The following is a 225,420-nucleotide window of genomic DNA, read 5'->3' on the forward strand; positions in this document are numbered from 1 at the left end:
CGGCCCGCGGGGGCAGCAAACGTATCCCGCGCAAGAATCTCAAACCGTTCGACGGTGTGCCGATGATTGCCCGTTCGATTCGCACGGCGCTGGATTCGGGGGTGTTCGACCAGGTGGTGGTCAGCACCGATGACGAGGAGATTGCCGAGCTGGCACAGGCTCATGGTGCGCAGGTGCCGTTCTTGCGCCCGGCGGAGCTGGCCGATGACTTCGCCGGCACCGCAGCGGTGATCGTGCATGCCTTACAGCAACTGCCGCACTTTGATTACGCCTGCTGCGTGTACGCCACGGCGCCGTTGTTGCAGGCTCGCTTTCTGCGCCAAGGGCTTGAGTTGCTGGAGCAGCATCCCGACAAGTCCTTTGCTTTTTCGGTCACCGATTTCGGCTTTCCGGTACAGCGTGCCTTGACCCTCGACGGGCAGGGTGCGCTGACGGCGATGTACCCCGAGTTTCGCAATACCCGTTCGCAGGATCTGCCCGCTGCCTATCAGGATGCCGGCCAGTTCTACTGGGGCCGCAGCGAGGCCTGGTTGCGTGGCGAGATTCTGTATTCGCCGGCCAGCCTGCCGGTGATCCTGCCCCGGCATCTGGTGCAGGACATCGACACCGCTGAAGACTGGAAACGCGCCGAGTATCTCTACGCCGCACTCAAGGCCGGCGGGGAACTGCAATGAGAGTGCTGATCCGCGCCGACGCCTCGCCGACCATCGGCAGCGGCCACATCGCCCGTTGCCTGACGCTGGCGCGAGTACTGCGCACGCAAGGCAGTCATGTCGCGTTCGCCTGTCGTCGTTTGCCGGGCCATCGGCTCGATGCGTTGCAGAGTGAAGGTTTCGAGACTTTTGCGTTGCCGGATCGCTACGCCGGTGAAGACCCGGAGCAGGCCATCGAATCGATGCTGCCGTGGCAGGCGGATATCGATGCATTGGCGACGCAGCTGGAAGGGCAGGCCGAATTCGACTGGGTCATCGCCGACCATTACGGCCTCGACCATCACTGGCAGACCGCTGCCCGGCGTTTCGCACCACGGATCGCCGCCGTGGACGATCTGGCGACCCGTCGCTATAGCGTTGAACTGCTGCTCAATCAGAATCTCTCCGGCCTCAGTGAAAACTATCAGCCGCTGCTGCCGGCAGGCTGCCGGACGTTGCTTGGCCCACGCTTTGCCATGCTGCGCGAAGAGTTCAGCGGCCCGCCCATCGAGATCAAACCCGTGGCGCGGCGGGTACTGGTGAATTTCGGCGGCTTCGACGCTGCCCGGCAGACCCATCACGCGATGCTGGCGCTGGCGAATTTTTCCGGGCTTGAAGTGGACTTTGTCGCGGGTGCCGACAACCCGGCATGGGCAGAGATGCAGGCACTGGCCGAGACGCGGCCGAACTGGCGTCTGCACAGTTTCGTCAGCGATTTCCATCGCCGTATGACCGAAGCCGACCTGTTCATCGGCGCCGGTGGTGGCACCAGCTGGGAGCGCGCGGCCATGGGTCTGCCGACGATCTGCATTGCCGTGTCGAACAACCAGCAGAACAATGGCGAGGTGATGGCGGCGGCCGGCGCCCATGTGTTCATGGGCGCACGGGAGCGGGTGAGCGTCGAGCAACTGCGTGATGCCATCGGTTTTGTCGTCGACAATTTTTATCTGCGCCAGAGCCTGGCCGAGCGTTCGCGGCAACTGGTCGACGGGCGTGGGGCATTGCGGGTCGCCGCGGCATTGGCGGGGGCAGTGCTCAAGATGCGTGAGGCAACACTGGACGATGCGCAGTTGCTGTTTGATGGGCGCAATGCCGAAGCGGTGCGTCGCTGGTCGCTGGAAAGCGGCGCGATCGAGTGGTCGCAGCATCTGAACTGGTTGAACGCCAGTCTGCGCAATCCTCAACGACTGTTGTTGGTCGCCGAGGCCGATGACGGCCCGGTCGGTGTGTTGCGCTACGATCTGCGCGGTTTCGAGGCCGAGGTTTCGCTGTATCTGCTGGAGGGGCGATTCGGTCTCGGCTGGGGCAGGGCGCTGCTGACGAGGGGCGAGGCGTTCGCCACGACGCACTGGCCGCAGATGAACGCGATCAGCGCACAGGTCTTGCCGGCCAATCAGGCCTCATTGAATGTATTTCGTGACGCCGGGTTCACCCAAAGTGCCTGCGCGTTCACCAAGGATTTGAAGGAACACCGTTCATGAACAGTTTCAAGATTGGCGATCGCCTGATCGGTGCCGACGCACCGCCGTTCATCATTGCCGAAATGAGCGGCAACCATAACCAGTCGCTGGACGTCGCCTTGCAGATTGTCGAGGCGGCGGCCAAGGCCGGTGCCCATGCCTTGAAGCTGCAAACCTACACCGCTGAAACCATGACCCTGGATCTGGCGGAAGGCGAATTCTTCATCAAGGATCCGAACAGCCTGTGGGCCGGCACGTCCCTTTACGACCTGTACGAAAAGGCCCACACCCCTTGGGAATGGCACGCGCCGATCTTTGCCCGGGCCAAAGAGCTGGGCCTGCTCGCGTTTTCGACGCCGTTCGATGACAGCGCCGTGGACTTTCTCGAAAGCCTCGACGTGCCGGCTTACAAGATCGCCAGTTTCGAAAACACGGATCTGCCGCTGATTCGCCGTGTGGCGGCCACCGGCAAACCGCTGATCATTTCCACCGGCATGGCCAGCATCGCCGAGCTCGACGAAACCGTGCGCGCGGCCCGTGAAGCCGGGTGCAAGGATCTGGTGCTGCTCAAGTGCACCAGCACCTACCCGGCGACACCGCTCAACAGCAATGTGCGCACCATCCCGCATCTGCGTGAGCTGTTCGGCTGTCAGGTGGGGCTATCCGATCATTCGATGGGCGTTGGTGTGTCGGTGGCCGCTGTGGCGCTCGGGGCTACCGTGGTTGAAAAGCACTTCACCCTTGATCGCGCGGCGGGCGGGGTGGACGCAAGTTTCTCGCTGGAGCCCGCGGAAATGGCCAGCCTGGTGGTCGAAACCGAACGCGCCTGGCAGGCCATGGGCCAGGTGCATTACGGCGTGACCGAGGCTGAGAAAAAGTCTTTGGTTTACCGTCGGTCGCTGTACGTCACGGCCGATATGGCGGCCGGTGAGCCCTTCACGGTGGCCAATCTGCGCGCCATTCGTCCCGGTCTCGGTCTGCCGCCCAAGCACACCGACGCCGTCCTCGGCCGCCGCGCGCGCGCGCCGATCAAACGCGGTACGCCGCTGGACTGGTCGCTGGTCGAATAACCCGATCTGCACCGATTCGGCAAAATAGCGTGACCTGCGAGTCATAACGCGCATCTTCACTGTATTGTATTGACCGGGGAGATGGCGCCTGGCCCGTTATCGGTTCCAGTGATAGCCCTTTGCGCTCCCCGTGGCTGCCCGTTGTGGCGGCCGTTTTCTGTTTGTCGGCGCCCCTCGAATCCTTGCGAGCGGTGGTATTGGGCTGTTTATTATTGGGAAGCCGTAATGATTGGCATAAAAAGCATTGCGAGCTACGTTCCTGTAGCCGGCGTGGACAATTACGCACAAGGTGCAAAATTCGAGAAGGATGAAGAATTCATCCTCGGCAAGATCGGTTCGGCCTTCCTGCCACGTAAAGACGCAGAACAGGAAACTTCCGATCTGTGCGTTGAAGCGGCCAATGCGCTGTTTGCCAGCAACCCTGAACTGAAACGTGAATCCATCGATGCGCTGATCGTCGTGACCCAGAACGGTGACGAAGAAGGCCTGCCGCATACTGCTGCAATCGTGCAGGACAAGCTCGGCCTGCCGACCAACGTCGCAGCGTTCGATATTTCCCTGGGCTGCTCCGGTTACGTCTACGGCATCTACGCGATCAAGGGCTTCATGGAAGCTGCCGGCCTGAAGAACGGCCTGCTGATCACTGCTGACCCGTATTCGAAGATCGTTGACCCGGAAGACCGCAATACCACCATGCTGTTCGGCGACGCCGCCACCGCGACCTGGATGGGTGAAGACCCGGTTTGGGCACTGGGCAAGGCCAAGTTCGGCACCGACGGTTCGGGCGCGCCGCACCTGAAAGTCACCGATGGTGTGTTCTTCATGAACGGTCGTCAGGTGTTCAACTTTGCATTGCTGAAAGTCCCGGCACACTTGCATGAGTTGCTCGACGACTCCGGTCTCAACGCCGATGACATCGATGCGTTCTGCATTCACCAGGGCAGCGCGGCGATTGTCGATGCCGTGGCGCGGCGCTTCGAAGGCGAGCCGGAGAAGTTCATCAAGGACATGGTCGAGACCGGCAACACCGTGTCATCGAGCATTCCGCTGCTGCTGGAGAAGCACGCGCTGGATTCCAGCTGGAACCGAGTGGCGCTCAGCGGTTTCGGTGTCGGTCTTTCGTGGGGTTCGGCGATTATCTATCGTCCTTGAATCCGCTGAAAACGACGGATACAAAAATAGCGTTCAAGGGGTAACCTTGAACGCTATTTTTTTGCCTGAAAGGAGCGCGAGGCGCCATGAGCGAGTTTTTCCAAGCCAACGCCAACGTCATTGAGCGACGCTGGCCGGCGCTGTCCGCGCGATTGCTGAACGAAGACAGTTCGGTGATCGAGGCCGGATTGACGCAGGGGCTGGGTTCGACGCTGAACATCAACGGCATTCAGCTCACCAGTCGCCACGACCGCGTCCATGAGGCCCGGATTCAGGCCGCCAGCCTGCCGGCGGACAAGTCGCGATTGCACGTCTATGGCACCGGCCTCGGAGATTTGCCGACCGTGCTGCTGGAGCGTGCCGGGCTTGAGCGCTTGTATGTGCATATCCTCAATGGCGCGCTGTTCGCACTGGTGTTGCAACTGATTGATCAGCAGCAATGGCTGGAAGATCCCCGGGTAGAGCTTCTATACGCCGGTGACCTGCCGGACATCTGCACGCCGTTCTTTGCCTTGCCGGCGGAGATGCTGCTGGCCGACGACTTCAACGCGAAGATTCGTGATCGACTGGTCAGTGAAGTGCACCTGAGCTTCAACAACCGTGAGTTCGATCCGCAGTCGCCCTTCATTCAACAACGCCTGCAGGACTGCCTGCCGGTGTTGCTCGCTGACGATGACGTGGCGCAATTGTTCGGCACCTGCGTCGGTCGGGAGATCTACGTGATCGGCACCGGGCCGACCCTTGAGCAGCATTTCGAGCGACTGGCCGCCATTCGCGAGCGAGACGAGCGCCCGCTATTCATTTGCGTCGATACCGCTTACCGGCCGCTGCGCGAGCACGGGATCGTGCCCGACTATGTTGTGAGCATCGACCAGCGCATCAGCTTTCGGCATTTGCCCTTTGAAGAGTCCGACGGCATCCCGCTGGTGTATCTGCCGATGAGCGACCCCGAGGTGCTGCGGGCCTGGAGAGGCAAACGCTACGGCGGCTATTCGCTGAGCCCGGTCTATGCGGCATTGCGTGAGCAACACCCGAGGGCGCTGCTGCATGTGGGCGGCAGTGTGATTCATCCGGCGGTGGATCTGGCGGTGAAGATGGGCGCGGCGCGGATCACGCTTTTTGGCGCCGATTTTGCGTTTCCGATGAACAAGACCCACGCCGGCTGGGGTGATGGTGATCTGGGGCCATCGGTGAATCAGGCGCGGCACTGGGTGCGTGACGGCTTCGGTGAGCGGGTCAGTACTCAGCTCAATTTTCGCGGTTATCTGTGTGTGCTTGAGCGTTACATCGCCAGTCAGCCGCAAGTGGAGTTTTTCAACAGTAGCCGCGCAGGTGCGTTGATTGCCGGGACGCGTTTCAATCAGGAGTTCGTGCAATGAGTGCGCTGCAAGGCTGTGTCGACGAATGTCGACGCTGTGCAGGCCTGTTTCGCCTGGGGCGTGATGTTGAAGCGGCGCTGGACATGGTGGATGTGTTCGAAGATGCACAGCTTCTGCTGGTGTCCGCTCCGCCGGATATCCAGCAGTCGTGGGCGCAAGTACTCACGCAAATGCTCGAATGTCAGGAGCGCCAGGACTGGCTCGGGCTCGCCGATTTCATGGAGTACGAATTGATCGGGTTGCTGGAAAAATCTGCGGTTTGAAGAAAGCCGACAGCACTGGCCCGCAGGTTTGCGCCGCGGACGGTTTTATGGCGTCATTTTTTCGGGGGTGAAGTGCTGCTAAGTCTTTGTTTTCGCGGGGGTGGCAGGGTGATGGCAAAAATTTTCAAAAAAGCCCTCAAGCAACCTGCAAACCCGACGATAACTATTACGAAGGTTCTCTAGGCCATACCCGGCGGTTGCCAGGGCCGGAAGCCGCAGTACCCAACCAACGAGGAATTCGTCATGGCTTTAACAGTAAACACCAACACCACGTCGTTGAACGTTCAGAAAAACCTGAACCGCGCCTCCGACGCTCTGTCGACTTCGATGCAGCGCCTGTCTTCCGGCCTGAAAATCAACAGCGCTAAAGACGACGCCGCTGGCCTGCAGATCGCTACCCGCATGTCCTCGCAGATCCGTGGTAACACCCAGGCTATCCAGAACGCCAACGACGGTATCTCCGTTGCCCAGACCGCTGAAGGCGCTCTGCAAGCTTCGACCGACATCCTGCAGCGTATGCGTGAACTGGCTGTTAAAGCTCGTAACGGTACCAACGGCACTGCTGACCAGACCGCAACCAACGCTGAATTCGCTCAGATGTCTGACGAAATCACCCGTATCTCGGCTGCTACCAACCTGAACGGCAAAAACCTGCTGGACGGTTCGGCTGGTACTGTAACTCTGCAAGTTGGCGCCAACACTGGCTCCGCCAACCACATCGACCTGGTACTGAGCGGCAAGTTCGACGCCGTCAGCCTGTCGGTAGGTAGCGGTACTGTTGTTCTGACCGGTGCTACTTCGGCTGCCGCCGCTTCGAACATCGACAACGCGATCACCGCGATCGACGCTGCAATTGCGAACATCAACGCCACTCGCGCCGCTCTGGGTGCTTCGCAAAACCGTCTGACCAGCACCATCCAGAACTTGCAGAACATCACCGAGAACACCACTGCTGCACAAGGTCGCGTACAAGATACCGACTTCGCCGCAGAGACTGCTAACCTGACCAAGCAGCAAACCCTGCAACAGGCTTCGACCTCTGTTCTGGCTCAAGCCAACCAACTGCCTTCCGCTGTACTGAAGCTGCTTCAGTAATTTCGGAATGAGTTTGGCGGGGGAGTGCGCTTGCGTGCTCTCTCGCTTTTTCACGTTAAGAGGTGATGAGCATGGACATGAGCGTAAAGCTTAACGTGACTTATCCGGCTCCCAAACCAGCCAATACTGTCACTGACAAGCCGTCGGAAACGAAGCCGCAGGCTGCTGATGCCGTTACTGCCGTGAAAGACAGTCAGGAAACGGATGAAAGCAAATTGAAGTTGGCGGTGCAGGAGATCGAGAAGTTCGTGCAGTCGATCAAGCGCAATCTGGAGTTCTCTATTGATGAGCATTCCGGGAAAGTCATCGTCAAAGTGATTGCAAGCGAGACGGGCGAAGTCGTACGGCAGATCCCCTCCGCAGAAGCGCTGAAGCTGGCAGACAGCCTCGCCAACGCGAGCCACGTGTTGTTCGACGCCAAAGTCTGATAGCTGGCATGAATCGTGTTTGAAGTGCTTTAGACCCCACAAGGGTCAAAAGACTGGCAACAACCCCAAGGGAGATGCACATGGCAAGTCCAATTTTACCGGGTACGGGCCTGGGTTCCGGCCTGGACATCGGTGCGATCGTTACTGCGCTGGTCAACGCGGACAAGTCGCCGAAGCAGACGCAGATCGATAACGCCACCAAAACCAACACGCTGAAGATTTCCGGTATCGGTACGCTGAAGAGCGCGCTGACCGCATTCCAGACAGCGATGACCAACCTGGGCAGCAAGACCAACCCTGCCTTTGCCGGTTACACGGCGACTTCGGGTACGCCGTCCGTGCTGGGTGTCACTGCGGATAACACGGCAGTCTCGGGTACTTACAGTGTTGTTGTGAATCAACTGGCCACCGGCTCGAAAGTTGCCAGTGCATCCTTTGCCGGCGGTGCTGCCAGTGCCATTCCGAGTGGTACCCTGAAAATCAGTCAGAATGGCACTGATTACAATGTCACGATCCCGGCCAACGCCACATTGCAGAGCACCCGGGACGCGATCAACTCGGCGCAGGCCGTCAACGGTATTTCCGCCAACATCGTGACCGACAGCACGGGTGCTTCGCGTCTGGTGATCAGTTCGAGCAAGACAGGCGCCGGCTCTGACATGAAAGTCAGCGGCATTGCCGGTCTGGAAATCGACGGCACCCAGACAATGGGCGCCAACCCGGCCGCCGGGGCTTCCGGCGCGGTCAACGGCCTCGCTCAGGATGCGTCGTTGACGATTGACGGCCTGGCGGTGACCAGCAAGAGCAACACGGTCACCGGCGCCATCAGTGGTCTGACGATGAACCTGACAACGGTCAGCGCCGGCACCCCGCCATCGACACCTGTCACGGTGACTGTCGACGGGAACACCAAGGGTTTGCAGACATCGGTTCAGGCGTTCGTCGATGCCTACAACACCTTGAAAAGCACCATCGACACCTTGTCCAAAGCGACACCGGATGAAGATGGCAAGCTGACCGTTCAGGCGGCGTTCACCGGTGACTCCCTGGCGCGTTCGCTGGTTGCCGATATCCGCGGACAGATTACGGCCCCGAGTGCTACCGCTGGCAGCCCTATAGCCTATCTGTCGCAGTTGGGTGTCATGACCGACCGCAATACCGGTAACCTGACGTTCGACACGACTGCATTCAACAAGGCTATGTCCACGCCGGGCATGAGCGGCAAGGTCCAGGAGATGTTCACCGGCACCAACGACACCAATGGTCTGTTGGCGCGCATGAGCAAGGCGGTGGATCCATACCTCAAGGCTTCGGCCGATGGCAAGACCACCACCGGTCTGCTGGATCAGCGCCTGACCATCCTGAACAACAACACCAAAAACATCACCAGTCAGCAACTGGCGCTGGATCTGCGGGTCGCCAACCTGACCAAGACGTTGACTGCCAAGTACAACGCCATGGACTTGCTGGTAGGGCAGATGAAGGCCACGGCGAGCAACATTACTTCGTTCTTCAGCTCGCTGAACGCTCAGCAATCTGCGAAGTAACATGCAAGCGCGACAAAAACCCGGCTACGCTTTCGAGCGTGTGCCGGGTTTTTGTCTTATGGTCTAAAGTTTTTCGACTCGCAGGCGATACACTGTTCATACGAGTCATTGTGGCAAATGAGGTAGAACATGAATCCGATGTTAGCCCTTCGGCAATACCAGAAAGTTGGCGCCCACGCTCAGACGTCCGAAGCGAGCCCTCACCGTCTGGTACAAATGCTGATGGAAGGTGGCCTGGCACGTATTGCCCAGGCCAAAGGTGCGATCGAGCGCAAGGACATTCCTGCCAAATGCACGGCAATCAGCAAGGCCATCGGTATCGTCAGCGGCTTGCGTGAAGGTCTGGACCTTGAGAATTCCGCCGATACGCTGGCTGATCTGGACGGGCTGTATATCTACATGATGAAGCGCCTGGCCGAGGCCAACATCAACAGCGATCCGCGTATTCTGGATGAAGTAGCCGGCTTGCTGAGCACGGTAAAAGAAGGCTGGGACGCCATCGCGCCTGTGCCCGCTCCTCAGTTCTAAGGAGATCACCATGAGTCTTGTATTGCAGCGAATCGAAGAAACCCGAGAGGCGTTGGTCGGTGCACTGGCCGAGCGCAACTGGGAGGCCATCGGTCAACTGGATCTCGATTGTCGTTCCTGCATGGAAGATGTCTTGAGTGAGGCTTCGCTGGATGAAGTGGCGCTGCGTGACAATCTTGAGGAGTTGCTGCATGTCTACAAGCAGCTTCTTGAGGTCGCCATGGGTGAGCGTCAGGCGATAGTCGACGAGATGTCGCAGATCACCCAAGCGCAGAACGCGGCAAAGGTTTACCATCTGTTTGGTTAATTAACCCTCAGTTAATCCAGACATGTGCGCCATAAATTTGACTGTGCACGGTTTTTTGACTTAACTAGTGGCTGTTTTCAGATTTCAGGCGTCTACAGGCACGAAGTGTCCTGCAAGCGTCTCGCTTGCCCCTCGTTTCGGGCATTGAGTTGACTAGGGAAGTTGCTATTGCATGTGGCGTGAAACCAAAATTCTGCTGATCGATGACGATAGCGTCCGCCGCCGCGACCTGGCGGTGATTTTAAATTTTCTTGGCGAAGAAAATTTACCCTGCGGAAGCCATGACTGGCAGCAGGCAGTCGGCTCTTTGTCGTCTAGTCGTGAGGTCATTTGCGTACTGATCGGGACGGTCAATGCTCCTGGTGCGCTTTTGGGCCTGTTAAAGACACTCTCAACCTGGGATGAGTTCCTTCCGGTTTTGCTGATGGGCGATAATTCTTCGGTGGACCTGCCCGAAGACCAACGCCGCCGGGTGCTTTCGACTCTCGAAATGCCGCCGAGCTACAGCAAATTGCTGGACTCCCTGCACCGTGCCCAGGTCTATCGCGAAATGTACGACCAGGCACGCGAGCGCGGCCGTCATCGCGAACCCAACCTGTTCCGCAGTCTCGTCGGCACCAGTCGGGCGATCCAGCATGTGCGCCAGATGATGCAGCAGGTGGCCGACACCGACGCCAGCGTACTGATCCTCGGCGAGTCTGGCACCGGCAAGGAAGTGGTCGCGCGCAACCTGCATTACCATTCCAAGCGTCGTGACGCGCCGTTCGTCCCGGTCAACTGCGGGGCGATCCCGGCAGAACTGCTGGAAAGCGAGCTGTTCGGCCACGAGAAGGGCGCTTTCACCGGCGCCATCACCAGCCGTGCCGGCCGCTTCGAGCTGGCCAACGGCGGTACGCTGTTCCTCGATGAAATCGGCGACATGCCGCTGCCGATGCAGGTCAAGCTGCTGCGCGTGCTGCAGGAGCGCACCTTCGAGCGCGTGGGCAGCAACAAGACCCAGAGCGTCGATGTGCGCATCATCGCCGCGACCCACAAGAACCTCGAAAGCATGATCGAGACCGGCACCTTTCGCGAAGATCTCTACTATCGCCTGAACGTGTTCCCGATCGAGATGGCGCCGCTGCGTGAGCGCGTCGAAGACATTCCGCTGCTGATGAACGAACTTATTTCGCGGATGGAGCACGAGAAGCGCGGTTCGATCCGTTTCAACTCCGCTGCCATCATGTCGCTGTGCCGCCACGGCTGGCCGGGCAACGTCCGCGAGCTGGCCAACCTGGTGGAGCGCATGGCGATCATGCACCCGTACGGGGTGATCGGTGTGGTCGAGTTGCCGAAGAAATTCCGCTACGTCGACGATGAAGACGAGCAAATGGTCGACAGCCTGCGCAGCGATCTGGAAGAGCGCGTGGCAATCAACGGCCACACGCCGGACTTCACCGCCAACGCCATGCTGCCACCGGAAGGTCTTGATCTGAAGGACTACCTCGGTGGTCTGGAGCAAAGTCTGATCCAGCAGGCGCTGGATGATGCCAACGGTATCGTGGCCCGTGCTGCTGAGCGCCTGCGTATTCGACGTACCACTCTGGTGGAGAAAATGCGCAAGTACGGCATGAGCCGGCGTGAAGGTGATGAACAGGCGGATGATTGACGCCTGTTTTTCAACTGTTTCATTTATAAGCAGTTTTTTTTAGGCACGGGTATTGCTACGTCCTTCGCAACGTTCCGTTTAACTGACGGTCAGCCAAGCGAGAGAGCACAATGCCCCAAGCCTCCCAGATGTCTTCTGTTCCCGATTCCTCGGGGCAACTGCCGTCCGTAGAGGAGGCCAGTCGGCAGGGTCTTGAGCAGGCGTTTGCGCTGTTCAGCCAGATGTCGAGTCAACTCACCGATTCCTACAGCATGCTTGAAGCGCGGGTCACCGAGCTCAAGGGCGAGTTGGCCGTGGTCAGTGCCCAGCGCATGCAGGAGCTGGCCGAAAAAGAGCGTCTGGCCAACCGTCTGCAAAATCTCCTTGATCTGTTGCCCGGTGGCGTCATCGTCATCGACGGTCATGGCATCGTGTGCGAGGCCAATCCGGCCGCCATCGATCTGCTCGGTTTACCGCTCCAGGGCGAGCTGTGGCGCCATGTCATCGCGCGCTGCTTCGCGCCCCGTGAAGACGATGGTCATGAAATCTCCCTGAGAAACGGTCGACGCCTGTCGATTGCCACCCGCTCGCTGGACGCCGAGCCGGGGCAGTTGGTGCTGCTCAACGACCTGACTGAAACCCGTCACTTGCAGGATCAGCTCGCACGCCACGAGCGGCTGTCGTCGTTGGGGCGCATGGTCGCCTCGCTGGCTCATCAGATTCGTACTCCGCTTTCCGCTGCGCTGCTGTATGCCAGTCATTTGACCGAGCAGGCACTGCCGGTCGCCACCCAGCAGCGGTTTGCCGGACGCCTCAAGGAGCGCCTGCATGAGTTGGAGCATCAGGTGCGCGACATGCTGGTGTTCGCTCGCGGTGAATTGCCGCTGACCGACCGCATCACACCCAATGCCCTGATGCAGTCGTTGCAGGCGGCGGCGCTGACCCATGTGCAGGATCTGCCAATTCGCTGGCAGTGCGACAGCCATGCAGGCGAGTTGCTGTGCAATCGCGACACGCTGGTCGGCGCAATCCTCAATCTGATTGAAAATGCGATTCAGGCCGGTGGCGGTGACGTGCGCCTGAAAGTGCATTGCTACACCCGCGACAACTCCCTGCGCCTATGTGTGAGTGATAACGGCGGCGGTATCGAGCCGGTGGTGCTGGCGCGGCTGGGCGAGCCGTTTTTCACCACCAAGGTCACCGGCACCGGTCTGGGCCTGACCGTGGTCAAGGCCGTGGCCCGTGCTCATCAGGGAGAATTGCAGTTGCGCTCGCGAGTCGGGCGCGGCACGTGCGCGCAGGTGATCCTGCCGATGTTTTCCGCTGTACAGGGAGCTGAGTGAAGGTCATGGGCATCAAGGTTCTGCTGGTCGAGGATGACCGTTCATTGCGCGAGGCGCTGGCCGATACGCTGCTGCTGGCCGGTCACGACTATCACGCCGTGGGTTCTGCCGAGGAGGCGCTGAAGGCCGTGGAGTGCGAGGCGTTCAGCCTGGTGGTCAGCGACGTCAACATGCCGGGTATGGACGGTCACCAGTTGCTCGGCCTGCTGCGCGCGCGCCAGCCGCAATTGCCGGTGCTGCTGATGACGGCTCACGGCGCCGTCGAGCGCGCGGTCGATGCCATGCGTCAGGGCGCGGCGGACTATCTGGTCAAGCCATTCGAGCCCAAGGCGCTGCTGGATCTGGTTGCGCGCCATGCCCTGGGCAACCTCGGCACAGTCGACGCAGAAGGGCCGGTTGCCGTCGAGCCGGCCAGTGCGCAGTTGCTGGATCTGGCGGCGCGGGTCGCCCGCAGCGATTCCACTGTGCTGATTTCCGGCGAGTCCGGTACCGGCAAGGAAGTGCTGGCGCGCTACATTCACCAGCAATCCCATCGCGCGAGTCAGCCGTTCATCGCGATCAACTGCGCGGCAATCCCCGACAACATGCTTGAAGCGACATTGTTCGGTCACGAGAAAGGTTCGTTCACCGGCGCCATCGCGGCGCAGGCCGGCAAGTTCGAGCAGGCCGACGGCGGCACCATTCTGCTCGACGAGATTTCCGAAATGCCCCTGGGCTTGCAGGCCAAGTTGCTGCGAGTCTTGCAGGAGCGCGAAGTCGAGCGGGTCGGCGCACGCAAGCCGATCACCCTCGACATTCGTGTCGTCGCCACCACCAACCGTGATCTGGCGGGCGAAGTGGCGGCGGGGCGGTTCCGTGAAGACCTCTACTATCGCCTGTCGGTGTTTCCGCTGGCCTGGCGTCCGCTGCGTGAGCGCACCGCCGACATCCTGCCGCTGGCCGAGCGTCTTTTGGCCAAACACGTCAATAAAATGAAGCATGCGATGGCGAAGTTCTCGCCCGAGGCGCAGGCGTACCTGATCGGTTATCCATGGCCGGGCAATGTGCGCGAGCTGGATAATGCGGTCCAGCGGGCGTTGATTCTGCAGCAGGGCGGCTTGATCCAGCCCCAGGATTTCTGTCTCTCCGGGCCTGCGCTGTTCGCCCCGTTACCGGTGGCAGTGCCGACTGCACCAGTCATTCGTGAAGTCGACATCGAGGCGGACTCGGCCGGTGCACTGGGCGATGACCTGCGTCGTCGCGAGTTCCAGATGATCATCGACACCCTGCGCACCGAACGCGGTCGACGCAAGGAAGCCGCCGAAAAACTGGGTATCAGCCCGCGTACGTTGCGCTACAAACTGGCGCAAATGCGCGATGCGGGGATGGACGTCGAAGGGTATCTGTTCGCCACGTAAGCGGTGGCGCAAACGTTTGAAAACGCATTTCTCGAAGCGGTGCCCGTGAGCTGGCACCGTTGTTGCTAACACCTGAGTACCCGCCGAGTGAGTGTCAAAAAATTGCGGGCCGCCCAAGAGAGTAGACCATGAGCCAAGGTATTGAATTTAATCGGTTGATGATGGACATGAAGGCCATGCAAATGGACGCCATGTCGAAGCCGAAATCGACTGCAGCCGTCCCTGAAGTGGCGGGCAGCAGCTTTTCCGACATGCTCGGTCAGGCCATCAACAAAGTGAACGATACCCAGCAGGCTTCGAGCCAATTGGCCAACGCGTTCGAAATCGGCAAGAGCGGCGTCGATTTGACGGACGTGATGATTTCCTCGCAGAAGGCCAGCGTGTCGTTCCAGGCTCTGACCCAGGTGCGCAACAAACTGGTTCAGGCTTATCAAGACATCATGCAGATGCCGGTTTAAGGACGAGATTGAGTCATGGCAGAAGCAGTCGCCGATAACGTTCCGGCCAAGGCCACCCCGATAGACGGCAAACCGCCGCTGTTCGGTCTGTCCTTCCTGGAAAACCTCTCCGAGATGACCGTGCTGCGTCAGGTGGGCCTGTTGGTCGGCCTGGCCGCGAGCGTGGCGATTGGCTTTGCCGTGGTGCTGTGGTCGCAGCAACCGGACTACCGGCCTCTGTACGGCAGCCTTGCCGGTATGGACGCCAAGCAGGTCATGGACACCCTGGCCTCCGCCGACATTCCCTACACCGTCGAGCCGAACTCCGGCGCCTTGCTGGTCAAGGCCGATGACCTGTCCCGTGCGCGACTCAAACTCGCGGCCGCTGGTGTCACTCCCAGCGACGGCAATATCGGTTTCGAGATTCTCGACAAGGAACAGGGTCTGGGCACCAGCCAGTTCATGGAAGCGACTCGTTATCGTCGTGGCCTCGAAGGCGAACTGGCTCGCACCATTTCCAGCCTGAACAACGTCAAGGGCGCGCGCGTTCACCTGGCGATCCCGAAAAGCTCGGTATTCGTACGTGACGAACGCAAGCCAAGCGCTTCGGTACTGGTCGAGTTGTACTCCGGTCGTTCGCTGGAGCCGGGCCAGGTTGTCGCTATCATCAATTTGGTGGCCACTTCCGTCCCTGAGCTGAGCAAGTCGCAGATCACCGTCGTCGACCAGAAAGGCAACCTGCTGTCGGATCAGGCGGAAAATTCCGAAATGACCATGGCCGGCAAGCAGTTCGATTACAGCCGCCGCATGGAAAGCATGCTGACCCAGCGTGTGCACAATATTCTGCAACCGGTACTGGGCAACGATCGCTACAAGGCTGAAGTGTCGGCCGATATCGATTTCAGTGCCGTCGAATCTACCGCCGAGCAATTCAACCCGGATCAACCGGCACTGCGCAGCGAGCAGTCGGTCAACGAACAGCGCACTGCCAGCAATGGTCCGCAAGGCGTGCCGGGTGCCCTGAGCAACCAGCCACCTTCGCCTGCCTCGGCACCGCAGACCACCGGTGGTGCCCAGGCTTCTACCGGTATGATTCAGCCCGGCCAGCCACTGGTTGATGCCAACGGTCAGCAGATCATGGACCCGGCCACCGGCCAGCCGATGCTCGCGCCGTACCCGGCGGACAAGCGTCAACAATCCACCAAGAACTTCGAGCTCGACCGTTCCATCAGCCACACCAAACAGCAGCAGGGACGCCTGAATCGCCTGTCGGTGTCGGTGGTCGTGGACGATCAGGTCAAGATCAACCCGGCCAACGGCGAAACCACCCGTGCGCCGTGGAGCGCCGACGAATTGGCGCGCTTCACGCGTCTGGTGCAGGACGCCGTCGGTTTCGACGCCAGCCGTGGCGACAGCGTCAGCGTGATCAACATGCCGTTCTCCGCCGAGCGCGGCGAAGTGATTGCCGACATTCCGTTCTACTCCCAGCCATGGTTCTGGGACATCGTCAAACAAGTGCTGGGTGTGTTGTTCATCCTGGTGCTGGTGTTCGGCGTGCTGCGTCCGGTGCTCAACAACATCACCGGCGGCGGCAAAGGCAAGGAGTTGGCCGGTCTGGGCGGTGACGTGGAACTGGGTGGCATGGGCGGTCTGGACGGTGAACTGTCCAACGATCGCGTCAGCCTCGGCGGCCCGACCAGCATCCTGCTGCCGAGCCCGAGCGAAGGCTATGACGCTCAGTTGAACGCAATCAAGAGTCTGGTGGCAGAAGACCCGGGTCGTGTGGCCCAGGTCGTGAAAGAGTGGATTAACGCAGATGAGTGATAACCGAGCCGCCGTCGCCAAACTGTCCCGGGTCGATAAAGCCGCGATTCTGCTGCTGTCCCTGGGGTCGACCGATGCTGCACAAGTGCTGCGCCACATGGGCCCCAAAGAGGTTCAGCGAGTCGGTGTGGCCATGGCCCAGATGGGCAACGTCCACCGTGAGCAGGTCGAGCAGGTCATGAGCGAGTTCGTCGACATCGTCGGCGACCAGACCAGCCTGGGCGTCGGCTCCGACGATTACGTGCGCAAAATGCTCACCCAGGCCTTGGGTGAAGACAAGGCCAACGGCCTGATCGACCGCATTCTGCTGGGCGGCAACACCAGCGGCCTCGACAGCCTGAAATGGATGGAGCCGCGCGCCGTAGCCGACGTGATCCGTTACGAGCACCCGCAGATCCAGGCGATCGTGGTCGCGTACCTCGATCCGGATCAGGCCGGTGAAGTGCTGGGCAACTTCGACCACAAGGTGCGTCTGGACATCATCCTGCGCGTCTCGTCGCTGAACACCGTGCAGCCGGCGGCACTGAAAGAATTGAACCAGATCCTCGAGAAGCAGTTCTCCGGCAACTCGAACGCCTCGCGCACCACCCTGGGTGGCATCAAGCGGGCGGCGGACATCATGAACTTCCTCGACAGCTCGATCGAAGGCCAGCTCATGGACTCGATCCGCGAAGTCGACGAAGACCTGTCCGGTCAGATCGAAGACCTCATGTTCGTGTTCAACAACCTGGCCGACGTCGACGACCGCGGTATCCAGGCGCTGTTGCGCGAAGTGTCCTCCGATGTGCTGGTACTGGCCCTCAAGGGTTCGGACGAGGGCGTCAAGGAAAAGATCTTCAAGAACATGTCCAAACGTGCTGCCGAACTGCTGCGCGACGACCTCGAGGCCAAAGGCCCGGTGCGCGTCAGCGACGTGGAAACCGCGCAGAAGGAAATCCTCACCATCGCCCGCCGTATGGCCGAAGCCGGAGAAATCGTGCTCGGTGGCAAGGGCGGCGAGGAAATGATCTAACACCATGGGCCAGAATGACGACGATGTGACGGACCTGATCCGTGCCCGGGACGTCCGCGGTTTCGAAACCTGGGCAATCCCAAGCTTCGATCCGCCGGCGCCGGAACCCGAGCCGGAACCAGAGCCCGAACCGCCGGAAATGGAAGAAGTGCCGCTGGACGAAGTCCAGCCACTGACCCTGGAAGAACTCGAAAGCATCCGTCAGGAGGCTTACAACGAGGGCTTCGCCATCGGCGAAAAAGAAGGTTTTCATAGCGCCACCCTCAAAGTGCGCCAGGAAGCCGAAGTTGCCCTGACAGCCAAGATCAACAGCCTTGAGCAGTTGATGGCGAACCTGTTCGAACCCATAGCCGAACAAGATACCCAGATCGAAAAGTCCCTGGTCGACCTCGTGCAGCACATCGCCAAACAGGTGATTCAGCGCGAGCTGGCCATCGACTCGACGCAGATCGAACACGTCATGCGCGACGCCCTCAAGCTGTTGCCGCTGGGCGTGGGCAATGTGCGGCTGTACGTCAATCCGCAGGATTTCGAACAGGTCAAAGCCCTGCGCGAACGTCATGAGGAAACCTGGCGTATCGTCGAGGACGAGTCGCTGCTGCCGGGCGGTTGCCGGGTCGAAACCGAACACAGCCGGATCGATGCGAGCATCGAAACCCGTGTCGGCCAGGTCATGGCCAAGCTGTTCGATCAGTTGCACGAACAGGCCTTGCACCCGGCCGAGTCGGACCTGAGCCTGGATCTGCCGGAAACGCCGAAACCGGCCCCTGTCACCGACGAGCCGCTCGCGGACGCCTCCGATGCGCCTTGAACGCACCAGTTTCGCCAAGCGCCTGAGCACCTACGCCGAGGCCACCGAGATCCCCGGTGCGCCGATCCTCGAAGGGCGGCTGCTGCGTATGGTCGGCCTGACCCTCGAAGCCGAAGGCCTGCGCGCCGCCATGGGCACCCGCTGCATGGTAATCAACGACGACAGCTATCACCCGTCGCAGGTTGAAGCGGAAGTGATGGGTTTCTCCGGCAACAAAGTTTTCCTGATGCCGGTTGGCAGTGTTGCCGGTATTGCGCCGGGCGCCCGTGTGGTGCCGTTGGCCGATACCGGTCGCCTGCCGATGGGCATGAGCATGCTCGGTCGCGTGCTGGATGGCGCCGGACGTGCGCTGGACGGCAAGGGCGGCATGAAAGCCGAAGACTGGGTGCCGATGGACGGCCCGACCATCAACCCGCTCAACCGTGACCCGATCAGCGAACCGCTGGACGTCGGCATTCGTTGCATCAACGGTTTGTTGACGGTCGGTCGCGGTCAGCGTCTGGGCCTGTTCGCCGGTACCGGTGTCGGTAAATCGGTATTGCTCGGCATGATGACCCGCTTCACCGAGGCCGACATCATCGTCGTTGGCCTGATCGGTGAGCGGGGTCGCGAAGTTAAAGAATTCATCGAGCACATCCTCGGTGAAGAAGGCCTCAAGCGTTCGGTGGTGGTTGCATCCCCAGCGGACGATGCGCCACTGATGCGTCTGCGCGCAGCGATGTACTGCACGCGGATCGCCGAGTATTTCCGCGACAAGGGCAAAAACGTCCTGTTGCTGATGGATTCCCTGACCCGTTTTGCCCAGGCCCAGCGGGAAATCGCTTTGGCTATCGGCGAGCCGCCGGCGACCAAGGGTTATCCACCTTCAGTGTTCGCCAAACTGCCGAAACTGGTAGAGCGCGCCGGTAATGCGGAGAAGGGCGGTGGTTCGATCACGGCCTTCTACACCGTGTTGTCCGAGGGCGATGACCAGCAGGACCCGATTGCCGACTCGGCGCGAGGCGTGCTCGACGGGCACATCGTGCTGTCCCGGCGTCTGGCCGAAGAAGGTCATTACCCGGCCATCGATATCGAAGCGTCGATCAGCCGGGTGATGCCGGCTGTGGTCGCGCCGGAGCACATGACCCGTGCGCAGTACTTCAAGCAACTGTGGTCGCGCTATCAACAGAGTCGCGATCTGATCAGCGTCGGCGCGTACGTCGCCGGCGGTGACCGCGAAACGGACCTTGCCATCAATCTGCAGCCGCAACTGGTCAGATATTTGCGTCAGGGCCTGAACGACAGCATCAGCCTGGGTGAAAGCGAGGCGTACCTCGAAACGATTTTCGCCCCTGCGGCCGGCGGGTAACCGGCCATGGCCCTGAGCCGAGCCGCGCGTCTGGCGCCGGTGGTGGAAATGGCCGAAAAAGCCGAGAAAACCGCCGTGCAGCGCCTGGGTTATTTCCAGGGGCAGGTGAAGGTGGCCGAAAGCAAACTCGCCGACCTGCATGCCTTTCGTCTGGATTACTCCGAGCAATGGATCGTACGCGGCAGTACGGGCGTGTCTGGGCAATGGCTGCTGGGTTTTCAGGGCTTTCTGGCGCAACTCGATACTGCGGTCGATCAACAGCTGCAAAGTCTGCAATGGCACCAGAACAATCTGGACAAGGCCCGCGATGCGTGGCAGCAGGCGTTTGCTCGGGTCGAGGGGCTGCGAAAACTTGTACAACGCTACCGCGACGAAGCCCAGCGTGCCGAAGACAAGCGCGAGCAGAAGCTGCTGGACGAGTTGTCCCAGCGCCTGCCGCGCCGTGATGCCTACTGACGGGTAGATCTATGACAGTTTCCGGCGACTTCCTGCCTTGCCCCTTATCCTTGCAAGTGCTAAACCTTGTACAGGTTCGTCAATGACAAGGAAGCCAGTACATGTCAGTCGTTACAGAAGTCTCTCCGGATGGGCAAAAGCTGACGATTTCGATCAAGGGCCGGTTCGATTTCGGACGCCATCAGGAGTTTCGCGAGTCCTACGAGCGACTCAATAAAAAGCCCGACTCCATCGTGGTGGATCTCAAGGATGCCACCTATCTCGACAGTTCTGCCCTGGGCATGCTGCTTCTGCTGCGCGATCATGCCGGCGGCGACGACTCGGACGTGCGGGTGGTCAACAGCAATTCGGATGTGCGCAAGATCCTCGCCATCTCCAACTTCGACAAACTGTTCGACATCAGTTGACGGCCATGCAGCCGCAAGAACCGCTGACGATTCTGATCGCCGAGGACAGCGCCGCCGATCGGTTGCTGTTGTCGACCATCGTGCGTCGTCAGGGGCATGCCGTGCTGACGGCTACCAATGGGGCTGAAGCGGTCGAGGTATTCTCCAGTCAGCAGCCGCATCTGGTGTTGATGGATGCGATGATGCCAATCATGGACGGCTTCGAAGCTGCGCGGCAGATCAAGGTGCTGGCGGGTGAAAACCTGGTGCCGATCATTTTCCTCACCTCGCTGACCGAGAGCGAAGCCTTGGCGCGATGCCTTGAGGCTGGCGGTGACGACTTTCTGGCGAAGCCGTACAACCAGGTGATTCTGTCCGCCAAAATCAAGGCGATGGATCGCTTGCGTCGCCTGCAAGCCACGGTGCTTGAGCAGCGTGACCTGATTGCCCGGCACCACGACTACCTGCTCAACGAGCAACGGGTCGCCAAGGCTGTTTTCGACAAGGTCGCGCATTCCGGTTGCCTGAGTGCGCCGAACATCCGCTACCTGCAATCACCCTATGCGTTGTTCAACGGCGATCTGCTGCTCGCGGCCTACACGCCCGCCGGTGACATGCATGTGTTGCTCGGTGATTTCACCGGGCACGGTCTGCCGGCGGCGGTCGGTGCCATGCCCCTGGCGGAAGTGTTCTACGGCATGACCGCCAAGGGCTATGGCCTGGCCGAAACCCTGCGGGAGATGAACGCCAAGCTCAAGCGTATCCTGCCGGTAGACATGTTCTGCTGCGCCACGCTGCTCTGCCTGAGTTTTCAGCGGCGCAGCGTGGAAATCTGGAACGGCGGCATGCCCGACGGCTATCTGCATCGCATCGCCACGGGCGAGCGGGTGCCGCTTGCCGCGCGGCATCTGCCTTTGGGTGTGCTCAGCCCGCAGGCCTTCGACGATCAAACCGAAGTGCTGCCGATGGCGGTGGGTGATCGGGTGTTCCTGTTGTCGGACGGCGTGATTGACACCTGCGACGCCAATGATCAGTTGTTCGGTGTCGAACGCTTGCAGCGGGTGTTTGCCGGCAATCGCGAGCCGGATCGGCTGTTCGCCGAAATCGAGCAGGCGTTGCAGGATTTTCGCGGCGAAGCCCGGGACGATGTGAGCATGGTCGAGGTCATCCTGCTGGAAATGGCGCAGGTCAATCCGTCGGCACCGGTGTATTCCGACAGCGGTCAGTCGTGTCCACTGGACTGGTCGGTGAGCTTCGAATTTCGCGGTTCCACCCTGAAACGCTTCAATCCGTTACCCTACCTGCTGCAATTGCTGCTCGAAGTGCATGGCTTGCGCACGCAGAGCGGGGCGTTGTACAGCGTGCTCGCCGAGCTTTACTCCAATGCGCTGGAGCATGGGGTGCTGGGGCTGGATTCCAGTCTCAAGCGCGACGCTTCGGGTTTCGCCCGTTACTATGAGCAACGCAATGCGCGCCTCGATGCCCTGCAGGAGGGTTATGTGCGCGTGCATCTGGAAGTTCGTCCAGAGGGCGAGGGTGGTTGTCTGGTCGTGCGTGTCGAAGACAGTGGCAAAGGCTTTGACGTGGCTCGGGTGATGGAGCGGCCGCTCGACGGTGTCCGCCTGTCGGGGCGCGGCGTCAGTCTGATCCGGCAATTGAGCAGGAATCCAAGCTGGTCGGACGATGGTCGTAGTGCTCGCGTGGAGTTTTTCTGGGAGGCTCTGGCATAATCCGCGCATTCTTGATCAAGGAGTGAACAAGTGACTGATGCCTGTGTAGATCGCGACGTGCTGAGTGCGTTGCAAGAAGTCATGGAGGATGGCTATCCGGAGTTGCTGGATACGTTCCTGGCAGATTCCGAAGCGCGCCTGCGTGAATTGCAAAAAACCGCCGATGCCGAAGCCCTGTCGTCTGTCGCCCACAGTTTCAAAGGCAGTAGCAGCAACATGGGCGCAACCCGCCTGGCCGAGCTCTGCCAGGAGCTGGAGCAGCACGCCAAAGACAAGAGCCCGTCCGAAATTATCAAGCTGGTGGCCGAAATCCACGATGAATTCGCGGATGTGCGCCCCGTCTATGAAGCCGAGCGCCAGCGCTCTCCCGCCCATTGAGTCAACCGTCCGGCGTTTTTATCCGGCGCCGGACGAAACTGGCCCGGCACTTGCAGTCATCTCGTTCAACTGTACCTACGATCCCAGTGCAGCGGAGACCGTGCCATGCCTGCAACCCCTAACATTCTTCTTCAGACTGCCGCCCAGGCCAAGGCGCAAGCCGCCTCTGCCAAACCGTCAGTGGTGGCCGCAGGCCCCGGGGACAAGGCTTCGAGCTTCGCTCAGGTATTTTCCGATCAGGGGCAGAACAAGCCTTCCGCAACGGTCGATAACTCGGTAAAACCCGCACGCGACAAGGTCGCCGACAACAGCGGTAAGAAAGACGCCGGCAAGGATCAGTCTGCCGCTCCGGACGCGACGGTTGCCGATAGCGGCAAAGCCTTGCCCGCCGACAAAACCTCGTCGACTGCAACGGATGATCCGGTGGCCAGCGACGATACCTCCGATACGCCGACCACGCCGGTCGCCGACACCACACCGGTTGTGGATCCGACGCTGGACCCGGCGCTGATGCAGGTCCTGCAGCCGGTTGTCACGCCACCGGTGGTCGCTGCGCCGGTCATTGAGGCACCGGTGAAGCCTGAGACCCAGGCGCCCGCGGTGGCGGCATTGCCGGCTGCTGCCACGGCAGAGCCTGCCGCCGACAGTGATTTCGATCCCGAGGCTGATCCACTCGATTCGTTGCCGGCCGTGCGCATGGCGATGGAGCAGAGCGGTCATATTTCCGCGTCCAGCCAGTCGCAACCCAAGGCGACGCCGGCCCAGACCCAGGCTGACGGTGAGTTGACCTCGGCGCAGACCTTCGCCGCCGGCATGGCCAGCATGCTGGATGTGCAGGCCGACAAGGACAGCACCAGTCAGGGGGGCGAAAAAGCCTTCAGTGGTCTGATCGACGATGGTCTGAAAGACCTGAAATCCGCCACCAGCGATACCCGCGTCGATGATTTCGCCAACCGTCTGGCGGCACTGACTCAGGCGGCCACACCGAAAACCGCCAACGCGGTGCCGGTGAATCAGCCGATTGCCATGCATCAGAACGGCTGGACCGAGGAAGTGGTCAACCGCGTCATGTACCTGTCGAGCAACAACCTGAAGGCTGCCGATATCCAGTTGCAACCGGCTGAACTGGGTCGCCTGGATATTCGGGTGAACATGGTGCCGGACCAGCAGACCCAGGTGACCTTCATGAGCGCTCACCCGAGCGTTCGCGAAGCCCTCGACGGTCAGATGCATCGCCTGCGTGACATGTTCACCCAGCAAGGCATGGGGCAGGTCGATGTCAACGTGTCCGACCAGAACCGCGGCTGGCAGGGGCAGGGTCAGGAACAGGCCCAGCAGGGCCAGACGGGGCGCACCAGTGCCGCTGGCGGTCGTCTGGACTCATCGGAAGAAGAGTTGACGTCTGCGGCCGTGGCTGAAGCGGCTGCCGCCACCACTCATGTGATCGGTTCCAGCGCTGTCGACTACTACGCCTGATTCATCCTCCCCCGAGGGAGCGGCCCTGTCGGCTCCCTCGTCTGTTTTGCCACTGCTCTCCATTTCACTCCGACACTTCTGGCATAACACTTGCTCTTGCCTTGCCGTGCGACTGTGAAAACCCGATTAGTGACGGATTATTGGCATGGCGAAGAGCGAAGCAGCAGCAGTAAAAGACCCCGCAACCAAAGGCAAACTCAAGATGATCATCGCGATCGTGCTCGGGTTGCTGCTGGCCATCGGCGCGTCTGTGGGGGCGACGTGGTTCTTCATGCACAGCGCCCAGAGTAAACCTGCGGCTGCCGTGGAAACCGCTCCGGTCGGCAAGCAGCCGGCGATTTTCGAGCCGATGGCGCCGGCCTTCGTGGCCAACTACAACCAGAACGGCCGTCAGCGCTACATGCAGGTGAGCATCACCATGCTGGCGCGCAACCAGGCCGACCTTGAAGCGCTCAAAGTGCACATGCCGGTGATCCGCAACAACCTGGTGATGCTTTTCTCCGGTCAGGACTTCGCCACGCTGGCGACGCCGGTCGGTCAGGAGATGTTGCGCCAGAAGGCCACGGCCAGCGTCCAGGAAGTGGCGCAGAAAGAGCTGGGCAAAGTGGTGATCGAACAGTTGCTTTTCACTAATTTCGTACTGCAGTAGGAACACGACATGGCCGTGCAGGATCTGCTGTCCCAGGATGAAATCGACGCGTTGTTGCATGGCGTCGACGATGGTCTGGTACAGACCGATAACGCTGCCGAACCCGGCAGTGTCAAAAGCTACGACCTGACCAGCCAGGATCGCATCGTCCGTGGACGCATGCCGACTCTGGAAATGATCAACGAGCGTTTTGCCCGCTACACCCGCATCAGTATGTTCAACATGCTGCGCCGCTCGGCGGACGTTGCCGTCGGTGGCGTGCAGGTGATGAAGTTCGGCGAATACGTGCACTCGCTGTACGTACCGACCAGTCTCAACCTGGTCAAGATCAAACCCCTGCGCGGCACCGCGCTGTTCATCCTCGACGCCAAACTGGTGTTCAAGCTGGTGGACAACTTCTTCGGCGGCGACGGCCGTCACGCGAAGATCGAAGGGCGTGAATTCACCCCGACCGAACTGCGCGTGGTGCGCATGGTGCTGGAACAGGCGTTCGTCGATCTGAAGGAAGCCTGGCAGGCGATCATGGAAGTCAATTTCGAGTACATCAACTCGGAAGTGAACCCGGCCATGGCCAACATCGTCGGCCCGAGCGAAGCGATCGTGGTCTCCACGTTCCACATCGAACTCGATGGCGGTGGCGGCGACCTGCACGTGACCATGCCGTACTCGATGATCGAGCCGGTGCGCGAAATGCTCGACGCCGGTTTCCAGTCGGACCTCGACGACCAGGACGAGCGCTGGGTCAACGCCCTGCGCCAGGACGTGCTCGATGTCGATGTGCCGATCGGTGCCACCGTGGCTCGCCGCCAGTTGAAACTGCGCGACATCCTGCACATGCAGCCGGGTGACGTGATCCCGGTCGAGATGCCGGAAGACATGATCATGCGCGCCAACGGCGTGCCGGCCTTCAAGGTCAAGATGGGCTCGCACAAAGGCAACCTCGCGTTGCAGGTGATCGAGCCGATCGAGCGCCGCTGAAGCGGCGCAACACCCCTTACGCCTTTAACTGAATTGTTGCCCGCCGAGGACAAATGATGAACGACGAAATGAACGCCCAGGACGATCAGGCACTGGCCGACGAGTGGGCTGCCGCCCTGGAAGAAACCGGTGAAGCCGGGCAGGCCGACATCGACGCGCTGTTGGCCGCCGACGCTGGCGTTTCGAGCTCCAACCGTCTGCCGATGGAAGAGTTCGGCAGCGTGCCGAAGAACAATGATCCGGTGACCCTCGACGGTCCGAACCTGGACGTGATCCTCGACATCCCGGTGTCGATCTCGATGGAAGTGGGCAGCACTGACATCAACATCCGCAACCTGCTGCAACTCAACCAGGGTTCGGTGATCGAGCTCGATCGACTGGCCGGTGAGCCGCTGGACGTGCTGGTCAACGGCACCCTCATCGCTCACGGCGAAGTGGTTGTGGTCAACGAAAAGTTCGGCATCCGCCTGACCGACGTGATCAGCCCAAGCGAACGCATCAAGAAGCTGCGCTGAGTGAAAAAGGTTCTGGGTTCCTTGCTGGCCGCGGTGCTGGCGCTGCCATTGACTGTCATGGCCGCCGAGCCTGCGGCCGCGACTGCCGCTGCGGCGTCTCCTGCGGCGCCCGCGATTGCTCCGGCGGTCAGCAGCGGCGTCGCCGGGCAATTGACGCAGCTGGTGTTCGGCCTGCTGCTGGTGCTGGGGTTGATCTTCTTCCTCGCCTGGCTGCTGCGCCGGGTGCAGAACGCAGGGCCGGCGGGCAAGGGGCAGGTGATCGAGCTGATCGGTTCCCGCGCGCTCGGTCCGCGTGACCGACTGATGCTGGTTCAGGTCGGCAACGAGCAGATCCTGCTGGGCCTTAGTCCCGGCACCATCACCGCGCTGCACGTACTCAAGGAACCGGTGGACGTCCCGGCCACCTCCGAAAAAGCGACTCCGGAATTTGCCCAGCATCTGTTGAAGATCCTCGGCAAGGATCAGAAGGATACGAAGTAATGGGTGCGTTGCGCATCGTCTTGACCCTGGCCTTGATGTTGGCCACGCCACTGGCGTTCGCCGCTGATCCGTTGTCTATCCCGGCGATCACTCTGGGCACCAATGCCAACGGGGCGCAGGAGTATTCGGTCAGCCTGCAGATCCTGCTGATCATGACGGCGCTAAGCTTCATTCCGGCCGCCGTCATCCTGATGACCAGCTTCACCCGGATCATCATCGTCTTCTCGATCCTGCGTCAGGCCCTCGGCCTGCAACAGACGCCGTCGAACCAGATCCTCACCGGCATGGCGCTGTTCCTGACCCTGTTCATCATGGCGCCGGTGTTCGACCGGGTGAACAACGATGCGCTGCAACCGTATCTGGCGGAGAAACTCACCGCCCAGCAAGCGGTGGAAAAGGCCCAGGTTCCGATCAAGGACTTCATGCTCGCGCAGACCCGCTCCAGCGATCTCGAGCTGTTCATGCGCCTGTCCAAGCGTACCGACATCGCGACGCCGGATCAGGCGCCACTGACCATTCTGGTGCCGGCGTTCGTCACGTCCGAGTTGAAAACCGCGTTCCAGATCGGCTTCATGATCTTCATCCCGTTCCTGATCATCGATCTGGTCGTGGCCAGTGTGCTGATGGCGATGGGTATGATGATGCTCTCGCCGCTGATCATTTCCCTGCCGTTCAAGATCATGCTGTTCGTGCTGGTTGACGGATGGGCGCTGATCATCGGCACCCTGGCCAGCAGTTTCGGAGGTGTTTCGCCATGACCCCAGAAGTAGCGGTCGACATCTTTCGCGAAGCCTTGTGGCTGACCACGATGATGGTCGCGATCCTGGTGGTCCCGAGTCTGCTGGTGGGCCTGCTGGTGTCGATGTTTCAGGCGGCGACGCAGATCAACGAACAGACCCTGAGCTTTCTGCCGCGTCTGCTGGTGATGCTGGTGACCCTGATCGTCGGCGGTCCGTGGATCATCCAGACTTTCATGGAATACATCATCCAGCTGTACAAAAACATTCCGCTGGTCATCGGCTAGGCCATGCAATCGCTGCTTCAGTTGACCGACACCCAGATCAGTACCTGGGTGGCGACGTTCATGCTGCCGTTGTTTCGCATCGGCTCGATGCTGATGGTGATGCCGGTCTTCGGCACCACGCTGGTTCCCAAACGCATTCGGCTGTACCTCGCACTGGCGATCACCGTGGTGATCTCGCCCAACCTGCCGCCCATGCCGGCGGTCAGTCCTCTCGATCTCAGCGGACTACTGATGATTGCCGAGCAGATTCTGGTCGGGGCGGTGCTCGGGTTCTCTCTACAGCTGTTCTTCCAGGCCTTCGTCATTGCGGGGCAGATCGTTGCGATTCAGATGGGCATGGGCTTTGCCTCGATGATCGACCCCACCAACGGTGTGTCGGTGGCGGTGATCGGGCAGTTCTTCACCATGCTGGTGACGTTGCTGTTCCTCGGCATGAACGGTCACCTCGTCGTCTTCGAGGTGCTGACTGAAAGCTTCACCACGCTGCCGGTCGGCGCCGGTCTGATGACCGCGCATTACTGGGAGCTGGCCGGCAAGCTCGGCTGGGTGCTGGGCGCGGCGTTGATGCTGGTGCTGCCGGCGGTCACTGCGCTGCTGGTGGTCAACATTGCGTTCGGCGTGATGACCCGGGCGGCGCCGCAATTGAACATCTTTTCGATCGGTTTTCCGCTGACCCTCGTACTCGGCCTGTTCATTGTCTGGGTCGGGCTGGCGGACATTCTCAATCAGTATCAGCCGCTGGCCGTCGAAGCCTTGCAGCTGCTACGCGAACTGGCACAGGCGCGCTGAGTCATGGCAGAGAGCGAGAGCGGTCAGGATAAAACAGAAGACCCCACGGAGAAGCGCAAGAAGGACTCCCGGGAAAAAGGCGAGGTTGCGCGCTCCAAGGAACTCAACACCCTGGCGATCATGCTCGCCGGTTCCGGCGCGCTGCTGGTGTTCGGCGGCATGCTTGCGCAGGACTTGATGGAGCTGATGCGCATGAACTTCACGCTGTCGCGCGAAGTGATCATGGATCAGGGCTCCATGGGCAAGTTCCTGATGAGTTCCGGGCTGTCAGCGCTGCTGGCGATTCAACCGATCATGATCACCTTGCTGCTGGCTGCGTTTCTCGGGCCGATCGCCCTCGGCGGCTGGTTGTTCGCGGTGGGCTCTCTGGCACCCAAGTTCAGTCGGATGAACCCGTTGTCCGGTATCAAGCGCATGTTCTCCATGAAGTCGGTGGTCGAACTGCTCAAGGCGCTGGCCAAATTCCTGATCATTCTGGCGGTGGCGCTGGTGGTGTTGTCCGGCGATGTCGACGACCTGCTGCGCATCGCTCATGAGCCGCTGGACCGGGCGATCATTCACAGTCTGCAACTGGTCGGTTGGAGTACTTTGTGGATGGCGTGCGGTTTGATCATTATTGCGGCCGTCGACGTCCCGGTGCAGCTCTGGGAGAGCATTAAAAAGCTCAAGATGACCAAGCAGGAAGTGCGCGACGAGCACAAGGACCAGGAAGGTCGGCCGGAGGTCAAGCAGCGCATTCGCCAGGTTCAGCGCGAGATGTCGCAGCGGCGGATGATGGCGGCGATCCCGGATGCCGACGTGGTCATCACCAACCCGACCCACTACGCCGTGGCACTCAAGTACGACTCGGAGAAGGGCGGGGCGCCGGTGCTGCTGGCCAAGGGCAGCGACTTCTTGGCGCTGAAGATTCGCGAAATCGCCGTGGCCAACAACGTCATGCTCCTCGAATCGCCGGCCCTGGCGCGTTCGATCTATTACTCCACCGAGCTTGAGGAAGAAATCCCCGGTGGCCTGTATCTGGCGGTCGCCCAGGTACTGGCTTACGTCTACCAGATTCGCCAGCACCAGGCCGGCAAGGGCAAGCGCCCGGATCCGCTCAGTGATGACTTGCCGATCCCGCCGGATCTGCGGCGCGATTCCTGATTTGCTTCCATTCTCGTTGGGATGCGTGACGCTTCCTGATAGCCCCTCCTTTTTCAATTATCCGTAAGGTTTGAGGCGCTTCTTAAATTTGCAGTCGATTGTTTCCCAGCGCGCAAATGCGGTGTCTTTGTTCGACGGGATATTGCTCGTTCGTCATTGGGTTTGTGATAGGCGAACGTGACGACTCCAAATGCAGAACAATTATTTCGCAGCCTTCGTAAAACTGGATTTTTGTTGATGATGGTGTATTCAATGTGTTTCCGTGCATTTTTGTACAAAAGACCACGTTCCCCTTTTCGTTGTAAGCCAAAATGGCGCTGTAGATTGAGTTGAAATAAGTATGAGGATGGGTAGGAAGTATCTGGATCTCAGCTGTTTCAAGTTCAAGATCAATATCAATTTTAGTGAAGGGACCGCTCAGGCCATATTGATCCCAGTTGATTTTTTTTTCGGTCAAGATTAATGGGTTGTGATTGAGGTGTGTGCTGTAAAGGTATTTGTATGTTTCCTCCAATTGATTTTTTTCTGGCGTTGAATAGGAGTCGATAGCCTGAAATATTGAATCTTTCCAAGGATCATTTCTGTGCAGTAAAATTTCTGGCTGTAATTTTATTTTTTCGGATTGCCTTTCAATTTCGGTGGCAAGTATTTCTCCTGTAGGGGTGGAGAGTGCTCTGTTATAAAGACCTTGGCGGGTGATCTCAAGGGTTGTGAGTTTGTTTGATGTTTCCAGAACTTTGTCTGCGTGTGGTTGTAAAATATTTCTGGATGGCTCCTCGTGGAATATTTCCAGTGTGTAGGCATAGCCAAACGGGATCTTATTAAGGGAAGGTTTGGAGTCGTCTCCCAGTAAAACCTTGTGGAAGACCATATTTTGATATGTGTCTCTTATCGTGATTGTTGCATATATTTTTCCGTGAAAGTATGAGTGTGGGGCGCTGCTGGAAACGCTGATCGTTATATTTTTTTGCTCAGTATCTACATTGATGGAGGCGAATTCTCCATTGAGGCCATTTAATTTAATTATTTGGGAAGCAAGTCGCGATCCCTGTGATATCTGATATTCGAGTTCGATGGGGTTGTTGTTGGTGATGGCAATCAGGTGTGAGGTGCTGATTTGCAAGCCGTCACTGGTGGTTGTTGGAGCGATTAGGGTGTATGGCCCAGCGGGGATGTCTGAGAATGTTATTTGGGGTGAGGTTATTTTTTCAATATAAGTGACGCTGCTGCCGTTTTGTATAAGTAAATCTCGATTTTCTATTCTTGAAAATAGAGTTTGGTCGAGTCTCAATTCAATTTTGCCTACGAGATTTAGAGGTCTTAGAGTATTGCAGTCGACGATTGAGAAGCGGTTTTTCAGCTTAAGTGTTGCTATAGCGTTCGTCAGATGTTCCGCGGGTATCAGTTTGTAAAGGGGGTAGCGAGGGCTCGGGTTCTGATAGTGGCTTGAGCTGTAGCGGAAGTCTTCCATGGGGATTTGCACGAGGCTGAGTAATGGCTGTATATCGATATTGGAAATTCTGGTGCAAAGGTCTCGAATCAGTTCTGTGAAGGGATGGTCTGAAAAATTGAAGTCTGGAGCATTGCTGAGTACTCTGTATTCCTTGTTGAATTTACTTAGGAGGTCAGCATTTGTATCAAATATTAATGTCAATAAAAACAGAATTTCATGTAGTTGCCAAGTGTTGACGGGGTGATTCGATTCGAAGAGCTGTTCGACCTCGTTGTAGAGGTGCTCTGGGTTTCCATTATAGAGCCATCCTGTCTTGAATATGTCCTCACCGAGATATTTTTCTTGATAGTAGTGCGCGTAGATATTGTTCCAGACTTCTCCCAAGTGAATTTTACTGTTCTGCATGAAAAGTCCTTGGTATCCATGCCCGACTTCATGTAACGACCCCCAATTGGTTGCGCGGGTATCCAACCAGAAGGCGAAAACTGAGCCATTTGACTGGGCGGTGTGGTGATGTCCATAGTAAGCGGAGCCACCTCCTGTTTTGTTGGCTTTCATGAAATATCTGTTAATTGAGTTTTTATTTGTCGGGGTGTCCGGAGTGAACGACAGTCCTGCCAATAGGTTGAAAAACTCAAAGAGTTGTTGGTAGTAAGTGCTAATGCTCTTTATGTTGTTTGAGTGATGAAGTTCTTTCAGCAGCGCTTTGTCTGTTGCCGGTATCAGTATGTCTGCATAAACGGTGTTGATAAGAGCAAAGGGTGCTTGTCCTTCATCCCATTGCCTGAAAAAATCCGCTGCGTCCGAATTATCCTTGTAGGTGGGTAGTGGCTGAGGAACAGAGCTGTACTCGATATCGACATCAATGTTTGTTTCGGTTTGGCTGTGAGGTGTACTGATAAAAGGCACTGAGTAGTGTTTAATTGTATGCAGAACTGTCTGGCCCGTAAAAGGTAGATACTCTTCAGTTTGCTCGTCGTCATTCAGTAGCTCAAGTTGGAGCCTTTCATCAGTCTTGCTGGAAAGATGCCTGATCTGAATGGTTGTTCCCGGAGCAAGAATGACCCCCAGCGCCTGTTTGTCGTGGTAGATACCTTTGCTCATCCCAGCATTGAGCAGCCATGTGGGTAGGTGAGGGTATATGCCTTAAATGTTTGCTTTTGTCCGACAGTTGTCATGTTGCTCTCCTTGGGCGAGTTAGACGCTAAGAGGAGAGTAGGTTCATTGCGTATGTTTTTAACCTGTAAAGTTTGACAGTTTTTTATATCATTTTGTGCTTATACCACTGCTATTGACGGCGATCCCGGATGCCGACGTGGTCATCACCAACCCGACCCACTACGCCGTGGCACTCAAGTACGACGCCGAGAAGGGGGGGCGCCGATGCTGCTGGCCAAGGGCAGCGACTTCCTGGCGTTGAAGATCCGCGAAATCGCCGTGGCCAACAACGTCATGCTCCTCGAATCGCCGGCCTTGGCGCGTTCGATCTATTACTCCACCGAGCTTGAGGAAGAAATCCCCGGTGGCCTGTGTCTGGCGGTCGCCCAGGTACTGGCTTACGTCTACCAGATTCGCCAGCACCGCGCGGGCAAGGGCAAGTTCCCGGAACCGCTCAAGGACGATTTGCCGATTCCGCCGGATCTGCGGCGCGATTCCTGATGAAGCAAAAAAACCGCCTCCGGTTGAATCCGGTGGCGGTTTTTTTATTCCTGATGAACTGTGTTGGCTGTGGGACCGCTTTCGCGAGCCGGTCGAATCATCGTACCGTCGCTCCCACAGGGAAATACATTCCAAATGTGGGAGCGGGCTTGCCCGCGAAGGCGTCAGTCGCCACGACGCATTTCTCAAGCCTTTACACAGAGGTCTGCGACGGCGTTAGTTCCAGATTATTCAGCACCCGATTCGCAGCCAGCTCCCCGAGCATGATCAGTTGCCCGATGCCCGTCAGTGTCCTGCGCTGCGAAGCGGGCATGAAGTGAGCGAAGTCATTGGCGATGGTTCTGGCGGAAGCGAGGGTTTCGCAGAGTTCGACCAGCAGCTCTTCGTTTTTGAAGTCCGCGGTGACGGCAAACATCCGGCGGGTTCTGCGGGGCGGTGGCGTGGAGCCGGGCGGGCAGAGATAGTGATCGAGGGCGCGGTCGGCGGCTTCGTGAAGCTTTCTGGAGTCGAGGGATTCGTAGGGCGAGGCGGGGTCGGTTTCGGGTGGGTTGGGTGTTGGTTTGATCATGGTGAAACTCCTATAAAGTGGAGCCGCCCGGAACTATCGCTAAACAGTAAGGTGGCGGCTGTACGCAGGTTAGCGAACCGGTTATAGGCACCCGGCAGACCCGAGGGTCTCCCGCATACAGCCACCATAGCGGAGTTGCAGACATAGAGTCTGCGACAAGGCATGGAGCGCTGGTGCACCTATTTATGATTCGAGTCGCTAAACCCGATCGCTGATTCGTCAGCGACCGACCCACAATAGAACCCGACCCCAAGGCGCACAAGCCGGCGGATTCTGGCGTAGCTGTAGGCAATGGCGCAAGAATTCGTAGCCTTCAAGGCGTATCTGAAGGTGTCTTTTAAACACCCGAGTTTTAAAGACTCTGGGTGCCGTCGGTCTGAAAGGTCCCGCGACCTGTTAGTTCTGACAGTAGACGCGTGTTGTTCCCTGGCGCCTCATAAACCCGGAACTCACGCCGCTGCCTCTTCGCACTCTGCGAACGCGGCGGGTGATAACTCATTCAGTGGAGATCCGGGGTAGATCATGACGAGGCGCATTTATCGAAAACTGCCGGGCATGGAGATGGAGTTCGATTCAGGGAAGCTGGAAAGGGACGCAGGAGAGCGGGCCATTTTCTATGAGGTGACGTTCAACCTGAAGCTGGACTTTCTCAACTTTCTGGTCACGGCCAATCAGTTCATTCCGAATTATCTGGATAATCCCATCAATGCGATCCGACCTGAACTGGCCGGGTTTGCGTATCACTACTCCTACAACTACTTCTTTGGCGCCGCCGGTAATATCAGCGATAACCCTTCGTTGTTCGCTCTATTCACCGACCCCGGTCATTACATGAACCAGTGGGCGAGTGATGGCGGGCCCGTAGAGCGACGGTATGGAAAACCCTCATTCACGGTGGCCGGCAACCAATTGCGCATTACGACGCGGCAGTATTTTCGACTGGATGCGGGGGCTCCTCCAATCGAAATAACAGATCTGCCGTTCATTCGTTTCGAATGGGCCTTGAACCTGATGGAGGGTCATGTGCAGCCTGTTGGTGTCGCGCCTGTCACCGTTGTAGTGCTGATGTATACGGAGGAAGACGTTGTCGATGTCGATGGTCACAGTGTGTTCAGGGGCACACGCTATCTGGATAATGCAGCCCTTTCCTTCGGTCCGATCACTTCAGCGCACATTTTGGTAGCCAGTTGACTGTCGAGGTTCCACCTCAGTGAAGATTGCTGCATAGGGGGCGGGCGCACGGCGTGCGAGCCGCCCATTTGTGCATTCGCTACCCCCTCTGTTTCACGCCTTGGCAAAAGTTGGAAGGCTTCTTGCAGTAGCCGCCGTGCGCCCGCTCTGGGCGTCAAAAGTTTGCTTTAAAGGAACGGGGAAAACCGGTGGATCGCTCTCAGTTAATCAACAGTGCTCGCTCGAACATTGCCGACCTCAGTCGGGGCAATCTGGGTGTGCCGCTGTTGCTGCTGGTCATGCTGGCGATGATGATGTTGCCGGTGCCGCCGTTCCTGCTCGACGTGTTCTTCACCTTCAACATTGCCCTGTCCATCGTCGTGCTGCTGGTCTGCGTGTACGCCTTGCGGCCGCTGGATTTTGCGGTGTTCCCGACGATCCTGCTGGTGGCGACGCTGTTGCGACTGGCGCTGAACGTGGCGTCGACGCGGGTGGTAATGCTCCACGGTCAGGACGGCCACGCCGCCGCCGGTAAGGTGATCCAGGCCTTCGGTGAGGTGGTGATCGGTGGTAACTACGTGGTCGGTATCGTGGTCTTCGCGATCTTGATGATCATCAACTTCGTCGTGGTGACCAAAGGTGCGGGGCGGATTTCCGAGGTGAGCGCGCGCTTCACCCTCGACGCGATGCCCGGCAAACAAATGGCCATCGACGCCGACCTCAACGCCGGTCTGATCGACCAGGCGCAGGCCAAGGCCCGTCGTCAGGAAGTGGCCCAGGAGGCAGAGTTCTACGGTTCGATGGACGGTGCCAGCAAGTTCGTCCGCGGTGACGCCATCGCCGGCCTGCTGATTCTGTTCATCAACCTGATCGGCGGTATGGCGGTCGGTATCTTCCAGCACAACATGTCCTTCGCTGACGCGGGCAAGGTTTACGCCTTGCTGACCATCGGTGACGGTTTAGTGGCGCAATTGCCATCACTGTTGTTATCTACAGCTGCAGCAATCATGGTGACCCGTGCTTCCGGTTCGGAAGACATGGGCAAACAGATCAATCGCCAGATGTTCGCCTCGCCAAAAGCGCTGGCGGTGGCGGCCGGTCTGATGGCGGTCATGGGGCTGGTGCCGGGCATGCCGCACTTCTCGTTCCTGAGCATGGCCGCCCTGGCTGCCGGTGGCGCTTACCTGTTCTGGAAGAAGCAGAGCGTGGCCAAGGTGCAGGCGCTGGAAGAGGTCAAGCGGCAGCAGGAACTGCTGCCGTCGCCGGCCCGCGCCATGGAAACCAAGGAGCTGGGCTGGGACGACGTGACCCCGATCGACATGATCGGCCTGGAAGTCGGCTACCGCCTGATTCCGCTGGTGGACCGCAACCAGGGCGGGCAATTGCTGGCGCGGATCAAGGGCGTGCGCAAGAAGCTCTCGCAGGATCTGGGCTTCCTGATGCCGACCGTGCACATCCGCGACAACCTCGACCTGGCGCCGAGCGCCTATCGCCTGACCCTGATGGGCGTGATCCTGGCCGAGGCCGAGATCTACCCGGATCGCGAACTGGCGATCAACCCGGGGCAGGTCTACGGCACGCTCAACGGCATTACCGCCAAAGATCCGGCTTTCGGCCTGGAGGCGGTGTGGATCGAAGTCAGCCAGCGCTCCCAGGCGCAATCGCTCGGGTACACCGTGGTGGACGCCAGTACCGTGGTCGCCACGCACTTGAACCAGATTCTGTACAAGCACTCCAGTGAGTTGATCGGTCACGAGGAAGTGCAGCAACTCATGCAATTGCTGGCCAAGAGCTCGCCGAAACTGGCTGAAGAGCTGGTGCCGGGTGTGGTCACGTTGTCGCAGCTGCTGAAAGTGTTGCAGGCGCTGCTGGCCGAACACGTGCCGGTGCGCGACATCCGCAGCATTGCCGAAGCCATCGCCAACAACGCCGCGAAGAGTCAAGATACCGCCGCGCTGGTGGCTGCCGTGCGCGTCGGCGTTTCGCGCGCCATCGTCCAAAGCATTGTAGGGACTGAGTCCGAGCTGCCAGTTATCACGCTGGAGCCAAGGTTGGAACAAATATTGCTCAATAGTCTGCAGAAGGCAGGACAAGGCTCGGAAGAGGGCGTTCTGCTGGAGCCAAGCATGGCCGAGAAGCTGCAGCGTTCGCTCATCGAAGCGGCGCAGCGTCAGGAAATGCAAGGTCAGCCGGTGATCCTGTTGGTAGCAGGCCCGGTTCGCGCGATGCTCTCGCGCTTTGGCCGCCTGGCAGTCCCAGGACTGCACGTGCTGGCCTACCAGGAAATTCCGGACAACAAGCAAGTGACCATCGTTGCGACAGTAGGGCCCAACGGCTGAGGTAGTGGTTTATGCAAGTTAAGCGTTTTTTCGCCGCCGATATGCGTCAGGCCATGAAGCTGGTTCGTGATGAGCTGGGCGCTGATGCCGCCATCATTGGCAACCGCCGCATTGCCGGCGGCGTCGAGCTGACGGCGGCGCTGGATTACAAACTGTCGGCTCTGGCGCCACGGGTTCCGAACATGGAACTCGAAGACGAGCTGCGCAAGACCCAGTCGCGCATCGTTACCGCCCAGGCCGAGCTGAGCATGCGTGGTGAGGCCGACGGCAACACCAATCGCCAGTTGTTCTCCGGTCTGCCATTGACCGCCGGCCTGCCGCTGACGGCGGCCGAGCCTCTGACAGAACCGACGTACGCCGCACCGGCCCGTCCAGCCCCGGCACCTGCGCCGGCTGCCGCTGGCGTCGATCCGCGTGCGCTGGATTCGATGCGTTTCGAACTCAACAGCCTGCGCGAACTGATGGAAGTGCAGCTCGGCACCCTGGCCTGGAATCAGCTGCAAGGCAGCCGTCCGGCCCAGGCCAATCTGTATCGTCGTCTGCAGCGCATCGGTCTGTCCGGTCCGTTGTCCCGCGACCTGCTGGCGCTGACCAGCGATATCGAAGAGCCTCGTCAGGCCTGGCGCATGTTGCTCGCGCACCTGGCGCGGATGATTGCCACGCCGGAAGTCGAGCCGCTGGAAGAGGGCGGAGTGATTGCCATGGTCGGCCCGGCCGGCATGGGCAAGACCACCACCCTGGCCAAGCTGGCTGCCCGTTATGTGCTCAAGTACGGCGCGCAGAACATTGCGCTGGTGAGCATGGACAGTTTCCGCATCGGCGCTCAGGAACAGCTGAAAACCCTGGGCCGGATCCTCAATGTGTCGGTGACCCACGTCGACCCGGGCCAGTCCCTGGTGCAGGCGCTGGATCCACTGCTGCGCAAACGCGTGGTGCTGATCGATACCGCCGGCCTGCAGGCCAGCGATCCGGCACTGCGCATGCAGCTGGAAAGTCTGGCCGGTCGTGGCATTCGGTCGAAAAATTATCTGGTGCTGGCAACCACCAGCCAGAAACAGGTTCTAACCGCCGCTTATCACAGTTACAAGCGTTGCGGGCTCGCCGGGTGCATCCTGACTAAACTGGATGAGACGGCCAGCCTTGGCGAAGTGCTGAGTCTGGCGATCAGTCATGAACTGCCGGTCGCCTACCTGACCGATGGCCCCCGGATTCCGGATGATCTGCATCTGCCGCGCCGTCATCAATTGGTCAGCCGCGCCGTCAGCGTGCAAATGCAGGAAGAACCCAGCGAAGAAGCCATGGCTGACATGTTCGCTGATATCTACCACAGCCCGACCAAGCAGGTTGGCTGAGGTAATGAACAGTTTTTGTACCTACATCGATGGTCTGCCACGCATTGTTCCGGTTGTGAACGCGCAGCCAGTAATGTGGCCTCCGTCTATGCAAGACAAGGTAAAGAAATAACATGGGCAGCATGCATCCCGTACAGGTGATCGCGGTGACCGGCGGCAAAGGTGGCGTCGGCAAGACTAACGTGTCAGTGAACTTGTCCCTGGCGCTGGCAGAGCTTGGCCGTCGGGTCATGCTGCTGGACGCCGACCTGGGTCTGGCGAACGTCGACGTTCTGCTGGGCCTCACGCCCAAACGTACCCTGGCCGATGTGATCGAGGGCCGCTGCGAGCTGCGCGACGTGCTGTTGCAAGGTCCCGGCGGGATCCGCATCGTGCCGGCCGCTTCTGGCACCCAGAGCATGGTTCATCTGAGTCCGGCCCAGCATGCCGGCCTGATCCAGGCGTTCAGCGATATCGGCGACAATCTCGATGTGTTGGTGATCGACACCGCTGCGGGTATCGGTGACTCGGTAGTCAGTTTTGTTCGCGCTGCGCAAGAAGTGTTGCTGGTGGTCTGCGACGAGCCGACCTCGATTACCGACGCCTACGCGCTGATCAAACTGCTGAACCGCGATTACGGCATGAACCGCTTCCGCGTCCTGGCCAACATGGCCCAGAGCCCGCAGGAAGGTCGCAATCTGTTCGCCAAGTTGACCAAGGTCACGGATCGCTTCCTTGACGTCGCCCTACAATACGTCGGCGCGGTGCCTTACGACGAAAGCGTGCGCAAGGCGGTGCAGAAGCAGCGTGCGGTCTATGAAGCTTTCCCGCGTTCCAAGTGCGCACTGGCGTTCAAGGCGATCGCACAGAAGGTCGACACCTGGCCGCTGCCCGCCAACCCGCGCGGCCACCTCGAATTTTTCGTCGAGCGCCTCGTGCAGCAAACGGCAGGACCTGTGCTATGACCGCCAGCGGTATGAATTTCTACAAGAAGTCGGCACGTGACGCGCAGTACGAACTGATCGAGCGTTACGCGCCACTGGTCAAACGCATTGCTTACCACTTGCTGGCGCGATTGCCTGCCAGTGTGCAGGTCGAAGACCTGATCCAGGCCGGGATGATCGGCCTGCTCGAAGTCTCGACCAAATACGACGCCAGCAAAGGCGCCAGTTTCGAAACGTACGCGGGCATCCGGATCCGCGGCGCCATGCTCGATGAAGTACGCAAGGGGGACTGGGCACCACGCTCGGTTCACCGTAACACCCGTATGGTCAGCGACGCGATTCGCTCGATTGAAGCTAAAACCGGCCGTGACGCTAAAGATCACGAGGTTGCGGCCGAACTCCAATTGAGTCTCGACGATTACTACGGGATTTTGAATGACACCCTGGGCAGCCGACTGTTCAGTTTCGACGACCTGTTGCAGGACGGCGAACACGAAGGGCTGCACGAGGATGGCGCCAGTGCTCATCTTGAGCCGTCGCGCGATCTGGAAGATGAGCGCTTCCAGGCTGCGTTGGCGGACGCGATTGCCAATTTGCCGGAGCGTGAGCGACTGGTGTTGGCGCTGTACTACGACGAAGAGCTGAACCTCAAGGAAATCGGTGAAGTCCTTGGCGTCAGTGAATCGCGGGTCAGCCAGTTACATAGCCAGTGCGCGGCCCGCTTGCGGGGGCGTTTGGGGGAGTGGCGAGCGCGCTGAAGGCAGTGTGGGGACGCTGCGAACGAGGCTGGTGCGGTGGTGAACGGCACCGGTCTTGCTCTGTTGTGCTCCAGACAGTCATCGAGTGTTTTGCCGGATTGATTGAAATGGCGCGTCCAGGTGCTGGGCGCGTTTAAGACTGCTTGGAGGTCGAATTGAACAAAGACATGAAAATCCTCATCGTTGATGACTTCTCAACGATGCGGCGGATCATCAAGAACCTGTTGCGTGACCTCGGGTTCACCAACACCGTTGAAGCCGACGATGGCACCACTGCCATTCCGGTACTCAACAGCGGCAGCATCGACTTTCTGGTGACCGACTGGAACATGCCTGGCATGACCGGTATCGACTTGCTGCGTCACGTGCGCGCCGATGAAAAACTCAAGCACCTGCCAGTGCTGATGGTGACTGCTGAAGCCAAGCGCGAGCAGATCATCGAAGCGGCCCAGGCCGGTGTTAACGGCTACGTGGTCAAACCTTTCACGGCTCAGGCGCTGAAAGAAAAAATCGAGAAGATTTTCGAACGCATCGGCTGATGACGCGCGGGGGAGCTATGGAGCATAAAGAATCTTCACAGGGCGACTTCGAGTCGACGCTGAAAAAACACGCGGTCGAACTGGTCGAAAGCCTTGAAAAAGGCAGGTTCGGCGACGCTGTGCAACTGATCCATGAGCTCAATCAGACCCGTGACCGTGGCCTGTACCAGGAAGTCGGCAAGCTCACGCGCGAACTGCACAGTGCAATCGTCAACTTCCAGATCGACCCGCACATGCCGCAGGCCGAGGAAGTGTCGCAGATCACTGATGCGACCGAGCGCCTGAGCTATGTGGTCAAGCTGACCGAAGCGGCGGCCAACCGCACCATGGACCTGGTGGAAAGCGCCACGCCGGTGGTCAATGGTCTGGCTGACGAAGCCCAGGCATTGAGTGCCGACTGGGGACGCTTCATGCGTCGTGAAGTCGGGGCTGAGGAGTTCCGCGAGCTGGCGCGTCGGGTCGACGGTTTTCTGACACGCAGCAGCACCGACAACCGCGCAGTGTCGAGCAACCTCAACGACATTCTGCTGGCCCAGGATTACCAGGACCTCACAGGTCAAGTGATCAAGCGCGTGACCCAGTTGGTCACCGAAGTCGAAAGCAATCTGCTCAAACTCGTGCTCATGGCCAGCCAGGTGGACCGCTTTGCGGGCATCGAACATGACCGTGCTGCAATGCTCGCTGAAAAAGATCCACAAAAACATCTCTCGCAGGGTGAAGGTCCGCAGATTCATGCCGATAAACGAGAAGACGTTGTGTCCGGTCAGGACGATGTGGACGATTTGTTATCCAGCCTTGGATTTTAGTTTTCTGGGTTTTTAGACCTGTAGGAGCACCCCATTAATGAGCTTCGGCGCCGATGAAGAGATCCTTCAGGATTTCCTGGTTGAGGCCGGCGAGATTCTTGAGCAACTGTCCGAACAACTGGTCGAGCTGGAAAGCCGCCCGGATGACGCAGATCTGCTCAACGCAATTTTTCGCGGTTTCCACACTGTAAAAGGGGGCGCCGGCTTCCTTCAGCTCAATGAGCTGGTGGAGTGCTGTCACATCGCCGAAAACGTGTTCGACATCCTGCGCAAGGGTGAGCGTCGTGTAGATGCAGAACTGATGGACGTGGTGCTCGAAGCGCTGGACGCGGTGAACAGCATGTTCAGCGAAGTCCGCGATCGCAGCCCGATCACCGCTGCAACCCCGGAACTGCTGGCCGCCCTGGCGCGTCTGGCCGAACCGCAATCGGCGGATGAAGCCCCGGCTTCGCCCGTGGCCGAGATGATCGAAGAGCTGGTCGTTGAAAACGAAACCGGCGACTCCGGCGACATCACCGATAACGAATTTGAACAGTTGCTGGACTCGCTGAACGCCGTCAAGGCCGAAGCCGAAGCCCCCGCGCCTGCCTCCAGCGAAGCGGCCAGCGATGAAATCACCGATGCCGAATTCGAGTCGCTGCTCGACCAGTTGCACGGCAAGGGCCAGTTCGCGGCCGACGCCGTGGCACCGGCGGCCGCTGCGCCTGCGACTCCGGCGGCGGGCGACAGCTCGGACATTACCGACGACGAATTCGAAGCCTTGCTCGATCAGTTGCACGGCAAGGGCAACTTTGCCGTCGATGCGCTGGAGTCGGCCATTGCTTCCGTCCCTGCGAATGCAAGTGCTGCCCCGGCAGCGGCGGCGGCCGGTAGTGATCTGATCACCGACCACGAGTTTGAATCGCTGCTCGACGATCTGCATGGCAAAGGCAAGTTCACTGACGTCAACACCGGAGCCGTCGTGACTGCCGGCAATGCCTCGGCTGTTGCGACGCCGGCTGCGAAGACGCCAGCCACTGCGGCAAAACCTGTTGCAAAAGCGCCTGAGCCTAAAACCGAACCGGCCAAACCGGCTGCCGCTGCTGCACCGGCTCCGGCCCGTGCACCGGCGACGCCACCACCGGAAAAACCGGCGAGTGAAGCCGAGACCACCGTGCGTGTGGACACCGCGCGTCTCGACGAAATCATGAACATGGTCGGCGAGCTGGTACTGGTGCGTAACCGTCTGGTGCGTCTGGGCCTGAACAGCGGCGACGAGTCGATGCAGAAGGCCGTGTCGAACCTCGATGTGGTCACCGCCGACTTGCAGACCGCTGTCATGAAGACCCGGATGCAGCCGATCAAGAAAGTCTTCGGCCGCTTCCCGCGACTGGTTCGCGACCTCGCGCGTCAGCTCAAGAAAGAAATCAACCTGGAACTGGTGGGTGAAGAGACCGACCTCGACAAGAACCTCGTCGAGGCACTGGCCGACCCGCTGGTCCACTTGGTGCGCAACGCGGTCGACCACGGCATCGAGTCGCCGGAAGAACGCGAAGCCTCGGGCAAGGCCCGTGGCGGCAAGGTGATCCTGGCTGCTGAACAGGAAGGCGACCACATCCTGCTGTCGATCTCCGACGACGGCAAAGGCATGGACCCGAACGTCCTGCGCGCCATCGCCGTGAAACGCGGTGTGATGGACAAGGATGCCGCCGACCGCCTGAGCGACACCGAATGCTACAACCTGATCTTCGCCCCGGGCTTCTCGACCAAGACCGAGATCTCCGACGTGTCCGGCCGCGGTGTCGGCATGGACGTGGTGAAGACCAAGATTTCCCAGCTCAACGGTTCGATCAACATCTATTCGACCAAGGGCGCCGGCTCGAAAATCGTCATCAAGGTGCCGCTGACGCTGGCGATCATGCCGACCCTGATGGTGATGCTCGGCAACCAGGCGTTCGCGTTCCCGCTGGTGAACGTCAACGAAATCTTCCACCTCGACCTGTCGACCACCAACGTGGTGGATGGCCAGGAAGTGGTGATCGTGCGGGACAAGGCGCTGCCATTGTTCTACCTCAAGCGCTGGCTGGTCAGCTCCGCCGCTCACGAAGAGCAGCGCGAAGGCCATGTGGTGATCCTTTCGGTGGGCACCCAGCGGATCGGCTTCGTCGTCGATCAACTGGTCGGCCAGGAAGAAGTGGTCATCAAGCCATTGGGCAAAATGCTGCAGGGAACCCCGGGCATGTCCGGCGCCACCATTACCGGTGACGGCCGCATTGCACTGATTCTCGATGTTCCAAGCATGCTCAAGCGTTACGCCGCGCGGCGTATTTGAATCCGGGGCAGCGGAGCGACAACGTCCCGCTGCACCTAATGGAGTGTTTATGGCAGTCAAAGTCCTGGTGGTGGACGATTCGGGTTTTTTCCGCCGCCGCGTCTCGGAAATTCTTTCAGCGGATCCGAGCATCCAGGTTGTCGGTACGGCAACCAACGGTAAAGAGGCGATCGATCAGGCCCTGGCCCTCAAGCCGGACGTGATCACCATGGACTACGAGATGCCGATGATGGACGGCATCACGGCCGTGCGGCACATCATGCAGCGCTGCCCGACCCCTGTGTTGATGTTCTCCTCGCTGACTCATGAAGGTGCCCGGGTAACTCTGGATGCGCTGGATGCTGGCGCGGTGGATTTCCTGCCGAAGAATTTCGAAGACATCTCCCGTAATCCGGAGAAGGTCAAGCAACTGCTGTGCGAGAAGGTTCACAGCATCTCGCGCAGTAACCGTCGTTTCAGTGCCTACAGTGCCCCGGCGCCTGCCGCTGCACCTGCACCTGCACCTGCGCCGACTCCGGCAGCAGCGCCGTCGAGTTTTGGCAGCCACGGTGCTCCGGCTCGTCCGGCACCTGCGCCTGCACCGGCTCGCGTTCCGGCTGCCAGTGCTTCGTCGCCTGCTCCGAAACGCAAGGCCTACAAGCTGGTGGCGATCGGCACCTCGACCGGTGGCCCGGTTGCGCTGCAGCGGGTTCTGACCCAGTTGCCGGCCAACTTCCCGGCGCCGATCGTGCTGATCCAGCACATGCCGGCAGCCTTCACCAAGGCCTTCGCCGAGCGTCTGGACAAGCTGTGCCGCATCAGTGTCAAGGAGGCCGAGGATGGCGACATCCTGCGTCCGGGTCTGGCGCTGCTGGCACCGGGTGGCAAGCAGATGATGATCGACGGCCGTGGCGCAGTGAAAATCCTGCCGGGCGATGAGCGTCTGAACTACAAGCCTTGCGTGGACATCACCTTCGGTTCTGCGGCGAAATCCTACAGCGACAAAGTTCTGGCGGTCGTACTGACCGGCATGGGCGCCGACGGTCGCGAAGGCGCGCGTCTGCTCAAACAGGGCGGCAGCACCGTCTGGGCCCAGGATGAAGCCAGTTGCGTGATCTACGGCATGCCGATGGCGATCGTCAAGGCTGACCTCGCGGATGCGGTGTACGGTCTGGACGATATCGGCAAGCACATCGTCGAGGCGTGTATCTGATGGATGTTCTAAGCCTTATCGGGATCATCATGGCGTTTGTCGCCATCATCGGCGGCAATTTCCTTGAAGGCGGTCACCTCGGCGCACTGGCCAACGGCCCGGCGGCGCTGATCGTGCTCGGCGGGACCATCGGTGCCGCCTTGCTGCAATCGCCGATGAGCGCGTTCAAGCGTGCCATGCAGATTCTGGCCTGGATCTTTTTCCCGCCGCGTGTGGATCTGGCCGGCGGCATCGACCGCGTCGTTAACTGGAGCCTCACCGCACGCAAGGAAGGCCTGCTGGGCCTGGAAGGCGTGGCGGATGCCGAACCCGACGCCTACTCGCGCAAGGGCCTGCAACTGCTGGTCGACGGCGCCGAGCCGGAAGCGATCCGCAGCATTCTCGAAGTGGATTTCTACACCCAGGAAGCCCGCGACATCGAAGCCGCGAAGGTTTTTGAAAGCATGGGCGGCTACGCGCCGACCATCGGTATCATCGGTGCGGTGATGGGCCTGATCCACGTGATGGGCAACCTGGCCGATCCGTCGCAACTGGGCAACGGCATCGCCGTGGCATTCGTCGCCACCATCTACGGTGTGGCCAGCGCCAACCTGGTGTTGCTGCCGGTCGCCGCCAAGCTCAAGTCAATTGCGTTGCGGCAGTCGCGTTATCGCGAAATGTTGTTGGAAGGTATTTTGTCGATCGCTGAAGGTGAAAACCCACGCTCCATCGAGTTGAAGCTTCAGGGCTTCATGGATTAAGGGACTAACCTCATGGCACGTCGTCGCCAGCATGAAGAGCACGTAAACCATGAACGTTGGCTGGTTTCCTACGCCGACTTCATCACCTTGCTCTTTGCCTTTTTCGTGGTGATGTACTCCATCTCGTCGATCAACGAAGGCAAGTACAAGGTCATCTCCGAAGCGTTGATCGGAGTCTTCACCGACTCCGACCGCTCGCTCAAGCCGATCCCGATCGGTGAAGAACGCCCGAAGACCGTGACCCCGGCCAAGCCGCTGGTCAAGGACAGTGAGCAGGTCGATGCCGGCATCGCCGGGGCCAGCGATCCGCTGAAAAGCATCGCCGACGATATCAGCGCCGCGTTCGGCGACCTGATCGCGAGCAACCAGATGACCGTGCGCGGCAACGAGCTGTGGGTCGAGATCGAACTCAACTCCAGCCTGTTGTTCGGTAGCGGCGACGCCATGCCGAGCGACATCGCGTTCAACATCATCGACAAGGTTGCGGCGATCCTCAAACCGTTCGACAACCCGATTCACGTCGAAGGCTTCACCGACGACCAGCCGATCCGCACCGCGCAGTACCCGACCAACTGGGAGCTGTCTTCGGCGCGTTCGGCGAGCATCGTGCGCATGCTGGCGATGCAGGGCGTCAACCCTGGCCGCATGGCTTCGGTGGGTTATGGCGAATTTCAGCCGGTGGCCAACAACGCCACCGCCGAAGGCCGGGCGAAGAACCGTCGCGTCGTGCTGGTGGTGTCGCGCAATCTCGATGTTCGTCGCAGCCTGACCGGCACCGGGACCGCCAATGCAACACCGGACGCTGCGTTGAAGCGTGCTGGCACACAAACTGCACCGACCCCGGTCAAGACGCCGGGACGCGAGAGTGCCGTCAATTCTCCGTCGCCCGCATTAATACGCTGAGCCATGTCTCGGCCGAGCATCTCGGCCGGGAGGAACAATCCGAATGAGAGTCTGGGCAGTCGCCAATCAAAAGGGTGGTGTTGGTAAAACCACTTCTTCCATCGCTTTAGCCGGTTTGCTGGCAGAGGCGGGCAAACGCGTGGTCGTGGTCGATCTCGACCCGCACGGCTCGATGACCAGCTATTTCGGTTACGACCCCGACAGCCTGGAACACAGCAACTACGACCTGTTCCTGCACAAGGGCAGTGTGCCGCAGGGCCTGCCGGGCCAGTTGCTGCTGTCCACCAGCGACGAGCGCATTTCCCTGTTGCCGTCCAGCACCGCGCTGGCCACCCTCGAGCGTCAGTCGCCGGGGCAGAGTGGCCTGGGCCTGGTGATCGCCAAGAGTCTGGCGCAGCTGTGGCAGGACTTCGATTACGCGATCATCGACAGCCCGCCGTTGCTCGGTGTGCTGATGGTCAACGCCCTCGCCGCGAGCCAGCAACTGGTGATTCCGGTGCAGACCGAACACCTGGCCGTCAAAGGCCTGGAGCGCATGGTCAACACCCTGGCGATGATCAACCGTTCGCGCAAACAGGCGCTGCCGTTCAGCATTGTGCCGACCCTGTTCGACCGCCGCACCCAGGCGTCGATGGGCACCTTGCGCGTGCTGCGCGACAAATTCCCCGACGAGATCTGGCAGGGTTACATCCCGGTCGATACCCGTCTGCGCGACGCCAGCCGTGCCGGTGTCACGCCTTCGCAGTTCGACGGCAAGAGCCGTGGTGTGTTGGCTTACCGCGCGCTGCTCAAGCATCTGCTGGCGCAACAACTCGTTCCGCAGGTGGCCTGAGCATGAATCGGCCGATCAAGCTGACATCGAAGCCGCAACTGGCGCTGCAGTCCTATCTGGACGGCTTGCTGCAGGAGGTGACGGACGAGGTCGAGCAGGAAATCGCAACGCCGGTCGAGGTGGTCGAGAGCGCCGCGGCGCTCGATGAATTCCAGGCCGCCGTGCTTGAAGAGCAGGCCCGCGATGCGCAGCAAGCCGCCCGGCCGGTCACCCCGGTTGCAGCGCCTGCAGCTGTGATGGCGAAGGCACCTGCGACGTTGATCAAAGAGCCTGAGTCGGTGCGCGTGGTCTCGACGCTGGCACCGCTGCTGCAAACACAATTTCTGCAAACGCCTCCGGTTCCGGCGGCGCCCGAGCCCGAGCCTGAGGCGCCTGTTCCAGCCCCGGTCGAGCCGACCCTGGTTGCGCCGCTGGTGGAGGTGCATCTGCCACCGAGCAATACACCGCCACCGGTAGAAACCGACGGTCGTCCTGCCTGGGCGTCGGAAGCGTTCGAATGCTTGCTGTTCGACGTGGCCGGGTTGACCCTGGCGGTGCCACTGGTGTGCCTCGGCTCGATCTATTCGCTGGCCGGCCATGAGCTGACGCCGCTGTTCGGTCAGCCGGAATGGTTCCTCGGCATCCTGCCGAGCCAGGCCGGCAACCTGAAGGTGCTGGACACCGCACGCTGGGTCATGCCGGATCGCTATCGCGATGACTTCCGTCAGGGCCTGCAATACGTGATTTCGGTACAAGGTTACGAGTGGGGGCTGGCGGTGCATCAGGTCAGCCGCTCGTTGCGCCTGGATCCGAATGAAATCAAATGGAGAAGTCACCGGGGTCAGCGGCCATGGCTCGCGGGCACGGTGATTGAACACATGTGCGCCTTGCTCGATGTCTCCGCACTGGCCGAGCTGATCGCCAGCGGTGGGGCAAAGCACATGTCCGGCAGTAAGCCGAACCACAAACCGACATAACACTTACATAACAGACAGCACCGGCATACGCATGGCGGCGCACAGAACACACACCGCCAGGCGCGGTTTTTCGAGGGGCTAGGGTATGAACGACAAGGCTACTGCGGCAAAGGGTTCCGAAGATCCGATCCTGCAATGGGTGACCTTCAAGCTGGACAACGAAACCTATGGCATCAACGTGATGCGCGTTCAGGAAGTCCTGCGCTACACCGAGATCGCTCCGGTTCCGGGTGCACCAAGCTATGTGCTGGGCATCATCAACCTGCGCGGCAACGTGGTGACCGTGATCGACACCCGTCAGCGCTTCGGCCTGATGAGCGGCGAGATCAGCGACAACACCCGTATCGTCATCATCGAAGCCGACAAACAAGTAGTTGGCATCATGGTCGACAGCGTGGCTGAAGTGGTTTACCTGCGTCAGTCGGAAATCGAAACCGCACCGAACGTCGGTAACGAAGAGTCGGCCAAGTTCATCCAGGGCGTGTGCAACAAGAACAACGAGTTGCTCATCCTGGTCGAGCTGGACAAGATGATGAGCGAAGAAGAATGGTCGGAACTGGAGAATATCTGATTGATTCTCGAGGTAGCGGTCATTGTCCTGTTCCTGTTCTGGGCAGGCACGCTGGCGATGTTTCTGGCGTACATCAAGGCGCAGCGCGTGATCGCTGCGCAACAGGCCCAGGGCGATGCGCTGCGTGACCAGCGCATCAAGGACCTGGCCAAGCGCGTCGACGATTACCAGAACGGCAACGTGCGCATGGGCGAAGCCCTGCACGAGCTGCGCGCGGTCGTCAGTCCGATCCCTGACAAGATCACCCAGCTCGAACAGCGCGATCCTTCCAGCCTGTCATTCGCTCAAGCGGCGAAACTGGTCGGGATGGGCGCAAGCGTTGATGAGTTGACTCAGTCCTGCGGGTTGACCCAGGCTGAGGCGGAGTTGATGCGCAAGCTGCATAGAAGCAGCTGAGCGTTTCGAGCTTCGAGCGGCAAGTGGCATCAAAAAATCGCAGTCGATGATTGCGATTTTTTTTGCCTTCAGTAATCGTCGCCGCGGTCGGTGATGTCCTTCTCGACCATCGGTGCCTCCGGGTCATGTCCTTGCGGGAACTTGCCCTTGAGGTTCCAGGCAAACGCGATGATCTCGGCAATCGTCAGGTACAGCTCCTGCGGGATGCTATCGCCCAGTTCCATGCGCGCCAGCAACTTCACCAGCTCGGCGTTTTCGTAGATCGGCACTTCACAGTCGCGGGCAATCCGCAGGATTTCCTCGGCCAGTTCATCGTCGCCCTTGGCGGTGAGGGTCGGAGCGTGGCTGCCGTCGTACTTGAGGGCGATGGCCTGGCGTGGAGCGGTGGTATCGTTCATGCGGTTTCGTCGACCCAGCGGTGTTCGAGACGGGTTTGGTTGCCTTGCGGCGGGGTGCCGAGGTGGCAGTCGAGATCGCCGACGTTGAGCCCGCGATCCAGCAAGCGCTGACGCAATGCGGCGAGATTGGATTCGATCAGGTCGGCAGTGTATGGCCGTTCGGCCCATAGCTGGCTCGACAGGCTGCCGCTGATGAGTTGCGCCTGAATCTGCATCGGTCCCAGCGGTTCCATGTCGAACGCCAGATCGACGCGCCACAGTTGCTGTTTGGTTTCGCGTTCGCTGTCACGGCGGTCGTTCTGTCTTTCTTCTTGTGGCGCTTCTTCGCGCTGGAACTTGACCTGCAACGGCACGATGTCCTGCATGTTGCGCATCGGGATTTCCAGTTGCCAGGTGCTGAGCAGGCGCCCGTCGTCGGTCACGCCGGTCTGTTCCAGGCTCGACAGTTGATGGCTTTGCAGGCGTGAAACAGCTGCAGCGGCGAGGCGCAGCAAGTGTTCCAGATCGCCTTCACCTTCCAGGCTTTGCAGCAGCCGGTCCGGCAGCGGAAAACTGCCCGGCACCGGTTTGGCGCTGACCTGGCCGAGCATGCCGAGGGCGTTGCGCACGAAGCTCGGCATCGCCTGGGCCAGGGTGTTGGCGGCAATGATGGCGTTGAGATTGGTATTGCCGGGCAGGCCGGGGGTGAGTTGCGCGATCAGCTTGAGCAGATCGCCTTTCATATCCGGATTCAGCGTCGGGTTTTGCCCGGCCAGCAATTTGGCTTCGAGAAATGCGCCGCTGTTGAGCAGCGCCTGGGCCAGGCCTTTGGGGGTGGTCAGTTGCCCGACGTCCGGCAGGTTGGCCAGCAGCCGGTCCACGGCAGCGCGCAGATCACTGGAGGTCTGATCGTCGGCGGGCGGCAGGCTCTGGAGCATTTTCAGCAAGCCATCCAGCGAACCCTGGCGACTTTGCTGGCTGACCAGTTGCTGACTGACCGCCAGTTGTTCCTGACGACTGCTCAACGGCAAGAATTTCAGGGTCTGGGAATCCTGTACCAGCGCTGACAGCAGGGTGCCAATGCGTAATGGCTGCGGGCTGTCGAGGCTCAGGGTGCTGCCACTCAACACGGTGTTGAGCAGGCTGACCGTCGAGCGGAACACCGTCGGTTGCCCCGGCACCTGCGGCAACGCCTGATTCGTCAGCACCTTGCCTTGCAGCAGCGTACCGACCGGCAATTGCGCCGTGTCGATGCGGGTGAGGGTGGCGACAGCCGTGGCGATGGCCTGTTGCACGGTAACCGCCAGATTGCCCGCCGACGGCTGGGTGACGGCCAGATTGGTGCCTTGCGGCAGCGGCAGGGGACTGGTCGCCTGCACGGTGGTCTGACGGCCGCCGTCGAGGGTGACCTTGAGCAGCACCTGAAAGGCCTGGTCCGCCGGTTTCAGCGCCAACACCTCGGCCTTGGCGCTCTGGCCGGCGGCAATCAGCCCGTCCATCGGCGTCAACAGCTTGAGCAGCTCACCGACCTGCGGGCGAGCGGTCGCCGGGGTGGTGGGCGGGAGCGGGAGGATGTTCATTTCGCCTGTCATACGCGGACACAACCTGAGGAAAATGCACTCGGGAGAGCAGGGGACGCCATGTATAATGCCGCCCGTCCTTCCGTTCGTTCAAAAAACATAGCAATTGTTTGACCCAGCTCTCTGGATTGAGCCGTCATTGCATTTATGCTGCAACTCTTTAACGGCCGCCCCAGAGCCGACTTGAACCGTATAAGGCCCGTGAACCCTTGACCAGCCCTGTCCTGCAAACCGTCGGCCTCGCCTGTGAGCGCGATCTCAGACTGCTCTTCGAGAATCTCGAATTGAGACTGGCCAGTGGCGATATGGTGCAGATCAGCGGTCCCAACGGCAGCGGCAAGACCAGTCTCTTGCGCCTGCTGGCCGGCCTGATGCAACCGACCGACGGTCAGGTGCTGCTCAACGGTCAACCCCTGGCCGAGCAACGCAGCGAACTGGCGCGCAACCTGCTGTGGATCGGTCATGCCGCCGGGATCAAGGACCTGCTGACCCCGGAAGAAAACCTCGCCTGGCTCTGCGCCCTGCATCAACCCGCCGGACGCGACGCGATCTGGCAGGCGTTGGCGGCGGTTGGATTGCGCGGTTTCGAGGATGTTCCCTGCCACAGCCTGTCCGCCGGTCAGCAGCGCCGCGTGGCGCTGGCGCGGTTGTATCTGGACAGCCCGCCACTGTGGATCCTCGATGAGCCGTTCACCGCGCTGGACAAACAAGGCGTGGCGCAACTCGAAGAACACCTGGCCAATCACTGCGAACGCGGCGGTCTGGTGGTGTTGACTACGCACCATACGCTGAGCCGGATGCCGGCCGGTTATCGCGACATCGATCTGGGGAAGTGGGCAGTATGAGTGTGTTCGGCCTGCTGGTTGCCCGTGAATCCCGACTGCTGTTCCGCCGCCCGGCGGAGCTGGCCAATCCGCTGATTTTCTTCGCCATCGTCATCGCGCTGTTCCCGCTGGCCGTCGGACCTGAAACTCAAGTATTGCAAAACTTGTCCCCGGGGTTAGTCTGGGTGGCGGCGCTTTTGTCGGTCCTGCTCTCGCTGGACGGGCTTTTCCGCAGTGATTTCGAAGACGGATCCCTTGAACAGTGGGTCCTTTCGCCGCACCCCCTGCCACTTCTGGTGTTGGCCAAGGTGCTGGCACACTGGCTTTTTTCCGGGCTGGCACTGGTTTTGCTCTCGCCGTTACTGGCGTTGATGCTTGGGTTGCCGGCTGCGTGTCTGCCGGTATTGCTGCTTTCGTTGTTGCTGGGTACACCAGTGCTGAGCTTGCTCGGCGCGGTGGGGGCGGCGCTGACGGTCGGTCTGAAACGCGGCGGCCTGTTGCTCGCGCTGTTGATTCTACCGTTGTACATCCCGGTGTTGATCCTCGGCAGTGGCGCCTTGCAGGCAGCGTTGCAGGGCATGCCGGCGATCGGTTATCTGTTGTGGCTTGGCAGCCTGACCGCCCTGGCGATAACCCTGACACCTTTTGCAATAGCTGCTGGCCTGAAGATCAGCGTCGGCGAATAATGAGGTCTGGTTAAAATTTAACCAGCAAAGACCCTGAGACTGCTCACACCGATGAGCGGCACCCGTGATGGAAACAGTATGAACTGGACCTGGTTTCACAAGCTCGGCTCGCCCAAGTGGTTCTACGGCATCAGCAGCAAGTTCCTGCCGTGGCTGAGCATTGCAGCGTTGCTGCTGATCGCTGTCGGCGTCGTCTGGGGCCTGGCCTTCGCGCCGCCGGACTATCAGCAAGGCAACAGCTTTCGCATCATCTACATCCACGTACCCGCCGCGATGCTCGCCCAGTCGATCTACGTGATGTTGGCGGTGTGCGGCGTGGTCGGGTTGGTGTGGAAGATGAAACTGGCCGACGTCGCCCTGCAATGCGCCGCACCGATCGGTGCCTGGATGACCGCCGTGGCGCTGGTCACCGGGGCGATCTGGGGCAAGCCGACCTGGGGTTCGTGGTGGGTCTGGGACGCGCGGCTGACCTCGATGTTGATTCTGCTGTTCCTGTACTTCGGCGTGATCGCCCTGGGCAACGCCATCAGCAACCGCGACAGCGCCGCGAAGGCCTGCGCGGTGCTGGCCATCGTCGGCGTGATCAACATCCCGATCATCAAATACTCGGTGGAGTGGTGGAACACCCTGCACCAGGGCGCGACCTTTACCCTGACCGAAAAACCGGCGATGCCCGCCGAAATGTGGCTGCCGCTGCTGCTGACGGTGCTTGGTTTCTACTGTTTCTTCGGCGCCGTGCTGTTGCTGCGCATGCGTCTTGAAGTGCTCAAGCGCGAAGCCCGCGCCAGTTGGGTCAAAGAAGAAGTGCAGAACAGCCTGGAGGCCGCTCGATGAGTTTCGCGTCATTCGGCGACTTCCTCGCCATGGGCCATCACGGCCTGTACGTCTGGTCGGCCTACGGCATCTGTCTGGCGGTACTGATCCTCAACGTGGCGGCGCCGATCGCGGCCCGCAAGCGTTATCTGCAACAAGAGGCGCGTCGTCTGCGCCGGGAGAACGGCAAGTGAATCCGCTGCGCAAAAAGCGTCTGATCATCATTCTGGCGATTCTGGTCGGGGTCGGCGCTGCCGTCGGCCTGGCCCTGAGCGCCCTGCAGCAGAACATCAATCTGTTTTACACCCCGACCCAGATCGCCAACGGCGAGGTGCCGCAGGACACCCGCATCCGCGCTGGCGGCATGGTCGAGAAAGGTTCGCTGCAACGCTCCCCGGATTCCCTGGACGTCAAATTCGTGGTCACCGACTTCAACAAGTCCGTGACCATCACCTATCGCGGCATCCTGCCGGACCTGTTCCGCGAAGGGCAGGGCATCGTCGCACTGGGCAAGCTCAACGCCGATGGCGTCGTGGTCGCCGATGAAGTGCTGGCCAAGCACGACGAAAAATACATGCCGCCGGAAGTGACCAAGGCCCTGAAGGACAGCGGTCAATCCGCGCCGACCCAAGCGAAGGAGGGTTGATCGATGACGTCCACCATTTTCATTCCCGAGCTTGGCCATCTGGCCATGATCCTGGCGCTGTGTTTCGCGCTGGTGCAGGCCGTGGTGCCGTTGCTCGGTGCCTGGCGCGGCGACCGTCTGTGGATGGGCCTCGCCCAACCGGCGGCGTGGGGGCAGTTCGCATTTTTGCTGTTTGCCTTCGGCGTTCTGACCTACGCGTTCATGACCGACGACTTCTCCGTGGCCTACGTCGCGATGAACTCCAACAGCGCGCTGCCTTGGTACTACAAATTCAGCGCCGTGTGGGGCGCCCACGAAGGTTCGCTGCTGCTGTGGGCGTTGATCCTTGGTGGCTGGACTTTTGCGGTCTCGGTGTTCTCCCGGCAGTTGCCGCAAGTCATGCTTGCTCGCGTGCTGGCGGTGATGGGCATGATCAGCACGGGTTTCCTGTTGTTCCTGATCCTGACGTCAAACCCGTTTTCGCGGATCCTGCCGCAGATCCCGGCCGACGGTCGTGATCTCAATCCGTTGCTGCAAGACATCGGCCTGATCGTGCATCCGCCGATGCTGTACATGGGTTATGTCGGTTTCTCCGTGGCCTTCGCGTTCGCCATCGCTGCACTGCTCGGTGGTCGTCTCGATGCCGCGTGGGCGCGCTGGTCACGTCCGTGGACCATCGTTGCCTGGGCTTTCCTCGGCATCGGCATCACCCTCGGTTCGTGGTGGGCTTACTACGAACTCGGCTGGGGCGGCTGGTGGTTCTGGGACCCGGTGGAAAACGCCTCGTTCATGCCTTGGCTGGTGGGCACGGCGCTGATCCACTCGCTGGCGGTCACGGAAAAACGTGGCGTGTTCAAGAGCTGGACGGTGTTGCTGGCAATTGCCGCATTCTCCTTGAGTCTGCTCGGGACGTTCCTCGTACGCTCCGGTGTACTGACTTCGGTGCACGCGTTTGCTTCGGATCCCGAGCGTGGTGTGTTCATTCTGATCTTCCTGCTGTTCGTGGTCGGCGGCTCGCTGACCCTGTTTGCGCTGCGTGCACCTGTGGTCAAGAGCCAGGTCGGTTTTAACCTGTGGTCGCGGGAAACGCTGCTGCTGGGCAACAACCTGGTACTGGTGGTGGCCGCGTCGATGATCCTGCTCGGCACGCTGTATCCGCTGATTCTTGATGCGATCAGCGGCGCCAAACTGTCGGTCGGCCCGCCGTACTTCAACGCGCTGTTCATTCCGTTGATGGCGCTGTTGATGGTGGTGATGGCGGTCGGTGTGATCGTGCGCTGGAAAGACACACCGGTGAAATGGCTGGCCAACATGCTGACCCCGGTGCTGCTGGGCAGTGTTGCACTGGCAGTCGTTGCCGGTGTCGCCTACGGCGATTTCAACTGGGCTGTGATCGCAACCTTCCTGCTCGCAGCCTGGGTGTTGCTGGCCGGTTTGCGTGACATCTTCGACAAGACCCGGCACAAAGGCCTGATCAAAGGTCTGCCGACCCTGACTCGTAGCTACTGGGGCATGCAACTGGCCCACATCGGTATCGCCGTGTGCGCCCTGGGCGTGGTGTTGTCGAGTCAGAACAGTGCCGAGCGCGACCTGCGTCTGGCGCCGGGCGAGTCGATGGAACTGGCCGGTTACCAGTTCGTGTTCGAAGGCGCCAAGCATTTTGAAGGCCCGAACTTCACCTCTGACAAAGGCACCATCCGGGTGATCCGCGATGGTCGCGAAATCAGCGTGCTACACCCGGAAAAACGCCTGTACACGGTGCAGAGCTCGATGATGACCGAAGCCGGGATCGACGCCGGTTTCACCCGCGACCTCTACGTTGCTTTGGGTGAACCACTGGGCGACGGCGCCTGGGCAGTGCGGGTGCACGTCAAACCGTTTGTGCGCTGGATCTGGTTCGGCGGTCTGCTGACCGGTCTGGGCGGAATGCTGGCAGCGCTGGACCGGCGTTACCGGGTCAAGGTCAAAGCCAAGGTGCGTGAAGCGCTGGGCATGGAAGGAGCCGCTGCATGAGACGTTGGTTGATGCTGGTGCCGTTGGCGATTTTCCTGCTGGTGGCCGTATTCCTTTATCGCGGTCTGTACCTGGATCCGGCGGAGCTACCGTCGGCGATGATCAACAAACCGTTCCCGGAGTTTTCCCTGCCGGCCGTGCAGGGCGACAAGACCCTGACCAAGGCTGACATTCTCGGCAAACCGGCACTGGTCAACGTCTGGGGCACCTGGTGCATTTCCTGCCGGGTCGAGCACCCGGTGCTGAACAAACTCGCCGAGCGTGGCGTGGTGATCTACGGCATCAACTACAAGGACACCAACGCCGATGCGTTGAAGTGGCTGGCCGAGTTCCACAATCCGTATCAACTGGACATCCGCGACGACGAAGGCTCCCTGGGCCTGAACCTCGGTGTCTACGGCGCGCCGGAAACCTTCTTCATCGACGCCAAGGGCATCATCCGCGACAAGTACGTCGGCGTGATTGACGAGCAGGTCTGGCGGGAAAAACTGGCGGCCAAGTATCAGGCGCTGGTCGACGAGGCCAAGCCATGAAGCGCTTTTTAGCCGCCATGGTGTTGGGCTTGAGTCTGGCCGGTGTAGCTCACGCCGCCATCGACACCTACGAGTTCGCCAAAGAAGGTGATCGTGAGCGTTTCCGCGAGCTGACCAAGGAACTGCGCTGCCCCAAATGCCAGAACCAGGACATAGCCGACTCCAACGCGCCGATTGCCGCCGACCTGCGCAAAGAGATTTTCCGCATGCTCGGCGAGGGCAAGGACAATCAGCAGATCATTGACTTCATGGTCGATCGCTACGGTGATTTCGTCCGCTACAAACCGGCGTTGAATGCCAAGACTGCGCTGCTGTGGTTTGGCCCGGCGGGATTGCTGCTCGGCGGTTTTGTCGTCATCGCCGTGATCGTCCGCCGCCGTCGCGGGCAACGCGCCGAGACTCCGCAATCGCTGTCCCCTGAAGAGCGTCAGCGCCTCGACCAACTGTTGGATAAAAACCAAGAATGATTGATTTCTGGCTTGCCGCAGGGCTGTTGCTTTTGGTCGCCCTGAGTTTTCTGCTGATCCCCGTTCTGCGTGAGCGTCGCGCCCAGCGTGAAGAGGATCGGACTGCCCTGAACGTCGCGCTGTATCAGGAGCGTGTCGCCGAGTTGCAATCGCAGCAGGCCGAAGGCGTTCTCGACGCTGCGCAAATGGACAGCGGCCGTGCCGAAGCGGCGCGGGAACTGCTGGCCGACACCGAAGGTGCGGCGCCGGCGCGGGTTTCGCGTTTGGGCAAGCCACTGCCATTGCTGGCAGCCGTGCTGGTGCCGGTGTTGGGCCTCGGTCTCTATATGCATTTCGGTGCCGCCGACAAAGTCGAACTGACCCGGGAATTCGCCCAGGCACCGCAGTCGATGGAAGAGATGACCCAACGTCTGGAACGCGCCGTAGCCGCGCAACCGGATTCCGCCGAAGGCCTGTACTTCCTCGGTCGTACTTACATGGCTCAGGATCGTCCGGCGGACGCGGCGAAGATGTTCGAACGCGCCGCCAACCTGGCCGGTCGTCAGCCGGAACTGCTCGGCCAGTGGGCGCAGGCGCAGTACTTCGCCGATGGCAAGAAGTGGTCGGACAAGATTCAGGCCCTGACTGACGAAGCACTGAAGGCTGATCCGAAAGAAGTCACCAGCCTTGGCCTGTTGGGGATCGCCGCGTTCGAAGGCGAGCGCTATCAGCAAGCCATCGATTATTGGAACCGTCTGCTGGAGCAACTGCCAGCGAATGACAAATCCCGCGAAGCCCTGCAGGGCGGTATCGCCCGCGCTACTGAAAAACTTGAGGCCAGCGGCGGTAAGGTCGCCCAGGCTCCGGCGGCGAAAACCGCGCTGCTCAAGGTCAGCGTCGATCTGGCCAGCGAGCTCAAGGGCAAGGTGCAACCGGGTGACAGTGTGTTCATCTTCGCCCGTGCAGTGTCTGGCCCTCCAGCACCGCTGGCGGCCAAGCGTCTGACCGTCGCCGACCTGCCGGTGACCGTCGAGCTGGGCGATGCCGATGCAATGATGCCGCAGTTGAAACTGTCGAACTTTCCTGAAGTCCAACTGGTTGCGCGCGTCTCCCGTGCCGGTCAGCCGACCGCCGGTGAGTGGGTAGGCCGCAGCGGGCCTCTGGCCAGCAGCACCACCGCGCCACAAAAACTCACCATCGACAGCCCGGACAAATAGCCGGAACCAACAGGAAAGCACCGCCATGAACGCCATCGCCCGAATCACAGTCCTCACACTGGCCCTGGGCTTGAGCGCATGTGCGGTGCAACGACCCGAGTCGACCACAAGGCTCCCGCCGATCCCGCCGTCACAACCCAGCCCGACACCGTCCACCAGTCCGACGCCGGGCAAACCGGGCATTCCGGCCAAACCCTCGAAATCCGCCCCCCGCACCTCGGCAAGCTTCGCCCCGCCACCGGGAGGCAACAGCCACTGGGATCAGAAACTGGGCGTGTACGTACTGGATGACCAGCCCAACACCTTCTACCGCCAGCGCACCTACTACCGCTGGAACAACGGCTGGAGCCGCTCGATCAGCCCGAACGGACCGTGGGAGGACACCAACATCCACGGTGTGCCGGCGGGGTTGGGCAAGCAGTTCGGGGAGTAATGAAAAACGGCGATCTTTGGATCGCCGTTTTGCTGTCTGGTTTTTTACAGCGCTCGCACCAACAACCCCTGCACATACTCAACAAACGCCCGCGCCTTGGCGCTGGCCATCCTGCCCGTCGGAAACACCGCCCACAGCTCCTGTTTCGGCAAAACCCAATCGCTCATGACAGCCTTAACAACGCCACTGGCCAGTTCCGGTGCGAACATCCACTCCGAGCCCAGCCCCAGACCTTGATGGGCCAGCACCGCCTCACGCAACCCTTCGGCGGCGCTGACGCGCAGGCGGCCATTGACGGCCACAGACTGTTCTTCGCCATCCTTGTTGAAATGCCAGGTCGTACCACCGCCACGGTTGTAGATAACGGCGCGGTGTCGGGTCAGATCGGCAGGGCCGGTGGGTTCACCGTGGCTGGCGAAGTAGGCCGGCGTGCCCAGCACAACGCGACGGCATTCGGCGATCTTGCGCACGGTCAGGCCGGAGTCGCTGAGCGGGCCCAGGCGCAGGGCGACGTCGATCCCTTCTTCCACGAGGTTGATGTTCTGGTCGTCGAGCAGCAGATCGACATTGAGTTGTGGGTGCTGATCGAGGAACGGCCCCAGGTGTGGAACCACATGCATCCGGCCGAAGGTGACGGCGGTGCTGATGCGCAGGTTGCCACTCAGGCCGCTGGCGGTGCCGCGAGCAGCGTTGTCGGCCTCGTCGGCTTCTTCGAGCGCACGCCTGGCCCGCTCGAAAAAGGCCAGCCCGGCCTCGGTCGGCGTCAGGCCTCGGGTCGAACGCAACAGCAAGCGTACGCCGAGGCGGGTTTCGAGTTGGGCGATGGTTTTCGACACGGCCGGCTGACCGATATTCAGCCGCCGGGCGGCGGCGGAAAACGAGCCGGTTTCCACGACGTAGACAAAGGTTTCCATGGCGGCGAGGCGGTCCATCGGCGGTCCCGTGCAAGTGTTGTTGAGGGGGATTACGACTGTGATGAGTCCATCACAGTCGTTACGGATCTTATGCCGTCACAAGCGCCGACTTTTGCGAAACACTCAAAAACCGCACCAGCGCCAGCAGCGGAAACGCACTGCCAACAATCACGATCCACAGCCAGCCGCCATGCTCGTACACCGCACTGGCCACCGACGAACCGAAGGCGCCGCCGATGAAGATGCTGGTCATGTACAGCGCGTTGAGGCGGCCGCGGCTTTTGGCGTCGAGGGAGTAGACCGCGCGCTGGCCGAGCACCATGTTCATCTGCACGCAGAAGTCGAGCACCACGCCGGTCACCGCCAGGCCGATCACGCTGTAGGCCGGGTGAATGAAGGCCGGCAGGAAACTCAGGCTGGCGAACAGCATGGCCAGCAGAGAGGCGACGCGGGTGTGGCCGGCGTCGGCCAGGCGTCCGCTGATCGGGGCGGCAATCGCACCGATGGCGCCGACCAGGGCAAAGATCGCGATTTCACTCTGGGACAGGCCATGGTTGCGCGCCAGTTCCAGCGGCACGGCGGTCCAGAACAGGCTGAAGGTGGCGAACATGCAGGCCTGGTAGAACGCCCGCTGACGCAGCACCGGTTGCTGGCGCAGCAGCGTCCACAGCGAGCCGATCAACTGGCCGTAGGAGGCGCTGTGATCCGGCTGGCGCTTGGGCACGGTCAGTGCCAGCACGATGCTGATTGCCGCCATCAACACCGCCGCGATCATGAACATTGCCCGCCAGCCGAAATGGTCGGCAACGACGCTCGACACCGGACGCGCCAGCAGAATGCCCAGTAACAAACCGCCCATGATTCCGCCGACTACACGGCCACGGGATTCCTCCGGCGCCAGATGCGCCGCCAGCGGAATCAGGATCTGCACCGACACTGAGCTGAAGCCCACCAGCAGCGAAATCATCAGGAACACATTGGGCTGATCGGTAAACGCCGCCCCCAGCAGACTGGCAATCGCCACCACGGTGGTGATGATCATCAGACGGCGGTTTTCCAGCAGGTCCGCCAGCGGCACCAGGAAGAACAGCCCCAGTGCGTAACCGATCTGGGTCAGCGACACGATGAAGCTGGCCATGGTGTCGGTCAGGCCGATGTCCGGCGCGATCAGGCCGATGATCGGCTGGGCGTAGTAGATGTTGGCAACGATGGCGCCGCAGCAGAAAGCGAACAGCAGCACCATGCCTCGGGTCATTGCGTGAGTTGTGGCGGTCATAGGGTTTCTCGATCCAGCGAAAAGGAATGCGGTGAGGCTAAGGGACGAACCGGGTCGGCGGTAGAAGCCTTGGATCGATATCAGTTATTCCGTTGCGGAATAGATTCCAGCCGGTGAGGTGTCGTCCATCGGCGAACCTTGCGTCCGACCGGGGAGGGGTGATGATACATTCACTTACATCTTGTTCGATAGCGTGCTTATGTTGTCATTGGATTTCTACCTGAAAACAACCGGAGGATTGCGATGTTTCGTCAGCTGCTTCGCCACACCACGACTCTTGCATTGATCGGCGTGCTTGGCGCCGGCAGCGTCTACGCCGGTGAGGCCCCGGGGATGCGCATTGGTGTGCGCGGCGAAATCACCGGGGTCAGCCCCGACTCGCTCAAGGTTCACGTCAACAGCGGTGAAAACGTGGTGGTCCGGTTGACCCCGGACACCAAGGTCCGCGCCGTCACCCTGGCCAATATCGAAGACATCAAGCCCGGCAGCTACATCGGCTCGGCAGCCATTCCTCAGGAGGATGGCACGCTCAAAGCGCTGGAGGTGCATGTATTCCCTCCGGAGTTGGCTGGCAGCGGCGATGGCCACCGGCCGTTCGACCTGACCAAGGACAGCAGCATGACCAATGGCAGCGTCGGTGATCTGGTGGTGAGCAACGGCCGGGTGCTGACCGTCAACTACAAGGGCGGCCAGCAGAAGATCCTGGTGCCGGAGGATGTGCCAATCGTCAACCTGACGCCGGGCGATCGCAACCTGCTCAAGGTTGGCGTGAGGATCGTCACTTTCGTGACCCAGAGTGCGGACGGAACGCTGACTGCGCAATCGATCTCGGCCGGCAAGGATGGCGTGAAACCGCCCATGTGAACGCATACAAAAAAGGCGACCTCTTCAGGTCGCCTTTTTCATTTCAGCTCACGTCTTACTTGTTGGTGTAGATCTGGTCGAAGATCCCGCCATCGTTGAAGTGGGTCTTCTGCACGGTGCGCCAATCGCCGAAGGTTTTCTCGACCGACAGGAAGTCGACTTTCGGGAAGCGGTCGGTGTACTTGGCCAGTACCGCCGGGTCACGTGGGCGCAGGTAGTTGGCGGCCGCGATTTCCTGGCCCTCCGGCGACCACAGGTACTTCAGGTATTCTTCGGCCGCCGCGCGGGAGCCTTTCTTCTCGACGACTTTGTCGACCACCGATACAGGCGGCTCGGCTTCGGCGGAGACGCTTGGGTAGATGACTTCGAACTGGTCGCGGCCGAACTCGCGGGCGATCATTTCGGCTTCGTTCTCGAAGGTCACCAGCACGTCGCCGATCTGGTTGGTCATGAACGTGGTCGTCGCGGCGCGGCCACCGGTGTCCAGCACTGGCGCTTGCTTGAACAACTTGCCGACGAAGTCTTTGGCCTTGTTCTCGTCACCGCCGTTTTTCAGCACATAGCCCCAGGCGGACAGATAGGTATAGCGGCCGTTGCCCGAGGTTTTCGGGTTCGGCACGATCACCTGCACGCCGTCCTTGAGCAGGTCCGGCCAGTCTTTCAGGGCTTTCGGGTTGCCCTTGCGCACGATAAACACGGTCGCGGAGGTGAACGGTGCGCTGTTGTTCGGCAGACGGGTGACCCAGTTTTCCGGGACCAGTTTGCCGTTGTCGGCCAGGGCGTTGATGTCGGTCGCCATGTTCATGGTGATGACGTCAGCCGGCAGGCCGTCGATCACCGAGCGCGCCTGTTTGCTGGAGCCGCCGAAAGACATCTGCACGGTGATGTCCTCTTTGTGTTCGGCTTGCCAGTGTTTCTGGAACGCAGTGTTGTAGTCCTTGTAGAAATCGCGCATCACGTCGTAGGAAACGTTAAGCAGGGTCGGTGCGGCTTGAGCCACGCTGCCGAAGGCCAGACCTGCGGCGAGAAGTGAGGCGCCAAAGAGTTTTTTCACTGCGCATTCCTTGTTCTGTGGGGGTGTTTTTACAAAGGTGAGGCCATTTGCCAGCGACTATAGCGGGGCGCGCATAGTCGCTTAAAGATTAAAAAGAACTTTGCTTATTCCATTTTCTTGAACAGCGCATTGCCACAACGGGAGCAGAACGAGGCTTCGTGTTCATGGCTGTTTTTCTTGCACACCGGGCAGTCGTGCTGCAGCTGACCGCCACGCATGGCAGTGGCCAGTTCGGCGGTGAAAATCCCGGTGGGCACGGCGATGATCGAATAACCGGTGATCATCACCAGCGACGAAATCACCTGGCCCAGAACGGTCCTTGGCACGATGTCGCCATAACCCACGGTGGTCAGGGTCACGATAGCCCAATAGATGCCTTTGGGAATGCTGGTGAAGCCGTGCTCCGGGCCTTCGACTACGTACATCAAGGTGCCGAACACCGTGACCAGGGTGCAGACGCTGAGGAGAAACACGAGGATTTTCTGCTTGCTGCCGCGCAAGGCATCGAGCAGGTAATGCGCCTGTTTCAAGTACGGCCCGAGCTTGAGTACCCGGAAGATCCGCAGCATCCGGATCACCCGGATGATCAGCAGGTATTGGGCATCGCTGTAATACAACGCGAGGATGCCCGGCACGATCGCCAGCAGGTCAACCAGCCCATAGAAACTGAAGGCGTAGCGCAACGGCTTGGGCGAGCAATACAGGCGCAGCAGGTACTCGCCGAGGAAGATGACCGTGAAGCCCCATTCGATGTACGCCAGCACATTGGCGTAGTTCTGGTGAACTTCATCGATGCTGTCGAGGATCACGGTCACCAGACTGGCGAAGATGATCAGCAGCAAAGTCTTGTCGAAACGGCGGCCAGCCACCGTATCGGTCTGGAAAATGATCACGTACAGGCGATCACGCCACGTGTTGTTACCGTTCATGCACATCGCCTTGGCCGTCAATCAGCGCAGCCTAGGTTGATTCTCCCCGTTAGTGCAAGGCGCGGCGTTGATCTCCGCTTGGCGCATCAGGCGAATGCCGGTGCGCAGCAGCCAGCAGGCGAGAATGAACGGTGCCGTGAGGGTCGCAAGACCGATGGCACTGAACAGAGGCGTCAGCAGCAGCGCCAGACCAATGCCGAACAGCGGCAGCCACGGTTGCTGGCGCTGGGCGCTGAAGGCGAGGGCGGCGAGCACGGTGTTGTAGCCACCCAGCCCCAGCAGCGCTATCTGGCTTTCGTGGTGCAACAGGCTGGAACCGAGGCCAATCGCCGATGCCAATAGCGCCCAGGCAAACGCCCGGCGATCAGCGATCAGCAACCCGGCGGCGATCAATCCACCGGCCAACGGATGGTCGAGGAACATCACCTGACCGAATCCTTTCAGGGCGGCAGCGAGCAGGTTCAGGGTGTTCAGCTCAAGCGCCGGCACCGGTGTCGAAGGCTCGGCGAAACACAGGAACACCCAGCTCAACAATACGAACGGCGCAGTGTAGGCGGGCAGGTACTCGGTGAGGCGTGCGCGTTTGAGCCACTGCTGCGTGATCATCGCGCTCAGGCCACCGGCCGCCAGAATCAGCGGTGGCAGCATCGGCGACCAGGGGAAATACAGGCTCAACAACAGGCCGACCAGCACGCCGTTGTAGCTGAACAGTCCGGCCTGGCGGTCAGCCTTGGCGTAGTTGCGCCGTTGCGCAGTGAGCAAACCGGCGACCGCGCCGAGCAGCGCGCCGGCGAACAGCACCGGCGCGGTGAATAAAATGGCCAAAAGGCACAGCAGGCCACACAGCGGATGACGCTGGAGGAAGATTTGACTGAAACCGTTGAGCAAAGCCTCGGCCCAGTCGGGGCAGTGGGTGTTGAAATGGTTGGCAGGCATGTCTGGAGAATCTGGGCAGTTGGAAAATCAAAAGGTCTTGCTTGAAGCTGTGGCGAGGGAGCTCATGCCCGGCGAATGCGGTGTCTCTTGTGGAAACCGTCATGCCGGGCGACGGGAGCACGCTCCCTCGCCATACAGGTGTTGCTTAAATCAATGTTTCGATCCGCAGCGAATTAGTCGATCCCGGCTGGCCAAACGGCACACCCGCGGTGATCAGCAACGTATCGCCACGCTCGGCCATTCCTTGAGCCTGAGCGATTTCCAGCGCGGTCGAGCACACTTCATCTACCTGACGCAGGCGATCATTGACCACCGAATGAATGCCCCACGCCACGCTCAGCCGGCGGGCGGTCTGCAGGTTCGGCGTCAGGTTGAGGATCGGCGCTTTCGGCCGCTCCCGCGCCGCACGCAAACTCGATGCGCCGGACTCGCTGTAGTTGACCAGCACCGCCACCGGCAGCACGTTGCTGATGCGGCGAATCGCACAGCTGATCGCATCGGACACGGTCGCTTCGGCTTTCGGCCGGCTGACGTCGAGTTGGGTCTGGTAATCCGGACCGTTCTCCACCTGGCGGATGATCTTGCTCATCATCTGCACGGCTTCCAGCGGGTATTCGCCGGACGCGGTTTCTGCCGACAGCATCACCGCATCGGCGCCTTCGGCCACGGCGTTGGCGACGTCGGTGACTTCAGCGCGGGTCGGCGCCGGGGAGAAACGCATCGACTCGAGCATCTGCGTCGCCACCACCACCGGTTTGCCGAGCTGACGGCAGGTGGTGATGATGTTTTTCTGGATCTGCGGCACGCTTTCGGCCGGCACTTCCACGCCGAGGTCACCACGAGCCACCATGATCGCGTCGCTCAGTTCGGCGATCTCGCGCAGTTGCTCGACGGCCGACGGCTTCTCGATTTTCGCCATCAGGAACGCCTTGTCGCCGATCAGCTCGCGGGCCTCGATGATGTCTTGCGGACGCTGCACGAACGACAGCGCCACCCAGTCCACACCCAGCTCCAGGCCGAAGCTCAGGTCGCGGCGATCCTTGGTGGTCAGCGGGCTCAGATCGAGTACCGCTTGCGGCACGTTCACGCCTTTGCGATCTGACAGTTCACCGCCGTTGAGCACGGTGGTGTCGATCGCATCGCTGTACTTGGTGACGACCCGCAGCCGCAGTTTGCCGTCATCGAGCAGCAGGTCCATCCCGGCTTCCAGCGCCGCGATGATCTCCGGATGCGGCAGGTTCACCCGGCGTTCGTCGCCCGGCGTCGCGTCCAGATCGAGGCGGAAGGCCTGACCGCGATGCAGCTGAACCTTGCCGTCAGCGAACTTGCCGACCCGCAGTTTCGGCCCTTGCAGGTCCATCAGGATCCCGAGCGGGTAGTTGAGCTGGCGCTCGACTTCGCGTATCCACTGATAGCGCTTGGCGTGGTCGGCGTGATCGCCGTGGCTGAAGTTGAGGCGGAAGATGTTGACCCCGGCCTCGACCAACTCGCGGATGTCTTCGATGCCGTCGACGGCAGGCCCGAGGGTGGCGAGGATTTTGACCTTTTTGTCAGGCGTCATGATTTGGAACTCTCGAGGATCAGAATGGCGCGGAAGTCGTTGACGTTGGTGCGGGTCGGCTCGGTGACGATCAGCGCATCGAGCGCCGCGAAGTAGCCGTAGCCGTTGTTGTTATCCAGCTCGTCGCTGGCGCTCAGCCCAAGGGCGGCGGCGCGGGCGTAGCTGTCCGGGGTCATGATCGCGCCGGCGTTGTCTTCCGAGCCGTCGATGCCGTCGGTGTCACCGGCCAGCGCATAGACGCCGGGCTGGCCCTTGAGGCTGTCGGTGAGGCTGAGGAGGAATTCGGCGTTGCGTCCGCCACGGCCATTGCCGCGCACGGTCACGGTGGTTTCGCCGCCGGAGAGAATCACGCACGGTGCCGCCAGTGGCTGGCCGTGATGAATGATCTGGCGCGCGATACCGGCGTGGACTTTCGCCACTTCCCGGGATTCGCCTTCCAGGTCGCCGAGGATCAGCGTGCTGAAACCGGCCTGACGGCATTTCACTGCCGCCGCATCCAGCGATTGCTGAGGGCGGGCGATCAGCTGGAAGTGACTGCGGGCCAGGCTCGGATCGCCGGGTTTGACGGTTTCCGATTCCGGGCTTTGCAGCCAGGTACGCACGGAAGCCGGGATCTCGATACCGTAGCGCTTGATGATCGCCAGTGCTTCGGCGCTGGTGCTCGGGTCGGCCACGGTCGGGCCGGAGGCGATGACCGTGGCGAGGTCGCCCGGTACATCGGAAATCGCGTAGGTATAAACAGTCGCCGGCCAGCAAGCCTTGCCCAGGCGTCCGCCCTTGATCGCCGAGAGGTGCTTGCGCACGCAGTTCATCTCGCCGATGGTCGCGCCGGATTTGAGCAGGGCTTTGTTGATCGACTGTTTGTCGGCCAGGGTGATGCCTTCGGCCGGCAGCGCCAGCAGGGCAGAGCCACCGCCGGACAGCAGGAAGATCACGCGGTCGTCTTCGGTCAGGTTGCTGACCAGATCCAGCACGCGTTTGGCCACGGCCAGACCGGCAGCGTCCGGCACCGGGTGCGCGGCTTCGACCACTTCGATTTTTTCGCACGGGGCGCCGTGACCGTAACGGGTCACCACAAGGCCCGAGACTTCGCCTTCCCAGCAGCGCTCGACCACTTGCGCCATGGCAGCGGCAGCCTTGCCGGCGCCGATGACGATCACGCGACCTGTGCGGTCGGCTGGCAGATGGGCTTCGAGGACCTGGTTCGGATGGGCCGCGTCGATGGCTGTGGCAAACAGCTCGCGCAGCAGTTGTTGCGGATCGACCGACATGGCGGGCTCCCGGAATTCTTGTTATTGGAAGGGCAACTCGGTCCAGTGTGGAAGCAGGGCTGCTTCCACACCGGGGGCGGGGCAGGGCTTACTTCTTGTCGCGAATCGAGAAGTTGGCCATGTGTTCCAGGCCCTTGATCAGCGCCGAGTGGTCCCAGTTGCTGCCACCGATGGCCGCGCAGGTGCTGAACACCTGCTGGGCGTTGGCGGTGTTCGGCAGGTTGATGTTCAGCTCCTTGGCGCCTTGCAGGGCCAGGTTCAGGTCCTTCTGGTGCAGGCTGATGCGGAAGCCCGGATCGAAGGTGCCCTTGATCATGCGCTCGCCGTGCACTTCGAGGATCTTCGAGGAGGCGAAACCGCCCATCAGTGCTTCACGCACCTTGGCCGGATCGGCACCGTTTTTCGAAGCGAACAGCAGGGCTTCGGCGACGGCCTGAATGTTCAGGGCAACGATGATCTGGTTCGCCACCTTGGCGGTCTGACCGTCGCCATTGCCGCCGACCAGGGTGATGTTCTTGCCCATGGCCTGGAACAGCGGCAGTGCGCGTTCGAAGGCATCGGCGTCGCCGCCGACCATGATGCTCAGGGTCGCAGCCTTGGCACCGACTTCACCACCGGACACTGGAGCGTCGAGGTATTGCGCGCCTTTTTCGTTGATCTTCGCGGCGAAAGCCTTGGTGGCGGTTGGCGAGATCGAGCTCATGTCGATCACGACCTTGCCTTTGCCAATGCCGGCAGCGACGCCGTCGGTGCGGAACAGCACGTCGTCGACCTGCGGGGTATCCGGCACCATGACGATGATGAATTCAGCTTCCTGGGCCACTTCTTTCGGGTTGGCCAGGGCGACGGCGCCAGCGGCGACCAGATCGGCAGGAGCGGCGTCGTGGTGTGCCGACAGGAACAGGCTGTGACCGGCTTTCTGCAGGTTCGAAGCCATTGGGTGGCCCATGATGCCGGTGCCGATAAATCCGATTTTAGCCATGAGAAATTCCTCTTGTTTTTGTCTTGCTCAAGCAAATAGGGGGTCAGATCGCGTTGTGGGTCTTCAGCCAGCCGAGGCCCGCTTCAGTGGTGGTCAGCGGTTTGTACTCGCAGCCGACCCAGCCCTGATAACCGAAGCGATCCAGGTGTTCGAACAGGAAGCGATAGTTGATCTCGCCAGTGCCCGGCTCGTTGCGGCCCGGGTTGTCGGCCAACTGCACATGGTTGATCTCGCCCAGGTGCGATTGCAGGGTGCGGGCCAGATCGCCTTCCATGATTTGCATGTGATAGATGTCGTATTGCAGGAACAGATTGGCGCTGCCGACCTGCTCGCGAATCGACAGGGCCTGCGCCGTGTTGTTCAGGTAGAAGCCCGGAATGTCGCGGGTGTTGATCGCTTCCATCACCAGTTTGATACCGACGGCTTGCAGCTTGTCGGCGGCGTACTTGAGGTTGGCGACGAAGGTCTTTTCAACGGTGGCATCGTCCACGCCCTGCGGACGGATACCGGCCAGGCAGTTGACCTGGGTGTTGCCCAGCACCTGTGCGTAGGCGATGGCCAGATCGACCCCGGCGCGGAACTCTTCGACCCGGTCCGGCAGGCACGCGATACCGCGCTCGCCCTTGGCCCAGTCACCCGCTGGCAGGTTGAACAGCACTTGGGTCAGACCGTTGGCGTCGAGTTTGGCCTTGATTTCGGCAGAGCTGAAATCGTACGGGAACAGGTACTCGACACCGCTGAAGCCCGCCTTGGCGGCGGCGTCGAAACGGGCAAGGAAATCCTGTTCGGTGAACAGCATGGACAGGTTGGCTGCGAAACGCGGCATGGTGGTCTCCCGTTAGAGTGATCGTTCCCGCGCCCGGCGCGGGAACGAACGGCAAGCAGTTTTAATCGAGCAGCGAAATCGCCGTTGGCGCATCGTTGCCGACCAGCGCCAGGTCTTCGAATTCGTTGACGGCGTTGATCTCGGTACCCATGGAGATGTTGGTCACACGCTCCAGAATGATCTCGACGATCACCGGCACCTTGAACTCTTCGATCAGCTCTTCGGCCTTGCGCAGGGCAGGGGCGATGTCAGCCGGTTCGAACACACGCAGGGCCTTGCAGCCCAGGCCTTCGGCGACTGCGACGTGGTCGACACCGTAACCGTTGAGTTCCGGCGCGTTCAGGTTATCGAAGGACAGCTGCACGCAGTAGTCCATTTCGAACCCGCGCTGTGCCTGACGGATCAGACCCAGGTACGAGTTGTTCACCACAACGTGGATGTACGGCAGATTGAACTGGGCGCCGACCGCCAGTTCTTCGATCATGAACTGGAAGTCATAGTCCCCCGACAGGGCCACGACTTTACGGTTCGGATCGGCCTTCACCACGCCCAGCGCTGCCGGAATGGTCCAGCCCAACGGACCGGCCTGGCCACAGTTGATCCAGTGACGCGGCTTGTAGACGTGCAGGAACTGCGCGCCGGCAATCTGCGACAGACCGATGGTGCTGACGTAGCAGGTGTCCTTGCCGAACACCTGGTTCATTTCTTCGTAAACGCGCTGCGGCTTGACCGGCACGTTGTCGAAGTGGGTCTTGCGTTGCAGGCTGGCCTTGCGCTGCTGGCAATCCTGCAGCCAGGCGCTGCGGTTTTTCAGCTTGCCGGCGGCTTGCCATTCACGGGCGACTTCGATGAACACGGTCAGCGCGGCAGCAGCGTCGGAAACGATGCCCAGGTCCGGGGTGAACACGCGGCCGATCTGGGTGCCTTCGATGTCGACGTGAATGAACTTGCGACCTTCGGTGTACACGTCGACCGAACCGGTATGACGGTTGGCCCAACGGTTACCGATGCCCAGTACCACGTCGGACTTCAACAGCGTGGCGTTGCCGTAGCGGTGCGAAGTCTGCAGACCGACCATGCCGACCATCAGCGGGTGATCATCAGGAATGGTGCCCCAGCCCATCAGGGTCGGGATCACTGGAATGCCGGTCAGCTCGGCGAATTCCACCAGCAGATCGCTGGCGTCGGCGTTGATGATGCCACCACCGGCCACCAGCAATGGACGTTCAGCCTGATCGAGCAGCGCCAGAGCCTTTTCAACCTGCAAGCGAGTTGCGCTCGGCTTGGCCAGCGGCAGTGGCTGGTAGGCGTCGATGTCGAATTCGATTTCGGCCATCTGCACGTCGAACGGCAGGTCGATCAGCACCGGGCCAGGACGGCCGGAGCGCATTTCATAGAAAGCTTTCTGGAACGCGTAAGGCACCTGGCCCGGCTCCAGAACGGTGGTCGCCCACTTGGTCACTGGCTTGACGATGCTGGTGATGTCGACGGCCTGGAAGTCTTCCTTGTGCATACGGGCGCGAGGGGCTTGCCCTGTGATGCAGAGGATCGGGATCGAGTCCGCGGAGGCGCTGTACAGACCGGTGACCATGTCGGTACCGGCCGGGCCGGAAGTACCGATGCACACGCCGATGTTGCCGGCCTTGGTGCGGGTGTAGCCCTCGGCCATGTGCGAGGCGCCTTCAACGTGGCGAGCGAGGACGTGATCGATGCCACCGACTTTCTTCAGGGCGGAATACAGCGGGTTGATCGCAGCACCCGGAATGCCAAAAGCGGTATCGACCCCTTCACGGCGCATCACCAGAACGGCGGCTTCGATTGCTCTCATTTTGCTCATGGTTTTGTGCCTCTTTACGTTTTGTAATTGTATACAAGTGGCTTTGCGCAGAGTGTATTCACGGCGGACGGCGCAGGTCAATCCATTTTCTCAAGCGGCTGTTTCATTCGTCGGAAGCCGTTTCTGCTGTGGCTTTTCGTCGCATGAGGCGCTTTTCGAGAATTATTGTATACAAAAAAATAATTCATTGTGTTCTATTTGTTGCATCGGGCTGCGACGCAAGCGCGCAGCAAAAAAACGCAGCCCAACGGCTTTCCCAATAACAAAATGAGGACGGCACCATGAGCGCTTTAACCTTGAAAGTCGCAGTTAACCTGGTCAACGAAGCCATCAGCGCAGGGCGGGCGATCTCCGCTGCGCCGCTGACCATTGCAGTACTGGATACCGGCGGCCATCTGGTCACCTTGCAACGAGAAGACGGCGCCAGCCTGTTGCGCCCGAACATCGCCATCGGCAAAGCCTGGGGCGCCATCGCCCTGGGCAAGGGCTCACGACTGCTGGCGCTGGACGCGCAACAACGCCCGGCGTTCATCGCCGCGCTCAACAGCATGGGGCAGGGCAGCGTCGTGCCAGCACCGGGTGGTGTGCTGATTCGTGATCAGGCGGGGAACGTGCTGGGAGCGATCGGCATCAGCGGCGATCTGTCGGATGTTGATGAGCAAGTGGCGATCAAGGCTGTGGAAGCTTTGGATCTGCGGGCGGATGCGGGGGTGGCGGCCTGACGGGAACTGAATCACCCCGGTTGGTATTGAGGTGATGACGAATCGGGGGGGCGTCGATAGACTGCCGCCCCGTTTTTGTATCAAGGAAGATCAGCGTGAAGACGCTACTTGGCTTTTCTCTGGCCACGGCCATGACCCTCATTACTCCCTTTCTGCACGCTGCCGAACCGCTGGACGCCGAAGACATTGCATTCCAGGCGCTGAGCCCGGTGGTTACCGCGTTGATCAATGCCGACGATGTTTCTGAATTGATGGCGCGGGCCGAGAAGCTCGAAGACACCGATACCTTGCAGGCCATTGCGGTTTATCTGGCAGCCACTCGCGAAGATCCCAAGCAAATGCTCGCGCCTTATCAGGTCGCCGCGCTGTTTGCCCGCCGTGGCGATGACAAACTGGCCTTGCGCTTCCTGCAAGAGGCTGATGATCGTGGCATGTGGTTCGGCCCTTTGCTGGCCGGCGACGAGGACTTTTCCGATCTGCGCGAGACCGCCACCTACAAAACCGTATTGGCCAATGCGCAGCAGCGCTACAAGACAATCGCTCCCGGCAAGGTCGGCGCCATTTCAGTGCTCAATCCGTCGGCGGAAATTCCCGCGCCCAAGGCGTGCCGTCCGGTGGTGGTCTGGCTGCACGGCTACGGTATCAACGGCGAGCTCGACGAGAGCTACCAGCCACTCGCTGATACCGGGGCCATTATCCTTGGCATCAACGGTACAGAGATGATCAATGCGGTCGACAGCTTCCGCTGGATCGGCCCGGGCTTCGAGGGTACCCATAAAGCGGTGCAGAACGGCTTGAACCAATTGGCGGCGCAGCAATGCATCGATCGCAAGCACGTCTACCTGATGGGCTTCTCTCAAGGTTCACAACACGCGGGCGCCTTGCTGGCGCAACATCCGGATGACTACGCCGGTGCTCTGTTGCTCTCACCTGGCGGCCGGCAGCCGACTCCGACAGTGAGCAAGGCGCACGGCAAAAGAGTGTTTGTGATCAACGGCAAGATGGAAGGCGCGGGCAATCAGCAGATGGCCACTGACTTGCGCAAGCTGTTCAGTGACGGCAACGAAGTCAAATCCCGTACCCATGAAGGCGGGCATTCCTTCCCGGACGACTGGAGCACCTCCTTGCCGCAAGCGCTGCGCTGGTTGATGGGTAGCGACGCCTGAAACAAAAAAATCGCAGGTCTGGCCACGTCTTCAGGATGCTTTGGCCAGGCCTGCGATTTTTTTTTGCGTGAGTTTCGCGCTGTCAGTCCGGCTCGCAGCCCTTGAGCACCAACCGGATGATGGTTTGCGCCGCCGCTTCATAGTCGGCTTCGTCGAGCTTTTCCTTACCGGTCACGGCGGAGATCTGCCAGTCGAAGTCGGCGTAGGTCTGGGTCGCGGCCCAGATGCTGAACATCAGGTGGTTGGGGTCGATCGGGGCGATCTGGCCGCGGTCGATCCAGCTCTGGATGCAGTCGATGTTGTGCTTGGCCTGGCTGTTCAGTTGCTCGACCAGGTCGGCGCTCAGGTGCGGGGCGCCATGCATGATTTCGCTGGCGAACACCTTCGAGGCAAACGGCAGGTCGCGGGAGATGCGAATCTTCGAGCGGATGTAGCCGCTCAGCACTTCGCTCGGTACGCCGTCTGGGTTGAACGGGGTCGAGGCGTGCAGGATCGGTACGATGATGCTTTCCAGAACCTCGCGGTAGAGGTTTTCCTTGGACTTGAAGTAGTAGTAGACGTTGGGCTTGGGCAATCCCGCCTTGGCGGCGATGTCGCTGGTTTTGGTCGCAGCGAAGCCTTTGTCGGCAAACTCTTCACTGGCGGCACGCAGGATCAGTTCTTTGTTACGCTCGCGGATTGTGCTCATAAACCCGGTGGTTCCTTGCCTGTTCTGGCGGTTGCGCATGGTAGCACCGGCCTCGCGCACCGCTCAACAATGCCCCGTGTGGCCTGCAGTCGCGGTATGCTGCGCGGCATTATTCACATAAGGAAACAAGATTCATGGCAGGAAGCAGTTTGCTGGTGCTGATCGACGATATCGCCACCGTTCTGGATGATGTGGCGTTGATGAGCAAAATGGCCGCCAAGAAGACCGCCGGGGTACTCGGCGATGACCTGGCGCTCAATGCCCAGCAAGTTTCAGGTGTACGCGCCGAACGGGAAATTCCTGTGGTATGGGCGGTGGCCAAGGGCTCGTTCGTCAACAAGTTGATCCTGGTGCCGTCGGCGCTGGCGATCAGTGCCTTCGTGCCGTGGCTGGTGACGCCGCTGTTGATGGTCGGTGGCGCCTACCTGTGCTTCGAGGGTTTCGAGAAACTCGCCCATCCGCTGTTGCACGGCAAAGATGAAGATCAGGCCGAGCATACGCAGTTGACCGAAGCGGTGGCCGATCCTGCGACCGATCTGGTGGCCTACGAGAAGGACAAGATCAAAGGCGCGATCCGCACCGACTTCATCCTCTCGGCAGAAATCATCGCCATCACCCTCGGCACCGTGGCCGAGGCTTCGCTGACCCAGCAAGTGATCGTGATGTCGGGCATTGCCATCGTCATGACCGTAGGCGTTTATGGACTGGTGGCCGGTATCGTCAAACTCGATGACCTCGGCCTGTGGCTGACGCAGAAGCCCGGCGCTGCGGCGAAACGCATCGGCAACGCGATCCTGCGCGCCGCTCCGTACATGATGAAAGGCCTGTCGGTAATCGGCACGGCGGCGATGTTTCTGGTCGGCGGCGGCATCCTGACTCACGGCGTACCGGTGGTGCATCACTGGATCGAGAGCGTTGCCGCAGCGGCGGGCAGCGCCGGGTTTGCAGTGCCTGTGTTGCTCAATGGGGTGGCAGGGGTTGTGGCGGGGGCGGTGGTGCTGGCGGTTGTGTCGGTCGTCGGCAAAGTCTGGAAAGCGCTGAAGGGCTGATTTACGGCTCAATGAAAAAGGCCATTCGATTCCCATCGAATGGCCTTTTTTGTGGCTGCCGTTTTTATTCGGCGATCTGCAGTTTGCGCGATTCGGTGTATACGTAGCGCACCTTCTCGTACTCGAACGGCGAGTTCATCTGGCCGTAGCGGAAGCGGGTCTGATAACGCTTGTCGACTGCCCGCAGCGCCCAGATTTCCGGGTGGTTTTCGCTGACTTTCGACACGTTCAGGTAGTTGATCGCCGATTCGGCGGTGTAGTCCACGGCCAGGCCGGCGGTGTCGCGGATGTTCGAGGGGCCGAGGATCGGCAGCACGAAGTAGGCGCCGCCCGGCACACCATAGAAGCCCAGGGTCTGGCCGAAGTCTTCGCTCTGGCGTGGCAGGCCCATGGCAGTGGCCGGGTCCCACAGGCCGGCGATGCCGATGGTGGTGTTGAGCAGCAGGCGCGCAGTGGTTTCCATCGAGCGCTTGCCCTTGAACTGCAGCAGGCTGTTGACCAGATTCGGCACGTCGCCGAGGTTGTTGAAGAAGTTGCTCACACCGGAGCGCACGAAGCCGGGCGTGACATAGCGATAGCCATCGACCACCGGCAGGAACACCCATTGGTCGAAGCGGTAGTTGAAGTGGTAGACCCGGCGGTTCCACGACTCCAACGGGTCATACACGTTCAGTGCGTTGAGGGTCGAACGCTCGAATTCGCGCTGGTCCAGCCCCGGGTTGAATTTGAGTTTGGACAGTGGCTCCTTGAAGCCGTCACTGTCGACCACCACCGGTGCGTTGGCTTTGCTGTTGTCGGCCTGGGCCACGCCTGCACAGAGTAACGCTGCAAACAGCAGGAGATATTTAGCCACGGAAGAACTCCAGCATGGCGTCGCTGTTGACGCGGTAGTTAAGGTTGCCGCAATGGCCGCCCAGTGGATAAACCGTCAGGCGATCGCCGAAGGTTTTGCGCAGGAAGCCGAGGTCGCCCGGGCCGAGGATCACGTCGTCGGCGTTGTGCATCACGGCGATTTTCGGGCTGTCGTGCAGGTAGTCCTTGAGGGCGTACAGGCTGACCTGATCGATCAGTTGCAACAGGCTGCCGCCGTCGGTGCGGGCGCGCCACATCGGAATCACCTGTTCGGTCAGGTAGCAGTCGAAGTCGCATTGCAGCGCACGCTTGAGGAACGGCGTGAGGCTGGTGCCTTCGGTGATCGGGAATTTCGGCGGGGTGATCAGGCCGCGACGGTTGATCAGGTCCGAGGTGAAGGCGATGTCCGCCGCCGAGAAACGGAACGAGGTGCCGATCAGCATCGCCATCTGCTCGTTGCTCAGGTGCTGTTTGGACTGCTGGAAGTCATAGAGCAGTGCATCGTTGAGGTCGATGTAGCCTTTCTGCTGGAAGTAGCGGGTCAGCTTGGCCAGCACCAGTTCATAGAACGTGGTGCTGTTGTTGATGCCCTTGACCTCGGTCTGCACCAGCTTGTCGAGGTTGGTGATCGAGGTGTAGAGGTTGACCGGCGGGTTCAGCAGCAGGACTTTCTTGAAGTTGAAACTGCGGCGGGTTTCGTCCAGGTGGGCGACGAACGCTGCGTCCAGCGCACCGAGGCTGTAGCCGCTCAGGTAATAGTCGGTGACCGGCACTTTCGGGTTCTGCGCACGCACGGCCTGCATTACCCGGTACATGTCTTCGGCGTCTTCCTTGGTCACGCCGGGGGTGGCGAAACGCGAGGCGGCACTCATGAAGTCGAAACTGGTCGGGGAGGACAGCTGCACTACGTGGTAGCCGGCTTTGTAGTAGAGCTTTTTCAGGTATTCGTTGAGGCTGCTGTCATAACGCGCGCCGGTGCCGGCGATCAGGAAGATCAGCGGGGCTGCCTTGTCCTGGGTGGCGATGCGATAGGTAAGTTTTTTCACTGCCCAGAAGTTGTCCGGCAGGATGAACTCGCGTTCCGGGCGCAGGGTGACGCTGCGGTCGGTCTGATTGATGTCGTCGTCCGACGGCAACTCCGGACGCAGGTCCGGTGGCGTGGTGGCGATGGTCGCTTCGAACGGGTTGGTCAGGGGGTAGCCATAACTGGCGGCGTCGATATCCACCGCCAGCGCGGACGCACTCAGAATAAGGCCGCCAAACAGGGCGGCGAAGCGCAAGGATCGGAGCATGAGTGAATCCCTTAAAGGAAGGTGCCGAATGAGGTTCGCAGGCTATGACCACTGGGTTTGCGCCAAAGTGCCATGCATCGGCACCAATCAGACGGAATTCGGGGTAATAGTAGCCGGACGATACACTTTGCGCGGATCGAATGACCAGTTAAGAGTTGTTAGTTCTTGCACACGGCTGGCAGGCGATTAAGCTGGCCGCCGATTTCATCGTTTGGAGTGTTCCATGTCCCGCCGCTTGCCCGTGATTTTGCTGCTCGTTCTTTTGCCGTTATGGCTGGCCGCCAGTTATGGCGCGCGTTATGGCTTCATGGAGGACGCGCAGTGGGTGGGCATCTGCGTTGACGAGGCGAGCCGTTGGGAATGCTCGGTGCGCTCGAACCTGGGCCTGATGATTCATTTCCAGATGCTCGGCTGGGCGGCGGTCGCAGCTGCGGTGATCGGTTTTGTCGTGCCGGGACGGGCAGGGTGGTGGCTGGCGGTGCTGGCGCTGGTGTTCGGGTTTCCGGCACTGGCGTTGTACAACACCACGCTGGCGGTGTTTGCGGTGGTGATTGCAGGGCTGCGATTGGTTCGGGAGTCCCGCGTCGTCAACTGACTGGTCGTGCTGCATCGCGGGCTCGCCCGCGATGCTTTCAGAGACTGAAGGTCAGACTTTGAGAACCCGCAGGCAGCGCCACAATGCGGCCACCATCAACCCGCTGACCAGCGCCCAGCCCCAGGCCTGCTGGTTCTGCAAGCCTTCACGGAACAACTGCGGCGCGATGCATGCCCCGATGATGAAGGTCAGCAGGGCAATCTCCCGGTGGGCCACCGGCACCGGGCGGCACAGGTAAACCAGCGCCGGCAGAATGAACGCCGCACTCGCGAAGCTGCGATAGCGCGGATCGAACACCATCTCCAGCACCATTACCGCAGCTGCAAAACCGGCCGCCGCAACCAGCCAGCCGGCGTGTCGTTCGAAGGCATTGAAGGCGCGCGCACGCCAACCGCTGCGGGCGCTCAAGGCGAGTGCGGCATGGGCCAGCACCAGCAGATTCAGCACCGTCAGCAGACCGACCCACACCCATTCGCTGGCGAAGCGCGTGGTCAGCCATGCGAGGTTGGCCCAGGCACCGATCGAGCAAGCGGCGAGGGCGCCGAGCAATGGCAGTGCCAGTGCTGAGTCCGTGGTGCGAACCCGGCCGCCAAGCACCAACGTGCCGACAAAGATCAGACCGCCGAGTGCCAGCCAGCGCGACCAGTCAGGCACGTTCGACACCGGTCCGGCCAGCACGCCTTTGTCCTGGCGATCCGCATCGAACAGCCCCCAGTAACCGCCGACCGCACCTTCGCTGCCGCGCTTCCACGGCTGGTCGAAAGCTTCGATCAGGTTGTAATGCCAGCCCTGCTGTTCGGCGAGGGTGACAAAACCACGAATGAACCTGGCTTCGTTGACCCGGCTCGGCAATGCGGTCTCCCGCTGACGGCCTTCGCTCGGCCAGCCGGTTTCGCCAATCATCACGTCTTTGGGGGCAAACTTGTTGCCGAACACCTGACGCACATCGGCCACGTGTTGCAGGGCGGCGTCGATGTTCGAAGGATCATCTTCCCAGTACGGCAGCAAGTGAATGGTCAGGAAATCCACCGCCGGTGCGACTTCCGGGTGCTTGAGCCAGAACTCCCAGACATCGGCGTAGGTCACGGGTTGCTTGATGTGGTTCTTGACCTTGTTGATCAGCTTCGCCAGTTGCGCGCCGGTGACTTCCTTGCGCAGCAAGGCTTCGTTGCCGACGATCACCGCGCTGACCACATCCGGGTTGGCGTTGGCCGAGGCGATCAGCAGATCGACTTCTTTCTCGGTGTCGACCGGGTTGCTGTTGACCCAGGCGCCGATCATCAGCTTCAAACCATGCTTGCGCGCCAGATCCGGCAGGGCTTCGAGGCCGGTCATGGAATAGGTGCGGATGCATTCGAAGCGGGTGGCGAGCAGGGCGAGGTCGGCGTCCATGCGCTCCGGGCGCAGTTTGAACGGTACGTCGAACGGCGACTGATCCTTGTCGAACGGGGTGTAGGAGGCGCACTGCAACTTGTGGGTCGGAGTGGCGACGTCCGGCAGGATCACCGGTTTGCCGAGGCCGTACCAGAAGCCACAAAGCGCAAACAGGCCGAGCAGGCAGGCGAACAGATAAGGAAGAAAAGGGAAGCGGGAGGATGCGGACATGGTCAGGCCGAGTGGCTGCAAAGCGACGCATGTTACCTGCATTTATAGAGGGGTTGGTGGCCCGCATGCGTTTGACATGCAAAGTTCGGGCGGATTGTCTGGCGCCAATTATCCGGTTGCAGTTAATGGCTTTCTGATGTCGTTTCTCGTTGTATCAAGGTCGCTGACAGAGCAGGTCGCTGTGTGCGTCAGGTTGATGATCGGACTCGTCAGTACTCCGCTGATGTTCGAACGAGTTTGCGGTCAGGCGTGATGGGGGCGCTGTGCACCATAACAATACGTTGACGATGCCCGGCATCCGTCGGGCGCAGCATTTCGGGGAAGTAACGATGAAGATGCGACGACTTTTAGGCGCAGGTGCCGCTCTGGTGCTTGCGATGAGCTCCACTTTCGCCAGCGCTGAAAAACAGACCCTGAACATCGGTTACGTTGACGGCTGGTCCGACAGCGTCGCGACCACCCATGTGGCGGCCGAGGTGATTAAACAAAAACTTGGCTACGACGTGAAACTCCAGGCTGTCGCCACCGGGATCATGTGGCAGGGCGTTGCCACCGGCAAACTCGACGCCATGCTGTCGGCCTGGCTGCCGGTGACTCACGGCGAATACTGGGCGAAGAACAAGGATCTGGTCGTCGATTACGGCCCGAACTTCAAGGACGCGAAAATCGGCCTGATCGTGCCCGAGTACGTCAAAGCCAAATCCATCGAAGACCTGAAAACCGACGACAGCTTCAAGAATCGCATCGTCGGCATCGACGCCGGCTCAGGCGTGATGCTCAAGACCGACCAGGCGATCAAGGATTACGGCTTGACCGGTTACACCCTCAAGGCCAGTTCCGGCGCCGGCATGATCGCCGAGCTGACCCGCGCCGAGAAAAAGAACGAATCCATTGCCGTGACCGGTTGGGTGCCGCACTGGATGTTCGCCAAGTGGAAACTGCGCTTCCTCGACGACCCGAAAGGCGTGTATGGCGCGGCTGAAACCGTGAACAGCATCGGCAGCAAGGAGCTGGAGGCCAAGGCGCCGGAAGTGGCGAAGTTCCTGAAGAACTTCCAGTGGGCCTCCAAAGACGAAATCGGTCAGGTCATGCTGGCGATTCAGGACGGTGCCAAACCTGAAGCCGCCGCAAAGGACTGGGTCGCCAAACACCCGGACCGCGTGGCTGAATGGACCAAGTAATATAAGTCGAAGCGTCTAGTCTGCGCTTCCCAGGGCCGCCCGGCATCACCGCCGGGCGGCCTTTTTTATGTCGCTTCTTTTTATAAGGGATGTTGGTCGTTTTCGAGCGGTCTGGAAATTGGCAAAAACGCCATGGCGTTCTACTACTAAGGTCGTCTGGAAGCCGGCTCGCAGCCGCATACAGTGGATACGTTCCAAAAATAAAAATCTGTGCTGCGAGGATAAAAACAATGAACGACAGCATTTACCTCTCTATTCAGAACAGCCCGCGCTTCAAGGAGCTGGTGAAAAAAAGGGAAAGGTTCGCCTGGATACTCTCGGCGATCATGCTAGGGCTCTACTCCGGTTTCATTCTGCTGATCGCGTACGGGCCGCAACTGCTCGGGACCAAGATCAGTGCCGGTTCATCGATCACCTGGGGCATCCCCATCGGTGTCGGGCTGATTGTCTCGGCCTTCATCCTGACCGGTATCTACGTGCGCCGCGCCAATGGCGAGTTCGACGACCTGAACAATGCGATTCTCAAGGAGGCTCAGCAATGATCCGGCGTCTACTGGCTCTTTTGAGCATCGCAGCGTTCGCTCCAGCCGCCTGGGCTGCTGACGCCCTGACTGGCGAAGTCCACAAACAACCGCTCAACGTTTCCGCGATCGTCATGTTCGTGGTGTTCGTCGGCGCGACTCTGTGCATCACTTACTGGGCGTCCAAACGCAACAAGTCGGCTGCCGACTACTATGCGGCGGGCGGCAAGATCACCGGTTTCCAGAACGGTCTGGCAATCGCCGGTGACTACATGTCGGCGGCATCCTTCCTGGGGATTTCCGCGCTGGTGTTCACCTCCGGCTACGACGGCCTGATCTACTCGATCGGCTTCCTGGTGGGCTGGCCGATCATTCTGTTCCTGATCGCCGAGCGTCTGCGTAACCTGGGTAAATACACCTTTGCCGACGTGGCGTCCTACCGCCTCGGGCAGACCCAGATCCGCACACTGTCTGCCTGCGGTTCGCTGGTGGTGGTGGCGTTCTACCTGATCGCGCAAATGGTCGGTGCCGGCAAGCTGATCCAGCTGCTGTTCGGTCTCGACTACCACGTTGCGGTGATTCTGGTCGGTATCCTGATGTGCCTGTACGTGCTGTTCGGCGGCATGCTGGCGACCACCTGGGTGCAGATCATCAAGGCGGTGCTGTTGCTGTCCGGTGCCTCGTTCATGGCGCTGATGGTGATGAAGCATGTCAACTTCGACTTCAACACCCTGTTCTCCGAGGCCATCAAGGTTCACGCCAAGGGTGAAGCGATCATGAGCCCGGGCGGTCTGGTAAAAGACCCGATCTCGGCATTCTCCCTGGGGCTGGCACTGATGTTCGGTACCGCCGGCCTGCCGCACATCCTGATGCGCTTCTTCACCGTGAGCGACGCGAAAGAAGCCCGTAAGAGCGTGCTGTATGCGACCGGTTTCATCGGCTACTTCTACATCCTGACCTTCATCATCGGCTTCGGCGCGATCCTGCTGGTCAGCACCAACCCGGCCTTTAAAGATGCGGCGGGCGCACTGCTCGGCGGCAACAACATGGCGGCGGTACACCTGGCGAACGCCGTGGGCGGCAGCGTGTTCCTCGGCTTCATCTCGGCGGTGGCGTTCGCGACCATCCTGGCGGTAGTGGCCGGCCTGACCCTGGCGGGTGCTTCGGCGGTGTCTCACGACCTGTACGCCAGCGTGATCAAGAAGGGCAAGGCCAACGAGAAGGATGAAATCCGCGTTTCGAAGATCACCACCGTCGCGCTGGGCGTCTTGGCTATCGGCCTGGGCATCCTGTTCGAAAGCCAGAACATTGCGTTCATGGTTGGCCTGGCGTTCTCCATTGCGGCGAGCTGCAACTTCCCGGTGCTGCTGCTTTCGATGTACTGGAAGAAGCTGACCACTCGCGGTGCGATGGTTGGTGGCTGGCTGGGGCTGGTGAGTGCGGTGGGGCTGATGATTCTTGGTCCGACCATCTGGGTCCAGATCCTGCACAACGAGAAGGCGATCTTCCCTTACGAGTATCCTGCGCTGTTTTCGATGATCATTGCGTTCATCGGCATCTGGTTCTTCTCGGTCACCGACAAGTCGGCGGCGGCTGAGAACGAGCGTGCGCTGTTCTTTCCGCAGTTTGTGCGTTCGCAGACTGGGTTGGGGGCTAGTGGGGCGGTTTCGCACTGAGGCTTCTAGGTTGAATATGTAGGTTGAGTTGGATGGAAATGCCCTGGTCGAGAGATTGGGGCATTTTTTTGTGGGCGGTTATCGGACTTTCTTTGGGTGGTTTTGGTTTGTGTGTATATCCGTTGCTGCGGTAACGGCTTCTTAGGGTTTCGCCCTTACGGCGAGTCACCTTTTCCAAACGCCGAAAAGGTAACCCAAAAGGCTTTACCCTGACGTACGGCCCTCGCTGTGGCTCGGGTTCCTTCGCTCCGGGATCGATCCGGGGGCATCGCCTACGGTTTGCTTCGCTGCACCTCCTCTCGATGCATGCGGCTGCGCCGCACGGTCGCTGCGCTCCCACCCCCGGATCAATCCCTCCACTCAGCCTGCCGACGGGCCCTGCGATCAAAAGCGGTACTCGAGCTAACGCTCATCGTTTTGAGTGGGGGGGGGCGGGGCGTGTTTGGCTTTTGCGGCGGGGTTGGCTGAGAGGGCTAGGGAGAGGGGCTCTTGATCTGGCTTTTGCTCTGGCTCTGGATCTGCTTTTGATCTCCAGCCCCTTCGGCAGGCCGAGCGGAGGTGTCCATCAGGGGGTAGGCGCGCAGCGCCGTGCGGCGAAGCCGCATACATCGAGAGGAGGTGCAGCGAAGCAAACCGTAGGCGATGCCCCCTGATGGACACCGTAGCGAGGGAACACTGAGCCTAAGCGAAGTGCCGTACGCCGGGGCAAAAGCCTTTTGGTTCCTTTTTGGCGTTTGAAAAAGGGACTCGCTGTAAGAGCGAAACCGCCAGCGGCAGCACCCGAAGCAACGGATATACACCCAATCCAAAGACCGCGAAAACCCGCAAAAACGAAAAAACGGCCCCCATTCTCATGGAGGCCGTTCCCGGTACAACGCTAAGAGGCTATCGCAAGACAGCCCTTATTTGCGGTCTTCCAGCTTGGTGATATCCCGCGACTCGTAACCAGTGTACAACTGGCGCGGACGGCCAATCTTGTACGGGCTGGAAAGCATTTCCTTCCAGTGCGAAATCCAGCCGACAGTACGTGCCAGGGCGAAAATCACGGTGAACATGCTGGTCGGAATGCCGATCGCCTTGAGGATGATCCCCGAGTAGAAGTCGACGTTCGGGTACAGCGAGCGCTCGATGAAGTACGGGTCGGTCAGGGCGATCTCTTCCAGGCGCATGGCCAGTTCGAGTTGCGGATCGTTCTGGATGCCCAGTTCTTTCAATACTTCGTCGCAGGTCTGCTTCATGACAGTCGCGCGAGGGTCGCGGTTCTTGTAGACGCGGTGACCGAAGCCCATCAGCTTGAACGGGTCGTTCTTGTCCTTGGCCTTGGCGATGAACTTGTCGATGTTCGAGACATCGCCGATTTCATCGAGCATGGTCAGCACGGCTTCGTTCGCACCGCCGTGGGCAGGGCCCCAGAGTGCGGCGATACCGGCGGCGATACAGGCGAACGGGTTCGCACCCGAGGAGCCCGCCAGACGCACGGTGGAGGTCGAAGCGTTCTGCTCGTGGTCGGCGTGGAGGATGAAGATCCGGTCCATGGCCTTGGCGAGTACCGGGCTGATCGGTTTGATCTCGCACGGGGTGTTGAACATCATGTGCAGGAAGTTTTCCGCGTACGACAGATCGTTGCGCGGGTACATCATGGGTTGGCCCATGGAGTACTTGTAAACCATCGCGGCCAGGGTCGGCATCTTGGCAACCAGGCGGATCGCGGAGATTTCGCGATGCTGCGGGTTATTGATGTCGAGGGAGTCGTGGTAGAAGGCCGAGAGGGCGCCGACTACACCACACATGACGGCCATCGGGTGGGCGTCACGGCGGAAGCCGTTGAAGAAGGTTTTCAGCTGCTCGTGAACCATGGTGTGGTTCTTCACGGTGCCGACGAACTGGGCCTTCTGTTCTGCGGTTGGCAGTTCGCCGTTCAGCAACAGGTAGCAGGTTTCCAGGTAGTCCGACTTTTCAGCCAGCTGTTCGATCGGGTAGCCGCGGTGCAGCAGGATGCCGTTGTCGCCATCGATATAGGTGATCTTCGATTCGCAGGAAGCGGTCGACATGAAACCGGGGTCGAAAGTGAAGCGGCCCGTGGCCGTGAGGCCCCGAACATCGATTACATCGGGACCAACGGTGCCGGTTAAAATGGGCAGCTCGACGGGGGCTGCGCCCTCGATGATCAACTGCGCTTTTTTGTCAGCCATGTGGCCTCCTATTTATGCTTGAAATCATCAGACAGACCCCCCACGCAGGGCCCGCACCACTATAGTGAGATAAATTCGAATGTCAATTTGCCTAAAGTCTTGCTCCAGAAGGCTTTAACCGCACTTTTTCCTCGAAATTGCCTGCCATTTACGCCTTTTATACAACTTGTGCAATCAGCTATTGGAGGTAGGCGATTGCGTTGTCATTAGTAGCCTAACTGTCTATACTCGGCGACCGACCGCCAAGGGCTTTTGGGCTTGCTTTCATTGGGGGTCGCATCCCTGGGTGGTGGTTACCTGACCAGTGCACTCCCCAACAACTTTGCCCTGATTGTTAGGGGCTCTTCAGTGTGAAAAAAAAGCCGTGAAAAGCCAACGACCTGTAAACCTAGACCTAAGGACCATCAAACTCCCCATCACCGGCGTTACGTCGTTTCTTCACCGTGTTTCCGGCATCATCCTCTTCCTGGGCCTCGGCATCATGCTTTATGCATTGGGCAAATCCCTGGGTTCCGAGGAAGGTTATGTCGAGGTGAAGGCATGCTTGACCAGCCCGCTGGCCAAGTTCGTAGCATGGGGCCTCCTGTCCGCTCTGCTGTATCACCTGGTTGCCGGTGTGCGCCACTTGATCATGGACATGGGCATCGGTGAGACGCTGGAAGGCGGCCGCCTGGGCTCGAAACTGATCATCGCCGTTTCCGTGGTGCTGATCGTTCTGGCAGGAGTTTGGATATGGTAACCAGCGTTACAAACCTTTCGCGTTCGGGCCTCTATGACTGGATGGCACAGCGTGTGTCTGCGGTCGTTCTCGCGGCTTATTTCATTTTCCTGATCGGCTACCTCGCCGCTCACCCGGGCATCGGCTATGAACAATGGCATGGCCTGTTCGCCCACAACGGAATGCGTATCTTCAGTCTGCTGGCACTGGTTGCCCTGGGCGCTCACGCCTGGGTCGGCATGTGGACCATCGCGACCGACTACCTGACGCCGATGGCGCTGGGCAAGTCCGCGACTGCAGTACGTTTCCTTTTCCAGGCAGTATGCGGCGTCGCGATGTTCGCTTACTTCGTCTGGGGTGTGCAGATTCTCTGGGGTATCTGATTCATGGCTAACATTCCAACGATTTCTTTCGACGCCATCATCATTGGTGGCGGCGGTGCCGGCATGCGCGCTGCGCTGCAGCTGGCACAGGGCGGTCACAAGACTGCCGTGATCACCAAGGTCTTCCCGACCCGTTCGCACACTGTATCCGCCCAGGGCGGCATCACCTGCGCCATCGCGTCGGCCGACCCGAACGATGACTGGCGCTGGCACATGTACGATACCGTCAAGGGCTCCGACTACATCGGTGACCAGGACGCTATCGAATACATGTGTCAGGAAGGCCCGGCTGCCGTTTTCGAGCTGGATCACATGGGTCTGCCGTTTTCGCGTACCGAAACCGGTCGTATCTATCAGCGTCCGTTCGGCGGTCAGTCGAAGGATTACGGTAAAGGCGGGCAGGCTGCCCGTACCTGCGCCGCTTCCGACCGTACCGGTCACGCGCTGCTGCACACCCTTTATCAGGGCAACCTGAAAGCCGGTACTACGTTCCTGAACGAGTACTACGCTGTCGATCTGGTCAAGAACGACGCAGGCGACTTCGTCGGTGTGATCGCAATCTGTATCGAAACCGGTGAAACCACCTACATCCGCGCCAAGGCCACCGTGCTGGCGACCGGCGGTGCAGGCCGTATCTACGCATCCACCACCAACGCCCTGATCAACACTGGTGACGGCGTCGGCATGGCTCTGCGTGCTGGCGTGCCGGTACAAGACATTGAAATGTGGCAGTTCCACCCGACCGGCATCGCCGGCGCCGGTGTACTGGTTACCGAAGGTTGCCGTGGTGAAGGTGGTTACCTGATCAACAAGCACGGCGAGCGTTTCATGGAGCGTTATGCTCCGAACGCAAAAGACCTTGCCGGTCGTGACGTGGTTGCCCGCTCGATGGTTAAAGAAATCATCGCCGGCAACGGTTGCGGTCCGAATGGCGACCACGTAATGCTCAAACTCGACCACCTGGGCGAGGAAGTGCTGCACAGCCGTCTGCCAGGCATCTGCGAACTGTCGAAGACTTTCGCGCACGTTGACCCGGTGGTTGCTCCGGTTCCGGTTGTTCCGACCTGCCACTACATGATGGGCGGCGTTGCCACCAACATTCACGGCCAGGCAATCACCCAGAACGCCGAAGGCGTGGACCAGATCATTCCTGGTCTGTTCGCCGTAGGTGAAGTGGCTTGCGTATCGGTTCACGGCGCCAACCGTCTGGGCGGCAACTCGCTGCTCGACCTGGTGGTCTTCGGTCGCGCTGCCGGCCTGCACCTCGAGAAAGCTCTGACTGACGGCATCGAATACGATGACGCCACCGAAGCCAACATCGAAGCTGCCCTGGCACGCCTGAGCGCGCTGAACAACCGTACCGATGGCGAAGACGTCGCTACCCTGCGTCGCGAGCTGCAAAGCTGCATGCAGAACTACTTCGGTGTATTCCGTACCGGCGAATACATGCAGAAGGGTATTGCCCAACTGGCCGATCTGCGCAAGCGCATCGCCAACGTGAAGATCAACGATAAGTCGCAGGCGTTCAACACTGCACGTATCGAAGCGCTGGAACTGCAAAACCTGCTGGAAGTGGCTGAAGCTACCGCCATTGCTGCCGAAGTACGTAAAGAGTCCCGCGGCGCTCACGCCCGTGAAGACTTCGAAGACCGTGACGACGAAAACTGGCTGTGCCACACCCTGTACTTCCCGGGTGAGAAACGTGTCGCCAAGCGTGCCGTGAACTTCTCGCCGAAGACTGTTCCGACTTTCGAACCAAAAGTCCGGACTTATTAAGGGTGACCGCCATGTTGAAAGTCAGTGTTTATCGTTACAACCCTGATCAGGACGCTGCGCCGTTCATGCAGGAATTCCAGGTCGATACCGGTGGTAAGGACCTGATGGTGCTGGACGTGCTGGCCCTGATCAAAGAGCAGGACGAAGGTTTCTCCTATCGTCGCTCCTGCCGTGAAGGTGTCTGCGGCTCCGACGGCATGAACATCAACGGCAAGAACGGCCTGGCGTGCATCACGCCGCTGTCCGCTGTCGTCAAAGGTAACAAGCTGGTCATCCGTCCTCTGCCAGGTTTGCCGGTTATCCGTGACCTGGTCGTCGATATGAGCATCTTCTACAAGCAATACGAGAAGGTTAAGCCATTCCTGCAGAACGACACGCCGGCTCCAGCCATCGAGCGTCTGCAGTCCCCTGAAGAGCGTGAAAAACTCGATGGTCTGTACGAGTGCATCCTGTGCGCCTGCTGCTCGACCTCTTGCCCGTCCTTCTGGTGGAACCCGGACAAATTCCTGGGTCCAGCTGCACTGCTGCAAGCGTACCGCTTCCTGGCAGACAGCCGTGACACCAAGACATCCGAGCGTCTGGCGTCCCTCGATGACCCGTTCAGCGTCTTCCGCTGCCGGGGCATCATGAACTGCGTCAACGTATGTCCGAAAGGCCTGAACCCGACTAAGGCCATCGGTCACATCCGTAACATGCTGCTTTCGAGCGGCGTGTGATTCAGAAGCTGTAACTGCCGCTGTAAAAAGCGGCAGCGCTGTACCCGTAGAGGGCTTAGGCGCGGGCTTCAACCCGCGCCATGGCTATAACCAGAGCAGCAGCCATAAGCTGCGGCTCTTATTTTGAAGAAATGAGACAAGCAGGGGCATCCGGGCTGGTACCCGGACTATCAGTGTGATCCTAAGTGGCTTGTTTTGGTCGCTGCATTCGGACTTCTGCAAGTTTGCTCGGTGTCGACACCGATGGTGTTCCCCTAACCGAGGGTGACCAAGCATGCAAGAAAGCGTGATGCAGCGCATGTGGAACAGCGCCTACCTTTCAGGTGGAAACGCTGCCTATGTGGAAGAGCTTTATGAGCTCTACCTGCACGACCCTAACGCTGTGCCAGAAGAGTGGCGCACCTACTTTCAGAAGCTGCCCGCCGACGGCGGCTCTGCCACCGATGTTTCGCACTCCACAATTCGCGATCATTTCGTGCTGCTGGCAAAGAACCAGCGCCGCGCCCAACCGGTTTCCGCCGGCAGCGTGAGCAGTGAGCACGAGAAGAAGCAAGTTGAAGTGCTGCGATTGATCCAGGCCTACCGTATGCGTGGCCACCAGGCAGCCCAGCTTGACCCGCTGGGACTGTGGCAGCGTCCTGCACCTGCAGACCTGTCGATCAATCATTACGGCTTGACCAATGCCGATCTTGATACGACCTTCCGTGCCGGCGACCTGTTCATCGGCAAAGAGGAAGCGAGCCTACGCGAAATTCACGAAGCGTTGCAGCAGACATATTGCCGCACCATAGGCGCTGAATTTACGCACATCACCGATTCCGAGCAGCGCCAGTGGTTCCAGCAGCGTCTGGAAAGCGTACGTGGCCGTCCGGAATACTCCGCCGACATCAAGAGCCATCTGCTCGAGCGCGTGACTGCCGGTGAAGGCCTGGAAAAATACCTGGGTACCAAATACCCGGGCACCAAGCGTTTCGGTCTGGAAGGCGGCGAAAGCCTGATTCCGATGCTCGATGAACTGATCCAGCGTTCCGGTTCCTACGGCACCAAGGAAGTCGTCATCGGCATGGCCCACCGTGGCCGTCTGAACGTGCTGGTCAACACCTTCGGCAAGAACCCGCGCGAGCTGTTCGACGAGTTCGAAGGCAAGAAGAAGGTCGAGCTGGGTTCCGGTGACGTTAAATACCACCAGGGCTTCTCGTCCAACGTGATGACCGCCGGCGGTGAAGTTCACCTGGCCATGGCGTTCAACCCGTCCCACCTGGAAATCGTTTCCCCGGTGGTTGAAGGTTCGGTGCGTGCCCGCCAGGACCGTCGCAACGACGCGACCGGCGAAAAGGTGCTGCCGATCTCCATCCACGGTGACGCGGCATTCGCCGGTCAAGGCGTGGTGATGGAAACCTTCCAGATGTCGCAGACCCGCGGTTTCAAGACCGGCGGTACCGTGCACATCGTGATCAACAACCAGGTCGGTTTCACCATCAGCAACCCGCTGGACTCGCGTTCCACCGAGTACGCCACCGACGTTGCGAAGATGATCCAGGCGCCGATCCTCCATGTGAATGGCGATGATCCGGAAGCCGTATTGTTCGTGACCCAGCTGGCCATCGACTACCGCATGCAGTTCAAGCGTGACGTAGTGATCGACCTGGTCTGCTACCGTCGTCGCGGCCACAACGAGGCCGACGAGCCAAGCGGCACCCAGCCTCTGATGTATCAGCAGATCACCAAGCAGCGCACCACCCGTGAGCTGTACGCTGATCGTCTGACCCAGGCCGGTGTGCTGGACGCAGAGCGTGTTCAGGCGAAAGTCGACGAATACCGCAACGCGCTGGACAACGGTCTGCACGTAGTGAAATCGCTGGTCAAAGAGCCGAACAAAGAGCTGTTCGTGGACTGGCGTCCGTATCTGGGCCACGCCTGGACTGCGCGTCACGACACTCGCTTCGATCTGAAGACCCTGCAGGAACTGTCCGCCAAGCTGCTGGAAATTCCAGAAGGCTTCGTGGTTCAGCGCCAGGTCGCGAAGATCTACGAAGACCGTCAGAAGATGCAAGCCGGCGGCCTGCCGATCAACTGGGGTTACGCTGAAACCATGGCGTACGCGACCCTGGCATTCGAAGGTCACCCGATCCGCATGACCGGTCAGGACATCGGCCGCGGTACGTTCTCGCACCGTCACGCTGTTCTGCACAACCAGAAAGATGCCGGCACCTATATTCCGCTGAAACACCTGTACGAAGGTCAGCCACGCTTCGACCTGTACGACTCGTTCCTGTCGGAAGAAGCGGTACTGGCGTTCGAATACGGTTACTCGACCACCACGCCGAACGCGCTGGTGATCTGGGAAGCCCAGTTCGGCGACTTCGCCAACGGTGCACAGGTTGTTATCGACCAGTTCATCACCAGCGGCGAGCACAAGTGGGGCCGTCTCTGCGGTCTGACCATGCTGCTGCCGCACGGCTACGAAGGCCAGGGCCCTGAGCACAGCTCGGCGCGTCTTGAGCGTTACCTGCAGCTGTGCGCCGAGCACAACATTCAGGTGTGCATGCCGACCACGCCGGCCCAGATCTACCACTTGCTGCGCCGTCAGGTGATCCGCCCGCTGCGCAAGCCGCTGGTAGTGCTGACTCCGAAGTCTCTGCTGCGTCACAAACTGGCAATCTCGACGCTGGAAGATCTGGCCGAAGGTTCGTTCCAGACCGTTATCCCGGAAATCGATGCACTGGACCCGAAAAAGGTCGAGCGCGTGGTTCTGTGCAGCGGCAAGGTCTACTACGACCTGCTGGAAAAACGCCGTGCCGAAGGCCGCGAAGATATCGCCATCGTGCGTATCGAGCAGCTGTACCCATTCCCTGAGGACGACTTGAAAGAAGTCCTGGCTCCTTACACCAACGCCAAAGCGGCTGTCTGGTGCCAGGAAGAGCCGATGAACCAGGGCGCCTGGTACTGCAGCCAGCACCACCTGCGTCGCAGCATCAGCAACCTCAACAAATCTCTCGTACTCGAGTACGCGGGCCGTGAGGCTTCTGCTGCACCTGCATGTGGTTACGCATCGATGCACGCCGAGCAGCAGGAAAAACTGCTGCAAGACGCGTTTACCGTTTAACGCCTTCGCGCACCTGAAACCGAATTTAAGGAACCACAGACAATGGCTATCGAGATCAAAGCCCCCACTTTCCCGGAATCGGTTGCCGATGGCACCGTTGCCACCTGGCACAAACAACCGGGCGACGCCGTCAAGCGTGACGAGCTGATCGTCGACATCGAAACCGACAAAGTCGTACTGGAAGTGCTGGCTACCGCCGACGGCGTGCTGGGCGCGATCGTCAAGGGCGAGGGCGACACCGTCCTGTCCGACGAAGTCCTGGGCTCCATCGTTGAAGGCGGCGCTGCTGCCGCTGCTCCGGCTGCCGCTGCTGCTCCGGCCGCTGCTGCCGCTGCCCCGGCTGCTGCCGGCGCTGACGAAGATGCGATCGCTGCTCCGGCTGCTCGCAAGCTGGCCGAAGAAAACGGCATCAACCTGGCTTCCGTAAAGGGCACTGGCAAAGACGGCCGTGTGACCAAGGAAGACGTGGTTGCTGCTGTTGAAGCCAAGAAAGCCGCTCCGGCTGCTGCGCCGAAGGCCGCTGCTCCGGCCGCTGCCGCTCCTGTGTTCGCTGCTGGCGACCGCGTCGAGAAGCGCGTTCCGATGACCCGCGTTCGTGCCACCGTTGCCAAGCGTCTGGTTGAAGCCCAGTCGAACATGGCGATGCTGACCACTTTCAACGAAGTCGACATGACCGAAGTCATGGCCCTGCGTTCGAAGTACAAGGATCTGTTCGAGAAGTCCCACAACGGCGTACGCCTGGGCTTCATGTCGTTCTTCGTGAAGGCTGCCACCGAAGCGCTGAAACGCTTCCCGGCGGTCAACGCTTCGATCGACGGCAACGACATCGTTTACCACGGTTATGCCGACATCGGCGTTGCTGTTTCCAGCGACCGTGGCCTGGTAGTTCCGGTTCTGCGTAACGCCGAACACATGAGCCTGGCTGAAATCGAAGGCGGCATCGCCACCTTCGGCAAGAAAGCCCGTGACGGCAAACTGTCGATGGACGAAATGACCGGTGGTACCTTCACCATCACCAACGGTGGTACCTTCGGTTCGATGATGTCGACCCCGATCGTCAACCCGCCGCAGGCAGCGATTCTGGGCATGCACAACATCATCCAGCGTCCGATGGCCATCAACGGTCAGGTCGTTATCCGTCCGATGATGTACCTGGCACTGTCCTACGATCACCGTTTGATCGATGGCAAAGAAGCTGTGACTTTCCTGGTGACCATCAAGAACCTGCTGGAAGATCCGGCTCGTCTGTTGCTGGATATCTGATAGAAGCGGCCATGAGCTGCAGGTTTCAGGCTGCCGGAAACGGCAGTCTGGCTTGCAGCTTGCGGCTTGAAGCTTTTCGCTAAAGAGGATTTTTTGAATGTCGCAGAAATTTGACGTAGTAGTGATCGGTGCGGGCCCTGGCGGCTACGTGGCAGCTATCAAGGCCGCGCAACTCGGCCTGAGCACTGCCTGCATCGAGAAGTACACCGATGCTGAAGGCAAGCAAGCCCTGGGCGGCACCTGCCTGAACGTAGGCTGCATTCCTTCCAAGGCGCTGCTGGACAGCTCCTGGAAATACAAGGAAGCGAAAGAGAGCTTCAACGTCCACGGTATCTCGACCGGCGAAGTCAAAATGGACGTCGCTGCGATGGTTGGCCGCAAGGCTGGCATCGTCAAGAACCTGACCGGTGGCGTTGCCACCTTGTTCAAGGCCAACGGCGTTACTTCGATCCAGGGCCACGGCAAACTGCTGGCCGGCAAGAAAGTCGAAGTCACCAAGCCGGACGGCTCGGTTGAAGTCATCGAAGCTGAAAACGTCATCCTGGCTCCGGGTTCGCGTCCGATCGACATTCCACCGGCTCCGGTTGATCAGAAAGTCATCGTCGATTCGACTGGCGCTCTGGAATTCCAATCCGTACCTAAGCGTCTGGGCGTGATCGGCGCTGGCGTGATCGGTCTGGAACTGGGTTCGGTATGGTCGCGTCTGGGTGCAGAAGTGACTGTCCTGGAAGCTCTGGACACCTTCCTGATGGCAGCGGACACCGCTGTTTCCAAGGAAGCGCTGAAAACCCTGACCAAACAAGGTCTGGACATCAAGCTGGGCGCTCGCGTAACCGGTTCGAAAGTGAACGGCGACGAAGTCGTTGTGAACTACACCGATGCCAACGGCGAACAGACCATCACCTTCGACAAGCTGATCGTAGCCGTTGGTCGCCGTCCGGTGACCACTGATCTGCTGGCTGCCGACAGCGGCGTGACCCTGGACGAGCGCGGTTTCGTGCACGTTGACGATCACTGCGCTACCACCGTACCGGGCGTCTTCGCCATCGGTGACGTGGTTCGCGGCATGATGCTGGCTCACAAGGCCTCGGAAGAGGGCATCATGGTTGTCGAGCGCATCAAGGGCCACAAGGCTCAGATGAACTATGACCTGATCCCTTCGGTTATTTATACTCACCCGGAAATCGCATGGGTTGGTAAAACCGAGCAGGCCTTGAAAGCTGAAGGCGTTGAAGTTAACGTCGGCACCTTCCCGTTCGCAGCATCCGGCCGTGCCATGGCCGCCAACGATACCGGTGGTTTCGTCAAGGTCATCGCCGATGCCAAGACTGACCGCGTATTGGGCGTGCACGTGATTGGCCCGAGCGCTGCAGAACTGGTTCAGCAGGGCGCGATCGGTATGGAATTCGGCACCAGCGCTGAAGACCTGGGCATGATGGTTTTCTCCCATCCGACCCTGTCTGAAGCCTTGCACGAAGCCGCTCTGGCAGTGAATGGCGGCGCCATCCACATTGCCAACCGCAAGAAGCGTTAAGACACAATAAGAAACCACGGCGGTTCGGCCCGTCGTGAGCCTTGCGTGCAAGACTCACCGCGGAATGTCCGCTGGACGCAGCCTTGCGTAGCTGCACCGGGTATCCGGAAAGGCTACGCAAGCAGCAGTCACAGGTGGCGCGGCACTCATCAAGAGCGCAGCGCCGAATGCGCAGTACCTAACGAAGACGGTAAAAAGCATGAATCTTCACGAGTATCAGGGTAAGCAGCTGTTCGCTGAATACGGCCTGCCAGTTTCCACTGGTTATGCAGTAGACACCCCGGAAGCAGCAGCAGAAGCTTGCGACAAAATCGGCGGCAACGAGTGGGTTGTCAAAGCCCAGGTCCACGCCGGTGGTCGCGGTAAAGCGGGCGGCGTAAAGCTGGTTCGCAGCAAAGAAGACGCCAAAGCCTTCGCACAGCAGTGGCTGGGCAAGCGTCTGGTGACTTACCAGACTGATGCCAATGGCCAGCCAGTCACCAAAATCCTGGTTGAATCGTGCACTGATATCGCTAAAGAGCTGTACCTGGGCGCTGTCGTTGACCGTTCGAGCCGTCGCATCGTGTTCATGGCTTCCACCGAAGGTGGCGTGGACATCGAGAAAATCGCTCACGACACTCCAGAAAAAATTCTGAAAGCCACTATCGATCCACTGGTTGGCGCTCAGCCATTCCAGGGTCGCGAGCTGGCATTCCAGCTGGGTCTGGAAGGCAAGCAGGTTGCCCAGTTCGCCAAGATCTTCGTAGGTCTGGCCAAGCTGTTCAAGGATCACGACCTGGCTCTGCTGGAAGTGAACCCGCTGGTGATCAAGGCTGACGGCGATCTGCACTGCCTGGACGCCAAGATCAACATCGACGCCAACGCAATGTACCGTCAGCCTAAGCTGAAGACTTTCCACGATCCGTCGCAAGACGATCCGCGCGAAGCGCACGCTGCCAAGTTCGAACTGAACTATGTAGCGCTGGAAGGCAACATCGGCTGCATGGTGAACGGTGCCGGCCTGGCCATGGGTACCATGGACATCGTCAACCTGCACGGCGGCAAGCCAGCCAACTTCCTCGACGTAGGTGGCGGTGCTACCAAAGAACGCGTTACCGAAGCATTCAAAATCATTCTGTCCGACACCAATGTCGCTGCAGTACTGGTTAACATCTTCGGCGGCATCGTTCGTTGCGACATGATTGCCGAAGGCATCATCGGTGCAGTGAAAGAAGTCGGCGTGAAAATCCCGGTTGTTGTTCGTCTTGAAGGCAACAACGCTGAACTGGGCGCTAAAGTACTGGCAGAGAGCGGTTTGAACATCATCGCTGCTACCAGCCTGACCGACGCTGCTCAACAAGTCGTTAAAGCTGCGGAGGGCAAGTAATGAGCGTCCTGATCAATAAAGACACCAAAGTTATCTGCCAGGGTATTACCGGTTCGCAAGGTAGCTTCCACACCCAGCAAGCCATCGAATACGGCACCAAGATGGTTGGCGGCGTAACTCCGGGCAAAGGCGGCACCGAGCACCTGGGTCTGCCAGTGTTCAACACCGTGAAAGACGCCGTAGCTGCCACTGGCGCCACCGCCAGCGTGATCTACGTTCCGGCTCCTTTCTGCAAGGACTCGATCCTGGAAGCAGCTTTCGGCGGCATCAAGCTGATCGTCTGCATCACCGAAGGCATTCCTACTCTGGACATGCTGGACGCTAAAGTTAAGTGCGACGAACTGGGTGTAATCCTGATCGGCCCTAACTGCCCAGGCGTAATCACCCCAGGCGAATGCAAGATCGGCATCATGCCAGGTCACATTCACTTGCCAGGCAAGGTCGGTATCGTTTCCCGTTCCGGCACCCTGACCTACGAAGCTGTCAAGCAGACTACTGACGCCGGTTTCGGTCAGTCGACTTGCGTCGGCATCGGTGGTGACCCGATCCCGGGTTCGAACTTCATCGACATCCTGAAACTGTTCCAGGAAGACCCGAAGACCGAAGCGATCGTGATGATCGGCGAGATCGGCGGTTCGGCTGAAGAAGAAGCGGCTGCCTACATCAAGGCTCACGTGACCAAGCCGGTTGTTTCCTACATCGCAGGTGTGACTGCTCCTCCGGGCAAGCGCATGGGCCATGCTGGCGCAATCATCTCCGGCGGCAAAGGCACTGCAGACGAGAAATTTGCTGCTCTGCAAGACGCAGGCGTGAAAACCGTGCGTTCGCTGGCAGACATCGGCAAGGCCCTGGCCGAGCTGACTGGTTGGACTGTCAAGTAAGCCTCGCGCTTAGCTGACGCTTTACCAAACAAAGGCCACCTTCGGGTGGCCTTTGTCGTTTCTGATGTTCGGTTTGACGATGGCGATTTATAGGCACCTGCCCAATTACATGCGAAAACGCGACACAGACACGTCGCGTATCGGATAGTTCGCCCTCAAACAGTGCGTTTGTCAGACAAATTCGTTAGGCTAGCAGCCATTTTTGCGTCTGCCGCCCACAAGGCATGCAACGCGCTAAACGGGTCAGTCCCATACGGATTGACAGCATTTCCCTAACCCCACAGGGAAATCCCCCTCTAAATTCCGATTCAGTAGTGTGGTATTTCCTTAATGAAAGTTTTGAAAGGTCAGGACATCCTGGCACTTGGCTTTATGACATTCGCCCTGTTCGTCGGGGCCGGCAACATCATCTTCCCGCCTATCGTCGGTTTGCAGTCCGGACCCAACGTCTGGATGGCGGCGCTGGGCTTCCTGATCACGGCGGTCGGTCTGCCGGTGATCACCGTAGTCGCGCTGGCCAAGGTCGGCGGAGCGATGGATTCTCTGAGCAGCCCGATCGGCAAGATTGCCGGTGGCGTGCTGGCTGCGGCTTGCTATCTTGCGGTCGGCCCATTGTTCGCAACGCCGCGTACCGCGACTGTGTCGTTCGAAGTAGGCCTGGCACCGCTGACTGGCGAAAGCCCGCTGGCGCTGTTCCTCTACAGCTCGGTGTACTTCCTGCTGGTGTTCTTCATCTCGCTCTATCCGGGTCGTTTGCTGGATACCGTAGGACGCTTCCTCGCGCCGCTGAAGATCATCGCCCTGGCGGTACTCGGCATTGCTGCGTTTGCGCTGCCGGCGGGTGATATCGGTGTGGCTACTCCGGAATACGTCGCGGCACCGTTCTCTCAGGGCTTCATCAATGGTTACCTGACCATGGATACCTTGGGCGCTCTGGTGTTCGGCATCGTCATCGTCAACGCGATCCGCTCCCGTGGCGTCGAGTCGCCTGCGCTGATCACCCGTTACGCGATCATCGCCGGACTGATTGCCGGCGTCGGTCTGGCGCTGGTGTATGTCAGCCTGTTCCGTCTGGGTTCCGGCAGCCATGAAGTGGCCGCTGGCGCTACCAACGGCGCGGCGGTGCTGCACGCTTACGTGCAGCATACCTTCGGTTCGCTGGGCAGCGGTTTCCTTGCGGTGCTGATCTCCCTGGCGTGTCTCGTAACTGCGGTTGGCCTGACCTGCGCTTGTGCCGAGTACTTCAGCCGCGTGTTGCCACTGTCCTACAAGACGCTGGTGATCATCCTGGCTGCGTTCTCGCTGCTGGTGTCCAACCTGGGCCTGACCAAGCTGATCGCGTTCTCGATCCCGGTACTGACCGCGATCTACCCGCCATGCATCGTGCTGGTGGCCCTGAGTTTCTGCGCTGGGTTCTGGCATGAGCAGAGCCGCATCATGGGCCCGGTGATGCTGGTGTCGTTCGTATTTGGCACCATCGATGCGTTGAAAGGTGCCGGTCTGGCGGACTGGATGCCATCGCAACTGGCCCACCTGCCGCTGAGCGAGCAGGGTCTGGCGTGGCTGGTGCCGTCGGTCATGACCCTGGTGGTCGCCGTGGTTTGCGATCGCCTGCTGGGCAAGCGCGCCGAAGCCCTGGCATAAGATTGCCCGGCCGCCACAAGCGGCTTCCGAGCGATTAAACAGAAATGCCCCGTATCAATCGATACGGGGCATTTTTTATGGGCGTGAGGCAGTGTCTTTTTCCCTGAGCTAACGTCGAAGGGTTGCCGAAATCTTCATCACAGGGAATTGCATGTCATTCATCCAAGCCAATCAGATCCACTTGTTTGCCGCGCTCTGGTTCGTCATCTGCTGGGGCGGTTACACCCGTTATGCCACCTGGAAGGGCCGTGACACGGCGTGCCTGGCCAGCGTGTTGCACCTGTACCGCGAAGACTGGATGCGCCGCATGTTGCTGCGTGACAACCGCATCGCCGACACCAGCGTGATCGGCAACCTTGAGCGCAACGCCTCGTTCTTCGCTTCCAGCACGCTGATCATCCTGGCGGGCATTCTCACCGTGCTCGGCGCATCGGAACGTGCGGTGTCGTTGCTGGCGGATATTCCGATGGTGCAGCAGGCTTCCCAGGGCATGTCGGAAATCAAGTTGCTGTGCCTGGCGCTGGTGTTCGTCTACGCCTTCTTCACGTTCAGCTGGTGCATGCGCCAGTACAACTTCGCGGCGATCCTGATCGGCTCGGCGCCGATGATCGGCGAGCGACACGTGTCCGAGCAGGAGCGCAAGGCGTTCGCTTCGCGGGCGGCGCGGGTGATTTCAATGGCAGCCAACCAGTTCAACTTCGGTCTGCGTTCCTATTACTTCGGCATCAGCATGCTGGCATGGTTCGTCAGCCCGTGGCTGTTCATGCTGATGAGCGCGGGCGTGGTGCTGGTGTTGTATCGCCGCGAGTTTCATTCCGACGTACTTGATGTAATGGTCTATACCCCTACAGAGGCGCCATTGCCCGAAACGATCAAAGAGGCCGCTTGATGAGTATTCCGTTCTGGTGTGTGTTTATCAGTGCGTTGTTGATCTACGTGGCACGTATACCGGTGGGCAAGGCCATGAAAGAGCAGGGTGGTTACAACAACCACTTGCCGCGTCAGCAACAGGCGCAACTCACCGGCTACGGCGCCCGGGCACTGGCGGCACATCAGAACAGCATTGAAGCGTTCATCCTGTTTGCCGTTGGTGTGCTGATGGCGCATACCACGCAAACGGCGGGGTGGTTGATCGATACATTGGCGATCATCTTTGTGATCGCACGGGTTCTCTATCTGTGGTTCTACCTGGCCGATATTCCCAAGCTGCGCAGTCTGGTCTGGCTGGTCGGATTAGTATGTTCATTGTTGCTGATGATTAGTCCGACTTTTAGAACCGCAATGCTCTAACAAGGCATTACCAAAAAATGACAGGCAAAAAAAACCCGCACTTGGCGGGTTTTCTTTTTTGCCATCGAGAAGCGGCTTATTGCTTCTTGGCAGCTTCGTCTGCAGCGGCTGCGTTCGATTCGGCCTGATCTTTGGCGGCTTCGGCGTTTTCTTTCGCCGCGTCGTTCACTTTATCCTGAGCTTCATTCATTTTCTGCTGAGCTTGTTCAGCATGTTGGTTGGCATCTTGAGCTTTGTCCTCGGATTTTTTATCGCAGGCTGCGAGACCGAGGGAAGCGGTCAACATCAAGGCAATAGCTAAAGTCTTACGCATGGGGTGTTTCTCCTTATGGAAAATAACTACTGGCCTTAAGAGCGCAGCCCCAAGGGTTAAGTTCCTCATTTCTCTCAGATATATAAGTTTGTTTTGCAATGGAACTTTTGCTGTTCTTTCCACTACCGGGAACAATGACTGACAAGAGTAATGATCAAATGGCCGAAAACCCTGTTTTTGAGCGCGCGACCCGCTTTCTCTCGGCCCTGCGCCACTGCCAGGTACTGGGATTGAAAGTGCACAGCGCCAGCAGCGAAGGCCTGACGGTGGTCTTGCCGTACAGCGCACAAATCGTTGGCAACCCGCTGACCGGCGTGGTCCACGGCGGGGCGATCACGTCGCTGATGGACACCGCCTGCGGCATGGCTACCTTGTGCGTGCTGCCGGAATTCGAAGTCTGCCCGACCCTGGATTTACGCATCGACTATATGCACGCCGCCGAACCGCACAAAGACGTCTACGGTTTCGCCCAGTGCTACCGGGTCACCACCGACGTGATCTTCGCCCGGGGCTTCGCCTATCAGGACGATCCCGAGCACCCCATTGCCCATGTCGTCGGAACGTTCATGCGCATGGGCAAGGGACTCAAAGGTACCAAAGGCTTTGGTGGCGCGATCAAGGGAGAAAACCCATGAGCGATGATTTCAAGCAGCAACTGCAAGAAGCCCACGAGAAGGGTGACTACGCTCCGCTGCTGAAGCTGATTCCCTATGCCGGGTTGATCGGTGTCGAGTGTTCGCGAGTCGGTGATGACCTGCTGTTCAAGTTGCCGGCGAACAGGGACAACATTGGTAACCCTTTATTGCCCGCGATTCACGGTGGAGTCATTGCCGGGTTCATGGAGTTGTCCGCTGCCCTGCATCTGTTGATTTTCACCGGTGCGCCCGGTGTGCCGAAGATCATCGACTTTTCCCTCGATTACCTGCGGGCCGGGCAGTTTCGCGATACCTGGGCATGTTGTCAGGTCTGCCGTCAGGGGCGGCGGGTGGCCAATGTCGCGGTCACGGCCTGGCAAAGCACCGAGAGCGAGCCGATTGCCACCGCCCGCGCCCACTTCAAAATCGACGAGCCCTTGAAATCCTGAACACCGCCCCCAACTCAGTGAACAACCCGCCGCAGGCCATTTGGGTCGCGGCCAATGCCATCTGATTGGAGTTTGATGACCATGAGTGTGGAAACTCAAAAGGAAACCCTGGGCTTCCAGACCGAGGTGAAGCAACTGCTGCACCTCATGATCCATTCGCTGTATTCCAACAAGGAAATCTTCCTTCGCGAATTGATCTCGAACGCCTCCGACGCCGTCGACAAATTGCGCTTCGAAGCCCTGGCCAAGCCTGAGTTGCTCGAAGATGGCGCTGAACTGAAAATCCGTGTGAGCTTCGACAAGGACGCCAAGACCGTCACCCTCGAAGACAACGGTATCGGCATGAACCGTGACGATGTGATCACCCACCTGGGGACCATCGCCAAATCCGGCACCGCCGATTTCATGAAAAACCTGTCCGGCGATCAGAAGAAGGATTCGCACCTGATCGGTCAGTTCGGTGTCGGTTTCTATTCTGCGTTCATCGTTGCCGACAAAGTTGACGTGTACAGCCGTCGCGCCGGCACCGCTGCCAGCGAAGGCGTGCATTGGTCGTCGAAAGGTGAGGGCGAATTCGAAGTCGCCACCATCGACAAACCAGAACGCGGCACCCGCATCGTCCTGCATCTGAAAAAAGGTGAAGACGAATTCGCCGATGGCTGGCGTCTGCGCAACATCATCAAGAAATACTCCGACCACATCGCGCTGCCGATCGAGCTGCCGAAAGAAGTGGCCGCTGCCGAAGGCGAAGAGAAACCTGAAGTTGAATGGGAAACCGTCAACCGCGCCAGCGCCCTGTGGACCCGTCCTCGCACCGAAGTGAAGGATGAGGAATACCAGGAGTTCTACAAACACATCGCCCACGACTTCGAAAATCCGCTGTCGTGGAGCCACAACAAGGTCGAAGGCAAGCTTGAGTACAGCTCGCTGCTGTACGTACCGGCCCGTGCCCCGTTCGACCTGTACCAGCGTGAAGCGCCGAAAGGCCTGAAGCTGTACGTGCAACGCGTGTTCGTGATGGATCAGGCCGAATCGTTCCTGCCGCTGTACCTGCGCTTCATCAAGGGCGTCGTTGATTCCAACGACCTGTCACTGAACGTGTCGCGGGAAATCCTGCAGAAAGACCCGATCATCGACTCGATGAAGTCGGCGCTGACCAAACGCGTGCTGGACATGCTGGAAAAACTGGCGAAGAACGAGCCTGAACAATACAAGGGCTTCTGGAAAAACTTCGGTCTGGTCATGAAAGAAGGCCCGGCAGAAGATTTCGCCAACAAGGAAAAAATTGCCGGTCTGCTGCGTTTCGCATCGACCACCGAAGGCGACGGCGAGCAGATCGTCGGTCTGGCCGACTATCTGGCTCGTGCCAAGGAAGGTCAGGACAAGATCTACTACCTCACCGGCGAAACCTACGCGCAGGTCAAGAACAGCCCGCACCTGGAAGTCTTCCGCAAGAAAGGCATCGAAGTGCTGCTGCTGACCGACCGTATCGACGAGTGGCTGATGAGCTACCTGAGCGAATTCGACGGCAAGAGCTTTGTCGACGTCGCCCGTGGTGACCTGGATCTGGGCAACCTGGACTCGGAAGAGGACAAGAAGGCCGCAGAAGAAGTCGCCAAGTCGAAGGAAGGTCTGGTCGAGCGCCTGAAAACCGCGCTGGGCGAATCCGTTGCCGAAGTCCGCGTTTCCCATCGCCTGACCGATTCGCCAGCCATTCTGGCCATCGGCGAGCAGGACCTGGGTCTGCAAATGCGTCAGATCCTCGAGGCCAGCGGGCAGAAGGTGCCGGATTCGAAGCCGATCTTCGAATTCAACCCGACTCACCCGTTGATCGCAAAGCTCGACAATGAGACCAGCGAAGAGCGTTTTGGCGACCTGTCGCACATCCTCTTCGACCAGGCCGCCCTGGCGGCGGGTGACAGCTTGAAGGACCCGGCCGCTTACGTGAGCCGTCTGAACAAGCTGCTGGTTGAGCTGTCGGCTTGATCGAACTGTAGAAAAACCCGCTTCGGCGGGTTTTTTCATTCTGGTATTCAACCCATCAGGAGTCAGAAATGAGCCAAGTCACTGTACGTTCCGTGGTCTATCAGATCGATGGCCAGCCTTATGAAGGCCGATTGGCGTTCGACGCCGAGCACAAAGGCGCGCGTCCGGGTCTGTTGATGGCACCGAACTGGATGGGCGTCAGCGCTGGCGCGGAAGAGATCGCCAAAACCGTGGCGGCCAAGGGTTATGTCGTTCTGATCGCCGACGTGTACGGGCAAGCCGTGCGTCCGCAGAATGGCGATCAGGCTGGCGCGGCGATGATGCCGCTGAAGAATGACCGTGCGCTGCTGCGCAAGCGTATGCAGGCAGCCTTCGAACAGTTGCAGAAGCAAGGCGAAGCCGCAATCGATACCTCGAAACTGGCGGTGTTCGGTTTCTGCTTCGGCGGTTGCTGTGCACTGGATCTGGCCCGTACCGGTGCAGCGGTCAAGGCTGCCGTGTCGTTCCACGGCACGCTTGATTCGCCGAACCCGGCGGATGCGAAGAACATCAAGGGCTCGGTGCTGGTGTTGCACGGTGCTTCCGATCCGCTGGTACCGAAAGAGCAACTGCCGGCATTTGAAGACGAGATGAATGCGGCTGGCGTGGACTGGCAGTTGCTGAGCTACGGCGGCGCGGTGCACTCGTTCACCGATCCGCACGCCAATGTGCCGGGCAAAATGATGTACGACGCGAAGACCGCTGCGCGGGCGTTCAAGTCGATGCATGACTTGCTGGAAGAAGTGTTCAAGGGCTGATTCGGTTGAAAGCACTCCCACGCCTGGCGTGGGAGTGCTCGTTTACAGCGGTGTCGGCTCGCTACGGGATTTCGGCAATTCGATCCGCTCGACTTCCCCCGGCACTGTCGGCCAATCCCCGGCCGCCCATTTGCGCCGGGCCTCATCGATAGCCGCCGGGTCGCTCGCGACGAAATTCCAGTTGATCCGCCGTGGCCCGTCCAGTGGCGCGCCGCCGAACACCACGGCATGACTGTCGCTCTCGGCGAACAGACTCATCTCTTCCCCGGCTGGCAACACCACCAGCGCATGGGGTTCGACTGTTTCGCCATTCAATTGCACATCACCACTCAACACATACAGCGCCCGTTCTTCATGTTCGGTCGGGATCAGCAGGGTGGTCGCGGTTTGCATCTTCAACTCTGCATACAGCGTCGGAGAAAGTACCGGCACCGGCGATTCCAGGCAAAAGCCTGACCCGGCAATCATGCGGATCTGCACGCCGAGGTTATCGCTGACCGGCAATGTCGACGCCGGGTGATGGCTGTAATGCCCGGGACCTTGTTCGTGATCCTTGGGCGAGGCGAGCCAGATCTGCAGCCCGTGCATCTTGAAGCTTTGTTCCCACAGCGGTTCGGGCGTGCGCTCGACATGGGCAATCGCGCTGCCCGCCGTCATCCAGCTGACATCGCCAGCGCTGACGACTTGATCGGAGCCGAGGCTGTCCTTGTGCTGGATCTGCCCCTCAAACAGATAGGTCAGGGTCGACAGGCCGATGTGCGGATGCTGTCGGATGTTCATCCCTTTGCCAGCGGGATAAACCGTTTCAAGCATGTGGTCGAAAAACACGAAGGGCCCGACACTGCGGCATTTGGCTGACGGCAGCGGGCGCAGAATCGGCTGGCCTTCGACATCTTCGGCGCGCGGGCGGATGATCAGGGGGTGGGTGTCCATGGTCCATTCCAGGCTGAGCGGGTGATGCGTGGAGCATAACCCGCCGGTGTCGTGATGGTGATTACTGGCTGTCGAAGCCTTGTGGGGCGTGGGTTTCGATGGTGACTTCGCTGGTGGTCATCAGTTTGTGAATCGGGCAGCGATCGGCGACGCGCAGCAGCTCTTCACGCTGGGCATCGGTGAGCACGCCTTTAAGTGTCAGGGTCACGTGCAGGGCGTATTTGCCTTTCTGTTCCTGGCTGTTGTCGCGTTTGACTTCGACACCGACACCAGTGAGCGGGATGTCTTTTTTCTTTGCATACAGCTTCAACGTCAGGGCCTTGCACGCTCCGAGGGCGGCGTCGAAATAATCGTGGGGTTCAGGCGCGGAGCCTTCGCCGCCGGCAGTCGTCGGGACGTCGGTAAACAGTTCGTGCTCATCGATCTGTACGGTGTGACGGAAACCTTCGGCGGAGATGGTATTGACGGTGACGGTCATGTGAACCTCGCAAGCAGTAGGAAAAGTCATTCGATCAAATAAGACCTTGCAGGTATAGAGCATTCCCGCAGGGGCGCGTTCCACTTTCTTGCAGGTGCGCGGCAGGGCGACAGGTTATGCCGTTGAGTCGAAGATTACTTGTGTCGGTGTTTCACCTTCGGGGTTGTTTCAGGGTTTTCCAATAATTTCCCGTTGATCTTGCAGCGAACGGCGTTCAAGTCCAGCCAATCGGCGCTGAATCGTTAATGCCGACGGTTCGAAGTATTAAGGCCTTTTGATATCACGTTTTGGTCTTACGCAAATTTTCGCCGGGCCGATACCTTCTAAAGCAGCCAGCTGCAGGGTTGATGCAGCGCTTTTGGAAGGAACCAGAGCAATGAGTATCCGTAGTCTCAATATTGCCCCCCGTGCGGGATTGGGCTTCGGCCTGTTGGCGCTGATGGTGTTCGGCCTTGGCGCATTTGCCCTGCTGCAGATGTCGAACATGCGGGCCCAGTCCGATGAGGTCGACAACAACTGGCTGCCCAGCGTGATGGCAGTCGGTGAAATGAGTCAGGACATGCTGCGCCTGCGCGCCCTGACCATGCGCCTGTTGCTAAATCGCGATCCTCAGGCGCTCGATCAGAATGTCGCCAAGCTCAACGAGTTGCGCGGTGTGTTGAGCGAAGCCCAGCAGCGTTACGACGTTTTGATCGTGTTGCCCGAAGAGCGGGCGCTGTTCGACCGCTTCAAGGTGGCCGAACACAAGTATCTTGAGCTTCAGGCCCAGGTGATGATGTTGTCGGCCCAGAACCGGGTGGAAGAGGCGGCGAGCATTCTCAATGCGCAGATGAGTCCGTTGGCCGATGATATTGCGGTCACGCTTAAAGAGCTGGTTGAGTTGAACAAACACAACGCCAACCTCGCCACCGAGGCCGCGCGATTGGTGTTCATCAATTCGCGGGTCTGGGTCGGGGTGATGATCGGCATCACTGCGCTGATCACCATTGGTCTGGCGTTGCTGCTCACCCGCAGCATCGTGGTGCCGCTCTCGCAATCGTTGGGGGTTGCCGAAGTAGTGGCCGGCGGCGATCTGACTGGCGATATCAGCATCATCGGCAAGGATGAGCCGGCGCGGTTGCTGCATGCGCTCAAAAGCATGCAGCACAGCCTGCGCGACACCATCCGGCAGATCTCGGAATCTTCCAGCCAACTGGCTTCGGCCTCGGAAGAGCTGAGCTGCGTCACCGAAGATGCGACGCGCGGGTTGCATCAGCAGAGCCTGGAAATCGAGCAGGCCGCCACGGCGGTCAATCAGATGACCGCTGCTGTTGAAGAGGTCGCCAGCAACGCCGTGGCGACTTCCGAGGCATCACGGGAATCGGACCGCATCGCCCAGCATGGCCGTGAGCAAGTGCAGCAAACCGTGTCGTCCATCGAGCTGCTGGCGGATGACGTTACCGCCAACGCCACGCAAGTGGAGGATCTGGCGCAGAAGGTCTACAGCATCAGCAAAGTGCTGGAGGTGATCCGGTCGATTGCCGAGCAGACCAATCTGCTGGCACTGAATGCGGCGATCGAGGCCGCCCGTGCCGGTGATGCCGGGCGTGGTTTCGCGGTGGTGGCCGATGAGGTGCGGGCTCTGGCCCATCGCACCCAGCAATCGACTCAGGAAATCGAACAGATGATCGGCGGCATCCAGCTGGGTACGGATTCGGCGGTCAGTTCGATGCAGCAGAGCAATGTCCGCGCGCGCTCGACGCTGGATCTGGCGAAAGCTGCCGGGGTGGCGCTGGAGGAAATCGCTTCGGCGTTCACCTTGATCAACGAGCGCAACCTGGTGATTGCCAGTGCGTCGGAGGAACAGGCTGCGGTGGCGCGGGAAGTGGATCGTAATCTGATGAACATCCGCGATCTGGCGATGCAGACCTCGGCCGGGGCCAATCAGACCAGCGCCGCGAGCCAGGAGTTGTCGCGGCTGGCGGTGGATCTGAACAATATGGTGGCCAAATTCTCGGTTTGATCACTGAATGACAGGCGAAAAAAAGCCCCGCATGTGCGGGGCTTTTCGCTGAATCAGCTGCCTTTGACAGCTTTGCCGTTGACCGTGCCGTCCAGGAGCATGATGTTGTACTCCTTGCCGTCGGTTTCGACCTGTTGCAGGCGGACAAGCAGATAATCCCAGTCCTTGGCGAACCACATCACGGTAGTGCGCTTGCTTTGTGTCGGATCACGCACGCGCTCGACCTTGATCGCGTCGATCCTGCCGGCCTTGGTCTCGACTTTCTCGGTACCCAGGACGCGGAAGTCATAGGTATCGACATCGCCGCCATCGACCACCTGATAGCTCATGGTCTTTTTGCCGGAGGCGACATCATGCTGCAGCGCCAGTTGGTAGGTGGACTTGTCGACCATGCCACGGTTCAGCGGGACTTTGACCGCGTCGCCACGGTCGGTGCCGGTGACCAGTTTGTTGTTCCAGTCGAAGTCCAGATCAGCCTTTTTCGCCTTGCCCAGGCCACCACGTTCGAAGTGGTAGGACTGTGGAAGCAGGGTGTCCTTGTCCAGGGTCAGGGTGCTTTCCTCGGACAGGCTGGCGATCATCATCGAAGCCTTGAAACTGAGCTTCCAGACGCCGTTGGCTTCCTTGGTCAGGCTGCGTTCGGCGGTACCGCTCATGGGCAACTGTTTCCAGTCGGCGGTGTAGCTGGCGGAGAACGGTTGAAGGTCTGCCGCCTGGGCGAAAGGCAGGGCGAGCAGAGCGCAAGCGAAGAGCAGGGCGCGACGCATAAAATCTCCTAGTTTCGAATCAAGTGACCGCTGGCCCCGAGTAACTGGCCATCCAGTAAAGCACCTTGCTCGCCGAGGGTCAGCCGTCCTTCGGCAAACCAGCGTACGGCCATCGGGTAGATCAGGTGTTCCTGAACGTGAACCCGTTGCGCCAGACTCTGCGGCGAATCGTGCAACTCTACCGGTATTACTGCCTGTACGACCAGTGGTCCGCCATCGAGTTCCTCGGTGACGAAGTGCACGGAGCAGCCGTGTTCGGCGTCGCCGGCCTCCAGCGCGCGCTGATGAGTGTGTAACCCTTTGTATTTGGGTAGCAGCGACGGATGGATGTTGAGCAGGCGACCCTGGTAATGACGGACGAAGTCAGCGCTGAGAATGCGCATGAAGCCGGCCAGTACCACGAGTTTCGGATTGAATTCGTCGATCAGTTCGATCAGGGCGGTATCGAAGGCCTCACGACCTTCGAAACCCTTGTGATCCAGCGAGCGGGTGGCGATACCCGCGTCACTGGCGCGTTGCAGGCCGTAGGCGTCGGCGCGGTTGGAAATCACCGCAGCGATGCGGACCGGGCTGTCGCCGGTCCGCGTGCTGTCGATCAGGGCCTGCAAGTTACTGCCGGTGCCGGACAACAGCACCACGACATCACAGGTATTAGGCATTAGTGAGCCTTGAGGTTTTTCAGCTCGACCTGGGCAGCGCCTTCGGCGGCGACACCGATCTGGCCGATGACCCAAGGCTGTTCGCCGGCATCACGCAGGGTGTTCAGGGCAGTTTCAACGTGCTCCTGAGCCACGCAGATCACCATGCCTACGCCGCAGTTCAGCACGCGGTGCATCTCAGTCTCGTCAACGTTGCCTTTCTCTTGCAGCCAGTCGAAGACGGCCGGGCGAGTCCAGCTGGCCACGTCAACCACTGCTTGAGCGCCTTTTGGCAGGACGCGAGGGATGTTGTCCAGCAGGCCACCACCAGTGATGTGGGCCATGGCTTTGACAGCGCCGGTGTCCTTGATCAGCTTGAGCAGCGGCTTCACGTAGATGCGGGTCGGGGCCATCAGCAGTTCGGTCAGCGGTTTGCCGTCGAGCTGCACGGTTTCGATGTCGGCGCCGGACACTTCGATGATCTTGCGGATCAGCGAGTAGCCGTTGGAGTGCGGGCCGGACGATGGCAGGGCGATCAGGGCGTCACCGGTTGCGACTTTCGAACCGTCGATGATTTCGGCTTTTTCCACGACGCCGACGCAGAAGCCGGCGAGGTCGTAGTCTTCGCCTTCGTACATGCCAGGCATTTCAGCGGTTTCGCCGCCGACCAGCGAGCAGCCAGCCAGTTCGCAGCCTGCACCGATACCGGTAACCACGGTGGCGGCAACGTCAACGTTCAGCTTGCCGGTGGCGTAGTAGTCGAGGAAGAACAGCGGCTCGGCGCCGCACACCACCAGATCGTTGACGCACATGGCGACCAGATCCTGGCCAATGCTGTCGTGCTTGTTCAGGTTCAGCGCCAGGCGCAGCTTGGTGCCGACGCCGTCGGTGCCGGAAACCAGCACGGGCTGCTTGTAGCCGGCCGGGATTTCGCAGAGGGCGCCGAAACCGCCCAAGCCGCCCATGACTTCCGGGCGCGCAGTGCGCTTGGCGACGCTCTTGATGCGTTCGACCAATGCTTCACCGGCGTCGATGTCTACACCGGCGTCCTTGTAGCTCAGGGAGGGTTGCTTGCTCATGATCCAGGCCTTTAGGGGAGGGGATTCAGGGGTAACGACCGAGTCCAGCGGGAACGCCGAAAGCGACAGAGGCGATTGCCTCACGCGAAATCGATGTGCCCGGCTGTTGCCGGTCTGCGAAGGCGCGCGATTTTATCAGGCTTGAGGGGCAGCGGCCATCCTCACGCCGACGGGCAGGAGCATATCGGCCGAAATTTTTTGCAAATGAAGCTGTGGGTGACATCACGGGTGCCTGTATAAGGAACCGTCTATCGTTAGGGCTGTGCAAAAACTTATCGCCAGCTTGTGAATGTTTTGCAACAGCCAGTGGTCACAGGCTTGCTCAATCCGGTTCACGCGGCCTGTTCCAGCCGCTCTTGTCGACGGGAATTCTCCATGCGTTTGTGTAAATTGCTGTTTGTGGGCTGCTTGTCTCTGTTCAGCCTGGTGAGCCAGGCCGAAAACGTCAAAGGTCTTTATCAGGTGCGCGAACCGGCCAGCGGCCAGTCGCCGGAAGAGCGTGATCGTGCCACGCAAGCGGCGCTGGATACGCTGGTGCTGCGTCTTACGGGCGATCCGAAGGCGCCACAGAATCCCGGGCTGGCGCCTATTCGCAAGGATCCGCAACAGATCATCAGCCAGTTTGGTTTCGATGCCGGGCCGCCGGAGGTATTGAAGGTCGACTTCGATCCGGCTACCACCGAACAGGCGTTGCGCCGTGCCGGGTTGTCGCTGTGGGGCGCGAGCCGGCCGTCGATTCTGAGCTGGTGGCTGAACGATTCCACCGAAGGCTCGAGCCTGGTGGGCGACGGTCAGGCCAGTGCGGCGCCATTGCGACGTGCCGCCCAACACCGAGGGTTGCCGTTGCGCCTGCCGCTGGCAGATCTGAGTGAGCAACTGGTCGCGACCGCACCGACGCTCGAAGGCACCGATCCGGCGCCGCTCCATGCGGCGTCTGAACGCTACAACGCTGACGCCTTGCTCGCCGTGCATGCCCGTGAGGAGGGTGGCCAGTGGCAAGCCAAATGGCATTTGTGGCTGGGCGATCAAAAGGAAGCGGGAAGTGTCCAGGGGGCTGATCAGGCCGCCGTCGCCGACGCCGTGATGCTGGCGGTCGCCGAGCGCCTGGCGCCTCGTTTTGTCGCCAAGCCGGGCGCTTCGGGTCAGCAGACTCTGGAAGTGCAAGGCATGAATCTGGAGCATTACGCGACGTTGCTGCGGATGCTCGAACCCTTTGGTGTGCGGCTGCAGAGTGTCGATGCCGATCGCATTGTGTATCGGGTCAACGGCAGTGCCGATCAATTGCGAGCGCAGTTGTCGCTGGCGAAATTGCAGGAAATGCCGGCCGAGGCGCCGGCTCCAGTGGCTTCCCAACCCGCAGTGCCAGGTGGCGCGCCTGTCGTTGCGCCGGCACCGACACCTGCGGCGCCGTCGTTGCGGTTTCGCTGGTAGGTTTTTCTTTCATATATAGAAGCAATGGAGTGTTACATGGCCGATACGCGGCGTTGGTTCTGGCTCGGTGGGGTGCTCCTGCTTTGCGCGTTTGTCTGGTTGCTGCATCCGATCCTCACGCCGTTTCTGGTGGCGCTGTTGCTCGCTTATCTGTTCGACCCTTTGGTGGATCGTCTCGAGCGGCTCGGCTTGTCCCGCACCTGGGGCGTGATTGCGGTATTCGCCTTGTTCACCCTGATCTTCACCACGTTGCTGCTGGTGCTGGTGCCGATGCTCGCCAAGCAGTTGTTGCGACTGTATGAGCTGGCACCGCAGATGCTCGACTGGCTGCAGCACACGGCACTGCCATGGGCGCAGTCGAAGCTGGGGCTGTCGGAGGGGTTCTGGAAATTCGACAAGGTCAAGGCGGCGATCACCGAACACATGGGCCAGACCACTGACATCGTTGGCGTGGTGCTGAGTCAAGCCACGGCTTCCAGCCTGGCGCTGATCGGCTGGTTGGCGAATCTGGTGCTGATCCCGGTGGTGAGTTTCTACTTGCTGCGCGACTGGGACGTGATGATGGCCAAGATCCGCAGCCTGTTGCCACGCGACCGCGAAGAGCGCGTGGTGGCGTTGGCCGGTGAATGTCACGAGGTGCTCGGCGCTTTCGTGCGCGGGCAATTGCTGGTGATGCTGGCGCTGGGCGTGATCTATGCGGCAGGGCTGATGATTGTCGGTCTGGAACTGGGCCTGTTGATCGGCCTGATCGCTGGTCTGGCGGCCATCGTGCCTTATATGGGGTTTGTGATCGGTATCGGTGCGGCGCTGATTGCGGGGCTATTCCAGTTCGGCGGCGATCTGTACCCGATGATCGGGATCGTGGCGGTATTCATGGTGGGGCAGGCGCTCGAGGGGATGGTGCTGACGCCATTGCTGGTCGGCGATCGAATCGGCCTGCATCCGGTGGCGGTGATCTTTGCGATCCTGGCCGGCGGCGAGCTGTTCGGTTTCACCGGTGTGTTGCTGGCGTTACCGGTAGCGGCGGTGATCATGGTGTTGGTGCGTCACGTCCATGATTTGTACAAGGACTCCGACATTTATAGCGGAGTGGATGATCCGAAGCTGTAAGAAGACGGAGGGCCGCCCGGGGGATTGCCGGGTTGGCCCGTCTCATGCAGGCAATACTGGCGCCCATGCGCCAAAGAAACTGTCATAAAACCAGTGTGTTAACGCAAACCTTTGATTTTGCTTGGGGTCTGTCGCATTGTGCGCTCCGCTTCACGGGTATAAACTTCGCACACTTTACACAGAGGCCACTAACGGTTCCTTGGGAACTGTTCAGTCAGCATGAAACCGATTCAGCTGCCCCTAGGTGTGCGTCTGCGTGACGACGCCACCTTCATCAACTACTACCCAGGCGCCAATGCCGCTGCACTCGGCTATGTCGAGCGTCTATGCGAAGCCGACGCCGGATGGACCGAAAGCCTCATCTATCTGTGGGGCAAGCACGGGGTAGGGCGTACACATCTGTTGCAGGCCGCGTGCCTGCGTTTCGAGCAGATGGGCGAACCGGCGGTGTACCTGCCGCTGGCCGAGTTGATGGATCGCGGCATCGAAATTCTCGACAACCTCGAACAGTACGAACTGGTCTGCCTGGACGACTTGCAGGTGATTGCCGGCAAGCCCGACTGGGAAGAGGCGATGTTTCATCTGTTCAACCGTCTGCGCGACAGCGGTCGCCGCTTGTTGATCGCCGCTTCAACCTCGCCACGTGAATTGCCAGTAAAACTGGCGGATCTGAAATCGCGCCTGACCCTGGCGCTGATTTTCCAGATGCGTCCTCTCTCCGATGAAGACAAATTGCGTGCCCTGCAATTGCGTGCATCCCGTCGCGGTCTGCATCTGACCGATGAAGTCGGGCATTTTATTTTGACTCGCGGGACCCGCAGCATGAGCGCGCTTTTTGACCTGCTCGAGCAGCTCGATCAGGCCTCTTTGCAGGCTCAGCGCAAGCTGACCATTCCCTTCCTGAAAGAAACCCTGGGCTGGTAAAACCGGGGCTTTCAGCGGGTTTCGGCATATTTCAGGCGCCAGAAAATCCGCTTTCCTGCGCACTGCGCGGGCCGCGTCTCGATTCAAATAGGCTTAAGCGCTTAGATGTAAACGAGAAACCGGGAAGTCACAAAAAGATCGATTGAATTTGCAAATGAGGCTGATAGCGGGCATAGTCTCGGCTTCTTTACAACTATCAGCCACGGTCGTGCCCATGCTAAAGCGCTTCGCACCCCTCGTGCCTCTCGCACTCGTCACCCTGTTGTTCGGTTGCGCTGCTCATTCACCTGTTCAAGAGCAGCAACAACAGGCTAAAAATTCTGCCACCGCCCAGTCTTCCGTTATTTACCAGGAAGAGCTGGACACCGAAAAAGAACTGGCCGCTTTCAACGGCAAGAAGCCTTACCAGCTTCCGGTTCTGGCCGACAGCATTCTTGAACGCGGCATGTCCCTGATCGGTACCCGTTATCGTTTTGGCGGTACCTCTGAAGCCGGGTTCGATTGCAGCGGTTTCATCGGCTATCTCTTCCGCGAAGAAGCCGGCATGAACCTGCCGCGCTCCACCCGCGAAATGATCAACGTAGATGCTCCGCTGGTATCGCGCAGCAACCTTGAGCCGGGCGATCTGCTGTTCTTCGCCACCAATGGTCGTCGCGGTCGTGTAAGCCACGCCGGGATCTACCTGGGCGACAACCAGTTCATTCACTCCAGCAGTCGTCGCAGTGGCGGTGTCCGCATCGACAGCTTGGGTGACAGCTACTGGAGCAAGACCTTCATCGAAGCCAAACGCGCTTTGGCGAACGCTCCAACCGTGGTTACCGCTCGCAAGTAATCACTCCTTTGTCGCCACGCTCGTGGCGACAAGCGGTCCTTCAGGGGCAATAGGCTTAAACTTTACAAGGTGAAGTTAAAGTCTTACTTGAAGTTTGCCGCGTAGCCGCTAGAATCCTGATCTATATTGATGGCAAACCGCCTGCGTCCCAACGCAGGCGGTTTTGTTTTCTGTCGAATCGGCAGTAAAAGCCGCAGCCAGATCAGGATGTTCTGCTTATGACGATGACGGCCCGCCTTGCCCTGATGTTTTTCGCAGCGCTGCTCAGCGCATGCGCCAGCCGCACTCCGCCGCCAGCCCCTGTGGTTCGCGCGCCGATTGTGTTCGGATCCTCCCAGGCTTTTTCTCCCGCCGCCGAAGATGTGCTGTTCCGCGCGCTCGGGCTTGTGGGTACGCCTTATCGCTGGGGCGGCAACACGCCGGACTCGGGCTTCGATTGCAGCGGCCTGATCGGTTTTGTCTACCGCGATGCGGCCGGCATCAGCTTGCCTCGTTCCACGCGCGAGTTGATCGTCATGCAGGCGCCGAATGTCGGCAAGGAAGGGCTGCAAACCGGCGACCTGATCTTCTTCGCCACCAATGGCGGCTCTCAGGTCAGTCATGCGGGAATTTATGTCGGGGAAGGGCGCTTCGTTCACGCCCCGGCCACCGGCGGTACGGTAAAGCTGGACAGCCTTTCGAAAGCGTATTGGCAGAAGGCTTATCTGAGTGCCAAGCGCGTTCTACAGCCGGAACATCTGGCGCATAACCCGTAAAGCTGCGAATCAATAAAAAACCGTGGGGACATATTGGCTCCCACGGTTTTTTTTGTTTCAGGGTTTGGGCTATTTGGCCGCCGTCACCCGCCACACCTTGTTTCCCACATCGTCCGCGACCAGCAATCCACCTTGCTGATCAATCACCACGCCAACCGGGCGACCCAGGGCGTTCTCGTCCTTGTCGAGGAAGCCGGTCAGTACATCCACCGGTGTGCCGCTCGGCTTACCGGCGCTGAACGGCACGAAGATCACCTTGTAGCCACTGTGTGGCTTGCGGTTCCACGAGCCGTGCTGGCCGATGAATGCGCCCTCCTTGAATTGGGCCGGCAGTGTGGCGCCCTCGGCGAAGGTCAGGCCCAGTGACGCGGTGTGCGGCCCAACGGCGTAATCCGGAGCGATGGCCTTGGCCACCAGATCCAGGTTTTGTGGCTCGGCGCGGACATCGACATGCTGGCCGTAATAGCTGAACGGCCATCCATAGAAGCCGCCATCCTTGACCGAGGTGATGTAGTCCGGCACCAGATCGCTGCCGATCTCGTCCCGCTCGTTTACCGCCGTCCATAGCGCGCCGCTTTTCGGCTCCCAGGCCAGGCCGTTGGGGTTGCGGATGCCCGAAGCGAAGATTCGGTGATTGCCGGTCGCCCGGTCCACTTCCCAGATCGCTGCGCGCCCTTCTTCCTGATCCAGGCCGTTTTCGCCGACGTTGCTGTTCGAGCCGACCGTGACGTACAGCTTGCTGCCGTCCTTGCTGGCGATGACGTTCTTGGTCCAGTGATGGTTGAGCGGGCCGCCCGGCAGATCCACGACCTTGATCGGCTGGCTCTTGATTTCGGTCGCGCCGGGCTCGTAGTTGAAGCGCAACAGGCGATCGGTGTCGGCCACGTACAGATCGTTGCCGACCAGAGTCATGCCGAACGGCGAGTTAAGGTTCTGCAGGAACACCGTGCGGGTCTCGGCCACGCCATCATGATCGGCATCACGCAGCAGGGTGATGCGGTTCGGGCTCGGTACGCCGGCACCGGCGCGGCCCATGACTTTTTTCATCACCCAGCCGCGTATGCCTTTGCCATCGTCCGGTTTCGGCGGTGCATTGGTTTCCGCCACCAGCACATCGCCGTTGGGCAGCACGTAGAGCCAGCGCGGGTGATCGAGATTCTCGGCAAACGCCGCTACCTGAGTGCCTGCCGCTGGCGTCGGTTTCGCGCCGGCCGGCCAGCCGATCGCCGGGGCGATGTTCACAGTCGGGATCAGGGTCTTGTTCGGTTCGGGCAGTTTGGGGGACGGGCCGGTGCCGTCCGAGACTTGCAGGCTGGAGGATTCACCACAGGCGGTGAGCCCTCCGGCGAGTGCGATGACGAAAACGAGGTGGGGCTTGCGCATTACTGATCTTCCCTATGAATGCATTCTTAGTCATAGAGAAGCGCACAAGCCCGATGGTTCAACCCTCAGCCGCGGGCTTCCTTGAAAAGCACGGCAATGCCGGGGTGATAGTTGCCGGCTTCGCTGCGCAATTTGCGGTAGGCGTAGGGAAAGTACCAGGCGACGGCGCAGGTGTGCTCCTTTTGCAGGTCGTCGACCATGTCCTGCAGTTCTTCCGGGCTGGCGCTGTGCTGGGCTTTCTGTGGGGCGACGAACAGGCAGCCGAGTTTGAGATCGCTGGCGTAGCTGATGCGCTTGGCGTCGGCGGTGATATCGGCCAGGGCCTGAGTCAGATTCAGGCTGTTGACGCGCGGCCAGCGCTGGGTCGCCTGAATGTAGGCGCGATCTTCGGCGCCTGCCAGGAACAGGTCGGCGCGGGCATTGCGTTCGCCTTCCTCGTTCTGCTTGCGGGTGGCGGTGTCACGCAGGGTCACCAATTCGGCCATCCAGGCGGCGGCTGACAGCAGGCCGAGGTTGGCTTTTTCGTCATGCCAGTAAGGCGCGTCATTGTCGCCGCGCACGGCGTTGTAGCGGTCGATACAGTCAAACCAGCGTTCCAGCACCGGGCGCAGGAATTCCAGCCGCGGATTGCTGATGATCATGCCTTGCATGGTGCTCTCCCTTGTTATTGTGATGTGCTCTCTGCAGTCAAAAAGCATGGCTCTTTGATATCACTGCTGACAGTGTGGCACAAGATTGGCGTCAGATAATTGATCGACGGCAGTTATTCGCTTTCAGGGAGCCTCTTCATTTGACGCTCCACCCCCAACCCTCTAACCTTCGCGGCTTGTTTCAGGTGCTCTGTGACCGCTGTCGACAGAGTGAAACAGGGAAGCCGGTGAGGAGGGTCTTCACGCGAAGAGCCATCACGATCCCGGCGCTGCCCCCGCAACGGTAAATGAGTGAAAGCTGCGTCGGATGCCACTGCTCAAAGCGGGAAGGCGCGCAGCCTGGTGCAAGCCGCTCATGAGCCCGGAGACCGGCCTGATCCATCCAGCGGCGTCACGGTGGGCGATGCCAGGCTTGTTGCCGTCTATTCTTGTGCCTGCCCGCCGTTATCCAGCCTCAACGGAGAGCTCCCCCATGACTGATTCCCCTGAACGCGACGAGCGCCACCTGGCGCGCATGCAGCGCAAAAAAGCCGTGATCGACGAGCGCATCGCCAACTCGCCCGACGAATGCGGCCTGGTGCTGGTGCTCACCGGCAACGGCAAAGGCAAAAGCAGCTCGGCGTTCGGCATGCTCGCCCGCGCCATGGGCCACGGCATGCAGTGCGGCGTGGTGCAGTTCATCAAGGGACGCAACAGCACGGGTGAAGAGCTGTTCTTCCGCCGCTTCCCCGAGCAGGTTCGTTTTCATGTGATGGGCGAAGGCTTTACCTGGGAAACCCAGGATCGCCAGCGCGACATCGCCGCCGCCGAAGCGGCATGGGAAGTCTCCCGCGAGCTGCTGCGTGATCCGTCAATCGGTCTGGTGGTGCTCGATGAACTGAACATAGCCCTCAAGCACGGTTACCTCGACCTCGATCAGGTGCTCAGCGATCTGCAGGCCCGTCCGCCGATGCAGCACGTTATCGTCACCGGTCGCGCCGCCAAGCCGGAAATGATCGAGATGGGCGACACCGTCACCGAAATGGGCATGATCAAGCACGCCTTCCAGGCCGGTATCAAAGCGCAGAAAGGCGTCGAACTTTGAATCAACCACGTCACTGCCCGGCGGTACTGATCGCCGCGCCGGCCTCCGGCCAGGGCAAGACCACCGTCACCGCCGCGTTGGCGCGTCTGCACCGCAATCAGGGGCGCAAGGTTCGCGTGTTCAAGTGCGGCCCGGACTTTCTTGACCCGATGATCCTCGAGCGCGCCAGCGGTGCGCCGGTCTATCAATTGGACATGTGGATGGTCGGCGAGCAGGAAAGTCGTCGTCTGCTGTGGGAAGCCGCCGCTGAAGCGGATCTGATCTTGATCGAAGGCGTGATGGGCTTGTTCGATGGCACGCCGTCGAGCGCCGATCTGGCGCGGCATTTTGGCGTGCCGGTACTCGGCGTGATCGACGGCACGGCCATGGCCCAGACCTTCGGCGCCTTGGCGCTGGGCCTGGCGCGCTATCAGCCGGACTTGCCGTTCGCCGGCGTGCTGGCCAACCGCGTTGGCACAGTGCGTCACGCGCAGTTGCTCGAAGGCAGTCTGACTGAAGGCCTACGCTGGTATGGCGCGTTGTCCCGGGAAACCGGGATCGAACTGCCAAGTCGCCACCTCGGTCTGGTGCAGGCCAGCGAACTCAATGACCTCGACGTGCGCCTCGACGCCGCCGCCGAAGCGCTGGCTGGCACTTGCGAGGTAGCGCTGCCACCGGCCGTGGAATTCGCCGCGCCTGAAATCGGCAGGACCGAAAGGCTGCTCGAAGGCGTGCGAATCGCCGTCGCCCGCGATGAAGCTTTCGCCTTTACCTACGGCGCCAGTCTCGATTTGTTGCGGGCGATGGGCGCGGAGCTGAGTTTCTTCTCGCCGATCCGCGATACGCAATTGCCTGACGCTGACAGTTTGTACTTGCCCGGCGGTTATCCGGAATTGCATCACGTTGCCTTGTCGCAGAACACCGACATGCTCCGTGCGATCCGCGCGCATCACGCCGCCGGAAAACCGTTACTCGCCGAATGTGGCGGCATGCTCTATCTGCTGGATTCGTTGACCGATGTCGAAGGCACCCGCGCTGATTTGGTCGGCCTGCTGAGTGGCGATGCCGTGATGCAGAAACGTCTGGCCGCGCTGGCCTTGCAAGAGGTCGACATGCCGGAAGGCCAGTTGCGCGGCCACACTTATCACCATTCCCTTACCACCACCGAACTGGCACCCATCGCCCGTGGCCACAGCCCCAATGGCGGGCGCGGCGCAGAAGCGGTGTATCGGGAAGGTCGGATGACCGCTTCGTACGTGCATTTTTACTTCCCGTCGAATCCGTCGGCGATTGCCGCACTGTTGGTGCCATGACCGACAACGCCTTCACTGAAACCGAGCGCGAAGCGGTCTACCGCGCCATCGCCGAACGCCGCGACATGCGCCACTTCAGCGGTGGCACGCTCGAGCCGGAACTGTTGCGCCGATTGCTTGAGGCTGCACATCAGGCACCGAGCGTCGGCCTGATGCAGCCGTGGCGCTTCATCCGTATCAGCGACCGCGCCTTGCGTGGCCAGATCCAGAACCTTGTTGAAGAAGAACGCGTGCGCACCGCCGAAGCCCTCGGCGAGCGCAGCGACGAGTTCATGAAGCTCAAGGTCGAAGGCATCAACGACTGCGCGGAAGTGTTGGTCGCGGCGTTGATGGACGATCGCGAACGATACATTTTCGGCCGTCGCACGCTGCCGGAAATGGACATGGCCTCATTGTCCTGCGCGATCCAGAACCTGTGGCTGGCCGCGCGCGCCGAAGGCCTGGGCATGGGCTGGGTGTCGCTGTTCGAGCCGCAGGCACTGGCCGATCTGCTGAAACTGCCGGCCGGGGCCAAGCCGCTGGCGGTGCTTTGCCTGGGGCCGGTCAAGGAATTCTATCCGGCGCCGATGCTGGTACTCGAAGGGTGGGCGCAGGCGCGTCCGCTCAACGAGCTGCTGTATGAAAATTTCTGGGGAGTGAGTCAATGAGTGTGGCGTTGCTGAGTGTCGCCGCAATTGCGCTGGACGCGCTGCTGGGTGAACCGAAACGCTGGCATCCGCTGGTGGCGTTCGGCAATTTTGCCGGGCGCATCGAGCAACGTTTCAATACCGGAGGGCGCGGCTGGCGCAGCCATGGTGTCACCGCGTGGGTGATCGCGGTGTTGCCGCTGACCCTGCTGGCCACCGCGTTTTCCTGGGCGCCGTATGTGGGCTGGATCGTCGAGATTCTTGCGCTGTATTGTGCCCTCGGCATGCGCAGCCTGGGTGAGCACGTCGAGCCGGTCGCCAAGGCCCTGCGCAGCGATGATCTGGAGGAGGCGCGCAAGCGAGTGGGTTACCTGGTCAGCCGCCAGACCAGTGAACTGGACAGTACCGCCGTCGCCCGCGCTGCCACCGAATCGGTGCTGGAGAACGGCAGCGATGCGGTGTTCGCCGCGATCTTCTGGTTTGTCGTGGCTGGTGCGCCGGGCGTGGTGCTCTATCGCCTGAGCAACACCCTCGACGCGATGTGGGGTTACCGCAACGAACGTTTCGAGCGTTTCGGCTGGGCCGCGGCAAAGATCGACGACGTCCTCAACTACATTCCTGCACGTTTGGTGGCGTTGACCTACGCGCTGCTGGGCAAGACCCGACTCGCGCTGAAATGCTGGCGCACCCAGGCACCGAAATGGGACAGCCCGAACGCAGGCCCGGTGATGGCCGCCGGCGCAGGTGCCTTGGGCGTCCAGTTGGGCGGGCCGGCGATATACCACGGTGAGCTGCACGAGCGTCCGCAACTGGGCGAGGGCATGCCAGCCGACGCCGATTCCATCGATCGCGGCTGGCAATTGGTCCAGCGCGGGGTATGGTTATGGCTGCTGATTCTCTGCGTGGGGGCTGAATTCTATGCTTGAGCACGGTGGCCGGCTGCGCAGGGCGGCGCTCGAATACGGTATCGCGGAAGAAGACTGGCTCGACCTGTCCACCGGCCTCGCGCCGTGGCCGTTCCCGGTCCCGGACATCCCGCTGCGGGCGTGGGCGCGCTTGCCGGAAACCGATGACGGCCTGGAGCAGGCAGCGTGCGACTACTACGGCGCCGCGCAAGTGCTGCCGGTAGCCGGTTCGCAGATGGCCATTCAGTTGCTGCCGCGACTGCGCCGGGCCGGCAAGGTCGGTGTGCTGTCGCCGTGTTATGCCGAGCATGCCGAGGCCTGGCGGCGCAGTGGTTACATCGTCCGCGAAGTGCTGGAGCAGGAAGTCGATTTCTTCCTCGACAGCCTCGACGTGCTGGTGGTGGTCAACCCGAACAATCCCTCTGGCCTGAACCTGACTCCGGCGAAGTTGCTCGACTGGCACGCACGGCTGGCCCAGCGCGGCGGCTGGCTGGTGGTCGATGAAGCGTTCATGGACAACACCCCGCAATTGAGCCTGGCGCCGCATGCCCATCAGGTCGGACTGATCGTGTTGCGTTCGTTCGGCAAGTTTTTCGGTCTGGCCGGTGTGCGGCTCGGGTTCGTACTGGCCGAGCGCAAGTTGCTCCGTTTACTGGCCGAGCAGGTGGGGCCCTGGGCTGTCAGCGGGCCGACCCGCGTGCTGGGGCAGGCCTGCCTGCAAGACACCGAAGGCCACACTCGTCAGCGAATCCGCAGTGATGAAGCCAGCGAGCGTCTGGCTGCGTTGCTCGAACGCTACGGCTTCAAGCCTCAGGGTGGCTGTGCGCTGTTCCAGTGGCTGATCACCGAGCATGCTCACGCACTTCACGAATTCATGGCTCGTCGCGGCATCCTCCTGCGTCTCTTCACGCACAACAGCAGCCTGCGTTTCGGTCTGCCGGCCAATGCGGCCGATGAGGCGCGTCTTGAGCAGGCCCTGCAAGCGTTCGCCGTGCACCGCTCTATGGAAAAGACACCCGCATGACCACTTTAATGGTGCAAGGCACCACCTCCGATGCCGGCAAAAGTACGCTGGTGACAGCGCTGTGCCGCTGGGCGACCCGTCAGGGTCTTGCCGTGGTGCCATTCAAACCGCAGAACATGGCGCTTAACAGTGCGGTGACTGCCGACGGCGGCGAGATCGGCCGGGCGCAAGCGGTGCAGGCGCAGGCCTCGCATCTTGAACCGCACACCGACATGAACCCGGTACTGCTCAAGCCCAACAGCGACACCGGCGCCCAGGTCATCATCCACGGGCGTGCGGTCACCAGCATGAACGCCGTTGCCTATCACGACTACAAAGCCATCGCCATGCAGGCGGTTCTCGCTTCCCATGAGCGCTTGAGTGCCGCGTATCCGCTGGTGATGGTCGAAGGCGCGGGCTCGCCGGCGGAGATCAACCTGCGCGCCGGTGACATCGCCAACATGGGCTTCGCCGAAGCGGTGGACTGCCCGGTGCTGTTGATCGCCGACATCAATCGTGGCGGCGTGTTTGCCCATCTTGTGGGCACGCTGGAACTGCTGTCACCGAGCGAGCAGGCACGGGTGAAGGGCTTTATCATCAACCGTTTTCGTGGCGACATCGCCTTGCTGCAACCGGGCCTCGACTGGCTGGAGCAGCGCACCGGCAAACCCGTCGTGGGTGTGTTGCCGTACGTGATGGATCTGCATCTGGAGGCCGAGGACGGTATCGACCAGCGTCAGACTGACAAGGCCGAGCAAGTCTTGAAAGTGGTGGTGCCGGTACTGCCACGCATCAGCAACCACACCGATTTCGATCCGTTGCGTCTACATCCGCAGGTGGATCTGCAATTCATAGGCCCGGGGCAGGCGATTCCGCCGGCCGACCTGATCATCCTGCCGGGCTCGAAAAGCGTCCGTAGCGATTTGGCGTATCTGCGCGCCAATGGCTGGGAGTTCGCCATCAACCGCCATCTGCGTTACGGCGGCAAGCTACTGGGAATCTGCGGTGGTCTGCAAATGCTCGGCGAGCAGGTCCATGATCCGCTAGGCCTTGAAGGCGCGCCGGGTTCCAGCGCCGGTCTGGGCCTGCTGGCGTTCGAAACGCAGCTCGAAGCCGAGAAGCAGTTGCGCAATGTGCGGGGGCGTCTGGCGCTGGAAGATGCCGAGGTCAGCGGTTATGAAATTCATGCCGGTGTGACGACCGGGGCTGCGCTGGAAAACGCCGCTGTGCATCTGGCCGACGGTCGCTGCGATGGTGCACAAAGTCTCGATGGGCAGATATTCGGCACCTACCTGCACGGCCTGTTCGAATCGCCGGCGGCCAGTGCGGCGCTGTTGCGCTGGGCCGGTTTGAACGATGTGCAGGAGGTGGATTACCACGGCTTGCGCGAGCGCGATATCGAGCGGCTGGCGGATCTGGTGGAGAAGCACCTGGATACCGGGCTGTTACGTGAACTCTGTGGAATGTCCCCATGCTCCAGTTGATCCTCGGCGGTGCCCGCTCCGGCAAAAGTCGCCTGGCCGAAAAACTCGCCACTGACAGCGCGCTGGCGGTGACGTACATCGCCACCAGTCAGCCGCTGGACGGCGAAATGAATGAGCGTGTCGCCCATCATCGCGCCCGCCGTCCCGCTGAATGGGCGTTGATTGAAGAGCCGCTGGAACTGGCCCGGGTGCTGCGCGAAACCGCCAGCGCCCAGCGTTGCCTGCTGGTGGATTGCCTGACGCTGTGGCTGACCAATCTGCTGATGCTCGATGACGCCGAACGTCTCGCCGCCGAACGCGAAGCGTTGCTGGAATGCCTGGCTTCGCTGCCGGGTGAAATCATTTTTGTCAGCAACGAGACCGGAATGGGTGTCGTGCCGCTGGGCGAATTGACTCGCCGCTACGTCGATGAAGCCGGTTGGCTGCATCAAGCTCTGGCCGAGCGTTGTCAGCGAGTCGTCCTGACGGTCGCCGGCCTGCCCCTGACTCTGAAAGGACCTGCGTTATGACCCAAACCTGGTGGCTGAACCCGTGCAAACCGGTGGATACGGACGCCGTTGAAAACGCGGCGGCGCGTCAGCAGCAATTGACCAAACCTGCCGGCTCCCTTGGGCAGCTCGAATCGGTAGCGGTGCAACTGGCCGGATTGCAGGGCCGGATCAAGCCGACACTCGATCAGGTCTGGATCACGATTTTTGCTGGTGACCACGGCGTTGTCGCCGAAGGCGTTTCGGCTTTTCCGCAGGAAGTTACCGGGCAGATGCTGCTGAACTTCGTCAGCGGCGGCGCGGCGATCAGTGTGCTGGCGCGGCAACTCGGTGCGCAGCTTGAAGTGGTAGATCTGGGCACTGTGAACCCGTCGTTGAACCTGCCGGGTGTGCGTCACCTGAACATAGGCCCGGGCACGGCGAATTTCGCCAAGGGGCCGGCGATGACTTCGGCTCAAGGTGAACTTGCCTTGCAGGGCGGTCGCGACAGCGTGCTGCGCGCGAAGGCGGCGGGTGCGCAATTGTTCATCGGCGGTGAAATGGGTATCGGCAACACCACGGCTGCCAGTGCGCTGGCCTGTGCGCTGCTCGATTGCCCGGTAGCCCATCTGACCGGCCCCGGTACGGGGTTGAATGCCGAAGGCGTCAGCCACAAGGCGCAGGTGATCGAGCGGGCGCTGGCGCTGCATGCGGCACAACGCGGTGATGCGTTGCAGACCCTGTTCAATCTCGGCGGCTTCGAGATTGCAGCGTTGGTTGGCGCGTATCTGGCGTGCGCTCAGGAAGGTGTGGCGGTGCTGGTGGACGGTTTCATCTGCACGGTCGCGGCGTTGGTGGCCGTGCGTCTGAATCCGGCCTGCCGTGAATGGCTGCTGTTCGGGCATCGCGGCGCGGAGCCGGGCCATCGCCATGTGCTGGAAACCCTGGGCGCCGAACCGCTTCTTGAACTGGGCCTGCGCCTGGGCGAGGGCAGTGGCGCGGCGCTGGCGGTGCCGTTGCTGCGTCTGGCCTGCGACCTGCACGGGCAGATGGCGACCTTCGCCGAAGCGGCGGTGGCGGACCGCCCCGCATGATCTTGCGTCTGGACCTGCTGCGCCACGGTGAAACCGAACTCGGCGGCGGCCTGCGCGGCAGTCTCGACGATGCACTGACCGAAAAGGGCTGGGCGCAGATGCGCGAGGCGGTGATCGGGCAGGGGCCGTGGGATCGGCTGGTCAGTTCGCCGTTGCAGCGTTGCGCGCGATTCGCTGATGAGTTGGGCGCGCAGCGGGATCTGTCGGTGTCTCTGGACAAGGATCTGCAAGAGCTGCATTTCGGTGCCTGGGAAGGACAGAGCGCGGCGGCGTTGATGGAAACCGATGCCGAAGCGCTTGGGCTGTTCTGGGCTGATCCCTATGCGTTTACTCCGCCGCAGGGTGAGGCGGTCAGCGATTTTTCAGCGCGGGTGCTGGCGGCGGTCATGCGCTTGCACGCGGCACATGCGGGGGAACGGGTGTTGCTGGTCAGTCATGGTGGCGTCATGCGTCTGTTGCTGGCACGGGCTCGTGGTTTGCCCCGTGAACAACTGCTGAATGTCGAAGTCGCTCACGGCACGCTGTTTTCGCTGATCGTCAAGGCCGATGGTTCGCTCAAGGAAGTGTGCTGACATGCTGCCCCTGTGGATCGCCCTGCAATTTCTCAGCAGCCTGCCGATTCGTCTGCCGGGCATGCCGGCGCCTGAACAGCTTGGACGTTCGCTGCTGTTTTATCCGCTGGTGGGCTTGTTGTTCGGCGTGATTCTCTGGGCGCTGAACATCGCTTTGGCCGGCGCGCCATTGCTGTTGCATGCAGCGTTGTTGCTGACAGTGTGGGTGCTGTTAAGCGGCGCGCTGCACCTTGACGGCCTGGCTGACAGCGCCGATGCCTGGCTCGGTGGTTTCGGTGATCGTGAGCGCACACTGACGATCATGAAAGACCCGCGCAGCGGGCCTATAGCAGTGGTGACGCTGGTGTTGGTGTTACTGCTCAAGTTCGCCGCGTTGCTAGCGTTGATCGAGCAAAAACAAGGCTTGGTGTTGATCATCGTGCCGTTGCTTGGCCGGGCAGCGCTGCTCGGACTGTTCCTTACCACAACCTATGTACGGGCCGGCGGGTTGGGGCAGGCGCTGGCCGATCATCTACCGCGCAAGACGGGTTGGCAGGTGCTGGTGGTGAGTGCGGCGGTGTGCGTGCTGATCGCCGGGTTCAACGCTGTTGTGGCACTGCTGCTGTCGGTCGTGGTGTTCATCTGGCTGCGGCATTTGATGGTGCGGCGACTGGGCGGAACCACGGGCGATACGGCGGGCGGACTGCTGGAATTGTTGGAGACGGCAGTGCTGGTCGGGCTGGCCTTGTTTTGATCTGTAACTTGATTTAACGGACTCGCGGGTATATACACGCATCATGCTTCCTTCTCAGTGTTTGTGCACCAACCTGCGTCGTGCCGCGCGTGGCGTCAGCAGGCATTACGACGGCGCTCTCGACGGCTTCGGGATCAACGTCGCCCAGTATTCTTTGCTGTGCAATCTGCAGCGCCTGGATCAACCGAGCATTTCCGAACTGGCCGAGGCCATGGGGCTGGATCGCAGCACTCTCGGGCGTAATCTGCGGGTGCTGGAAGGCGAAGGGCTGGTGGCGCTGGCGGAGGGCGAAGACATGCGCAACCGCATCGTCCGGCTTACCGAAACCGGCGCACAACGCCTGGAAGCAGCCTTGCCGGCCTGGGAAGCGGCGCAACAGCGGTTGATCGACCGACTGGGTGCCGAGAAGCGTGAAACCTTGCTGCGGCTGTTGGATGAACTGGCCTGAGGGCCGGTTTTTTCCGAATCTAAGCGGGTATATACCCGCGACTGGAGAATAACAATGAGTTCAATGTGGCGAACGTGCGGTTGGGTGTTGCTGGGGAGTGCGCTGATTCTGGCGTTGTCATTGGGCGTGCGGCACGGTTTCGGGCTTTTCCTGTCACCAATGAGCGCCCAGTTCGGTTGGGGCCGTGAGGTATTCGCCTTCGCCATTGCCTTGCAGAACCTGATCTGGGGCCTGGCGCAACCGTTCACTGGCGCACTGGCTGACCGTTTTGGTGCAGCGAAAGTGGTGCTGATCGGCGGTGTGCTTTACGCTTTGGGCCTGGTGTTCATGGGGCTGTCGGAAACGGCGTTGGGCCTGTCCCTGAGTGCCGGTTTGCTGATCGGCATCGGGCTGTCCGGCACTTCTTTCTCGGTGATTCTCGGCGTGGTCGGTCGTGCCGTTCCGCCGGAAAAACGCAGTATGGGCATGGGTATCGCCAGCGCCGCTGGTTCTTTCGGCCAATTTGCGATGCTGCCGGGCACCCTCGGACTGATTGGCTGGCTGGGCTGGTCGGCGGCATTGCTGGTGCTGGGTCTGCTGGTGGCGCTGATCGTGCCGCTGGTGAGCATGCTCAAGGACAAGCCGCTGCCGGTGCTCGGCCATGAGCAAACGCTGTCTGAAGCCCTGCGCGAAGCCTGCTCGCACTCCGGGTTCTGGCTGCTGGCGTTTGGTTTCTTCGTCTGTGGTTTCCAGGTGGTGTTCATCGGTGTGCACCTGCCGGCCTATCTGGTCGACCAGCATCTGCCGGCCACCGTCGGCACTACCGTGCTGGCGTTGATCGGGCTGTTCAACATCTTCGGCACCTACACCGCCGGCTGGCTCGGCGGACGCATGTCCAAGCCGCGTTTGCTGACCGGGCTGTACCTGCTGCGGGCGGTGGTGATCGTGCTGTTCCTGTGGCTGCCGGTGACGACGACTACGGCGTATCTGTTCGGTATGGCGATGGGTTTCCTGTGGCTGTCGACGGTGCCGTTGACCAACGGCACGGTGGCAACCTTATTTGGCGTGCGAAACCTGTCCATGCTCGGCGGGATCGTGTTCCTGTTCCACCAGCTCGGCTCATTCCTCGGCGGCTGGCTGGGTGGGGTGGTGTATGACCGGACCGGGAGTTATGACTTGATCTGGCAAGTGGCGATTCTCTTGAGCCTGTTGGCGGCCGCGCTGAACTGGCCGGTGCGCGAGCGTCCGGTCGAGCGTCTGCAGGCCCGTACGAGCGCGGCATGAAGCGAATCTGGCCACGAATCGCCATCACCGCACTCGGCGCTGTCTTGCTGGCGCTGGTGTGGTGGGGCTGGCATCAGGGCGGCCTGGCGCTGATGCAGTTGGGCATGGGCGCTTGCCTGTAGGCTTTGAGGGCGAGTAACGTCGGGTTCTGACGACTGCTCAAGGATGCCCGACATGCTCAAGCGCTGGTGTGCTGTTCCTGCGTTGCTGATGGCGTTGACCGGACTGGTCCAGGCCGCGGATTGTCCGGAATTGTTGCAAGGTTCGTTGCCCAAATTGCGGGCCAAGGAATCCATCGACCTGTGCCAGCGCTACGCCGACAAACCGCTGGTGGTGATCAACACCGCCAGCTTCTGTGGTTTCGCCCCGCAGTTCGAGGGCCTCGAAGCGCTCAACCAGCGCTACAAGGCGCAAGGGCTGGAAATGCTCGGCGTACCCTCCAATGACTTCAAGCAAGAGTCCAAGGACAGCGCCGAGACCGCCAAGGTCTGCTATGCCAACTACGGCGTGACGTTCACCATGACCGAACCGCAGAAGGTCCGCGGTGACGGAGCCACCCACCTGTTCCAGGTACTGGCCGCGCAAAGCAGCGCGCCGAAGTGGAATTTCTACAAATACGTGGTCGACCGCCAAGGCAAGGTGATCGCCAATTTCTCCAGCCTGACCAAGCCTGACGATCCGGAGTTTTTGGCTGCGATTGAAAAAGCCATCGCGTCGAAGCCTCTGAAACCCTGATCGACGCCCACTAAAAAGCCCCGCCTCTGTCGAGAGAGCGGGGCTTTTTAGTGGGCGAGGGGTTAGCCTCGCCGCGTGGCATCAGAAGCGGTAGGTTGCGCCAACACCGAAACCGTTTGCCGAGTTTTCATACTTGGAATCGTAGGTCTGACCGCGATCGTTCTCGTTGCGGATGCTGACCTTCTCTTCCTTCAGGTACGAGTAGGCAACGTCGATGGTCAGGTCTTCGGTCGGGCTCCAGCCGGCACCGATGCTGAAGATGGTCCGGTCGCCGGTCGGGATGCGTGGCGAACGGTCGACGTTGTTGGTCGGCGCCTGGTCGAACGTCAGACCGGTACGCAGTACCCATTCCTTGTTCAGCTGGTAGGACGTACCGATGGCGTAAGCCCAGGTGTCATGCCAGTTCTGCTCTTCGGTGATCTCGCCGAACTGGCCAGCCAGCAAAGGCTGTACACCGGAGTTCTTGACGGTGATCTTTTCCAGCTGGCTCCAGCGGGTCCAGGTGGTACCGGCGTAGACGTTCCAGCGGTCGTTGATCGCCTGAGTGACCGAGAAGTCCACGGATTCAGGCGTGGTGATCTTCAGCGAAGCGTCGTATTTCTGGTTCGCACCCAGGCCGATCGCGCCCAGCACACCGTAGTTGACCTTGGTGTTGCCTTCGAGCTTGTAGTCGACTTTCGAGTGGTAGGTCAGACCCAGGCGAGTGGTGTCGGTAGCCTGTACCAGAACGCCGATGTTGTAGCCCAGTGCGGTGTCGTCACCCTTGATCTTGACCTTGCCGTCCGGCGCAGCCTGAGTGATCGACAGGTTGGATTCCAGCGAGCCGTCGATGCGGTTGATGGTCGGACCGAAACCGATCGACACCACGTCGTTGAATTTGTAGCTGACAGTCGGCTGGAAGGTAATGACCTTGACTTCGGACTTGCTGCCGAAGTAGCGGCCGGCAAAGCCGTTTTCATAGTCGGTGATCAGGCCGAAGGGTACGTACACACCCAGGCCGAATGCCCAATGCTCGTCGATCGGCTTGACGTAGTAGCCCATAGGTACGGAGGTGAAGGGCACCATGTCGCCTTTGTTGCTGCCGCCGTTAGGGCTGGAGCTGGCGTCGCTGATATCGGTTTTGGCATCGAGGAATGCAACACCACCGGTCACTTGTTCGCGCGTGATGCGCGACATGCCGGCAGGGTTGCCATAAACAGTGCTTGCGTCGTCGGCAGAAGAAGATCGCCCGGCGTACCCAGTTCCCATCCCGCTGATGCTGTGTTCGTTGATGGCAAAGCCAGCTGCGAAAATCTGCGTGGATGCCAAGGAAACGGCGAGGCTAAGGGTGGTTTTGAGCATTACTTTTTTCATTATTAGAACTCCTGGTGATCACCGGGGCGAAAATTACCAACATTTTCGTCCCAGCGCTATAGTCCGTATGGCTTGAGTTAGAGCGGTTTTGTAGGACAATCAGACCAGATTCGCGACCCGTTGGACGATCTTGCGAAACTGGTAAGTCAGCACGCGACCTGATTCAGTGGTGAAACACAGGTCTGCCATGCACAGGTGAAATCACGCAGCCGACCCTGGGGCTGAAAGGTCTGACGCCAGATGCGCGCCATTCCCAGCAGATCGTCAGGGTCGGGGAGGGTGGGGTTTTGTTCTTCCACCAGCAGCCAGGCGATGGCTGTGGCATAACGCAGATTGACGGTCAGTTCGAGGTGCGGGCCGCTGAGAAAGGCATGCTGGCTGGCAAGGCCGCGAACCAGGCTGGCGCGCTCCGGATCGAGCGCCAGATAATGATCCCAGAGCGCCTGGTGGCGATGCTCGGCAATCCGGTACAGGCCGTGGCCACGGCGGTCATGCAAGGCGGAACCCAGGGCAGACTGGCTGGCGGCGATGCCCAGCAGCAGGGATTCGGCGGTGGCGCAGTGACGTCCCAGATAAATCAGCGTGGGACGGATCACATAGCGGCACAGTTCGCTGGCAGCGATACCCATAAAACCCTCGGATCTTGTTATTGGGCGGCGAGACCTGAAGGGGAGCTTGGCAGCTGTGAATCGACTCAGGCCCGCCGGAAGCGGATCACGCCGCTTGAGTTGAAGTGTAGTGTCATATTCGCGACGTAAAGGCCTGTTTTTAAAATATTTCCGGCGGGCAGTTATAACCGTTATATCGGTTGGTGCTTAACCGCGGAGGGTAAAAAGAGAAACATCGGGCAATAAAAAGCCCCGCGTTTCAGGCGGGGCTTTTGCTTTTGCAGCCATTTCGGCCTCTCAGGCGATCAATGCCTGACGGGTGCGATCAATCACGGCCTGCAGCGGTTCGGCGCTGGAGTACTGATCAGGGTACAGACGCTCGCTGTGGCGGGCGATCCCGTGTTCATTGACCACGGTGAAGCTGAAGCAGCCTTTGCGAGCGGCCATGATCAGGCAGTTCATTGGAGCAAAAGCGTTGGTTAGGGTGCGAATGGCATCCTGAGTCTGGATTTGAGTAGACATAGTTATTAGGTGTTCCTACAAATGACACGGATAAGAACCGTGCAACGTTAAAACGTTCCAGTAACGCCGACCACCATTGGTCGAACGAAGAACCCGACTGGAACAAAGCAGCCAGTTTGAAGCGCTGATAAGTTGGCGCGCTTGGGCTGGCAGGTAGGTACTTAGGAGGGCAGGCAACACATCGAGGGCAAAGGTTCTGGGCCCGGGGTGAAGATCCTGATCAATTTGCAGGTTGGTTCGGTCAGAGTAAGTGCTCTTCGCAACACCCTTTGCATTCGATTCAAAGGCTGTGTCGTCGCAAGATTTACCTGGAAACCATCGAGGGGTCGGTCCCGCTTTGTCGGAGGAGGCTTCTTTGGAAGAAGGCTGACCGTGGGGTTTGTTCGACCGGAATTGACTTTCAGCTTGGTACTAACGCCGTGGATACTAACGGAACACTTCGAGGAAGGCAAACCTGATTTTTAAAAAGGACCAACAGATTGTCCCTCAAGCCCCGGCCCAGCACTGATTTGGCTCACATTCCGACCGCTGGTCGTCGCAAAGGGCAAGCCGAACCAGCGCAGCGCAAGGGCTTATCCCCAGCCCGGCTGCCAAAACGACCCGAAAAAGCGCACCGATATAACCGAGTAACAGGTACTTGTGCACATTAGTTGCGCGGACGGTAACCACGCTGTCACATCGATCCTGACCCCGGTGGCTGCCTGTAACGAAAGTTTAAGTCAATGAAAAACATCGCTTTTTTTTACTGGTGAAAAAATCGTCAGTTTGACTGCGGGCCCCATTCCACAAGGCTTTGCGGCGTGTGGAGGGCGGTTGTCCACTGAGTTATCCACAGCTTCTGTGGATTGTCCCGAGCGCTTGCTCTAGCACGGGCGTGCCGGGTTTTTTTCGACTTTACCTGTGCGAAAAAAAGAGTAGAGTGGCGCGCCCTCCGATCTGTCCCACAGTGCTTTATGAAGTTTCGCTCAGCTCCAGATTCTGTTACCTCCCTACCCCCTCGTGTTACCGCTCCCAAGCGATTTTCCGTGCGCGTGGCCGAATGGCTGCTCGACAGCCCGCGCCTGGGCGACAGCCAGAATGCCAAACACCTCGCCGGCCGCCTGCTCAGGCAACCGGCCCGGGAAGGCGTGGTCGCGGCTCAAAGCCGCCTTGGCCAGTTGATGTGCCGGGAGTGCGGCAACGCCCGGGATCGCCGTATCGGCCAGGACCTGCTGCGTCAGGCCGCCCGCGCGGGTGATCGACGTGCGCAACAGGAACTCGGCCTGATCGAAGACTGAGCTGTCCAAGACCTGATGCCTTGGTTAACCTTCAGGTTTTATCGGATCGGCGGGAATCACTATGGCGATGGACTTGACCAGCATCTTGCTCGGCTTGGCAGGCGCGGCGTTACCGCTGCTGGCGCTGGCCTGGCAACTGCAGCGCCGGGCCAGTCATGGCGAGTCCGAAGTTGCGTTGCTCGAAGAGCGCCTGGCCATGGCGCAGATGGCCCAGGACGGCCTCAATGCCCAGCTCGAAGCCTGTCGTGACGAAATCGCCGATCTCGGCCAGGCCAATGCTTCTAAACAAGCCGATCTCGCGGCCGTGCGCCGGGAAGTCGAACTGTTGCAGATCGAACGCGACGATGCCCGTGACGCCGCCCACGCCTGGAACCTCGAACGCGCCAGCAAGGAAGCCGAATTGCGGCGTCTGGACGCTCAGGCCGCTTCACTGAATGCCGAATTGCGTGAGCAGCAGGAAAGCCATCAACAGCGTCTCGATGACCTGCAAGGATCCCGAGACGAGTTGCGCGCCCAGTTCGCCGAACTGGCCGGCAAGATCTTCGATGAAAGAGAACAGCGTTTCGCCGAAACCAGCCAGCTACGCCTCGGTCAGTTGCTTGATCCGCTGAAAGAACGCATCCAGTCCTTCGAAAAACGGGTCGAGGAAAGCTATCAGGCCGAAGCCCGCGAGCGCTTCTCGCTGGCCAAGGAACTGGAGCGCCTGCAGCAACTGAACCTGCGTCTGAGCGATGAAGCAACCAACCTGACCCGCGCCCTGAAAGGCCAGAAAACCCAGGGCAACTGGGGCGAACTGATCCTCGAACGAGTCCTCGAACATGCCGGTCTGGAGAAGGGCCGCGAGTACCAGACCCAAGTCAACCTCAAGGGCCCGGACGGCGAGCGCTTCCAGCCGGACGTGATCATTTACCTGCCGGGCGACAAGCAGGTGGTGGTCGACTCCAAGGTCAGCCTCACGGCGTATCAGCAATACGTGGCGGCCGACGACGATGCCATCGGCCAGATCGCCATGAAACAGCATGTGCTGTCGCTGCGCAGTCACGTCAAAGGCTTGGCCGGTAAGGACTACAAGCGACTGGAAGGCCTGCACAGCCTCGATTTCGTCTTGCTGTTCGTGCCGATCGAAGCGGCGTTTTCCGCGGCGTTGCAAGCCGAGCCGACGTTGTTCCAGGAAGCTTTCGATCGCAACATCGTGATCGTCAGCCCGACCACGCTGCTCGCCACACTGCGCGTCATCGACAGCCTGTGGAAGCAAGAGCGCCAGAGCCAGAACGCCCGGGAAATCGCCGAGCGTGCCGGATGGCTGTACGACAAGTTCGTGTTGTTCATTCAGGATCTGGACGAGGTCGGCAATCGTCTGCAGCAACTGGACAAAGCCTACAGTGCAGCGCGAAACAAACTGACAGAAGGGCGCGGCAACCTTGTCAGCCGCAGCGAGCAGCTCAAACTGCTCGGCGCGCGAGCCAGCAAGAGCCTGCCCTCAGACCTGCTGGAGCGCGCGATGACTGACGCCGACGGCTTGGTCGAGTTGCCCGAATAAGCCGCTCTTCTAGAGCGGCAAATAGCGACTCAACAAGGCCCGCAAGGCCGCCGGTTTCACCGGTTTGGCCAGATAATCCAGCCCCGCCGTGTGCACCTGCGCCACGGTTTCTGGATGCCCGTCGGCGCTGATCACCACCCCCGGCACCGGCTCGCCCAGGCGAGTGCGCAACCAGGCCATCAGATCAGTGCCGGTCTCGCCGTGATCAAGATGGAAGTCCACCAGCGCCAGTTGCGGCCGCACGCCATCGTTGAGCAGCGCCGCGCACTCCTCGCGGTTGCGCGCCGTCCACACCTGACAACCCCAACGCGTGAGCAGGCTGTTCATAGCGATCAGAATGCTGTCTTCGTTGTCGATGCACAGCACCTGCGCGCCGCTGTGCAGCTTGCCGTTGAGTTCGACCGCCGCGCTCGGCTGTGCAGTCTGCGTCCGCGCCAGCGGCACCCGCACACTGAACACACTGCCGTGCCCCGGCCATGAACGCACGCTCAAGGTATGCCCGAGCACCCGGCACAAGCCGTCGGCAATCGCCAGACCCAGGCCCAGGCCTTTCTCGGCGCGGGTCTGGTGGCTGTCGAGGCGTTTGAACTCTTCGAAAATCACTTGCTGCTTGTCTTCCGGAATCCCCGGCCCGCGATCCCATACTTCCAGGCAGATTTCACCCTGACGCCGGCGCACTCCCAGCAAGACCGGGCCTTTTGCGTAGCGGAAGGCATTGGTCAGGAAGTTCTGCAGGATCCGTCGCAGCAACTTGATGTCGCTGTCGATGCGCAGGTGACTGCCGCGCACCCGGAAGTTCAAACCCTGTTCCTGTGCCAGAACCTTGAATTCGGCACCGAGGGTGTCGAACAGCTCATTGACCGCGAACGGCTTGCGATCCGGGTTGATCTTGCCGTTTTCCAGGCGGGAAATGTCCAGCAGGTCGCTGATCAGGTCTTCGGCTGAACGCAACGAGCTGTCGAGATGCTGCACCAGTTTCTGTGCCTCGCCGCTCAAGCCATCGTCCTGATGGGAGAGGGCGGCGGAGAACAGCCGTGCGGCGTTCAAGGGTTGCATCAAGTCGTGACTGACCGCCGCGAGGAAGCGGGTTTTCGACTGGTTGGCCGCCTCGGCATTGCCCTTGGCTTCGGTCAGCGCGACGTTGAGTTGCGACAGTTCTTGCGTCCGTTCGCTGACCCGTTGCTCCAGGCCTTCGTTGGCCTCAGTCAATGCCTGTTCAGCCTCGCGGAATGCGGTGATGTCAGTGAAGCTCATGACGAAACCGCCGCCAGGCATCGGGTTGCCGATCAGCTCGATCACCCGGCCGTTGGGGAACAGCCGCTCGGAGGTATGGGCGCGGCCCTGACGCATCCAGTGCAGGCGCCGGGCGACGTGGACCTCTGCTTCGCCGGGGCCACACAAGCCGCGTTCGGCGTTGTAGCGAATGATGTCGGCGATCGGCCGGCCAACGCTGATCAAGCCGTCCGGGTAGTTGAACAGCTCCAGATAACGCCGGTTCCAGGCCACCAGTTTCAGCGACTGGTCGACCACGCTGATGCCCTGTGTGATGTTCTCGATGGCGCCTTGCAGCAGCGCACGGTTGAACTGCAATACTTCCGAGGCTTCGTCGGCGATCCGGACGACGTCCTCCAACTGCATTTCCCGACCTTCGATGGCGGCTTTTACTACAGCTCGCGTCGAAGAAGCACCGAGGACACCGGCCAGCAATCGTTCGGTGTGGGCGATCCATTCGCCGTCGGCGTTCTGGTTCGGGTTGAAGCCTTTGCCTTGGCGATAGGCGAAGCGGATAAAGCTCTGGCGCGCACGCTCTTCACCGACAAACCGTGCCGCCAGCTGCAGCAGATCGTCAATCTGCACCGCCAGCATCGAACGTGCGCTGGGGCGGGCGCTGATTTCCTGGCCGATAAAACGTCCGGCCTGCCAGTGTTCCGACACCCGGGTGCGCGACAGTACCGAGACCCAGGCGAACAGGGTGAAGTTGCCCGCCAGCGACAGCACCACGCCTTGGGTCAGCGGGGTGATCGGCAGATTCAGCGGGTTGCTGTGCAGCCAGGCAAGTCCCGGGAACGTCTCCAGCGGCACACCGAGGCTGCGAGCCGCAATCGGCAGGATCAAAGTGTAGAACCACAGGAACGTGCCGGCGGCGAGACCGGCGAACACGCCACGGCGGTTGGCCTGTTTCCAGTACAGCGCACCGAGCATTGCCGGTGCCAGTTGAGTCACGGCGGCGAAAGCGATCTGGCCGATGGTCGCCAGGCTCGCGGTAGAACCGAGCAAGCGGTAGCTGACGTAAGCCAGCAACAGAATGACCACGATGCTGACCCGGCGTACCGAGAGCATCCACTGGCGGAACACTTCGAACGGCCGCTCGGCATTGTTGCGCCGTAGCAGCCACGGCAACAGCATGTCGTTGGACACCATGGTCGACAGCGCCACACTCGCCACGATCACCATACCGGTGGCCGCCGACGCGCCGCCAATGAATGCCAGCATCGCCAGCGCCGGGTGGGCCTGGGCCAGCGGCAGGCTGATGACGAAAGAATCCGGGAGAACGGAGCTGGGCAACATCATCTGACCGGCCAGCGCGATCGGGACTACGAACAGCGCGGCCAAGGCCAGATAGGTCGGAAACACCCACTTGGCCAGGCGCAGATCCTGCGGGTCGATGTTTTCCACCACGGTGACGTGGAACTGCCGGGGCAGGCAGATGATCGCCATCATCGCTACGCCGGTCTGCACCACCATCGACGGCCAGTTGATGGTTTCTTTCCAGTATTCCTCTAGGCGTGGGGCGAGCATTGCCTGATTGAACAGGTCGTCGAAGCCGTCATACAGGCCATAGGTGACGAAGGCGCCGACGGCGAGGAAGGCGAACAGCTTCACCAGCGACTCGAACGCAATCGCCAGCACCATGCCCCGGTGGTGCTCGGTGGCGTCGAGGTTGCGCGTGCCGAAAACGATGGTGAACAAGGCCAGCACCAGTGACACGATCAGCGCCGTGTCCTGGGCGCGGGTGCCCATGGCGTCGGCGCCAGCGCCGATCAGCAGGTTCACGCCGAGGACGATGCCCTTGAGTTGCAAGGCTATATAAGGCAGAACGCCGACCAGACAGATCAGTGCGACCACCACCGCCAGCGATTGGGATTTGCCGTAACGGGCGGCGATGAAGTCGGCAATGGAGGTGATGTTCTCCTGTTTGCTGATCATCACCATTTTTTGCAGGACCCACGGCGCGCCCAGCAATAGCAGGATCGGCCCGAGGTAGATCGGCAGAAATGACCACAACTGTTCGGCCGCCTGACCGACTGCGCCGAAGAACGTCCAGCTGGTGCAGTAGACCGCCAGCGACAGGCTGTACACCCAGGCACGCATCCGCGGCGGCAACGGCGCGCTGCGACGGTCGCCGTAGAAGGCGATGGCGAACATGATGGCCATATAGGCCAGGGCGACGGCGGCGATCAGCCCGGTGGACAACGACATGGAGCACTCCCGACAAAATACGACCGGACTCGCGCCCGGCCAGACAGTCTCGCATGTGCGCGGCGGTTAGTCAGTGTCGACCAAGGTCGTGGCGTGGCGGTGTGTCGCAGGCGCAGAACCGGGCGGTTCTGCGCTGTCAGTCCTGACGCAGCGCGATGTCTATCAGCCGGTGCAGTTCTTCGACTTCCAGCGGTGCCACGGCAAACAGGATGCGGAACACCGTTGGCGAAACCACCAGGTTGATCAGGTGATCCACGCTCGGTGGTGACTCGTCCGGGAAGCGGTCGACGATGGTCTGCAACTGATCGGCAATGATCGCGATGCAGAATCCCGGTGTGGCACTGGCCTGCACATCGCGCATGACATTGCGCCCCGGTTCGGAGCTCATTTCGTCCAGATACTGCTCGGCCCAGGCGCGGATATCGCCGCGCAGGCTGCCGGTTTCCAAGGGATCGCTTTCAGGGCGCAAGCGGGCGAGGGCGACGTCGGCGAGCAGCGCCGACAGATCACCCCAGCGCCGATAAATGGTCGAGGGCGTGACCCCGGCCCGTGCGGCAATTTGCGGGACAGTCACGGTGGAGCGCTCCTGCTCTTCGAGGAGGGCGCGCACGGCGCCGTGAATCGATTCCTGTACCCGGGCGCTTCGGCCGCCGGGCCGGCTACTTTCTTTAATAGGCATGTGCCAGACCTTAACACAAAGAATTTGCTTTAAGCGCAAGTCGGGAGCACACTCCGCAAAAGCAAAAAAATAGCTTTTAAGGAGTGTATCCATGACCCGCCTTGCTTCCAACCGTTCCAGCCTGTGGTTTCTGGCGATCACCTTACTCAGTTTTCTCGCCGCTTCCACCGCGCCGACGCCGTTGTATCACCTGTACCAGGATCACCTGCATTTCTCGGCAGCGGTGCTGACTCTGATTTTCGGCGTTTACGCGCTGAGTCTGCTGACCGCGCTGCTGACGGTCGGTTCGCTGTCGGATCATCTGGGCCGCAAACCGGTGATCTTCACCGCCGTTGTCCTGAACGCCGTGGCGATGCTGCTGTTTGTCTACGCCGACAGCGTGAGCTGGTTGATCGGCGCGCGGGTGTTGCAGGGTTTTGCTACCGGCATGGCCACTGCCGTGTTGAGCGCGACGCTGCTGGACACCGATCGCCAGCAAGGGCCGCTGATCAACAGTGTGGCGCCGCTGCTCGGCATGGCGCTCGGTGCGATGGGCTGCGGTTTGCTGGCGGAATTCGCGCCCGCGCCACTGCAACTGACCTATTGGCTGCTGCTCGTGCTGTTTGTGTTGCAAGGCGTTTATGTCTGGCGCCTGCCGGAAAGTGTCTCGCCGCAGGCCGGAGCGTGGGCGTCGCTGCGGCCGACCCTGCATGTGCCGGTTCAGGCGCGTTCCACACTGTGGCGCGTGTTGCCGTTGAACACCGCGACCTGGGCGCTCGGCGGTTTCTATGCCTCGCTCGCTCCGTCGCTGGTACGCACGGCGACCGGTTCGACTTCGAATCTGATCGGCGGCGCGACCGTGGCAGCGTTGACCGTGACCGGTGCGCTGATGATTTTCACACTGCGTAATCGTCCAGCCTCCCGGGCGCTGCAACTTGGCGCAAGCCTGTTGCCGGCCGGCATCGTGTTGATGCTGCTGGGCGTGCACAGCGCCAGTCTGTCGTTGTTCTTCTTCGGCACGCTGGTCGCCGGGTGTGGATTTGGCTCCGGCTTTCTCGGTGCGGTGCGCAGTCTGGTGCCGCTGGCGTTGCCCCATGAACGGGCTGGATTGATGTCGGCATTCTATGTACTGAGTTACCTGGCGTTCTGCCTGCCGGCGTTGCTGGCCGGGCACTTCACTCACAGCCTTGGCTTGCTTGCGACCACCGATGTGTATGGCGCGGTACTGATCGTGTTGGCGGTCGGCGCGCTGTTGATGAGTTTCCGTGCGCAAGCGGTCAAGACCTGCAGCGCGCCATAAGCCTGTGGATTCGGTTAGCCTTGGCCAGCCCATTCTTCTCACGGATCGACTCATGAAGATTATCCGCAGTAAGTCCTTCACCGCCGAGCGTGCCTGGGACGCGCTCGACATCGCGAACATGAACGGCATCACCACGCGCCTGCACTGGACCGATCAGCCTTATAAATGGCATGTCAACGACGGTGAGGAAGTGTTCGTGGTGCTCGACGGGCAGGTGCTCATGCACTATCGCGAAGAAGGCGAGGAAAAGCAGGTGCAGCTCGATGTCGGTGATATCTTCTACGCGTCCGTCGGCACGGAGCATGTTGCTCATCCGCAAGGTGCTGCGCGGATTCTGGTGATTGAAACCGAAGGCAGCGTCTGACTGCATATCTACAAAACAGATAACAGTTAGAGAAATTACCCGTTATATAGATATTCGATTCGGTTCTACCATGGGCTCAACCTCACCTGAGGACAGGAGTTCATGATGATTTGCCCCAACAGTGTCAAACCCGGCATCAAGCCTTTCAGCCAGCTTCAGCATCCGCGTGAAGTGATCCGTCAATTCACACCGAACTGGTTCGCCGCGACCATGGGTACCGGTGTGCTGGCGTTGGCGTTGGCGCAATTGCCCGTCGCCATCCCGGGACTGCACACCGTGGCCGAAGGGCTGTGGATGTTCAACATTCTGTTGTTCGTGCTGTTTACCGCGGCCTACGCCGCGCGCTGGATTCTGTTCTTCGACGAAGCGCGGCGGATCTTCGGCCACTCTACGGTTTCGATGTTCTTCGGCACCATTCCCATGGGGCTGGCAACCATCATCAACGGCTTTCTGCTGTTCGGTCTGCCGCGCTGGGGCGAGGGTGTCATTCATCTGGCTGAAGTGCTGTGGTGGCTGGACGTGGCGATGTCGCTAGCCTGCGGTGTGCTGATTCCCTACATGATGTTTACCCGTCAGGAACACAGCATCGATCAGATGACCGCCGTCTGGCTGTTGCCGGTAGTGGCGGCGGAAGTGGCGGCGGCCAGCGGTGGACTGCTCGCGCCGCATCTGGCTGACGCGCACTCGCAACTGGTGGTGCTGACGACCAGCTACGTGCTCTGGGCGTTTTCCCTGCCGGTGGCGTTCAGCATTCTGACCATCCTGCTGTTGCGCATGGCCCTGCACAAACTGCCCCACGAAAACATGGCGGCTTCGAGCTGGCTCGCTCTGGGGCCGATCGGCACCGGTGCCTTGGGCATGTTGTTGCTGGGCGGTGATGCGCCAGCGATCTTCGCGGCCAATGGTCTGCCGGGCATCGGTGAAATCGCGTCGGGCCTGGGCTTGATAGCGGGGATCACGCTCTGGGGCTTTGGCTTGTGGTGGATGTTGATGGCGCTGTTGATCACCGTGCGCTACCTGCGCGACGGCATCCCGTTCAACCTTGGCTGGTGGGGATTTACCTTCCCGTTGGGCGTGTATTCGCTGGCGACCCTGAAACTGGGCAGCACGTTGAACCTGACATTCTTCAGCGTGGCCGGTTGTGTGCTGGTGACGTTGCTGGCGGTGATGTGGCTGATCGTCGGCCAGCGCACACTGCAAGGCGCATGGCGCGGCGAGCTGTTTGTTTCACCGTGCATTGCAGGTTTGAAGAAATAACCTGAAAAGTTTAGGTAAGGTGTGGCCTGGATCGTGGATCGACACTCCAATAAACGTATCCAGGCCACTCGTTACCCAACATCAGGGACACACGGAAGATGAGTCACCCCTCACAGTTCAACCTGCTGCGTACCCGGCGCTTCCTGCCGTTCTTCATCACCCAGTCGCTGGGCGCGTTCAACGACAACGTGTTCAAGCAATCGCTGATCCTCGCCATTCTCTATCGGCTGACCATCGAAGGTGACCGCTCGATCTGGGTCAACCTGTGTGCGCTACTGTTTATTCTGCCGTTCTTCCTGTTTTCGGCGCTGGCCGGGCAGTTCGGGGAAAAGTTCGCCAAGGATGCGCTGATCCGTCTGATCAAGCTGGCAGAAATCGCCATCATGGCCGTGGGATCCGTCGGTTTCCTGTTCGATCACCTGTCGTTGATGCTGGTGGCACTGTTCGCCATGGGCACGCACTCGGCGCTGTTCGGGCCGGTGAAGTACTCGATCCTGCCGCAGGCTTTGCACGAGGATGAGCTGGTCGGTGGTAACGGACTGGTGGAAATGGGCACGTTCCTGGCGATCCTGGCCGGCACCATCGGCGCCGGGGTCATCATGTCCTCGTCGCACTATGCGCCGCTGGTATCCGGTGCGATTGTCGGCATCGCGGTTCTGGGTTACCTTGCCAGTCGCGGCATTCCCCGGGCGGCGGCCGCCTCACCGGAAATGCGCTTGAACTGGAACATCTTCAGCCAGTCCTGGGCCACGCTGAAACTCGGGCTGGGGCAGACGCCAGCGGTGTCGCGTTCGATTGTCGGCAACTCGTGGTTCTGGTTCGTCGGGGCGATTTATCTGACGCAGATCCCGGCTTATGCGAAGGAGTGGATGCACGGCGATGAAACCGTGGTCACCCTCATTCTCACGGTGTTTTCGGTCGGCATCGCCGTGGGTTCGATGCTTTGCGAGAAGCTTTCCGGGCGCAAGGTCGAGATCGGTCTGGTACCGTTCGGCTCGTTCGGTCTGACGGTTTTCGGGCTATTGCTATGGTGGCACTCCGGCGGAATTCCGGAGAGTGCCGTTGGCCATAGCTGGACTGAGGTGCTCGGCTTCGGACACGCCTGGGCTGTACTGGTCGACATCCTCGGCCTCGGCATCTTTGGCGGTTTCTACATTGTGCCGCTGTATGCGTTGATCCAGTCGCGCACCGCCGAGAACGAACGGGCGCGGGTTATCGCCGCCAACAACATTCTCAACGCGCTGTTCATGGTGATTTCGGCCATCGTCTCCATCGTGTTGCTGAGCGTGGTCAAACTGTCGATTCCACAGCTGTTCCTGGCGGTGTCGCTGCTGAACATCGGCGTCAACGCCTACATCTTCAAGATCGTCCCCGAGTTCAGCATGCGTTTCATGATCTGGCTGCTCAGCCATTCCATGTACCGTGTCGAGCATCGCAACCTTGAAGCGATTCCCGATGAGGGCGCGGCGTTGCTGGTGTGCAACCACGTATCGTTCGTCGATGCCTTGCTGATTGGTGGCGCGGTGCGTCGGCCGATTCGCTTTGTCATGTACTACAAGATCTACAACCTGCCGGTGCTGAACTTTATCTTCCGCACGGCGGGGACCATTCCTATCGCCGGACGCCAGGAAGACATCCAGATCTACGAAAAGGCCTTCACCCGGATTGCCCAGTATCTGAAGGACGGTGAACTGGTGTGCATCTTCCCGGAAGGCAAGTTGACCGCTGACGGTGAGATCAACGAGTTCAAGAGCGGGCTGACGCGGATTCTCGAAGAGACGCCGGTGCCGGTTATTCCGCTGGCGTTGCAGGGGTTGTGGGGGAGTTTCTTCAGTCGTGATCCGAATAAAGGGTTGTTTCACCGCTTGTGGTCGCGAGTGACGTTGGTGGCGGGTTCGCCGGTGGCAGTTGAGGCGGCGCAGCCTGCCGAATTGCAGGCGCTGGTAGGGGAGTTGCGCGGGACTGTCAGGTAGTTGTTTAGAAAGCCGCCATCCCTGACGGATGGCGGCAACGGCTCAGGCGCTGACCTTGAGCCCGATCAATCCGGTGATGATCAGTGCAACGCTGGCCAGCCGAATCAACGCCATCGACTCGCCAAACAGAATGATCCCGGCAATCACCGTGCCCACGGCACCGACGCCAGTCCAGATCGCATAAGCCGTACCCAGCGGCAGTTCCTTCATCGCCAGCCCCAGCAAACCAAGGCTGACTGCCATGGCGGCGACGGTAAGAACGGTGGGCAGCGGACGGCTGAAGCCATCGGTGTATTTGAGACCGACGGCCCAGCCGACTTCGAACAGGCCGGCGAAAAACAGAATGATCCAGGACATGAAAGACCTCCATCGATTGACGGGGCCGTCCCCAGATTGAAAACTCGATTGAGCCGCAGGGTCGTCCCTGCGTGGCGCACATAGTACCTAAAAATGTGCGCCGGGGATCAATGGGGATGAGTCAGTCGGCGGCCTGCTGAGCAAGAGCCTCACGATCTTCCTTTTCACTCATGCGGCGGAAGTACGTCGAAAGCAGCGCCCCGGAAATGTTGTGCCACACACTGAACAACGCGCTCGGCACCGCCGCCAGCGGCGAGAAGTGCGCACTGGCCAGCGCGGCACCCAACCCCGAGTTCTGCATGCCGACTTCCAGCGCCAAAGACTTGCGCTGAGGCAGCGGCAGGCCGAACAGGCGCCCGGTGAAGTAACCCAGCAGATAACCGAAGCTGTTGTGCAGCATCACAACCGCCATGATCAGCAGGCCGGATTCGGCGATTTTCGCCTGACTGGCGGCCACCACGGCGGCGACGATGATCACGATGCTGACCACCGACACCAGAGGCAACACTTCCACTGCGTGGCGAACCTTGTCCCCCAGCACACGTTGCGCCACCACGCCGAGGACGATCGGCAGCAGCACCACTTGCAGGATCGACCAGAACAGTTCCATGAACGAAACCGGTAACCACGCCGAGGCCAGCAGCCAGATCAACGCCGGCGTCAGCAGTGGGGCGAGGAGGGTGGTGACGGCGGCGATGGCCACCGACAGCGCCAGGTCGCCACGGGCCAGCCAGGTCATGACGTTCGATGAGGTGCCGCTCGGGCAGCAGCCGACCAGAATCACCCCGACGGCAATTTCCGGCGGCAGATGAAAGATCTGGCACAGCAACCACGCCATCCCCGGCATGATCACGAAATGCGCGACCACGCCCAGGGCCACGCGCCACGGATGGCGGGCGACGGCGGCGAAGTCGTCGAGTTTGAGTGTCAGGCCCATGCCGAACATCACCAGCCCGAGCAGCGGTACGATTGCGCCTTTGAGGCCGAGGAACCAGGCGGGTTGCAGGAACGCGACCACGGCGAAAATCAGAACCCAGTAAGCGAAGGTGTTGCCGACAAAACGACTCAGTGCAGCCAGTGCGCGCATGGCCTGTTCCTTATTATGTGAAAACGCCACCGAAGCGGTGGCGTTTGAAGATAACTCAAAGACTGCGCAGAGGCTTAGATCCCCTGCGGCGTCTCTTCACCGCCCAGTGCTTCAACCAGCGCCGGCAGGAAGTCGCCGAACGTCAGCATCATCAGGGTGAAGCTGGCGTCCAGTTGGCCGAGGGCTTCGTCGCCGCCGTCCTGTTCTGCCTGATCCTGCAACAGATCTTCGAACTTCAGGCGCTTGACGGTCATTTTGTCGTCGAGCATGAAGGACAGCTTGTCCTGCCAGGCCAGCGACAGTTGAGTCACCACTTTGCCCGTGCTCAGGTGCAGCTGGATTTCTTCGCTGGTCAGGTCCTGACGCTTGCAGCGGACGATACCGCCATCTTCATGGGTGTCGCGCAGTTCGCACTCGTCCAGGACGAAGAAGTCCGCGGCGGCTTGCTGGGTGGTGACCCATTCGGTCATCACTGCGGTCGGCGCGGTCTTCACGGTCAGCGGACGAACCGGCAGGGTACCGATCACTTCACGCAGGGTGGAAAGCAGGTCTTCGGCGCGTTTCGGGCTGGCCGAGTTGACCAGGATCAGGCCCTGTTTCGGCGCGATGGCGGCGAAAGTCGACGAGCGGCGGATGAAGGCGCGCGGCAGGAAGGCCTGGATGATTTCATCCTTGATCTGGTCACGTTCCTTCTTATAGACCTTGCGCATTTGCTCGGCTTCGATCTCTTCGACCTTTTCCTTGACCGCATCGCGCACGACGCTGCCCGGCAGAATGCGTTCTTCTTTGCGGGCGGAGATCAGCAGGAAATCACCGCTGACGTGCACCAGTGGTGCATCTTCGCCTTTGCCGAACGGCGCGACGAAACCGTAGGTGGTCAACTCCTGGCTTGCACATGGACGCGCCAGTTTGGTGGCCAGTGCAGTTTCCAGCGCCTCGGCATCGACAGGCAGGTCTTGGGTCAGGCGATAGATAAGCAGGTTCTTGAACCACATGGGGTGAGTCTCTCCTTTATACAAAGGGGGGCATTATTGTCTTCGCCGCCCCATAGGCCAACCCTTCTCTAAGCCTTTGGAAGGCCTGAGAAAATTATTTAAAAAAGTGCTTGCCAGAGGTTTGGTCGCTCCGTAGAATGCGCGCCACACCGAAGCGAAGGGTGATTAGCTCAGCTGGGAGAGCGTCTGCCTTACAAGCAGAATGTCGGCGGTTCGATCCCGTCATCACCCACCATTCGTTTCAAGTGTTTAGCGCAGCGGTAGTTCAGTCGGTTAGAATACCGGCCTGTCACGCCGGGGGTCGCGGGTTCGAGTCCCGTCCGCTGCGCCATATTCGGTAACCTGGAACACTGAACGCCAGGTCACCACGGAAAAACCCGCCAAGGCGGGTTTTTTTCTGCCTCGAGTTGTACATGCGGAATGTGTCGTTTCACCGGTTTTCGGATTTATTTGAAAAAAACTTCAATTAAATCAACACTTTACGAAAACTTGTGGCATAATGCGTCCCGTAACGAAGCGAAGGGTGATTAGCTCAGCTGGGAGAGCGTCTGCCTTACAAGCAGAATGTCGGCGGTTCGATCCCGTCATCACCCACCATTCGTTTCAAGCGTTTCGCGCAGCGGTAGTTCAGTCGGTTAGAATACCGGCCTGTCACGCCGGGGGTCGCGGGTTCGAGTCCCGTCCGCTGCGCCATATTCGGTAACCTGGAACACTGAACGCCAGGTCACCACAGAAAGCCCGCCTAGTGCGGGCTTTTTGCTGTCTGGCGATTGGCGTTTGGCTCGTCCGGGCATGAAAAAAGCGACCTGCGGGTCGCTTTTTTTGTTTCTGCGGTTTGTTACTGGCTGGCGTTGCGGCTGTGCCGGTAGTCGCTCACCGCTTCATACACTGCTTTGCGCAGGCGATTGATCCCGCCAATCGGGCGGTGGGCCTCGATGCCGAACCACGGATTGAACGACAGGTCGTCGCATTGCAGATTTAGCGCCGGGGTGTCGAAGTCCTGCGGGGGCAGGGTGATTTTGGCTACGGTCTGAAATGGACTGTCCTGTTCGCGCCATTCGATGCTGGTGTCTTCGATCGGCATGTATTTGTTCGCGTCCTGGCGTTGTATCTGCAACACAAAACACGCGGGTACCCGGTCCGTGGACAGTTGCTGATTCAGCGCATTGCGCAAGAAATTCGGCAGATCCTGATTTTGCTTCGGCAGCGTGTACGCCGGGCAGTTGTCCGGATCCGGCATCACCCGAAACTTCGCATTGGCCTCACCAAATTTGTAGGTCGAAACCGAAAAGTAGGTCGTACGTGTCGGACTCTCCGGCGGTGGCGACAGAGTTGCCAGTGCAATGAACAGATGCCTGATCTGCCAGCCACGCGGGTCCCAGCCCGGAAAGAAAGCCATGACCTTCTTGCCCTCAGCCTGCGCCGCCACATTCTGACGATATTCAGCGACATCGCTGACGAAGAAATTCGGATGGCTGAACATCACGAAATCCTGTTCGTGCAGTCCCTGACGGTCACCCAGCAACTGTTTGCCCGGTACACCGTGCAATTTGATTGCCATGCCACGGGCATCACGGATGCTGTCGAACTGCGGATAGGCGTTGCCGTTGGACAGGCGCATCGTCGCTTTCCACAGCCTGCCCGGTTCGCTGAAAACGCCCTGGCGCAATTCCTGAGCCAGATCCGGCAATACCTGCACGTCGGCCTTCACGCAGCCATGGGCCTTGGCATGGGCATCGCGCAGGTAGCGGGTGCTTTCGCGGTGCTGATCGACGATACGCACGGCGGTCTGGATCACGTCCTGTGTCATGGCGGCTTCGCCGTCCGGAATCTGCTCCAGCGCCGACACCGGGCCACGGTGCTGCCAGGCGAACCACGCGGTCGTCAGGGCCCAGCTGACCAGGCCGATCACCAGCAGAATCAGCAGGGTTTTGCCCAGTAACCGTCCCAGCCAAAGCCAGAAACGCGCCAGCATCGAAGGTCTTTTGAAAGAATTGAAGATCATGGCAGTTGCGCCTCCAGCGGGCCGCCCAGCACTTTCAGGTATTCGAGCAGCGCCCAACGTTCTTCAGGCTGCAGCAGTCGGCCGATGACGCCATTGCCGCGCTCGCCGGCGCGGAATTCGTGGCCGCTGTTGTGGTTGCCGGTGATGCGGGTGTCGAACAGGAAACCGTTGGTGAAGGCTTCGGTGCGGTAGCCCAGATGGCGCGGGTCGTATTCGAAGGTGCCTTTATAGAAGGTGGTGGCGCGCTCGTCCTGAGGCGACAGCAACTGATAAAGGCTCGGCACCGAGCCGTTGTGCAGGAACGGGGCCGTGGCCCATACGCCGGCAAGCGGACGCGCCTTGTAGGCGACTTTTTCGCGAACGCCGATCGGCAGACCGAAGCCATCGAGCTGTGGTTTTTCGGCGGCGGTGACGCCCGCTTCACGGTATGCACGGTTTTCCACGAAGGCGGTGACGTAAGCCAGTCCCTTGGCCACTGACAGTTGGCTGAGATCCAGCGGCTCCTTGGGTGTGGGATGCAACTTAACGTCCATTTGTTCAAGCTCTGCCGGGTTCCATTGCAGCGCTGTCAGGTCGAAGCGGTGATTGGCAATGTTGTTGGCAGCATTCGGGTCGGTGCCGATGACGTCCACCGGGAGCATGTGCAGGTGCTGCACCCAGCGCTCGCTTTCCTGGGTCTGGCGCGGTACGTGGCATCCGGCGCAATTCTCGGCGAACAGGGCTCGCCCCTTGGCTGCCAAGGGTTTGTCGACCACGCCCAGGACTTCTTCAGGCCATGCCGGCGGTCGCAGTTTTTGCAGGGTTTCTTCGATCTTGTGCAGATCACGTACGCGTACGCTGGAGGCATAGCGGTCATCACCCTGCAACGGCTGGCCGTTGGCGTCGAAGAAGTTCAGGGTGGCGCCGACACCCAGCGCCTCGCCGATATTGCGTGCCATCGGTTGCTGCGCCGAACCGTTCCACTGTACCCAGTCGAAGGTCCACATATCCCACAGCTGCGGGTAATCCACCGGGGCGTTGGCCACGCGGTAGTTGCTCGCGGAGATCGCATCGCCGAAGGTCGCGTTGGCGATACGCCCGAACGCATCGGTGCGGCCGGGACCTTCTTCGGTGGGGTAGAGGCCGCGATGGGTGTCGTTCCACGCCACTTTGATAAAGGTGTTCAACGAGTCTTTGAAGTCTTTGCGCAGTTGGTCGTGGCGCGCGTCGTAATCCTCGCCGAGAACTGTGCGGGCAAACCGTTCGAATTTCCAAGGGTTGTAGTAAGTGGAGGTGAGACTGGCGACCAATGCCTGTCCGAAACTGCCGCCGCGCAATGTAGGAACGCTGGAAGGCAACACATGCTGAGCCGAGCCACCGTCGATGCGTACTGCCTGGCCATTGAAGTGCAGTTCACCGGTGTGGCAGGCCGCGCAAGTGATGTCGAGATATTGCTCGGCGCTGCCGGGATTCTGGTGCCGGGCGAAACCCACCGGCAGATTGCCCGGGTTGTCCGGCGTGGCTTTCTGCTGCGGATCGATCAGAAAGCCGAAGCGCGCGAGGTATTCCGGGGAGGCAAAGCGTTGCTGCGAGAATGGCAGTTCCAGCGCCTGAAACCATTCGTAACGCAGGCCTTTGACCTGCGTCCCCTGCGGGGTGAAGTAGTAGGTCTGGCGCTCTTGCTCAGTCCATTGGTTCAGGTAATGCACCTGTTTTGCGGGCGCGGGGAAGGGCAATCTGGGATTGGCGACATAGTAAAGAACCACTGCCAGAACCAGCCCCAGCAGCACCACGATCAGCGTCAACACACGGTATAAGAGGCGCAAGATAAACATCCTTGTCGAGTTGTTGCGCTGTTATGCCTGAGCCAAGCCGTGTGCGGCAAGTGGCCATTACGCCAAGTGTTGTGGGAAGCGGCATCAATCGCTGTCGGCGAAAGATGACAGAAGCTTCATCGTGCCTTTCGCCAAATGCTTTTTAATCCCTGAACTTATCGGAAGATTCCTGCTCTCATGCCGGTAGCCATTGGTCGTGGCGGCCTGATAAGCTCGCGGCTTTACTCGATTGCCCTTTCGGCGCATGAACAAGGAAATAGCATGAAACAGCATCGGTTGGCGGCGGCGGTTGCCCTGGTTAGCCTGGTCCTCGCGGGTTGTGATTCGCAGACCAGCGTAGAGCTGAAAACCCCGGCGCAAAAAGCTTCCTACGGTATCGGCCTGAACATGGGCAAGAGCCTTGCTCAGGAAGGCATGGATGATCTGGACTCCAAAGCGGTAGCCCAGGGCATCGAAGATGCCGTCGGCAAGAAAGAACAGAAGCTGAAAGATGAAGAACTGGTCGAAGCTTTCGCCGCGCTTCAGAAGCGTGCCGAAGAGCGTATGGCCAAAATGAGCGAAGAGTCGGCAACTGCCGGCAAGAAATTCCTCGAAGAAAACGGCAAGAAACCAGGCGTGACCACCACCGCGTCCGGTCTGCAGTACGAAGTGGTCAAGAAAGCCGACGGCCCACAGCCTAAACCTACCGACGTAGTGACCGTTCACTATACTGGCAAGCTGACCAACGGCACCGTATTCGACAGCTCCGTCGAGCGCGGCAGCCCGATCGATCTGCCGGTCAGCGGTGTGATCCCGGGTTGGGTCGAAGGCCTGCAACTGATGCACGTTGGCGAGAAGTACAAGCTGTACATCCCTAGCGATCTGGCTTACGGCGCCCAATCGCCAAGCCCGGCGATCCCGGCCAACTCGGTTCTGGTCTTCGACCTGGAACTGCTGGGCATCAAGGATCCAGCCAAAGAAGACGCTGCTGCTACCAAGTAACAGGCATCGGCACCGGCTTCAACAACAACGCCTCGCCTATGCGGGGCGTTGTTGCATCCGGGCCACGGCCAGCGTAAACAGACCGAACCGATACGCGTCATGACAGTCCTAGACCTTGAGGCCGCCCGCGCTAGACGTCCTGAGCCGCCAAGTCAATGAAATATTGGGGTTTTTTATGTGAGTAAAAAACGCCCGATCTGAGCGCAGCCCTTATGAACCGGGGCTCTCAGCGTGGAAATGCAGCTCTGTTCACAAGGTTATCCACAATTTGTGTGGATAACATTTCAACGGGAGAAATAGATGAAAGCTCCATGGAATTTCGCCCGGTTCCTGCCTTTGGCCGGACGACTCCTGGCCCGTGGCCGCTTGCCGACGCTGTTGTTTGCCGTGGCCAGCAAAGGCGCCGCCCAAGGCAATCGTCTCGGCAAGCTGAAGGATGATCTGCGATTGCTCCAGGCGCTGTGCCTGGCGTACTGGCGTGGCGAGTATCGCGCGATCAGTCCAAAGGCAATGATTTCGGTCGTTGCGGGCCTGATGTACTTCCTCAGTCCGGTGGATGCGATCCCGGATTTCATTCCCGTTTTTGGCATGCTCGATGACATCGCCGTCCTTGCCTGGGTGATGAAAACCCTCGACGACGAACTCAACGCATTCCGCTTGTGGCGTCAGCGACAATCGCCAGAAAAGCTCAGGGTTGTCGAGCGCCTGCCCGATACCCCCGAACAACTTCAGCTTCAGGGCCCGAAAAAGTCCTGAATTGCGACAGCCTCTTATTCAGATAGATACCCCCCACGACCTTGGCCGCTGTTAGGATTACACTTCTAGGGAAAAGTGCCGACTCGCTAAGTGTTGTTGTCCTACGGGGTAGTCATGGATATTCAGATAATTGCACGCGATGGCGAGCCCGAGTATGCGGTTCTGCCATGGGCTCAGTATCAGGCTCTACTGAAAGCAGCAGGCATCAATGAAGCACCGTCGCAACCGGCTCCAGCGCCGCTTGCGGCCACACCGGACCCGATTCTTCCAGGTCTGGATCAGTTACGCAGTTTGCGCGAAGGGAAGGGCATCGCCATCGAGGCGCTCGCCCGCACGGTAGGCATCAGCCCGTCTTACCTGGCCATGATCGAAAGCGGTGAGCGTCTGCCCGACGCTGCGATTCGCCGCAGCCTGGCCTGGGAGTTGACGGTGCCAGGGTGGAGGGAACAATCGTGAGCGTACGCATCAGTCGTCAACATTGGGACGGATTGCTGGGGGAGCTGGACCAGGCGCGCAGGCAGCGCCATCTTCTGACCTATCGAGCCTTGCTCGAGCGTCTGCAACTGCCCACGCCGGCAATGCAGACATTGACCGCTGCACTGGAGCATCTCGCTGCGCTGGACGCAAAAGCCGAACAACCGTTGCGCAGTTCGCTGGTGATCAGCCAGGGCGCCAGTCGCCTGCCACGCACCGGTTTCTTTGAATGTGTCGAGCGACTGGGGCGCTTTTCCGGGCCGTCCGATGGTGTTGCCGCAGCCTCTTGGCATGCCTCTGAAGTGGTCCGGGTCTTTGAGTACGAGTACCCGGAATCGGCGGAGGCCTGAGTGTTTTTACGACTCAAGGCGCGGGCAAGTTACTGGCTAGCCCGTAGGCTGTTTCACTGGTCGTGGTTTGTCCGTCAGCCCCGAGGCTGGCGCTGGCTCGAAGGGCAGTTTGCGCGTATGGCCAACCTGGGCGATGTCGGCGCGCAAAGCTTTTACGGGCACATCCTGACGTTTCGCGGGGTTGGCCTGGGCGCGCGTGAAGAAGGTGTGCGACTGCTGAGACTGGCGGCTTTGGCCGGTGATGGCAAAGCGGCTTATCAGGTCGGTGTCATCAGTCTGGCTGGTACGCCCAGTAAAGCGCCCGATCCTTCCGAAGCGGCTCGCTGGTGGACCATGGCGGCCAAGGCTGGACATCCGTTGGCCGAGCTCAAGTTGAAAGAGCTGGCCGGCCGGGATTCTTCTCGGTAAACAAATCATCTGTTCCGTGAACGGGGCGTGAGGGAAACCTCCCGCCCCGTTTCTGCGTCTGCAATTCTATAAAAACAGTTACAGACTTCTCCTACAGCCTCTGCCTACTCGCCTGACTTCTTTTCTGATTGATCCCCCGCAAAGTCCCTCGCCTGATTTTTGCGCGAGGGAACGCACATGTTTGACCCGGTTTTTCGTTTCGCCATGCGCATGGGAATGCGCTGATGAATGCCGTCGTCCGCATCGAGCAAGAACTCGACAGCTTTCCCCGTACCCTTGATCTCTATCGCAAACAGCTGAAGCACTGGCTCAGTCGCTCGGCAGACAGTGTCAGCCATGCGGCTGATTTGCCGTCACTGATGGGGATGGAGCGGATCATCCGTTTCGGCGAACACAGCATGGCGGTCGCCATTGACGACAAGCGTTTCTCTTCGGCCGTCGTGCAATGCACGAAAACCGGGCCGATGGAGATCGAGAGCAAGTTCGAGTCGGTGTACGACATTCCATTGGGCGGCATCGCTGTCGATGTGGTGGCGGTGGATAGCGGCGAGGTCAAGTCCGTCACACTCGATGCTCAGGGCAAGGGCGTGTTCACCGGTCAGGCGGGCAAGTTCTACCGGGTGGTGGTGCACAGTGAGGCCAGCGAGCAGCAGGTCGATGCGCTTTTCGAATCCTACGATGGCCTGACTCAGCAACTGGATAGTTGGCTGCGCAGCGAGTGGCAGGGCTTCAAGCCGCAATGGTCGCAGTCGGTGGCCACAGCAGCCGGCAACGGCATGCTGGCGGGGAGCTGGGCGGCGATCGAGGGAGTGTGGGATAGCATCGGACTGTTGTCGGAAATTCTCCAGGATCCCGGAAAGTTCGCCGAGCGGTTGGGCAGTGGCGCCACGCAGCTGATCGCGCTGGCGGAAACAGCGCCGGAAATGATGGAGAAGCTTCAGTTACTGGTCAGTGACGAAGCGGCGCTGTGTTTGTTGCTGCGGACTGCCAGCCTCTGGCTGGAGATGCTGCCACCCAGTGAAGTTGCCGGGAAAACCGCCGAGGCGGTATCGATGGTGGTGGTGCAGCTGCTGATCGATGTGTTGATCGGCGTTGTGTTGACCTTCGTTGGCGCCGGTGCGGGGATCGCGTATCTGACCTTGCGTCTGGCGGAACGTGGCGCTCAGTTGCTGTCGGCGGTGACGCGCCTGGTGAAGGCGATGTTCGGCATCGTCAGCACCTTCATCGGCTATGTGAACCAGTACAAATCCGTCGCCGCACGGGGCATCGCCGCCGGGGTGAAAAAGGGCCGCATGCAATTGCGCTGGGATGCCCGGCGTAATGCTTCCCTGAAAAAGGATGAGCGACACGACGACACGCCGGATCAGGCGAAAAATCCCAACGGCGACAGTGTCGATTGTGCGCCGCTGACCTGCACCAACGGTTGCCCCGTGTCGATGGTCACCGGCGAAGAGTTGCTGACGCTGACCGATGGCGTGCTCGATGGGCTGCTGCCGTTCGAGTTCAGCCGCTTGTATCGCACCAGTGCCGCCGAGATCGATGTCGGGTTGGGGTTTGGCTGGAGCCATTCGCTGGCGCATCGGCTGGAGGTTGATGGCGCTTCGGTGGTCTGGGTTGACCATGAGAACCGGCGCACGCGGTTTCCGCTGCCGAGTGTCGAGCGGCCGGCGATTCACAACAGTCTGTCGCGGGCGGCGATCTTTCTCGGGGATGAGCCGGAGGAGTTGATTGTTGCGCTGGCGGGTGAGGCGGCGCGGTTTTATCACTTTCGGGTTGGGCGTCTGACGGCTGTCAGCGATGCCTATGGCAACCGGTTGCGCATTTCGCGTGATCGTCTGGATCGGGTTGAGCGCCTCGACAACGGCGCTGGTCGTTCCCTGTTGCTGCGTTATGAGCGGGCGCATCTGATCGCGGTCGATTATCAGGTTTTTCGGGAGTCTGCCTGGCGTACCGAGCAGACGCTGGCCAGTTACCGCTTTGATGCCCGCCATCGATTGATCGAGGCGTCGAACGCGGTCGGCGAGACTGAGCGTTACGACTACGACGACCGGCACGTCATCCTGCAACGGCAACTGAGCGGCGGCGCGAGCTTCTTCTGGGAATGGGAGCGTGCCGGCAAGGCGGCGCGTTGCGTGCGGCACTGGGCGTCGTTTTCGCAAATGGATACGCGGTACGTCTGGGATGACGCCGGCAGCGTCACCGTGCATTACGTCGATGGGACTGAGGAAACTTACGTCCACGACGACACGGCGCGGCTGGTGCGTCAGGTCGCCGCCGACGGGGGCGAACAGCTCAAGGCCTACGATTCGGCGGGCCGGCTGGTTGCCGAGCAGGATGCGCTGGGGGCGGTTACCGAGTACCGCTACGACGATGCCGGACGGCTGATCGCGCTGATTCCGCCGGACGATGCGCCGACGTCCTACGAGTACCGCAATGGTTTCCTGCACAGCCGCTCACGTGGCGATGCGGTGTGGACGTACCGGCGCAATGCGCAGGGTGACGTTACCGAGGCGGTCGATCCCGACGGCCATGTCACCCATTACCACTACGATCCGCAGGGACGGTTGCTGTCGATCCGTTATCCGGACAGTGGTCGGCATGTGTTCGTGTGGAACGACCTTGGGCAACTGGTCGAGGAAAGTCTGCCAGACGGTGGGATTCGGAAGTTTTCCTACGATGCCTTGGGGCGGCGGATTACTGTGCAGGACGAACATGGCGCGATCACCCGTCATGTGTGGGACGCCGTCGGCCGGCTGATCCAGACCACTTCGCCAAATGGCGCCACCCGCGCCTGGTCCTACAGCGCCTACGGCCAGATCACCGCCGAACGCGATGAACAGGGGCGGATCACCCGCTACGAGTATGACGACGATCTGCATCTGGTCAGCCGGCGGATCAATCCCGACGGCACGCGGCTGCAATACCGCTACGACCATGCGCAGCTGCTGCTGACGGAGATCGAGAACGAGTCCGGCGAAAAGTACCGGCTGGACTACACGCCCACCGGATTGATCCGACAGGAAACCGGTTTTGACGGGCGACGCACCGCGTACGCCTACGACCGCAACGGCCACCTGCTGGAAAAGACCGAGTTCGGTGACGACGGCTCGACGCTGGTCACCGGCTATCAACGCGATGCTGCTGGGCGTCTGCTGCTCAAGACCCTGCCCGATGCCAGCACGGTTGAATACCGCTACGACCGTCTAGGCCGCTTGGTCGGCGTGGATGACGGCCAGAATCACCCGCTGGCCTTCGAGTACGACCTGCAGGACCGACTGGTACGCGAGCATCAGGGCTGGGGCACCTTGCGTTACACCTACGATGCTTGCGGCCAGCTCCGCCGGATGCGTCTGCCGGACAACAGCAAGCTCGATTACCACTACGCCAAGGGCGGCGCGCTGACCGCGATCGACCTCAATGGCGCCTTGCTCACCCGCCACGTCTACCAGAACGGTCGCGAACAGCAGCGCCAGCAAGGCCTGTTGCTCAGCGAATATGCCTACGACGAACAGGGCCGCTTGTTGTCCCACGCCGTAGGCCATCAACGCAGTGCGCTGTACCGCCGCGACTTTGCCTACAGCGCCAACGGCAACCTCGAACACATCGCCGACACCCGCCACGGCCAGCGCAGCTACCAGTACGACGCCCTCGACCGGCTGATCCGCGTGCGTCACACCCGTGACGATGTGCCGGAAAACTTCGCCCACGACCCGGCCGGCAACCTGTTGCTGCAGGATCGGCCCGGCCCGACCAGCATCAAAGGCAACCGCCTGCTGATGCAGGGCGACCGCCATTATGACTACGACGCCTTCGGCAACCTGATCCGCGAACGCCGCGGCCGCGGCCAACAACTGGTCACCGAATACCGCTACGACAGCCAGCACCGCCTGATCGGCCTCACCCGTCCCGACGGCAAAACCACGAGCTACCAATACGACGCCTTCGGCCGCCGCATCCGCAAAACCGTCGATGGCCAGACCACCGAGTTCTTCTGGCAAGGCGACCATCTGATCGCCGAAAGCAGTCCGACCCAACACCGCAGCTTCATCTACGAACCCGGCACCTTCCGCCCGCTGGCGATGCTGGACGGCCAAGGCCCGAAACGCGCCTGCCCGTTCTACTACCAACTCGACCACCTCGGCACCCCGCAAGAACTGACCGACTACAGCGGCGACATCGTCTGGTCAGCCAAATACAGCGCCTACGGCAAGGTCACCTCGCTGCAGCTCGCGACCGAGGACTACCTCGACCAGCCGCTGCGCTTTCAGGGGCAGTACTTCGATGACGAAAGCGGGCTGCATTACAACCGGCACCGGTATTACGACCCGGACGTGGGGCGGTATCTGACGCCAGATCCGGTGAAGCTGGCGGGGGGGCTGAACCAGTACCGGTACGTGCCGAATCCGACGGGGTGGGTGGATCCGTTAGGACTGACCTCCAACTGCCCGCCGCCGAATAAGCCGGGATGTCCGGTGCCGGATGGGGTAGGTGGTTCGGTTGTTGATGAGGGTGAGCCAGCGCTGCCGAAGATGACGGCGCAAGAGCGGAGGGCGAGAATTGATGAGTTGGCGGAGGGCAATGCCTACAGGCGTTTGGAGGAAATGGAGAGGTCCACGCCAGGCGCACACTTTTTAGAGAAACACGGCAAGCAGACCACGCTGGCCTCGCAACAAGAACGTTCACTTACAGGAAGAAATCCTACAACGGGCATTATTGAGATTTACACCAACGGGAATAAAGCTGGGCAACCAAAAATACCAAGTGCGGCCACACATTTTTTCAGTTATCGAGACCAGTTGAACGCCATACATCGTGCTCAGCTGATTTTTAGGCGAAATGGGATAGTTGCTACAAGAGAACCGATGAATATGGGCAAAATTGTCGGTGAGGGTTACAAAAGAGGAGGATTGACTTATGGGCAGCAAACACATGCGATAGTGATTTTAAATGGTTCTGGTAAGCCTATAACCTCTTATACGGAATTTATGGAATGAAACGTAAGCCTGAATATTTTGTATTGCGCGGACTGCTTTTTCTATTTGATATAGATAATACCCGTGACGATGCTCGTGAGAAAATCATTGTTTCGAAGAGTGTTAATGACAAGGAAGAGCTTGCTGAACTGTTCGATATTCTTATGAAACCTGAGTTTCTTTCCTACAGTTTTCATGAACGCGAGTGGTGTATCGATACGCTGAAGCACTACTTGGAGGCTGGTGACAGCTTTGATGCTGTATTCACAAAAATCACAACCTATTTTGATGACGATGTAGCGGATCAACGTCAGTTCATGCAGGTTTTGTTAAGTTGCTTGTTGAGGTATCACATCGATGACTCAACAGAGAGATGAGGCTGACACAGGGAGTGGCCGTATTTTGAAAATCAGCGATGGCCAATAACCTGCGGTGAATGAAGGTCAGGAGCCGTAAGACTATCAATCAAATGCACGCTATACCCCGGAACATTCTTCGCATGATGCTTCGCCTGCGAAGCCATCTCTGCCAACTGACTCGCATCCAGTTGCGCACAAGCTTCAGGGTGCAGATGGACGACCCCAATGGACAATGAAAGCAACGGAAACTCCTGACGAATACCCTGGCGATTCGGCGCAACAAAACACCCAGCCTCAAGGTGTTCAGGGCGGTAGAAGCGTCGGCATTGGCTCTGGAAATCATCAAGCAATTGGTTGAGCCGTTTGCGCCAGTCCTCCGGGCCGAGCACCAACAGAAAATCATCCCCACCAATATGCCCGACGAAATCACGGGACGGGTCTACACGTTCGTTCAGGCACTGCGCCAGACACAACAACACTTCATCCCCCCGACCATACCCATAGATATCGTTAAAGGGCTTGAAGCTATCGATATCGACATAGCAAATAACCGATTCCCGCCCTTGTTGCAGCAACCTTGTCAGGCATTGCTGGATCGGTACGTTGCCGGGTAGCAGAGTCAGTGGGTTGGCATACCGGGCCTGCTGAATTTTCAGCTCGGTGATCAATTTGAGCACATCGATCACCCGCCCCAGTCCTAGGTAGCTGCCGTTGAGTGTAATGATGAAGTCTTCTTCGATGCGCTGCCGGGCGCGGCTGGTGATCAGGCGGCTGACCTGTTGCAGCGACTGGCTCATTTCCACGGCGAGGAAGTCGTCGTTCATCAGACGGCTGATCGGTTTGCGGGCGAAGAGGTCTGTGGCGAACGGCTTGAGCAGCGCGTCGGACAACGAGTGGCGGTGGACAATGCCGCAGGGCTGGCCTTGTTCGTCGAGCACCGCCAGCGAGTTGAGGTTGGCCTGGCGGCGGAAGGCTTCGAGTACGGTGGCGGTCGGTGTGTCGCGATTCACGGCTGGTTGGTCGTTGAGCAAGGCGCTGAGATCGCTGCCTTCGTCATTCAGCGCCACGGCGCTGCTGTCGTGTTTGGGCATCAGGGCTCGGGCGTCGCGTGGCGGGTGTTCCTGCGGGCGCCCGAGCAAGTAGCCCTGCACCAGATCGACGCCCATCTCAGTCAGCACCGCCAGTTCTTCCGGCAACTCGATGCCCTCGGCAATCACCTGCGCCCGGGAGGCCTTGGCGATTTGCAGGATCGATCCGACGAACTCGCGTTTCAACGCATCCTGGTGAATGCCGTCGATAAAGTGCCGGTCGATCTTCACGTAATCCGGCCGCAGCTCCGACCACAGACGCAGGCTTGAATAACCCGCGCCCAGATCATCGAGGGCAATCGAAAACCCCATCGCCCGATAGTGATGCAGTGCTGTTTGCAGCAACTGGAAGTCATCGATTGGCGTCTGCTCAGTGAGTTCGATCACCACCTGGCTTGGCGGAATACCGAAATCCTGCAGCAGTTGCAGCGTACGCCCCGGCTGGTGCGCAGCTTCGAGCAGGGATTCGGGAGAGACGTTGAGAAACAGCTTGCCCGGCAATTGCTGTTCGTTGAAACGGCGGCAGGCGCTTTGGCGGCAGACGATTTCCAGTTCGCTCAATCGGCCGGCCTGACGAGCCACGGCGAACAGGGCGATGGGGGAGTGCAGCGGGCTGTTGGACGGGCCGCGAGTCAGGGCTTCATAACCGAGGATGCGTCGTTCAGAGAGGCAAATGATCGGCTGGAACAGGCTGTGCAAACCGCTTTGAGTCAGGATCGAGCTCAAGGCACTCAGCTGTTCGGTCGTGGTCATGGCAATCTCTGGCGATAAAAAAGGACTGGGAGCGTTCTCGATGAAGAGAACCGCTCCCAGTCCTTTATTGCACGACAGAATGATGACTGTTTGATGACGATCCGGGGATCGTCACCATTAAATTGCCATCACCTTACTTCTTGGCCACCTGATTGCTCAGCTTCAGGTAATCCAGCAGCACGCGCCCGGTCTCGCTCAGGTAGGCGTCGTCTTCCGGTTTGACCTTGTCCGGCTCGGCTGCCGCGAGGGCATCGTCGTCTTCTTTCTTCAGCTCTTTGAGCGGTTCTTCGCCTTTGGCCTTGCGACGGATGTTTTCCATCGCCAGTTGCTTGGCGTCGATGTCGGCGTGCTGGGCACGACGGTCGGCTTCATTGAGGCTGACGGTTTTTTCTTCCAGCAGCTTCTGCGCCAGGGCCAGCTTGTCGCGGATGAACACGAACTCCGCGTCCTTCGCCGAGCGGGCATCATGCTCGGACTTGAGCTGGGCCAGGTACGGCTTGAACGGGTCGACCGCCGGTTTGATCGCCGCGCGGATGGTGTCCCACGGCATGGCTTCCGGCAGGGCGCTCTCGCCGATTTCCTTGGTGTCGATGATCGACGGGTAGTCGATGTCCGGCAGTACGCCCTGATGCTGGGTGCTCTGCCCGGAAACCCGGTAGAACTTGGCCAGGGTCAGTTTCAGTTCGCCATGGTTCAGCGGCTGGATGGTCTGCACGGTGCCTTTGCCGAAGGTCTGGCCGCCGATGATCAGCGCGCGGTGGTAGTCCTGCATGGCACCGGCGAAGATCTCCGAAGCCGAGGCGGACAGGCGGTTGACCAGCAGTGCCATCGGGCCTTTGTAGAACGCGCCCGGGTTTTCATCTTCAAGCACATCGACCCGGCCATCGGCGTTACGCACGAGCACGGTAGGGCCCTTGTCGATGAACAGGCTGGTCAGCTCGGTGGCTTCCTGCAGGGAACCGCCGCCGTTGTTGCGCAGGTCGATGACCACGCCGTCGACTTTCTCTTTCTGCAGTTCGGTCAGCAGTTTCTTGACGTCGCGAGTGGTGCTCTTGTAATCCGGATCACCGGCACGGAACGCCTTGAAGTCCAGGTAGAAGGCCGGAATCTCGATCACGCCGAGCTTGTAGTCCTTGCCGTCCTGTTTGAGGCTCAGGATGGATTTCTTCACGGCCTGGTCTTCGAGCTTCACCGCTTCACGGGTGATCGGCACGATCTTGCTGGTCTGGTCATTCGGCGCATTGCTGGCCGGGATGACCTCCAGACGCACCACGGTGCCTTTCGGACCTCGGATCAGCTTGACCACTTCGTCCAGGCGCCAGCCGACCACGTCGACCATCTCTTTGTTGCCCTGGGCAACGCCGATGATCTTGTCGGCCGGGGCGACCTGTTTGGTCTTGTCCGCAGGACCTGCCGGCACCAGACGCACGACCTTCACTTGATCGTTGTCGCTCTGCAACACGGCGCCGATGCCCTCGAGGGACAGGCTCATGTTGATGTCGAAGTTTTCCGCGTTATCCGGCGACAGATAGTTGGTGTGCGGGTCGTAAGACATGGCGAAGGTGTTGATGTACGCCTGGAAGATGTCTTCGGCACGGGTCTGGTCCAGGCGCGCCAACTGGTTCTTGTAGCGCTTGGTCAGGGTTTCCTGGATCTGCTTCGGCTCTTTGCCGGCGATCTTCTGCCGCAGCACTTCGTCCTTGACGCGTTTGCGCCACAGGTCATCGAGTTCTGCGGTGGATTTGAGCCACGGGGCGTCCTTGCGATCGATCAGCAAGGTTTCCTTCGTGGTGAAGTCCATCTTGTCGACGCCTTTGTTCAACTCGGCAATGGCGAAGTCCAGGCGCGCTTTCACGCGATCCAGATAGCGCTTGTAGATGGTGAAGCCGGCGTTGAGGTCGCCGCTCTTGAGGAAGTCGTCGAACTGGAACTTCCACTTGTCGAATTCGGTAATGTCGCTGGCCATGAAGTAGCTGCGCGACGGATCCAGCAGCTTGATATAGCTGTCGTAGATGATCGCCGAGCGCGCATCGTCGAGCGGCGGCTTGCTGTAGTGATGACGTTTGAGCAACTCGACGACGTTCAGACTGGCGATCACTTCATCGCGATCAGGCTGCAACTTGTCCCAGCTGTTGGCTGCGAATGTGGTGCCCGACACCGGCAAGAGGCCGATACCGATGAAAAGAGCGAGGGCGGTGCTGGGGAGCAAATGCTTCATGCTGATTCGACGCGGGGACAATTGATAACGCATATTAGGCCGTCTTTGAAGTCGCCGGTACCTCTACGCTCTGTACGATAACTGCTGTTCAGCGTTCGTTCAGACCCCAGGGCCGGTCGCATAATGCAAAAAGCCCGGCGCTTCAGCTTCGGGCTCAGTCCAGACTCACTATGGAGGCACTGTGAAGGCATTGCAAGGCGTTGAAGGTCAAGTGGCATGGGTTGATGAGCCGAGTCCTACGTGTGATGTAGGACAAGTTCGCATCCGGGTGGCGGCAGCCGGCCTCAATCGCGCGGACTTATTACAGAAGGCGGGCCTTTATCCACCGCCGCCGGGTGCTAGTCAGGTGCTCGGTCTTGAGTGTTCCGGGGTGATCAGCGAAGTCGGCGCCGGATCGTCCTGGCAGGTTGGTGATCGGGTCTGCGCCTTGCTGGCCGGGGGCGGGATGGCCGAAGAAGTGGTCGTCGACGGACGGCATGTGCTGCCGGTTCCGGAAGGCGTGACGCTGATCGAAGCGGCAGCGTTGCCTGAGGTGTACGCGACCGTCTGGCTGAATATTTTCCAACTCGCTGCGCTCAAACCGGGTGAGAAAGTTCTGCTGCATGCCGGGGCCAGTGGCATCGGTTCAGCTGCCATTCAACTGTGCAAGGCGTTTGGCAATCCTTGCTGGGTCAGCGTCGGGTCGGGCGAGCGTTTGGCCTACTGTGAAGCGCTGGGCGCCCAGGGCGGTGTGGTGCGCACTGACGATCTGGAAAGCCTGCGGGATTTCGGGCCGTTCAATGTGATTCTGGATCCGGTCGGCGGTAATTACTCGGCGCTTAATCTGAAGTTGATGGCTCAGGATGGACGCTGGGTGCTGATCGGCCTGATGGGCGGCCGCGAGGCAAAACTGGATCTGGCCCAAGTATTGGCCAAGCGCGTGCAACTGCTGGGCTCGACCCTGCGCAGCCGCGACGATCAGTTCAAGGCCGATCTGTTCAGCGATCTGAGCCAGCATGTGTGGCCGCTGTTTTCCGAAGGGCGCCTGAAGCCGCAACTGGCCAGGACCTTTGCGATCAAGGATGCCGAAGCGGCGTTCGCCGAGCTGGCGAGCAACACGGTCGCCGGGAAGTTGGTACTGGTGATCGACGACAGCCTGAGCTGATCACCAAAGCTTGTGGGAGCAAGTGTGCTCCCACAAGCCAATCGCTTACTTCCAGAGATGGATCGGCCAGCCAGCTTTCTCGGCCTGCTCGCGCAACATCGGATCCGGATTGACCACATGCGGGTAATCCACTTTCAGCAGCAGCGGCAGGTCATTGCGTGAGTCGGAATAGAAACTCGCGCCCTCAAGGTTTTCCTCTTCGGCGTCCAGCCATTCCAGCAGACGAGTGATCTTGCCTTCGCGGTAGGTCAGGGTGCCCACGGTTAGGCCGCTGTACACGCCACTGGCCACTTCCAGTTCGATGCCCAGAACTTCGTCGATACCCAGTCGCTCGGCAATCGGTTTGACCAGGTGCGTACCCGAGGCCGAGATCACCAGAATCCGGTCACCGGCCTTGCGGTGAGCGGCGATGGTTTTGGTCGCATCACTGAAGATGATCGGCTCGATGAAGTCTTCAACCCAGGGGCCGACCAGATACTGCACCTCTTCCGGGGTGCGACCGATCAGCGGTTCGAGGCTGAAGTCCATGTAGTCTTCCATGCGCAACTTGCCGTGGCTGTAGGCGTCCATGAGCTCGTTGTTCTTGCGCATGAACGACTCGGGATCGACCCAGCCCAAGCGCCCCATCTGCTCGCTCCAGAGGGTGGCGCAGTCGCCGTGGATCAGGGTTTCGTCCAGATCAAAAATTGCCAGGGCCATCAGTGCAGTTCTCTCTTCAACGTCAGCAAAGTCATCAGGCTACCTCACACAGGGCCGTCGGATCGATGGAAAGCGCCAGGCGCTGACCGTCGGGATGCAGATCCGCCGCCGAACGGTTGAGCACATCCACCACCAGTTCCACGCCCCGGGCCTCGATGCGGTAGCGGATCACGTTGCCCAGCAGGCTGTGGCTACGAATCTGTGCATCGAGTTCGCCGTTCAGGCTCAGTTCGATGGCCTCCGGGCGAATGGCGATGCGGTGGCTGATCGGTCGCTGCAACAGCTTCGAAGCACTCTCGGCATCCAGCAGGTTGTAGTTGCCGATGAAACCCGCGGCGAACACATCGACCGGTGCGGTGTAGAGGGTTTCGGCGTCGCCGCTTTGTACGATCTTTCCCTGATTCATCAGGAAAATCCGGTCAGACATGGTCAGGGCTTCTTCCTGATCGTGGGTGACGAAAATCGTGGTCAGGCCGAGCTCGCGCTGGATCTGACGGATCTGTTCGCGCAGGTGTTTGCGAATCCGTGCATCGAGGGCCGACAGCGGTTCATCCAGCAACAACAGACGCGGACGGGTGACCAAAGAGCGGGCGAGGGCGACACGCTGGCACTGACCGCCGGAGAGCTGATGCGGATAACGACTGGCGAAGTCGTTGAGCTCAACCAGTTTTAACGCCTCGGTGACACGCTTGTGGCTGTCGTCCGGATTGACCTTCTGCATGCGCAGACCAAAGGCGACGTTCTGCTCCACGGTCATGTTGGGAAACAACGCATAGCTCTGGAACACCATGCCGATCCCGCGTTTCTGCGGGGTGAGCGGCACGATGTCGACGCCATCGAGCAGGATTTTGCCGCCATCCACTGGCGTCAGGCCGGCGATGCAGCGCAGCAGGGTGGATTTGCCGCAACCGGACGGGCCGAGCAGGGTGACAAATTCACCCTTCTGGATCTCGCAGTTGATGTCGCTGAACACCGTGGTGCCCGCATAGTTTTTCTGAAGATGTTGGACGCTGACATAGCTCATTCGCTTTTGTCCTTGTTCAAGATGTTGGCGACCCAGGTCAGGACCAGCACGAAAAAGAAGTAGGAGATCACCAGCGCACTGGTGAAGTGGCCGCTGCTGTTGCGCATGTTGTTGAGGTAAACCTGCAGGGTTTCGTAGCGGGTGCCGACCAGGATGTTGGCGAACACGAACTCACCGAACAGGAACGAGAACGACAGCAGCAACGCGACCATCAGGCCTTTGCGCAGATTCGGCAGGACTACCAGAAAAGCTGCCTGAAAAGTGCTGGCGCCGAGCAGTTGGGCGGCGTCCATCAGGTCGCGCAGGTTGATCGCTTGCAGGTTGTTGGTGATCGCCCTGTACATGAACGGCAGCGCTACGGTGAAGTAGCAACCGATCAGGATCCACGGCGTGCCGACCATCGCGAACGGCCCGGAACCATAGAGCTGCAACAGACCCACCGACGACACCACCGGCGGCACCGCAAAGGGCAGCAGGATCAGGATGTTCATCAGCGCATCGAGTTTGGGGAAGTGGTAATGCACCACGAACAGCAGCGGCAGGATCAGCACCACCGAGAGGATCAGCGCGCCGACGCACACCAGCAACGATTGGCCGAAGGCGTGCAGGAAGCGCGGGTCGCTCCACAACTGGATGTACCACTTGAAGGTGAAGCCGCTGGGCAGCACGGTGGCCGACCAGCTGCTGGCGATCGAATAGATCAGAGTGCCAAGCAGCGGCAGCAGCAGAATGGCGAACAGCAGGTAGACCACGACGCGGTGGTAGACGCCGGCCGGGCCGGATTCAGCGCGAGACATGGTAGCTCCTCTTCAACAGCAGTTGATGCACGACGGTCACCAGGGTCATCAGCGCCACCAGTACCACGGCCAGGGCGCTGGCCAGGTTCGGATCGAGGGAAATGTCACCGGACACCATCGCCGCAATGCGGATCGGCAGCACGTTGAAGTTGCCGGTAGTCAACGCGTAGACCGTGGCATAGGCGCCAAGGGCGTTGGCCAGCAGGATCACGAAGGTGCCGAGCAGGGCCGGGGTCAACACTGGCAGGCCGATATGGCGCCAGAACTGCCAGCCGTCAGCACCCAGCAGCGCCGCAGATTCGCGCCAGTCTTCGCGCAAAGCATCGAACGCCGGGTACAACAGCAGGACTCCAAGGGGAATCTGGAAGTACGTGTAGAGGATGATCAGCCCGGTTTTCGAATAAAGGTTGAAGTCCTCGATGATTCCGGCCTGCTTCAACATGATCGTGATGCTGCCGTTGAAGCCGAGCAGGATGATGAACGCAAACGCCAGCGGCACGCCGGCGAAGTTGCTGGTCATGTTGGCGAAGGCGTTGACGAAGTTGCGCAGTTTCGAATCGACCCGACGCAGGGAGTACGCACCCAGCACCGCGATGATGATCCCGAACACACTCGACCAGAAACTGATTTCGAGGCTGTACTGGATCGCCTGCAGATAGAACTTCGAGCTGAAGATCCTGCTGAAGTTGGCGAAGCCCCAACCGAATTCTTCCGATTGCAGGCTGTTGATCATCACCCAGATCAGCGGGGCGATTTCGAACACGATAAAGAACAGCGCGAAAGGCACCAGGCACAGGGCGGCCAGCCATTTGCCGCGAGTCATTGAGTTCACTTGAGCAACTCCCGGCACACAGGTTTGTCGTGGGGTACGCCGAGCAGTTCGCAGACGGTGCCGCAGATGTCGGTCTGCTTCGGCATGGCGCCGGCGTTCAGGCTGAAGGCGTCACCGAGTACGAACAACGGCACCTGGCGTTCTTCCGGCAGCAGGCCGTTGTGCGAGCGGTCGTTGTTCATGCCGTGGTCGGCAGTCACCAGCACTTGATAACCGGCGTCGAGCCAGCCTTGCAGGTAGTCGGCGAGGATGATGTCGGCGCTGCGCGCGCTGTTGCGGTATTGCGGGGTGTCGAGGCCGTGCTTGTGGCCGGCGTCATCGATGTTCATCGGATGGATCAGCAGAAAGTCCGGGGCGTGGCGCAGGCGCAGGTTTTCCGCGTCGGCGAACAGGTGCGAGTCCGGATAGTGATCGTTCCAGTAGAAGTGGCCGTGCTGGATCGGCAGTGTCGGGTCATCGGTATGCCGATCTCGTGCAGCCACGAAGGGCGAGCGGTTATAGAGCTCGCTGACCCAGTGGTACGCCGCAGCGGCGGTTTTCAGACCGGCATCACGTGCGTAGTGATAGATGCTGCGCTGGTTGGACAGGCGCGAGACGTTGTTGTGGACGATGCCGCTGTCGATCGGTGGCACGCCCGTGAGGATGCATTCGTAAAGCGGTCGGGACAGGGCCGGCAGCTCGCACTCCAACTGGTAGAGTGCGGCGCGTCCTGCGCCAACGTAAGCCTGCAGATGCCCCATGGCGTGACGCGCGACCTCGTAATTGAGGCCGTCGAGCACGACAAGGATGACGGTGTGCTTCATAGGGGCAAAAACTCCGCGAACAGATCAGATTTTGACTTCAACACAGATTCCCCTATGGGAGCGAACTCGCTCCCATAGGGGATCTTCAGTAACCCCGAAAACGGGATCTATAGCATCACTTCATTTCTACGATGACTTCTTCGTTCCACTTTTGCGGCAGGGCCTTGGAGGTTTTTTCCCACGCATCGGCGTCCTTGATCGGCGTGACCTTCTTGTACTGCTCGTTCGGCAGCAGTTTGGCTTTCACGTCTTCCGGCAGTTGCAGATGCTCGGCGCGGATCGGACGGGCATTGCCGCGGGCGAGGTTGGTCTGGCCAGCGTCGCTGAAGATGTATTCGCGGGTCAGCTTGGCGGCGTTCGGGTTCTTCGCGTATTTGTTGATGATGGTGGTGTAGCCGGAAATCACCGAGCCGTCGGACGGGATCAGCACCACGTAGTCATCCGGGTTGGCCATCTTGGCCTTGTAGCTCAGGCCGTTGAAGTCCCAGACCACGCCGACTTCGATCTCGCCTTTTTCCATGGTGGCGATGGTCGGGTTGGCCATCGACAGGCGACCCTGCTTGGCGATGTCTGCGAACAGCAGCAGGGCAGGCTGGAGGTTTTTCTCGTCGCCGCCGTTGGCCAGCGCAGCGGCGAGCACACCGTTGGCAGCTTGTGCAGCGGTGCTCACGTCACCGATGGAGACCTTGTATTTGCCGCCCTTGAGGTCAGCCCATTTGGTCGGAACTTCGGAGCCGTGCAGCAGCTTCTTGTTGACGATGAAAGCGATGGTGCCGGTGTAGGCCAGTGCCCAGTTACCGTCCTTGTCCTTGGCCCAGGCCGGAACCTGATCCCAGGTGGTTGGCTTGTACGGTTGCACCACGCCTTGCTTGACCGCGATCGGGCCGAAAGCCGCGCCAACGTCGCCGATGTCGGCGGTGGCGTTGTCTTTCTCGGCGGCGAACTTGGCGATTTCCTGGGCCGAGCTCATGTCGGTGTCAATGTGTTTCAGGCCGTAGGTCTTGGCCAGGTCTTCCCAGGTGCCTTTCCAGTTGGCCCAGTCATCGGGCATGCCGACGCTGTTGACGGCGCCTTCCGCTTTCGCAGCGGCTTCGAGGGTTTTCAGATCATCAGCCGCCATGGCGGCTGTGCACATGGCAATGGTCGAGCCTAACAGTGTTGCCAGGAAAAGCTGTTTCATTCCGAAGCTCCTTGGTCGTGTTCAACGCTGCGATTGCGGTTTGTGTTGGTCTAGGTCAGCAATACCTGAGCCAATGTAGGGGGGCTGGATGACACTTTGATGTCGGCGGATACCCGGCCCGCCATTTATTTCTCCGGTATCGACGGCTGCCCGGTAAGCGTAGACCACCCTCAAAGTCCCGGTTGGCAAGGGACTTGGCCGATGTATTGCAAGTTGTCAGGGCGACCGTTCGGTAGTTTTGTCATCTCTCGGTCATCTGCACTGCCTAGGCTTGCAGCACGACCGAACGGCGCAATAGTCGTGCGGTTTTGCCCCGAAACAGTGCTGGTCTAGTCCAGATAGGTAACGTTGATGCGCGATGAGGCAACAAAAGCGGTGACAGCCATTGGGCAGATCCTTCAGGAGCAGCTCGACCATGGCTTGCTCGCGGCGGGCAGCAAGCTGCCGGCCGAGCGCAAGCTCAGCGAGTTGTTCGGCACGACCCGGATCACTGTGCGTGAAGCCTTGTTGCAACTGGAGGCGCAAGGGCAGATCTATCGTGAGGAGCGGCGGGGCTGGTTCGTATCGCCACCGCGTCTGGCCTACAACCTGATGCAACGTAGTCACTTTCACGCGATGGTCAGTGCGCAAGGGCGGGTGCCGTCGACCGAGGTGATTTCGGCGCGGTTGCAACCGGCGTCAGCGGCGGTGTGTGCGTGGTTGCAGTTGCCGGCGTTGTCGAGCGTGATTCAGATCTGCCGGTCGCGGCGGATCGACGGGCGGCTGGTGTTGTATGTGGAGCATTATCTGAATCCGCAGTTTTTTCCGGGGATTCTGGAGTTTGATCTGAATCAGTCGATTACCGAGTTGTATGCGCGGCATTACGATTTGCACTATGGGCGGGTGCGGTTCGAGATTGTGCCTACGTCGTTGTCGGTGGATGCGGCAGCGGCTTTACGGGTTTCGGTGGGGAGTCCGGGGTTGAGGATTGCTAGGGTTAATTATGATCAGGCCGGGCGGTTGATTGATTGTGATCTGGAGTTTTGGCGGCATGATGCGATTCACGTGGGGGTTGATGTGGTTTGACCTTGGCGGCCTCTGGGCCGACCAGGTTTTGGGTTGTTTTGGGTGAATATCCGTTGCTTCGGGTGCTGCCGCTGACGGTTTCGCCCTTACGGCGAGTCACTTTGGCAAACGCCCCAAAGTAACCAAAACGCTGGGCCCCTGCGTTCGGCACCTCGCTGAGGCTCGGTGTTCCTTCGTTCCGGGATTCATCCGGGGGCATCGCCTACGGTTTGCTTCGCTGCACCTCCTCTCGATGCATGCGGCTGCGCCGCACGGTCGCTGCGCTCCCACCCCCGGATAAATCCCTCCACTCAGCCTTCCGATGGGGCCAAAAGATCAAAAGCTTTACTCGAGCTAACGCTCATCGTGGTGAGTGGTGGGAGTTAGCTTGCCAGCGATGGCGGCCGGAAGTCGATCAGATTCGCCGGATCTATTCTTGAGTTTGGCCACCACCGCCTGCGGTGATCACTTGGACGTTCATCCTCGGCGTCGCCAGATCCAGGCCGGCTTCATCCAGATGCCGTTTCAGCGACAGGTTGAACGCCCGTGAAACCTCCCACTGTTTGATCGGTGCGGTCTTGAACCTTGCGCGCAATATCGCGTTGCCGGACTCGAAACTTTCCACGCCCTGAAACTCCAACGGTGACCAGATGTTGCGCCGCTGCAGCGGATCTGTGCGCATTTTCTGGCCGACGTCGCGCATCAGTTTGATGGCTTCGTCGATGCTCATGTTGAACGGCACGGCCACGCGGAAGATCGCGTAGCCGAATTCGCGGGAGTAGTTTTTGATGCTTTTGATTTCGCTGAACGGGATGGTGTGGACGATGCCGTCAATGTCCCGCAGGCGAACGGTGCGGATGGTCAGGCCTTCGACGGTGCCCAGGTGTCCGCCGACGTCGACGTAGTCGTCGATGGCCAGGGAATCTTCGATGATGATGAACAGGCCGGTGATCAGGTCGGCCACCAGCGATTGTGCGCCAAAGCCGATCGCCAGGCCGATCACGCCGGCACCGGCCAGCAGCGGCGTGACGTTCATACCCATGTTCGCCAGAGCGACGATCAGCGCAATGATGAAAATCGCCACGAATAGCACGTTGCGGATCAGCGGCATCATGGTTTGTGCGCGGGCGTTGGCCACGCCCTTGCGGGAACGGGTGAGGGCGTGGTGGACGGCGGTGTCGCTGAGGATCCAGATCAGCCACGCGAAGATCAGCGTGCCGATCAGGCTGAACAGTTTGACGCTGACGTCGTGGCCTTCGCCTTCGGTGAAGCCGATCAGCGACATGCCCCAGACCCGCAGGCCGAGTTCGATGAAGGCCAGCCACACCAGCAAATGCACAAGGGTGTAGAAGAAGCTTTTCAGGCGTTCGGAATACAACGCGTGGCGTTTCGGTCCGCGTTGCGGTTTGAGGGCGTGGCGGCGCACGAGGCCGTTGATCACCATGCACAACACCAGCAGCACGGTGCAGATCAGCGACTGGCGCAAGGCCGTGCTGGTGTCGCCGGCGGAGACGAAGGTGGCGAACAGGGAAATCCCGACCAGCACAAGCGCGGGGACGAACCAGAAGGTGCCGAGGATTTCGATGGTGTCGCTGAGGGCGCGGCGGGTCAGGCGGCGGGAGAGTGGCTGGTTGCGGATCAGGTGCGCGATGGGGCGGCGGAAGCGCAGGATGAACAGGCCGGTCGACAGGGCCGCGAGGACGTTGGCGACGGTGGCGGCGGTGTGTGCCAGGTGTACACCGAGGCCGGATACCAGTCGTGGGTCGTTCAGGGCTTCGCCGAACGCGGCGAAGCTGCCGATCAGCCACAGAGGGCGAAAGGCCTGATGGCGCAGGATGTACAACGCGCGATGGCGGTGCGGGCCGTCGAGTACGGAGAAGGCAATCACGCAGATCGCCGAGAAACAGGTGCCGACTACCAACGCGTAAGCCAGGACCATTGCCAGGCTTTTGCCCAGCGACGACGGCAGCGCGTAGCTCATGTAAACCGTGATGGCCAGGGCAATCATCCATGGTCCGAGCTTGCGCAGGGCGAAGCGCAGCATGTCGAGAGCCCGGGGGTTTTGCGGGAGCTCTTCGGTCAGGCCGAAGCGCATGCGAACCCGATGGCCGAGCCAGATCAGCGCGGCGGCCAGCAGGCTCCAGACCGCGAGGATCACGGCGAAAGCGAAGATGATCGGCAGCCATTCACTGGCCGGCAGCATCAGGTCGGACAGCTCGTCCTTGGCCAGATCGAATTCGGCGGACCAGCGATTGAGCGGGCTGTCGCTGCCGGTGAACTGCTTTTCGAAATTGGCCAGGGTGCCGCCGATCAGGCCCAGCACGCCTTCTTCCGGGGTGGCCTGGGCTTTTTTCGTGGCGTCGCGCAGTTTTTTCAGGTCGCTCAGCAACTGGGCGCGTTGCTTGTCGTTTTCCAGCGACTTGATGACTTCGTCGAGGGACTGGCCGAGCGGTTCCTGAGCCTCCGGTTGCGCCTTGTTCGAGCCATTGAGCAGACCGGGCAGACTCACCGCGTGGGCAGACGCCGATGGCAGCAGCGTCATCAGGCAGACAAGGAAGAGACAGGGCAGGGCAAAGAAACGAGCGAACACTAGGCGGTCAACCTCGCAAGGGGTGGATCGGGCGAGTGTACGAGCCCGCCTGAATCAATGCGAGCCGGGCGCGGATTTATTCGTTGAGTTTGGCGAGGATCTTGTAGACCACGGTGGCCAGGATCAACAGCATGCCGATCCACATGGCGAACACTCCGGCGTTCTTGTCGCGGAAGTTGAAGCCGAACGCCAGCAGAATCATTCCGGACAGTATCGGAATGAGCATGGAGTGGAACGCAGACATCGAGATCATGGCGACAGCCTTGTCGAAGGGGATGATTTAAGTCTAGGTGGAATTTTGCCGACCGGTGGTGATGTGTATCACAGTCACTGCGCAGTCGCCGTGGCGAGGGAGCAAGCGCCCTCGCCACAGGACCGGTTACGGCAATTCGCGGCTGGCGTAGAACGCGCTCAGCACTTTGACCAGGTGGGCCAGGTCATGGCTGCCGCACAGTTCGCGGATCGAGTGCATGGCGAACGTCGGCAGGCCGATGTCGACGGTGCGCACGCCCAGGTGGCTGGCTGTGATCGGGCCGATGGTCGAACCGCAGCCCATGTCACTGCGCACCACGAAGCTTTGCACCGGGACTTCTTCGGCCATGCACAGATGACGGAAGAAGCCGGCGGTTTCGCTGTTGGTGGCGTAGCGCTGGTTGCTGTTGACCTTGATCACCGGGCCGGCGTTGAGTTTCGGGCCGTGGTTGGCGTCGTGCTTTTCGGCGTAGTTCGGGTGCACGCCGTGGGCGTTGTCGGCCGAGACCAGCAGGGATTTCTGGATGGTGCGGACGAATTCGTCGCCTTCCGGCAGCAGGCGACGCAGGGTCTGTTCCAGCATCGGGCCGTCGGCGCCGCAGGCCGAGCAAGAGCCGACTTCTTCGTGGTCGTTGCAAACCAGCACGCAGGTTTCTTCGGTATCGGCGGTCAGCAGGGCTTGCAGGCCGGCGTAGCACGACAGCAGATTGTCCAGGCGGGCGCCGGCGATGAAGTCACCGTTCAGGCCGATGACGGCGGCGCTCTGGGTGTCATAGAAACTCAGCTCGTAATCGAGCACCACGTCGGCATTGAGGCCGTGCTCGCGGGCCAGTTGATCGGTCAGCACCGCGCGGAAGTCCACGCGTTCGTCACCGGCGAACTGCGCGAGAATCGGCGGCAGTTCGGTCTGGGCATTGATCGCCCAGCCCTGATTGGCTTCGCGATTGAGGTGGATTGCCAGGTTGGGAATGATCGCGATCGGGGCCTTGAAGTCGATCAACTGGCTCTCGACCTTGCCGTCGCGACGGAAGGTGACGCGACCGGCCAGCGACAGATCGCGGTCGAACCACGGCGCCAGCAGCGCGCCGCCGTAGACTTCGACGCCCAGCTGCCAGAAACCCTGGCGCTGCAATTCAGGTTGCGGCTTGACTCGCAGGCACGGGCTGTCGGTATGGGCGCCGACCAGGCGGATGCCGTCGTGCAGCGGAGAGTTGCGGCCCATCTTGATCGCGACGATCGAAGAGTCGTTACGGGTGACGTAGTAACGGCCATTGGCTTCGGTGTGCCAGGTCTCGCGCTCGTCGAGGCGCACATAACCGGCGGCCTCCAGGCGTTGAACAAGGCTGGCGGTGGCGTGGAACGGGGTAGGGGAGGCCTTGAGGAAGTCGATCAGGCCTTGGTTCAACTCTTCGCGCATAAGAAGCTCCAGACAGCAATGGGCGGGAGTTTAACGCATCGGCCTGATGCTTGGGACATGACATGCGCCGCTCGCGTCAACGAGCGGCGGCCACGCGTTTTTTCAGGTAGCTCATGATGACTTTTTCGTCTTCGGGGTTTTCCGGGCGCGGCAGCTGTTGCGGCCAGCGGCTCTGGTTCAGAAGCTTTTTCTGACGGCTCTCGTCCCAGCGCAGAATCTCCCGCGAGGCGCATTCCCACCATTCATGGCGACAGGCGCTGTAGTACGGATGATCCGGCGCGGCGCTGCCGTACAGCAGATCACGACCGACCTTGCGCAGGGTGCCTTTCTGGTTGCGCAGCTTCCATTTGATTTTCAGGCGCTGCCAGGCGGACGGGAACGGTTTGACTCTTGGTACGTCCTTGCACAGATCCACCAGGCGCTGGCTGAACTGCTCGCCGTGCTTGGCGAAGAAAAATGCCTGCATCGCATGGAAGAAACGCTTTTCCGCGAAGTAGTGATAGATGTACTTGCGCGCCTCGACCACCGGCCGCTTGCGCAGGGCGAACGACAGAGCGATCTGTTCGATGGTATGGATCTCGAAACCGTCGGCCGTCCATTCGTCGATCAGACGGATCGACTCTTCGAACAATTCCCCGTCGCTGTCGGTTACGCCGCACAGCCCACTGTTGTAGAGCTTGAAGCCGTTGTCCGGGGTTACACCGTGGGCGCTGAGGTCGCGACCGAGCTTCAGATAGTCGTCGCGCTCGAAGACATCTTTCCAGTCGTATTCGAAACGGTCCATCACCGATTGTTCGGTAGTGATCTCCCGGAACAGGCGGTTCGGGTCACTGGTGAACAGGGTGTCGGTGTCGACGAACAAGGTCTTTTCGGCCAATGGCAAACCGGCGGCAATCGCACAGGCCTTGCGCCGGTGGTGATAGCCGTTATCGCCCTGCCAGCGAGTCAGTGTCGGTTCGTCGAGCAGCACGGTATCGACAGGCCAGCCTTCGTAGTTCTGTGGTCGGTCAGTCAGAATCCTGATCGCCGGGCGTTTGCCGGTCTTGGCTTGGGACAGGGCCGTCAGGATGCTGAACTTGGCTTCGCGCCGGTAAACATCCTGGTTGCCGTAAATCAGGTAGAGCAGTTGGTGACGCGTCTTCTTGACAGGTGTTGCCAGGGAATCAGTACAACTCATCCGGAACAAAATCCTTTAAAACAGGCGACTGCCGGTCAGGCAGTGCTTAAAACGGAGCCGGGCATTCGAAGCGCAAGCGTTCGCCGGACTGAGGGTGGGTGAAGCTGAGCATGCTCGCGTGCAGGCACAGGCGCGGCCAGGCGGCCAGGGCTTGTTCATGGGCATAGAGTCCGTCACCAAGCAGCGGGTGACCGATGGACAGCATGTGCACGCGCAACTGGTGCGAACGGCCAGTGATCGGCGTCAGTTCGACGCGGCACCAGTCGCCACAGCGTTCCAGCACGCGCCAGAAAGTCAGGGCGTGTTTGCCGAATTCGTGGTCGACCACGTGGCGCGGCTTGGTCGGCGGGTCATAGCGCAGGGGCAGGTCGATGCTGCCGCTGTCCAGTTCCGGCTGACCCCAGCACAGGGCGGTGTAGGCCTTTTCGGTTTCGCGGTCGTGAAACTGCCGCGACAGTTCGCGGTGAGTGTCCGCGTCGCGAGCCAGCAGAATGATCCCCGAAGTTTCCCAGTCCAGACGATGGACGATACGCGCTTCGGGGTAGCCGTTTTCCTGCAGGCGAGTAATCAGGCAGTCCTTGTTGTCGTCGGCCCGGCCGGGCACCGAGAGCAACAGGGTCGGTTTGTTCACCACCAGTACGGCGGCGTCCTGATGGATGATGTGGATGTTGGACAGCGGCATTAAAACAGCCTCGTAACAAATGCCAACGGCGGCTCAGGGCCCTTCCGGTGTCGGAAGGGCCCTGAGCCGCCGTCGTTCCTGCCGGATCGACTCAGCGATCTGGCAGGGTGATGTTGAGTTCCAGAATCGAGCAGCTGCCCTGGCTTTCCAGTGCCACGTGGACGTCGTCGTTGCCGATGTTGACGTACTTGCGGATCACTTCCACCAGTTCCTTTTGCAGGGATGGCAGATAGTCAGGGGTACTGCGCTGGCCGCGTTCATGCGCCACGATGATCTGTAGACGCTCTTTCGCGACCGAGGCGGTACTTGGCTTTTTGTTGGCACGAAAGAAGTCAAAAAGGTTCATTACCTACCTCCAAACAGACGCTCGAAGAATCCCTTCTTCTCGACATTCAGGAACCGGTGTTCTTTTTCCTTGCCCAGCAAGCGATCAACGGTATCGCTGTAGGCCTGGCCGGCGTCGCTCTGGTCGTCGAGGATAACCGGGACGCCCTGGTTGGAAGCCTTGAGCACGGCCTGGGATTCCGGAATGACACCCAGCAGGCGCACGGCGAGGATTTCCTTGACGTCTTCGACGCCCAGCATTTCCCCTTTTTCGACGCGCTCCGGGTGGTAGCGAGTGATCAGCAGGTGTTCCTGGATCGGTTCTTCGCCTTTTTCGGCGCGACGGGACTTGCTGGCCAGCAGGCCGAGCATGCGGTCCGAGTCACGTACCGAGGAGACTTCAGGGTTGGTCACGACGATCGCTTCGTCAGCGAAGTACATGGCCAGGTGGGCGCCTTTCTCGATGCCCGCCGGGGAGTCGCAGACGACGAACTCGAATTGTTCCTTGAGCTCCATCAGGACTTTTTCCACGCCTTCCTGGGTCAGCGCGTCTTTGTCGCGGGTCTGGCTGGCGGCCAGTACGTAAAGGTTTTCCAGGCGCTTGTCTTTGATCAGGGCCTGTTGCAGGTTGGCTTCGCCGTTGACCACGTTGACGAAGTCATACACCACGCGGCGCTCGCAACCCATGATCAGGTCGAGGTTACGCAAGCCCACGTCGAAGTCGACAATCACTGTTTTGTGGCCGCGCAGAGCGAGGCCGGTACCGATAGCGGCGCTGGTGGTGGTCTTACCCACACCACCCTTGCCGGATGTAACCACGAGAATCTTGGCCAAGGTGTTTCACCCCTAAGGAAGAAGGACTGTTCAGCCCCTGAAAAACATCTCTTGAAAACTACTGCAGTCGGACAGCCTTGGCTGGAATTCGGCTTTTGGCCTTTTTCCTACTTCGTTTGAGCCGTTTTCGCTACGTTTTAGAGATGCTTGGAAAATGCGGCAGTATCCGTTAAAGCCGAATGATGTTCAACACGTCGCCCGACAGGCTGACCTGTACGCCCGAACCCCACATCGGATCGCGACGCAGGTCTTCGGAAACCTTGTAATGGCCTGCGATGGAGATCAGTTCAGCGCTCAATTGCTGACAGAAAATCCGCGCCTTGGTGTCGCCCTTGACTCCGGCCAGCGCACGACCGCGCATCGGGCCGTATACATGGATGTTGCCATCGGCGAGAAGTTCCGCCCCCGGGCTGACCGAGGACACCACCACCAGATCGCCACCTTGCGCATATATCTGTTGGCCACCACGTACTGGCGTGGTGATGACGCGGGTCGGTTTGACGGTCGGCTCCGGCGGTTTTTCCGGCTTCTTCGGAGCAACAGGCTCGGCAGTTTCCAGTGGCCGCTCGCGGGCGCCGGACGGCGGTAGCACCGGAATGTCGATGGCGATGGCGGCGGCGATGTCTTCGATGCGGCTGGCGCGGATCGCCAGGGTGCGCAGGCCATGCTGGCGGCACACGCGCATCAGGCCTGGCAGATCGACGGCGCCTTCGCTCGGCGGCAACTTGTCCAGCGCCAGAACCAACGGCGCGTTGCTGAAGAAATTCGGTGCCTGGGCGACTTTGGCGGCCAATTGCCGATCGAGGCTGTCCAGGTCGTTGCGGGACAGTTCCAGCACCGTAATGGCGAGCATGCTGCCCTTCAGCTGGAACACGGGATCTTGGTCTGGCGATTCGGTTTGGCTCATGTCGGCATACAACGGCTTGTCACTAAAAGTGCCGAGACTTATAACGAGAACGCCCGCCAGCCGCAAGCCGGGTCGAACGATGTAGAATGCGCGGCCACTGTATTGACGGAAGCTTTAATGGATCGCCCGCGTTTTCGAAAAGCATTTCTTGCTCCACGCTTCTGGCCGCTCTGGTGCGGCTTGGGGCTGTTGTGGCTGATCGTGCAGTTGCCGTATCCGGCATTGCTGGCCATCGGTCGCTTTCTCGGTGCCTTGATGTATCGCTTCGCCGGCGACCGGCGGCGCATCGCCAAGCGCAATCTGGAACTGTGTTTCCCGGAAAAATCCGCCGCGGAACGCAAACGGCTGCTCAAGGAGAACTTCGCCTCCACCGGCATCGCGTTCTTTGAAATGGCGATGAGCTGGTGGTGGTCGCGTCAGCGTCTGGCGAAACTGGCCCACGTCGAAGGCCTGGAGCATCTGCAAAAGGCCCAGCGCGAAGGCAAGGGCGTGATTCTGATGGCGGTGCATTTCACCACCCTGGAAATCGGCGCGGCGCTGCTCGGCCAACAGCACACCATCGACGGCATGTACCGCGAGCACAAGAACCCGCTGTTCGACTTTATCCAGCGGCAGGGCCGCGAGCGGCACAATCTCGATTCGCTGGCGGTGGAGCGCGACGACGTGCGCGGCATGCTCAAGCTGCTGCGTTCCGGGCGCGCGATCTGGTACGCGCCGGATCAGGACTACGGCGCCAAGCAAAGCATCTTCGTGCCGCTGTTCGGCATTCAGGCCGCAACGGTCACTGCCACCAGCAAGTTCGCCCGGCTGGGCAAGGCACTGGTGGTGCCGTTCACTCAGGAGCGTCTGGCTGACGGCAGCGGCTATCGTCTGGTGATCCATCCGCCGCTGGAAGGTTTTCCGGGCGAGACTGAAGAGGCCGATTGCATCCGCATCAATCAGTGGGTCGAAGGCGTGTTGCGTGATTGCCCCGAGCAATATTTGTGGGCGCATCGGCGCTTCAAGAGTCGCCCACCGGGCGAGCCGAAGCTGTACGCCAAGCGCGGTTGAACCTTCCATTCCTATAAGCACCACGGAGCGTTGCGATGAGCCCAGTTGAACCGGTCACAGGTTTGATTCTTTCCGGCGGCGGGGCTCGGGCGGCGTATCAGGTGGGGGTGCTGGCGGCGATTGCCGAATTGCTGCCGCTGGGCGCGGACAATCCGTTCCCGGTGATCGTCGGCACATCGGCCGGGGCGATCAACGCGGTCAGCCTCGCCAGCGGCGCCACGGACTTTCGCGCCGCCATCGAACGTCTGACTCTGTTCTGGCAAGGCTTTCGCAGCCACCGCGTACTGCGCAGCGACTGGCCGGGGGTGATTCGTCAAGCCAGCCGTTTCGTCAGCCACAGCCTGTTGGGGATGGGCCGGCAACTGCCGGTGGCGTTGCTCGACAGCTCGCCACTGCGCCATCTGCTCAATGAAAAACTGCACATGCCCGGCATTGCCGAATCCATCGCCCGCAAGCAACTGCACGCAGTGGCGGTGACGGCGTTCGGCTACGAATCCGGGCAAGCGGTGACCTTCTATCAGGGCGGCGGCACCATCGACTCATGGCTGCGTCATCGGCGCATTGGCGTGCCGACGCAATTGACCGTGGAGCACTTGCTCGCCAGTTCAGCGATTCCGCTGTTGTTCGCGCCGGTGAAAATCGGCGAGGAATATTTCGGCGATGGCGCGGTGCGGCAGTCCGCGCCGATCAGTCCGGCCTTGCACCTGGGGGCGAGCCGGGTGCTGGTGGTCGGCGTCAGCGGCAACCCGCGCGGGTTCGACCCGGCGCAACCACTGGAGCGCACCTACACCGGTCAACAGCCGACACTGGCGCAGATCGGCGGGCACATGCTCAACAGTACGTTCATTGACAGCCTGGAAAGCGACATCGAGCTGCTTCAGCGTCTGAACCAGTTCAGCCACCTGATGCCCGACGGAACACCGACGCGTGCTTTGGGCGTGGCGCCGGTTGAAGTGCTGGTGATCTCGCCAAGCCAGCCGATCGATGAAATCGCGGCGCGGCATCGTCAGGAACTGCCGGCGGCGTTGCGACTGTTCTTGCGCGGGCCGGGGGCGACCAAAACGAGCGGGGCAGGAGTGTTGAGTTACTTGCTGTTCGAGGCGGGGTATTGCAGCGAGTTGATCGACCTGGGGCGGCGCGATGCACTGGCCAAGCGCGATGAGCTGTGCCGGTTTCTCGGCATCGGCGAGGCGGTGGTTTCGGCCTGAAACAGATGGCGCCCGGGCGGGCGCCATCCGCAGCACTATCAGAAGTGGAACTTCACCAGGAAGCTGGTCACGTTCTGATTGGTGGTGAAGGCACGGGTGTCATCGATCCCGTACTTGTCTTTCCAGTAGTCGTATTCAACACCGACGTACAGCTGCTTCTCGCCGAAATTCAGCGCCTTGCCCAGGTCGTATTTGACCTGTGGGTTGAAGTGCAGGTTGGCGTGGTATTCGCCCTTGCTGTTAACGTCGTTGTCGACCACCCAGTCCATGAAACCATCGATCAGGATGTTCGAGTCGCCGACCGGAATGGTGTAAGACCAGACCGGTGTGATCTGCCAGACATTGTCGCCCGGACGCGAGCCTTCGGTGTGACGCTGATAGAAGTTCAACTGGAAGTAGTCGAAGCCGGGAATCGCCAGGTCGAAGCCTGGACCGATCAGGTAGGACTCGACGTCGCCTTCGCCGAACTCGTAGGTCATCGCCAGCAGCACGTCTTTGATCGGGCCGAATTCGATCTTCTGATCGAGGATCTTGCCTAACGACAGGCGTGGACTGAATTCGCCGTAGTAAGTGTTGTTGCCGACACCACCGTCAGGCTTTCCGTTGTAGAAAATCTTGTCGACGAACAGGAAGTTGTCCCCGTACTTCCAGGCATCGGCGTGCTCGAAGGTGACGGTCTGCTGGATGGCCGGGTTGACCTTGAAGTCCTTGCCATAAAGGTAGGTCAGGCTGTTGTTCTGCCATTGCAGCAGGCCGTCGGCCATGGCCTGGCCCCCCGCCAGCATGGTTCCCGCAAGCATCAGGCTGGTGCTCATACGTTTCATTCGGTTGCTCCCAAAGTAGGTATTCCACGTTTGTTTTTTTGAGTCGGCGCTCTGGTGTGGCGCCTTTTTTCATTGCTGCAAAAGTCATCCGATCGGTCAGCTTGTGTGCTGTTAGCAAGAGCTGAGCCAAGGCTTTTCGAAAAGCAAAAAAACGCCCGTCGGCTGCTGAAAAAACAGTCGACTGAGCGTGTTTTCGGGTTGCCTCGGTACTGACCGGGCCGGGATAAGTTGGCCCGTTGGTCAGGAATTAAATCCGGGCTTTTTTTTAGACCGAATTCAGGAGGCCGCGGAGAATACTGACTCAACGGCCAGGTCTCAAGTGCCCCGCAACAGAGCACCGACGATAGGTAGGGGGCACGGTTGCGGGTCATCTTAGAAGTGCACCTTCACCAGCAGGCTGGCGGTGTTCTGATTGGTGTCGAGGGTGTGGCTGCTTTCGACCCCGTATTTGTTCTTCCAGTAGCTGTATTCGGTGCCGACATACAGCTGCTTCTGACGCCAGCCGAGAGCTTTGCCCAGGTCGTATTTGATCTGCGGGTTGATGTGCAGGTTGGCGTGATAGGTGCCACGCGAGTTCTCGTCGTTGTCGACGACCCAGTCGAGATAGCCGTCGATCAGCACGTCGGAATTGCCCAGCGGAAAGCTGTAGGACCAGCCCGGGGTGATCTGCCAGACACCATCGCCCGGGCGCGGGCCTTCGGTCTGGCGACGGAAGATGTTCAGGGTGACGTAGTTGAAGCCCGGTACCTTCAGGTCAAAACCGGGACCGATCAGATAGGCCTCGCTCTCACCTTCGCCGTACTCGTAGGTCATCGCCAGCAACACGTCCTTGATCGGCCCGAACTCGAGCTTGCGATCGAAGATCTTGCCGAACGAGAAGCGCGGGGTGAATTCGCCGTAGAAGGTGTGCGGGCCTTTGTTACGGTCTTCCTGGCCGTTGTAGAAGATCTTGTCGACGAACAGGAAGTTGTCGCCGTACTTCCACTTGTCGGCGTGCTCGAACGTCACCGTCTGCTGGATCGACGGGTTGATCGCGAAGTTCTTGCCGTACAGGTAGCTCAGGCTGTTGGTCTGCCACAGTAATAAATCGCCAGCCATGGCTTGCGATGCGGCCAGCAGGCCGCCGCTCAACAACACGTTGGTTTGAGTCCGGATCATCTGTTGCTCCCTCTTGTTTTTATTGTTTGAGGCAAAGCTGTCGCTAGGGGCTGGCGTTGGCGAGCCCCTTTTTTACTCTTCGGATCAGTGCGGGTGTGCGTGGCAGTCGTTGATCGCGGCGCGTTCGGCGCCACCGAGAATGTTGAACAACAGGTTCAGCGTCAGCGCGCTGAGGGTGGCCATGGCGATACCGCTGTGGGTGATCGGGCTCATCCACAACGGCAGGTGGGCGAAGAATTCCGGACGTACCACCGGGATCAGGCCCATGCCGATACTCACCGCCACCAGCAATTGATTGCGACGGTCGCCAATGTCGGCTTCCTGCAAAATCTTGATGCCGGTCGCCGCCACCATGCCGAACATCGCGATCGCTGCGCCACCCAGCACCGCCGGTGGAATCGATGCCACCAGAAACGCCGCTTTCGGCAGCAGACTCAGGACGATCAGCAAGCCGCCGGCAACGATGGTCACTGAGCGGCAGCGCACGCCGGTCATCTGCACCAGGCCGATGTTCTGTGCGAAGGAGGAGTGGGTGAAGGTGTTCAAGAAACCGGCGACAAACGATGCGCCGGCATCACACAGCAAACCGCGACGCAGCATGCGCGGACAGACTTCCTGGCCGGTGATCTTGCCCAGCGCCAGGAACATCCCGGTGGACTCGACAAAGATGATCACCACCACCAGGCACATCGACAGGATCGGTGCCAGTTCGAACTTCGGCATGCCGAAATGCAGCGGGGTGACGAACTGAACCCATGGCGCGTTGGCCATGCCGCTCAGGTCGACCATGCCGATGGCGCCGCAGAGCACGTAGCCCAGACACATACCGATCAGCACGGAAATGTTGACCCAGAAACCACGCATGAAGCGATGGATCAACAAAATGGTGGCCAGCACCAGTGCGGCAATGGCCAGGTAAATCGGTGAACCGAATTGAGCGGCGCCAGCGCCGCCACCGGCCCAGTTCACGGCCACGGGGAACAGCGACAGACCGATCGAGGTGATGACCGTGCCGGTCACCAGCGGCGGGAAGAATCGCACCACCTTGGACATGAACGGGGCGATGATCATGCCGAAGAACCCGGCGGCGATGGTTGCGCCGAAGATTCCCTGCAAACCGATGCCGGGCATGCCGGCCATGGCGACCATGCTGCCGACGGCGGCGAAACTGGCGCCCATCATCACCGGCATGCGAATGCCCATCGGGCCGATGCCTAAGGATTGCACGATGGTGGCGATGCCGGCGACCAGCAGGTCGGCGTTGATCAGGAAGGCGATTTCTTCACGACTCAGGCCAGCGGCCTGTCCGATGATCAGCGGTACCGCGATGGCGCCGCCGTACATCAGCAGTACATGTTGCAAACCGACCAGGATCAGTTGCAAAAGGGGCAAACGCTGAATGGCGGGTGCGTCGGGGATGCGCGCTTTGGACAGCTCGGACATGCAACACCTCGGATCTTTTTTATTCTTGTGATGAACAGCGGCCGGGTTGCTTGCCGCTGTCCTCTTTGCATCAGGTAAACCGCGTTGCGGCGATTCGCGAGCAGGCTCGCTCCCACAGGTACTGCATGACCTGTGTGGGAGCGAGCTTGCTCGCGAAGCTTTTTTGCTACTTAGTTGGTCTGGGCTCCCTGGGCGATCCATGCACCGATCAGGTCACGTTCCTGCTGGGTCATCTGCGTGATGTTGCCCAGTGGCATGATCTGCGTGGTGATGGCTTGCGCCTGGATCCGTGCCGCGTTCTGGCGGATTTGCTCGGGGGTGTCGAACATCACACCGGCCGGTGCAGCGCTGAACAGCGGGCTGGTTGGTTTGGCCGAGTGGCAGACCGCGCAGCGTTCCTGGATCACGTTGTGCACCTTGTCGAACGCAGGGCCGGCGTTGGAGGCCTGAGCGGGAGCTGCGGCCGGTGCAGCAGGGGCTGCTGGTTGCGCCGCTTCAGCCGGTTTCGCGCCACCACCCAAAGCCGTTTCCGGCAGCGGCTGGTACTCGATTTTTGCAGGCGCCTTGGCCACGTCAGGAGCGGTCGACATCGGCGCAGGACCGGTGACGTACGCCAGACTGATCATGCCCACCGCTGCCACTGGCAGGGTCCAGGCAAACTTGTGGCTGTCGTGACGGGTGTTGAAGTAGTGACGCACCAACACAGCCAACACTGCGATCCCGGCCAGGATCAGCCAGTTGTACTGGCTGCCGTAAGTGCTCGGGAAGTGGTTGCTGATCATGATGAACAGCACCGGCAGGGTGAAGTAGTTGTTGTGACGCGAACGCAGCAGGCCTTTGGCCGGCAGCGCCGGATCCGGCGTGCGGTTCTCGGCAATCGCGGCAACCAGTGCGCGCTGCGCCGGCATGATGATGCGGAACACGTTGCCGACCATGATGGTGCCGATGATCGCGCCGACGTGCAGGTACGCACCACGACCACTGAACACCTTGCTGAAGCCATACGCCGCGCCGATGATCAGCACGAACAGGATGAAGCCGAGCAGGGCGGGTTTCTTGCCGAGGGGTGAATCGCAGAGGAAATCGTAGATGAACCAGCCGGCGATCAGCGAACCGATGCCGATGGCCACGCCTTCAGGGCCGGTCAGGCCGCTGCCGGGTGCCACGAGGTAGAGCACGGGGTTGGAGTAGAACACCACGCAAAGCAGCGCGATCCCCGACATCCAGGTGAAATAGGCTTCCCATTTGAACCAGTGCAGGTTCTCCGGCATCGAGGGAGGGGCCAGTTTGTATTTTTCCAGGTGATAGATACCGCCGCCGTGGATCGCCCACAGATCACCGGCAAGACCGGTTTTCGGGTTGACGCGGTTGAGGTTGTTCTCCAGCCAGACAAAGTAGAACGACGCGCCGATCCAGGCCACGCCAGTGATCATGTGAACCCAGCGCACGCTCAGGTTCAGCCATTCCAACAGATGTGCTTCCACAGTCTTTACCTCTCGCCCGTCACTCTTGTTGTCGAGTGATCGGACCTTCTCTTATTGGTGGGGGGCGAGGATCAAACGCTCATCCTCTTTGAAAAAATGCTCATCGCAGTTATTGCCTGTGCCACTGCGATCAACCACCAGGAAGTCATCCCGCTTTTCGATCGTCAGCACCGGGTGGTGCCAGACGCCGCGATGGTAATTGATGCCCTGCCTGCCGTTGGTGACGAAGGCGCGGACCAAGCCTGATACAGGTACATCGCCAAGTGGCGCGACCACGATCAGAAAGGGGTTGCCGAGCAGCGGAATGAAAGCCTGGCTGCCCAGCGGATGGCGTTCCAGCATGCTGACGGTCAGCGGCATGTCCTGCGCGTCGGCGCGGAAGATGCTGATGATCGCGTTGTCCTCAGGCGTCGCGGTTTCGACCGTCGCCAGTTTGTGGAAGCGCATGGTCGAACCGTTGTTGATCATGAAGTGATCGCTGCCGTCGGTTTCGATCACGTCACCGAAAGGGGCGAAGGCTTCTTTGGTCAGCGGTTCAATCGTCAGTGTGCGCATGCTGTTCTTCTTATCCGAATTCTGTGTTGTTGGTTCTGTTGCTATCGCTGGCAGGCCAGCTCCCACATCTGGAATACATTCCCTTGTGGGAGCCAGCCTGCTGGCGATCAGGTTCAGCGCTTACTTAGCGACCTTGCCCAAAACGCGCAGGCGGCTCACACCACCATCCGGGAACACGTTCAGACGGATGTGGGTGATCGGGCCCAGTGCCTTGATCTGCTCGACGAAGGTGTGTTCGGCGTGCATTTCCAGCTTCTGGCTTGGCAGCAGTTCGCGCCAGAACAGCGATTGGGTTTCGATCTGGCTGTCGGTGCCGCCCTTGACGAATGCGCCCTGGATCGAGCAGGTATCCGGGTAGTTGCCCTTGAAGTGCAGGGTGTCGACGATGATTTTCTCGATCTCGCCCGGGTGACCCAGTGCGACGATCACCCAGTCATTGCCGGGGGTACGACGACGTGCAGTTTCCCAGCCGTCGCCCATGTTGATGCCACGGCCCGGGTTGAGGATGTTGCTCATGCGGCCGAAGTGTTCGTCGGAGCAGGCGAGGGCGCGGCCACCGTTGAGGGCTGCAGCCAGGTCGACTTGCTCGTTGTCGCCAACAGCCGACCAGTCGCGGAACGGAATGCCGTACACGCGCAGACGGGCAACACCGCCGTCCGGGTAGATGTTGAAGCGCAGGTGGCTGAATGCCTTGTCGTTGCTGATTTCGTGGTAGTGGTGACTGTTACCCTGGAGCTCGACGGCCGACAGTACTTCAGTCCACTGAGTGTTTTCGTCCGGTTCGCCCGACGCCAGGAAGCACGCTTCCAGCGAGGCCGATGGCGGGAAGTTGCCGGTGAAGAATGAAGTGTCGATGTCCACGCCTTTGATCGAACCCGGTACACCCAGGCGGATTACCGCGCTGTCGTAGCCTTCGAAGCGCTTGCGGCGCGATTCCCAGCCGTCCATCCACTTGCCGTTGTCATCGAACACGCCCTCCTTCCACACGGCCGGTGTCGGCTGAAACAGACGATTGGCGTCTGCGAACCAGTCATCGGTGACCGAGATGATTTTGGTGCCCAGACGGGCATCGGCCAGGTTGACGAACTTCTCGAAAGGTACGGCGTAAGCTTTCATTCTTCTTGTCTGCCTTTAAATAAGTGGCTTGGGATGCTTGCAGGGCCCTGGGAAACACAAGCGTTCTAGAGGTTTCTCGGGCCAGGCTTGCTAGAGAGTCAGTAAACGGAACAGGGCAATCTTGTTGATCTCCGCCAGCGCACATTTGAACTCGGTGTCGACCGGGTTGTGAATGCGCGTTTCGAACGCCGCGAGGATCTGATGCCGGTTGCTGCCTTTTACCGCCATGATGAAGGGAAACTTGAACTTGGCCTTGTAGGCGTCGTTCAGCTCGGTGAAGCGCTGGAACTCTTCGGCCGTGCATTGGTGAATACCGGCGCCAGCCTGTTCATTGGTGCTGGCTTCGGTCAACTGGCCCTGAACGGCAGCTTTGCCGGCCAGGTCCGGGTGAGCGTTGATCAGTGCCAGTTGACTGGCGTGATCGGCGCTCAACAGGATGTCGCTCATGCGCTGGTGCAGGGTTTCGATCTGGTCGATCGACGCGTCCTGTCCCAGGTCGAAGGCCTTCTCGGCCACCCATGGCGAATGTTCGTAGATGTCGGCGAAGGCTTTGACGAAGGCGTCGCGGCTCAGGGTCGACGGTTTCAGGGTTTGAAAGGTGCTCATTTGGCAGCCCCTTGGTACGGGTGGGTTTCGTGCCAGTGACGTGCGATGTCGACGCGGCGGCTGAACCACACCTGTTCATGACTTTTAGCGTATTCGATAAAGCGCTTGAGCGAAGCCAGACGCGCCGGACGGCCCACCAGACGGCAGTGCAGACCGATCGACAGCATCTTCGGTGCTTCGGCGCCTTCGGCATAAAGTACGTCGAACGCGTCTTTGAGGTATTCGAAGAAGTCGTCGCCCTTGTTGAAACCCTGGACCTGGGTGAAGCGCATATCGTTGGTGTCCAGGGTGTACGGGATCACCAGGTGCGGCTTGCCGGTCGGGTTGTTCGGTTCCCAGTAGGGCAGGTCGTCGTCGTAGGTGTCGCAGTCGTAAAGGAAACCACCTTCTTCCATCACCAGACGACGGGTGTTCGGGCCGGTGCGGCCGGTGTACCAGCCCAGCGGGCGTTCGCCGGTGAGTTCGGTGAGGATGCGGATCGCTTCGAGCATGTGCTCGCGTTCCTGCGCTTCGTCCATGTACTGGTAATCGATCCAGCGGTAGCCGTGGCTGCAGATCTCGTGACCGGCCTCGACCATCGCGCGGATCACGTCCGGGTGACGCTGGGCGGCCATGGCCACGGCGAAGATGGTCAGCGGAATGTCGAATTCCTTGAACAGTTTCAGGATCCGCCAGACGCCGGCACGGCTGCCATACTCGTAAAGCGATTCCATGCTCATGTTGCGCGCGCCTTGCAGAGGCTGGGCCGCGACCATTTCCGAGAGGAAGGCTTCCGATTCTTTGTCGCCGTGCAGAATGTTGCGCTCGCCGCCTTCCTCGTAATTGAGTACGAACGACAGTGCGATCCGGGCATTGCCCGGCCAGTGTGGGTGAGGAGGGTTACTGCCGTAACCGATCAGGTCGCGTGGGTAGTCAGCGCTCACTGCAGTCTTCCTTCTTATTCGTTGACAGGTTGTGTAACGGCCTGCACAGGCTGGCGTCACAGCGATGGGCTGATTGTATACAACTTTATTCTCAATTTGTAAGCCTGAATTTTCGCATTTTTCACCGGCTGTCATCTTTTACTGCTAATGGCGTGAACCTGCAAGAAACCTGCCTGACCAGTCAGCTAATGGACTTGGGGTTCAATGAATGCATGGCGCAAGGGCAGATCACCGGGAAATCGAAGGACGGCGGGGATGAGAGGAAAAATGTCGTTTTTATTGTGTACAATTTTTTTGAAAAATGTCTTAATCAATCGCTCGCCGCAGCTTTTCGTGCTCCGAAACGGTGCGGTCTCCTTTTCAACTGACTTCGGGAGGCGCGAAGTCTGACTGCTCCACGCAGGCAGGCGCGCAGAATCAATGGGACGTTTGACAACACACGTTTTGGACGCTGCACACGGTTGCCCGGGCAGCTCGATCAAGGTCGAGCTGTACCGCGTTGAAGGTTCGCAACTGGAATTGGTCGCCAGTGCGCTTACCAACAGCGATGGCCGGGTCGATGCGCCGCTGCTGCAAGGCGATGACTACCGTACCGGTGTCTATCAGGTTCAGTTCCACGCCGGCGATTACTACCGCGCCCGCGGCGTCCAGTTGCCGGAGCCGGCATTCCTGGACGTGGTGGTGCTGCGGTTCGGCATCTCTGCCGAACAGGATCACTACCACGTACCGTTGCTGATCTCGCCTTACAGCTATTCCACGTACCGGGGCAGCTGACCCCCAAGCAGCTGCCCCTGCCGGGAAGCGACTGCGCATATAGCTTCTTTGGTCTTTCGCCCGCTCACACTGCGGGCTTTTTTTATCCTCGCGTCTGCAAAGCGTCAAAGTCTGGGGTAATCATCCCTGATGATGAAAAACGTATCCGGATAGGTGGCGAGTGCCTGTACGCCTCCTCTGAGCCAGATCACCTTGTTCACTGCATGGGCCGCTTCTACGGTTTGCGCGGCGTCCAGGCCGACCTGGTCGATCAACCTGATATTGGAGACCTTCGGATCCTGCTTCAGCGGCTGATGTATCTGTCGGCCTTTGATGCGATGCAGGCTGAGGAAAAAAACGAAATCGTGCCCTGTGCGCTTGAAGACCACCGCCGCGAAGCTTTGCGCAGAGCTGGGCTCGAAAACGCTGTAGCCATTGCGTGTCAGAAGCCCCGCCGCGAAGCGCTTTATATCGACCGCCGATTGACTCGGCATGAAATAGCTCCATTCCTGTCGAAACCGGGCCGGGTCGAAGTCCAGTCGACGCAGGCCGTTTTTCACGCCGGCAACGGGCAGCTCGACCTTGCGGTTGATACTGGATCCGGCGCGTGGCAGTGATTCGAGCATCAGCAGCGGGTCGATCAGTTCTGGACGCGGATTGACGGTGCCGGTTTTCCAGTCATTGAATGCTTGGCGCAACAGGGTCAGGCCAGTGCCGGTCGCCAGCTCGGAGCCATTGGCAAGCATGAATTGTCGTTTGGCGACGTTGTGCAGGGTGACGTCCGCCAGCTCGGGGAAGTAGGTCGCGACGGTATCCCTCATCGGTCTCTGGAATGGAAGGGTCGGATCGATTTCCCACTGGAGTTCGGGAGGAACACGAATGGCGCCGCGAGGTTGCTGCAGAAAATCGACCCGCAATGTCCGATCCAGCGACGCATAGTCGTAGATCATGTGGTTCGGATGCTTGACGTAGACAATGGGATGATTGGGCTCGGTGCCGCGGGGCAGGGCCTTGTAATTGACCCCTTTGATGTTGATGTCGTCAGGTGAAACATGATGGACGGTAATGCCCCAGGTCTTCCAGGGATCGATCAAGGTATCAAACGCTGTGATCTGCTGTGCACCGATGTCGGTAATCGTGCGGTCCGGGCCGATCGATTCGCCGCTCGGTTGTCCATCATTGGTCATACGAGGGCGTTTGGAGGGTGTGACGTGCGTGCGGTCATCGGATAGGGCGATGCGGGTGACAGACAATCGGGAGGCGTCAGTGTCCAGGGACCTCTCCGGTGCCACGGCGCGCCATTGCAGGGTACCTGGCACCTGCTCGAGTCGAGGGCCGGACGCCCAGAGTTCGGTCGCCAACCGGGCTCTGAGCCGACTTTGCAGATCCGTGCCGAGCAGAACGGTTCTGCCATCGGTCAGGTCGACGTAGGTGTGCGGCCCGGCCTTGCGAAACCCCGTCAGTAGATCGGGCTGGGGCAATCTGTCGACGATTCGCGGAGCAAGAAAGTAGTCGGCGACCGGACGCTCGTTTTCGATACGAGCAATATGGGTTTCGGCGGGTAGATCGGCGATCTGGAGTGGTGGCGGTGTGAAGGGGGACGGATCGCTCTGTCCGTTATGCGAAGTGGCTGCCTGATCGAGTTGCTGATATTCGACATGCAGCGGCTGCCTGACGGATATTTCAGGCGTCGTGTCGCGGAGAGTCGGGGTGCTTTGATCTGAAGCAGGTGAGGTTTTCGGGCGGATCGGCTTTTTCGGGCTCATTGATCGTTTTGCTCAGTGCATCCAGTTGATGGTGCGCTCGATCATCTTCAAGCCGGGGCTGTCCCGTGTAGTACATATGTCTATTGGCTGGCGCAGTTGATACCCGGTGTTTCCGGTGCCGCCACTTCGACGGGAAATGGCGGCATGCCCATCGGAAATCAGTGGCTGCTCAGCAAGGAAGCTGCACCTGCACCACCAAACAATCCGGCGCTGATTCGGTTGAACCAGCTCTGACCCTTGCCGCTACGCAGGTAACGCGCTGCGCCGTGGGCTCCAAGTCCATAGGTCAGCTTGCACAGCAGGTCGAGGACGGTCCATGTGGCGATCATCACCAACAGCTGTGGCAGGAAAGGTTGTTCGGCGCTGAGGAACTGCGGCAGGAATGCGGCGAAAAACAGAATGTCTTTCGGATTGCTGGCACCCAATACGAAGGCCCGTCCGAACAGTGCGCGGAATCGCGGAACCGGCGCTGCTTGCGGTACCTCGGCACCCACCGATGGCTGGCGCGATTGCTGCCAGCTCTGCCAGGCAAGGAAGAACAGGTACAGCGCGCCGACGATTTTCAGCGCACTGAACAGTTTCTCCGACGCCAGCAGCAGGGCGCCCAGCCCCAGTGCCGAAGCGCTAAGCAGGCAGATCGATGCGATCACTCCGCCGAGAAAGGCCGGATACGACCGGCGCAGACCGTAATTCAGACTGTTGCTGATCATCAGCAACGACAGTGGCCCCGGAATCAGGATCACCACCAGCGCGGCGCCGCTGAACAGCAGCCAGGTTTCCAGACTCATCACTTGCTCCTTTTTATCGTTATCAAGAATGTGCAAAAGCCCCACCCGCAAGGGTGAGGCTGTTTTGACGCTCAAACCGCGTGACGCTTACAAGAAGATGAACTTGGCGATGAAAATCGCGCAGAGCACCCACAGGCTGACGGAGATCTCTTTGTATTTACCGGTGCCGGCCTTCAGCGCGACATAGGTAATGAAGCCCAGCGCGATACCGTCGGCGACCGAGAAGGTCAACGGCATCATGATCGCGGTAACGATGGCCGGAATGCTGTCGGTCGCTTCGTCCCATTCGATGTGCGCCATGCCGCCCATCATCAGCATCGCTACATAAATCAGCGCGCCGGCGGTGGCGTAGGCGGGAATCATGCCGGCCAGCGGGGCAAAGAACATCGCGGCTATAAATAGCACACCCACGGTCACTGCGGTAAGACCAGTCCGACCACCAGCCGCTACACCGGCGGCACTTTCCACGTAGCTTGTGACCGGCGGAACACCGACCACTGCACCGAAAACGCTGGAAGCGGAGTCGGCTTTCATCGCGCGGGAGAGGTTCTCGATGCGGCCGTCAGCGCCCACCAGATTGGCGCGCTGGGCGACGCCCATCAGGGTGCCGGCGGTGTCGAACATGTGCACGAAGAGGAAGGCCAGTACCACGCTGATCATGCTGACGTTGAACACGCCGGCGATGTTCATGGCCATGAAGGTCGGCGCCAGGCTTGGCGGGGCGGACATGATGCCCTCGTAGTGCACCAGACCGATGCCCCAACCGGCGAGTGTAACGGTGATGATGCTGATGAGGATCGCGCCGAACACTTTGTGGTAGCTGAGGATCGCGATCATCAGGAAGCAGATGGCGGCAAGCAGCGGGCCGGGTTCACGCAGCGAGCCGAGCTTGATCAGCGTGGCCGGGCTGTCGACAACGATACCGGCGGTTTTCAGGCCGATCAGCCCGAGGAACAGACCCACGCCGGCGCCCATCGCAAAGCGCAGGCTGACCGGGATGCTGTTGAGCAGCCATTCGCGAATCCGCGAAAAGGTCAGGATCATGAACAGCACGCCCGAGACAAACACCGCACCGAGGGCGGTTTCCCAGTTGTAGCCCATGGTGCCGACCACGGTGTAGGTGAAAAACGCGTTGAGGCCCATGCCTGGCGCCAGGCCCACCGGCCAGTTGGCGTACAGGCCCATCAGCAGGCAGCCCAGCGCGGCGGCGATGCAGGTGGCGACGAAGGCCGCACCGTGATCGATCCCGGCATCGGCCATGATGTTCGGGTTGACGAAGATGATGTAGGCCATGGTGATGAAGGTTGTCAGACCAGCGATCAGCTCGGTCTTCACCGTGGTGCCATGCAAGCTGAGTTTAAAGAGGCGCTCAAGCAGGCCATTGCGTAACGGCGGCGAGAGTTCCAGCGTCGATGCTTCGGATTTGCGGCTTTCCACAGCGAGTACTCCTCAAGAGTTTTATTGTTATTTCCAGGGCCGGACCCTATGAGGGGGTGGCAGCGGCCCTTTGAGGCATACGCGAATTTGTTGACCATGCGGTCAGGAACTCGCACGCTGTGGATTATGCTTTTGTGTACAAATAAAGCAAATATTGTTTTTGGTTTTGTAGACGAAAATACTGGTGACCGAGCTATATCACTCGTTCGAGCGGTTGGTTCCCAACGCCAGATTCACCGCCAGCCAGCCGTTTACCGCCGTCTCGCCGGCTTCGGCAAAGACGCGTTCGAGCAATTTCACCTGTTCCCGGCGCAGCGCCTGTTCAAATTTCGCGCCTTCAACGGTCAGTTCCAGCAGGCGTTTACGCTTGTCGGTCTCCGACGCCACGCTGTCCACCAGATGCATTTCCTGCAGTTGCCTCAACGGCATGTTCAGCGCCTGCTTGCTGACGCCGAGCAGCGCGAGCAATTCCTTGACGCTCAGGTTCGGGTAGCGGGCGATGAAAAACACGATGCGCTGATGCACTCGGGACAGGCCGCGACGCTCAAGCATTTCGTCAGCCTTGGCTGTGAACGCCTGATAACCGAAGAAGAACGCTTCCATGGCTTGCTGTTGGCTGGTGCAGTTTTTAAGGTCAAGCATATTGACGTTTCCGCTGAGGCTGTCGTAATTTCAGTCAACAAGTTTGACTCATTTTTCTCATGCCTCGCTAGCGGTGACTTCCATGGCTTTTTCCGAACGTGTCTCGCGTCTCAAAAGTTCTCTGATCCGTGAAATCCTTGCTGCGGCCCAGCGCCCGGAAGTAATGTCGTTCGCCGGCGGTTTACCGGCTGAAGCGATGCTGCCGAAGGTTCAATGGGCCGACATGCCGCTGTCTCTCGGCCAGTACGGTATGAGCGAAGGTGAGCCGGCATTGCGCGAAGCGCTGGCGGCAGAGGCGAGGGCGCTGGGTTTGCCGTGTGAGGCGAGTCAGGTGCTGGTGGTCAGTGGTTCTCAGCAGACTCTCGATCTGGCGGCCAAGCTGTACATCGACAAGGGCACTGAAATCCTGCTCGAAGCGCCGACTTATCTGGCGGCGTTGCAGATTTTCCAGCTGTTCGGCGCCGATTGCCTGACCGTGCCGCTGGAGGCTGACGGTCCGAACCTTGCGCAATTGCGTCAGCGTCTGGAGCAGCATCGCCCGGCGTTCATCTACCTGATCCCGACCTTCCAGAACCCGTCCGCCGTACGCTACAGCGAAGCCAAGCGCGAAGCTGTCGCAGCACTGCTCGACGAATTCGGCGTAACCCTGATCGAAGACGAACCCTACCGCGAGCTGACGTTCGACGGCGGCAGCGCCCAACCGATTGCCGGTCGTTTGAAGAAGTCCAGCTGGATCTACACAGGCACCGTGTCGAAAACCCTGTTGCCGGGTCTGCGCGTCGGTTACCTGATCGCCAGCCCGGATCTGTTTCCGCACCTGCTCAAACTCAAACAATCGGCGGATCTGCACACCAACCGCATCGGTCAGTGGCAGGCGTTGCAATGGATCGGCAGTGAGAAATATCAGCAGCACTTGAGTGAATTGCGCGGCTTCTACCGCCAGCGCCGCGATGCGTTTCAAACGGCGCTGGAAACGCATTTCTCCGACCTGGCGGACTGGAACACGCCGCAGGGCGGACTGTTTTTCTGGCTGACCCTGAAGCAACCGCTGGATACGCGCACGCTGCTGAACACCGCGCTGGCCAACGATGTGGCGTTCATGCCGGGCGAGCCGTTTTTCCCCGACCCGGACCGCAACCACGGCCATCTGCGCCTGAACTTCAGTCACATCGATCCGGCTCGTCTGGACGAAGGCCTCAAACGTCTGGCAGCGGTGGTGCGCCAGGCACAGGCCGCCCAGGCCGCATAAAAAAACCGGCCATCAGGCCGGTTTTTTTGAGTCAGACCGCGGCGAACCGCTTGTTCAGATATTCGATGATGGTGTTGGACTCATACATCCAGGTGGTCTGGCCGTTCTCTTCGATGCGCAAGCACGGCACCTTGATCTTGCCACCCTGTTCCAGCAGGGTCTGGCGATCCTGCTCGTTGTTCTTCGCATCCTTCAGGGCTACCGGAACGTTCAGGCGACGCAGGCTGCGGCGGGTCTTCACGCAGAACGGGCAAGCGTGGAACTGATACAGGGTCAGGTCCTTGGCGGCGGCGTCAACCTGGGCCTGGGCAGCGGCGGGGCGCTGCTTCTTGCCCGGGCGGGTCAGGAAATCAACGAAGATGATCAGTTGGCCGAGGCCGACACGAAGCGCTTTGACGAACACGTTACAAGCCTCACAGGGACATTGAAGAAGGCGCGCAGCTTACCCGATTTTTCACGGACGAAAAAAAAACCGACGATCAACGCCGGTTTTTTTTGTGTCACGAATTACTTGATCAGGCTGAGAAACTCGCTGCGAGTCGCTGCGTTTTCGCGGAACTCACCGAGCATCACCGAAGTGATCATCGACGAATTCTGCTTCTCCACACCGCGCATCATCATGCACATGTGCTTGGCCTCGATCACCACGGCCACGCCCAGCGCGCCGGTGACCTGCTGGACCGCATCGGCGATCTGGCGGCTGAGGTTTTCCTGGATCTGCAAGCGGCGGGCGTACATGTCGACGATCCGCGCGACCTTCGACAGGCCCAGCACTTTGCCGCTCGGGATATACGCGACGTGGGCCTTGCCGATGAACGGCAGCAGGTGGTGTTCGCACAACGAGTACAGCTCGATGTCCTTGACCAGCACCATTTCGCTGTTGTCGGAGCTGAACAGGGCACCGTTGGTGACCTCTTCGAGCGTCTGTTCATAACCGCGGCAGAGGTACTGCATGGCTTTGGCGGCACGCTTTGGCGTGTCGAGCAGGCCCTCGCGGGAGACGTCCTCGCCCAGTTGGCCGAGAATCGCGGTGTAATTCTGTTCCAGGGACATGAAACTACCTGTGGGGATTTTCGCAAAGGGCAAGGGTACGGTGGCGGACACAACCCTGCAAGTTCGGTGTAACGGGATTATTCGTCGCGGCCTTCCATCATGGTGCGTTTGAGCATCACGTAAACCGCGCCGGCGCCGCCGTGTTTCGCCTGGCACGAGCAGAAACCGAGCACTTGCGCATGCTGGCGCAGCCAGGTGTTGACGTGGCTTTTGATCATCGGCCGCTTGCCGTCCAGACGCACAGCCTTGCCGTGGGTGACGCGTACGCAGCGGATTTCGAATTTGGTCGCTTCGGCGAGAAAGGCCCACAGGGTTTCGCGGGCTTTTTCGACGCTCATGCCGTGCAGGTCGAGGCTGCCTTCGAACGGGATCTGCCCGACTTTGAGCTTGCGCATCTGGCTTTCCTGCACGCCGTCGCGGGCCCACATCAGCTCGTCTTCGGGACCGACGTCGATCACGAACTGATCGGACAGACCATCAACGGTGGTGGTTTCGGTACGGATGGTGGCGGACTGGCGCAGCTTGGCGATCTGTGCACGGTCAGCCTTGGGTTTGCCGGTGTCGGCGCGGTCGTGCTTGATCGGCTTGACGCCTTGGATCGCACTTTTGAACAGGGAAAAATCGTCGTCTTGCATATCAGCCTCCGCGAAGGGCGGCCAGTTTACCCAAACAGACACAAAACGGCCCGGCAAAAAGCCAGGCCGTCGATTCAGTCGTGTTTTTTCATCAGGTGCGGGGACATGTTCAGCTCCCGCGATTGCCGTGCGCGACGCCGGCAACGGCGCCACAGGGCCACGCCGAAATACAGGAACAACAGGCCGACAGCGAGAATGATCGCCGAACCCATCGGGGTTGCGTTCAAGTCGCCGAGTGCCGGTGGGTGCCCCAGCAGGCTGGCAGCCCCGGCCAGTGCCAGCAGCACGCCGAACGTCGCCAGGATGGCGGCGATCGCTGCGCCGAAACGAAAACGCCAGTTGCTTTGGCCTTTGGGCCGCAAGCGGCGTGCGTCAAATCCATCGGATAACTTCATTCCGACCTTCCTCAATGGGTATCGGCCCTTCGACCGGGAGTTGACCGGGTTGTTCCTGAGGCTAGGGTAATTGAAGCAAATGCGAGGCTTTTGCGGATGAGCGGCGGGCCGGGCCGCTCATTGGCGGTCGATCAGATCAGGTCATTGGTCAGCGCGAGGGTGGCGAAGTTGTCGGCCATGATCGCCATTTCCGCCTCCTGAACCTGTTCGGCACTGAGCACGCGGCCCTTGAACGGCAGGTCCCGGGTGGCGCAGGCGTCTTCGACCAGGGTGCAACGGAAACCCAGGTTTTTCGCGGCACGCACGGTAGTGCTGACACTGGAGTGGCTCATGAAACCGCAGACGATCAGGTCGAGCGAACCGAGGGTTTGCAGACGATCGTAGAGTTCGGTGCCGTGGAAAGCGCTCGGCAGCAGTTTGCCGATGATGGTTTCATCACCCTGGGGTTCCAGACCGGGGATGAATTCGCCGCGTTCGCCTTGCGGGTCGAACAGACCGCCGACGGTGCCGAGGTGGCGCACATGCACGATCGGACGGCCGGCCGCGCGGGCGGCGGCAACCAGTTGTTTGATGTTCGCGACAGCCGCGTCCATGCCGCTCAGGGCCAGCGGGCCGCTGAGGTACTCTTTCTGGGCATCGATGATGACCACGGTGGCATGGCTCAACGTGGCCGCTGCGTAACCGCGACCGCTGAGTTGAAACATCGTTTTTGGAACGGACATTCTGGGGCTCCTTGGGGTGGGGCTTTTGCGACATTGTCCTCTGGCTGAGCGGTTCTGTGAATCGCTACGATCGTAGGCACCGTCGTTACTGGCCTGCAGCCTCGTCAAGTTACACGTTCTGTTCAATAGCTGATAAGGAATTCGGAACACTCCTACCGTCGCCCCGGGATTTTTCCTGCGTCGTCGTGGCGCGTTTTGGCTGGTAGAATCGCCAGTCGTTTTTTCTGGAGTTCTGCCCCGTGATCACTTCCCGACTTCGTACCCTGCGCGACCACATCCGTTGGGCCGTCAGCCGCTTCCATGGGGAGGATCTGTTTTTCGGCCATGGCACCGACAATGCCTGGGACGAAGCCCGGCAGCTAGTGCTCGGTGCCTTGCACCTGCCATGGGAAATCGCCGACAGTTATCTGGACTGCGCGCTGGAAGACGACGAACTGGTCAACCTGCAACGCCTGCTCAAGCGCCGCATCGAAGAACGCATTCCGACTGCCTACCTGCTGGGCGAAGCGTGGTTCTGCGGCATGTCGTTCATCGTCGATGAGCGCGTGCTGATTCCGCGTTCGCCGATTGGCGAGTTGATCGAAAACCGTTTTGCACCGTGGATCGGCGACGAACCGGCGCGGATTCTCGACTTGTGCACCGGCTCTGGTTGCATCGGCATTGCTTGCGCCTACGAGTTCCAGAACGCCGAAGTGGTGCTGGCGGATCTGTCGTTCGAAGCGTTGGAAGTGGCGAACCAGAACATCGAGCGTCATGGCGTTGATGAGCGTGTGTTCACTGTGCAGGGTGATGGTTTTGACGGTCTGCCGGGTCAACGTTTCGACCTGATCGTGTCGAACCCGCCCTACGTCGATGCGGAAGATTTCGCCGATATGCCGGACGAATACCAGCACGAGCCTGAACTGGGCCTGGCCTGCGGCGATGACGGTTTGAACCTGGTGCGCCGGATGCTCGCCGAAGCGGCGGATCATCTGACGGAGAAGGGGTTGCTGATTGTCGAGGTGGGCAACAGCCAGGTACACGTCGAAGCGCTGTACCCGGAAGTCGATTTCGCCTGGCTGGAATTCCAGCGCGGCGGGCATGGCGTGTTCATGCTGACCGCCGAACAATGCCGCGATCATCAGGCGCTGTTCGCTTCCCGCGTCTGACCTGAATTGATCGTTCCCACCTCGGTGGGAACGATCATTGGCTCAGCGGTGCGTGGCAATCCAGATCAGCAAACCCGCCTGGAACACCGCAAACGCCACCAGACACGTAATAGTGAAGCGCAGCCCGGCGTCTTCACGCTTGAACTTGCTGACCTTGTCTTCCTGTTTCTTCAGCTTCACTTCCTGCTCGGCCAGGTTCTGCTCGGCCTGCTGCAACATCTGCGCGGCCTCGAGAATCTCGACGATCTGCAGTTTTTCGCTGTTCCAGTCGCCCAGCAAGTCACCGACCTGGACTTCCTTGACGCTGCCCTTCAAATGCTGGGCGTCGGCGTAAACCACGTCAAAGCCATGCACCCGCAGAAAGTGATCGCGGCGCAGGCGTGTGTCTTCGTTCAGCGCGTCCTTGTTGTTCAAGTCCATGCCGTCGACGGTGTAGGTGGGCCAGCGTTTTTTCGCCCAGTTGATGCCCTGGGCGGCCATGAAGCGGCCGATGCCACGGTTCAGCGGTTCGATCTGCAAGCCGCTGTCCGGGCCGAAATGCACGCGTTTGGTCTTGTGGTCGACCCAAACATCGAGCTGATTCTGTTCCTTGCGCACGCGCTGCGCGGGCAGTTTGATCGCCATGCGCATCAGGCTGTGTTCTTTGCTGTTGCGCTCGGCATAACCGAATTCGACAAAGCGCAACGGCCGCCCGCCAGTGTTGCGGTCGGTCTGCAACGGCGCCAGGCGGAGCATCTTGTGGTGCTCGACGTGGACATCCGCCCATGGCAGCTCGACCGCTGGCAGTGCGTCTTTTTCAGCGGTGGTGTCGGGTGAAGTCTGGGTATCAGTCATAACGGCGAGATCCTGTCCAAGCTGCTTGTCGCCAGCCGGTACGCTGGCGACAAAGGCTTATCGGCCGTTTTTTTCAGGACTGGAGGGTGAAAAGACCTTAACGGGTGCGAAGTCCGTCAATAAATTCGAGGATCCGGGTGCCCAGTTCCGACGCCAGGGGCAGATTCGGGTCTTTGTAGGAGGCCACTTGCCGCTTCACGTCGTTGGGCACAATGCGCATCACGTGGTTCATCCCTTCGATCAATGCCAGGGTCGCATCGGGTTTTGCCGCCTTGAGCAGGTTGGCGTCATCGACCTGAACCTGAATGTCGTTGCTGCCCTGGACGATCAGGGCCGGCATTTTCAGTTGGGCGAAGGCGGCGGACGGATCCTGCCGGAACAGCGAAATCAGATACGGCTGCACGCTCGGGCGGAAAATCGCCTGCAACGGCGCTGGCACATTGTCGTCGGTGTGGCCGGCCTTGAGGCTGTCGAGCAGTTCATTGCTGCGCTGCATCAACGGCGGTGGAAGGCTGCGGGCCAGTTGCCGGCGCAAAACCTGATCGATCGGCCGGGCGGTGCCGGACAGCGAAATGACCGCAGCGGCGTCGACTTTCGGTGCGGCCAGGCTGGCGATCAGCGCCCCCTCGCTGTGGCCGAGCAGGATCAACGGACCGAAACGCGGGTCAGCCTTGAGCTTCTGGCCCCAGGCCACGGCGTCCGCGACATAGGCGTCCACCGACAGATTGCGCTCATCCGGCGTCGCGGCCAGGCTCGCGGCCACCCCGCGCTTGTCGAAACGTACGCTGGCGATATTGTGTTTGGCCAGCACCCAGGCCAGCCGCTTGAGGCTGTCGTTGCGCCCGCCGTCGGGGTTGTTTCCGTCACGATCCGTAGGACCCGAGCCAGAAAGAATGAGGACAACCGGCACCGGATTGTCAGACTTTGGCAGCAACAGCGAGCCGAAAAGTTCGCCGCTGCCGGTGTCCAGAGTCACCGGACGTTGCAGGACAGTTGCCTGGACGAAGCCAGTAAACAGGGTAAGGCTCAAGATCAAAACTCGCAGCATCATCACGCCATCATTTGCAAAGGTGCCGGTTGGACTCACCAACACCGCCAAGGTTCGAGGATGAACTACTCGGTTAGCCTGCGTATACTGGCGCGCATCATGAATTTGGGTTTGATTTCACGGAGCGTTCTGCATGTCCGGCAATACCTACGGCAAGTTGTTCACTGTCACCACCGCGGGCGAAAGCCATGGTCCGGCGTTGGTCGCCATTGTCGACGGCTGCCCGCCGGGCCTGGAGATTTCCCTTGAGGACCTGCAACGCGACCTCGATCGCCGCAAGCCGGGCACCAGCCGCCACACCACCCAGCGCCAGGAAGCGGACGAAGTCGAAATCCTCTCCGGCGTGTTCGAGGGCCGCACCACCGGCTGCTCCATCGGCCTGCTGATCCGCAACACCGACCAGAAGTCCAAGGATTACTCGGCAATCAAGGATTTGTTCCGTCCGGCCCATGCCGACTACACCTACCACCACAAATACGGCGAGCGCGATTACCGCGGCGGCGGTCGCAGCTCGGCGCGGGAAACTGCGATGCGCGTGGCGGCCGGTGCGATTGCCAAGAAATACCTGGCGACCCAGGGCATCGTCATTCGCGGCTACATGAGCCAGCTTGGTCCGATCGAAATTCCGTTCAAGACCTGGGAATCGGTGGAGCAGAACGCCTTCTTCAGCCCGGACCCGGACAAGGTTCCGGAACTGGAAGCCTACATGGACCAGCTGCGCCGCGATCAGGACTCGGTCGGGGCCAAGATCACTGTGGTCGCCGAAGGTGTGATGCCGGGCTTGGGCGAGCCGATCTTCGACCGTCTCGACGCCGAACTGGCCCACGCGCTGATGAGCATCAATGCGGTCAAAGGCGTGGAAATCGGCGCCGGTTTCGCCTCGGTCGCCCAGCGTGGCACCGAGCACCGCGATGAAATGACTCCGGAAGGTTTCCTCAGCAACAACGCTGGCGGCATTCTCGGCGGTATCTCATCCGGTCAACCGATCGTCGCCCATCTGGCGTTGAAGCCGACGTCGAGCATCACCACGCCGGGCCGTTCGATCGACATTCATGGCAACCCAGCGGAAGTTATCACCAAGGGCCGTCACGATCCGTGCGTCGGCATCCGCGCCACACCGATTGCCGAGGCGATGATGGCCATCGTGCTGATGGATCACCTGCTGCGTCACCGTGGCCAGAACGCCGATGTGCGCGTGAACACCCCGGTTCTGGGCCAGCTCTGATGGCTCAACTCACAGCCGCCGCGGTCTGACCGTGGCGGCGCTCCCGTACTGGCGGCTGTCCAGTTTCTATCTGTTCTATTTCGCCTTGCTCGGCTCGACGGCGCCGTTTCTGGCGCTGTACTTCGATCACCTCGGATTCAGCGCCGCACGTATCGGCGAGCTGGTGGCGATCCCGATGCTGATGCGCTGCGTGGCGCCGAACATCTGGGGCTGGCTCGGCGACTACACCGGCAAACGCCTGGCCATCGTGCGCTTCGGCGCAGTGTGCACGCTGCTGACCTTCTCACTGATTTTCGTCAGCAAGACCTACGCCTGGCTGGCAATGGTCATGGCGTTGCATGCGTTCTTCTGGCACGCGGTGTTGCCGCAGTTCGAAGTCATTACCCTCGCGCATCTGCAAGGCCAGACCTCCCGTTACAGCCAGATCCGGCTGTGGGGCTCCATCGGTTTTATCATCACCGTGGTCGCGCTCGGGCGATTGTTCGAATGGCTCAGCCTCGACATCTACCCGGCGGCGCTGGTGTTGATCATGGCCGGCATTGTGCTCAGCAGTCTGTGGGTGCCGAACGCCCAGCCGCCTCAGGGCAACCGGCCGACGGGCGAGGGTTTTCTCCAACAGTTGCGCAGTCCCGGGGTACTGGCGTTCTACGGTTGCGTGGCGCTGATGCAGATGAGCCACGGGCCGTATTACACCTTCCTGACCTTGCACCTCGAGCGACTGGGTTACAGCCGAGGCGTGATTGGCATGCTCTGGGCGGTCGGCGTGGTGGCGGAAGTGCTGATGTTCATGGCGATGAGCCGGATCCTCGCGCGTTTTTCCCTGCGTCGCGTGCTGATGGCGAGTTTTCTGCTGGCGGCGCTGCGCTGGTTGCTGCTAGGTTCGTTCGCCGAATTCCTCTGGGCGCTGCTGTTTGCCCAGGTGTTGCACGCTGCGACGTTCGGCAGCTTTCATGCCGCTGCCATCCAGTTCGTGCAACGTAGCTTCGGTGCTCGTCAGCAAGGGCAGGGCCAGGCGTTGTACGCGGCGCTGGCCGGCACCGGCGGTGCGCTCGGTGCGTTGTATTCCGGCTACAGCTGGAATGCCCTCGGCGCGACATTGACCTTTAGTATTGCCAGTCTCGCAGCGCTCGCTGCTGCCGTTATCATTGCCACACGTATGCAAGAGGACAGGCCATGAGCCTTACCCGTGAACAGCTTGCCCAGCAAATCGTCGATGCCGGGCGTTTTCTTTATGGTCGCGGCTGGTCGCCGGCCACCAGCAGTAACTATTCGACGCGCCTGTCGCCGAGCGAAGCGCTGCTGACCGTGTCCGGCAAGCACAAGGGCCAGTTGGGCCTGGACGACGTGCTCGCCACCGACCTGTCCGGCAACAGTCTGGAACCGGGCAAAAAGCCGTCCGCCGAAACCCTGCTGCACACCCAGCTCTATAGCTGGCGTCCGGAGATCGGCGCGGTGCTGCACACCCACTCGGTGAATGCCACGGTGCTGTCGCGCCTGACGCCCGAAGACTTCATCGAGTTCGAAGACTACGAGTTGCAAAAAGCCTTCAGCGGCATTTCGACCCACGAATCCCGGGTGCGGGTGCCGATCTTCGACAACGATCAGGACATTGCGCGCCTCGCCGCCAAGGTGCAGCCTTGGCTCGACGCCCATCCCGATTGCGTCGGTTATCTGATTCGCGGCCACGGTCTCTACACCTGGGGCGCGCAGATGAGCGACGCGTTGCGCCAGATCGAGGCCTTTGAATTCCTGTTTGAATGCGAGTTGAAGACCCGCAGTGTCATGAACCGCCAAGGCTGACGTCACCAGAACCAGCCCATTTGCCTGATGAATGCAGTGCCCGACCGGTCTCGAAGAACCGGACGGCAAGGCCGATACCGAGGAATTGCCCCCATGAGCAGCCTGTCCGTCTATCACGTTTCCAGCCCTGAGATTCCGAACAAGGTGCTGACCCATTTCGAAGATATCGCCTCGACCCTGGCCGAGCAGGGCGTGCGTTTCGACCGCTGGCAAGCCGCCGCGAAGATCCAGCCCGGTGCCAGCCAGGAAGAAGTGATCGGCGCCTATAAAGAGCAGATCGACAAGCTGATGACCGAGCGCGGTTACATCACCGTCGATGTGGTCAGCCTCAACAGCGATCACCCGCAAAAAGCCGAGTTGCGCGCCAAGTTCCTAGAAGAACATCGCCATGGTGAAGACGAAGTACGCTTTTTCGTTGCCGGCCGTGGCCTGTTTACCCTGCACATCGACGATTACGTCTACGCCGTGCTGTGCGAGAAGAACGATCTGATTTCGGTGCCGGCGGGCACCAAACACTGGTTCGACATGGGCGAGAACCCGCACTTTGTCGCGATCCGCCTGTTCAACAACCCTGAAGGCTGGGTTGCCAATTTCACCGGCGAAGACATCGCCGGTCGCTTCCCGCGTCTGGAGGACTGAGTCGATGTCGATCAAGGTCATCCTCACCGATATCGAAGGCACCACCAGTGCGGTGAGTTTTGTGTTCGACGTGCTGTTCCCGTATGCGGCGAAGCACCTGCCGGATTTCGTTCGCCAGAACGCCCAGCGCGCCGACGTCGGCGAACAACTGGACGCCGTGCGCCGCGACAGTAATGAGCTGCAAGCGGATGTCGAACGTGTGGTCGAGATTCTGTTGAGCTGGATCGCCGAAGACCGCAAAGCCACACCGCTCAAAGCGTTACAAGGGATGGTCTGGGAGCAGGGTTATCAGGCCGGGCAGTTGAAGGGGCATGTTTACCCGGACGCTGTCGAAGCGCTCCAGCGCTGGCATCAGGCCGGGTATCAACTGTTTGTTTACTCGTCCGGCTCGATCCAGGCGCAGAAGCTGATTTTCGGCTGCTCGGAAGCCGGGGATCTGACGCCGCTGTTCAGTGGCTACTTCGACACCACGTCGGGCCCCAAACGCGAAGCGCAGTCCTACAGCAATATCCAGCAGGCCATCGGGGTCGAGCCGCAGGAAATCCTGTTCCTGTCCGACATCGTGCAGGAACTCGACGCCGCCCAGGCCGCCGGCCTGCAGACCTGCGGGTTGGCCCGTGAAGGCGGAGAGCTGGAAGGCCATGTAACGGTCGACAGCTTTACCGGGATCGAACCGGAAGCGTTCTGACTCCACACAATCGACGCGCAAAAAAACAGGCCGTGAAGCGAAAGCTCCACGGCCTGTTTGTTTATGCGGCGTTCGAATTACATCGAGTGATAGGTCGGCAGGGCAAAACGCTGCTGGCTTTGCAGCATGCCGATCTGCGGCAGCTCACTGGCCTGTTCCGCCAGGTCACGGCGAATCGCGCTGATCGCCCACGACAGTTGGTCGGCGGTATGCAATTGCTGATAGGTGAGCGCACGTTTGAACACTTTGCCGTCGGCACTCTTGAGCGTCAGCAGGATCCCGCCATCGGGGCGCGGTTGGGTGGTGACGTCGAAGTTGGAGAACAGGGAGGTAAATTTTTCTTGGATCAGGCTCATGTCTTTCAGCTCCGTATGCACTTGAATGGCAAGCATGCGGAGAAGGTTGCAGCGATTGTGCCAGTATTTTGTTTTTGTAAATCCCTTATAAATCAATAAGTTAAAAATTTTGCAAATTCAGCTTGTCGTGCAATCTGCATGAATGGCCATCGTGCATCCTGCATTTTGCGGGATCGCAGTCGATCCGATGGAACCATTCCCTGCGGCCGCAATCACGTTTCGCCTTGTATCGCAGGCGGATACAAAACATTGCAAAAACCGCGTGTACAGCCCGAGAAGCCCTGACGTATTTTCGGCCTCGACCCTCGCTCGAGAAGCGCCGGTTGCCTCACCCGATTGCCCGACAATAAAAATCCGGCCTGCACGTCAAGGCCGAACGGGAGCTGCCATGAGTCACGCGCCTAGCGACACGATTACCTGGGGCATGATGCTCCGCAAACTGCCGATGATCGCCAAAGCCATCCCTCGGGTGGTGAAAGGCATGAAGGTGGCCAACGTCAAGGATCCGACCCAAACCTGTGGCCTGGGCTGGACATTCGAGCAAGCGACCCTGCGCAATCCCGAAGGCCCCGCGCTGCTGTCCGGCGACGTGGTGCTGAGTTATTCACAGGTCAACCAGTGGGCCAACCGCATCGCCCACTATCTGATCGGGCAGGGCATCGGCAAAGGCGATGTGGTAGCGGTGTTCATCGAAAACCGCCCGGAACTGCTGGTAACGATTCTGGCGCTGGCCAAGGTCGGTGCCGTCAGCGCGCTGCTCAATACCTCGCAGACCCGCGACACGCTGATCCACAGCATCAATCTGGTGGCGCCGGTGGCGATTGTCGTCGGCGAGGAGTTGCTGCCAGCCTTCGCGGCTGTGCGCGAGGAAGTGTCGATTCCGACAGCGCGCGTCTGGTTCGTCGCCGATCAGGATACTTTCAGCCATCCGGGCATCGCTCCAGAGGGTTACATCAACCTGATCAGCGCCAGTGCCGACGCACCGGGCGACAACCCGGCCAGCAGCCGGCAGATTTTTTTCGATGACCCGTGCTTCTACATCTACACCTCCGGCACCACCGGCTTGCCCAAGGCCGGGGTGTTCAAGCACGGACGCTGGATGCGCAGCTCGGCGAGCTTCGGCATGATAGCCCTCGACATGCGCCCGGACGACATCGTCTATTGCACCTTGCCGCTTTATCACGCCACCGGGCTTTGCGTGTGCTGGGGTTCGGCGGTCAATGGCGCGTCGGGTTTCGCGATTCGCCGCAAGTTCAGCGCCCGCCAGTTCTGGAACGACGTACGCCGCTACCGCGCCACCACCATCGGCTACGTCGGCGAGTTGTGCCGTTATCTGGTGGATCAACCGGTCAGCAGCGATGACAGCCGCCATGACGTGCGCAAGATGATCGGCAACGGTTTGCGGCCCGGTGCCTGGGCCGAGTTCAAGACCCGGTTTGCGGTGGATCACATCTGCGAACTGTACGCGGCCAGCGACGGCAATATCGGTTTCACCAACATTCTCAATTTCGACAACACCATCGGCTTCTCGCTGATGGCCTGGGAACTGGTCGCCTACGATCAGGACAGCGGCGAGCCGATTCGCGGTGGCGACGGCTTCATGCGCAAGGTCGGCCGGGGCGAGCGCGGCCTGTTGCTGGCGCGAATCGACGACAAGGCGCCGCTGGACGGCTACACCGATCCGCAGAAAACCGCGAAAGTCGTGCTGCAAGACGTGTTCACCAAGGGCGACCGCTTCTTCAATACCGGTGATCTGTTGCGCAACATCGGTTTCGGCCATGCGCAGTTTGTCGATCGCCTCGGCGACACCTACCGCTGGAAGGGCGAGAACGTCTCGACCACCGAGGTCGAGAACCTGCTGCTCCAGCATCCGCACATTTCCGAAGCCGTGGCCTATGGCGTGGAAATCCCCAACACTAATGGTCGCGCCGGCATGGCGGCGATCACCCCGGCCGAATCTCTGGCGACGCTGGACTTCACCGAGCTGCTGGCCTTCGCCCGCCAGCGCATGCCGGCCTATGCGGTGCCGCTGTTCCTGCGGGTCAAGGTGAAGATGGAAACCACCGGCACCTTCAAATATCAGAAGACGCGCCTGAAAAACGAAGGCTTCGATCCCGGCCTGACGGGCGATGATCCGATCTATGCCTGGCTGCCGGGCACCGAAACCTATGTGCAGGTCACGGATGAAATCCTTGCGGACATACAGGCAGGCAAGTTCCGTTATTGATATTGGCTATCGCGATGCTTGGAAAAAAGGGGGTGACAGCTATCGCCGTGCTCGGGAAACTAGTGGCTTTCCGATTGACCGAAAGTGGAGTTGCCCCATGTCCGACCAAAGCCGCCAGATGACCCCCGAAGAAGCTGCCGAATTCACCGAGCAGGTATTCAACAAGGCGCGCGAAGGCGATGCGGTGATGCTGGATCGCCTGATCACGGCCGGTCTGCCGGTGAACCTGACCAACAGCAAGGGCGACACTCTGTTGATGCTCGCCAGTTACTACGGACATGTGGACGCGGTGCAAGTGCTGCTCAAGCACAAGGCGGACCCGGAACAACGCAATGGCAACGGCCAGAGCCCGATTGCCGGCGCGGCGTTCAAGGGTGATCTGGCGGTGGTCAAGGCGTTGGTGGCCGGTGGCGCGCAGATTGAAGGCGCATCGTTCGATGGCCGCACGGCGCTGATGATGGCGGCGATGTTCAACCGCGTTGAAATCGTCGACTTCCTGATCGACCAGGGCGCCGACCCGAAGGCCAAGGACGCCAACGGCATCACCGCGCTGGACGCGGCCCGCACCATGGGCGCTGTGGACACCACTGCGCAGCTGGAAAAACTGCTGGGCTGACACCGTCGGTCCGCAGCCGGCTCTGTGGCGAGGGCGAGAATACGCTATCCTTCGCGCCCTCGAAATTCCTCAAGCCACAGGACCTGCCCCCATGAAAGCCGCACTCGCCGAACTCATCAGCAAAATCAGCTCCGGCTGCATGGGCGAAGACGAGATCCAGAAAGTCGCCGATGAAGCCGCACAGGCCTACGCCGATGCCGACGCTTTTCTGACCGCCAATCCGGACATCAACTACGACGACACCTTCCCGATTCCGTTGGGCGAGTGGGTCGTGGTCGGCAGTCTGCCGGAGACCGTGCTGTTTCAGGCTGACACCTATGTTGACCTGTTCGCGCAGATCGTGGCTTCGTTCGGCCCGGGTGTGGAGTTCAACCTCAAGCCCAAGCAACTGGCCAAGACTGAGGCGCTGACCGCGCTTAACCGCATTCAGGTGCAGATGAGCAGCCTGAACAAGGAAAACGGCGGTTACACGCTGATGAACTTCAGCCAGTTGCTCGACGACGAGCTGCAAATGGTGCTGGTCTACGGCAACGACGTGCCGCGCGTGCTGGAGCTGTGCGCCGAAGTCGGCATCGCCGCCGCGCCATCGCTGGAAGCCTTGAAGGTCGCCGTTCACGTCTGAACGCAATAAAAGGGAACCCTGCGCGCGACCGTCTATCCTAAAAGTGCACGCCACTATTCTGGAGCGACACCATGGGTTCCACGTTCAACGGCCTGATCGGCCTGATCATCCTTGCCCTCGACATCTGGGCGATCATCAACGTGCTGAAAAGCGGCGCCGAGACCGGGATGAAAATCCTCTGGGTGCTGTTGATCATCCTACTGCCGGTGCTGGGCCTGATCATCTGGGCGATCGCCGGGCCGCGGGGCGATGTGCGGATCTGACCGTTCGCACCATGGATTGCGCGGGGCCGATGAACTGAGGTTCGACCTGTCATCTTCGGCAACGTAGAATGCGCGCCTTTCCCGGGCAATCGAACCTGACGATTGGCGCCCGCGCATTCATCGGAGCACTTCACCATGACCGTCACCAAGACCAGCGAATACCTGGAAACCCTCTACGAAGGCTACGGCCAGCGTTTTCGCATGGAAAAACTGCTGCACGAAGTGCGCACCGAACACCAGCACCTGGTGATCTTCCAGAACCCGCGCATGGGTCGGGTGATGGCGCTGGACGGCGTGATCCAGACCACCGAAGCCGATGAATTCATCTACCACGAAATGCTCACCCACGTGCCGATCCTTGCCCATGGCACCGCCAAGCGCGTGCTGATCATCGGTGGCGGCGACGGCGGCATGCTGCGCGAAGTGACCAAACACGCCAGCGTCGAGCACATCACCATGGTCGAGATCGACGGCACCGTGGTCGACATGTGCAAGGAATTTCTGCCGAACCACTCCAAGGGCGCTTACGACGATCCACGCCTGAACCTGGTGATCGATGACGGCATGCGTTTCGTCGCGACCACCACTGAAAAGTTCGACGTGATCATTTCCGACTCCACCGACCCGATCGGCCCGGGCGAAGTGCTGTTCTCGGAAAACTTCTACCAGGCCTGCCACCGCTGCCTGAACGAGGGCGGCATCCTCGTGACCCAGAACGGCACGCCGTTCATGCAGATCGAAGAAGTGAAAACCACCGCCGGTCGCCTGCGCAGCCTGTTCCCGGACTGGCACTTCTATCAGGCGGCCGTGCCGACCTACATCGGCGGTTCGATGACCTTCGCCTGGGGCTCGACCAACCCGGCCTACCGCAAGCTGAGCCGCGAAACCCTGCAGCAGCGCTTTATCGGCAGCGGCATCGTCACCCGTTACTACAACCCGGAAATCCACATCGGCGCCTTCGCCTTGCCGCAATACGTGCTGCAAGCGGTGAACAAGCCAAGCAACGACTGATCACTCAGCCGTCATCACTGTGGGAGCAAGCGACTTCGCTCCCACAGATGAAATGTTTTTCATGTTTCACCGGTGTAAACCTTTTGAACGATCATTCCTGACAAAAGTCGAGATAGTTGTAAGCCCATTTGCGGGTTTGTTCGAGGAGGCTCCAATGCAAAAGTGGAAAGTCACTTTCGTGGATGATCACGGTGAAATTGTCGATGAAGTCTTCGAACGTGCGGAATGCCCCAGCGACGATGAGGCCGCACGACTGATCAAGGAACGACTCCTTCCTGTCGCCGCCGCACTGGATCTCAATGATCTGGAAGGGCGTACCTCCGATGCAGGCGCCAAAAGCCTGAAGACCCAGAACAGCATCGAAATCCGCAGCATCACTCCCGTCTGAAAAACTTCTTGTCCGTAACGCACCAGGCCTTGGCAGCGGCTCTATCTTGGGGCTACTCTGCAAGCGAGATCAGCGAACGGATCGCTAAGGTCTGGTCTTGTCAGCTACATGCTTGTTTCCCGCCGGCAACACGGTTGCCGTAGCGCTTGAGCCGTTCGGCCAGTGCAGGGAATACGGAAAGTCTATCCATCTATGCGAGGGGGACGTTCATGAGCACAGCCTATCAAGAAGACATCAGCAGCAACGTGCTGCGCCGCATGAAAGAAGGCGGTTTCGATTTTTCCCGATTCCATCCCATCGAGTTCTACGCCATTTTCCCGGACGAGGAGCGGGCGCGCAGGGCGGCAGGCAAGTTTCGCGGTGAATCGATCAATGCCCAGGTCAGTGCGCGCGACGACGGCGCGTGGTCCCTGGAATTGAGCAAGGTGATGTACGCAACCTACGACGACATCGGCGATTTCGAACAGGGCTTTTCGGCGGTGGTCGAGCCTCTGGGCGGCATCATCGAAGGTTGGGGCGTGAAGCAGGAGGTGCGCAACCGCCATCGTTTGAACTGATCACCCTCGCAACACGTCGAGCAACGGCTGACCTTCGGGTCGGCCGTTGTCGTTTCTGCAGCTTGAACATTGCATGGCAAAACCCTGAAACAAGAATCCGGCGCAAAAAAAAGCCACCTGAAGAGGTGGCTGAAAGGGAAGACCGGAAGGAGAGGAAACCGGTCAGGGTTACGGCCGGGAGGGCTGCCGGGGCAGTCCGGATCAGTTGGGCTGCGTGCTTCGTCAGGGACGTTTTGCAGCGGATGCGCGGATTATCCGCAGCCGGCGCCGGGCAGTGAAATCAACTCTGACTATGCTGGTGATAGGCGACGGGACTGCGTCGCAATGAGGCGGGGGCGATCAGGTTGGGGCATTTGCCGCACAGGAATGGTGCGGTGCGTGTGGCGTGAATATCCAACCGATTGAAATCAAAGCGTTTATGCCGATGGCACGGGCCTTGCGAAGGCCTGTAGGTCCGGAGTGACAAGGAGTACGGCATGATCCGCACCTATTTTGATGAAATGTACGATGCCGGCGGCCAGATCCGCCCGCATTACCGGGAGTTTGCCCGCTGGCTGGCGGAAACGCCTGACGAACTGCTAGCCCAGCGGCGACGCGAGGCCGATCTGCTGTTCCATCGTGCCGGGATCACTTTCACGCTCTACGGGGACGAGCAAGGGACAGAACGTCTGATTCCCTTCGACACCATTCCGCGCAGCATACCCGCCAGCGAGTGGCGGATCGTCGAGCGCGGCTGCATCCAGCGGGTCAAGGCGTTGAACATGTTTCTCGCCGACCTTTATCACGAGCAACGCATCATCAAGGCCGGGATCATTCCCGCCGAGCAGGTGCTGGCCAACGAGCAATACCAGTTGGCGATGCAGGGGCTGGATCTGCACCGCGATATCTATTCGCACATCTCCGGCGTCGATCTGGTGCGCGACGGCGACGGCACCTATTACGTGCTCGAGGACAACCTGCGCACGCCCAGCGGCGTCAGCTACATGCTCGAAGACCGCAAGATGATGATGCGCCTGTTCCCTGAACTGTTCGCAGCCCAGCGCATCGCTCCGATCGACCATTACCCGAATCTGCTGCTCGACACCCTGAAAAGCTCAAGCCCGATCGACGATCCGAGTGTCGTGGTGCTGACACCGGGGCGGTTCAACAGCGCGTTTTTCGAACATGCGTTCCTGGCCCGGGAAATGGGCGTGGAGCTGGTGGAGGGCGCGGATCTGTTCGTGCGCGACGACAAGGTTTTCATGCGCACCACCGACGGCCCGAAAGCGGTGGACGTGATCTACCGCCGACTCGACGACGCGTTTCTTGATCCATTGGCATTCCGCCCGGATTCGATGCTCGGCGTGCCGGGCCTGCTGTCGTCGTATCGCTCCGGCAACGTGGTGCTGGCCAATGCCATCGGCACCGGGGTGGCGGACGACAAGTCGGTGTATCCGTTCGTCACCGAGATGATCCGTTTCTACCTCGATGAAGAGCCGATCCTGAAGAACGTGCCGACCTGGCAATGCCGTAATCCGTCTGAACTATCCCATGTACTGGCCAATCTTCCGGATCTGGTGGTCAAGGAAACCCAGGGCTCCGGCGGTTACGGAATGCTCGTGGGGCCGGCGGCGACAACCGCGGAAATCGATGCATTCCGCGAGCGGATCAAAGCCAAGCCCCACGCGTACATCGCCCAACCGACGCTGTCGCTGTCGACCTGTCCGACCTTTGTCGAAAACGGCATTGCGCCGCGCCATATCGACCTGCGCCCGTTCGTATTGTCTGGCCGCGAAACCCGGGTCGTGCCCGGCGGTTTGACCCGTGTGGCCCTGCGTGAAGGCTCTCTGGTGGTGAATTCATCCCAGGGCGGCGGAACCAAGGACACCTGGGTGGTTGAGGATTGAAGGAAGCCTGCCATGTTAAGTAGAACTGCCTCGGATCTGTACTGGATGTCGCGTTACCTGGAGCGGGCGGAAAACCTCGCACGGATGCTCGATGTCAGCTATTCGCTGTCGCTGATGCCGCAGGACGGCCGTGGCGACGGTCTGCACGAACTGGCGATGCCGCTGCTGATCACCGGCACGCTGGACGATTACCTGGAACGCCACGGCGAACTGCATGCCGAGCGCTTGCTGCACTTCTTCGCCCTGGACGCGGCGAATCCGGCGAGCATCTACAGCTGCCTTGGCGCGGCGCGGGCCAGTGCCCATGCGGTGCGCGGTCGGATCACCGCGGACATGTGGGAGAACATCAACGCCACCTGGCTGGAGATCCGCGGGATCGCCAATCAGGGCCTCAGCCGTTATGGCATGAGTCGCTTCTGCGAGTGGATCAAGGAACGTTCGCACCTGTTTCGGGGGGCGTCCTACGGCACCATCATGCGCAACGACGCGTTCCGCTTCATTCGCCTGGGCACGTTCATCGAACGGGCCGACAACACCTTGCGCCTGCTCGACGCCCGCTACGAAATGGCCGGCGATCAGGCGGAAGCGGTCAGCGATGGCACCGCCCACGCCTATTACCAGTGGAGTGCGCTGTTGCGGGCGCTGTCATCGTTCGAGGCCTACACCGAGATCTATCGCGATGCGCCGGGCGCCCGGCATGTCGCCGAACTGTTGTTGCTGCGCGCCGATGTGCCGCGTTCGCTGCGGGCCTGCACCGAGGAGATCGACCAGATTCTCGCGCAACTGCCGGGGGCCAACGGTCGTCCCGCGCAACGGCTGGCGGCGGAAATGGACGCGCGTCTGCGCTACACCGGCATTCAAGAGATTCTCGAGGAAGGGCTGCACGCCTGGCTCACCGAATTCATCCCGCTGGTGCGCCAGTTGGGCAACGCCATTCACAGTTCCTATCTGGAGGCCGCATGAGACTTTCCATCAGCCACGAGACCACCTATCACTACGAAGATCAGGTGCGCGCGAGCATCCAGTACCTGCGCCTGACACCCCACGACAGCGAGCGTCAGCATGTGCTGAGCTGGCAGCTCGACCTGCCGCGCCCGGTGCGGGCCCAGCTCGATCCGTTCGGCAACATCCTGCATGTGCTGACCATGGACGAGCCCCACGAAGCGATCATCATCGGTGCCCGTGGGCAGGTTGATATCGACGAATTGCGCGAAGCGGAGCATGAGAGCCAGTCGGCGCTGCCGTTCCTGCGTTTCACCCGGCTGACCGAGGCTGACGAGGCGCTGCGGGCGTTCGCCGAGAAGTCCTGCAAACAACGACGGGACCGCAACGCATTGATTGACCTGATGCATGGGCTGAACCAGCACATGACCTACACGCCGGGTTCCACCGAGGTCGACACCAGCGCCGCCGAGGCCTTCGCCGGACGTGCGGGTGTTTGCCAGGACCACGCCCACGCATTTCTGGCCTGTGCGCGCAGCCTCGGTGTGCCGTCGCGCTATGTGTCGGGTTATCTGTACAGCGAGGATTGCGAACACCTGGCCAGTCACGCCTGGGCCGAAGCCTGGATCGATGACGCCTGGTACAGCTTTGACGTGACCAATGAACTGGCGCGGCCGGAACGACACTTGAAATTGGCGGTGGGCCTGGATTACCTCGACGCCTGCCCGGTGCGGGGCATGCGTCGGGGCGGCGGGTCAGAGCAGATGCACGCGAAAGTGCTGGTGTCGCCGACACCTGCGCCGGTTATCTCGGTGCAACAGCAGTAAACGATGTTGTCGGTTTACTTGGCGGGCGCAACCTTGCGCCCGGCCATGTGCTGTAAGTACCCCACCAGTTTCTGCAGATCCGCGTCCGGTAACACCTCGGCGGAAAACCCCGGCATCTTCGCCTGTGGCCACTGGCGCAGACTCTGTGGATCGCGGATGTAGCGCTTGAGGAAGTCCGCGCCGAAGTATTCGGTCGGGTTGTATGGAATATTCAGGTCCGGCCCGAATTGCGCATCGCCCGCACCATTGAGGCGATGGCAGGCCAGGCAGTTCTTCTGGAATAGCGCGAAACCTTGATTCACCGGATCATCGGCCTTCAGCGCAGGATCCGGCAGCAGGGCAGGGAAGCGCTCGGCCACTGGCGCCATGCGCTTGATGCTCGCGACTTCAAATGGCCATTGTTCCGGACTGATATTGCCGGCCTGCGGATCGGTCCACACCAGATAGAACGGCCCGGCGCTGTGCTTGCCCTCCGACAGCGGCGGCCAGGGCTGTGCCGGATCTTCGATGGCCAGCCAGGCGCGCGAACCCTTGTTGTTCAGTAGCGGCGCGGCGGACAGCTCAGCGGCAAAACCGTCCAGCGCTACGGCTTGCAGGTGATCGTCCGGTTTGATGCCGGGCAGCAGCGCGGCCATCGGCACGGCGCGATAAGTCATGTCCTTCTTGTAGGACACATCATTCTTGATCGTGAGGGTTTGTACCTGAGGATGCTTGAGCAATTCCTCGGTCTGCCAGATGCGGTTGTTCTCGCCCAGCTCCAAATTCAACTGTGCGGCAGACAGGGGCAAGCTCAGCAGCATGGCCCCGAACATAATGAGCGTTTTCAAGTGATCGCCGTCCATGTCGTGGAAGTGCGCAGAGATTGGCACAGCCACGCTGGCCCGGGTAGCGGGCCAGTCACATTTTCAGTGGCGATGAACTATACCTGCCGCTTGAATCAGCCGATGACCTTGGTCAGATTCGGCAGAATCAACAACAGCGTCGTGGCGAAAAGAATGAGCCCTGCTTGACGAACTTTCGGTTGTTTGAACATGGCTAGACCGCCTTTTTTGTTATTTCCTGATGCTTGCCTGCATGTCCATGATGGCAAGCGCTGCACTTCCTGTTGAAGAACGCCTGCCTCGGCAAAACCCGACGACAAAGACGTACATGTTCACCTTAGGGCCCGCGTCACGCTTGGCTTAGATCCATTTCATATGTATTTGCTACCAGTCGCGATTAAAAAGGCATGAGGCCCATTGCCAGCTTCTTTGCCGCCCTTTTGCTAGACAGCTCGGTGACCTGAACCGGTTAACCTGGCCGGTAATGACCGTCCGTCTGAGCGTGCGCGTCAACGTCATTGAGCGCTGTGGTCATTGAATCCGTGACCGTCCCGGCCAAGAGTGGAGGCACGAAATTCACTCACCGCACAGGTTCGAGAACGCCATGACCCAAGCTTTGATTTTCGACGCGTTACGCACGCCCCGTGGCAAGGGCAAGGCCGACGGTTCGCTGCACAGCGTCAAACCGGTGAACCTGGTGGCCGGGCTCTTGACCGCTTTGCAGGTTCGTACCGAACTGGACACCAGCCAAGTCGATGACGTCGTGCTCGGTTGTGTCACGCCGATTGGCGATCAGGGCTCGGACATCGCCAAGACCGCGGTGCAGGTGGCCGATTGGGATGTCAGCGTCGCGGGCGTGCAGATCAACCGCTTCTGCGCCTCGGGGCTGGAAGCGGTGAACCTGGGGGCGATGAAAGTGCGCTCCGGGTTCGAAGACCTGGTGGTGGTCGGCGGTGTCGAATCCATGTCCCGCGTGCCGATGGGTAGCGACGGTGGCGCTTGGGCGCTGGATCCGCAAACCAATTTGCACAGCCATTTCACACCGCAAGGCGTCGGCGCGGATCTGATCGCCACACTTGAAGGTTTCAGCCGTCAAGACGTCGATGCCTATGCGCTGCATTCGCAACAGAAGGCCGCCCGGGCCCGGGCCGACGGTTCGTTCAACAAATCGTTGGTGCCGGTGCAGGACCAGAACGGCATCATCCTGCTCGATCACGATGAATTCATTCGTGCCGAGTCGACCCTTGAAGGCCTGGGCAAGCTCAAGCCGAGCTTCGAGATGATCGGCCAGATGGGCTTCGACGCCACGGCGCTGCGGGTCTACAGCCATGTCGAGCGCATCAATCATGTGCACACGCCCGGTAACAGTTCGGGGATCGTTGATGGCGCGGCGCTGATGTTGATCGGCTCCGAAGCCAAGGGGCGCGAGTTGGGCCTGCAACCCCGGGCGCGAATCGTAGCCACGGCGGTCACCAGTACCGACCCGACCATCATGCTCACCGGCCCCGCGCCGGCCACTCGCAAGGCGTTGGCCAAGGCCGGGCTGCGGGTGGAGGACATCGACCTGTTCGAGGTCAACGAGGCGTTCGCCTCGGTGGTGCTGAAATTCATCAAAGACATGGCCGTCGACCCGGACAAGGTCAACGTCAATGGCGGCTCGATCGCCATGGGCCACCCGCTGGGCGCCACCGGTTGCGCGATCCTCGGCACCTTGCTCGATGAACTGGAAGCCCGGCGCCTGCGCTACGGCCTCGCGACGCTGTGCGTTGGCGGTGGCATGGGCATCGCCACCATCATCGAACGCCTCTGACCCCAAGGAAAACTGTCATGACCCAAGCCATTCGTTACGAAAAAGGCCAGGACGGCATCGTTCTCCTGACCATCGACATGCCGGGCCAGAGCGCCAACACCATGAACGCGGTGTACCGCGAGGCCATGGCCGACAGCGTCGCCCGATTGCAGGCGGAAAAAGATGACATCGTCGGGGTGGTCATCACCTCGGCCAAGAAAACCTTCTTCGCCGGCGGCGACCTGAATGAACTGATCAAGGTCGGCAAGCCCGAAGCCAAGGCTTTCTACGACATGGTGCTGACTCTCAAGGGTCAGTTGCGCACCCTGGAAACCCTCGGCAAACCGGTGGTCGCGGCGATCAACGGCGCGGCGCTCGGCGGAGGCTGGGAAATCTGCCTGGCCTGCCACCACCGCGTGGCGCTGGACGATGCGTCGGTGCAACTCGGATTGCCGGAAGTGACCCTCGGGCTGCTGCCGGGCGGCGGCGGAGTGGTGCGGATGGTGCGCATGCTCGGTATTGAAAAGGCTCTGCCATATCTGCTCGAAGGCAAGAAGGTCCGTCCGCAACAGGCATTGCAGGCAGGTTTGATCGATGAGCTGGCGGCGGATCGCGATGAATTGCTGGCCAAGGCCCGGGCCTGGATTTTGGCCAACCCTGCGGCGGTGCAGCGTTGGGATGTGAAGGGCTATCAGATTCCCGGCGGTACGCCGTCGAACCCGAAAGTCGCGCAGATGCTGGCGATTGCGCCGTCGATCCTGCGCAGCAAAACCCAGGGCACGCTGCCGGCGCCGGAGAAGATTCTGTGCGCCGCGGTGGAAGGCGCGCAGGTGGATTTCGACACCGCGCACCTGATCGAGACCCGTTACTTCACTGAACTGACCACGGGCCAGATCTCGAAGAACCTGATCGGCACCTTCTGGTTCCAGCTCAATGAAATCAATGCCGGCGGTTCGCGTCCGCAGGGTTTTGCACCTTATGTGACGAAGCGTGTGGGCGTCCTCGGCGCGGGCATGATGGGCGCCGGCATCGCCTATGTCAGCGCCTCGGCTGGAATCGATGTGGTGCTCAAGGACATCAATCTTGCCGCCGCCGAAAAGGGCAAGGCGCATTCGGCGGCACTGCTGGACAAGAAAGTCGCTCGCGGGCAAATGTCTGCACAGCAGCGTGAAGCGGTGCTGGCGCGCATCCAGACGACTGAACGCGATGCCGATCTGGCGGGTTGCGATTTGATCATTGAGGCGGTGTTCGAGGATCGTCAGCTCAAGGCCAAAGTCTCGGCAGCGGCGCAGCAAGTGGTCGGTGCCGACGCGGTGATTGCCTCCAATACTTCGACCTTGCCCATCACCGGCCTGGCGGCTGCGGTGCCGGATCAGAGCAAGTTCATCGGCCTGCACTTCTTCAGTCCGGTGGAAAAAATGCCGTTGGTAGAAATCATCAAAGGCGCGCAAACCAGCGACGAAACCCTCGCGCGCGGGTTCGATTTCGTCCTGCAAATCAAGAAAACGCCGATTGTGGTCAACGACAGTCGTGGCTTCTTCACCTCGCGGGTGTTCGGCACTTTCACCAACGAAGGCATCGCGATGCTGGGTGAGGGCGTCAGCGCCCCGATGATCGAGACCGAAGCACGCAAGGCCGGCATGCCCATCGGGCCTCTGGCGATCTCTGACGAAGTTTCCCTCAGCCTGATGAGCCATATCCGTCAGCAAACGGCCAAAGACCTGCAAGCGGAAGGGAAACCGCTGATTGAGCACCCGGCGTTCGCCGTGATTGACTTGTTGCTCAACGAATACAAGCGGCCGGGCAAGGCAGCGGGAGGCGGTTTTTACGATTACCCGGCGGGAGGTCAGAAGCATCTGTGGCCCGAACTGAAAACCCGTTTCGAAAAAGCCGACGGGCAGATTTCGCCGAAGGATGTGCGTGATCGGTTGCTGTTCGTGCAGGCCATCGAAACCGTGCGCTGTGTGGAGGAGGGAGTACTGGCGTCGACGGCGGACGCCAACGTCGGCTCGATCTTCGGCATCGGCTTCGCGGCATGGACGGGCGGCGCGTTGCAGTTCATCAATCAATATGGCGTGAAGGACTTTGTCGCGCGGGCGCAGTACCTGGCTGAGCAATACGGCGAACGTTTCGCGCCGCCAGCCTTGTTGCTGGAAAAGGCAGCGAAAGGCGAGTTGTTCTAACGGGTTGGGGACGCATTTCAGGGCTTGCCTTGCCGGGTGGTTTCAAGGCAGGCTCTGGGGTGTGCATTATTCCCATCACGTGTCAGGTATTTTTTATGTCGCTACGCATCTGCATTCTGGAAACCGACATCCTGCGTCCGGAACTGGTCGATCAATATCAGGGTTACGGGCAGATGTTCCAGCGCCTGTTCTCGCAACAACCGATCGCCGCCGAATTCACGGTGTACAACGTGATGCAGGGCGACTATCCGAGTGATGACCTGACGTTCGATGCGTATCTGGTCACGGGCAGCAAAGCCGACTCGTTCGGTACCGACCCGTGGATCCAGACCCTCAAGCAGTACCTGCTGACCCGTTATGAGCGTGGCGACAAACTGCTCGGTGTGTGCTTTGGCCATCAACTGCTGGCGCTGCTGCTGGGCGGCAAGAGCGAGCGCGCGATCCAGGGTTGGGGCGTCGGTACCCACAACTACAAACTCGCGGCCAAGGCGCCGTGGATGAGCCCGGTGCGTGAAGAGCTGACCCTGTTGATCAGTCACCAGGATCAGGTCACGGCGCTGCCGGAGAACGCCACGGTGATTGCTTCCAGCGATTTCTGCCCGTTCGCCGCGTATCACATCAACGATCAGGTGCTTTGCTTCCAGGGGCATCCGGAATTCATTCACGATTACTCGCGGGCGCTGCTGGATTTGCGTCAGGAAGCGTTGGGCGAACAGATCTACAGCAAGGGCGTGGCCAGCCTTGAGAACGATCACCACGGCACCACGGTGGCGGAATGGATGATGCGTTTCGTGGCGCACAAGCCAGACGCGGCTTGAATCCGTAAGCCCCCGCATCCTGCACGGGGGCTTTTTTCCTTACAGCCAGCCTGATTTCTTGAAGCTCGCCCACAGCCCCACGCAACCCACGGTGATAAAGCCCAGCACGGCGAAATAGCCGTAATGCCAGCTCAGCTCCGGCATGTTCTGGAAGTTCATCCCGTAGATCCCGGCGACCGCTGTCGGGAATGCCAGAATCGCCGCCCAAGCCGCAAACTTGCGCTGCACCACGCTTTGCCGTGACGCTTCCAGCAGTACACCGATCTCGATGGTCTGGCTCGCAATGTCGGCCAGCGTGGTCAGGTCTTCCATCTGCCGCGTGACATGGATCTGCACATCGCGGAAGTAAGGGCGCATGTTCTTGTCGATGAAGGGGAAGCTCAACTTCTGCAATTCTTCGCCGATTTCCACCATCGGCGCCGCGTATCGACGCAAGCGCAGCACGTCACGGCGCAGGCCATGAAGCTTCTGGATGTCGTGCTCATTCAGCGCGCTGCACAACACGTTGCGCTCCAGTTCATCGATCTCGGCGTGGATCGCTTCACCTACCGGCTGATAGTTTTCGATGACGAAATCCAGCAGCGCATACAGTACGAAATCTTCCCCGTGTTCCAGCAACAGCGGCCGCGCCTCACAGCGCTGACGGACATGCGCGTAGGACGCCGAATGGCCATTGCGCGCAGTGATGATGTAGCCCTTGCCGGCGAAGATATGAGTTTCGATGAACTGCAAAATCCCGTGCTGGCGCACGGGAGAGTAAGTGACGATAAACAGGGCGTCGCCGAAGGTTTCCAGTTTCGGACGACTGTGTTTTTCCAGGGCGTCCTCGATGGCCAGTTCATGCAGGTTGAACTGGCGTTGCAGGTTGGCCAGCTCCTGGGCGTTCGGCTCTTCGAGGCCGATCCAGACAAAGTGCCCGGTCTTGGCGGCCCAGGCGGCGCCTTCATCGAGGGAAATATTGGTGACTTTCTTACCGGCGCTGTAAACCGCAGCAGCAACAACTCGACCCATGGTGGTGGTTCACTTCTTCTTGGCAGATGGCAGGGGAGGCATGGCTTCAGCTTAGCCGTGTCGCTGCTTGAGAGTCAGTGAAATCTGCACAGTTCACCGGGCAAAAGAAAACCCGCACAAGGCGGGTTTTCTTCATGCAGCTTGAAGCTGCCGATCCATCGCATTGATGCATTCGCGCATCTGCTCGCGGCACTGGCTGATGAGCATGGGCATGTCGTCCATGGTCAGGCCGGCGGTAGGAATTGCCGGCAGCGAGCGTATGAGAATTTTCCTGCTGCGCCAGCGGTTCAGGCGCATGTGCTTGATGTAGCTGCTGACGCAGACTGGAACGATCGGCACACCGGCGGCGATGGCCATCTGGAACGCACCTTTTTTAAACGGCAACAGTTCTTCACCCAGGTTGCGCGTGCCTTCCGGGAAAACCCAGATCGAGGTGTCTTTGTGCTGTAAGGTGTCGGTGGTCGTCAGCATCGACTGACGCGCCTTGTGCGCGTTCCCGCGATCGATCAACACATTTCCCGCCAGCCAGAACAACTGGCCAAACAGCGGCACCCATTTCAGGCTTTTTTTGCCGATGCACACGGTACGTCGCGGCACCACGTTGCCGAACACGAACAGGTCATAGTTGGACTGGTGGTTGGCGATGATCACGCAGCTGTCGGGCTTGTTCATCAGCTGACCGACGTCGGCCTTCACTCGCAGGCGCAGAATGCACATCGCCGGCAGGGCATAGAGACGGGCGCACAGACGACTGTTGTCCGGATTGAATGGCCGGCAAAGCCCGAGAATCACCCCGAGCACACCCGCCAGCATAAAGTGCAGGCCCATCAATAACATACGAAACACGAACAGCATTTTCAGGCCCACCGGGACAAAAGGTGGCGCAGTGTACGGATGTGCACTGTTTTCGGCAATTGCCGCTATAGAGTCAGGAGATGGGCGATGTTTAAGCGCATGTTTCCGACTTGTCGGTCAGAGGCGTCCTAGAGCTGCCGCAGAGATTTAAACCTTGCGCGCAAGAAAAAGCCCGACACGATGGTCGGGCTTTACTGTATCGCAGAGAACAGGATTCAGCCCAGGTGTTCCTGATCCTGAATGATCGCGTTATCCAGGGTTTCCAGAAGCGCCTTGCGTACTTTGAGCTTGGTGTTCTTGTGTGCGGTCATGTTGATCTTCTTCAACTGACGCGCGGCGGCGAGGGCGGCACCTTGCAGTTCTTCGGCAGAAACCACCTTGTCGAGGAAACCGGCATCCACAGCGCTTTGCGGATCGAACATCTCGCCGTTGATCACCGAACGGTGGAAGGCCGAGCGACGCAGGCGATCACGGGCCAGCTCGATGCCGGCGTGGTGCATGGTCATGCCGATCTGCACTTCGTTCAGACCAATGCTGAACGGGCCATCGACACCGATCCGGTAATCGGCAGACAACAGAATGAACGCACCTTTGGCCACGGCATGACCCGGGCAGGCCACGATCACCGGGAACGGGTGCGACAGCAAACGACGGGCGAGGGTCGAACCGGCGGTTACCAGGGACACGGCTTCTTTGGGGCCGGCGGTCATCACTTTCAAATCGTAGCCGCCCGAGAGAATGCCCGGCTGGCCGGTAATGATCACGATTGCACGATCTGCCACCGCCTGATCCAGCGCCGCGTTGAAGGCCGCGATCACGTCCGGGGAAATGGCGTTGACCTTGCCGTTGCTCAGGGTCAGGGTCGCGATACCGTCTTCGAGGTGGTAGGCAATCAGGTCGCTCATGGCGCAATTCCTTATAAGAAAGATGGGCAGACGTTACCCACCGCCGCCGGTCAGGTAAAGCACTGTGACTGACCCGCCGGTCACCCTCGAGCGGCTGATCCGCCGCAACATGCCCCACGACAAACGCCTGCATGCCTATATAGAAGGGCCGCGCCCACCCAAGATTGGCCGGATCGCCAGGGTCCATCGACAGCGGAAACGACTTTTTCTCTTAACCGCATGAAAATTCTGAAAAAAAGTTTGCCATCAGAAAAGCTTTCGACTACATTAGCGCGCCTCGACAGACAGAACATGTTTGAAGAGATACGGTGAAGTGTCCGAGTGGCTTAAGGAGCACGCCTGGAAAGTGTGTATACAGGAAACTGTATCGAGAGTTCGAATCTCTCCTTCACCGCCAAATTAAGCATAGAAAACCCCTGATTTTGAAAAAAATCGGGGGTTTTTTTTGCGTGCACGTCATGAAATGAGCTCGTTGGCCGATGAATATCCCAAGCGTGACGTAGTGAACATTTCGCTTCGTCGGCATTTATTGAGTTTTTTTGAACTGAACAGTTAAAATTCCGTGCGGTGGCTCTCCGCTTCCTGTAGATGTTTCTGAGCCGAGTAAGTAGCTTGAGGTGTAACAAGTTGGATAAATTGTTTGCAGTTGTCGCTACAACCGGATATTTGCTTCTCGTTGATTTGCACTCCAGAAAAGTTACGCCCATTGAGAGCGACCGCCCTGAATATTATGGTGTGACGTGGTTCCCAGAAGGCAAAGACCTCGTTTTATCTCATTCGGGGCTGGATAATCTGAAGCTTGTCGATATTCAGACTTATGCAAACTCTGAAGTTGGTTTTCTTTCCCGAGGTTCTTTTCACTCAGAACCTTTCCTGTCCCAGCCCCACCAGATTCTTTGCGCTTCCGACGGACGTATTATTTGTACCAACACCGGAAGAAACGCCATCTCGGTAGTCGACCTGGAAAAACCGGGGCACTTTCAGGAGAAACGACTGACCAGCGTGCGCTGGGATCGACTGTCATTGCAGGAGATCACGGGTGATCACCTCAATTCAGTATTCGAGAAAGACGGACATCTCTATGTCATCGCCCATGGACACCACAACGGTTCGTTGCTCGCAGTCCTGACTTATCCTGAGCTGGAGCTGGTCAGTCTTGACCCTATCGATCAGCGCACAGGGCTGCATAACGTATGGGTGTCGGACGAAGGTCAAAAAATCGCCTGTCACAGCTCCATCGGTTCGCTGGTCGATCTGGATACCAACGATGTCATCTGGCACGCCGGCAGCTCGATATATGCCCGAGGACTTGCGGTGTCGTCCGACGTGGTGTTGGTTGGCGAAAGTCAAATGACAGGACGCGAATCCCGCCGCAGTTCAATGAGTGGATTGTGGGTGTTGGAGCGTGATACCTACAAGCCGCTGGACTATCTGTGCCTGGGCCCTTATGGGGCGGTAAATGAGGTCAGATTGTTGAATGCCAGGGATTTTGCACACCATGGTCATGTGTTTGCAGGCACCCCGGAACTACTCGAAAAAGATCTGTTCCGACGCAACGCCGAAGAGCGCTTGGCGAATTTTCATATCAGTTATAAAAATCAAAAGGCCTGGGTGGCATGGGAAAGTGTTTTTGGTTCCCACAAACAATTGGAAACAGGCGAAAAAATTGCGGCGCCCGATAGCTTGTGTCTGTTGAAACAGCGTGAGGTTTCAGACGGTCCTGAGCGCAGCATGTCGTTCGGTTATTCGATTGATCCCGCGCTGCCGGACTCTCATGTAGCAGCCGTCGTTTATCAAGGCACCGGTGATGACACCGATATGAATGCCTTGGTGATTCAGCCTCATAAAGCCGATGGAGCGAGGTTGGTGATGTGGACGCATGACGGGACTCAATGGGCTCCGGAGGCGGATATCTCGGTGACGGGTCTACCGTTCAGTGGAGACCTGAACGTTGTGGCGAGCGAGCGTGGTCTTGAGCTTTATTTGAACAAGGAACTGTTGATCAGCGTGGACCCGAGCAAGTTGCCATACCTGAATGGTTCACTGGGCGTGCGCTGGATTGGTTCTACCATCAATCGTTTTTCTGAATAACGACGATCTTGAAGCTTGAGCTCAGACTCCACTCGAGATGAGGTATTGGCGTGACTAAAATAACAAAAGATTCCAGTGGAAATCTGTCGTTGCAAACGCCGCAGGTAACGGCGGCAGACCGTAACCGGCTTTTTTCGCAGAAACCTTACACCCTTTGGTTTACCGGATTGAGTGGTGCCGGCAAGTCGACATTGGCTTTCTCCATGGAGAAGCTGTTGGTCGACAGTGGAAGGCATGCTTTTGTACTGGACGGGGATAATGTCCGCCACGGGCTTTGTAAAGGACTGGGGTTTTCGCCCGAGGATCGTTCGGAAAATATTCGTCGTATCGCTGAAGTTGCTCGATTGATGAACGAGGCGGGGGTGATTGTCCTCGTTGCCTGCATTTCTCCTTGTCGGTTGCAGAGAGAGCAGGCCAAAGTGATCATCGGCGAAGAAAATTTTATCGAAGTCTATTTAAATACCCCTTTAAATGTATGTGAAAGCCTGGATCCAAAAGGTTTGTATCGTAAAGCCCGGGCGGGACTAATACCCGAGTTCACAGGGATCAGTGCAGCGTATGAAGAACCTATCGCTCCTTCATTGGTTCTTGATGCCAGTCAGAAGTCTATTGCAGAGTGTTTGCAAGAGGTTGTGAACAAGGCTGAAAGCTGGGGGCTGGATAGCTCGGGTAGCCCTATCTGAACTATCAGGGAAAGTGCAAAATTGTACATTTGAATGGGCGGCCCCACTGGGTCGCCCATTTTCATATTAGGGCAATGATGTAGGGGTGGCTTACCATTGTCGACCTCACTTTCTGCCAAGGCTTGTTTTTATGATTGTTACAACAACTTCAGGTGTCGAAGGTCGGCAAATTACGGCGTATATCGATATTGTCAGCGCTGAGTCGGTACAGGGCGTGAATGTTATTCGCGATATGTTTGCCGGCATGCGGGACTTTTTCGGTGGGCGTTCGCAGACCCTGGAGCGCGCGTTGAAAGAGGCTCGTATTCAGGCGACTGATGAGATCAAGGAGCGAGCACGTGCCTTGCAGGCGGACGCGTTGGTTGGGGTGGATTTCGAGATCAGCATGCCAGCGGGGAAGGGCGGCATGGTTGTGGTGTTTGCGACTGGCACGGCGGTCAAGCTGCGCTGA

The 225,420-nt window shown here is 60.0% G+C and carries 219 protein-coding genes, 5 tRNA genes, 1 pseudogene and 1 riboswitch (1 of these 226 only partly in view); of the genes and pseudogenes, 148 read left to right on the forward strand and 77 right to left on the reverse strand.

Features of this window, described 5'->3' with window-relative positions:
- The 32 genes from pseF to flhB all read left to right on the forward strand — a co-directional run.
- Positions 1 to 674, forward strand: the 3' portion of a protein-coding gene (gene pseF / locus NH234_RS08965) for a pseudaminic acid cytidylyltransferase (RefSeq protein WP_367256332.1). Its footprint begins 22 nt before the window's first position; the window shows 674 of its 696 coding nt (coding positions 23-696); the start codon falls outside the window, past its left edge; its stop codon occupies positions 672 to 674.
- The gene (gene pseG / locus NH234_RS08970) at positions 671 to 2,173 is read left to right on the forward strand and encodes a UDP-2,4-diacetamido-2,4,6-trideoxy-beta-L-altropyranose hydrolase (RefSeq protein WP_367256333.1); all 1,503 of its coding nucleotides are present in this window, start codon (positions 671 to 673) and stop codon (positions 2,171 to 2,173) included. Before pseF ends, pseG begins: the two co-directional genes overlap by 4 nt.
- Positions 2,170 to 3,222, forward strand: a complete 1,053-nt coding sequence (gene pseI, locus NH234_RS08975; protein WP_367256334.1) for a pseudaminic acid synthase — start codon at positions 2,170 to 2,172, stop codon at positions 3,220 to 3,222. The genes pseG and pseI overlap by 4 nt, the downstream gene beginning before the upstream one ends.
- A 225-nt stretch (positions 3,223 to 3,447) precedes the next feature.
- Entirely contained in the window at positions 3,448 to 4,374 is a 927-nt protein-coding gene (locus NH234_RS08980) for a ketoacyl-ACP synthase III (RefSeq protein WP_085710450.1), read from the forward strand.
- An 86-nt stretch (positions 4,375 to 4,460) separates the two neighbouring features.
- Entirely contained in the window at positions 4,461 to 5,753 is a 1,293-nt protein-coding gene (locus NH234_RS08985) for a motility associated factor glycosyltransferase family protein (RefSeq protein ID WP_367256335.1), read from the forward strand.
- On the forward strand, positions 5,750 to 6,016 hold the full coding sequence (locus tag NH234_RS08990; RefSeq protein WP_367256336.1) for a hypothetical protein: 267 nt from the start codon (positions 5,750 to 5,752) through the stop codon (positions 6,014 to 6,016). The genes NH234_RS08985 and NH234_RS08990 overlap by 4 nt, the downstream gene beginning before the upstream one ends.
- 243 nt (positions 6,017 to 6,259) lie before the next feature.
- Entirely contained in the window at positions 6,260 to 7,111 is an 852-nt protein-coding gene (locus NH234_RS08995; protein ID WP_064594348.1) for a flagellin domain-containing protein, read from the forward strand.
- 71 nt (positions 7,112 to 7,182) lie between these two features.
- Positions 7,183 to 7,539 (forward strand): flagellar protein FlaG, encoded by a 357-nt coding sequence (locus NH234_RS09000; protein ID WP_085733754.1) that lies wholly within the window; start codon positions 7,183 to 7,185, stop codon positions 7,537 to 7,539.
- 80 nt (positions 7,540 to 7,619) lie between these two features.
- The gene (gene fliD, locus NH234_RS09005; protein WP_367256337.1) at positions 7,620 to 9,086 is read left to right on the forward strand and encodes a flagellar filament capping protein FliD; all 1,467 of its coding nucleotides are present in this window, start codon (positions 7,620 to 7,622) and stop codon (positions 9,084 to 9,086) included.
- A 129-nt stretch (positions 9,087 to 9,215) separates the two neighbouring features.
- Positions 9,216 to 9,614 (forward strand): flagellar export chaperone FliS, encoded by a 399-nt coding sequence (gene fliS, locus NH234_RS09010; protein WP_085733752.1) that lies wholly within the window; start codon positions 9,216 to 9,218, stop codon positions 9,612 to 9,614.
- A gap of 10 nt (positions 9,615 to 9,624) precedes the next feature.
- On the forward strand, positions 9,625 to 9,921 hold the full coding sequence (locus tag NH234_RS09015; RefSeq protein WP_085733751.1) for a flagellar protein FliT: 297 nt from the start codon (positions 9,625 to 9,627) through the stop codon (positions 9,919 to 9,921).
- A gap of 172 nt (positions 9,922 to 10,093) precedes the next feature.
- Entirely contained in the window at positions 10,094 to 11,569 is a 1,476-nt protein-coding gene (locus NH234_RS09020) for a sigma-54 dependent transcriptional regulator (protein WP_085733750.1), read from the forward strand.
- Positions 11,570 to 11,697: 128 nt separating this feature from the next.
- A complete protein-coding gene (locus NH234_RS09025) occupies positions 11,698 to 12,891 on the forward strand; it encodes a PAS domain-containing sensor histidine kinase (protein WP_367257144.1) in 1,194 nt (397 codons plus the stop codon).
- A gap of 5 nt (positions 12,892 to 12,896) precedes the next feature.
- Positions 12,897 to 14,288, forward strand: coding sequence for a sigma-54-dependent transcriptional regulator (locus NH234_RS09030; RefSeq protein ID WP_367256338.1), 1,392 nt, complete (start codon positions 12,897 to 12,899; stop codon positions 14,286 to 14,288).
- Positions 14,289 to 14,416: 128 nt separating this feature from the next.
- Positions 14,417 to 14,746 carry a flagellar hook-basal body complex protein FliE gene (gene fliE / locus NH234_RS09035; protein ID WP_085710460.1) on the forward strand — a complete coding sequence of 110 codons (330 nt, stop codon included), beginning with the start codon at positions 14,417 to 14,419 and terminating at the stop codon, positions 14,744 to 14,746.
- Positions 14,747 to 14,761: 15 nt separating this feature from the next.
- Positions 14,762 to 16,549, forward strand: a complete 1,788-nt coding sequence (fliF, locus tag NH234_RS09040; protein WP_085733748.1) for a flagellar basal-body MS-ring/collar protein FliF — start codon at positions 14,762 to 14,764, stop codon at positions 16,547 to 16,549.
- On the forward strand, positions 16,542 to 17,561 hold the full coding sequence (gene fliG / locus NH234_RS09045) for a flagellar motor switch protein FliG (RefSeq protein WP_007958288.1): 1,020 nt from the start codon (positions 16,542 to 16,544) through the stop codon (positions 17,559 to 17,561). Before fliF ends, fliG begins: the two co-directional genes overlap by 8 nt.
- 4 nt (positions 17,562 to 17,565) lie before the next feature.
- Positions 17,566 to 18,372, forward strand: a complete 807-nt coding sequence (gene fliH / locus NH234_RS09050) for a flagellar assembly protein FliH (protein ID WP_367256339.1) — start codon at positions 17,566 to 17,568, stop codon at positions 18,370 to 18,372.
- A complete protein-coding gene (gene fliI / locus NH234_RS09055) occupies positions 18,362 to 19,720 on the forward strand; it encodes a flagellar protein export ATPase FliI (RefSeq protein WP_085733746.1) in 1,359 nt (452 codons plus the stop codon). Before fliH ends, fliI begins: the two co-directional genes overlap by 11 nt.
- A gap of 6 nt (positions 19,721 to 19,726) precedes the next feature.
- A complete protein-coding gene (gene fliJ, locus NH234_RS09060; RefSeq protein ID WP_367256340.1) occupies positions 19,727 to 20,176 on the forward strand; it encodes a flagellar export protein FliJ in 450 nt (149 codons plus the stop codon).
- A 101-nt stretch (positions 20,177 to 20,277) separates the two neighbouring features.
- Positions 20,278 to 20,583 (forward strand): STAS domain-containing protein, encoded by a 306-nt coding sequence (locus NH234_RS09065; protein ID WP_119428818.1) that lies wholly within the window; start codon positions 20,278 to 20,280, stop codon positions 20,581 to 20,583.
- A 5-nt stretch (positions 20,584 to 20,588) separates the two neighbouring features.
- Positions 20,589 to 22,292: a SpoIIE family protein phosphatase gene (locus NH234_RS09070; RefSeq protein WP_367256342.1), complete on the forward strand. Its 1,704-nt coding sequence runs from the start codon at positions 20,589 to 20,591 to the stop codon at positions 22,290 to 22,292.
- Between the two features lie 30 nt (positions 22,293 to 22,322).
- Positions 22,323 to 22,670: an Hpt domain-containing protein gene (locus NH234_RS09075; RefSeq protein ID WP_085733743.1), complete on the forward strand. Its 348-nt coding sequence runs from the start codon at positions 22,323 to 22,325 to the stop codon at positions 22,668 to 22,670.
- Between the two features lie 105 nt (positions 22,671 to 22,775).
- Positions 22,776 to 24,146, forward strand: a complete 1,371-nt coding sequence (locus NH234_RS09080) for a flagellar hook-length control protein FliK (protein ID WP_367256343.1) — start codon at positions 22,776 to 22,778, stop codon at positions 24,144 to 24,146.
- A gap of 145 nt (positions 24,147 to 24,291) precedes the next feature.
- Positions 24,292 to 24,795, forward strand: coding sequence for a flagellar basal body-associated protein FliL (gene fliL / locus NH234_RS09085; RefSeq protein ID WP_085733741.1), 504 nt, complete (start codon positions 24,292 to 24,294; stop codon positions 24,793 to 24,795).
- Between the two features lie 9 nt (positions 24,796 to 24,804).
- On the forward strand, positions 24,805 to 25,773 hold the full coding sequence (gene fliM / locus NH234_RS09090; RefSeq protein WP_003222890.1) for a flagellar motor switch protein FliM: 969 nt from the start codon (positions 24,805 to 24,807) through the stop codon (positions 25,771 to 25,773).
- Between the two features lie 53 nt (positions 25,774 to 25,826).
- On the forward strand, positions 25,827 to 26,288 hold the full coding sequence (gene fliN / locus NH234_RS09095; RefSeq protein WP_170929666.1) for a flagellar motor switch protein FliN: 462 nt from the start codon (positions 25,827 to 25,829) through the stop codon (positions 26,286 to 26,288).
- Complete coding sequence (gene fliO, locus NH234_RS09100) at positions 26,289 to 26,768, forward strand: flagellar biosynthetic protein FliO (protein WP_256576058.1); 480 nt, start codon at positions 26,289 to 26,291, stop codon at positions 26,766 to 26,768.
- A complete protein-coding gene (gene fliP, locus NH234_RS09105; RefSeq protein WP_085733739.1) occupies positions 26,768 to 27,526 on the forward strand; it encodes a flagellar type III secretion system pore protein FliP in 759 nt (252 codons plus the stop codon). The genes fliO and fliP overlap by 1 nt, the downstream gene beginning before the upstream one ends.
- A complete protein-coding gene (gene fliQ, locus NH234_RS09110) occupies positions 27,523 to 27,792 on the forward strand; it encodes a flagellar biosynthesis protein FliQ (protein ID WP_085710476.1) in 270 nt (89 codons plus the stop codon). Before fliP ends, fliQ begins: the two co-directional genes overlap by 4 nt.
- 3 nt (positions 27,793 to 27,795) lie before the next feature.
- Positions 27,796 to 28,581, forward strand: coding sequence for a flagellar biosynthetic protein FliR (gene fliR, locus NH234_RS09115; protein ID WP_085733738.1), 786 nt, complete (start codon positions 27,796 to 27,798; stop codon positions 28,579 to 28,581).
- Between the two features lie 3 nt (positions 28,582 to 28,584).
- Complete coding sequence (gene flhB / locus NH234_RS09120; protein WP_367256344.1) at positions 28,585 to 29,724, forward strand: flagellar biosynthesis protein FlhB; 1,140 nt, start codon at positions 28,585 to 28,587, stop codon at positions 29,722 to 29,724.
- Positions 29,725 to 29,806: 82 nt separating this feature from the next.
- Here the strand turns inward: flhB and NH234_RS09125 are convergent, their stop codons facing one another.
- Positions 29,807 to 32,281, reverse strand: a complete 2,475-nt coding sequence (locus tag NH234_RS09125) for a putative mucin/carbohydrate-binding domain-containing protein (RefSeq protein WP_367256345.1) — start codon at positions 32,279 to 32,281, stop codon at positions 29,807 to 29,809.
- A 184-nt stretch (positions 32,282 to 32,465) separates the two neighbouring features.
- On the opposite strand from NH234_RS09125, the pseudogene NH234_RS09130 reads away from it, so the two are divergent.
- A pseudogene (locus NH234_RS09130) lies at positions 32,466 to 32,836 on the forward strand (EscU/YscU/HrcU family type III secretion system export apparatus switch protein); the annotation flags it as partial.
- A 193-nt stretch (positions 32,837 to 33,029) separates the two neighbouring features.
- On the opposite strand, the gene NH234_RS09135 reads toward NH234_RS09130, so the two are convergent.
- On the reverse strand, positions 33,030 to 33,404 hold the full coding sequence (locus NH234_RS09135) for a hypothetical protein (protein WP_367256346.1): 375 nt from the start codon (positions 33,402 to 33,404) through the stop codon (positions 33,030 to 33,032).
- A 522-nt stretch (positions 33,405 to 33,926) separates the two neighbouring features.
- Between NH234_RS09135 and NH234_RS09140 the strand changes: the two genes are divergently transcribed.
- The 15 genes from NH234_RS09140 to NH234_RS09210 all read left to right on the forward strand — a co-directional run bounded on the left by NH234_RS09140 (position 33,927) and on the right by NH234_RS09210 (position 49,192).
- A complete protein-coding gene (locus NH234_RS09140; protein WP_085733734.1) occupies positions 33,927 to 34,595 on the forward strand; it encodes a hypothetical protein in 669 nt (222 codons plus the stop codon).
- A gap of 188 nt (positions 34,596 to 34,783) precedes the next feature.
- Positions 34,784 to 36,913: a flagellar biosynthesis protein FlhA gene (gene flhA, locus NH234_RS09145; RefSeq protein WP_367256347.1), complete on the forward strand. Its 2,130-nt coding sequence runs from the start codon at positions 34,784 to 34,786 to the stop codon at positions 36,911 to 36,913.
- 11 nt (positions 36,914 to 36,924) lie between these two features.
- A complete protein-coding gene (flhF, locus tag NH234_RS09150) occupies positions 36,925 to 38,265 on the forward strand; it encodes a flagellar biosynthesis protein FlhF (protein ID WP_085710485.1) in 1,341 nt (446 codons plus the stop codon).
- Between the two features lie 113 nt (positions 38,266 to 38,378).
- A complete protein-coding gene (gene fleN, locus NH234_RS09155) occupies positions 38,379 to 39,209 on the forward strand; it encodes a flagellar synthesis regulator FleN (protein ID WP_003222917.1) in 831 nt (276 codons plus the stop codon).
- Complete coding sequence (gene fliA, locus NH234_RS09160) at positions 39,206 to 39,946, forward strand: RNA polymerase sigma factor FliA (protein WP_011333070.1); 741 nt, start codon at positions 39,206 to 39,208, stop codon at positions 39,944 to 39,946. The genes fleN and fliA overlap by 4 nt, the downstream gene beginning before the upstream one ends.
- A 167-nt stretch (positions 39,947 to 40,113) precedes the next feature.
- The gene (locus NH234_RS09165) at positions 40,114 to 40,485 is read left to right on the forward strand and encodes a chemotaxis response regulator CheY (protein WP_003183998.1); all 372 of its coding nucleotides are present in this window, start codon (positions 40,114 to 40,116) and stop codon (positions 40,483 to 40,485) included.
- A 17-nt stretch (positions 40,486 to 40,502) separates the two neighbouring features.
- The gene (locus NH234_RS09170) at positions 40,503 to 41,291 is read left to right on the forward strand and encodes a protein phosphatase CheZ (protein WP_085733732.1); all 789 of its coding nucleotides are present in this window, start codon (positions 40,503 to 40,505) and stop codon (positions 41,289 to 41,291) included.
- Between the two features lie 37 nt (positions 41,292 to 41,328).
- The gene (locus tag NH234_RS09175; protein ID WP_367256349.1) at positions 41,329 to 43,602 is read left to right on the forward strand and encodes a chemotaxis protein CheA; all 2,274 of its coding nucleotides are present in this window, start codon (positions 41,329 to 41,331) and stop codon (positions 43,600 to 43,602) included.
- A 49-nt stretch (positions 43,603 to 43,651) separates the two neighbouring features.
- Positions 43,652 to 44,794 (forward strand): chemotaxis response regulator protein-glutamate methylesterase, encoded by a 1,143-nt coding sequence (locus tag NH234_RS09180; protein ID WP_367256350.1) that lies wholly within the window; start codon positions 43,652 to 43,654, stop codon positions 44,792 to 44,794.
- On the forward strand, positions 44,794 to 45,534 hold the full coding sequence (locus tag NH234_RS09185) for a flagellar motor protein (protein WP_085710490.1): 741 nt from the start codon (positions 44,794 to 44,796) through the stop codon (positions 45,532 to 45,534). Before NH234_RS09180 ends, NH234_RS09185 begins: the two co-directional genes overlap by 1 nt.
- 12 nt (positions 45,535 to 45,546) lie before the next feature.
- On the forward strand, positions 45,547 to 46,437 hold the full coding sequence (gene motD, locus NH234_RS09190) for a flagellar motor protein MotD (protein ID WP_085710492.1): 891 nt from the start codon (positions 45,547 to 45,549) through the stop codon (positions 46,435 to 46,437).
- A 43-nt stretch (positions 46,438 to 46,480) separates the two neighbouring features.
- Positions 46,481 to 47,269, forward strand: coding sequence for a ParA family protein (locus NH234_RS09195; protein WP_007959220.1), 789 nt, complete (start codon positions 46,481 to 46,483; stop codon positions 47,267 to 47,269).
- 2 nt (positions 47,270 to 47,271) lie between these two features.
- Positions 47,272 to 48,225 (forward strand): CheW domain-containing protein, encoded by a 954-nt coding sequence (locus NH234_RS09200; protein ID WP_085733729.1) that lies wholly within the window; start codon positions 47,272 to 47,274, stop codon positions 48,223 to 48,225.
- 85 nt (positions 48,226 to 48,310) lie between these two features.
- Positions 48,311 to 48,796 (forward strand): chemotaxis protein CheW, encoded by a 486-nt coding sequence (locus NH234_RS09205; RefSeq protein WP_007959223.1) that lies wholly within the window; start codon positions 48,311 to 48,313, stop codon positions 48,794 to 48,796.
- The gene (locus tag NH234_RS09210; protein WP_085710496.1) at positions 48,797 to 49,192 is read left to right on the forward strand and encodes a DUF2802 domain-containing protein; all 396 of its coding nucleotides are present in this window, start codon (positions 48,797 to 48,799) and stop codon (positions 49,190 to 49,192) included. It abuts the gene before it with no gap.
- A 68-nt stretch (positions 49,193 to 49,260) separates the two neighbouring features.
- Here the strand turns inward: NH234_RS09210 and NH234_RS09215 are convergent, their stop codons facing one another.
- Positions 49,261 to 49,590, reverse strand: a complete 330-nt coding sequence (locus NH234_RS09215; RefSeq protein ID WP_367256352.1) for an EscU/YscU/HrcU family type III secretion system export apparatus switch protein — start codon at positions 49,588 to 49,590, stop codon at positions 49,261 to 49,263.
- Complete coding sequence (locus tag NH234_RS09220; RefSeq protein ID WP_367256353.1) at positions 49,587 to 51,161, reverse strand: flagellar hook-length control protein FliK; 1,575 nt, start codon at positions 51,159 to 51,161, stop codon at positions 49,587 to 49,589. Before NH234_RS09220 ends, NH234_RS09215 begins: the two co-directional genes overlap by 4 nt.
- Before the next feature lie 197 nt (positions 51,162 to 51,358).
- On the opposite strand from NH234_RS09220, the gene ccmA reads away from it, so the two are divergent.
- The 10 genes from ccmA (at position 51,359) to NH234_RS09270 (ending at position 58,739) form a co-directional block, all read left to right on the forward strand.
- Positions 51,359 to 51,994 (forward strand): cytochrome c biogenesis heme-transporting ATPase CcmA, encoded by a 636-nt coding sequence (gene ccmA / locus NH234_RS09225; RefSeq protein ID WP_085733726.1) that lies wholly within the window; start codon positions 51,359 to 51,361, stop codon positions 51,992 to 51,994.
- Complete coding sequence (ccmB, locus tag NH234_RS09230; RefSeq protein ID WP_007959235.1) at positions 51,991 to 52,659, forward strand: heme exporter protein CcmB; 669 nt, start codon at positions 51,991 to 51,993, stop codon at positions 52,657 to 52,659. The genes ccmA and ccmB overlap by 4 nt, the downstream gene beginning before the upstream one ends.
- 78 nt (positions 52,660 to 52,737) lie before the next feature.
- Positions 52,738 to 53,493 carry a heme ABC transporter permease gene (locus NH234_RS09235; RefSeq protein WP_085733725.1) on the forward strand — a complete coding sequence of 252 codons (756 nt, stop codon included), beginning with the start codon at positions 52,738 to 52,740 and terminating at the stop codon, positions 53,491 to 53,493.
- Positions 53,490 to 53,666: a heme exporter protein CcmD gene (ccmD, locus tag NH234_RS09240; protein WP_011333085.1), complete on the forward strand. Its 177-nt coding sequence runs from the start codon at positions 53,490 to 53,492 to the stop codon at positions 53,664 to 53,666. The genes NH234_RS09235 and ccmD overlap by 4 nt, the downstream gene beginning before the upstream one ends.
- Entirely contained in the window at positions 53,663 to 54,118 is a 456-nt protein-coding gene (gene ccmE, locus NH234_RS09245) for a cytochrome c maturation protein CcmE (protein WP_367256354.1), read from the forward strand. The genes ccmD and ccmE overlap by 4 nt, the downstream gene beginning before the upstream one ends.
- Positions 54,119 to 54,121: 3 nt before the next feature.
- A complete protein-coding gene (locus tag NH234_RS09250; RefSeq protein ID WP_367256355.1) occupies positions 54,122 to 56,110 on the forward strand; it encodes a heme lyase CcmF/NrfE family subunit in 1,989 nt (662 codons plus the stop codon).
- Positions 56,107 to 56,643, forward strand: a complete 537-nt coding sequence (locus tag NH234_RS09255) for a DsbE family thiol:disulfide interchange protein (RefSeq protein WP_007959246.1) — start codon at positions 56,107 to 56,109, stop codon at positions 56,641 to 56,643. The genes NH234_RS09250 and NH234_RS09255 overlap by 4 nt, the downstream gene beginning before the upstream one ends.
- Positions 56,640 to 57,110, forward strand: coding sequence for a cytochrome c-type biogenesis protein (locus NH234_RS09260; RefSeq protein ID WP_011333089.1), 471 nt, complete (start codon positions 56,640 to 56,642; stop codon positions 57,108 to 57,110). Before NH234_RS09255 ends, NH234_RS09260 begins: the two co-directional genes overlap by 4 nt.
- Positions 57,107 to 58,306 carry a c-type cytochrome biogenesis protein CcmI gene (gene ccmI / locus NH234_RS09265; protein WP_085733723.1) on the forward strand — a complete coding sequence of 400 codons (1,200 nt, stop codon included), beginning with the start codon at positions 57,107 to 57,109 and terminating at the stop codon, positions 58,304 to 58,306. The genes NH234_RS09260 and ccmI overlap by 4 nt, the downstream gene beginning before the upstream one ends.
- A gap of 25 nt (positions 58,307 to 58,331) precedes the next feature.
- Positions 58,332 to 58,739 carry a hypothetical protein gene (locus NH234_RS09270; protein ID WP_367256356.1) on the forward strand — a complete coding sequence of 136 codons (408 nt, stop codon included), beginning with the start codon at positions 58,332 to 58,334 and terminating at the stop codon, positions 58,737 to 58,739.
- 44 nt (positions 58,740 to 58,783) lie between these two features.
- Here NH234_RS09270 and NH234_RS09275 read toward each other — a convergent pair whose 3' ends face one another.
- Positions 58,784 to 59,671 carry a LysR family transcriptional regulator gene (locus tag NH234_RS09275; protein WP_367256357.1) on the reverse strand — a complete coding sequence of 296 codons (888 nt, stop codon included), beginning with the start codon at positions 59,669 to 59,671 and terminating at the stop codon, positions 58,784 to 58,786.
- Between the two features lie 70 nt (positions 59,672 to 59,741).
- Complete coding sequence (locus NH234_RS09280) at positions 59,742 to 60,929, reverse strand: MFS transporter (protein WP_367256358.1); 1,188 nt, start codon at positions 60,927 to 60,929, stop codon at positions 59,742 to 59,744.
- 243 nt (positions 60,930 to 61,172) lie between these two features.
- On the opposite strand from NH234_RS09280, the gene NH234_RS09285 reads away from it, so the two are divergent.
- Complete coding sequence (locus NH234_RS09285) at positions 61,173 to 61,793, forward strand: DUF5666 domain-containing protein (protein WP_367256359.1); 621 nt, start codon at positions 61,173 to 61,175, stop codon at positions 61,791 to 61,793.
- Between the two features lie 55 nt (positions 61,794 to 61,848).
- Here the strand turns inward: NH234_RS09285 and NH234_RS09290 are convergent, their stop codons facing one another.
- The 8 genes from NH234_RS09290 to gcl form a co-directional block, all read right to left on the reverse strand.
- Positions 61,849 to 62,847 (reverse strand): sulfate ABC transporter substrate-binding protein, encoded by a 999-nt coding sequence (locus NH234_RS09290; protein ID WP_367256360.1) that lies wholly within the window; start codon positions 62,845 to 62,847, stop codon positions 61,849 to 61,851.
- A gap of 104 nt (positions 62,848 to 62,951) precedes the next feature.
- Positions 62,952 to 63,776 (reverse strand): ion transporter, encoded by an 825-nt coding sequence (locus NH234_RS09295; protein WP_367256361.1) that lies wholly within the window; start codon positions 63,774 to 63,776, stop codon positions 62,952 to 62,954.
- Between the two features lie 21 nt (positions 63,777 to 63,797).
- On the reverse strand, positions 63,798 to 64,712 hold the full coding sequence (locus NH234_RS09300; RefSeq protein WP_367256362.1) for an urea transporter: 915 nt from the start codon (positions 64,710 to 64,712) through the stop codon (positions 63,798 to 63,800).
- Between the two features lie 145 nt (positions 64,713 to 64,857).
- Positions 64,858 to 66,273 carry a pyruvate kinase gene (gene pyk / locus NH234_RS09305; RefSeq protein WP_085710519.1) on the reverse strand — a complete coding sequence of 472 codons (1,416 nt, stop codon included), beginning with the start codon at positions 66,271 to 66,273 and terminating at the stop codon, positions 64,858 to 64,860.
- On the reverse strand, positions 66,270 to 67,544 hold the full coding sequence (locus NH234_RS09310; protein WP_085710520.1) for a glycerate kinase: 1,275 nt from the start codon (positions 67,542 to 67,544) through the stop codon (positions 66,270 to 66,272). Before NH234_RS09310 ends, pyk begins: the two co-directional genes overlap by 4 nt.
- 88 nt (positions 67,545 to 67,632) lie before the next feature.
- On the reverse strand, positions 67,633 to 68,526 hold the full coding sequence (locus NH234_RS09315) for a 2-hydroxy-3-oxopropionate reductase (RefSeq protein WP_085733714.1): 894 nt from the start codon (positions 68,524 to 68,526) through the stop codon (positions 67,633 to 67,635).
- A 43-nt stretch (positions 68,527 to 68,569) separates the two neighbouring features.
- Entirely contained in the window at positions 68,570 to 69,352 is a 783-nt protein-coding gene (gene hyi / locus NH234_RS09320; RefSeq protein WP_367256364.1) for a hydroxypyruvate isomerase, read from the reverse strand.
- A gap of 61 nt (positions 69,353 to 69,413) precedes the next feature.
- Positions 69,414 to 71,189, reverse strand: coding sequence for a glyoxylate carboligase (gene gcl / locus NH234_RS09325; protein WP_367256366.1), 1,776 nt, complete (start codon positions 71,187 to 71,189; stop codon positions 69,414 to 69,416).
- Positions 71,190 to 71,470: 281 nt separating this feature from the next.
- On the opposite strand from gcl, the gene NH234_RS09330 reads away from it, so the two are divergent.
- Together NH234_RS09330 and NH234_RS09335 are read left to right on the forward strand one after the other, a co-directional pair.
- A complete protein-coding gene (locus tag NH234_RS09330; protein ID WP_085710524.1) occupies positions 71,471 to 71,911 on the forward strand; it encodes a heme-binding protein in 441 nt (146 codons plus the stop codon).
- Positions 71,912 to 72,006: 95 nt separating this feature from the next.
- Positions 72,007 to 73,077: a hypothetical protein gene (locus tag NH234_RS09335; protein WP_367256367.1), complete on the forward strand. Its 1,071-nt coding sequence runs from the start codon at positions 72,007 to 72,009 to the stop codon at positions 73,075 to 73,077.
- Between the two features lie 82 nt (positions 73,078 to 73,159).
- On the opposite strand, the gene NH234_RS09340 is transcribed toward NH234_RS09335, so the two are convergent.
- Positions 73,160 to 73,765 carry a TetR/AcrR family transcriptional regulator gene (locus NH234_RS09340; RefSeq protein WP_085733710.1) on the reverse strand — a complete coding sequence of 202 codons (606 nt, stop codon included), beginning with the start codon at positions 73,763 to 73,765 and terminating at the stop codon, positions 73,160 to 73,162.
- A gap of 134 nt (positions 73,766 to 73,899) precedes the next feature.
- On the opposite strand from NH234_RS09340, the gene NH234_RS09345 reads away from it, so the two are divergent.
- Positions 73,900 to 74,814, forward strand: a complete 915-nt coding sequence (locus NH234_RS09345; RefSeq protein WP_367256368.1) for a DUF808 domain-containing protein — start codon at positions 73,900 to 73,902, stop codon at positions 74,812 to 74,814.
- A gap of 64 nt (positions 74,815 to 74,878) precedes the next feature.
- On the opposite strand, the gene NH234_RS09350 is transcribed toward NH234_RS09345, so the two are convergent.
- Both NH234_RS09350 and NH234_RS09355 read right to left on the reverse strand, forming a co-directional pair.
- Positions 74,879 to 75,667 (reverse strand): VacJ family lipoprotein, encoded by a 789-nt coding sequence (locus NH234_RS09350; protein ID WP_085733708.1) that lies wholly within the window; start codon positions 75,665 to 75,667, stop codon positions 74,879 to 74,881.
- Entirely contained in the window at positions 75,660 to 76,958 is a 1,299-nt protein-coding gene (locus NH234_RS09355) for a serine/threonine protein kinase (RefSeq protein ID WP_085710535.1), read from the reverse strand. Before NH234_RS09355 ends, NH234_RS09350 begins: the two co-directional genes overlap by 8 nt.
- A gap of 223 nt (positions 76,959 to 77,181) precedes the next feature.
- Here NH234_RS09355 and NH234_RS09360 point away from each other — a divergent pair, with 223 nt between their 5' ends.
- Entirely contained in the window at positions 77,182 to 77,553 is a 372-nt protein-coding gene (locus tag NH234_RS09360; protein WP_085733707.1) for a hypothetical protein, read from the forward strand.
- A 51-nt stretch (positions 77,554 to 77,604) separates the two neighbouring features.
- On the opposite strand, the gene NH234_RS09365 is transcribed toward NH234_RS09360, so the two are convergent.
- Positions 77,605 to 79,200 (reverse strand): beta (1-6) glucans synthase, encoded by a 1,596-nt coding sequence (locus tag NH234_RS09365; protein WP_085733706.1) that lies wholly within the window; start codon positions 79,198 to 79,200, stop codon positions 77,605 to 77,607.
- A gap of 287 nt (positions 79,201 to 79,487) precedes the next feature.
- Between NH234_RS09365 and NH234_RS09370 the strand changes: the two genes are divergently transcribed.
- From NH234_RS09370 to NH234_RS09380, 3 genes are all read left to right on the forward strand, one after another.
- Positions 79,488 to 80,339: a glycine betaine ABC transporter substrate-binding protein gene (locus NH234_RS09370; RefSeq protein ID WP_085733705.1), complete on the forward strand. Its 852-nt coding sequence runs from the start codon at positions 79,488 to 79,490 to the stop codon at positions 80,337 to 80,339.
- Between the two features lie 230 nt (positions 80,340 to 80,569).
- Positions 80,570 to 80,881 (forward strand): DUF485 domain-containing protein, encoded by a 312-nt coding sequence (locus tag NH234_RS09375; protein WP_085733704.1) that lies wholly within the window; start codon positions 80,570 to 80,572, stop codon positions 80,879 to 80,881.
- Positions 80,878 to 82,536 (forward strand): cation acetate symporter, encoded by a 1,659-nt coding sequence (locus NH234_RS09380; RefSeq protein WP_085733703.1) that lies wholly within the window; start codon positions 80,878 to 80,880, stop codon positions 82,534 to 82,536. The genes NH234_RS09375 and NH234_RS09380 overlap by 4 nt, the downstream gene beginning before the upstream one ends.
- 902 nt (positions 82,537 to 83,438) lie before the next feature.
- Here NH234_RS09380 and gltA read toward each other — a convergent pair.
- Entirely contained in the window at positions 83,439 to 84,728 is a 1,290-nt protein-coding gene (gene gltA, locus NH234_RS09385; RefSeq protein ID WP_007959044.1) for a citrate synthase, read from the reverse strand.
- A gap of 364 nt (positions 84,729 to 85,092) precedes the next feature.
- Here gltA and sdhC point away from each other — a divergent pair, with 364 nt between their 5' ends.
- From sdhC to NH234_RS09445, 12 genes are all read left to right on the forward strand, one after another.
- Positions 85,093 to 85,467 carry a succinate dehydrogenase, cytochrome b556 subunit gene (sdhC, locus tag NH234_RS09390; RefSeq protein ID WP_011333113.1) on the forward strand — a complete coding sequence of 125 codons (375 nt, stop codon included), beginning with the start codon at positions 85,093 to 85,095 and terminating at the stop codon, positions 85,465 to 85,467.
- Entirely contained in the window at positions 85,461 to 85,829 is a 369-nt protein-coding gene (sdhD, locus tag NH234_RS09395) for a succinate dehydrogenase, hydrophobic membrane anchor protein (RefSeq protein ID WP_085710546.1), read from the forward strand. The genes sdhC and sdhD overlap by 7 nt, the downstream gene beginning before the upstream one ends.
- A gap of 3 nt (positions 85,830 to 85,832) precedes the next feature.
- The gene (sdhA, locus tag NH234_RS09400) at positions 85,833 to 87,605 is read left to right on the forward strand and encodes a succinate dehydrogenase flavoprotein subunit (RefSeq protein WP_085710547.1); all 1,773 of its coding nucleotides are present in this window, start codon (positions 85,833 to 85,835) and stop codon (positions 87,603 to 87,605) included.
- 11 nt (positions 87,606 to 87,616) lie between these two features.
- Positions 87,617 to 88,321 (forward strand): succinate dehydrogenase iron-sulfur subunit, encoded by a 705-nt coding sequence (locus tag NH234_RS09405; RefSeq protein ID WP_065260469.1) that lies wholly within the window; start codon positions 87,617 to 87,619, stop codon positions 88,319 to 88,321.
- Between the two features lie 274 nt (positions 88,322 to 88,595).
- Positions 88,596 to 91,427 (forward strand): 2-oxoglutarate dehydrogenase E1 component, encoded by a 2,832-nt coding sequence (locus NH234_RS09410; RefSeq protein ID WP_085732274.1) that lies wholly within the window; start codon positions 88,596 to 88,598, stop codon positions 91,425 to 91,427.
- Between the two features lie 42 nt (positions 91,428 to 91,469).
- Positions 91,470 to 92,690: a 2-oxoglutarate dehydrogenase complex dihydrolipoyllysine-residue succinyltransferase gene (gene odhB, locus NH234_RS09415; RefSeq protein ID WP_085732275.1), complete on the forward strand. Its 1,221-nt coding sequence runs from the start codon at positions 91,470 to 91,472 to the stop codon at positions 92,688 to 92,690.
- Between the two features lie 97 nt (positions 92,691 to 92,787).
- Positions 92,788 to 94,224, forward strand: coding sequence for a dihydrolipoyl dehydrogenase (gene lpdA / locus NH234_RS09420; RefSeq protein WP_085732276.1), 1,437 nt, complete (start codon positions 92,788 to 92,790; stop codon positions 94,222 to 94,224).
- 199 nt (positions 94,225 to 94,423) lie between these two features.
- Entirely contained in the window at positions 94,424 to 95,590 is a 1,167-nt protein-coding gene (sucC, locus tag NH234_RS09425; protein WP_085732277.1) for an ADP-forming succinate--CoA ligase subunit beta, read from the forward strand.
- Entirely contained in the window at positions 95,590 to 96,471 is an 882-nt protein-coding gene (gene sucD, locus NH234_RS09430) for a succinate--CoA ligase subunit alpha (RefSeq protein WP_085732278.1), read from the forward strand. Before sucC ends, sucD begins: the two co-directional genes overlap by 1 nt.
- 330 nt (positions 96,472 to 96,801) lie before the next feature.
- Positions 96,802 to 98,115: a branched-chain amino acid transport system II carrier protein gene (brnQ, locus tag NH234_RS09435; protein WP_085732279.1), complete on the forward strand. Its 1,314-nt coding sequence runs from the start codon at positions 96,802 to 96,804 to the stop codon at positions 98,113 to 98,115.
- A 151-nt stretch (positions 98,116 to 98,266) separates the two neighbouring features.
- Positions 98,267 to 99,004 (forward strand): DUF599 family protein, encoded by a 738-nt coding sequence (locus NH234_RS09440; protein ID WP_085732280.1) that lies wholly within the window; start codon positions 98,267 to 98,269, stop codon positions 99,002 to 99,004.
- Positions 99,004 to 99,405, forward strand: a complete 402-nt coding sequence (locus NH234_RS09445; protein WP_367256369.1) for an MAPEG family protein — start codon at positions 99,004 to 99,006, stop codon at positions 99,403 to 99,405. The genes NH234_RS09440 and NH234_RS09445 overlap by 1 nt, the downstream gene beginning before the upstream one ends.
- Positions 99,406 to 99,481: 76 nt before the next feature.
- Here the strand turns inward: NH234_RS09445 and NH234_RS09450 are convergent, their stop codons facing one another.
- Entirely contained in the window at positions 99,482 to 99,718 is a 237-nt protein-coding gene (locus NH234_RS09450) for a hypothetical protein (RefSeq protein WP_085682944.1), read from the reverse strand.
- A gap of 158 nt (positions 99,719 to 99,876) precedes the next feature.
- On the opposite strand from NH234_RS09450, the gene NH234_RS09455 reads away from it, so the two are divergent.
- The 4 genes from NH234_RS09455 (at position 99,877) to NH234_RS09470 (ending at position 103,585) form a co-directional block, all read left to right on the forward strand.
- Positions 99,877 to 100,353, forward strand: a complete 477-nt coding sequence (locus NH234_RS09455; protein WP_085732282.1) for a PaaI family thioesterase — start codon at positions 99,877 to 99,879, stop codon at positions 100,351 to 100,353.
- Positions 100,350 to 100,802: a PaaI family thioesterase gene (locus tag NH234_RS09460; protein ID WP_367256370.1), complete on the forward strand. Its 453-nt coding sequence runs from the start codon at positions 100,350 to 100,352 to the stop codon at positions 100,800 to 100,802. Before NH234_RS09455 ends, NH234_RS09460 begins: the two co-directional genes overlap by 4 nt.
- A gap of 81 nt (positions 100,803 to 100,883) precedes the next feature.
- The gene (htpG, locus tag NH234_RS09465; RefSeq protein ID WP_367256371.1) at positions 100,884 to 102,788 is read left to right on the forward strand and encodes a molecular chaperone HtpG; all 1,905 of its coding nucleotides are present in this window, start codon (positions 100,884 to 100,886) and stop codon (positions 102,786 to 102,788) included.
- 68 nt (positions 102,789 to 102,856) lie between these two features.
- Positions 102,857 to 103,585, forward strand: a complete 729-nt coding sequence (locus tag NH234_RS09470) for a dienelactone hydrolase family protein (RefSeq protein WP_085732283.1) — start codon at positions 102,857 to 102,859, stop codon at positions 103,583 to 103,585.
- Positions 103,586 to 103,627: 42 nt separating this feature from the next.
- On the opposite strand, the gene NH234_RS09475 is transcribed toward NH234_RS09470, so the two are convergent.
- Both NH234_RS09475 and NH234_RS09480 read right to left on the reverse strand, forming a co-directional pair.
- Complete coding sequence (locus NH234_RS09475) at positions 103,628 to 104,518, reverse strand: pirin family protein (protein WP_367256372.1); 891 nt, start codon at positions 104,516 to 104,518, stop codon at positions 103,628 to 103,630.
- Between the two features lie 61 nt (positions 104,519 to 104,579).
- Positions 104,580 to 104,996: an OsmC family protein gene (locus NH234_RS09480; RefSeq protein WP_085732285.1), complete on the reverse strand. Its 417-nt coding sequence runs from the start codon at positions 104,994 to 104,996 to the stop codon at positions 104,580 to 104,582.
- A gap of 376 nt (positions 104,997 to 105,372) precedes the next feature.
- On the opposite strand from NH234_RS09480, the gene NH234_RS09485 reads away from it, so the two are divergent.
- Positions 105,373 to 106,998 carry a methyl-accepting chemotaxis protein gene (locus NH234_RS09485; RefSeq protein ID WP_367256373.1) on the forward strand — a complete coding sequence of 542 codons (1,626 nt, stop codon included), beginning with the start codon at positions 105,373 to 105,375 and terminating at the stop codon, positions 106,996 to 106,998.
- A 53-nt stretch (positions 106,999 to 107,051) separates the two neighbouring features.
- Here the strand turns inward: NH234_RS09485 and NH234_RS09490 are convergent, their stop codons facing one another.
- From NH234_RS09490 to purM, 3 genes are read right to left on the reverse strand one after another with little or no spacing between them, the layout of a single operon-like run.
- Positions 107,052 to 107,765 carry a DUF3108 domain-containing protein gene (locus NH234_RS09490; RefSeq protein ID WP_085732287.1) on the reverse strand — a complete coding sequence of 238 codons (714 nt, stop codon included), beginning with the start codon at positions 107,763 to 107,765 and terminating at the stop codon, positions 107,052 to 107,054.
- A gap of 8 nt (positions 107,766 to 107,773) precedes the next feature.
- On the reverse strand, positions 107,774 to 108,424 hold the full coding sequence (purN, locus tag NH234_RS09495; RefSeq protein WP_085732288.1) for a phosphoribosylglycinamide formyltransferase: 651 nt from the start codon (positions 108,422 to 108,424) through the stop codon (positions 107,774 to 107,776).
- Positions 108,424 to 109,482 (reverse strand): phosphoribosylformylglycinamidine cyclo-ligase, encoded by a 1,059-nt coding sequence (purM, locus tag NH234_RS09500; RefSeq protein ID WP_085732289.1) that lies wholly within the window; start codon positions 109,480 to 109,482, stop codon positions 108,424 to 108,426. The genes purN and purM overlap by 1 nt, the downstream gene beginning before the upstream one ends.
- A 375-nt stretch (positions 109,483 to 109,857) precedes the next feature.
- Between purM and NH234_RS09505 the strand changes: the two genes are divergently transcribed.
- The 5 genes from NH234_RS09505 to NH234_RS09525 all read left to right on the forward strand — a co-directional run bounded on the left by NH234_RS09505 (position 109,858) and on the right by NH234_RS09525 (position 114,534).
- A complete protein-coding gene (locus NH234_RS09505) occupies positions 109,858 to 110,913 on the forward strand; it encodes a DUF2066 domain-containing protein (RefSeq protein ID WP_367256374.1) in 1,056 nt (351 codons plus the stop codon).
- A 36-nt stretch (positions 110,914 to 110,949) separates the two neighbouring features.
- Complete coding sequence (locus NH234_RS09510) at positions 110,950 to 112,023, forward strand: AI-2E family transporter (RefSeq protein WP_085732291.1); 1,074 nt, start codon at positions 110,950 to 110,952, stop codon at positions 112,021 to 112,023.
- 219 nt (positions 112,024 to 112,242) lie between these two features.
- A complete protein-coding gene (gene hda, locus NH234_RS09515; protein WP_025111852.1) occupies positions 112,243 to 112,947 on the forward strand; it encodes a DnaA regulatory inactivator Hda in 705 nt (234 codons plus the stop codon).
- Between the two features lie 214 nt (positions 112,948 to 113,161).
- On the forward strand, positions 113,162 to 113,779 hold the full coding sequence (locus NH234_RS09520) for an NlpC/P60 family protein (protein ID WP_085732292.1): 618 nt from the start codon (positions 113,162 to 113,164) through the stop codon (positions 113,777 to 113,779).
- Between the two features lie 218 nt (positions 113,780 to 113,997).
- Entirely contained in the window at positions 113,998 to 114,534 is a 537-nt protein-coding gene (locus NH234_RS09525) for a C40 family peptidase (protein ID WP_085732293.1), read from the forward strand.
- A gap of 69 nt (positions 114,535 to 114,603) precedes the next feature.
- Here the strand turns inward: NH234_RS09525 and NH234_RS09530 are convergent, their stop codons facing one another.
- On the reverse strand, positions 114,604 to 115,917 hold the full coding sequence (locus tag NH234_RS09530) for a sorbosone dehydrogenase family protein (RefSeq protein WP_085732294.1): 1,314 nt from the start codon (positions 115,915 to 115,917) through the stop codon (positions 114,604 to 114,606).
- A gap of 65 nt (positions 115,918 to 115,982) precedes the next feature.
- Positions 115,983 to 116,567, reverse strand: coding sequence for a hypothetical protein (locus tag NH234_RS09535; protein ID WP_367256375.1), 585 nt, complete (start codon positions 116,565 to 116,567; stop codon positions 115,983 to 115,985).
- 166 nt (positions 116,568 to 116,733) lie between these two features.
- Positions 116,734 to 116,959, forward strand: a riboswitch (cobalamin riboswitch).
- A gap of 80 nt (positions 116,960 to 117,039) precedes the next feature.
- Here NH234_RS09535 and cobO point away from each other — a divergent pair.
- The 14 genes from cobO to NH234_RS09605 are packed head-to-tail and all read left to right on the forward strand — an operon-like array spanning position 117,040 to position 128,273.
- Positions 117,040 to 117,651 (forward strand): cob(I)yrinic acid a,c-diamide adenosyltransferase, encoded by a 612-nt coding sequence (gene cobO, locus NH234_RS09540; RefSeq protein WP_007950401.1) that lies wholly within the window; start codon positions 117,040 to 117,042, stop codon positions 117,649 to 117,651.
- A complete protein-coding gene (locus NH234_RS09545) occupies positions 117,648 to 118,943 on the forward strand; it encodes a cobyrinate a,c-diamide synthase (protein ID WP_367256376.1) in 1,296 nt (431 codons plus the stop codon). The genes cobO and NH234_RS09545 overlap by 4 nt, the downstream gene beginning before the upstream one ends.
- On the forward strand, positions 118,940 to 119,590 hold the full coding sequence (gene bluB, locus NH234_RS09550) for a 5,6-dimethylbenzimidazole synthase (RefSeq protein ID WP_367256377.1): 651 nt from the start codon (positions 118,940 to 118,942) through the stop codon (positions 119,588 to 119,590). The genes NH234_RS09545 and bluB overlap by 4 nt, the downstream gene beginning before the upstream one ends.
- The gene (gene cbiB, locus NH234_RS09555) at positions 119,587 to 120,495 is read left to right on the forward strand and encodes an adenosylcobinamide-phosphate synthase CbiB (protein WP_085732297.1); all 909 of its coding nucleotides are present in this window, start codon (positions 119,587 to 119,589) and stop codon (positions 120,493 to 120,495) included. Before bluB ends, cbiB begins: the two co-directional genes overlap by 4 nt.
- Positions 120,488 to 121,498 (forward strand): threonine-phosphate decarboxylase CobD, encoded by a 1,011-nt coding sequence (gene cobD, locus NH234_RS09560; protein WP_085732298.1) that lies wholly within the window; start codon positions 120,488 to 120,490, stop codon positions 121,496 to 121,498. The genes cbiB and cobD overlap by 8 nt, the downstream gene beginning before the upstream one ends.
- Entirely contained in the window at positions 121,495 to 122,961 is a 1,467-nt protein-coding gene (locus NH234_RS09565; RefSeq protein ID WP_085732299.1) for a cobyric acid synthase, read from the forward strand. Before cobD ends, NH234_RS09565 begins: the two co-directional genes overlap by 4 nt.
- Positions 122,949 to 123,470 (forward strand): bifunctional adenosylcobinamide kinase/adenosylcobinamide-phosphate guanylyltransferase, encoded by a 522-nt coding sequence (gene cobU / locus NH234_RS09570; RefSeq protein ID WP_367256378.1) that lies wholly within the window; start codon positions 122,949 to 122,951, stop codon positions 123,468 to 123,470. Before NH234_RS09565 ends, cobU begins: the two co-directional genes overlap by 13 nt.
- A complete protein-coding gene (cobT, locus tag NH234_RS09575; RefSeq protein ID WP_085732301.1) occupies positions 123,467 to 124,522 on the forward strand; it encodes a nicotinate-nucleotide--dimethylbenzimidazole phosphoribosyltransferase in 1,056 nt (351 codons plus the stop codon). Before cobU ends, cobT begins: the two co-directional genes overlap by 4 nt.
- Positions 124,519 to 125,094 carry an alpha-ribazole phosphatase family protein gene (cobC, locus tag NH234_RS09580; protein WP_367256379.1) on the forward strand — a complete coding sequence of 192 codons (576 nt, stop codon included), beginning with the start codon at positions 124,519 to 124,521 and terminating at the stop codon, positions 125,092 to 125,094. Before cobT ends, cobC begins: the two co-directional genes overlap by 4 nt.
- Position 125,095: 1 nt before the next feature.
- Positions 125,096 to 125,827 carry an adenosylcobinamide-GDP ribazoletransferase gene (locus NH234_RS09585; protein ID WP_085732303.1) on the forward strand — a complete coding sequence of 244 codons (732 nt, stop codon included), beginning with the start codon at positions 125,096 to 125,098 and terminating at the stop codon, positions 125,825 to 125,827.
- A 43-nt stretch (positions 125,828 to 125,870) separates the two neighbouring features.
- Positions 125,871 to 126,275: a MarR family transcriptional regulator gene (locus NH234_RS09590; RefSeq protein ID WP_085732304.1), complete on the forward strand. Its 405-nt coding sequence runs from the start codon at positions 125,871 to 125,873 to the stop codon at positions 126,273 to 126,275.
- A 54-nt stretch (positions 126,276 to 126,329) separates the two neighbouring features.
- Positions 126,330 to 127,538 carry an MFS transporter gene (locus NH234_RS09595; protein ID WP_085710595.1) on the forward strand — a complete coding sequence of 403 codons (1,209 nt, stop codon included), beginning with the start codon at positions 126,330 to 126,332 and terminating at the stop codon, positions 127,536 to 127,538.
- On the forward strand, positions 127,535 to 127,660 hold the full coding sequence (locus NH234_RS09600; RefSeq protein ID WP_256576024.1) for a hypothetical protein: 126 nt from the start codon (positions 127,535 to 127,537) through the stop codon (positions 127,658 to 127,660). The genes NH234_RS09595 and NH234_RS09600 overlap by 4 nt, the downstream gene beginning before the upstream one ends.
- A gap of 52 nt (positions 127,661 to 127,712) precedes the next feature.
- Entirely contained in the window at positions 127,713 to 128,273 is a 561-nt protein-coding gene (locus NH234_RS09605; RefSeq protein WP_367256380.1) for a glutathione peroxidase, read from the forward strand.
- Between the two features lie 81 nt (positions 128,274 to 128,354).
- On the opposite strand, the gene NH234_RS09610 is transcribed toward NH234_RS09605, so the two are convergent.
- From NH234_RS09610 to NH234_RS09620, 3 genes are all read right to left on the reverse strand, one after another.
- On the reverse strand, positions 128,355 to 129,626 hold the full coding sequence (locus NH234_RS09610) for an OmpP1/FadL family transporter (RefSeq protein ID WP_367256381.1): 1,272 nt from the start codon (positions 129,624 to 129,626) through the stop codon (positions 128,355 to 128,357).
- Positions 129,627 to 129,772: 146 nt separating this feature from the next.
- Positions 129,773 to 130,255 carry a hypothetical protein gene (locus NH234_RS09615; protein WP_085732306.1) on the reverse strand — a complete coding sequence of 161 codons (483 nt, stop codon included), beginning with the start codon at positions 130,253 to 130,255 and terminating at the stop codon, positions 129,773 to 129,775.
- Positions 130,256 to 130,531: 276 nt separating this feature from the next.
- On the reverse strand, positions 130,532 to 130,756 hold the full coding sequence (locus NH234_RS09620; RefSeq protein WP_007950419.1) for a hypothetical protein: 225 nt from the start codon (positions 130,754 to 130,756) through the stop codon (positions 130,532 to 130,534).
- Between the two features lie 953 nt (positions 130,757 to 131,709).
- Between NH234_RS09620 and NH234_RS09625 the strand changes: the two genes are divergently transcribed.
- Both NH234_RS09625 and rmuC read left to right on the forward strand, forming a co-directional pair.
- Entirely contained in the window at positions 131,710 to 132,033 is a 324-nt protein-coding gene (locus NH234_RS09625; RefSeq protein ID WP_367256382.1) for a sel1 repeat family protein, read from the forward strand.
- Positions 132,034 to 132,208: 175 nt separating this feature from the next.
- The gene (gene rmuC / locus NH234_RS09630) at positions 132,209 to 133,573 is read left to right on the forward strand and encodes a DNA recombination protein RmuC (protein ID WP_170929635.1); all 1,365 of its coding nucleotides are present in this window, start codon (positions 132,209 to 132,211) and stop codon (positions 133,571 to 133,573) included.
- A 9-nt stretch (positions 133,574 to 133,582) separates the two neighbouring features.
- On the opposite strand, the gene NH234_RS09635 is transcribed toward rmuC, so the two are convergent.
- On the reverse strand, positions 133,583 to 137,053 hold the full coding sequence (locus tag NH234_RS09635; RefSeq protein ID WP_367256383.1) for a NahK/ErcS family hybrid sensor histidine kinase/response regulator: 3,471 nt from the start codon (positions 137,051 to 137,053) through the stop codon (positions 133,583 to 133,585).
- 136 nt (positions 137,054 to 137,189) lie between these two features.
- Positions 137,190 to 137,732: a TetR/AcrR family transcriptional regulator gene (locus tag NH234_RS09640; protein WP_085732310.1), complete on the reverse strand. Its 543-nt coding sequence runs from the start codon at positions 137,730 to 137,732 to the stop codon at positions 137,190 to 137,192.
- Positions 137,733 to 137,823: 91 nt separating this feature from the next.
- Between NH234_RS09640 and NH234_RS09645 the strand changes: the two genes are divergently transcribed.
- From NH234_RS09645 to NH234_RS09660, 4 genes are all read left to right on the forward strand, one after another.
- Positions 137,824 to 139,011, forward strand: a complete 1,188-nt coding sequence (locus tag NH234_RS09645; protein WP_367256384.1) for an MFS transporter — start codon at positions 137,824 to 137,826, stop codon at positions 139,009 to 139,011.
- Positions 139,012 to 139,063: 52 nt separating this feature from the next.
- The gene (locus NH234_RS09650) at positions 139,064 to 139,375 is read left to right on the forward strand and encodes a cupin domain-containing protein (protein WP_085732312.1); all 312 of its coding nucleotides are present in this window, start codon (positions 139,064 to 139,066) and stop codon (positions 139,373 to 139,375) included.
- 105 nt (positions 139,376 to 139,480) lie between these two features.
- Positions 139,481 to 140,632, forward strand: a complete 1,152-nt coding sequence (locus NH234_RS09655) for a TDT family transporter (RefSeq protein ID WP_367256385.1) — start codon at positions 139,481 to 139,483, stop codon at positions 140,630 to 140,632.
- Positions 140,633 to 140,730: 98 nt separating this feature from the next.
- The gene (locus tag NH234_RS09660; RefSeq protein WP_085732314.1) at positions 140,731 to 142,605 is read left to right on the forward strand and encodes an MFS transporter; all 1,875 of its coding nucleotides are present in this window, start codon (positions 140,731 to 140,733) and stop codon (positions 142,603 to 142,605) included.
- Between the two features lie 42 nt (positions 142,606 to 142,647).
- Here NH234_RS09660 and sugE read toward each other — a convergent pair whose 3' ends face one another.
- From sugE to rdgC, 3 genes are all read right to left on the reverse strand, one after another.
- Positions 142,648 to 142,962: a quaternary ammonium compound efflux SMR transporter SugE gene (gene sugE, locus NH234_RS09665; protein ID WP_085732315.1), complete on the reverse strand. Its 315-nt coding sequence runs from the start codon at positions 142,960 to 142,962 to the stop codon at positions 142,648 to 142,650.
- Between the two features lie 121 nt (positions 142,963 to 143,083).
- Positions 143,084 to 144,049: a bile acid:sodium symporter family protein gene (locus NH234_RS09670; RefSeq protein ID WP_085732316.1), complete on the reverse strand. Its 966-nt coding sequence runs from the start codon at positions 144,047 to 144,049 to the stop codon at positions 143,084 to 143,086.
- A gap of 74 nt (positions 144,050 to 144,123) precedes the next feature.
- Positions 144,124 to 145,044: a recombination-associated protein RdgC gene (rdgC, locus tag NH234_RS09675; RefSeq protein ID WP_085732317.1), complete on the reverse strand. Its 921-nt coding sequence runs from the start codon at positions 145,042 to 145,044 to the stop codon at positions 144,124 to 144,126.
- 159 nt (positions 145,045 to 145,203) lie between these two features.
- Here rdgC and NH234_RS09680 point away from each other — a divergent pair.
- From NH234_RS09680 to NH234_RS09695, 4 genes are all read left to right on the forward strand, one after another.
- A tRNA-Val gene (locus tag NH234_RS09680) sits at positions 145,204 to 145,279 on the forward strand.
- A 19-nt stretch (positions 145,280 to 145,298) separates the two neighbouring features.
- Positions 145,299 to 145,375 (forward strand) — tRNA-Asp (locus NH234_RS09685).
- 190 nt (positions 145,376 to 145,565) lie between these two features.
- Positions 145,566 to 145,641: transfer RNA gene (locus tag NH234_RS09690), tRNA-Val, on the forward strand.
- 19 nt (positions 145,642 to 145,660) lie between these two features.
- Positions 145,661 to 145,737 (forward strand) — tRNA-Asp (locus tag NH234_RS09695).
- A gap of 145 nt (positions 145,738 to 145,882) precedes the next feature.
- On the opposite strand, the gene NH234_RS09700 is transcribed toward NH234_RS09695, so the two are convergent.
- Together NH234_RS09700 and NH234_RS09705 are read right to left on the reverse strand one after the other, a co-directional pair.
- Positions 145,883 to 147,019, reverse strand: coding sequence for a catalase family protein (locus NH234_RS09700; protein ID WP_367257146.1), 1,137 nt, complete (start codon positions 147,017 to 147,019; stop codon positions 145,883 to 145,885).
- 26 nt (positions 147,020 to 147,045) lie between these two features.
- Positions 147,046 to 148,854 (reverse strand): di-heme-cytochrome C peroxidase, encoded by a 1,809-nt coding sequence (locus NH234_RS09705; RefSeq protein ID WP_367256386.1) that lies wholly within the window; start codon positions 148,852 to 148,854, stop codon positions 147,046 to 147,048.
- Between the two features lie 270 nt (positions 148,855 to 149,124).
- On the opposite strand from NH234_RS09705, the gene NH234_RS09710 reads away from it, so the two are divergent.
- The 7 genes from NH234_RS09710 to NH234_RS09740 all read left to right on the forward strand — a co-directional run bounded on the left by NH234_RS09710 (position 149,125) and on the right by NH234_RS09740 (position 157,182).
- Positions 149,125 to 149,844 carry an FKBP-type peptidyl-prolyl cis-trans isomerase gene (locus NH234_RS09710; RefSeq protein ID WP_367256387.1) on the forward strand — a complete coding sequence of 240 codons (720 nt, stop codon included), beginning with the start codon at positions 149,125 to 149,127 and terminating at the stop codon, positions 149,842 to 149,844.
- Between the two features lie 300 nt (positions 149,845 to 150,144).
- Positions 150,145 to 150,600, forward strand: coding sequence for a YkvA family protein (locus tag NH234_RS09715; RefSeq protein ID WP_085732321.1), 456 nt, complete (start codon positions 150,145 to 150,147; stop codon positions 150,598 to 150,600).
- Between the two features lie 114 nt (positions 150,601 to 150,714).
- A complete protein-coding gene (locus tag NH234_RS09720) occupies positions 150,715 to 151,056 on the forward strand; it encodes a helix-turn-helix transcriptional regulator (protein ID WP_007950435.1) in 342 nt (113 codons plus the stop codon).
- A complete protein-coding gene (locus NH234_RS09725) occupies positions 151,053 to 151,424 on the forward strand; it encodes a hypothetical protein (protein WP_003223109.1) in 372 nt (123 codons plus the stop codon). The genes NH234_RS09720 and NH234_RS09725 overlap by 4 nt, the downstream gene beginning before the upstream one ends.
- Positions 151,425 to 151,832 (forward strand): SEL1-like repeat protein, encoded by a 408-nt coding sequence (locus NH234_RS09730; protein WP_085732322.1) that lies wholly within the window; start codon positions 151,425 to 151,427, stop codon positions 151,830 to 151,832.
- A 224-nt stretch (positions 151,833 to 152,056) separates the two neighbouring features.
- Positions 152,057 to 156,826 carry an RHS repeat-associated core domain-containing protein gene (locus tag NH234_RS09735; protein ID WP_367256388.1) on the forward strand — a complete coding sequence of 1,590 codons (4,770 nt, stop codon included), beginning with the start codon at positions 152,057 to 152,059 and terminating at the stop codon, positions 156,824 to 156,826.
- Positions 156,823 to 157,182 carry a hypothetical protein gene (locus NH234_RS09740; protein ID WP_367256390.1) on the forward strand — a complete coding sequence of 120 codons (360 nt, stop codon included), beginning with the start codon at positions 156,823 to 156,825 and terminating at the stop codon, positions 157,180 to 157,182. The genes NH234_RS09735 and NH234_RS09740 overlap by 4 nt, the downstream gene beginning before the upstream one ends.
- A gap of 32 nt (positions 157,183 to 157,214) precedes the next feature.
- Here NH234_RS09740 and NH234_RS09745 read toward each other — a convergent pair whose 3' ends face one another.
- Positions 157,215 to 159,005, reverse strand: coding sequence for a bifunctional diguanylate cyclase/phosphodiesterase (locus NH234_RS09745; RefSeq protein WP_367256391.1), 1,791 nt, complete (start codon positions 159,003 to 159,005; stop codon positions 157,215 to 157,217).
- 133 nt (positions 159,006 to 159,138) lie between these two features.
- Positions 159,139 to 161,223, reverse strand: coding sequence for a carboxy terminal-processing peptidase (locus NH234_RS09750; RefSeq protein WP_170929630.1), 2,085 nt, complete (start codon positions 161,221 to 161,223; stop codon positions 159,139 to 159,141).
- A gap of 181 nt (positions 161,224 to 161,404) precedes the next feature.
- On the opposite strand from NH234_RS09750, the gene NH234_RS09755 reads away from it, so the two are divergent.
- Positions 161,405 to 162,367 carry a zinc-binding dehydrogenase gene (locus tag NH234_RS09755; protein WP_085732328.1) on the forward strand — a complete coding sequence of 321 codons (963 nt, stop codon included), beginning with the start codon at positions 161,405 to 161,407 and terminating at the stop codon, positions 162,365 to 162,367.
- Between the two features lie 45 nt (positions 162,368 to 162,412).
- Here the strand turns inward: NH234_RS09755 and NH234_RS09760 are convergent, their stop codons facing one another.
- From NH234_RS09760 to NH234_RS09785, 6 genes are all read right to left on the reverse strand, one after another.
- A complete protein-coding gene (locus NH234_RS09760; RefSeq protein ID WP_085732329.1) occupies positions 162,413 to 163,066 on the reverse strand; it encodes an HAD family phosphatase in 654 nt (217 codons plus the stop codon).
- 34 nt (positions 163,067 to 163,100) lie between these two features.
- Complete coding sequence (locus tag NH234_RS09765) at positions 163,101 to 164,090, reverse strand: ABC transporter ATP-binding protein (RefSeq protein ID WP_085732330.1); 990 nt, start codon at positions 164,088 to 164,090, stop codon at positions 163,101 to 163,103.
- Positions 164,087 to 164,887, reverse strand: coding sequence for an ABC transporter permease (locus NH234_RS09770; RefSeq protein WP_065261898.1), 801 nt, complete (start codon positions 164,885 to 164,887; stop codon positions 164,087 to 164,089). Before NH234_RS09770 ends, NH234_RS09765 begins: the two co-directional genes overlap by 4 nt.
- Positions 164,874 to 165,710, reverse strand: coding sequence for an ABC transporter permease subunit (locus tag NH234_RS09775; RefSeq protein ID WP_170929633.1), 837 nt, complete (start codon positions 165,708 to 165,710; stop codon positions 164,874 to 164,876). The genes NH234_RS09770 and NH234_RS09775 overlap by 14 nt, the downstream gene beginning before the upstream one ends.
- Positions 165,711 to 165,715: 5 nt before the next feature.
- Positions 165,716 to 166,522 carry an alkaline phosphatase family protein gene (locus tag NH234_RS09780; protein WP_367256392.1) on the reverse strand — a complete coding sequence of 269 codons (807 nt, stop codon included), beginning with the start codon at positions 166,520 to 166,522 and terminating at the stop codon, positions 165,716 to 165,718.
- A gap of 115 nt (positions 166,523 to 166,637) precedes the next feature.
- A complete protein-coding gene (locus NH234_RS09785; RefSeq protein ID WP_007960206.1) occupies positions 166,638 to 167,702 on the reverse strand; it encodes an ABC transporter substrate-binding protein in 1,065 nt (354 codons plus the stop codon).
- A gap of 351 nt (positions 167,703 to 168,053) precedes the next feature.
- Here NH234_RS09785 and NH234_RS09790 point away from each other — a divergent pair, with 351 nt between their 5' ends.
- Positions 168,054 to 168,767: a UTRA domain-containing protein gene (locus NH234_RS09790; protein ID WP_085701120.1), complete on the forward strand. Its 714-nt coding sequence runs from the start codon at positions 168,054 to 168,056 to the stop codon at positions 168,765 to 168,767.
- A gap of 409 nt (positions 168,768 to 169,176) precedes the next feature.
- On the opposite strand, the gene NH234_RS09795 is transcribed toward NH234_RS09790, so the two are convergent.
- The 8 genes from NH234_RS09795 to minC all read right to left on the reverse strand — a co-directional run bounded on the left by NH234_RS09795 (position 169,177) and on the right by minC (position 176,929).
- On the reverse strand, positions 169,177 to 171,336 hold the full coding sequence (locus NH234_RS09795; protein WP_367256394.1) for a mechanosensitive ion channel domain-containing protein: 2,160 nt from the start codon (positions 171,334 to 171,336) through the stop codon (positions 169,177 to 169,179).
- A 76-nt stretch (positions 171,337 to 171,412) separates the two neighbouring features.
- A complete protein-coding gene (locus tag NH234_RS09800) occupies positions 171,413 to 171,589 on the reverse strand; it encodes a hypothetical protein (protein WP_170929629.1) in 177 nt (58 codons plus the stop codon).
- A gap of 126 nt (positions 171,590 to 171,715) precedes the next feature.
- Positions 171,716 to 173,005, reverse strand: coding sequence for a M18 family aminopeptidase (locus NH234_RS09805; protein WP_085710626.1), 1,290 nt, complete (start codon positions 173,003 to 173,005; stop codon positions 171,716 to 171,718).
- Between the two features lie 76 nt (positions 173,006 to 173,081).
- Positions 173,082 to 174,182, reverse strand: coding sequence for a hypothetical protein (locus tag NH234_RS09810; RefSeq protein ID WP_367256395.1), 1,101 nt, complete (start codon positions 174,180 to 174,182; stop codon positions 173,082 to 173,084).
- Between the two features lie 46 nt (positions 174,183 to 174,228).
- Positions 174,229 to 174,864 (reverse strand): RluA family pseudouridine synthase, encoded by a 636-nt coding sequence (locus NH234_RS09815; protein ID WP_085732336.1) that lies wholly within the window; start codon positions 174,862 to 174,864, stop codon positions 174,229 to 174,231.
- Positions 174,865 to 174,955: 91 nt separating this feature from the next.
- Positions 174,956 to 175,210 carry a cell division topological specificity factor MinE gene (gene minE / locus NH234_RS09820; RefSeq protein WP_007960071.1) on the reverse strand — a complete coding sequence of 85 codons (255 nt, stop codon included), beginning with the start codon at positions 175,208 to 175,210 and terminating at the stop codon, positions 174,956 to 174,958.
- Positions 175,210 to 176,022, reverse strand: a complete 813-nt coding sequence (gene minD, locus NH234_RS09825; RefSeq protein WP_085690474.1) for a septum site-determining protein MinD — start codon at positions 176,020 to 176,022, stop codon at positions 175,210 to 175,212. Before minD ends, minE begins: the two co-directional genes overlap by 1 nt.
- 169 nt (positions 176,023 to 176,191) lie before the next feature.
- Entirely contained in the window at positions 176,192 to 176,929 is a 738-nt protein-coding gene (minC, locus tag NH234_RS09830) for a septum site-determining protein MinC (RefSeq protein ID WP_085732533.1), read from the reverse strand.
- A gap of 117 nt (positions 176,930 to 177,046) precedes the next feature.
- On the opposite strand from minC, the gene NH234_RS09835 reads away from it, so the two are divergent.
- Positions 177,047 to 177,979, forward strand: coding sequence for a lipid A biosynthesis lauroyl acyltransferase (locus NH234_RS09835; RefSeq protein WP_085732337.1), 933 nt, complete (start codon positions 177,047 to 177,049; stop codon positions 177,977 to 177,979).
- Positions 177,980 to 178,014: 35 nt separating this feature from the next.
- The gene (locus NH234_RS09840) at positions 178,015 to 179,187 is read left to right on the forward strand and encodes a patatin-like phospholipase family protein (protein ID WP_367256396.1); all 1,173 of its coding nucleotides are present in this window, start codon (positions 178,015 to 178,017) and stop codon (positions 179,185 to 179,187) included.
- 38 nt (positions 179,188 to 179,225) lie between these two features.
- On the opposite strand, the gene NH234_RS09845 is transcribed toward NH234_RS09840, so the two are convergent.
- From NH234_RS09845 to puuE, 8 genes are all read right to left on the reverse strand, one after another.
- Positions 179,226 to 180,011, reverse strand: a complete 786-nt coding sequence (locus NH234_RS09845) for an outer membrane protein OmpK (protein WP_367256397.1) — start codon at positions 180,009 to 180,011, stop codon at positions 179,226 to 179,228.
- A gap of 372 nt (positions 180,012 to 180,383) precedes the next feature.
- Entirely contained in the window at positions 180,384 to 181,169 is a 786-nt protein-coding gene (locus NH234_RS09850; protein WP_085732340.1) for an outer membrane protein OmpK, read from the reverse strand.
- Positions 181,170 to 181,253: 84 nt separating this feature from the next.
- Complete coding sequence (locus tag NH234_RS09855; RefSeq protein WP_085732341.1) at positions 181,254 to 182,612, reverse strand: nucleobase:cation symporter-2 family protein; 1,359 nt, start codon at positions 182,610 to 182,612, stop codon at positions 181,254 to 181,256.
- A 170-nt stretch (positions 182,613 to 182,782) separates the two neighbouring features.
- The gene (locus tag NH234_RS09860; protein ID WP_064378710.1) at positions 182,783 to 184,096 is read right to left on the reverse strand and encodes a urate hydroxylase PuuD; all 1,314 of its coding nucleotides are present in this window, start codon (positions 184,094 to 184,096) and stop codon (positions 182,783 to 182,785) included.
- 51 nt (positions 184,097 to 184,147) lie between these two features.
- Positions 184,148 to 184,651 (reverse strand): ureidoglycolate lyase, encoded by a 504-nt coding sequence (locus NH234_RS09865; protein ID WP_027613342.1) that lies wholly within the window; start codon positions 184,649 to 184,651, stop codon positions 184,148 to 184,150.
- A gap of 120 nt (positions 184,652 to 184,771) precedes the next feature.
- Entirely contained in the window at positions 184,772 to 185,767 is a 996-nt protein-coding gene (gene alc / locus NH234_RS09870; protein WP_007960036.1) for an allantoicase, read from the reverse strand.
- A gap of 90 nt (positions 185,768 to 185,857) precedes the next feature.
- Positions 185,858 to 186,373, reverse strand: coding sequence for a 2-oxo-4-hydroxy-4-carboxy-5-ureidoimidazoline decarboxylase (gene uraD, locus NH234_RS09875; protein WP_065258076.1), 516 nt, complete (start codon positions 186,371 to 186,373; stop codon positions 185,858 to 185,860).
- A complete protein-coding gene (gene puuE, locus NH234_RS09880; protein ID WP_007960032.1) occupies positions 186,370 to 187,296 on the reverse strand; it encodes an allantoinase PuuE in 927 nt (308 codons plus the stop codon). The genes uraD and puuE overlap by 4 nt, the downstream gene beginning before the upstream one ends.
- Positions 187,297 to 187,716: 420 nt before the next feature.
- Here puuE and uraH point away from each other — a divergent pair, with 420 nt between their 5' ends.
- Positions 187,717 to 188,070, forward strand: a complete 354-nt coding sequence (gene uraH / locus NH234_RS09885; RefSeq protein WP_115077097.1) for a hydroxyisourate hydrolase — start codon at positions 187,717 to 187,719, stop codon at positions 188,068 to 188,070.
- Between the two features lie 104 nt (positions 188,071 to 188,174).
- Here the strand turns inward: uraH and NH234_RS09890 are convergent, their stop codons facing one another.
- The 4 genes from NH234_RS09890 to NH234_RS09905 all read right to left on the reverse strand — a co-directional run bounded on the left by NH234_RS09890 (position 188,175) and on the right by NH234_RS09905 (position 192,682).
- Positions 188,175 to 189,815 carry a hypothetical protein gene (locus NH234_RS09890; RefSeq protein WP_367256398.1) on the reverse strand — a complete coding sequence of 547 codons (1,641 nt, stop codon included), beginning with the start codon at positions 189,813 to 189,815 and terminating at the stop codon, positions 188,175 to 188,177.
- Between the two features lie 158 nt (positions 189,816 to 189,973).
- Positions 189,974 to 190,603, reverse strand: a complete 630-nt coding sequence (locus NH234_RS09895; protein ID WP_085732345.1) for a LysE family translocator — start codon at positions 190,601 to 190,603, stop codon at positions 189,974 to 189,976.
- An 87-nt stretch (positions 190,604 to 190,690) separates the two neighbouring features.
- The gene (locus tag NH234_RS09900) at positions 190,691 to 192,040 is read right to left on the reverse strand and encodes an NCS2 family permease (RefSeq protein WP_085732346.1); all 1,350 of its coding nucleotides are present in this window, start codon (positions 192,038 to 192,040) and stop codon (positions 190,691 to 190,693) included.
- A 198-nt stretch (positions 192,041 to 192,238) separates the two neighbouring features.
- Positions 192,239 to 192,682 (reverse strand): MarR family transcriptional regulator, encoded by a 444-nt coding sequence (locus tag NH234_RS09905; protein ID WP_085732347.1) that lies wholly within the window; start codon positions 192,680 to 192,682, stop codon positions 192,239 to 192,241.
- 82 nt (positions 192,683 to 192,764) lie between these two features.
- On the opposite strand from NH234_RS09905, the gene NH234_RS09910 reads away from it, so the two are divergent.
- Entirely contained in the window at positions 192,765 to 193,931 is a 1,167-nt protein-coding gene (locus NH234_RS09910) for a PLP-dependent aminotransferase family protein (RefSeq protein ID WP_085732348.1), read from the forward strand.
- A 31-nt stretch (positions 193,932 to 193,962) separates the two neighbouring features.
- On the opposite strand, the gene NH234_RS09915 is transcribed toward NH234_RS09910, so the two are convergent.
- The 5 genes from NH234_RS09915 to NH234_RS09935 all read right to left on the reverse strand — a co-directional run bounded on the left by NH234_RS09915 (position 193,963) and on the right by NH234_RS09935 (position 196,736).
- Complete coding sequence (locus tag NH234_RS09915) at positions 193,963 to 194,334, reverse strand: glutathione S-transferase N-terminal domain-containing protein (RefSeq protein WP_007960011.1); 372 nt, start codon at positions 194,332 to 194,334, stop codon at positions 193,963 to 193,965.
- A 104-nt stretch (positions 194,335 to 194,438) separates the two neighbouring features.
- Complete coding sequence (gene folE / locus NH234_RS09920) at positions 194,439 to 194,984, reverse strand: GTP cyclohydrolase I FolE (protein ID WP_003204506.1); 546 nt, start codon at positions 194,982 to 194,984, stop codon at positions 194,439 to 194,441.
- A 77-nt stretch (positions 194,985 to 195,061) separates the two neighbouring features.
- The gene (locus tag NH234_RS09925; protein ID WP_085732349.1) at positions 195,062 to 195,619 is read right to left on the reverse strand and encodes a Smr/MutS family protein; all 558 of its coding nucleotides are present in this window, start codon (positions 195,617 to 195,619) and stop codon (positions 195,062 to 195,064) included.
- Positions 195,620 to 195,693: 74 nt separating this feature from the next.
- A complete protein-coding gene (locus tag NH234_RS09930) occupies positions 195,694 to 196,014 on the reverse strand; it encodes a hypothetical protein (protein WP_096822944.1) in 321 nt (106 codons plus the stop codon).
- A 131-nt stretch (positions 196,015 to 196,145) separates the two neighbouring features.
- Entirely contained in the window at positions 196,146 to 196,736 is a 591-nt protein-coding gene (locus tag NH234_RS09935; protein ID WP_085732351.1) for a cysteine hydrolase family protein, read from the reverse strand.
- Positions 196,737 to 196,975: 239 nt separating this feature from the next.
- On the opposite strand from NH234_RS09935, the gene prmB reads away from it, so the two are divergent.
- Positions 196,976 to 197,884, forward strand: coding sequence for a 50S ribosomal protein L3 N(5)-glutamine methyltransferase (gene prmB, locus NH234_RS09940; RefSeq protein WP_085710643.1), 909 nt, complete (start codon positions 196,976 to 196,978; stop codon positions 197,882 to 197,884).
- A gap of 42 nt (positions 197,885 to 197,926) precedes the next feature.
- Here the strand turns inward: prmB and NH234_RS09945 are convergent, their stop codons facing one another.
- Both NH234_RS09945 and NH234_RS09950 read right to left on the reverse strand, forming a co-directional pair.
- The gene (locus tag NH234_RS09945; protein ID WP_085732353.1) at positions 197,927 to 198,718 is read right to left on the reverse strand and encodes a hypothetical protein; all 792 of its coding nucleotides are present in this window, start codon (positions 198,716 to 198,718) and stop codon (positions 197,927 to 197,929) included.
- Between the two features lie 97 nt (positions 198,719 to 198,815).
- Entirely contained in the window at positions 198,816 to 199,769 is a 954-nt protein-coding gene (locus tag NH234_RS09950; RefSeq protein WP_085732354.1) for an alpha/beta fold hydrolase, read from the reverse strand.
- Positions 199,770 to 199,899: 130 nt separating this feature from the next.
- Between NH234_RS09950 and aroC the strand changes: the two genes are divergently transcribed.
- The 5 genes from aroC to mtnC all read left to right on the forward strand — a co-directional run bounded on the left by aroC (position 199,900) and on the right by mtnC (position 204,118).
- A complete protein-coding gene (aroC, locus tag NH234_RS09955) occupies positions 199,900 to 200,991 on the forward strand; it encodes a chorismate synthase (RefSeq protein ID WP_085732355.1) in 1,092 nt (363 codons plus the stop codon).
- A 31-nt stretch (positions 200,992 to 201,022) separates the two neighbouring features.
- Positions 201,023 to 202,168 carry an MFS transporter gene (locus NH234_RS09960; RefSeq protein WP_085732356.1) on the forward strand — a complete coding sequence of 382 codons (1,146 nt, stop codon included), beginning with the start codon at positions 201,023 to 201,025 and terminating at the stop codon, positions 202,166 to 202,168.
- Positions 202,165 to 202,791 carry a methylthioribulose 1-phosphate dehydratase gene (locus NH234_RS09965; RefSeq protein ID WP_085710648.1) on the forward strand — a complete coding sequence of 209 codons (627 nt, stop codon included), beginning with the start codon at positions 202,165 to 202,167 and terminating at the stop codon, positions 202,789 to 202,791. The genes NH234_RS09960 and NH234_RS09965 overlap by 4 nt, the downstream gene beginning before the upstream one ends.
- Before the next feature lie 93 nt (positions 202,792 to 202,884).
- On the forward strand, positions 202,885 to 203,430 hold the full coding sequence (locus NH234_RS09970; protein WP_085710649.1) for an acireductone dioxygenase: 546 nt from the start codon (positions 202,885 to 202,887) through the stop codon (positions 203,428 to 203,430).
- A 4-nt stretch (positions 203,431 to 203,434) separates the two neighbouring features.
- The gene (mtnC, locus tag NH234_RS09975) at positions 203,435 to 204,118 is read left to right on the forward strand and encodes an acireductone synthase (RefSeq protein ID WP_367256399.1); all 684 of its coding nucleotides are present in this window, start codon (positions 203,435 to 203,437) and stop codon (positions 204,116 to 204,118) included.
- Between the two features lie 77 nt (positions 204,119 to 204,195).
- Here the strand turns inward: mtnC and NH234_RS09980 are convergent, their stop codons facing one another.
- A complete protein-coding gene (locus NH234_RS09980) occupies positions 204,196 to 204,474 on the reverse strand; it encodes a DUF3509 domain-containing protein (RefSeq protein WP_085732358.1) in 279 nt (92 codons plus the stop codon).
- A gap of 388 nt (positions 204,475 to 204,862) precedes the next feature.
- Here NH234_RS09980 and NH234_RS09985 point away from each other — a divergent pair, with 388 nt between their 5' ends.
- From NH234_RS09985 to NH234_RS10030, 10 genes are all read left to right on the forward strand, one after another.
- Positions 204,863 to 206,701, forward strand: a complete 1,839-nt coding sequence (locus NH234_RS09985; protein WP_367256401.1) for a long-chain-acyl-CoA synthetase — start codon at positions 204,863 to 204,865, stop codon at positions 206,699 to 206,701.
- 97 nt (positions 206,702 to 206,798) lie between these two features.
- Positions 206,799 to 207,317, forward strand: a complete 519-nt coding sequence (locus NH234_RS09990) for an ankyrin repeat domain-containing protein (RefSeq protein WP_085608799.1) — start codon at positions 206,799 to 206,801, stop codon at positions 207,315 to 207,317.
- 91 nt (positions 207,318 to 207,408) lie between these two features.
- Positions 207,409 to 207,939: a hypothetical protein gene (locus NH234_RS09995; protein WP_085732360.1), complete on the forward strand. Its 531-nt coding sequence runs from the start codon at positions 207,409 to 207,411 to the stop codon at positions 207,937 to 207,939.
- Between the two features lie 71 nt (positions 207,940 to 208,010).
- Positions 208,011 to 208,202: a PLDc N-terminal domain-containing protein gene (locus tag NH234_RS10000; RefSeq protein WP_367256402.1), complete on the forward strand. Its 192-nt coding sequence runs from the start codon at positions 208,011 to 208,013 to the stop codon at positions 208,200 to 208,202.
- A 135-nt stretch (positions 208,203 to 208,337) separates the two neighbouring features.
- Complete coding sequence (speE, locus tag NH234_RS10005) at positions 208,338 to 209,213, forward strand: polyamine aminopropyltransferase (RefSeq protein ID WP_085690505.1); 876 nt, start codon at positions 208,338 to 208,340, stop codon at positions 209,211 to 209,213.
- Between the two features lie 154 nt (positions 209,214 to 209,367).
- Positions 209,368 to 209,601, forward strand: a complete 234-nt coding sequence (locus NH234_RS10010; protein WP_367256403.1) for a hypothetical protein — start codon at positions 209,368 to 209,370, stop codon at positions 209,599 to 209,601.
- Positions 209,602 to 209,810: 209 nt separating this feature from the next.
- The gene (locus NH234_RS10015; RefSeq protein WP_007960698.1) at positions 209,811 to 210,158 is read left to right on the forward strand and encodes a ribonuclease E inhibitor RraB; all 348 of its coding nucleotides are present in this window, start codon (positions 209,811 to 209,813) and stop codon (positions 210,156 to 210,158) included.
- A 476-nt stretch (positions 210,159 to 210,634) separates the two neighbouring features.
- Positions 210,635 to 212,044 (forward strand): circularly permuted type 2 ATP-grasp protein, encoded by a 1,410-nt coding sequence (locus tag NH234_RS10020; RefSeq protein ID WP_039769936.1) that lies wholly within the window; start codon positions 210,635 to 210,637, stop codon positions 212,042 to 212,044.
- Between the two features lie 12 nt (positions 212,045 to 212,056).
- Positions 212,057 to 213,007 (forward strand): alpha-E domain-containing protein, encoded by a 951-nt coding sequence (locus tag NH234_RS10025; RefSeq protein ID WP_007959974.1) that lies wholly within the window; start codon positions 212,057 to 212,059, stop codon positions 213,005 to 213,007.
- Complete coding sequence (locus tag NH234_RS10030) at positions 213,004 to 213,813, forward strand: transglutaminase family protein (protein ID WP_085705298.1); 810 nt, start codon at positions 213,004 to 213,006, stop codon at positions 213,811 to 213,813. Before NH234_RS10025 ends, NH234_RS10030 begins: the two co-directional genes overlap by 4 nt.
- Before the next feature lie 14 nt (positions 213,814 to 213,827).
- Here NH234_RS10030 and NH234_RS10035 read toward each other — a convergent pair whose 3' ends face one another.
- Positions 213,828 to 214,655 (reverse strand): cytochrome c, encoded by an 828-nt coding sequence (locus NH234_RS10035; RefSeq protein ID WP_085732361.1) that lies wholly within the window; start codon positions 214,653 to 214,655, stop codon positions 213,828 to 213,830.
- Between the two features lie 583 nt (positions 214,656 to 215,238).
- On the opposite strand from NH234_RS10035, the gene NH234_RS10040 reads away from it, so the two are divergent.
- The 3 genes from NH234_RS10040 to NH234_RS10050 all read left to right on the forward strand — a co-directional run bounded on the left by NH234_RS10040 (position 215,239) and on the right by NH234_RS10050 (position 219,424).
- On the forward strand, positions 215,239 to 216,444 hold the full coding sequence (locus NH234_RS10040; RefSeq protein WP_367256404.1) for an acetyl-CoA C-acetyltransferase: 1,206 nt from the start codon (positions 215,239 to 215,241) through the stop codon (positions 216,442 to 216,444).
- Positions 216,445 to 216,461: 17 nt separating this feature from the next.
- Positions 216,462 to 218,606, forward strand: coding sequence for a 3-hydroxyacyl-CoA dehydrogenase NAD-binding domain-containing protein (locus NH234_RS10045; protein ID WP_367256405.1), 2,145 nt, complete (start codon positions 216,462 to 216,464; stop codon positions 218,604 to 218,606).
- Between the two features lie 95 nt (positions 218,607 to 218,701).
- On the forward strand, positions 218,702 to 219,424 hold the full coding sequence (locus NH234_RS10050) for an amidotransferase (protein ID WP_367256406.1): 723 nt from the start codon (positions 218,702 to 218,704) through the stop codon (positions 219,422 to 219,424).
- A 39-nt stretch (positions 219,425 to 219,463) separates the two neighbouring features.
- On the opposite strand, the gene NH234_RS10055 is transcribed toward NH234_RS10050, so the two are convergent.
- The 3 genes from NH234_RS10055 to NH234_RS10065 all read right to left on the reverse strand — a co-directional run bounded on the left by NH234_RS10055 (position 219,464) and on the right by NH234_RS10065 (position 222,195).
- Entirely contained in the window at positions 219,464 to 220,435 is a 972-nt protein-coding gene (locus tag NH234_RS10055) for a magnesium and cobalt transport protein CorA (protein WP_085732365.1), read from the reverse strand.
- Positions 220,436 to 220,567: 132 nt separating this feature from the next.
- Positions 220,568 to 221,290 carry a 1-acylglycerol-3-phosphate O-acyltransferase gene (locus NH234_RS10060; RefSeq protein ID WP_367256407.1) on the reverse strand — a complete coding sequence of 241 codons (723 nt, stop codon included), beginning with the start codon at positions 221,288 to 221,290 and terminating at the stop codon, positions 220,568 to 220,570.
- A 215-nt stretch (positions 221,291 to 221,505) separates the two neighbouring features.
- Complete coding sequence (locus NH234_RS10065; RefSeq protein WP_085732367.1) at positions 221,506 to 222,195, reverse strand: crotonase/enoyl-CoA hydratase family protein; 690 nt, start codon at positions 222,193 to 222,195, stop codon at positions 221,506 to 221,508.
- Positions 222,196 to 222,502: 307 nt separating this feature from the next.
- On the opposite strand from NH234_RS10065, the gene NH234_RS10070 reads away from it, so the two are divergent.
- The 4 genes from NH234_RS10070 (at position 222,503) to NH234_RS10085 (ending at position 225,420) form a co-directional block, all read left to right on the forward strand.
- Positions 222,503 to 222,592: transfer RNA gene (locus NH234_RS10070), tRNA-Ser, on the forward strand.
- A 230-nt stretch (positions 222,593 to 222,822) separates the two neighbouring features.
- On the forward strand, positions 222,823 to 224,286 hold the full coding sequence (locus NH234_RS10075; RefSeq protein ID WP_139831734.1) for a hypothetical protein: 1,464 nt from the start codon (positions 222,823 to 222,825) through the stop codon (positions 224,284 to 224,286).
- 50 nt (positions 224,287 to 224,336) lie between these two features.
- Positions 224,337 to 224,969 carry an adenylyl-sulfate kinase gene (gene cysC / locus NH234_RS10080; RefSeq protein ID WP_256576026.1) on the forward strand — a complete coding sequence of 211 codons (633 nt, stop codon included), beginning with the start codon at positions 224,337 to 224,339 and terminating at the stop codon, positions 224,967 to 224,969.
- A gap of 130 nt (positions 224,970 to 225,099) precedes the next feature.
- Positions 225,100 to 225,420: a YbjQ family protein gene (locus tag NH234_RS10085; protein ID WP_085732369.1), complete on the forward strand. Its 321-nt coding sequence runs from the start codon at positions 225,100 to 225,102 to the stop codon at positions 225,418 to 225,420.

The sequence above is a fragment of the Pseudomonas sp. stari2 genome (genome assembly GCF_040760005.1).
Classification (GTDB): Bacteria; Pseudomonadota; Gammaproteobacteria; order Pseudomonadales; family Pseudomonadaceae; genus Aquipseudomonas.

Coding starts and splice junctions, on each gene's coding strand:
- pseG (WP_367256333.1), top strand. CDS start 671: ATGAGAGTGCTGATCCGCGCCGACGCCTCGCCGACCATCGGCAGCGGC.
- pseI (WP_367256334.1), top strand. CDS start 2,170: ATGAACAGTTTCAAGATTGGCGATCGCCTGATCGGTGCCGACGCACCG.
- NH234_RS08980 (WP_085710450.1), top strand. CDS start 3,448: ATGATTGGCATAAAAAGCATTGCGAGCTACGTTCCTGTAGCCGGCGTG.
- NH234_RS08985 (WP_367256335.1), top strand. CDS start 4,461: ATGAGCGAGTTTTTCCAAGCCAACGCCAACGTCATTGAGCGACGCTGG.
- NH234_RS08990 (WP_367256336.1), top strand. CDS start 5,750: ATGAGTGCGCTGCAAGGCTGTGTCGACGAATGTCGACGCTGTGCAGGC.
- NH234_RS08995 (WP_064594348.1), top strand. CDS start 6,260: ATGGCTTTAACAGTAAACACCAACACCACGTCGTTGAACGTTCAGAAA.
- NH234_RS09000 (WP_085733754.1), top strand. CDS start 7,183: ATGGACATGAGCGTAAAGCTTAACGTGACTTATCCGGCTCCCAAACCA.
- fliD (WP_367256337.1), top strand. CDS start 7,620: ATGGCAAGTCCAATTTTACCGGGTACGGGCCTGGGTTCCGGCCTGGAC.
- fliS (WP_085733752.1), top strand. CDS start 9,216: ATGAATCCGATGTTAGCCCTTCGGCAATACCAGAAAGTTGGCGCCCAC.
- NH234_RS09015 (WP_085733751.1), top strand. CDS start 9,625: ATGAGTCTTGTATTGCAGCGAATCGAAGAAACCCGAGAGGCGTTGGTC.
- NH234_RS09020 (WP_085733750.1), top strand. CDS start 10,094: ATGTGGCGTGAAACCAAAATTCTGCTGATCGATGACGATAGCGTCCGC.
- NH234_RS09025 (WP_367257144.1), top strand. CDS start 11,698: ATGTCTTCTGTTCCCGATTCCTCGGGGCAACTGCCGTCCGTAGAGGAG.
- NH234_RS09030 (WP_367256338.1), top strand. CDS start 12,897: ATGGGCATCAAGGTTCTGCTGGTCGAGGATGACCGTTCATTGCGCGAG.
- fliE (WP_085710460.1), top strand. CDS start 14,417: ATGAGCCAAGGTATTGAATTTAATCGGTTGATGATGGACATGAAGGCC.
- fliF (WP_085733748.1), top strand. CDS start 14,762: ATGGCAGAAGCAGTCGCCGATAACGTTCCGGCCAAGGCCACCCCGATA.
- fliG (WP_007958288.1), top strand. CDS start 16,542: ATGAGTGATAACCGAGCCGCCGTCGCCAAACTGTCCCGGGTCGATAAA.
- fliH (WP_367256339.1), top strand. CDS start 17,566: ATGGGCCAGAATGACGACGATGTGACGGACCTGATCCGTGCCCGGGAC.
- fliI (WP_085733746.1), top strand. CDS start 18,362: ATGCGCCTTGAACGCACCAGTTTCGCCAAGCGCCTGAGCACCTACGCC.
- fliJ (WP_367256340.1), top strand. CDS start 19,727: ATGGCCCTGAGCCGAGCCGCGCGTCTGGCGCCGGTGGTGGAAATGGCC.
- NH234_RS09065 (WP_119428818.1), top strand. CDS start 20,278: ATGTCAGTCGTTACAGAAGTCTCTCCGGATGGGCAAAAGCTGACGATT.
- NH234_RS09070 (WP_367256342.1), top strand. CDS start 20,589: ATGCAGCCGCAAGAACCGCTGACGATTCTGATCGCCGAGGACAGCGCC.
- NH234_RS09080 (WP_367256343.1), top strand. CDS start 22,776: ATGCCTGCAACCCCTAACATTCTTCTTCAGACTGCCGCCCAGGCCAAG.
- fliL (WP_085733741.1), top strand. CDS start 24,292: ATGGCGAAGAGCGAAGCAGCAGCAGTAAAAGACCCCGCAACCAAAGGC.
- fliM (WP_003222890.1), top strand. CDS start 24,805: ATGGCCGTGCAGGATCTGCTGTCCCAGGATGAAATCGACGCGTTGTTG.
- fliN (WP_170929666.1), top strand. CDS start 25,827: ATGATGAACGACGAAATGAACGCCCAGGACGATCAGGCACTGGCCGAC.
- fliP (WP_085733739.1), top strand. CDS start 26,768: ATGGGTGCGTTGCGCATCGTCTTGACCCTGGCCTTGATGTTGGCCACG.
- fliQ (WP_085710476.1), top strand. CDS start 27,523: ATGACCCCAGAAGTAGCGGTCGACATCTTTCGCGAAGCCTTGTGGCTG.
- fliR (WP_085733738.1), top strand. CDS start 27,796: ATGCAATCGCTGCTTCAGTTGACCGACACCCAGATCAGTACCTGGGTG.
- flhB (WP_367256344.1), top strand. CDS start 28,585: ATGGCAGAGAGCGAGAGCGGTCAGGATAAAACAGAAGACCCCACGGAG.
- NH234_RS09125 (WP_367256345.1), bottom strand. CDS start 32,281: ATGAGCAAAGGTATCTACCACGACAAACAGGCGCTGGGGGTCATTCTT.
- NH234_RS09135 (WP_367256346.1), bottom strand. CDS start 33,404: ATGATCAAACCAACACCCAACCCACCCGAAACCGACCCCGCCTCGCCC.
- NH234_RS09140 (WP_085733734.1), top strand. CDS start 33,927: ATGACGAGGCGCATTTATCGAAAACTGCCGGGCATGGAGATGGAGTTC.
- flhF (WP_085710485.1), top strand. CDS start 36,925: ATGCAAGTTAAGCGTTTTTTCGCCGCCGATATGCGTCAGGCCATGAAG.
- fleN (WP_003222917.1), top strand. CDS start 38,379: ATGGGCAGCATGCATCCCGTACAGGTGATCGCGGTGACCGGCGGCAAA.
- fliA (WP_011333070.1), top strand. CDS start 39,206: ATGACCGCCAGCGGTATGAATTTCTACAAGAAGTCGGCACGTGACGCG.
- NH234_RS09165 (WP_003183998.1), top strand. CDS start 40,114: ATGAAAATCCTCATCGTTGATGACTTCTCAACGATGCGGCGGATCATC.
- NH234_RS09170 (WP_085733732.1), top strand. CDS start 40,503: ATGGAGCATAAAGAATCTTCACAGGGCGACTTCGAGTCGACGCTGAAA.
- NH234_RS09175 (WP_367256349.1), top strand. CDS start 41,329: ATGAGCTTCGGCGCCGATGAAGAGATCCTTCAGGATTTCCTGGTTGAG.
- NH234_RS09180 (WP_367256350.1), top strand. CDS start 43,652: ATGGCAGTCAAAGTCCTGGTGGTGGACGATTCGGGTTTTTTCCGCCGC.
- NH234_RS09185 (WP_085710490.1), top strand. CDS start 44,794: ATGGATGTTCTAAGCCTTATCGGGATCATCATGGCGTTTGTCGCCATC.
- motD (WP_085710492.1), top strand. CDS start 45,547: ATGGCACGTCGTCGCCAGCATGAAGAGCACGTAAACCATGAACGTTGG.
- NH234_RS09195 (WP_007959220.1), top strand. CDS start 46,481: ATGAGAGTCTGGGCAGTCGCCAATCAAAAGGGTGGTGTTGGTAAAACC.
- NH234_RS09200 (WP_085733729.1), top strand. CDS start 47,272: ATGAATCGGCCGATCAAGCTGACATCGAAGCCGCAACTGGCGCTGCAG.
- NH234_RS09205 (WP_007959223.1), top strand. CDS start 48,311: ATGAACGACAAGGCTACTGCGGCAAAGGGTTCCGAAGATCCGATCCTG.
- NH234_RS09215 (WP_367256352.1), bottom strand. CDS start 49,590: ATGAACGATACCACCGCTCCACGCCAGGCCATCGCCCTCAAGTACGAC.
- NH234_RS09220 (WP_367256353.1), bottom strand. CDS start 51,161: ATGACAGGCGAAATGAACATCCTCCCGCTCCCGCCCACCACCCCGGCG.
- ccmB (WP_007959235.1), top strand. CDS start 51,991: ATGAGTGTGTTCGGCCTGCTGGTTGCCCGTGAATCCCGACTGCTGTTC.
- NH234_RS09235 (WP_085733725.1), top strand. CDS start 52,738: ATGAACTGGACCTGGTTTCACAAGCTCGGCTCGCCCAAGTGGTTCTAC.
- ccmD (WP_011333085.1), top strand. CDS start 53,490: ATGAGTTTCGCGTCATTCGGCGACTTCCTCGCCATGGGCCATCACGGC.
- NH234_RS09250 (WP_367256355.1), top strand. CDS start 54,122: ATGACGTCCACCATTTTCATTCCCGAGCTTGGCCATCTGGCCATGATC.
- NH234_RS09255 (WP_007959246.1), top strand. CDS start 56,107: ATGAGACGTTGGTTGATGCTGGTGCCGTTGGCGATTTTCCTGCTGGTG.
- NH234_RS09260 (WP_011333089.1), top strand. CDS start 56,640: ATGAAGCGCTTTTTAGCCGCCATGGTGTTGGGCTTGAGTCTGGCCGGT.
- ccmI (WP_085733723.1), top strand. CDS start 57,107: ATGATTGATTTCTGGCTTGCCGCAGGGCTGTTGCTTTTGGTCGCCCTG.
- NH234_RS09270 (WP_367256356.1), top strand. CDS start 58,332: ATGAACGCCATCGCCCGAATCACAGTCCTCACACTGGCCCTGGGCTTG.
- NH234_RS09275 (WP_367256357.1), bottom strand. CDS start 59,671: ATGGACCGCCTCGCCGCCATGGAAACCTTTGTCTACGTCGTGGAAACC.
- NH234_RS09280 (WP_367256358.1), bottom strand. CDS start 60,929: ATGACCGCCACAACTCACGCAATGACCCGAGGCATGGTGCTGCTGTTC.
- NH234_RS09285 (WP_367256359.1), top strand. CDS start 61,173: ATGTTTCGTCAGCTGCTTCGCCACACCACGACTCTTGCATTGATCGGC.
- NH234_RS09295 (WP_367256361.1), bottom strand. CDS start 63,776: ATGAACGGTAACAACACGTGGCGTGATCGCCTGTACGTGATCATTTTC.
- NH234_RS09300 (WP_367256362.1), bottom strand. CDS start 64,712: ATGCCTGCCAACCATTTCAACACCCACTGCCCCGACTGGGCCGAGGCT.
- pyk (WP_085710519.1), bottom strand. CDS start 66,273: ATGACGCCTGACAAAAAGGTCAAAATCCTCGCCACCCTCGGGCCTGCC.
- NH234_RS09310 (WP_085710520.1), bottom strand. CDS start 67,544: ATGTCGGTCGATCCGCAACAACTGCTGCGCGAGCTGTTTGCCACAGCC.
- NH234_RS09315 (WP_085733714.1), bottom strand. CDS start 68,526: ATGGCTAAAATCGGATTTATCGGCACCGGCATCATGGGCCACCCAATG.
- hyi (WP_367256364.1), bottom strand. CDS start 69,352: ATGCCGCGTTTCGCAGCCAACCTGTCCATGCTGTTCACCGAACAGGAT.
- gcl (WP_367256366.1), bottom strand. CDS start 71,189: ATGAGCAAAATGAGAGCAATCGAAGCCGCCGTTCTGGTGATGCGCCGT.
- NH234_RS09330 (WP_085710524.1), top strand. CDS start 71,471: ATGAGCGCTTTAACCTTGAAAGTCGCAGTTAACCTGGTCAACGAAGCC.
- NH234_RS09340 (WP_085733710.1), bottom strand. CDS start 73,765: ATGAGCACAATCCGCGAGCGTAACAAAGAACTGATCCTGCGTGCCGCC.
- NH234_RS09345 (WP_367256368.1), top strand. CDS start 73,900: ATGGCAGGAAGCAGTTTGCTGGTGCTGATCGACGATATCGCCACCGTT.
- NH234_RS09355 (WP_085710535.1), bottom strand. CDS start 76,958: ATGCTCCGATCCTTGCGCTTCGCCGCCCTGTTTGGCGGCCTTATTCTG.
- NH234_RS09360 (WP_085733707.1), top strand. CDS start 77,182: ATGTCCCGCCGCTTGCCCGTGATTTTGCTGCTCGTTCTTTTGCCGTTA.
- NH234_RS09365 (WP_085733706.1), bottom strand. CDS start 79,200: ATGCAGGTAACATGCGTCGCTTTGCAGCCACTCGGCCTGACCATGTCC.
- NH234_RS09370 (WP_085733705.1), top strand. CDS start 79,488: ATGAAGATGCGACGACTTTTAGGCGCAGGTGCCGCTCTGGTGCTTGCG.
- NH234_RS09375 (WP_085733704.1), top strand. CDS start 80,570: ATGAACGACAGCATTTACCTCTCTATTCAGAACAGCCCGCGCTTCAAG.
- NH234_RS09380 (WP_085733703.1), top strand. CDS start 80,878: ATGATCCGGCGTCTACTGGCTCTTTTGAGCATCGCAGCGTTCGCTCCA.
- gltA (WP_007959044.1), bottom strand. CDS start 84,728: ATGGCTGACAAAAAAGCGCAGTTGATCATCGAGGGCGCAGCCCCCGTC.
- sdhD (WP_085710546.1), top strand. CDS start 85,461: ATGGTAACCAGCGTTACAAACCTTTCGCGTTCGGGCCTCTATGACTGG.
- sdhA (WP_085710547.1), top strand. CDS start 85,833: ATGGCTAACATTCCAACGATTTCTTTCGACGCCATCATCATTGGTGGC.
- NH234_RS09405 (WP_065260469.1), top strand. CDS start 87,617: ATGTTGAAAGTCAGTGTTTATCGTTACAACCCTGATCAGGACGCTGCG.
- NH234_RS09410 (WP_085732274.1), top strand. CDS start 88,596: ATGCAAGAAAGCGTGATGCAGCGCATGTGGAACAGCGCCTACCTTTCA.
- odhB (WP_085732275.1), top strand. CDS start 91,470: ATGGCTATCGAGATCAAAGCCCCCACTTTCCCGGAATCGGTTGCCGAT.
- lpdA (WP_085732276.1), top strand. CDS start 92,788: ATGTCGCAGAAATTTGACGTAGTAGTGATCGGTGCGGGCCCTGGCGGC.
- sucC (WP_085732277.1), top strand. CDS start 94,424: ATGAATCTTCACGAGTATCAGGGTAAGCAGCTGTTCGCTGAATACGGC.
- sucD (WP_085732278.1), top strand. CDS start 95,590: ATGAGCGTCCTGATCAATAAAGACACCAAAGTTATCTGCCAGGGTATT.
- brnQ (WP_085732279.1), top strand. CDS start 96,802: ATGAAAGTTTTGAAAGGTCAGGACATCCTGGCACTTGGCTTTATGACA.
- NH234_RS09440 (WP_085732280.1), top strand. CDS start 98,267: ATGTCATTCATCCAAGCCAATCAGATCCACTTGTTTGCCGCGCTCTGG.
- NH234_RS09445 (WP_367256369.1), top strand. CDS start 99,004: ATGAGTATTCCGTTCTGGTGTGTGTTTATCAGTGCGTTGTTGATCTAC.
- NH234_RS09450 (WP_085682944.1), bottom strand. CDS start 99,718: ATGCGTAAGACTTTAGCTATTGCCTTGATGTTGACCGCTTCCCTCGGT.
- NH234_RS09455 (WP_085732282.1), top strand. CDS start 99,877: ATGGCCGAAAACCCTGTTTTTGAGCGCGCGACCCGCTTTCTCTCGGCC.
- NH234_RS09460 (WP_367256370.1), top strand. CDS start 100,350: ATGAGCGATGATTTCAAGCAGCAACTGCAAGAAGCCCACGAGAAGGGT.
- htpG (WP_367256371.1), top strand. CDS start 100,884: ATGAGTGTGGAAACTCAAAAGGAAACCCTGGGCTTCCAGACCGAGGTG.
- NH234_RS09470 (WP_085732283.1), top strand. CDS start 102,857: ATGAGCCAAGTCACTGTACGTTCCGTGGTCTATCAGATCGATGGCCAG.
- NH234_RS09475 (WP_367256372.1), bottom strand. CDS start 104,518: ATGGACACCCACCCCCTGATCATCCGCCCGCGCGCCGAAGATGTCGAA.
- NH234_RS09480 (WP_085732285.1), bottom strand. CDS start 104,996: ATGACCGTCACCGTCAATACCATCTCCGCCGAAGGTTTCCGTCACACC.
- NH234_RS09485 (WP_367256373.1), top strand. CDS start 105,373: ATGAGTATCCGTAGTCTCAATATTGCCCCCCGTGCGGGATTGGGCTTC.
- NH234_RS09490 (WP_085732287.1), bottom strand. CDS start 107,765: ATGCGTCGCGCCCTGCTCTTCGCTTGCGCTCTGCTCGCCCTGCCTTTC.
- purN (WP_085732288.1), bottom strand. CDS start 108,424: ATGCCTAATACCTGTGATGTCGTGGTGCTGTTGTCCGGCACCGGCAGT.
- purM (WP_085732289.1), bottom strand. CDS start 109,482: ATGAGCAAGCAACCCTCCCTGAGCTACAAGGACGCCGGTGTAGACATC.
- NH234_RS09505 (WP_367256374.1), top strand. CDS start 109,858: ATGCGTTTGTGTAAATTGCTGTTTGTGGGCTGCTTGTCTCTGTTCAGC.
- NH234_RS09510 (WP_085732291.1), top strand. CDS start 110,950: ATGGCCGATACGCGGCGTTGGTTCTGGCTCGGTGGGGTGCTCCTGCTT.
- hda (WP_025111852.1), top strand. CDS start 112,243: ATGAAACCGATTCAGCTGCCCCTAGGTGTGCGTCTGCGTGACGACGCC.
- NH234_RS09520 (WP_085732292.1), top strand. CDS start 113,162: ATGCTAAAGCGCTTCGCACCCCTCGTGCCTCTCGCACTCGTCACCCTG.
- NH234_RS09525 (WP_085732293.1), top strand. CDS start 113,998: ATGACGATGACGGCCCGCCTTGCCCTGATGTTTTTCGCAGCGCTGCTC.
- NH234_RS09530 (WP_085732294.1), bottom strand. CDS start 115,917: ATGCGCAAGCCCCACCTCGTTTTCGTCATCGCACTCGCCGGAGGGCTC.
- NH234_RS09535 (WP_367256375.1), bottom strand. CDS start 116,567: ATGCAAGGCATGATCATCAGCAATCCGCGGCTGGAATTCCTGCGCCCG.
- cobO (WP_007950401.1), top strand. CDS start 117,040: ATGACTGATTCCCCTGAACGCGACGAGCGCCACCTGGCGCGCATGCAG.
- bluB (WP_367256377.1), top strand. CDS start 118,940: ATGACCGACAACGCCTTCACTGAAACCGAGCGCGAAGCGGTCTACCGC.
- cbiB (WP_085732297.1), top strand. CDS start 119,587: ATGAGTGTGGCGTTGCTGAGTGTCGCCGCAATTGCGCTGGACGCGCTG.
- cobD (WP_085732298.1), top strand. CDS start 120,488: ATGCTTGAGCACGGTGGCCGGCTGCGCAGGGCGGCGCTCGAATACGGT.
- NH234_RS09565 (WP_085732299.1), top strand. CDS start 121,495: ATGACCACTTTAATGGTGCAAGGCACCACCTCCGATGCCGGCAAAAGT.
- cobU (WP_367256378.1), top strand. CDS start 122,949: ATGCTCCAGTTGATCCTCGGCGGTGCCCGCTCCGGCAAAAGTCGCCTG.
- cobT (WP_085732301.1), top strand. CDS start 123,467: ATGACCCAAACCTGGTGGCTGAACCCGTGCAAACCGGTGGATACGGAC.
- cobC (WP_367256379.1), top strand. CDS start 124,519: ATGATCTTGCGTCTGGACCTGCTGCGCCACGGTGAAACCGAACTCGGC.
- NH234_RS09585 (WP_085732303.1), top strand. CDS start 125,096: ATGCTGCCCCTGTGGATCGCCCTGCAATTTCTCAGCAGCCTGCCGATT.
- NH234_RS09590 (WP_085732304.1), top strand. CDS start 125,871: ATGCTTCCTTCTCAGTGTTTGTGCACCAACCTGCGTCGTGCCGCGCGT.
- NH234_RS09595 (WP_085710595.1), top strand. CDS start 126,330: ATGAGTTCAATGTGGCGAACGTGCGGTTGGGTGTTGCTGGGGAGTGCG.
- NH234_RS09600 (WP_256576024.1), top strand. CDS start 127,535: ATGAAGCGAATCTGGCCACGAATCGCCATCACCGCACTCGGCGCTGTC.
- NH234_RS09605 (WP_367256380.1), top strand. CDS start 127,713: ATGCTCAAGCGCTGGTGTGCTGTTCCTGCGTTGCTGATGGCGTTGACC.
- NH234_RS09610 (WP_367256381.1), bottom strand. CDS start 129,626: ATGAAAAAAGTAATGCTCAAAACCACCCTTAGCCTCGCCGTTTCCTTG.
- NH234_RS09615 (WP_085732306.1), bottom strand. CDS start 130,255: ATGGGTATCGCTGCCAGCGAACTGTGCCGCTATGTGATCCGTCCCACG.
- NH234_RS09620 (WP_007950419.1), bottom strand. CDS start 130,756: ATGTCTACTCAAATCCAGACTCAGGATGCCATTCGCACCCTAACCAAC.
- NH234_RS09625 (WP_367256382.1), top strand. CDS start 131,710: ATGAAGTTTCGCTCAGCTCCAGATTCTGTTACCTCCCTACCCCCTCGT.
- NH234_RS09635 (WP_367256383.1), bottom strand. CDS start 137,053: ATGTCGTTGTCCACCGGGCTGATCGCCGCCGTCGCCCTGGCCTATATG.
- NH234_RS09640 (WP_085732310.1), bottom strand. CDS start 137,732: ATGCCTATTAAAGAAAGTAGCCGGCCCGGCGGCCGAAGCGCCCGGGTA.
- NH234_RS09645 (WP_367256384.1), top strand. CDS start 137,824: ATGACCCGCCTTGCTTCCAACCGTTCCAGCCTGTGGTTTCTGGCGATC.
- NH234_RS09650 (WP_085732312.1), top strand. CDS start 139,064: ATGAAGATTATCCGCAGTAAGTCCTTCACCGCCGAGCGTGCCTGGGAC.
- NH234_RS09655 (WP_367256385.1), top strand. CDS start 139,481: ATGATTTGCCCCAACAGTGTCAAACCCGGCATCAAGCCTTTCAGCCAG.
- NH234_RS09660 (WP_085732314.1), top strand. CDS start 140,731: ATGAGTCACCCCTCACAGTTCAACCTGCTGCGTACCCGGCGCTTCCTG.
- sugE (WP_085732315.1), bottom strand. CDS start 142,962: ATGTCCTGGATCATTCTGTTTTTCGCCGGCCTGTTCGAAGTCGGCTGG.
- NH234_RS09670 (WP_085732316.1), bottom strand. CDS start 144,049: ATGCGCGCACTGGCTGCACTGAGTCGTTTTGTCGGCAACACCTTCGCT.
- rdgC (WP_085732317.1), bottom strand. CDS start 145,044: ATGTGGTTCAAGAACCTGCTTATCTATCGCCTGACCCAAGACCTGCCT.
- NH234_RS09700 (WP_367257146.1), bottom strand. CDS start 147,019: ATGCTGGCGCGTTTCTGGCTTTGGCTGGGACGGTTACTGGGCAAAACC.
- NH234_RS09710 (WP_367256387.1), top strand. CDS start 149,125: ATGAAACAGCATCGGTTGGCGGCGGCGGTTGCCCTGGTTAGCCTGGTC.
- NH234_RS09715 (WP_085732321.1), top strand. CDS start 150,145: ATGAAAGCTCCATGGAATTTCGCCCGGTTCCTGCCTTTGGCCGGACGA.
- NH234_RS09720 (WP_007950435.1), top strand. CDS start 150,715: ATGGATATTCAGATAATTGCACGCGATGGCGAGCCCGAGTATGCGGTT.
- NH234_RS09735 (WP_367256388.1), top strand. CDS start 152,057: ATGAATGCCGTCGTCCGCATCGAGCAAGAACTCGACAGCTTTCCCCGT.
- NH234_RS09740 (WP_367256390.1), top strand. CDS start 156,823: ATGAAACGTAAGCCTGAATATTTTGTATTGCGCGGACTGCTTTTTCTA.
- NH234_RS09745 (WP_367256391.1), bottom strand. CDS start 159,005: ATGACCACGACCGAACAGCTGAGTGCCTTGAGCTCGATCCTGACTCAA.
- NH234_RS09750 (WP_170929630.1), bottom strand. CDS start 161,223: ATGAAGCATTTGCTCCCCAGCACCGCCCTCGCTCTTTTCATCGGTATC.
- NH234_RS09760 (WP_085732329.1), bottom strand. CDS start 163,066: ATGGCCCTGGCAATTTTTGATCTGGACGAAACCCTGATCCACGGCGAC.
- NH234_RS09765 (WP_085732330.1), bottom strand. CDS start 164,090: ATGAGCTATGTCAGCGTCCAACATCTTCAGAAAAACTATGCGGGCACC.
- NH234_RS09770 (WP_065261898.1), bottom strand. CDS start 164,887: ATGTCTCGCGCTGAATCCGGCCCGGCCGGCGTCTACCACCGCGTCGTG.
- NH234_RS09775 (WP_170929633.1), bottom strand. CDS start 165,710: ATGACTCGCGGCAAATGGCTGGCCGCCCTGTGCCTGGTGCCTTTCGCG.
- NH234_RS09780 (WP_367256392.1), bottom strand. CDS start 166,522: ATGAAGCACACCGTCATCCTTGTCGTGCTCGACGGCCTCAATTACGAG.
- NH234_RS09785 (WP_007960206.1), bottom strand. CDS start 167,702: ATGAAACAGCTTTTCCTGGCAACACTGTTAGGCTCGACCATTGCCATG.
- NH234_RS09790 (WP_085701120.1), top strand. CDS start 168,054: ATGCGCGATGAGGCAACAAAAGCGGTGACAGCCATTGGGCAGATCCTT.
- NH234_RS09800 (WP_170929629.1), bottom strand. CDS start 171,589: ATGATCTCGATGTCTGCGTTCCACTCCATGCTCATTCCGATACTGTCC.
- NH234_RS09805 (WP_085710626.1), bottom strand. CDS start 173,005: ATGCGCGAAGAGTTGAACCAAGGCCTGATCGACTTCCTCAAGGCCTCC.
- NH234_RS09810 (WP_367256395.1), bottom strand. CDS start 174,182: ATGAGTTGTACTGATTCCCTGGCAACACCTGTCAAGAAGACGCGTCAC.
- NH234_RS09815 (WP_085732336.1), bottom strand. CDS start 174,864: ATGCCGCTGTCCAACATCCACATCATCCATCAGGACGCCGCCGTACTG.
- minE (WP_007960071.1), bottom strand. CDS start 175,210: ATGAACCTTTTTGACTTCTTTCGTGCCAACAAAAAGCCAAGTACCGCC.
- minC (WP_085732533.1), bottom strand. CDS start 176,929: ATGAGCCAAACCGAATCGCCAGACCAAGATCCCGTGTTCCAGCTGAAG.
- NH234_RS09835 (WP_085732337.1), top strand. CDS start 177,047: ATGGATCGCCCGCGTTTTCGAAAAGCATTTCTTGCTCCACGCTTCTGG.
- NH234_RS09840 (WP_367256396.1), top strand. CDS start 178,015: ATGAGCCCAGTTGAACCGGTCACAGGTTTGATTCTTTCCGGCGGCGGG.
- NH234_RS09845 (WP_367256397.1), bottom strand. CDS start 180,011: ATGAAACGTATGAGCACCAGCCTGATGCTTGCGGGAACCATGCTGGCG.
- NH234_RS09850 (WP_085732340.1), bottom strand. CDS start 181,169: ATGATCCGGACTCAAACCAACGTGTTGTTGAGCGGCGGCCTGCTGGCC.
- NH234_RS09855 (WP_085732341.1), bottom strand. CDS start 182,612: ATGTCCGAGCTGTCCAAAGCGCGCATCCCCGACGCACCCGCCATTCAG.
- NH234_RS09865 (WP_027613342.1), bottom strand. CDS start 184,651: ATGCGCACACTGACGATTGAACCGCTGACCAAAGAAGCCTTCGCCCCT.
- alc (WP_007960036.1), bottom strand. CDS start 185,767: ATGAAAGCTTACGCCGTACCTTTCGAGAAGTTCGTCAACCTGGCCGAT.
- uraD (WP_065258076.1), bottom strand. CDS start 186,373: ATGAGCACCTTTCAAACCCTGAAACCGTCGACCCTGAGCCGCGACGCC.
- uraH (WP_115077097.1), top strand. CDS start 187,717: ATGGGACGTTTGACAACACACGTTTTGGACGCTGCACACGGTTGCCCG.
- NH234_RS09890 (WP_367256398.1), bottom strand. CDS start 189,815: ATGAGCCCGAAAAAGCCGATCCGCCCGAAAACCTCACCTGCTTCAGAT.
- NH234_RS09895 (WP_085732345.1), bottom strand. CDS start 190,603: ATGAGTCTGGAAACCTGGCTGCTGTTCAGCGGCGCCGCGCTGGTGGTG.
- NH234_RS09905 (WP_085732347.1), bottom strand. CDS start 192,682: ATGCTTGACCTTAAAAACTGCACCAGCCAACAGCAAGCCATGGAAGCG.
- NH234_RS09910 (WP_085732348.1), top strand. CDS start 192,765: ATGGCTTTTTCCGAACGTGTCTCGCGTCTCAAAAGTTCTCTGATCCGT.
- folE (WP_003204506.1), bottom strand. CDS start 194,984: ATGTCCCTGGAACAGAATTACACCGCGATTCTCGGCCAACTGGGCGAG.
- NH234_RS09925 (WP_085732349.1), bottom strand. CDS start 195,619: ATGCAAGACGACGATTTTTCCCTGTTCAAAAGTGCGATCCAAGGCGTC.
- NH234_RS09930 (WP_096822944.1), bottom strand. CDS start 196,014: ATGAAGTTATCCGATGGATTTGACGCACGCCGCTTGCGGCCCAAAGGC.
- NH234_RS09935 (WP_085732351.1), bottom strand. CDS start 196,736: ATGTCCGTTCCAAAAACGATGTTTCAACTCAGCGGTCGCGGTTACGCA.
- NH234_RS09945 (WP_085732353.1), bottom strand. CDS start 198,718: ATGACTGATACCCAGACTTCACCCGACACCACCGCTGAAAAAGACGCA.
- NH234_RS09950 (WP_085732354.1), bottom strand. CDS start 199,769: ATGATGCTGCGAGTTTTGATCTTGAGCCTTACCCTGTTTACTGGCTTC.
- aroC (WP_085732355.1), top strand. CDS start 199,900: ATGTCCGGCAATACCTACGGCAAGTTGTTCACTGTCACCACCGCGGGC.
- NH234_RS09965 (WP_085710648.1), top strand. CDS start 202,165: ATGAGCCTTACCCGTGAACAGCTTGCCCAGCAAATCGTCGATGCCGGG.
- NH234_RS09970 (WP_085710649.1), top strand. CDS start 202,885: ATGAGCAGCCTGTCCGTCTATCACGTTTCCAGCCCTGAGATTCCGAAC.
- mtnC (WP_367256399.1), top strand. CDS start 203,435: ATGTCGATCAAGGTCATCCTCACCGATATCGAAGGCACCACCAGTGCG.
- NH234_RS09980 (WP_085732358.1), bottom strand. CDS start 204,474: ATGAGCCTGATCCAAGAAAAATTTACCTCCCTGTTCTCCAACTTCGAC.
- NH234_RS09985 (WP_367256401.1), top strand. CDS start 204,863: ATGAGTCACGCGCCTAGCGACACGATTACCTGGGGCATGATGCTCCGC.
- NH234_RS09990 (WP_085608799.1), top strand. CDS start 206,799: ATGTCCGACCAAAGCCGCCAGATGACCCCCGAAGAAGCTGCCGAATTC.
- NH234_RS09995 (WP_085732360.1), top strand. CDS start 207,409: ATGAAAGCCGCACTCGCCGAACTCATCAGCAAAATCAGCTCCGGCTGC.
- NH234_RS10000 (WP_367256402.1), top strand. CDS start 208,011: ATGGGTTCCACGTTCAACGGCCTGATCGGCCTGATCATCCTTGCCCTC.
- speE (WP_085690505.1), top strand. CDS start 208,338: ATGACCGTCACCAAGACCAGCGAATACCTGGAAACCCTCTACGAAGGC.
- NH234_RS10010 (WP_367256403.1), top strand. CDS start 209,368: ATGCAAAAGTGGAAAGTCACTTTCGTGGATGATCACGGTGAAATTGTC.
- NH234_RS10015 (WP_007960698.1), top strand. CDS start 209,811: ATGAGCACAGCCTATCAAGAAGACATCAGCAGCAACGTGCTGCGCCGC.
- NH234_RS10020 (WP_039769936.1), top strand. CDS start 210,635: ATGATCCGCACCTATTTTGATGAAATGTACGATGCCGGCGGCCAGATC.
- NH234_RS10025 (WP_007959974.1), top strand. CDS start 212,057: ATGTTAAGTAGAACTGCCTCGGATCTGTACTGGATGTCGCGTTACCTG.
- NH234_RS10030 (WP_085705298.1), top strand. CDS start 213,004: ATGAGACTTTCCATCAGCCACGAGACCACCTATCACTACGAAGATCAG.
- NH234_RS10035 (WP_085732361.1), bottom strand. CDS start 214,655: ATGGACGGCGATCACTTGAAAACGCTCATTATGTTCGGGGCCATGCTG.
- NH234_RS10040 (WP_367256404.1), top strand. CDS start 215,239: ATGACCCAAGCTTTGATTTTCGACGCGTTACGCACGCCCCGTGGCAAG.
- NH234_RS10045 (WP_367256405.1), top strand. CDS start 216,462: ATGACCCAAGCCATTCGTTACGAAAAAGGCCAGGACGGCATCGTTCTC.
- NH234_RS10050 (WP_367256406.1), top strand. CDS start 218,702: ATGTCGCTACGCATCTGCATTCTGGAAACCGACATCCTGCGTCCGGAA.
- NH234_RS10055 (WP_085732365.1), bottom strand. CDS start 220,435: ATGGGTCGAGTTGTTGCTGCTGCGGTTTACAGCGCCGGTAAGAAAGTC.
- NH234_RS10060 (WP_367256407.1), bottom strand. CDS start 221,290: ATGCTGTTCGTGTTTCGTATGTTATTGATGGGCCTGCACTTTATGCTG.
- NH234_RS10065 (WP_085732367.1), bottom strand. CDS start 222,195: ATGAGCGACCTGATTGCCTACCACCTCGAAGACGGTATCGCGACCCTG.
- NH234_RS10085 (WP_085732369.1), top strand. CDS start 225,100: ATGATTGTTACAACAACTTCAGGTGTCGAAGGTCGGCAAATTACGGCG.